The organism is Lelliottia sp. AC1 (genome assembly GCF_023278595.1).
Taxonomy (GTDB): Bacteria; Pseudomonadota; Gammaproteobacteria; order Enterobacterales; family Enterobacteriaceae; genus Enterobacter; species Enterobacter nimipressuralis.
The window spans coordinates 622,808-853,493 of the sequence record NZ_CP025699.1 but is presented as its reverse complement, the minus strand read 5'-3'; the positions used below and the strand labels follow the sequence as shown (position 1 = coordinate 853,493).

At 55.9% G+C, this 230,686-nt stretch carries 203 protein-coding genes, 3 tRNA genes, 2 pseudogenes, 1 riboswitch and 1 other annotated feature (2 of these 210 cut by a window edge); of the genes and pseudogenes, 89 read left to right on the top strand and 119 right to left on the bottom strand.

All coding sequences use genetic code 11. The features are described 5' to 3' along the window. Positions 1-1,324 carry the 3' portion of a glucose/quinate/shikimate family membrane-bound PQQ-dependent dehydrogenase gene (locus C0560_RS03990; protein ID WP_129035411.1) on the top strand. It extends 1,067 nt beyond the left edge of the window, so only the last 1,324 of its 2,391 coding nucleotides appear in the window; the start codon falls outside the window, past its left edge; its stop codon occupies positions 1,322-1,324. Positions 1,325-1,408: 84 nt separating this feature from the next. Here the strand turns inward: C0560_RS03990 and cueO are convergent, their stop codons facing one another. Beyond that, positions 1,409-2,980 carry a multicopper oxidase CueO gene (cueO, locus tag C0560_RS03985; RefSeq protein WP_194512719.1) on the bottom strand — a complete coding sequence of 524 codons (1,572 nt, stop codon included), beginning with the start codon at positions 2,978-2,980 and terminating at the stop codon, positions 1,409-1,411. Positions 2,981-3,125: 145 nt separating this feature from the next. Here cueO and C0560_RS03980 point away from each other — a divergent pair, with 145 nt between their 5' ends. The 3 genes from C0560_RS03980 to speD all read left to right on the top strand — a co-directional run bounded on the left by C0560_RS03980 (position 3,126) and on the right by speD (position 5,256). Beyond that, on the top strand, positions 3,126-3,473 hold the full coding sequence (locus C0560_RS03980) for a YacC family pilotin-like protein (RefSeq protein ID WP_100780766.1): 348 nt from the start codon (positions 3,126-3,128) through the stop codon (positions 3,471-3,473). Positions 3,474-3,590: 117 nt separating this feature from the next. Then, on the top strand, positions 3,591-4,460 hold the full coding sequence (gene speE, locus C0560_RS03975) for a polyamine aminopropyltransferase (RefSeq protein WP_248859678.1): 870 nt from the start codon (positions 3,591-3,593) through the stop codon (positions 4,458-4,460). Position 4,461: 1 nt separating this feature from the next. Then, the gene (gene speD / locus C0560_RS03970) at positions 4,462-5,256 is read left to right on the top strand and encodes an adenosylmethionine decarboxylase (protein WP_100777594.1); all 795 of its coding nucleotides are present in this window, start codon (positions 4,462-4,464) and stop codon (positions 5,254-5,256) included. A gap of 31 nt (positions 5,257-5,287) precedes the next feature. Here speD and yacL read toward each other — a convergent pair whose 3' ends face one another. Together yacL and acnB are read right to left on the bottom strand one after the other, a co-directional pair. Continuing rightward, positions 5,288-5,650 (bottom strand): protein YacL, encoded by a 363-nt coding sequence (yacL, locus tag C0560_RS03965; RefSeq protein ID WP_100777595.1) that lies wholly within the window; start codon positions 5,648-5,650, stop codon positions 5,288-5,290. Between the two features lie 159 nt (positions 5,651-5,809). Then, complete coding sequence (gene acnB, locus C0560_RS03960; protein WP_100777596.1) at positions 5,810-8,407, bottom strand: bifunctional aconitate hydratase 2/2-methylisocitrate dehydratase; 2,598 nt, start codon at positions 8,405-8,407, stop codon at positions 5,810-5,812. Between the two features lie 439 nt (positions 8,408-8,846). Here acnB and C0560_RS03955 point away from each other — a divergent pair, with 439 nt between their 5' ends. Both C0560_RS03955 and C0560_RS03950 read left to right on the top strand, forming a co-directional pair. Further along, positions 8,847-10,412 (top strand): DUF3300 domain-containing protein, encoded by a 1,566-nt coding sequence (locus C0560_RS03955; RefSeq protein WP_248859676.1) that lies wholly within the window; start codon positions 8,847-8,849, stop codon positions 10,410-10,412. 10 nt (positions 10,413-10,422) lie between these two features. Next, positions 10,423-11,217, top strand: a complete 795-nt coding sequence (locus C0560_RS03950; RefSeq protein ID WP_248859674.1) for a DUF2950 family protein — start codon at positions 10,423-10,425, stop codon at positions 11,215-11,217. Positions 11,218-11,262: 45 nt separating this feature from the next. Here C0560_RS03950 and lpdA read toward each other — a convergent pair whose 3' ends face one another. The 4 genes from lpdA to pdhR all read right to left on the bottom strand — a co-directional run bounded on the left by lpdA (position 11,263) and on the right by pdhR (position 18,343). Next, complete coding sequence (gene lpdA, locus C0560_RS03945; protein WP_100777599.1) at positions 11,263-12,687, bottom strand: dihydrolipoyl dehydrogenase; 1,425 nt, start codon at positions 12,685-12,687, stop codon at positions 11,263-11,265. A 199-nt stretch (positions 12,688-12,886) separates the two neighbouring features. Then, positions 12,887-14,776 carry a pyruvate dehydrogenase complex dihydrolipoyllysine-residue acetyltransferase gene (aceF, locus tag C0560_RS03940; protein WP_248859672.1) on the bottom strand — a complete coding sequence of 630 codons (1,890 nt, stop codon included), beginning with the start codon at positions 14,774-14,776 and terminating at the stop codon, positions 12,887-12,889. Positions 14,777-14,790: 14 nt separating this feature from the next. Further along, a complete protein-coding gene (gene aceE, locus C0560_RS03935) occupies positions 14,791-17,454 on the bottom strand; it encodes a pyruvate dehydrogenase (acetyl-transferring), homodimeric type (protein ID WP_100777601.1) in 2,664 nt (887 codons plus the stop codon). A 124-nt stretch (positions 17,455-17,578) separates the two neighbouring features. Next, complete coding sequence (gene pdhR, locus C0560_RS03930) at positions 17,579-18,343, bottom strand: pyruvate dehydrogenase complex transcriptional repressor PdhR (protein WP_100777602.1); 765 nt, start codon at positions 18,341-18,343, stop codon at positions 17,579-17,581. A gap of 537 nt (positions 18,344-18,880) precedes the next feature. Between pdhR and aroP the strand changes: the two genes are divergently transcribed. The 3 genes from aroP (at position 18,881) to C0560_RS03915 (ending at position 22,770) form a co-directional block, all read left to right on the top strand. Next, the gene (gene aroP / locus C0560_RS03925) at positions 18,881-20,251 is read left to right on the top strand and encodes an aromatic amino acid transporter AroP (RefSeq protein WP_102104609.1); all 1,371 of its coding nucleotides are present in this window, start codon (positions 18,881-18,883) and stop codon (positions 20,249-20,251) included. 160 nt (positions 20,252-20,411) lie between these two features. After that, on the top strand, positions 20,412-21,809 hold the full coding sequence (locus tag C0560_RS03920) for a glycoside-pentoside-hexuronide (GPH):cation symporter (protein ID WP_248859670.1): 1,398 nt from the start codon (positions 20,412-20,414) through the stop codon (positions 21,807-21,809). Between the two features lie 10 nt (positions 21,810-21,819). Continuing rightward, complete coding sequence (locus tag C0560_RS03915; protein ID WP_181827342.1) at positions 21,820-22,770, top strand: family 43 glycosylhydrolase; 951 nt, start codon at positions 21,820-21,822, stop codon at positions 22,768-22,770. Between the two features lie 18 nt (positions 22,771-22,788). Here C0560_RS03915 and ampE read toward each other — a convergent pair whose 3' ends face one another. Together ampE and ampD are read right to left on the bottom strand one after the other, a co-directional pair. Further along, positions 22,789-23,643: a beta-lactamase regulator AmpE gene (gene ampE, locus C0560_RS03910; protein ID WP_100777606.1), complete on the bottom strand. Its 855-nt coding sequence runs from the start codon at positions 23,641-23,643 to the stop codon at positions 22,789-22,791. Beyond that, complete coding sequence (ampD, locus tag C0560_RS03905; protein WP_107702247.1) at positions 23,640-24,203, bottom strand: 1,6-anhydro-N-acetylmuramyl-L-alanine amidase AmpD; 564 nt, start codon at positions 24,201-24,203, stop codon at positions 23,640-23,642. The genes ampE and ampD overlap by 4 nt, the downstream gene beginning before the upstream one ends. A gap of 87 nt (positions 24,204-24,290) precedes the next feature. On the opposite strand from ampD, the gene nadC reads away from it, so the two are divergent. The 4 genes from nadC (at position 24,291) to hofC (ending at position 28,400) form a co-directional block, all read left to right on the top strand. Further along, positions 24,291-25,184, top strand: a complete 894-nt coding sequence (nadC, locus tag C0560_RS03900; RefSeq protein WP_248859669.1) for a carboxylating nicotinate-nucleotide diphosphorylase — start codon at positions 24,291-24,293, stop codon at positions 25,182-25,184. A gap of 193 nt (positions 25,185-25,377) precedes the next feature. After that, on the top strand, positions 25,378-25,815 hold the full coding sequence (gene ppdD / locus C0560_RS03895; protein ID WP_107702249.1) for a prepilin peptidase-dependent pilin: 438 nt from the start codon (positions 25,378-25,380) through the stop codon (positions 25,813-25,815). Positions 25,816-25,828: 13 nt separating this feature from the next. Next, the gene (gene gspE / locus C0560_RS03890; RefSeq protein ID WP_231276703.1) at positions 25,829-27,214 is read left to right on the top strand and encodes a type II secretion system protein GspE; all 1,386 of its coding nucleotides are present in this window, start codon (positions 25,829-25,831) and stop codon (positions 27,212-27,214) included. Next, positions 27,204-28,400 (top strand): protein transport protein HofC, encoded by a 1,197-nt coding sequence (hofC, locus tag C0560_RS03885; protein WP_248859667.1) that lies wholly within the window; start codon positions 27,204-27,206, stop codon positions 28,398-28,400. Before gspE ends, hofC begins: the two co-directional genes overlap by 11 nt. Before the next feature lie 35 nt (positions 28,401-28,435). Here hofC and C0560_RS03880 read toward each other — a convergent pair whose 3' ends face one another. Then, the gene (locus C0560_RS03880; protein WP_100777612.1) at positions 28,436-29,479 is read right to left on the bottom strand and encodes a GMP reductase; all 1,044 of its coding nucleotides are present in this window, start codon (positions 29,477-29,479) and stop codon (positions 28,436-28,438) included. Between the two features lie 228 nt (positions 29,480-29,707). On the opposite strand from C0560_RS03880, the gene coaE reads away from it, so the two are divergent. Genes coaE through yacG form a run of 3 tightly spaced genes read left to right on the top strand, consistent with a single transcriptional unit; the run spans position 29,708 to position 31,275 of the window. Continuing rightward, positions 29,708-30,328: a dephospho-CoA kinase gene (gene coaE, locus C0560_RS03875; protein WP_248859665.1), complete on the top strand. Its 621-nt coding sequence runs from the start codon at positions 29,708-29,710 to the stop codon at positions 30,326-30,328. Then, complete coding sequence (zapD, locus tag C0560_RS03870) at positions 30,328-31,071, top strand: cell division protein ZapD (protein ID WP_181827338.1); 744 nt, start codon at positions 30,328-30,330, stop codon at positions 31,069-31,071. Before coaE ends, zapD begins: the two co-directional genes overlap by 1 nt. A gap of 9 nt (positions 31,072-31,080) precedes the next feature. Further along, a complete protein-coding gene (yacG, locus tag C0560_RS03865; RefSeq protein WP_100777615.1) occupies positions 31,081-31,275 on the top strand; it encodes a DNA gyrase inhibitor YacG in 195 nt (64 codons plus the stop codon). 32 nt (positions 31,276-31,307) lie between these two features. Here the strand turns inward: yacG and mutT are convergent, their stop codons facing one another. The 23 genes from mutT to leuO all read right to left on the bottom strand — a co-directional run bounded on the left by mutT (position 31,308) and on the right by leuO (position 58,543). Next, on the bottom strand, positions 31,308-31,709 hold the full coding sequence (mutT, locus tag C0560_RS03860; RefSeq protein ID WP_123429484.1) for an 8-oxo-dGTP diphosphatase MutT: 402 nt from the start codon (positions 31,707-31,709) through the stop codon (positions 31,308-31,310). A 59-nt stretch (positions 31,710-31,768) separates the two neighbouring features. Beyond that, positions 31,769-34,474 carry a preprotein translocase subunit SecA gene (gene secA / locus C0560_RS03855; protein ID WP_107702255.1) on the bottom strand — a complete coding sequence of 902 codons (2,706 nt, stop codon included), beginning with the start codon at positions 34,472-34,474 and terminating at the stop codon, positions 31,769-31,771. Between the two features lie 59 nt (positions 34,475-34,533). Further along, positions 34,534-35,037 (bottom strand): secA translation cis-regulator SecM, encoded by a 504-nt coding sequence (gene secM, locus C0560_RS03850; RefSeq protein WP_100777618.1) that lies wholly within the window; start codon positions 35,035-35,037, stop codon positions 34,534-34,536. A 275-nt stretch (positions 35,038-35,312) separates the two neighbouring features. Then, the gene (lpxC, locus tag C0560_RS03845; protein WP_100777619.1) at positions 35,313-36,230 is read right to left on the bottom strand and encodes a UDP-3-O-acyl-N-acetylglucosamine deacetylase; all 918 of its coding nucleotides are present in this window, start codon (positions 36,228-36,230) and stop codon (positions 35,313-35,315) included. A 101-nt stretch (positions 36,231-36,331) separates the two neighbouring features. Then, positions 36,332-37,483, bottom strand: coding sequence for a cell division protein FtsZ (gene ftsZ, locus C0560_RS03840; protein WP_006173842.1), 1,152 nt, complete (start codon positions 37,481-37,483; stop codon positions 36,332-36,334). 111 nt (positions 37,484-37,594) lie between these two features. Further along, positions 37,595-38,851 (bottom strand): cell division protein FtsA, encoded by a 1,257-nt coding sequence (gene ftsA / locus C0560_RS03835; RefSeq protein WP_095280777.1) that lies wholly within the window; start codon positions 38,849-38,851, stop codon positions 37,595-37,597. Continuing rightward, positions 38,848-39,690 (bottom strand): cell division protein FtsQ, encoded by an 843-nt coding sequence (gene ftsQ, locus C0560_RS03830; protein ID WP_100777620.1) that lies wholly within the window; start codon positions 39,688-39,690, stop codon positions 38,848-38,850. Before ftsQ ends, ftsA begins: the two co-directional genes overlap by 4 nt. Before the next feature lies 1 nt (position 39,691). Then, the gene (locus C0560_RS03825) at positions 39,692-40,612 is read right to left on the bottom strand and encodes a D-alanine--D-alanine ligase (protein ID WP_107702257.1); all 921 of its coding nucleotides are present in this window, start codon (positions 40,610-40,612) and stop codon (positions 39,692-39,694) included. Further along, on the bottom strand, positions 40,605-42,080 hold the full coding sequence (gene murC / locus C0560_RS03820; RefSeq protein WP_248859664.1) for a UDP-N-acetylmuramate--L-alanine ligase: 1,476 nt from the start codon (positions 42,078-42,080) through the stop codon (positions 40,605-40,607). The genes C0560_RS03825 and murC overlap by 8 nt, the downstream gene beginning before the upstream one ends. 58 nt (positions 42,081-42,138) lie before the next feature. Further along, entirely contained in the window at positions 42,139-43,203 is a 1,065-nt protein-coding gene (murG, locus tag C0560_RS03815; protein ID WP_248859663.1) for an undecaprenyldiphospho-muramoylpentapeptide beta-N-acetylglucosaminyltransferase, read from the bottom strand. Beyond that, the gene (ftsW, locus tag C0560_RS03810; RefSeq protein ID WP_102104595.1) at positions 43,200-44,444 is read right to left on the bottom strand and encodes a cell division protein FtsW; all 1,245 of its coding nucleotides are present in this window, start codon (positions 44,442-44,444) and stop codon (positions 43,200-43,202) included. Before ftsW ends, murG begins: the two co-directional genes overlap by 4 nt. Next, positions 44,444-45,760 (bottom strand): UDP-N-acetylmuramoyl-L-alanine--D-glutamate ligase, encoded by a 1,317-nt coding sequence (gene murD, locus C0560_RS03805; protein ID WP_100777625.1) that lies wholly within the window; start codon positions 45,758-45,760, stop codon positions 44,444-44,446. Before murD ends, ftsW begins: the two co-directional genes overlap by 1 nt. 2 nt (positions 45,761-45,762) lie before the next feature. Next, positions 45,763-46,845, bottom strand: coding sequence for a phospho-N-acetylmuramoyl-pentapeptide-transferase (gene mraY, locus C0560_RS03800; RefSeq protein ID WP_095280770.1), 1,083 nt, complete (start codon positions 46,843-46,845; stop codon positions 45,763-45,765). Continuing rightward, on the bottom strand, positions 46,839-48,197 hold the full coding sequence (gene murF / locus C0560_RS03795; RefSeq protein WP_248859662.1) for a UDP-N-acetylmuramoyl-tripeptide--D-alanyl-D-alanine ligase: 1,359 nt from the start codon (positions 48,195-48,197) through the stop codon (positions 46,839-46,841). Before murF ends, mraY begins: the two co-directional genes overlap by 7 nt. Beyond that, positions 48,194-49,681, bottom strand: coding sequence for a UDP-N-acetylmuramoyl-L-alanyl-D-glutamate--2,6-diaminopimelate ligase (gene murE, locus C0560_RS03790; RefSeq protein ID WP_248859661.1), 1,488 nt, complete (start codon positions 49,679-49,681; stop codon positions 48,194-48,196). Before murE ends, murF begins: the two co-directional genes overlap by 4 nt. Beyond that, positions 49,668-51,434 (bottom strand): peptidoglycan glycosyltransferase FtsI, encoded by a 1,767-nt coding sequence (locus C0560_RS03785; protein WP_100777628.1) that lies wholly within the window; start codon positions 51,432-51,434, stop codon positions 49,668-49,670. Before C0560_RS03785 ends, murE begins: the two co-directional genes overlap by 14 nt. A 15-nt stretch (positions 51,435-51,449) precedes the next feature. Further along, positions 51,450-51,815, bottom strand: a complete 366-nt coding sequence (gene ftsL, locus C0560_RS03780; protein WP_014068894.1) for a cell division protein FtsL — start codon at positions 51,813-51,815, stop codon at positions 51,450-51,452. After that, positions 51,812-52,753, bottom strand: coding sequence for a 16S rRNA (cytosine(1402)-N(4))-methyltransferase RsmH (gene rsmH, locus C0560_RS03775; RefSeq protein ID WP_100777629.1), 942 nt, complete (start codon positions 52,751-52,753; stop codon positions 51,812-51,814). The genes ftsL and rsmH overlap by 4 nt, the downstream gene beginning before the upstream one ends. A 2-nt stretch (positions 52,754-52,755) precedes the next feature. Continuing rightward, a complete protein-coding gene (mraZ, locus tag C0560_RS03770) occupies positions 52,756-53,214 on the bottom strand; it encodes a division/cell wall cluster transcriptional repressor MraZ (protein WP_123429489.1) in 459 nt (152 codons plus the stop codon). Positions 53,215-53,815: 601 nt separating this feature from the next. Next, positions 53,816-54,820: a catabolite repressor/activator gene (gene cra / locus C0560_RS03765; protein ID WP_100777631.1), complete on the bottom strand. Its 1,005-nt coding sequence runs from the start codon at positions 54,818-54,820 to the stop codon at positions 53,816-53,818. Between the two features lie 179 nt (positions 54,821-54,999). Further along, positions 55,000-55,491, bottom strand: coding sequence for an acetolactate synthase small subunit (gene ilvN / locus C0560_RS03760; protein ID WP_181827332.1), 492 nt, complete (start codon positions 55,489-55,491; stop codon positions 55,000-55,002). Then, positions 55,491-57,215, bottom strand: a complete 1,725-nt coding sequence (gene ilvI / locus C0560_RS03755; RefSeq protein ID WP_123429490.1) for an acetolactate synthase 3 large subunit — start codon at positions 57,213-57,215, stop codon at positions 55,491-55,493. Before ilvI ends, ilvN begins: the two co-directional genes overlap by 1 nt. 383 nt (positions 57,216-57,598) lie before the next feature. Beyond that, entirely contained in the window at positions 57,599-58,543 is a 945-nt protein-coding gene (gene leuO / locus C0560_RS03750) for a transcriptional regulator LeuO (RefSeq protein ID WP_100777634.1), read from the bottom strand. Between the two features lie 633 nt (positions 58,544-59,176). Here leuO and leuL point away from each other — a divergent pair. From leuL to leuD, 5 genes are all read left to right on the top strand, one after another. Further along, entirely contained in the window at positions 59,177-59,263 is an 87-nt protein-coding gene (leuL, locus tag C0560_RS20995) for a leu operon leader peptide (RefSeq protein WP_100777635.1), read from the top strand. A gap of 90 nt (positions 59,264-59,353) precedes the next feature. Next, on the top strand, positions 59,354-60,925 hold the full coding sequence (gene leuA, locus C0560_RS03745; protein WP_100777636.1) for a 2-isopropylmalate synthase: 1,572 nt from the start codon (positions 59,354-59,356) through the stop codon (positions 60,923-60,925). Next, positions 60,925-62,016: a 3-isopropylmalate dehydrogenase gene (gene leuB, locus C0560_RS03740; protein WP_100777637.1), complete on the top strand. Its 1,092-nt coding sequence runs from the start codon at positions 60,925-60,927 to the stop codon at positions 62,014-62,016. Before leuA ends, leuB begins: the two co-directional genes overlap by 1 nt. 2 nt (positions 62,017-62,018) lie before the next feature. Then, a complete protein-coding gene (gene leuC / locus C0560_RS03735) occupies positions 62,019-63,419 on the top strand; it encodes a 3-isopropylmalate dehydratase large subunit (protein WP_248859660.1) in 1,401 nt (466 codons plus the stop codon). A 10-nt stretch (positions 63,420-63,429) separates the two neighbouring features. Beyond that, positions 63,430-64,035: a 3-isopropylmalate dehydratase small subunit gene (gene leuD / locus C0560_RS03730; protein WP_123429492.1), complete on the top strand. Its 606-nt coding sequence runs from the start codon at positions 63,430-63,432 to the stop codon at positions 64,033-64,035. Between the two features lie 32 nt (positions 64,036-64,067). On the opposite strand, the gene C0560_RS03725 is transcribed toward leuD, so the two are convergent. Both C0560_RS03725 and sgrT read right to left on the bottom strand, forming a co-directional pair. After that, entirely contained in the window at positions 64,068-65,246 is a 1,179-nt protein-coding gene (locus tag C0560_RS03725) for a sugar efflux transporter (RefSeq protein WP_149044992.1), read from the bottom strand. A 120-nt stretch (positions 65,247-65,366) separates the two neighbouring features. After that, positions 65,367-65,519, bottom strand: coding sequence for a glucose uptake inhibitor SgrT (sgrT, locus tag C0560_RS03720; protein ID WP_100777656.1), 153 nt, complete (start codon positions 65,517-65,519; stop codon positions 65,367-65,369). A gap of 87 nt (positions 65,520-65,606) precedes the next feature. Here sgrT and sgrR point away from each other — a divergent pair, with 87 nt between their 5' ends. The 4 genes from sgrR to thiQ all read left to right on the top strand — a co-directional run bounded on the left by sgrR (position 65,607) and on the right by thiQ (position 70,688). Continuing rightward, positions 65,607-67,262 carry an HTH-type transcriptional regulator SgrR gene (gene sgrR, locus C0560_RS03715; protein WP_248859659.1) on the top strand — a complete coding sequence of 552 codons (1,656 nt, stop codon included), beginning with the start codon at positions 65,607-65,609 and terminating at the stop codon, positions 67,260-67,262. A 36-nt stretch (positions 67,263-67,298) separates the two neighbouring features. Then, a riboswitch (TPP riboswitch) is annotated at positions 67,299-67,399 on the top strand. A 31-nt stretch (positions 67,400-67,430) separates the two neighbouring features. Beyond that, positions 67,431-68,414: a thiamine ABC transporter substrate binding subunit gene (gene thiB, locus C0560_RS03710; RefSeq protein ID WP_123429494.1), complete on the top strand. Its 984-nt coding sequence runs from the start codon at positions 67,431-67,433 to the stop codon at positions 68,412-68,414. Further along, positions 68,390-70,000: a thiamine/thiamine pyrophosphate ABC transporter permease ThiP gene (gene thiP, locus C0560_RS03705; protein WP_181827327.1), complete on the top strand. Its 1,611-nt coding sequence runs from the start codon at positions 68,390-68,392 to the stop codon at positions 69,998-70,000. The genes thiB and thiP overlap by 25 nt, the downstream gene beginning before the upstream one ends. Further along, positions 69,984-70,688 carry a thiamine ABC transporter ATP-binding protein ThiQ gene (gene thiQ, locus C0560_RS03700; RefSeq protein ID WP_248859658.1) on the top strand — a complete coding sequence of 235 codons (705 nt, stop codon included), beginning with the start codon at positions 69,984-69,986 and terminating at the stop codon, positions 70,686-70,688. The genes thiP and thiQ overlap by 17 nt, the downstream gene beginning before the upstream one ends. 57 nt (positions 70,689-70,745) lie before the next feature. Here the strand turns inward: thiQ and C0560_RS03695 are convergent, their stop codons facing one another. Then, complete coding sequence (locus C0560_RS03695; RefSeq protein WP_102104584.1) at positions 70,746-71,513, bottom strand: DedA family protein; 768 nt, start codon at positions 71,511-71,513, stop codon at positions 70,746-70,748. A gap of 128 nt (positions 71,514-71,641) precedes the next feature. Next, a complete protein-coding gene (gene araC / locus C0560_RS03690) occupies positions 71,642-72,484 on the bottom strand; it encodes an arabinose operon transcriptional regulator AraC (protein WP_100777662.1) in 843 nt (280 codons plus the stop codon). A 337-nt stretch (positions 72,485-72,821) separates the two neighbouring features. Here araC and araB point away from each other — a divergent pair, with 337 nt between their 5' ends. The 6 genes from araB (at position 72,822) to rluA (ending at position 83,019) form a co-directional block, all read left to right on the top strand. Beyond that, positions 72,822-74,531 carry a ribulokinase gene (araB, locus tag C0560_RS03685; RefSeq protein WP_248859656.1) on the top strand — a complete coding sequence of 570 codons (1,710 nt, stop codon included), beginning with the start codon at positions 72,822-72,824 and terminating at the stop codon, positions 74,529-74,531. 10 nt (positions 74,532-74,541) lie between these two features. Continuing rightward, complete coding sequence (araA, locus tag C0560_RS03680; protein ID WP_248859655.1) at positions 74,542-76,044, top strand: L-arabinose isomerase; 1,503 nt, start codon at positions 74,542-74,544, stop codon at positions 76,042-76,044. An 82-nt stretch (positions 76,045-76,126) separates the two neighbouring features. After that, the gene (gene araD / locus C0560_RS03675) at positions 76,127-76,822 is read left to right on the top strand and encodes an L-ribulose-5-phosphate 4-epimerase (protein WP_100777665.1); all 696 of its coding nucleotides are present in this window, start codon (positions 76,127-76,129) and stop codon (positions 76,820-76,822) included. A gap of 131 nt (positions 76,823-76,953) precedes the next feature. Further along, entirely contained in the window at positions 76,954-79,311 is a 2,358-nt protein-coding gene (gene polB, locus C0560_RS03670) for a DNA polymerase II (RefSeq protein WP_248859653.1), read from the top strand. Positions 79,312-79,440: 129 nt separating this feature from the next. Beyond that, complete coding sequence (gene rapA / locus C0560_RS03665) at positions 79,441-82,347, top strand: RNA polymerase-associated protein RapA (RefSeq protein WP_248859652.1); 2,907 nt, start codon at positions 79,441-79,443, stop codon at positions 82,345-82,347. A gap of 12 nt (positions 82,348-82,359) precedes the next feature. Next, on the top strand, positions 82,360-83,019 hold the full coding sequence (gene rluA, locus C0560_RS03660; protein ID WP_248859651.1) for a bifunctional tRNA pseudouridine(32) synthase/23S rRNA pseudouridine(746) synthase RluA: 660 nt from the start codon (positions 82,360-82,362) through the stop codon (positions 83,017-83,019). Positions 83,020-83,049: 30 nt separating this feature from the next. On the opposite strand, the gene djlA is transcribed toward rluA, so the two are convergent. After that, positions 83,050-83,871, bottom strand: coding sequence for a co-chaperone DjlA (gene djlA / locus C0560_RS03655; protein ID WP_100777669.1), 822 nt, complete (start codon positions 83,869-83,871; stop codon positions 83,050-83,052). Positions 83,872-84,110: 239 nt separating this feature from the next. Here djlA and lptD point away from each other — a divergent pair, with 239 nt between their 5' ends. The 6 genes from lptD to apaH are packed head-to-tail and all read left to right on the top strand — an operon-like array spanning position 84,111 to position 90,837. Beyond that, positions 84,111-86,459 carry an LPS assembly protein LptD gene (gene lptD, locus C0560_RS03650; protein WP_123429501.1) on the top strand — a complete coding sequence of 783 codons (2,349 nt, stop codon included), beginning with the start codon at positions 84,111-84,113 and terminating at the stop codon, positions 86,457-86,459. Between the two features lie 53 nt (positions 86,460-86,512). Next, complete coding sequence (gene surA, locus C0560_RS03645) at positions 86,513-87,799, top strand: peptidylprolyl isomerase SurA (protein ID WP_123429502.1); 1,287 nt, start codon at positions 86,513-86,515, stop codon at positions 87,797-87,799. Beyond that, entirely contained in the window at positions 87,799-88,785 is a 987-nt protein-coding gene (gene pdxA / locus C0560_RS03640) for a 4-hydroxythreonine-4-phosphate dehydrogenase PdxA (protein WP_248859650.1), read from the top strand. Before surA ends, pdxA begins: the two co-directional genes overlap by 1 nt. Continuing rightward, positions 88,782-89,603: a 16S rRNA (adenine(1518)-N(6)/adenine(1519)-N(6))-dimethyltransferase RsmA gene (gene rsmA / locus C0560_RS03635; protein WP_100777673.1), complete on the top strand. Its 822-nt coding sequence runs from the start codon at positions 88,782-88,784 to the stop codon at positions 89,601-89,603. The genes pdxA and rsmA overlap by 4 nt, the downstream gene beginning before the upstream one ends. 3 nt (positions 89,604-89,606) lie before the next feature. Beyond that, positions 89,607-89,984 carry a Co2+/Mg2+ efflux protein ApaG gene (gene apaG, locus C0560_RS03630; protein WP_100777674.1) on the top strand — a complete coding sequence of 126 codons (378 nt, stop codon included), beginning with the start codon at positions 89,607-89,609 and terminating at the stop codon, positions 89,982-89,984. Positions 89,985-89,988: 4 nt separating this feature from the next. After that, complete coding sequence (gene apaH / locus C0560_RS03625; RefSeq protein WP_248859649.1) at positions 89,989-90,837, top strand: bis(5'-nucleosyl)-tetraphosphatase (symmetrical) ApaH; 849 nt, start codon at positions 89,989-89,991, stop codon at positions 90,835-90,837. A 91-nt stretch (positions 90,838-90,928) separates the two neighbouring features. Here the strand turns inward: apaH and folA are convergent, their stop codons facing one another. The 17 genes and pseudogenes from folA to C0560_RS03540 all read right to left on the bottom strand — a co-directional run bounded on the left by folA (position 90,929) and on the right by C0560_RS03540 (position 111,194). Beyond that, positions 90,929-91,408, bottom strand: coding sequence for a type 3 dihydrofolate reductase (folA, locus tag C0560_RS03620; protein ID WP_100777676.1), 480 nt, complete (start codon positions 91,406-91,408; stop codon positions 90,929-90,931). Between the two features lie 114 nt (positions 91,409-91,522). Beyond that, positions 91,523-93,388 (bottom strand): glutathione-regulated potassium-efflux system protein KefC, encoded by a 1,866-nt coding sequence (gene kefC / locus C0560_RS03615; RefSeq protein WP_123429505.1) that lies wholly within the window; start codon positions 93,386-93,388, stop codon positions 91,523-91,525. Further along, the gene (gene kefF / locus C0560_RS03610; RefSeq protein ID WP_100777679.1) at positions 93,381-93,911 is read right to left on the bottom strand and encodes a glutathione-regulated potassium-efflux system oxidoreductase KefF; all 531 of its coding nucleotides are present in this window, start codon (positions 93,909-93,911) and stop codon (positions 93,381-93,383) included. Before kefF ends, kefC begins: the two co-directional genes overlap by 8 nt. A 96-nt stretch (positions 93,912-94,007) precedes the next feature. Beyond that, positions 94,008-94,859 carry a 4Fe-4S binding protein gene (locus C0560_RS03605; protein ID WP_248859648.1) on the bottom strand — a complete coding sequence of 284 codons (852 nt, stop codon included), beginning with the start codon at positions 94,857-94,859 and terminating at the stop codon, positions 94,008-94,010. Beyond that, positions 94,859-95,683, bottom strand: a complete 825-nt coding sequence (locus tag C0560_RS03600; protein ID WP_248859647.1) for a DmsC/YnfH family molybdoenzyme membrane anchor subunit — start codon at positions 95,681-95,683, stop codon at positions 94,859-94,861. Before C0560_RS03600 ends, C0560_RS03605 begins: the two co-directional genes overlap by 1 nt. Beyond that, positions 95,676-96,305, bottom strand: coding sequence for a DMSO/selenate family reductase complex B subunit (locus C0560_RS03595; RefSeq protein ID WP_123429508.1), 630 nt, complete (start codon positions 96,303-96,305; stop codon positions 95,676-95,678). Before C0560_RS03595 ends, C0560_RS03600 begins: the two co-directional genes overlap by 8 nt. Continuing rightward, positions 96,292-98,688, bottom strand: a complete 2,397-nt coding sequence (locus C0560_RS03590) for a DMSO/selenate family reductase complex A subunit (RefSeq protein WP_248859646.1) — start codon at positions 98,686-98,688, stop codon at positions 96,292-96,294. The genes C0560_RS03595 and C0560_RS03590 overlap by 14 nt, the downstream gene beginning before the upstream one ends. Positions 98,689-98,807: 119 nt before the next feature. Continuing rightward, positions 98,808-99,041, bottom strand: a complete 234-nt coding sequence (locus tag C0560_RS03585) for a YgdI/YgdR family lipoprotein (RefSeq protein ID WP_100777684.1) — start codon at positions 99,039-99,041, stop codon at positions 98,808-98,810. A 208-nt stretch (positions 99,042-99,249) separates the two neighbouring features. Continuing rightward, positions 99,250-102,474: a carbamoyl-phosphate synthase large subunit gene (carB, locus tag C0560_RS03580; RefSeq protein WP_100777685.1), complete on the bottom strand. Its 3,225-nt coding sequence runs from the start codon at positions 102,472-102,474 to the stop codon at positions 99,250-99,252. 18 nt (positions 102,475-102,492) lie between these two features. Then, positions 102,493-103,641 carry a glutamine-hydrolyzing carbamoyl-phosphate synthase small subunit gene (gene carA, locus C0560_RS03575; protein WP_102104569.1) on the bottom strand — a complete coding sequence of 383 codons (1,149 nt, stop codon included), beginning with the start codon at positions 103,639-103,641 and terminating at the stop codon, positions 102,493-102,495. A 454-nt stretch (positions 103,642-104,095) separates the two neighbouring features. After that, positions 104,096-104,917, bottom strand: coding sequence for a 4-hydroxy-tetrahydrodipicolinate reductase (gene dapB / locus C0560_RS03570; RefSeq protein WP_248859645.1), 822 nt, complete (start codon positions 104,915-104,917; stop codon positions 104,096-104,098). Between the two features lie 245 nt (positions 104,918-105,162). Beyond that, entirely contained in the window at positions 105,163-106,113 is a 951-nt protein-coding gene (gene ispH, locus C0560_RS03565) for a 4-hydroxy-3-methylbut-2-enyl diphosphate reductase (RefSeq protein ID WP_100777688.1), read from the bottom strand. Next, the gene (fkpB, locus tag C0560_RS03560; protein ID WP_095280714.1) at positions 106,094-106,564 is read right to left on the bottom strand and encodes an FKBP-type peptidyl-prolyl cis-trans isomerase; all 471 of its coding nucleotides are present in this window, start codon (positions 106,562-106,564) and stop codon (positions 106,094-106,096) included. Before fkpB ends, ispH begins: the two co-directional genes overlap by 20 nt. 108 nt (positions 106,565-106,672) lie before the next feature. Beyond that, a complete protein-coding gene (gene lspA / locus C0560_RS03555) occupies positions 106,673-107,173 on the bottom strand; it encodes a signal peptidase II (protein ID WP_100777690.1) in 501 nt (166 codons plus the stop codon). Beyond that, positions 107,173-109,989 carry an isoleucine--tRNA ligase gene (gene ileS, locus C0560_RS03550; RefSeq protein ID WP_100777691.1) on the bottom strand — a complete coding sequence of 939 codons (2,817 nt, stop codon included), beginning with the start codon at positions 109,987-109,989 and terminating at the stop codon, positions 107,173-107,175. Before ileS ends, lspA begins: the two co-directional genes overlap by 1 nt. A gap of 37 nt (positions 109,990-110,026) precedes the next feature. Further along, positions 110,027-110,965: a bifunctional riboflavin kinase/FAD synthetase gene (ribF, locus tag C0560_RS03545; protein ID WP_102104566.1), complete on the bottom strand. Its 939-nt coding sequence runs from the start codon at positions 110,963-110,965 to the stop codon at positions 110,027-110,029. Positions 110,966-110,972: 7 nt separating this feature from the next. Then, a pseudogene (locus C0560_RS03540) lies at positions 110,973-111,194 on the bottom strand (DUF2575 domain-containing protein). Between the two features lie 98 nt (positions 111,195-111,292). On the opposite strand from C0560_RS03540, the gene rpsT reads away from it, so the two are divergent. Then, positions 111,293-111,556 (top strand): 30S ribosomal protein S20, encoded by a 264-nt coding sequence (gene rpsT / locus C0560_RS03535; protein WP_100777693.1) that lies wholly within the window; start codon positions 111,293-111,295, stop codon positions 111,554-111,556. Positions 111,557-111,614: 58 nt separating this feature from the next. Here the strand turns inward: rpsT and nhaR are convergent, their stop codons facing one another. The 4 genes from nhaR to dnaK form a co-directional block, all read right to left on the bottom strand. Continuing rightward, on the bottom strand, positions 111,615-112,517 hold the full coding sequence (nhaR, locus tag C0560_RS03530) for a transcriptional activator NhaR (RefSeq protein WP_100777694.1): 903 nt from the start codon (positions 112,515-112,517) through the stop codon (positions 111,615-111,617). Between the two features lie 60 nt (positions 112,518-112,577). Then, a complete protein-coding gene (nhaA, locus tag C0560_RS03525) occupies positions 112,578-113,756 on the bottom strand; it encodes a Na+/H+ antiporter NhaA (RefSeq protein ID WP_123429511.1) in 1,179 nt (392 codons plus the stop codon). A gap of 172 nt (positions 113,757-113,928) precedes the next feature. After that, positions 113,929-115,074, bottom strand: coding sequence for a molecular chaperone DnaJ (dnaJ, locus tag C0560_RS03520; protein WP_102104565.1), 1,146 nt, complete (start codon positions 115,072-115,074; stop codon positions 113,929-113,931). A gap of 86 nt (positions 115,075-115,160) precedes the next feature. After that, entirely contained in the window at positions 115,161-117,080 is a 1,920-nt protein-coding gene (gene dnaK / locus C0560_RS03515) for a molecular chaperone DnaK (RefSeq protein ID WP_100777697.1), read from the bottom strand. Positions 117,081-117,374: 294 nt separating this feature from the next. On the opposite strand from dnaK, the gene satP reads away from it, so the two are divergent. From satP to C0560_RS03490, 5 genes are all read left to right on the top strand, one after another. Further along, positions 117,375-117,938, top strand: a complete 564-nt coding sequence (satP, locus tag C0560_RS03510) for an acetate uptake transporter (protein ID WP_100777698.1) — start codon at positions 117,375-117,377, stop codon at positions 117,936-117,938. Between the two features lie 117 nt (positions 117,939-118,055). Next, entirely contained in the window at positions 118,056-119,306 is a 1,251-nt protein-coding gene (locus C0560_RS03505; protein ID WP_248859643.1) for a chloride channel protein, read from the top strand. Between the two features lie 256 nt (positions 119,307-119,562). Beyond that, positions 119,563-120,564 carry a FecCD family ABC transporter permease gene (locus C0560_RS03500; protein WP_371923380.1) on the top strand — a complete coding sequence of 334 codons (1,002 nt, stop codon included), beginning with the start codon at positions 119,563-119,565 and terminating at the stop codon, positions 120,562-120,564. Then, positions 120,564-121,337 carry an ABC transporter ATP-binding protein gene (locus C0560_RS03495; protein WP_248859639.1) on the top strand — a complete coding sequence of 258 codons (774 nt, stop codon included), beginning with the start codon at positions 120,564-120,566 and terminating at the stop codon, positions 121,335-121,337. Before C0560_RS03500 ends, C0560_RS03495 begins: the two co-directional genes overlap by 1 nt. A 29-nt stretch (positions 121,338-121,366) precedes the next feature. After that, positions 121,367-122,485 carry an ABC transporter substrate-binding protein gene (locus C0560_RS03490; protein ID WP_248859638.1) on the top strand — a complete coding sequence of 373 codons (1,119 nt, stop codon included), beginning with the start codon at positions 121,367-121,369 and terminating at the stop codon, positions 122,483-122,485. On the opposite strand, the gene C0560_RS03485 is transcribed toward C0560_RS03490, so the two are convergent. The 3 genes from C0560_RS03485 to tal all read right to left on the bottom strand — a co-directional run bounded on the left by C0560_RS03485 (position 122,472) and on the right by tal (position 125,551). Beyond that, entirely contained in the window at positions 122,472-123,773 is a 1,302-nt protein-coding gene (locus tag C0560_RS03485) for an MFS transporter (protein WP_100777703.1), read from the bottom strand. The two genes, C0560_RS03490 and C0560_RS03485, sit on opposite strands and share 14 nt — an antisense overlap. A 120-nt stretch (positions 123,774-123,893) precedes the next feature. Continuing rightward, a complete protein-coding gene (gene mog, locus C0560_RS03480; protein WP_248859636.1) occupies positions 123,894-124,481 on the bottom strand; it encodes a molybdopterin adenylyltransferase in 588 nt (195 codons plus the stop codon). A gap of 116 nt (positions 124,482-124,597) precedes the next feature. Then, on the bottom strand, positions 124,598-125,551 hold the full coding sequence (gene tal, locus C0560_RS03475) for a transaldolase (protein WP_100777705.1): 954 nt from the start codon (positions 125,549-125,551) through the stop codon (positions 124,598-124,600). 376 nt (positions 125,552-125,927) lie between these two features. Between tal and C0560_RS03470 the strand changes: the two genes are divergently transcribed. Beyond that, the gene (locus C0560_RS03470) at positions 125,928-127,358 is read left to right on the top strand and encodes a sodium:alanine symporter family protein (RefSeq protein WP_100777706.1); all 1,431 of its coding nucleotides are present in this window, start codon (positions 125,928-125,930) and stop codon (positions 127,356-127,358) included. Positions 127,359-127,424: 66 nt separating this feature from the next. After that, positions 127,425-128,198: a peroxide stress protein YaaA gene (yaaA, locus tag C0560_RS03465; protein ID WP_123429515.1), complete on the top strand. Its 774-nt coding sequence runs from the start codon at positions 127,425-127,427 to the stop codon at positions 128,196-128,198. A 67-nt stretch (positions 128,199-128,265) separates the two neighbouring features. Here yaaA and C0560_RS03460 read toward each other — a convergent pair whose 3' ends face one another. From C0560_RS03460 to yjjY, 7 genes are all read right to left on the bottom strand, one after another. Next, positions 128,266-128,562: a DUF2502 domain-containing protein gene (locus C0560_RS03460; RefSeq protein WP_100777708.1), complete on the bottom strand. Its 297-nt coding sequence runs from the start codon at positions 128,560-128,562 to the stop codon at positions 128,266-128,268. 239 nt (positions 128,563-128,801) lie between these two features. Next, positions 128,802-130,088, bottom strand: a complete 1,287-nt coding sequence (gene thrC / locus C0560_RS03455) for a threonine synthase (RefSeq protein WP_248859634.1) — start codon at positions 130,086-130,088, stop codon at positions 128,802-128,804. Between the two features lie 3 nt (positions 130,089-130,091). Then, positions 130,092-131,021, bottom strand: coding sequence for a homoserine kinase (gene thrB / locus C0560_RS03450; protein ID WP_100777710.1), 930 nt, complete (start codon positions 131,019-131,021; stop codon positions 130,092-130,094). 1 nt (position 131,022) lies between these two features. Continuing rightward, complete coding sequence (thrA, locus tag C0560_RS03445; RefSeq protein WP_100777711.1) at positions 131,023-133,485, bottom strand: bifunctional aspartate kinase/homoserine dehydrogenase I; 2,463 nt, start codon at positions 133,483-133,485, stop codon at positions 131,023-131,025. A gap of 23 nt (positions 133,486-133,508) precedes the next feature. Then, positions 133,509-133,627: a sequence feature (Thr leader region), on the bottom strand. Further along, complete coding sequence (thrL, locus tag C0560_RS03440) at positions 133,566-133,634, bottom strand: thr operon leader peptide (RefSeq protein WP_107704209.1); 69 nt, start codon at positions 133,632-133,634, stop codon at positions 133,566-133,568. Its footprint overlaps the feature before it by 62 nt. A 211-nt stretch (positions 133,635-133,845) precedes the next feature. After that, the gene (locus tag C0560_RS03435) at positions 133,846-134,532 is read right to left on the bottom strand and encodes a tRNA/rRNA methyltransferase (RefSeq protein WP_142503578.1); all 687 of its coding nucleotides are present in this window, start codon (positions 134,530-134,532) and stop codon (positions 133,846-133,848) included. Positions 134,533-134,931: 399 nt separating this feature from the next. Continuing rightward, on the bottom strand, positions 134,932-135,072 hold the full coding sequence (gene yjjY / locus C0560_RS03430; protein WP_001303782.1) for a protein YjjY: 141 nt from the start codon (positions 135,070-135,072) through the stop codon (positions 134,932-134,934). 95 nt (positions 135,073-135,167) lie between these two features. Between yjjY and arcA the strand changes: the two genes are divergently transcribed. After that, the gene (arcA, locus tag C0560_RS03425; protein ID WP_006174002.1) at positions 135,168-135,884 is read left to right on the top strand and encodes a two-component system response regulator ArcA; all 717 of its coding nucleotides are present in this window, start codon (positions 135,168-135,170) and stop codon (positions 135,882-135,884) included. A gap of 45 nt (positions 135,885-135,929) precedes the next feature. Here arcA and creD read toward each other — a convergent pair whose 3' ends face one another. From creD to creA, 4 genes are read right to left on the bottom strand one after another with little or no spacing between them, the layout of a single operon-like run. Next, complete coding sequence (gene creD / locus C0560_RS03420) at positions 135,930-137,282, bottom strand: cell envelope integrity protein CreD (RefSeq protein WP_123429518.1); 1,353 nt, start codon at positions 137,280-137,282, stop codon at positions 135,930-135,932. 57 nt (positions 137,283-137,339) lie between these two features. Then, complete coding sequence (gene creC / locus C0560_RS03415) at positions 137,340-138,764, bottom strand: two-component system sensor histidine kinase CreC (protein ID WP_248859632.1); 1,425 nt, start codon at positions 138,762-138,764, stop codon at positions 137,340-137,342. Then, positions 138,764-139,453 (bottom strand): two-component system response regulator CreB, encoded by a 690-nt coding sequence (gene creB, locus C0560_RS03410; protein ID WP_100777715.1) that lies wholly within the window; start codon positions 139,451-139,453, stop codon positions 138,764-138,766. The genes creC and creB overlap by 1 nt, the downstream gene beginning before the upstream one ends. Before the next feature lie 14 nt (positions 139,454-139,467). Beyond that, entirely contained in the window at positions 139,468-139,938 is a 471-nt protein-coding gene (creA, locus tag C0560_RS03405; protein WP_100777716.1) for a protein CreA, read from the bottom strand. Positions 139,939-140,149: 211 nt separating this feature from the next. Between creA and robA the strand changes: the two genes are divergently transcribed. After that, on the top strand, positions 140,150-141,019 hold the full coding sequence (gene robA, locus C0560_RS03400) for an MDR efflux pump AcrAB transcriptional activator RobA (RefSeq protein WP_100777717.1): 870 nt from the start codon (positions 140,150-140,152) through the stop codon (positions 141,017-141,019). Here the strand turns inward: robA and gpmB are convergent. Further along, complete coding sequence (gene gpmB, locus C0560_RS03395; RefSeq protein ID WP_248859630.1) at positions 141,016-141,663, bottom strand: 2,3-diphosphoglycerate-dependent phosphoglycerate mutase GpmB; 648 nt, start codon at positions 141,661-141,663, stop codon at positions 141,016-141,018. The two genes, robA and gpmB, sit on opposite strands and share 4 nt — an antisense overlap. Before the next feature lie 49 nt (positions 141,664-141,712). Between gpmB and yjjX the strand changes: the two genes are divergently transcribed. Then, positions 141,713-142,228: an inosine/xanthosine triphosphatase gene (gene yjjX / locus C0560_RS03390; protein ID WP_123429520.1), complete on the top strand. Its 516-nt coding sequence runs from the start codon at positions 141,713-141,715 to the stop codon at positions 142,226-142,228. Positions 142,229-142,312: 84 nt separating this feature from the next. On the opposite strand, the gene trpR is transcribed toward yjjX, so the two are convergent. Then, the gene (gene trpR / locus C0560_RS03385) at positions 142,313-142,639 is read right to left on the bottom strand and encodes a trp operon repressor (RefSeq protein WP_100777720.1); all 327 of its coding nucleotides are present in this window, start codon (positions 142,637-142,639) and stop codon (positions 142,313-142,315) included. Positions 142,640-142,695: 56 nt separating this feature from the next. Continuing rightward, entirely contained in the window at positions 142,696-144,633 is a 1,938-nt protein-coding gene (gene sltY / locus C0560_RS03380) for a murein transglycosylase (protein ID WP_102104552.1), read from the bottom strand. Between the two features lie 226 nt (positions 144,634-144,859). Between sltY and ettA the strand changes: the two genes are divergently transcribed. Then, on the top strand, positions 144,860-146,527 hold the full coding sequence (ettA, locus tag C0560_RS03375) for an energy-dependent translational throttle protein EttA (protein ID WP_100777722.1): 1,668 nt from the start codon (positions 144,860-144,862) through the stop codon (positions 146,525-146,527). 83 nt (positions 146,528-146,610) lie between these two features. On the opposite strand, the gene C0560_RS03370 is transcribed toward ettA, so the two are convergent. Continuing rightward, complete coding sequence (locus tag C0560_RS03370) at positions 146,611-147,510, bottom strand: LysR family transcriptional regulator (RefSeq protein ID WP_123429522.1); 900 nt, start codon at positions 147,508-147,510, stop codon at positions 146,611-146,613. 106 nt (positions 147,511-147,616) lie between these two features. On the opposite strand from C0560_RS03370, the gene C0560_RS03365 reads away from it, so the two are divergent. Continuing rightward, complete coding sequence (locus C0560_RS03365; protein ID WP_100777724.1) at positions 147,617-148,618, top strand: zinc-binding alcohol dehydrogenase family protein; 1,002 nt, start codon at positions 147,617-147,619, stop codon at positions 148,616-148,618. 62 nt (positions 148,619-148,680) lie between these two features. Here the strand turns inward: C0560_RS03365 and nadR are convergent, their stop codons facing one another. The 3 genes from nadR to serB form a co-directional block, all read right to left on the bottom strand. Next, complete coding sequence (gene nadR, locus C0560_RS03360) at positions 148,681-149,913, bottom strand: multifunctional transcriptional regulator/nicotinamide-nucleotide adenylyltransferase/ribosylnicotinamide kinase NadR (protein WP_100777725.1); 1,233 nt, start codon at positions 149,911-149,913, stop codon at positions 148,681-148,683. Positions 149,914-149,979: 66 nt separating this feature from the next. Then, a complete protein-coding gene (gene radA, locus C0560_RS03355) occupies positions 149,980-151,362 on the bottom strand; it encodes a DNA repair protein RadA (RefSeq protein ID WP_100777726.1) in 1,383 nt (460 codons plus the stop codon). An 11-nt stretch (positions 151,363-151,373) separates the two neighbouring features. Continuing rightward, positions 151,374-152,342, bottom strand: coding sequence for a phosphoserine phosphatase (gene serB / locus C0560_RS03350; protein WP_248859628.1), 969 nt, complete (start codon positions 152,340-152,342; stop codon positions 151,374-151,376). 117 nt (positions 152,343-152,459) lie between these two features. Here serB and C0560_RS03345 point away from each other — a divergent pair, with 117 nt between their 5' ends. Continuing rightward, the gene (locus tag C0560_RS03345; protein WP_100777728.1) at positions 152,460-153,104 is read left to right on the top strand and encodes a YtjB family periplasmic protein; all 645 of its coding nucleotides are present in this window, start codon (positions 152,460-152,462) and stop codon (positions 153,102-153,104) included. A gap of 38 nt (positions 153,105-153,142) precedes the next feature. Further along, on the top strand, positions 153,143-154,159 hold the full coding sequence (lplA, locus tag C0560_RS03340; RefSeq protein ID WP_248859627.1) for a lipoate--protein ligase LplA: 1,017 nt from the start codon (positions 153,143-153,145) through the stop codon (positions 154,157-154,159). 70 nt (positions 154,160-154,229) lie between these two features. On the opposite strand, the gene deoD is transcribed toward lplA, so the two are convergent. The 4 genes from deoD to deoC all read right to left on the bottom strand — a co-directional run bounded on the left by deoD (position 154,230) and on the right by deoC (position 158,603). Then, on the bottom strand, positions 154,230-154,952 hold the full coding sequence (gene deoD, locus C0560_RS03335) for a purine-nucleoside phosphorylase (RefSeq protein WP_100777730.1): 723 nt from the start codon (positions 154,950-154,952) through the stop codon (positions 154,230-154,232). Between the two features lie 103 nt (positions 154,953-155,055). Beyond that, complete coding sequence (gene deoB / locus C0560_RS03330; RefSeq protein WP_100777731.1) at positions 155,056-156,279, bottom strand: phosphopentomutase; 1,224 nt, start codon at positions 156,277-156,279, stop codon at positions 155,056-155,058. Positions 156,280-156,339: 60 nt separating this feature from the next. Further along, positions 156,340-157,662 carry a thymidine phosphorylase gene (gene deoA / locus C0560_RS03325; protein WP_123429524.1) on the bottom strand — a complete coding sequence of 441 codons (1,323 nt, stop codon included), beginning with the start codon at positions 157,660-157,662 and terminating at the stop codon, positions 156,340-156,342. A gap of 161 nt (positions 157,663-157,823) precedes the next feature. Next, entirely contained in the window at positions 157,824-158,603 is a 780-nt protein-coding gene (deoC, locus tag C0560_RS03320) for a deoxyribose-phosphate aldolase (protein ID WP_103947176.1), read from the bottom strand. A 261-nt stretch (positions 158,604-158,864) separates the two neighbouring features. Between deoC and C0560_RS03315 the strand changes: the two genes are divergently transcribed. Both C0560_RS03315 and C0560_RS03310 read left to right on the top strand, forming a co-directional pair. After that, complete coding sequence (locus C0560_RS03315; protein ID WP_248859626.1) at positions 158,865-160,412, top strand: YjjI family glycine radical enzyme; 1,548 nt, start codon at positions 158,865-158,867, stop codon at positions 160,410-160,412. Then, on the top strand, positions 160,387-161,247 hold the full coding sequence (locus C0560_RS03310; RefSeq protein WP_248859625.1) for a YjjW family glycine radical enzyme activase: 861 nt from the start codon (positions 160,387-160,389) through the stop codon (positions 161,245-161,247). The genes C0560_RS03315 and C0560_RS03310 overlap by 26 nt, the downstream gene beginning before the upstream one ends. On the opposite strand, the gene C0560_RS03305 is transcribed toward C0560_RS03310, so the two are convergent. The 8 genes from C0560_RS03305 to C0560_RS03270 form a co-directional block, all read right to left on the bottom strand. Beyond that, the gene (locus C0560_RS03305) at positions 161,242-162,024 is read right to left on the bottom strand and encodes a TatD family hydrolase (protein WP_181827301.1); all 783 of its coding nucleotides are present in this window, start codon (positions 162,022-162,024) and stop codon (positions 161,242-161,244) included. The two genes, C0560_RS03310 and C0560_RS03305, sit on opposite strands and share 6 nt — an antisense overlap. Continuing rightward, positions 162,021-163,073, bottom strand: coding sequence for a patatin family protein (locus C0560_RS03300; protein ID WP_248859624.1), 1,053 nt, complete (start codon positions 163,071-163,073; stop codon positions 162,021-162,023). Before C0560_RS03300 ends, C0560_RS03305 begins: the two co-directional genes overlap by 4 nt. A 143-nt stretch (positions 163,074-163,216) precedes the next feature. Continuing rightward, a complete protein-coding gene (locus C0560_RS03295; RefSeq protein WP_002887716.1) occupies positions 163,217-163,378 on the bottom strand; it encodes a DUF1328 domain-containing protein in 162 nt (53 codons plus the stop codon). 83 nt (positions 163,379-163,461) lie between these two features. Further along, positions 163,462-164,079 carry a molecular chaperone OsmY gene (osmY, locus tag C0560_RS03290; protein ID WP_102104543.1) on the bottom strand — a complete coding sequence of 206 codons (618 nt, stop codon included), beginning with the start codon at positions 164,077-164,079 and terminating at the stop codon, positions 163,462-163,464. A 305-nt stretch (positions 164,080-164,384) separates the two neighbouring features. Then, positions 164,385-165,974: a peptide chain release factor 3 gene (gene prfC, locus C0560_RS03285; protein ID WP_102104542.1), complete on the bottom strand. Its 1,590-nt coding sequence runs from the start codon at positions 165,972-165,974 to the stop codon at positions 164,385-164,387. A gap of 91 nt (positions 165,975-166,065) precedes the next feature. Next, positions 166,066-166,743: a pyrimidine 5'-nucleotidase gene (gene yjjG / locus C0560_RS03280; protein WP_100777741.1), complete on the bottom strand. Its 678-nt coding sequence runs from the start codon at positions 166,741-166,743 to the stop codon at positions 166,066-166,068. Between the two features lie 17 nt (positions 166,744-166,760). After that, positions 166,761-167,204 (bottom strand): ribosomal protein S18-alanine N-acetyltransferase, encoded by a 444-nt coding sequence (gene rimI / locus C0560_RS03275; protein ID WP_102104541.1) that lies wholly within the window; start codon positions 167,202-167,204, stop codon positions 166,761-166,763. After that, a complete protein-coding gene (locus C0560_RS03270) occupies positions 167,173-167,586 on the bottom strand; it encodes a DNA polymerase III subunit psi (RefSeq protein ID WP_100777743.1) in 414 nt (137 codons plus the stop codon). Before C0560_RS03270 ends, rimI begins: the two co-directional genes overlap by 32 nt. A 102-nt stretch (positions 167,587-167,688) precedes the next feature. Here C0560_RS03270 and rsmC point away from each other — a divergent pair, with 102 nt between their 5' ends. The 4 genes from rsmC (at position 167,689) to C0560_RS03250 (ending at position 169,196) form a co-directional block, all read left to right on the top strand. Continuing rightward, positions 167,689-168,717: a 16S rRNA (guanine(1207)-N(2))-methyltransferase RsmC gene (gene rsmC, locus C0560_RS03265; RefSeq protein WP_102104540.1), complete on the top strand. Its 1,029-nt coding sequence runs from the start codon at positions 167,689-167,691 to the stop codon at positions 168,715-168,717. Between the two features lie 156 nt (positions 168,718-168,873). Then, positions 168,874-168,960 (top strand) — tRNA-Leu (locus tag C0560_RS03260). Between the two features lie 29 nt (positions 168,961-168,989). Continuing rightward, a tRNA-Leu gene (locus C0560_RS03255) sits at positions 168,990-169,076 on the top strand. A 33-nt stretch (positions 169,077-169,109) separates the two neighbouring features. Next, a tRNA-Leu gene (locus C0560_RS03250) sits at positions 169,110-169,196 on the top strand. 43 nt (positions 169,197-169,239) lie between these two features. Here C0560_RS03250 and C0560_RS03245 read toward each other — a convergent pair. Further along, positions 169,240-169,509, bottom strand: a complete 270-nt coding sequence (locus tag C0560_RS03245; RefSeq protein ID WP_100780767.1) for a DUF1435 domain-containing protein — start codon at positions 169,507-169,509, stop codon at positions 169,240-169,242. Between the two features lie 216 nt (positions 169,510-169,725). On the opposite strand from C0560_RS03245, the gene C0560_RS03240 reads away from it, so the two are divergent. Then, positions 169,726-170,790, top strand: a complete 1,065-nt coding sequence (locus C0560_RS03240; protein WP_248859623.1) for a GGDEF domain-containing protein — start codon at positions 169,726-169,728, stop codon at positions 170,788-170,790. 98 nt (positions 170,791-170,888) lie between these two features. Further along, entirely contained in the window at positions 170,889-171,677 is a 789-nt protein-coding gene (gene fhuF, locus C0560_RS03235) for a siderophore-iron reductase FhuF (protein WP_181827298.1), read from the top strand. Positions 171,678-171,758: 81 nt separating this feature from the next. On the opposite strand, the gene C0560_RS03230 is transcribed toward fhuF, so the two are convergent. Then, positions 171,759-173,102, bottom strand: a complete 1,344-nt coding sequence (locus C0560_RS03230; protein WP_123429532.1) for a PTS sugar transporter subunit IIC — start codon at positions 173,100-173,102, stop codon at positions 171,759-171,761. 328 nt (positions 173,103-173,430) lie between these two features. On the opposite strand from C0560_RS03230, the gene C0560_RS03225 reads away from it, so the two are divergent. Beyond that, positions 173,431-173,889, top strand: coding sequence for a YbaK/EbsC family protein (locus C0560_RS03225; RefSeq protein ID WP_100777748.1), 459 nt, complete (start codon positions 173,431-173,433; stop codon positions 173,887-173,889). A 46-nt stretch (positions 173,890-173,935) separates the two neighbouring features. Here the strand turns inward: C0560_RS03225 and bglJ are convergent, their stop codons facing one another. Continuing rightward, positions 173,936-174,559: a DNA-binding transcriptional activator BglJ gene (gene bglJ / locus C0560_RS03220; RefSeq protein ID WP_123429533.1), complete on the bottom strand. Its 624-nt coding sequence runs from the start codon at positions 174,557-174,559 to the stop codon at positions 173,936-173,938. Positions 174,560-174,570: 11 nt separating this feature from the next. Continuing rightward, positions 174,571-175,293 (bottom strand): response regulator transcription factor, encoded by a 723-nt coding sequence (locus C0560_RS03215; protein WP_123429534.1) that lies wholly within the window; start codon positions 175,291-175,293, stop codon positions 174,571-174,573. Between the two features lie 400 nt (positions 175,294-175,693). Between C0560_RS03215 and C0560_RS03210 the strand changes: the two genes are divergently transcribed. From C0560_RS03210 to opgB, 9 genes are all read left to right on the top strand, one after another. Continuing rightward, the gene (locus C0560_RS03210) at positions 175,694-176,470 is read left to right on the top strand and encodes a threonine/serine exporter ThrE family protein (RefSeq protein WP_123429535.1); all 777 of its coding nucleotides are present in this window, start codon (positions 175,694-175,696) and stop codon (positions 176,468-176,470) included. Next, positions 176,461-176,934: a threonine/serine exporter gene (locus C0560_RS03205; protein ID WP_100777752.1), complete on the top strand. Its 474-nt coding sequence runs from the start codon at positions 176,461-176,463 to the stop codon at positions 176,932-176,934. Before C0560_RS03210 ends, C0560_RS03205 begins: the two co-directional genes overlap by 10 nt. 65 nt (positions 176,935-176,999) lie before the next feature. Then, positions 177,000-177,641 carry a TetR family transcriptional regulator gene (locus tag C0560_RS03200; RefSeq protein ID WP_102104535.1) on the top strand — a complete coding sequence of 214 codons (642 nt, stop codon included), beginning with the start codon at positions 177,000-177,002 and terminating at the stop codon, positions 177,639-177,641. Positions 177,642-177,682: 41 nt separating this feature from the next. Next, complete coding sequence (locus tag C0560_RS03195; protein WP_100777754.1) at positions 177,683-178,135, top strand: MarR family winged helix-turn-helix transcriptional regulator; 453 nt, start codon at positions 177,683-177,685, stop codon at positions 178,133-178,135. An 84-nt stretch (positions 178,136-178,219) separates the two neighbouring features. Continuing rightward, the gene (locus C0560_RS03190) at positions 178,220-178,648 is read left to right on the top strand and encodes an organic hydroperoxide resistance protein (RefSeq protein WP_100777755.1); all 429 of its coding nucleotides are present in this window, start codon (positions 178,220-178,222) and stop codon (positions 178,646-178,648) included. A 124-nt stretch (positions 178,649-178,772) separates the two neighbouring features. Further along, the gene (gene dnaT, locus C0560_RS03185; RefSeq protein WP_100777756.1) at positions 178,773-179,312 is read left to right on the top strand and encodes a primosomal protein DnaT; all 540 of its coding nucleotides are present in this window, start codon (positions 178,773-178,775) and stop codon (positions 179,310-179,312) included. 1 nt (position 179,313) lies between these two features. Continuing rightward, the gene (gene dnaC, locus C0560_RS03180; protein ID WP_100777757.1) at positions 179,314-180,051 is read left to right on the top strand and encodes a DNA replication protein DnaC; all 738 of its coding nucleotides are present in this window, start codon (positions 179,314-179,316) and stop codon (positions 180,049-180,051) included. An 83-nt stretch (positions 180,052-180,134) separates the two neighbouring features. After that, positions 180,135-180,620 (top strand): DUF2501 domain-containing protein, encoded by a 486-nt coding sequence (locus tag C0560_RS03175; RefSeq protein WP_181827296.1) that lies wholly within the window; start codon positions 180,135-180,137, stop codon positions 180,618-180,620. A 271-nt stretch (positions 180,621-180,891) separates the two neighbouring features. Further along, the gene (gene opgB / locus C0560_RS03170; protein ID WP_248859622.1) at positions 180,892-183,183 is read left to right on the top strand and encodes a phosphatidylglycerol--membrane-oligosaccharide glycerophosphotransferase; all 2,292 of its coding nucleotides are present in this window, start codon (positions 180,892-180,894) and stop codon (positions 183,181-183,183) included. Positions 183,184-183,277: 94 nt separating this feature from the next. Here opgB and tsr read toward each other — a convergent pair whose 3' ends face one another. Next, on the bottom strand, positions 183,278-184,948 hold the full coding sequence (tsr, locus tag C0560_RS03165) for a methyl-accepting chemotaxis protein (RefSeq protein ID WP_102104533.1): 1,671 nt from the start codon (positions 184,946-184,948) through the stop codon (positions 183,278-183,280). Positions 184,949-185,187: 239 nt separating this feature from the next. Here tsr and C0560_RS03160 point away from each other — a divergent pair, with 239 nt between their 5' ends. The 5 genes from C0560_RS03160 to C0560_RS03140 all read left to right on the top strand — a co-directional run bounded on the left by C0560_RS03160 (position 185,188) and on the right by C0560_RS03140 (position 190,623). Next, positions 185,188-186,090 carry a YafY family protein gene (locus C0560_RS03160; RefSeq protein ID WP_248860252.1) on the top strand — a complete coding sequence of 301 codons (903 nt, stop codon included), beginning with the start codon at positions 185,188-185,190 and terminating at the stop codon, positions 186,088-186,090. Positions 186,091-186,301: 211 nt separating this feature from the next. Beyond that, complete coding sequence (locus tag C0560_RS03155) at positions 186,302-188,455, top strand: carbon starvation CstA family protein (protein WP_100777761.1); 2,154 nt, start codon at positions 186,302-186,304, stop codon at positions 188,453-188,455. Between the two features lie 97 nt (positions 188,456-188,552). Then, positions 188,553-188,756: a YbdD/YjiX family protein gene (locus C0560_RS03150; protein WP_100777762.1), complete on the top strand. Its 204-nt coding sequence runs from the start codon at positions 188,553-188,555 to the stop codon at positions 188,754-188,756. Between the two features lie 10 nt (positions 188,757-188,766). Then, the gene (yjiA, locus tag C0560_RS03145) at positions 188,767-189,720 is read left to right on the top strand and encodes a GTPase (RefSeq protein WP_102104531.1); all 954 of its coding nucleotides are present in this window, start codon (positions 188,767-188,769) and stop codon (positions 189,718-189,720) included. 357 nt (positions 189,721-190,077) lie between these two features. Beyond that, positions 190,078-190,623: a YfaZ family outer membrane protein gene (locus C0560_RS03140; protein WP_100777764.1), complete on the top strand. Its 546-nt coding sequence runs from the start codon at positions 190,078-190,080 to the stop codon at positions 190,621-190,623. A 59-nt stretch (positions 190,624-190,682) separates the two neighbouring features. Here C0560_RS03140 and C0560_RS03135 read toward each other — a convergent pair whose 3' ends face one another. From C0560_RS03135 to C0560_RS03125, 3 genes are all read right to left on the bottom strand, one after another. Continuing rightward, on the bottom strand, positions 190,683-193,223 hold the full coding sequence (locus tag C0560_RS03135; RefSeq protein WP_181827294.1) for a penicillin acylase family protein: 2,541 nt from the start codon (positions 193,221-193,223) through the stop codon (positions 190,683-190,685). Positions 193,224-193,439: 216 nt separating this feature from the next. Continuing rightward, positions 193,440-194,810 (bottom strand): NAD-dependent succinate-semialdehyde dehydrogenase, encoded by a 1,371-nt coding sequence (locus tag C0560_RS03130; RefSeq protein WP_100777766.1) that lies wholly within the window; start codon positions 194,808-194,810, stop codon positions 193,440-193,442. Positions 194,811-194,946: 136 nt separating this feature from the next. Then, positions 194,947-195,087: a hypothetical protein gene (locus C0560_RS03125; RefSeq protein ID WP_181827292.1), complete on the bottom strand. Its 141-nt coding sequence runs from the start codon at positions 195,085-195,087 to the stop codon at positions 194,947-194,949. A gap of 402 nt (positions 195,088-195,489) precedes the next feature. Here C0560_RS03125 and xapA point away from each other — a divergent pair, with 402 nt between their 5' ends. The 4 genes from xapA to C0560_RS03105 are packed head-to-tail and all read left to right on the top strand — an operon-like array spanning position 195,490 to position 199,842. Continuing rightward, complete coding sequence (xapA, locus tag C0560_RS03120; RefSeq protein WP_181827291.1) at positions 195,490-196,323, top strand: xanthosine phosphorylase; 834 nt, start codon at positions 195,490-195,492, stop codon at positions 196,321-196,323. 44 nt (positions 196,324-196,367) lie between these two features. After that, positions 196,368-197,567, top strand: coding sequence for an MFS transporter TsgA (gene tsgA / locus C0560_RS03115; protein WP_102104527.1), 1,200 nt, complete (start codon positions 196,368-196,370; stop codon positions 197,565-197,567). A 56-nt stretch (positions 197,568-197,623) separates the two neighbouring features. Beyond that, on the top strand, positions 197,624-198,523 hold the full coding sequence (locus C0560_RS03110; RefSeq protein ID WP_181827290.1) for a LysR family transcriptional regulator: 900 nt from the start codon (positions 197,624-197,626) through the stop codon (positions 198,521-198,523). 47 nt (positions 198,524-198,570) lie between these two features. Continuing rightward, a complete protein-coding gene (locus C0560_RS03105) occupies positions 198,571-199,842 on the top strand; it encodes a DUF445 domain-containing protein (RefSeq protein ID WP_248859621.1) in 1,272 nt (423 codons plus the stop codon). 26 nt (positions 199,843-199,868) lie between these two features. Here C0560_RS03105 and C0560_RS03100 read toward each other — a convergent pair whose 3' ends face one another. From C0560_RS03100 to C0560_RS03065, 8 genes are all read right to left on the bottom strand, one after another. Beyond that, positions 199,869-201,497, bottom strand: coding sequence for an alpha-glucoside-specific PTS transporter subunit IIBC (locus tag C0560_RS03100; protein ID WP_181827288.1), 1,629 nt, complete (start codon positions 201,495-201,497; stop codon positions 199,869-199,871). A 33-nt stretch (positions 201,498-201,530) separates the two neighbouring features. Then, a complete protein-coding gene (locus C0560_RS03095; RefSeq protein ID WP_107702322.1) occupies positions 201,531-202,619 on the bottom strand; it encodes a glycoside hydrolase family 105 protein in 1,089 nt (362 codons plus the stop codon). Next, positions 202,616-205,003 (bottom strand): hypothetical protein, encoded by a 2,388-nt coding sequence (locus C0560_RS03090; RefSeq protein ID WP_248859620.1) that lies wholly within the window; start codon positions 205,001-205,003, stop codon positions 202,616-202,618. Before C0560_RS03090 ends, C0560_RS03095 begins: the two co-directional genes overlap by 4 nt. Before the next feature lie 250 nt (positions 205,004-205,253). Beyond that, the gene (locus C0560_RS03085; RefSeq protein ID WP_248859619.1) at positions 205,254-206,927 is read right to left on the bottom strand and encodes a hypothetical protein; all 1,674 of its coding nucleotides are present in this window, start codon (positions 206,925-206,927) and stop codon (positions 205,254-205,256) included. Positions 206,928-206,996: 69 nt separating this feature from the next. Further along, on the bottom strand, positions 206,997-208,064 hold the full coding sequence (locus C0560_RS03080; RefSeq protein ID WP_100777774.1) for a DUF2955 domain-containing protein: 1,068 nt from the start codon (positions 208,062-208,064) through the stop codon (positions 206,997-206,999). After that, positions 208,054-209,121, bottom strand: a complete 1,068-nt coding sequence (locus tag C0560_RS03075; protein WP_123429545.1) for an HlyD family secretion protein — start codon at positions 209,119-209,121, stop codon at positions 208,054-208,056. Before C0560_RS03075 ends, C0560_RS03080 begins: the two co-directional genes overlap by 11 nt. A gap of 2 nt (positions 209,122-209,123) precedes the next feature. Further along, on the bottom strand, positions 209,124-209,588 hold the full coding sequence (locus tag C0560_RS03070) for a MarR family winged helix-turn-helix transcriptional regulator (RefSeq protein WP_100777776.1): 465 nt from the start codon (positions 209,586-209,588) through the stop codon (positions 209,124-209,126). Positions 209,589-209,714: 126 nt separating this feature from the next. Then, the gene (locus tag C0560_RS03065; protein ID WP_248859617.1) at positions 209,715-211,124 is read right to left on the bottom strand and encodes an aldehyde dehydrogenase family protein; all 1,410 of its coding nucleotides are present in this window, start codon (positions 211,122-211,124) and stop codon (positions 209,715-209,717) included. Positions 211,125-211,223: 99 nt separating this feature from the next. Here C0560_RS03065 and C0560_RS03060 point away from each other — a divergent pair. Further along, positions 211,224-212,126, top strand: a pseudogene (locus C0560_RS03060) (LysR family transcriptional regulator). Here the strand turns inward: C0560_RS03060 and C0560_RS03055 are convergent. Next, complete coding sequence (locus C0560_RS03055; RefSeq protein ID WP_123429548.1) at positions 212,113-212,592, bottom strand: carboxymuconolactone decarboxylase family protein; 480 nt, start codon at positions 212,590-212,592, stop codon at positions 212,113-212,115. The pseudogene C0560_RS03060 and the gene C0560_RS03055 overlap by 14 nt on opposite strands. Before the next feature lie 101 nt (positions 212,593-212,693). On the opposite strand from C0560_RS03055, the gene C0560_RS03050 reads away from it, so the two are divergent. Further along, on the top strand, positions 212,694-214,085 hold the full coding sequence (locus C0560_RS03050) for a PLP-dependent aminotransferase family protein (RefSeq protein ID WP_248859615.1): 1,392 nt from the start codon (positions 212,694-212,696) through the stop codon (positions 214,083-214,085). 105 nt (positions 214,086-214,190) lie between these two features. Next, complete coding sequence (locus tag C0560_RS03045) at positions 214,191-214,445, top strand: DUF4282 domain-containing protein (RefSeq protein ID WP_102104517.1); 255 nt, start codon at positions 214,191-214,193, stop codon at positions 214,443-214,445. A 45-nt stretch (positions 214,446-214,490) separates the two neighbouring features. Here the strand turns inward: C0560_RS03045 and C0560_RS03040 are convergent, their stop codons facing one another. Further along, positions 214,491-214,661 carry a DUF1127 domain-containing protein gene (locus C0560_RS03040; RefSeq protein ID WP_181827280.1) on the bottom strand — a complete coding sequence of 57 codons (171 nt, stop codon included), beginning with the start codon at positions 214,659-214,661 and terminating at the stop codon, positions 214,491-214,493. Between the two features lie 176 nt (positions 214,662-214,837). Here C0560_RS03040 and C0560_RS03035 point away from each other — a divergent pair, with 176 nt between their 5' ends. Continuing rightward, on the top strand, positions 214,838-216,253 hold the full coding sequence (locus tag C0560_RS03035) for a PLP-dependent aminotransferase family protein (protein WP_107702328.1): 1,416 nt from the start codon (positions 214,838-214,840) through the stop codon (positions 216,251-216,253). A 39-nt stretch (positions 216,254-216,292) separates the two neighbouring features. Here the strand turns inward: C0560_RS03035 and foxA are convergent, their stop codons facing one another. From foxA to C0560_RS03010, 5 genes are all read right to left on the bottom strand, one after another. After that, positions 216,293-218,401 (bottom strand): ferrioxamine B receptor FoxA, encoded by a 2,109-nt coding sequence (gene foxA, locus C0560_RS03030; RefSeq protein WP_248860250.1) that lies wholly within the window; start codon positions 218,399-218,401, stop codon positions 216,293-216,295. A 121-nt stretch (positions 218,402-218,522) separates the two neighbouring features. Next, positions 218,523-219,494, bottom strand: a complete 972-nt coding sequence (locus C0560_RS03025) for an AraC family transcriptional regulator (protein WP_248859614.1) — start codon at positions 219,492-219,494, stop codon at positions 218,523-218,525. 85 nt (positions 219,495-219,579) lie between these two features. Next, positions 219,580-220,701, bottom strand: coding sequence for a cupin domain-containing protein (locus C0560_RS03020; protein WP_248859613.1), 1,122 nt, complete (start codon positions 220,699-220,701; stop codon positions 219,580-219,582). Between the two features lie 531 nt (positions 220,702-221,232). Continuing rightward, positions 221,233-221,838 (bottom strand): ATP-dependent Clp protease proteolytic subunit, encoded by a 606-nt coding sequence (locus C0560_RS03015; RefSeq protein ID WP_102104512.1) that lies wholly within the window; start codon positions 221,836-221,838, stop codon positions 221,233-221,235. A gap of 64 nt (positions 221,839-221,902) precedes the next feature. Beyond that, the gene (locus tag C0560_RS03010; protein ID WP_248859612.1) at positions 221,903-222,673 is read right to left on the bottom strand and encodes a DeoR/GlpR family DNA-binding transcription regulator; all 771 of its coding nucleotides are present in this window, start codon (positions 222,671-222,673) and stop codon (positions 221,903-221,905) included. Positions 222,674-222,941: 268 nt separating this feature from the next. On the opposite strand from C0560_RS03010, the gene C0560_RS03005 reads away from it, so the two are divergent. Together C0560_RS03005 and C0560_RS03000 are read left to right on the top strand one after the other, a co-directional pair. Beyond that, positions 222,942-223,328 carry a VOC family protein gene (locus C0560_RS03005; RefSeq protein WP_248859611.1) on the top strand — a complete coding sequence of 129 codons (387 nt, stop codon included), beginning with the start codon at positions 222,942-222,944 and terminating at the stop codon, positions 223,326-223,328. A gap of 102 nt (positions 223,329-223,430) precedes the next feature. Beyond that, positions 223,431-224,249 carry a GNAT family N-acetyltransferase gene (locus C0560_RS03000; RefSeq protein ID WP_248859610.1) on the top strand — a complete coding sequence of 273 codons (819 nt, stop codon included), beginning with the start codon at positions 223,431-223,433 and terminating at the stop codon, positions 224,247-224,249. Here the strand turns inward: C0560_RS03000 and C0560_RS02995 are convergent. Next, positions 224,234-224,656 carry a FosA family fosfomycin resistance glutathione transferase gene (locus C0560_RS02995; RefSeq protein ID WP_248859609.1) on the bottom strand — a complete coding sequence of 141 codons (423 nt, stop codon included), beginning with the start codon at positions 224,654-224,656 and terminating at the stop codon, positions 224,234-224,236. The genes C0560_RS03000 and C0560_RS02995 overlap by 16 nt on opposite strands. A gap of 204 nt (positions 224,657-224,860) precedes the next feature. On the opposite strand from C0560_RS02995, the gene trpS reads away from it, so the two are divergent. After that, positions 224,861-225,865, top strand: coding sequence for a tryptophan--tRNA ligase (trpS, locus tag C0560_RS02990; protein ID WP_248859608.1), 1,005 nt, complete (start codon positions 224,861-224,863; stop codon positions 225,863-225,865). 38 nt (positions 225,866-225,903) lie between these two features. Here trpS and C0560_RS02985 read toward each other — a convergent pair whose 3' ends face one another. Together C0560_RS02985 and C0560_RS02980 are read right to left on the bottom strand one after the other, a co-directional pair. Next, complete coding sequence (locus C0560_RS02985; RefSeq protein WP_248859606.1) at positions 225,904-227,298, bottom strand: MFS transporter; 1,395 nt, start codon at positions 227,296-227,298, stop codon at positions 225,904-225,906. A 45-nt stretch (positions 227,299-227,343) separates the two neighbouring features. Beyond that, positions 227,344-228,432 carry a cellulase family glycosylhydrolase gene (locus tag C0560_RS02980; RefSeq protein WP_248859604.1) on the bottom strand — a complete coding sequence of 363 codons (1,089 nt, stop codon included), beginning with the start codon at positions 228,430-228,432 and terminating at the stop codon, positions 227,344-227,346. Between the two features lie 197 nt (positions 228,433-228,629). On the opposite strand from C0560_RS02980, the gene C0560_RS02975 reads away from it, so the two are divergent. Beyond that, positions 228,630-229,640, top strand: a complete 1,011-nt coding sequence (locus C0560_RS02975) for a LacI family DNA-binding transcriptional regulator (RefSeq protein WP_248859603.1) — start codon at positions 228,630-228,632, stop codon at positions 229,638-229,640. Positions 229,641-229,770: 130 nt separating this feature from the next. Here the strand turns inward: C0560_RS02975 and C0560_RS02970 are convergent, their stop codons facing one another. Further along, the gene (locus tag C0560_RS02970) at positions 229,771-230,079 is read right to left on the bottom strand and encodes a helix-turn-helix domain-containing protein (protein ID WP_248859601.1); all 309 of its coding nucleotides are present in this window, start codon (positions 230,077-230,079) and stop codon (positions 229,771-229,773) included. A gap of 165 nt (positions 230,080-230,244) precedes the next feature. Between C0560_RS02970 and C0560_RS02965 the strand changes: the two genes are divergently transcribed. Then, a complete protein-coding gene (locus tag C0560_RS02965; protein WP_371923365.1) occupies positions 230,245-230,547 on the top strand; it encodes a helix-turn-helix domain-containing protein in 303 nt (100 codons plus the stop codon). A 114-nt stretch (positions 230,548-230,661) separates the two neighbouring features. Beyond that, on the top strand, positions 230,662-230,686 hold the start of the coding sequence (gene dndB, locus C0560_RS02960; RefSeq protein ID WP_248859598.1) for a DNA sulfur modification protein DndB. 1,061 nt of this gene lie beyond the right edge of the window; only the first 25 of its 1,086 coding nucleotides appear in the window; its start codon is at positions 230,662-230,664; the stop codon falls past the right edge of the window.

Here is a 230,686-nt window from a genome sequence, read left to right as displayed (position 1 = left end):
CTCTACCCGTGAAACCTCGGGTGTGATTCGTGGTTTCGACGTGAACACCGGCAAACTGCTGTGGGCCTTCGATCCGGGCGCGAAAGATCCTAACGCCATCCCGTCGGATGAACACACCTTTACCTTTAACTCACCGAACTCCTGGGCACCGGCAGCGTATGACGCGAAGCTGGATCTGGTCTATCTGCCGATGGGCGTGACCACGCCGGATATCTGGGGCGGAAACCGCACGCCAGAGCAGGAGCGTTACGCCAGTGCCATCGTGGCGCTGAACGCAACGACCGGGAAACTGGCCTGGAGCTATCAAACCGTTCACCACGATCTGTGGGATATGGATATGCCGTCCCAGCCAACGCTGGCCGACATTACCGTCAACGGAAAAACTGTTCCGGTCATCTACGCGCCAGCGAAAACCGGCAACATCTTCGTGCTCGACCGTTCTAACGGCAAACTGGTGGTTCCGGCTCCGGAAAAACCGGTACCGCAGGGCGCAGCGAAAGGCGACTACGTTTCGAAAACGCAGCCGTTCTCTGACCTGAGCTTCCGTCCGAAGAAAGATCTGACCGGCGCGGACATGTGGGGCGCCACGATGTTCGATCAGCTGGTGTGCCGCGTGATGTTCCATCAGCTGCGCTATGAAGGCATCTTCACCCCGCCGTCTGAGCAGGGCACGCTGGTCTTCCCGGGTAACCTGGGGATGTTCGAATGGGGCGGTATCTCGGTCGATCCAAACCGCCAGGTGGCGATTGCCAACCCGATGGCGCTGCCGTTCGTCTCGAAGCTGATCCCACGCGGTCCTGGTAACCCGATGGAGCAGCCGAAAGATGCGAAAGGCAGCGGCACTGAAGCCGGTATTCAGCCGCAGTACGGCGTGCCGTATGGCGTTACGCTGAACCCGTTCCTCTCTCCGTTTGGCCTGCCGTGTAAACAGCCTGCCTGGGGTTACATCTCCGCGCTGGATCTGAAAACGAACCAGGTAGTATGGAAAAAACGTATTGGTACGCCACAGGACAGCATGCCGTTCCCGATGCCGGTTCCTGTTCCGTTCAATATGGGTATGCCGATGCTCGGCGGCCCGATCTCTACTGCCGGTAACGTTCTGTTCATTGCGGCAACCGCAGATAACTACCTGCGCGCGTACAACATGACTAACGGTGAGAAACTGTGGCAAGGCCGTCTGCCGGCCGGTGGACAGGCCACACCGATGACCTACGAAGCGAATGGCAAGCAGTACGTTGTCATCTCCGCGGGCGGTCACGGGTCATTTGGCACGAAGATGGGCGACTATATCGTCGCGTATGCGTTGCCGGATGATGTGAAGTAGATGTGAGTGAAATGCAAAACGGCAACCTTCGGGTTGCCGTTTTTAGAACTCTGGCCGGGTAAGGCGAAACGCCGCCCGGCTTTTTTACACCGTAAATCCTAGCATCATCCCGGTATCTTCATGTTCGAGCAGATGGCAGTGGGCCATATAGGCAAACTCCTTCGGCGCGTCATGCTCAAACTTCACCAGCACTTCGCTGACTCCGCCCTCCACCCGCACCGTATCTTTCCAGCCCGTTCGATGTGCCGCCGGCGCTTTGCCGTTCTCGGAGATAATGCGGAACTGCGTGCCGTGAATGTGGAACGGATGCAGCATCATGTCGCCCTCGCCTGAAATCACCCAGCGTTCGTACTGGCCCTTGCTGGCCGCAAACATCGGGGTGTTCATATCAAAGGCCTGGCCGTTGATACGGTTGGCGTTATGGAAATCAAACCCTTTCCCGCCGCCGTGATTCATATGGCCCATGTTGCCCATCTTGCCGTGGTCCATATTCATATGCCCCATCGACTGGCCGTGGTGCATGCCCGCCATCGCCTGATCGCCATATTTGTTCATCAATGCCTGCATGCCCATCATGTCGAGCATGGGGTCCATCGACAGCTGGAGTTTACGCTGGGTTAATCCGTCGAGGGACGGCAGCGCAGGCATGGCCGCCAGCGTATCCGGCAGCGTACCGGAGGCCGTCACCCGCAGCGGCTGTATGCGCAGCACCGGATGCGGCTTATCGAACGGCGCAACGGCCATCCCCATCTGACTCACCGGGAGCGTAATCAGGTCAAACGGTTTCCCGTCGCTGATATCCACCAGCACTTCAAAACGCTCGCCCATCAGCATCGGCAGTTCGCTGACTTTCACCGGCTCAGCCAGCAGCCCGCCGTCGCTCGCCACCACGTACATTGGACGCTGGTCGCTGGTGGCAAAGTTGAGGGAGCGCGCGTTACAGCCGTTGAGCAAGCGCAGGCGCAGCCAGCCTCGCGGCGCTGAATGCTGCGGATAAATCGCCCCGTTGGTGAGGAGCGTATCGCCAAACCAGCCGACGGCGGCGCTCATCACGTCGAGCTGATAGTCAATCTGCCCCTCAGCGGTAAATTTCTTGTCCTGTACGATCACCGGCACATCGTCGATACCCCACTGTTTTGGCAGACGCAGCATCCGGCTTTCGTCGTCTTCAATCAGCACCAGTCCCGCCAGCCCCATCGCCACCTGATGCCCGGTTTTGCCATGCTGATGGGGATGGAACCAGCAGGTCGCTGCGTGCTGGTCCGGGGTAAAGGTCACCGTGCGCTCACCGCCCGCTTTGATCACCCCTTGCGGGCCACCGTCGACCTCACCGGGAACCTCCAGGCCATGCCAGTGCAACGTCGTCTCTTCCGCAAGGGTATTATGAATATTCACCGTCACCGGTTTGCCCCGGGAAAGCTGAAGCGCCGGACCGAGCAAATTACCGTTATATCCCCATGTGGTGGCCTGATGCGCGCCAAAGGTCGATTTTCCCGACTGAACGATTAACTGGATGCGACTGCGGGCGTCGGCAGTCAGTAAATCAGGGATGGGCAGGGTGGGTCTGTCGGCGGCAAATGCGGCGCGGCTCCATAAAGGTAACGCGCTGGCAGCCCCCAGTACGGCTGAATATTTCAAAAAATCACGACGTTGCATGTTCATTCCTTTTTTCCGTGCAGGCGATATTTTGAGCTTAAACCCTCCCCTTGGGAGAAGGTCAAGTAAAGCGGCAATAATAAAGGTCGTCGCGCTGGTATCAAGTATGCTAACGTTTAATTTCCGTGACGCAGTGGTAAAAGCAATGAAGACGTTTTTCAGGACAATTTTGTTCGCCAGCCTGGTGGCGATGAGTGCGAACAGTTATGCGCTGAGTGAAAACGAAGCGGAAGATATGGCCGATCTGACGGCAGTTTTTGTTTTCCTGAAAAACGATTGTGGATACCAGAATTTACCCAACGGGCAGATTCGTCGTGCACTGGTTTTTTTTGCCCAGCAAAATCAATGGGATCTCAGCAACTACGATAGCTTTGACATGAAGGCGCTCGGTGAAGACAGTTACCGCGATTTAAGCGGCATTGGCATTCCTGTCGCGAAAAAATGCAAAGCGCTGGCCCGCGATTCGCTGAGCCTGCTCGCCTACGTGAAGTAACCCTTCCCGACGCCCCTTTGTTGCAATGATGGCCGTGCATGCGCGGTCGTTGTTGGCTATGATGTTGCGCCCATTTTGCGTGGGTGTAATGGATGTTAACAAAGGAGGTATCAGCCTGTGACCGATAACACCTTGTGGCATGAAACGCTGCATGACCAGTTTGGTCAGTACTTTGCCGTTGATAACGTGCTTTATCATGAGAAGACCGATCATCAGGATCTGATCATTTTCGAGAACGCCGCGTTCGGGCGCGTCATGGCGCTGGACGGCGTGGTGCAAACCACCGAGCGCGATGAGTTTATCTATCACGAAATGATGACCCATGTGCCGCTGCTGGCGCACGGACATGCGAAACACGTGCTGATCATTGGCGGCGGCGACGGCGCAATGCTGCGCGAAGTCTCCCGCCATAAAACCGTCGAGAGTATTACGATGGTCGAGATCGACGCCGGCGTGGTCTCTTTCTGTCGCCAGTACCTGCCAAATCACAATGCTGGCAGCTACGACGATCCGCGTTTTACGCTGGTGATCGACGACGGCGTTAATTTCGTTAATCAGACAAACCAGACCTTCGATGTGATCATCTCCGACTGCACCGATCCCATCGGCCCGGGCGCGACGCTCTTCACCTCGTCCTTCTACGAAGGCTGCAAACGCTGCCTGAACCCTGGCGGGATTTTCGTGGCGCAGAACGGCGTCTGTTTCCTGCAGCAGGACGAAGCCCTCGACAGCCATCGCAAGCTGAGCACCTATTTTGGTGACGTCAGCTTCTATCAGGCGGCGATCCCAACCTACTACGGCGGCATCATGACCTTTGCCTGGGCGACGGATAACGGGGCGCTACGCCATCTGTCGACCGAGATAATCCAGGCACGCTTCCATCAGGCAGGCCTGAAATGCCGTTACTATAATCCGGCAGTCCACACGGCGGCCTTTGCCCTGCCACAATATCTGCAAGACGCGCTGTCCTCTAAGGGGGTGAACTAAATTGAAAAAGCTGAAACTGCATGGCTTTAACAACCTGACCAAAAGCCTGAGTTTTTGTATTTACGATATCTGCTACGTGAAAACAGCGGAGGAGCGCGATGGTTATATCGCCTATATCGATGAACTCTACAATGCCAACCGCCTGACCGAGATCCTGTCAGAAACCTGCTCCATCATCGGGGCCAATATCCTGAACATTGCGCGTCAGGACTATGAACCGCAGGGTGCCAGCGTCACGATCCTCGTGAGCGAAGAGCCGATCGACCCGCAGCTTATCGATCCCACCGAGCACCCAGGCCCACTGCCCGAGGCGGTGGTCGCCCATCTCGATAAGAGCCATATCTGCGTGCACACCTATCCTGAAAGCCACCCGGAAGGCGGGCTGTGTACCTTCCGCGCTGACATCGAGGTCTCTACCTGTGGGGTGATTTCACCGCTGAATGCGCTGAACTATCTCATCCATCAACTGGAATCCGATATTGTCACCGTGGACTATCGCGTGCGCGGTTTCACCCGTGATATCAACGGCATGAAGCATTTTATCGATCATGAGATCAATTCGATTCAGAACTTTATGTCCGAGGACATGAAGGCGCTGTATGACATGATGGATGTGAACGTCTACCAGGAAAACATCTTCCACACCAAGATGTTACTGAAAGAATTCGACCTGAAGCATTACATGTTCCATACCAGGCCAGAAGATTTAAGCGAAGAGGAGCGGAAGGAAATTACCGACCTGCTCTGGAAAGAGATGCGCGAAATCTACTACGGCCGCAATATTCCGGCCGTGTAAAGCGCACGGGGAGCAAGGAAGCTCCGCTGATTTACTTCTGTTTCATGAAATCACGGTACGCCGCTACCACCTGCAAAAAGTCCTCCACGCCGCACAGCGACAGACTCTCTTCGTCGTAGTAGCTCATCCCCTCTTCCATCTCATCGCCTGAAAACTCAAGCTGATTGGCGCGCACCATGACCTCTTCCCCGTCCATCCAGAGGGTGTATTCATGTCCGACGCGCTGCCAGGATCGCTCGCTGCCTTTTACGGTTTGCGCAGCGTCTTCGACTTCGTCGAGCAGGGCGAGATTTTCTTTCACTTCTTCGTTGAACCAATGCCCGACCACCTCGTGGCCCATCGACATACGCACTTTCACCACTCCGGTGATATCGCGCAGAAATTCGTAATCCATGGTGTTTTCCTCTGCAGAGCCATTGGCGTAATTATCGCAGATAGAGAGGAGATAAAAAGCGGGACGGGTGTCAGGAGTGGAAAATAAAAAACCCCGCAGGCAAAACGCGGGGTTTTATTGTCTTGCAGGCCGGGCAGCGCAGTGCCGCCCGGCAACACCTTACACGGCGGTCTGGAAGATCACGCCGTCGGCTTTCTCGGTGTACTGAGAGAGCTTGTCGAAGTTCAGATAGCGATAGGTATCCACCGCCGTCTTATCAACCTGAGCAACGAAGGTCTGGTACTCTTCCGGCGTCGGCAGTTTGCCGATCAGCGCCGCAACAGCCGCCAGCTCCGCAGAGGCCAGATAGACGTTCGCACCGGTCCCTAAACGGTTCGGGAAGTTACGGGTCGAGGTAGAGACTACCGTTGCACCGTCAGCCACACGCGCCTGGTTACCCATACACAGGGAACAGCCAGGGATTTCGATACGCGCACCGCTCTTACCAAAGACGCTGTAGTAGCCCTCTTCCGTCAGCTGTGCCGCATCCATACGCGTTGGCGGAGCGACCCACAGACGCGTTGGCAGCTGGCCTTTGTGGGTATCCAGCAGCTTACCGGCAGCGCGGAAGTGACCAATGTTGGTCATGCAAGAGCCGATGAACACTTCGTCGATCTTATCGCCCTGCACGTCAGACAGCAGACGCGCATCGTCAGGATCGTTTGGTGCGCACAGGATTGGCTCTTTGATATCCGCCAGATCGATGTCGATAACCGCCGCGTATTCTGCGTCAGCATCGGCTTCGAGTAGCTGCGGATCGGCCAGCCATTTTTCCATACCCTGCACACGGCGCTCGAGGGTGCGACGATCGCCGTAACCTTCAGCGATCATCCACTTCAGCAGCACGATGTTAGAGCTGAGATACTCAACGATCGGCTCTTTGTTCAGCTTGATGGTACAGCCTGCCGCAGAACGCTCGGCAGAGGCATCCGTCAGCTCAAACGCCTGCTCAACTTTCAGATCCGGCAGACCTTCGATCTCCAGAATGCGGCCTGAGAAGATGTTTTTCTTCCCTTTCTTCTCAACGGTCAGCAGGCCCTGTTTGATCGCGTACAGCGGGATCGCATGCACCAGATCGCGCAGGGTAATGCCCGGCTGCATTTTGCCTTTGAAGCGCACCAGTACGGATTCCGGCATGTCCAGCGGCATCACGCCCGTTGCGGCAGCAAACGCCACCAGGCCAGAGCCTGCCGGGAAGGAGATGCCGATCGGGAAGCGGGTGTGGGAGTCACCACCGGTACCCACAGTATCCGGCAGCAGCATGCGGTTCAGCCAGGAGTGGATAACGCCATCGCCAGGGCGCAGCGATACGCCGCCACGGTTCATGATGAAGTCTGGCAGCGTGTGGTGTGTGGTCACGTCTACCGGCTTCGGATAGGCAGCCGTGTGGCAGAAGGACTGCATCACCAGGTCGGACGAGAAGCCCAGACACGCCAGGTCTTTCAGCTCATCACGGGTCATAGGACCGGTGGTGTCCTGAGAACCGACGGAGGTCATTTTAGGTTCGCAGTACGCACCCGGACGAACACCCGTCACGCCGCACGCGCGGCCAACCATTTTCTGAGCCAGGGAGTAGCCGCGAGTGCTCTCCGCCACGTCTTTCGCCTGACGGAACACATCGCTGTGCGGCAGGCCCAGCGCTTCACGCGCTTTGGTGGTCAGGCCACGACCGATGATCAGCGGAATACGGCCACCTGCGCGGACTTCGTCGATCAGCACATCGGTTTTCAGTTCGAAGCTAGCCAGCAGTTCGCCGGTTTCATGGTTGCGGACTTCGCCTTTGAACGGATAAACGTCAATCACGTCACCCATGTTAAGGTCGCTCACATCCACTTCGATCGGCAGTGCGCCCGCATCTTCCATGGTGTTAAAGAAGATAGGTGCAATTTTGCCGCCGAGACACAGACCGCCGCCGCGCTTGTTCGGCACATGAGGGATGTCATCGCCCATGAACCACAGCACAGAGTTGGTTGCGGATTTACGCGAAGAACCGGTACCGACCACGTCACCGACATACGCCAGCGGGAAGCCTTTCTTATTTAATTCTTCGATCTGTTTGATCGGACCGACAACGCCCGGCTGATCGGGGTTAATGCCTTCGCGGGCGTTTTTCAGCATCGCCAGGGCGTGCAGTGGGATATCCGGGCGGGACCAGGCATCCGGGGCCGGAGACAGGTCATCAGTGTTGGTTTCGCCGGTCACTTTGAAGACCGTAACGGTAATTTTTTCAGCAAGCTGAGGACGGTTCAGGAACCATTCGGCATCAGCCCAGGATTGCATCACCTGTTTCGCATAGACGTTGCCTGCTTTCGCCTTCTCTTCCACATCGTAGAAGTTATCAAACATCAGCAGCGTTTGTGCCAGCGCTTTTGCGGCAATCGGTGCCAGCGCGTCGCTGTCCAGTGCATCAATTAACGGATGGATGTTGTAGCCGCCCTGCATGGTGCCGAGCAGTTCAATCGCTTTTTCAGGAGTAACCAGTGGGGAGGTTGCTTCGCCTTTGGCAACGGCAGCAAGGAATCCGGCTTTCACATACGCGGCTTCATCGACGCCTGGCGGAACACGGTTGATCAACAGATCTAACAGGAATTCTTCTTCGCCCGCAGGCGGATTCTTCAGCAGCTCGACGAGGCCGGCCATCTGGGTTGCATCTAAGGGTTTCGGTACAATTCCCTCGGCGGCACGTTCTGCTACGTGCTTACGGTATTCTTCTAGCACGACGGTTCTCCTCGCTCTCATTGTCATATGCGGTCGGCGTTCTCTTCACGCTCCTGTGAGACAGCAGTTTGTAGGGTAAATGCCCGATACCGCGTCGGGCAGCATAGCAGGATTTCTGCACAGTGTTAATCCGTTTACAAAAAAGCAACATTAAATAGTTTGCTGAATCGTTAAGGATGGTATAGCGCGCGGAGAGCGGGATTTTTCAGGCACAAAAAAACCGCCTTTCAGCGGTTTACTGCTGGCCGCTCGCAAGAGCGGCCTTCTGAATATCTCACGCCTTTTTCCCCATCGGATATAATTTGTGTAATAAATGCTCACACTCTTTATCCGGATACAGCGGGCCGTTTCCCAACATTAATCAAAACCACAAAATACGGGTGAATATACTCGCGGCAACAAGAACGCCCATCGACACTGCTTACGCTGGAGTCACACTATGAAGTTGCCCTTTAAGCCACATCTGCTTGTCCTGCTGTGCAGTGCCGGGCTGTTAGCCGCATCCGGCGTCATGTATGTGAAAAGTCGAGCGCCCGAGACAGTTTCAACGCCTCCGCCCGCTGTAGCGCCCACCGCACCTCAGCCTGTTTCCCCGACACCCGCCCCGGTGGTCACCCCGACCTATACCGCCGCGCAAATCGATCAGTGGACCGCGCCCATCGCGCTCTACCCTGACGCACTGCTCTCGCAGATTCTGATGGCCTCAACCTACCCGGCAAACGTGATTCAGGCCGCGCAGTGGTCGAAAGATAACCCCAAAATGCAGGGTGATGCCGCCATTCAGGCGGTGAGCAATCAGCCGTGGGACCCCAGCGTTAAATCCCTGGTGGCCTTCCCTCAGCTGATGTCCCTGATGGGGGAAAATCCGCCATGGATACAGAATCTCGGCGATGCGTTTCTGGCTCAGCCGAAAGATGTGATGGACTCCGTCCAGCGTCTGCGGCTCCTGGCCCAGCAGACGGGCGCGCTGCAGTCCACACCACAGCAAACGGTCACCAGCGTGAAGAAAGCGGCCCCGGCTGCCAGCACAGCGTCCGGCTCAGCGTCAACGACCGCTGCCACGACGACCAGTCCAACGGTGATCAAAATCGAGTCCGCCGATCCGCAGGTGGTTTACGTCCCGACCTACAATCCCAACACGGTTTACGGCACCTGGCCCAGCGCCAGCTATCCGCCGGTTTACCTGCCCCCTTCCCCTGGCGAGCAGTTTACCAATAGCCTGGTGAAAGGCCTTGGGTTTAGCCTTGGGGTCGCCACGACTTACGCGATTTTCAGCAATATCGACTGGGACGATGACGACGATTATCATCATCATGATCACGATGACTACGATCACCACAACGGCGGCTATAACCGCAATGGTGATAATAACATCAATATCAACGTGGATAATTTCAACAAAATCAGCGGACAGCGCCTGACGGATAACAACCGCACCTGGCAGCATAATCCGGCCTATCGCGAAGGCGTTCCGTATCCGAATAATCAGCTGAACAACCGCTTCCACTCGACGAACAGCGCAACCGGTCTGAGCGCCACTCAGCACCAACCGATCAATCGCGACAGCCAGCGTCAGGCGGCGATGGCGCAGGTTCAGCAATCAACCGGGAAAACCCTTTCACAAACCCAGCGCGCGGCAACCAAAGAGGTGCAGCGTCAGGCGGCGAACAATCAGCTGAAGCAGATTTCCCAGCGTAATAACTATCGCGGGTACGACACCAGTAAACCAAACACCGCCCAGCGAGCGAATAACAAAGCGCAGCGCGAGAATCATCAGAATTTGTCACAGCGACAGGATCGACCGGCCTCACAGCCAACCCGCCAGCGAAATACGCAACCGCGAGCCAATGCGTTAAGCGGCAACGATAGCCGCTCAGCCAACTGGCAGGCGCAGCAACAGCGCGGAGCGCAAAGCCGTCAGTTCACCGCGCAACACCAGAATCGTCAGCAGCCACGGCAAATGCCGGCAGGCCGCAGCGAACACCGTGAATTCCGTCACCGCTAAGGGAATCGAAATGAAAACGAAATTACTCAGTGGGATGATGTTGTTCATGGTCTCAACCTTCGCCCTCGCACAGCAGCATTTTGCCACGCCGGACGAGGCGACCAGCGCGCTGGCGAAAGCCATCAGCGGGCAAAACGAAGCCGAGATGAAAAATCTACTCGGCGATGACTGGCGTGATTTTCTGCCGCCGGAGGGCGTCGATCCGGAGGCGGTCGACCGTTTTCTACGCGACTGGAAAGTCAGCCACCACACGGTGATCAACGGCGATGTGGCGCACCTCAACGTGGGCGACAGCGACTGGCAATTGCCCATCCCGGCGGTGAAACGCGCCGCTGGCTGGCAGTTTGATATGCAAAAAGCCGCCGAGGAGATCCTGACACGGGAGATCGGTCGCAACGAGCTGGCCGCTATTGAAGCGCTCCACGCCTACGTGGATGCACAGAAGAGTTTCTTCGCTCTAAACCATCGCTATGCGGAAAAAGTGATCAGCGCTGAAGGGAAAAAAGACGGTTTATACTGGCCAGCCGCGCCGGGTGAAGCGCCCAGCCCGCTGGGGCCAGCATTCAGCCCGCAGGTGCCGGGGACCGGTTATCACGGCTATCACTTCCGCATTCTGCCGGATAAAGACAACGGCTTTGCGATGATCGCCTGGCCCGTCAGCTATGGGCAGACTGGCGTGATGAGTTTTGTGGTGAACGGTGATGATCAGGTGTATCAGACGAACCTGGGAAATGAAACGCAGAAGAAAGCGAAAGCGATAACGGCTTATCATCCTGATAAAGAGTGGCAGCCCGTTGCGCCGTAAATAAAAAAAGCCGCTCAGTTGAGCGGCTTTTTACGGTTCGAGAGATTACTTCTTCTTGGCTTTCGCGTTTGGCAGGTCGGTGATGCTACCTTCAAACACTTCTGCAGCCAGGCCCACGGACTCGTGCAGAGTCGGGTGCGCGTGGATGGTCAGCGCGATGTCTTCAGCGTCACAGCCCATTTCGATAGCCAGACCGATCTCACCCAGCAGCTCGCCGCCGTTGGTACCGACAATCGCACCACCGATCACACGGTGAGTCTCTTTGTCGAAGATCAGTTTGGTCACGCCATCGGCGCAATCGGAAGCGATCGCACGGCCAGAAGCTGCCCACGGGAAGGTGGCGGTTTCGTAGCTGATGCCTTTCTCTTTCGCTTCTTTCTCGGTCAGACCGACCCAGGCAACTTCCGGCTCGGTGTATGCGATTGATGGAATGACTTTCGGGTCGAAGTAGTGTTTCATGCCCGCGATAACTTCAGCGGCAACGTGACCTTCGTGAACACCTTTGTGCGCCAGCATTGGCTGACCGACGATATCGCCGATAGCGAAGATGTGCGGCACGTTGGTACGCAGCTGTTTGTCCACACGGATAAAGCCACGATCGTCCACTTCAACGCCAGCAGCGCCTGCATCGAGGTTTTTACCGTTTGGCACACGGCCAATCGCTACCAGTACGGCGTCGTAACGCTGCGCTTCAGCAGGGGCTTTTTTGCCTTCCATGGAAACGTAAATACCGTCTTCTTTTGCTTCAACGGCAGTGACTTTGGTTTCCAGCATCAGGTTGAATTTCTTGCTGATGCGTTTGGTGAAGACTTTAACGATATCTTTATCGGCAGCCGGGATAACCTGGTCGAACATCTCAACCACGTCAATCTCTGAACCCAGCGCATGGTATACGGTACCCATTTCCAGACCGATGATACCGCCACCCATAACCAGCAGGCGTTTTGGTACGGTTTTCAGTTCCAGGGCGTCGGTGGAATCCCACACGCGAGGATCTTCATGCGGAATGAACGGGAGTTCGATCGGACGGGAGCCCGCCGCGATGATCGCGTTGTCGAAGTTGATCACGGTTTTGCCGTTCTCGCCTTCCACTTCCAGGGTGTTAGCCCCGGTGAATTTACCCAGACCGTTGACCACTTTCACTTTACGGCCTTTGGCCATACCCGCCAGACCGCCGGTCAGCTGAGTGATCACTTTCTCTTTCCAGGTACGAATCTTGTCGATATCGGTTTTCGGCTCGCCGAAGACGATACCGTGGTCAGCCAGTGCTTTGGCTTCTTCGATAACTTTTGCAACGTGCAGCAGTGCTTTAGAAGGGATACAGCCGACGTTCAGACAAACACCGCCGAGGGTGTTGTAACGTTCTACGATAACGGTTTCCAGACCTAAATCAGCGCAACGGAAGGCAGCAGAGTAACCTGCCGGGCCTGCCCCAAGTACCACGACCTGAGTTTTGATTTCAGTACTCATCATGACCTCTTATTGATTTCCGGCGGTCCAGGTACTTGTCGCCCTTCATCCACCGGGACGTTCTATCCGCCCGTATTTTACAAAATTGTTAACAATTTTGAAACAACAAACGGCTCATGAATTCTTGTCTTTACCAATAACCTCACAATTTTCATGAGATTACAAGACAAAAAGCCGGCCGACTGGCCGGCTTTTGCGATTACATCACCAGGCGGCGAATATCGCTCAGGGTGTTATTGATGATGGTAATGAAGCGCGCACCATCAGCACCGTCGATCACGCGGTGGTCGAAGGAGAGAGAGATTGGCATCATCAGACGCGGCACAAACTCTTTACCATTCCACACTGGTTCCATCGCGGACTTGGACACACCGAGGATCGCCACTTCCGGCGCGTTAACAATCGGCGCGAAGTGGGTAGTACCCAGGCCGCCGATGCTGGAGATAGTGAAGCAACCGCCCTGCATTTCGCCGGCAGTCAGCTTACCATCACGCGCTTTCTTGGAGATCACCGTCAGTTCACGGGACAGCTCAGTGATGCTCTTCTTGTTCACGTCTTTGAAGACCGGAACAACCAGACCATTTGGCGTATCAACCGCAACACCGATGTTGATGTATTTCTTCAGCGTCAGACGCTGCGCATCTTCAGACAGGGAGCTGTTGAAACGTGGCATCTGCTCAAGAGCTGCCGCAACAGCTTTCATGATGAAGACCACTGGGGTGAATTTCACGTCCAGTTTACGTTTCTCGGCTTCGGCGTTCTGCTGTTTACGGAACGCTTCCAGATCGGTGATATCGGTTTTGTCGAAGTGAGTAACGTGCGGGATCATCACCCAGTTACGGCTCAGGTTAGCACCAGAGATTTTCTGGATACGGCCCAGTTCCACTTCTTCGATTTCGCCAAACTTGCTGAAGTCCACTTTCGGCCATGGCAGCATGCCCGGAATACCGCCACCGGCAGCAGCAGCTGGTGCCGCTTCAGCGCGTTTCACAGCTTCTTTCACGTAAGTCTGAACGTCTTCGCGCAGGATACGACCTTTACGGCCCGTCCCTTTCACTTTCGCCAGATTCACACCGAATTCGCGCGCCAGGCGACGAATCAGCGGAGTCGCGTGAACGTACGCGTCGTTCTCAGCAAACTCAGATTTGCCTTCTGCTTTCGCGGCCGGTGCAGCGGCTTTCGCAGCAGGCGCCGGAGCGGCAGCAGCAGGTGCTGGCGCAGCAGTTGGAGCCGCAGCAGGCGCAGCGCCTTCCACTTCGAAGACCATGATCAGAGAGCCGGTAGACACTTTATCGCCGGTGCTGATTTTGATTTCTTTAACGGTACCTGCGAACGGAGCCGGGACTTCCATAGAGGCTTTGTCGCCCTCTACGGTGATCAGTGACTGCTCAGCGGCAACTTTGTCGCCCACTTTCACCATCACTTCAGTCACTTCAACTTCGTCACCGCCGATATCCGGAACGTTAACGTCTTTCGCGCCAGACGCTGCTGGTGCAGCAGCCGCCGCCGGAGCAGCCGCCTGTGCTGGAGCCGCAGCCGGTGCAGCGCCCGCCACTTCGAAGACCATAATCAGGGAGCCGGTAGACACTTTGTCACCGGTGTTGATTTTGATCTCTTTTACCACGCCCGCGAACGGAGCCGGGACTTCCATAGAGGCTTTGTCGCCTTCTACGGTGATCAGGGATTGTTCAGCAGCAACGGTGTCGCCCACTTTCACCATGATCTCAGTCACTTCAACTTCGTCACCGCCGATGTCAGGCACGTTAACGTCTTTTGCAGCCGCAGCCGCTGGTGCAGCTGCCGGAGCCGCTGCTTCTTTCTTCTCTTCCTGCGCAGGTGCAGCAGCTGCTGCACCGTCGGCGGAATCGAAAATCATGATCAGTTTGCCAGTCTCGGTTTTATCGCCAACAGAGACTTTGATCTCTTTAACGATGCCAGCCTGAGGAGACGGGACTTCCATAGAGGCTTTATCGCCTTCTACGGTGATCAGCGACTGTTCAGCTTCAACTTTGTCGCCTACTTTGACCAGGATCTCGGTGATTTCAACTTCATCAGCCCCGATGTCCGGTACATTGATTTCGATAGCCATTATTCTTTTACCTCTTACGCCAGACGCGGGTTAACTTTATCTGCATCGATGTTGAATTTGGTGATTGCTTCCGCAACCACTTTCTTATCGATTTCGCCACGTTTAGCCAGTTCGCCCAGCGCTGCAACGACCACGTAAGAAGAGTCAACTTCGAAGTGGTGACGCAGGTTTTCGCGGCTGTCAGAGCGACCGAAGCCGTCGGTACCCAGTACGCGGTAATCATCAGCCGGTACATAAGTACGAACCTGCTCGGCGAACAGTTTCATATAGTCAGTAGATGCTACTGCCGGAGCGTCGTTCATCACCTGAGCGATGTACGGTACGCGTGGCGTTTCCATTGGGTGCAGCATGTTCCAGCGCTCACAATCCTGGCCATCACGTGCCAGTTCAGTGAAGGACGTTACGCTGTACACGTCAGAGCCAACGCCGTAGTCGTTCGCCAGGATCTGCGCTGCTTCACGTACGTGACGCAGGATAGAACCGGAGCCCAGCAGCTGAACTTTACCTTTGCTACCCGCGATGGTTTCGAGTTTGTAGATACCTTTACGGATACCTTCCTCGGCACCTGCTGGCATAGCCGGCATGTGGTAGTTTTCGTTCAGCGTAGTGATGTAGTAGTAAATGTTCTCTTGCGCTTCACCGTACATACGAACCAGACCGTCATGCATGATGACTGCCACTTCGTACGCGTAAGACGGGTCATAAGAGATACAGTTCGGGATAGTCAGAGACTGAATGTGGCTGTGGCCATCTTCGTGCTGCAGACCTTCACCGTTCAGAGTCGTACGACCGGAAGTACCACCGACCAGGAAGCCGCGAGCCTGTTGGTCGCCAGCCTGCCAGCACAGGTCACCGATACGCTGGAAACCGAACATGGAGTAGTAGATGTAGAACGGAATCATCGGCAGGTTGTTGGTGCTGTAAGAGGTCGCAGCAGCCAGCCAGGATGCGCCTGCACCCAGCTCGTTGATCCCTTCCTGCAGAATCTGGCCTTTCTCGTCTTCTTTGTAGTATGCAACCTGCTCACGGTCCTGCGGGGTGTACTGCTGGCCGTTCGGGCTGTAAATACCGATCTGACGGAACAGACCTTCCATACCGAAGGTACGCGCTTCATCGGCGATGATTGGAACCAGGCGATCTTTGATCGACTTGTTCTTCAGCATCACGTTCAGGGCACGAACGAACGCGATAGTGGTAGAGATCTCTTTGTTCTGCTCTTCCAGCAGCTGGGAGAAGTCTTCCAGAACCGGCAGTTCCAGTTTCTCAGTGAAGTTCACCTGACGGGACGGCAGGTAGCCGTTCAGTTTCTGACGCTGTGCGTGCAGGTAGGTGTGTTCTTCAGAACCTTCCGGGAAGGTGATGTAAGAGAGGTTTTCAACCTGCTCGTCGGTGACAGGAACGTTGAAGCGGTCGCGGATATAACGCACGCCGTCCATGTTCATTTTCTTCACCTGGTGCGCAATGTTTTTACCTTCGGCGGTGTCACCCATGCCATAACCTTTGATGGTATGAGCCAGGATAACTGTTGCTTTGCCTTTGGTTTCTTGCGCGTTTTTCAGTGCTGCGTAGACTTTCTTCGGATCGTGGCCGCCACGGTTCAGAGCCCAGATCTGATCGTCAGACCAGTCTGCAACCAGCGCTGCGGTTTCAGGGTATTTACCGAAGAAGTGCTCACGAACGTAGGCACCGTTTTTGGATTTGAAGGTCTGATAGTCGCCGTCAACGGTTTCATTCATCAGCTGAATCAGTTTACCGCTGGTATCTTTACGCAGCAGCTCATCCCAACGACCGCCCCACATCACTTTAACGACGTTCCAGCCAGCACCGCTGAAGATGCCTTCCAGTTCGTTGATGATCTTGCCGTTGCCGGTTACCGGACCATCCAGACGCTGCAGGTTACAGTTGATGATGAAGCACAGGTTGTCCAGTTTCTCACGGGTAGCGATGGTGATCGCACCTTTAGATTCTGGCTCATCCATCTCGCCGTCGCCCAGGAAGGCGTAAACGGTCTGCTGAGAGGTATCTTTCAGCCCACGGTGTTCCAGATATTTCAGGAATTTAGCCTGGTAAATCGCACCGATTGGACCCAGACCCATAGAAACGGTCGGGAACTGCCAGAACTCAGGCATCAGTTTAGGGTGCGGGTAAGAAGACAGACCTTTACCGTGAACTTCCTGACGGAAGTTGTTCATCTGCTCTTCAGTCAGACGACCTTCCAGGAACGCACGTGCGTAAACGCCCGGAGAGATGTGGCCCTGGAAGTAAACCAGGTCGCCGCCGTCTTTCTCGGTGCGTGCGCGGAAGAAGTGGTTAAAGCACACTTCATAAACGGTCGCAGAAGACTGGAAGGAAGCCATGTGGCCGCCCAGCTCCAGGTCTTTCTTGGATGCGCGCAGAACGGTCATGATCGCGTTCCAGCGAATTGCAGAACGGATACGACGTTCCAGATCCAGATTGCCCGGGTATTCCGGTTCGTCTTCGACGGCAATCGTGTTTACGTAGTTGCTAGCCCCTGCACCTGAAGCTACTTTCACGCCACCTTTACGGGCTTCTGAAAGCAGCTGATCAATCAGATACTGAGCGCGCTCAACACCTTCTTCACGGATGACCGATTCGATCGCCTGTAGCCAGTCGCGAGTTTCGATCGGATCCACGTCATTTTGGAGACGTTCTGACATGGGGGTATTCCTTATCTATCTAATACGTTGATTTGTCTGGAACCTGTCCCATTGTGCTCTCAGCAAAGAACACAATAAGACAGGTTCTGCGTTTAGTTGCCGCGCTCTAAAAAAACTCTGGCGCTTAATCCTTTCGTTGCTGTATGCGGCGGAGTGAACGTTCTCTACGACTCTGTTCACGGCTGCGGTCCAGCAAGATTTCCTCAATGAAAGCCAGGTGACGGTGCGACGCTTCACGCGCCTGCTCCGGTTCCCCGGCCATTATCGCCTCGAATACACGGGTGCGATGATTGCTGACCAGCGGGAGCATCTCCCGGCGGGCGTACAACAATTCAAAATTTTGTCGAACATTCTGGGCCAGCATCGGCTCCATACAACGAAGCAGGTGGAGAAGCACGACATTGTGCGCTGCTTCGGTGACGGCAATTTGATACTGGACGACGGCATTGGACTCGGCGTCGAGATCGCCTGACTGCTGTGCCCGTTCAATGGCCTGATGCAGTTCGCGAATACGCACGCGATCTTCATCATTGCTGCGCAGGGCCGCGTAATAAGCAGCGATACCTTCAAGCGCGTGACGGGTTTCAAGCAGGTCAAACTGGGATTCTGGGTGGTCAGACAAAAGCTCGACCAGCGGATCGCTGAAGCTCTGCCACAGGCTATTTTGCACAAACGTTCCACCGCCCTGACGACGAAGCAGCAAGCCCTTCGCTTCGAGACGTTGAATCGCCTCACGCAGAGAGGGACGGGAAACGTCGAACTGTTTTGCCAGCTCGCGTTCAGGCGGGAGTTTTTCACCGGGGCGCAGAGTCCCTTCGAGGATTAAAAACTCCAGCTGCTGCTCTATCACATCCGATAGTTTTGGTTGGCGAATTTTGCTGTAGGCCATATTCCCTGTCTTACGCCTTTTTGCCCGGAGTAAATTGGTCTTACCAATTTCATGTTCGTATCGCTAAAGTAACAAAGTATTCACCTTCTGTCCATATTGGTTTTGATTGAAATCAGTAAACCCTGCACATTTTAACAACCTTACAGAAATAACGTTTCAGAAATGTAACTTTGCACAAATGAACTGGTTACCACTAAAAAGGTAGTTTTAACCTTATTGAAACGAGGGGATTTGCAATCTGAAGCGATTCAACAAGGTAAATAATGAAAATTCGCCCACTTATGGAGCATTTTTATTCTATAGATGGGGTGAGGGAGCGACGCGCACGCATTTACAAATGCTTTCTTTTTATTCAAGCGATCGACATCCCTTCATAAAGCAGGTGCATTCGCTGGCGCTTACCACTATTCTTGCGTCAACGGAAGCCATCTCCGCTTTTTTCGGTCAACTTCACCGTAAAGAAATAAATACAGAAAATGGACTTTCATAATTACACACGCCCGAGCGTGAACATAACAACCACACACGAGGTTTCAAATGGAAGCTCAACAGCATGGCGATCAGCTAAAGCGCGGCCTTAAAAACCGCCATATACAGCTCATCGCGTTGGGTGGCGCTATCGGTACCGGCCTGTTTCTGGGCAGCGCATCCGTCATTCAGTCGGCAGGTCCGGGGATTATTCTGGGCTATGCCATCGCGGGCTTTATCGCCTTCCTTATTATGCGCCAGCTCGGTGAAATGGTGGTTGAAGAACCGGTAGCCGGCTCCTTCAGCCACTTTGCCTATAAGTACTGGGGCGGCTTTGCCGGTTTCGCGTCGGGCTGGAACTACTGGGTCCTGTACGTTCTGGTTGCCATGGCTGAGCTGACTGCCGTCGGGAAATACATCCAGTTCTGGTATCCGGAGATCCCAACCTGGGTATCGGCAGCGGCTTTCTTTGTGATCATCAACGCCATCAACCTGACTAACGTCAAAGTGTTTGGTGAGATGGAGTTCTGGTTCGCGATTATCAAAGTGATCGCGGTTGTGGCGATGATCATCTTCGGCGGCTGGCTGCTGTTCAGCGGCAACGGTGGCCCGCAGGCGACCGTGCGCAACCTGTGGGAGCAAGGCGGGTTCTTGCCTCATGGCATGACCGGGCTGGTGATGATGATGGCGATCATCATGTTCTCGTTTGGTGGGCTGGAGCTGGTGGGGATTACCGCCGCCGAAGCCGATAACCCTGAGCAGAGCATCCCGAAAGCCACCAACCAGGTTATCTACCGTATTCTGATCTTCTATGTGGGCTCACTGGCGGTTCTGCTCTCCCTGCTGCCGTGGACGCGCGTCACCGCTGACACCAGCCCGTTTGTCCTGATCTTCCATGAACTGGGCGATACCTTCGTGGCAAACGCGCTGAACATCGTGGTGCTGACCGCGGCGCTGTCCGTCTATAACAGCTGCGTCTACTGCAACAGCCGTATGCTGTTCGGTCTGGCACAGCAGGGTAACGCTCCGAAAGCCCTGCTGAACGTCGACAAACGCGGCGTGCCGGTGAACTCCATTATGGTGTCCGCAGTGGTGACCGCCCTGTGCGTGCTAATTAACTATCTGGCACCGGAATCTGCATTCGGTCTGCTGATGGCGCTGGTCGTGTCCGCACTCGTAATCAACTGGGCGATGATTAGCCTGGCGCACATTAAGTTCCGCCGCGCGAAACAGCAGCAAGGCGTGAAAACGCGCTTCCCTGCCCTGTTCTATCCGCTGGGCAACTGGGTGTGCCTGATCTTTATGGCGGCGGTGCTGGTGATCATGCTGATGACCCCTGGTATGGCGATCTCCGTGTATCTCATTCCTGTCTGGATTGTGATCCTCGGCGTGGGTTATCTGTTTAAACAGAAAAATGCCAAAACCGTAAAAGCGCATTAATCTCTTCTCGCTCTGTGCCGGCTGCGGCACAGAGCGTGTTACCTGCCTCACAAATTCTCACCAACAGCCAAATCATCCATATCACCGCCCTGATACTGCAACGCAAATATTCCTTTGCCAGCGAATAATTCTCTCCATACCGAAACCCGGAGAGCTGTCGATGGATAACAATAAACTGTCTGTAAAAGAAAAGATCGGCTATGGCATGGGCGACGCGGGATGTAACATCATCTTCGGCGCCATTATGTTGTTTGTTAACTACTTTTATACGGATATCTTTGGGCTCGCCCCCGCTCTGGTAGGGGTGCTATTGCTGTCAGTGAGGGTAATTGACGCCATCACCGACCCCATCATGGGAGCCATTGCCGACCGTACCCGCAGTAAATATGGGCGATTTCGTCCATGGCTGCTGTGGATTGCCTTCCCGTATGCCCTGTTCAGTATTCTGATGTTCACCACCCCAGAGTGGACGTACAACAGCAAAGTTATCTATGCGTTTGTCACCTATTTCCTGCTGTCACTCACCTACACCGCGATCAATATCCCTTACTGCTCGTTGGGCGGGGTAATCACTAACGACCCGAAAGAGCGCGTGGCCTGCCAGTCGTATCGCTTTGTCATGGTAGGGATTGCGACGCTGCTGCTCTCCTTAACCCTGCTGCCGATGGTGGAGTATTTTGGCGGTGACAACAAAGCCAAAGGCTATCAAATGGCGATGACCGTGCTGGCGCTGATTGGCACCTGCATGTTCCTGTTTAGTTTCTCAACCGTACGGGAACGTATTCGCCCGGCGGTCCAGACCAATGACGAACTGAAAAACGATCTCAAGGATGTGTGGAAGAACGATCAGTGGGTGCGCATTCTGCTGCTGACTATCTGTAACGTCTGCCCTGGCTTTATTCGCATGGCGGCGACCATGTACTACGTCACCTGGGTAATGGGGCAAAGCACCCATTTCGCCACACTGTTTATCAGTCTCGGCGTGGTGGGCATGATGCTCGGTAGCATCCTCGCCAAACCCCTGACCGACCGCTGGTGTAAGCTGAAAGTCTTCTTCTGGACCAACATCGCCCTGGCCATTTTCTCCAGCGCGTTCTACTTCTTCGATCCAAAAGCCACCACCACCATCGTGGTGCTCTACTTCCTGCTCAACGTGTTGCATCAGATCCCTTCCCCGCTGCACTGGTCGCTGATGGCCGACGTGGACGACTACGGCGAGTGGAAAACCGGTAAACGCATCACCGGGATCAGCTTCTCCGGCAACATTTTCTTCCTCAAGCTGGGTCTGGCGATTGCTGGTGCGATGGTCGGATTCCTGCTCTCCTGGTACGGTTACGACGCGGGTGCCAAAGCGCAAAGCGCCGATGCCATCAACGGGATCGTCCTGCTGTTCACCCTGATTCCGGGCGTCGGTTATCTGATCACCGCGGGTGTGGTTCGTCTGCTGAAAGTCGATCGTGAACTGATGAAGCAGATTCAGGAAGATCTGGAGAAACGCCGCAAAAACTATCGCGAGCTGAATGATTACCAGGAACTCAAAGCCGCTGAAACCAAATAAGGAAAGCCCAATGCGTCACTGGCCCAATCCCTTTATCGAACAACGTGCCGACCCGTTTATTTTGCATCACGAGGGGCAATACTACTTTATCGCTTCCGTGCCAGAGTACGACAGGCTGGCGATTCGCCGCGCCGACTCGCTGGAAGCGTTACGCCACGCACCCGAAGTGGTGGTCTGGCGTAAGCCAGAGAGCGGCCCGATGAGCGAGCTTATTTGGGCACCGGAGCTGCATCACATCGACGGAAAATGGTACATCTACTTTGCCGCCGCGCACACGAAAGCGCTCGATCAGCTCAATATGTTTCAGCATCGAATGTACGCGCTGGAATGCGCCGATAGCGATCCCCTGACCGGGAAATGGGTCGAAAAAGGGCAGATCGCGACGCCATTTGATACCTTTGCCCTCGATGCCACGACCTTTGTTCATCAGGGCAAACGCTGGTATCTGTGGGCACAAAAAGCGCCGGATATCTCAGGGAACTCTAATCTCTATCTCTGCGAGATGGAAAACCCGTGGACGCTGACGGGTGCGCCCGTCCTGCTCAGCAAACCCGAGTATGACTGGGAGTGCCGCGGATTCTGGGTCAACGAAGGCCCGGCGGTGCTGGAGCACGGAGACAGGCTGTTTATCAGCTACTCTGCCAGCGCGACGGATGAGAATTACTGCATGGGGCTGCTGTGGATTGATAAAAGCGCTGACCTGCGTAACCCCGCCAACTGGCACAAAGCGCCGCGCCCGGTGTTTACCACAAGCTATGAAAATCGTCAGTACGGACCTGGGCATAACAGCTTTACGCAAACGCCGGACGGTGAGGATGTGCTGGTGTATCACGCGCGCAACTACACCGAAATTGAGGGTGATCCGCTGTACGATCCGAACCGTCATACCCGTCTGAAGCTTGTCCACTGGAATGAAAACGGGATGCCAGAGTTTGGCATCCCGCCTGCGGATACTGAGTGAGACGTGCGGTGCGCTGGCTTACACCAGCGTACCGTAAATGGTCAGAAGCGCCACCAGCACCACAATCACAAATGAGGTTTTCTTCGCCATCGACACCGCCGCTTTCGGGGTTTCGACTTTGTCCGTGTGCGGCTCACGCGCCAGGGAGAACTGCGCCAGACGCGTCAGCACCTGATACTGAGAAGTGTGTCGATCGGCCAGTGACGCAAACCAGGCCGGAAGCGCCTTCTCACCGTGACCAATAAGCGCATATACCACGCCGACCAGGCGAACCGGCAGCCAGTCCAGCACATGTAAAATCGCATCGATTCCTGACAGCAGACGCTCATGCGGCGTCAAATAGCGGGCAAGCCAGGTTTGCCAGGCGCGCAGGAACGCATATCCCATCAGGAACACCGGTCCCCACGGGCCGCCGACCACAAACCAGAACAGCGGCGCGAGATAATAGCGGAAGTTAATCCACAGCAGCGCATTTTGCAGCTCGCGCAGGTAATCGCGCTCGTTACAGTCCGGCGGCACACCGTGGATGAGCGTCAATTCGCTTGCCATCGCGCCACGCGCGTGGCTGTCGTCTCGCGATGCGGCTTTCAGATAGGCGTGATAGTGCAACCGCACCTTTCCGGCACCGATGCACAGCACGCCGAGCAGGATCCACACCACCAGCAGCGGCACGTTGAAAAAGAGGCCGTGCAGCGCACGCAGCAGCAGATACACCACGCACATCACCACCGCGGTCATCAGCAGGGTGCGCAGCATCGAGAAATGTTTAATCCGGCGGAACAGCACTTCCATCCGGTGATCCAAATGCCAGTGTTCGCCCAGTTTGAACAACCGTTCAGCGATCATCACCAGCAGCATGGTAAACAACGTCATGTCATCTCCTTATCTGACGAAGCGGTAAGCATGGCGCGAAACCGGGACCAGTCAAACGCCGGGCCAGGATCGGTTTTTCTCACTGGCGCAATATCGCTATGCCCGGTGATGTTATCAGCAATTTTAGGGTACAACGCGGTGAGTTCACGCGTCACCGCCACCAGCGCCTGATACTGCGCATCCGTGTAAGGCGTTGTGTCCGTCCCTTCCAGCTCAATGCCAATCGAAAAATCGTTGCAGCGTTCACGCCCCTGGTACACCGACACACCTGCATGCCATGCGCGTTTATCGAAAGGAACATACTGGACGATTTCACCGTCGCGGCGAATCAGACAATGAGCAGAAACGCGCAGGTGCGCAATCTCAGCAAAAAAAGGATGGGCATCGGGATCGATTGTTCCGGTGAATAATGCATCGATCCACGGACCACCAAATTCACCCGGCGGCAGGCTAATATTGTGGACTACCAGCAGTGAGGGCGTTTCGTCCTCCGGGCGGCAATCATGGTGTGGCGACGGTACGTGCCGCGCATCAACCAGCCATCCATCTTGTAACTGCATGCTGGCTCTCCTTATATATGGTGCAGATTCTCGGTTCAGAGTAGCATGTTTCAATCTTATGATTCGTTACCAATTTGGAGTTTTATCATGCCGCCTCGCCGTTATAACCCCGACCACCGACGTGACGCGCTTCTGGAACGTATTAACCTCGATATCCCGGCAAGCGTCGCCCATGCGCTGCGCGAAGATCTGGGCGGCGAGGTCAATGCGGACAACGATATTACCGCACAATTATTGCCAAAAGAGACGCGCTCCCACGCGGTGATCATCACTCGCGAAGACGGCGTGTTCTGCGGCAAACGCTGGGTTGAGGAGGTCTTTACCCAGCTCGCCGGCGATGACGTTCAGATAACCTGGCATGTTCAGGATGGCGACATCATCAGCGCCAATCAGCCCCTTTTTGAACTCGACGGCCCTGCCCGCGTGCTGTTAACGGGTGAGCGTACCGCGCTGAACTTCGTCCAGACATTATCCGGCGTCGCGAGCGCCGTTCGTCGCTACGTCGACCTGCTCGAAGGCACCAAAACCCAACTGCTGGATACCCGTAAAACCCTGCCCGGCCTGCGTACGGCACTGAAATACGCGGTGCTGTGCGGTGGTGGAGCGAACCATCGTCTGGGGTTATCCGATGCCTTCCTGATTAAAGAGAACCACATTATTGCGTCTGGCTCTGTGCGCCAGGCGGTCGAAAAAGCCTTCTGGCTGCATCCGGACGTCCCTGTCGAGGTTGAAGTCGAAAACCTCGAAGAGCTTGATGCCGCGCTGAAAGCCGGAGCCGATATCATCATGCTCGATAACTTTGAGACGGAACAGATGCGTGAAGCGGTCAAACGCACCAACGGCCAGGCGCAGCTTGAAGTGTCGGGCAACGTGACGCATGAAACCCTGCGTGAGTTCGCTGAAACCGGCGTGGATTTCATCTCCGTCGGGGCGCTCACCAAGCATGTGCAGGCCCTTGACCTCTCGATGCGTTTCAAATAATACGCGACTCTTCCCCCTCTCATGCCAGTGAGGGGGAAGAAAATTCCGTGATTACGACCCTTCTCGCAAAACTCTGATGCTCTCCTGCAACCGCGTCAAATTTCTCTGAATCCCCTTTCACAATTCTCTTTTTGCTCCTCGTGTTTGCTTTTTGCCGCTGCCACAGTTGCGCCACGAAACTCAAGGAGCAGATATGAACAGACAACATGGATTTACCCTCATTGAACTGATGGTGGTGATTGGCATCATCGCTATTCTGAGCGCCATCGGCGTGCCGGCGTACCAAAACTATCTGCGCAAAGCCGCACTGACCGACATGCTGCAAACCTTTGTCCCCTACCGCACGGCGATTGAGCTTTGCGCACTCGATCATGGCGGTGTCGGGACCTGCGATGGCGGAACCAACGGCATTCCCTCGCCCACGACAACGCGCTATGTCTCTGCCATGAGCATTGCCAAAGGCGCAGTGGCACTCACGGGCCAGGAGAGTCTGAACGGTCTTGAAGTGGTTTTAGCCCCACTCTGGAGCGATGGCGACGGCATTACCGGCTGGACGCGTGATTGCAACATTGCAAACGACAGCACCCTTCAACAAGCGTGCGAAGACGTTTTCCGCTTCGACAGCAAATAACAGGGGGCGGAACATGAATTCAGAACAACTGAGACTGCTATGTCAGCGACATCATGCGCTGCTGCTGACCAGCAATGACGAGATGGTCAGCATTGCCGTGGTGGACACGCCGGCATCCCAAATGATGGAAGCCCTGCGCTTCGCGACGCAAAAGCGAATCGATATTGAATGCTGGACCAAAGAGCGGATGGAGAAGTACCAGCAGTCGTCATCGCCGTCAAACTTGCCGGTTGTGACTCCCATTGCCAGTTCTGCTGTCGATATTCTTAACCGCACGCTGCTGCAGGCGCTCAGTCAGCGCGCCTCGGATATTCACATTGAGCCTGCCGAAGACGCCTGGCAAATCCGCTTACGTATTGATGGCGTGCTTTATCCACAGCCTCCGCTGGCGGCAGCGCTGGCAACCACCCTGATTGCTCGCTTGAAGGTGCTGGGCGATCTGGATATCGCCGAGCGCCGACTGCCGCAGGATGGGCAGTTTACCGTTGAACTGGCGGGCGCCTCGGTCTCTTTTCGCATCGCGACCCTCCCCTGCCGGGGTGGTGAAAAAATCGTGCTGCGTTTGCTGCATCAGGTGCAGCAGGCTCTGGAGCTTGACGCATTAGGTATGACAGACGCCCAGCGCAGGCTTTTTGCCGAGGCGCTCAACCAGCCGCAGGGGTTACTGTTGGTCACCGGCCCGACCGGCAGCGGGAAAACTGTCACGCTCTATAGCGCACTTCAGGCCCGAAACGCGGAGGATGTGAATATTTGCAGCGTCGAAGATCCGATTGAGATCCCCCTGGCCGGGCTGAACCAGACGCAAATCAACCCGCGTGCGGGCCTGACGTTTCAAACGGTGTTGCGGGCACTATTGCGCCAGGATCCGGACATCATCATGGTGGGTGAGATCCGCGACGGTGAAACGGCAGAAATCGCTATCAAAGCCGCGCAGACGGGCCATTTAGTGCTCTCCACGCTGCATACAAATTCCACGACAGAGACCCTGATCCGTCTTCAGCAGATGGGGGTTGCCCGCTGGATGGTCTCTTCTGCTCTGACGCTGGTCATTGCACAAAGGCTGGTACGCCGCCTCTGCCCCCATTGTCGAAAGGAGAGCTACCAGGAGGCGAGACTCCCTAAAACAGTCTGGCCACGCAAGCTACCGCACTGGCAGCCGGTGGGCTGCGATCGTTGCTATCACGGATTTTATGGCCGCGTCGCTCTGTTTGAAGTGCTGCCAGTGAACAATGATATCCGCCAGGCTATCGCCAGTGGTGCATCAATTGAAGAGATCGAAAAAACAGCCCGACGAACGGGTATGACCACGCTATTTGAACACGGGTGCCTGGCCGTAGAGCGTGGGCACACCACGCTCGAAGAGCTACTTCGCGTACTGGGGATGCCTGATGGCTGCTAAATATCTCTGGCGCTGGCGCGCGCTCACGGTTGAGGGGGAACTGCAGCAGGGCACACTTTGGGCTGCCGACCGCGAGTCGGCCTGGGGTCAGCTGTCGCAAAAGGCGCTCTGTCCGCTGGCCTTGAAGCGCAATCTTATGCAGCAAAAATGGCAGACACAGCACTGTTATGAAATATTCCGACAACTTGCTGCCCTGCTTCAGGCTGGACTGACGCTCGCCTGGAGCCTGCAAATGTTGGCCGAGCAGCATCCCGTTAAGCAGTGGCAGGCGCTACTGGCCAGTCTGGCAGACGATCTCAGCGCGGGTTGTGCATTCTCCGACGCCTTAAAGAAATGGCCGGAGGTGTTTTCTCCGCTCTATGTTTCGATGATGAAAACCGGTGAACTCACCGGAAAACTGGAAGAGTGCTGCCGCGAGTTAGCACAGCAGCAGCAATCACAGCAGCAACTTAGCGCGAAAGTAAAAAAGGCCCTGCGATACCCCACGATCATTTTGGCCCTCGCCGTTGTCGTGGTGATGGCAATGGTCACGCTGGTATTGCCCGAGTTTGCTGCTATCTATAAGACGTTTAATACGCCCTTACCGCTGCTCACAAAGCTGGTTATCGGGTTTGCTGACTTTGTTGGTCAGCATCTCACCGTGCTGATATGCATCGGACTGTGCCCGGTGCTCGTCATGCGTTTCCTAAGGCGGCATGAAGGCTGGCAGCGTTTTCATCAGAGATTTGGGTTGCGTGTGCCCATTATGGGCTCGCTGATTCGTGGGCAAAAGCTGAGCCAAATATTTACCGTGTTATCGCTGACACAGCAGGCAGGCATCGCTTTTTTACAAGGACTGGAAAGCGCCCAGGAGTCGGTCGAGGGGGTGTTCTGGCAAGAGGTGCTGCGGGATGTCAGGGAGCGTGTGGTGCAGGGGGCACCTATCTGGTCGTCGTTGAGTGGCGCAGGAATTTTCACCCCATTATGCATCCAGCTGGTGCGAACGGGTGAGGTCTCTGGAGCCCTGGATATGATGCTGACCAATCTGGCGCGTCATCATAACGAGCAGACGTTTCAGCACGCGGATAATCTGGCGTCGCTGTTAGAACCGCTGCTATTGATTGTGACGGGAGTAATAATCGGAACGTTGGTGGTGGCGATGTATCTGCCCATTTTCCATCTGGGGGACGCCATGAGTGCGGGATAGCGCTGGCACGCAGGTGCGCACCAGCGACAAAGCGATTACAGGCTATTGAAAACGCGGTTTTCTTGTTCCTGAACGCGGATAAAGGTAGTGCGTTTGGTCAGCTCTTTCAGGCGTGATGCGCCGACATACGTGCATGCAGAACGCAGCCCACCCAGAACGTCGCGAGCGGTATTTTCGACCGGGCCGCGCAGAGCCAGTTTCACGGTTTTGCCTTCTGCTGCACGGTACTGTGCAACGCCGCCAACGTGGCGGTTCATGGCCGATTCAGAGCTCATGCCGTAGAACAGCATGAATTTCTCGCCGTTTTCTTCAACCACAGCGCCACCGCTCTCTTCGTGCCCTGCCAGCATACCGCCCAGCATCACGAAATCAGCGCCGCCGCCAAAGGCTTTCGCCACATCGCCAGGGGTGGTGCAGCCACCGTCGCTGATGATCTGACCTCCCAGGCCATGCGCCGCATCGGCACACTCAATCACGGCGGACAGCTGTGGATAGCCAACACCTGTTTTAACCCGCGTGGTGCAAACAGAGCCTGGACCGATACCGACTTTCACGATATCTGCACCAGACAGAATCAGCTCTTCGCACATCTCGCCAGTCACGACGTTACCCGCAATGATGGTTTTGGTCGGCCAGGCCGCACGCGCTTTGCTGACGAACTGAACAAAATGCTCGGAATAGCCATTCGCAACGTCGATGCAGACAAAATTAAACTCGGGATTTGCGACCAGGATTTGTTTGGTTTTTTCGAAATCCGCATCGGAGGTACCGGTAGATACCATGATGTGTTTCTTCACATCATCAGACGCTGAAGCGGCAAAAGCGCTCCACTCTTCAATGCTGTAGTGCTTATGCACCGCAGTCAGAATATCGAAAGTCGCCAGCGCGGTAGCCATAGCAAAGGTACCGACGGTATCCATGTTAGCGGCAATAACAGGCACGCCAGACCAGGTCTGACCGGAATGCTTAAAGGTGAATTGACGTTCGAGTTCAACGTCTGAGCGGCTTTTCAGCGTAGAGCGTTTAGGGCGGATGAGAACGTCTTTGAAACCTAACTTCAGATCTTCTTCGATACGCATGTGCGGATTCCTGGGGTTAGAGGCAAATATGTTAAAAGCACAACTCCAGTGACGTTATCATACGCACTAATACGTGCTCCGCAAGACTGCGAATTTCTCTTTTTTTACGCTACAATCCTATAAATTTACCTGGTCAAAAGCAGGTAAACAGAATTAACCATTCGCTACTGTAAGTTCAATTTCTAAGCAGCTGATTTTAAAAATGAATAATTCCCAGGATCTGATTTAATGGGGTACGTCGTAGCGTTAACGGGCGGTATTGGCAGTGGCAAAAGCACCGTGGCCAATGCTTTTTCACGTCGGGGTATCGCGATTATTGATGCGGATATTATTGCCCGTCAGGTGGTAGAGCCTCATACACCCGGCCTCAATGCGATTGCCGGGCATTTCGGACATCACATCATCAATGCCGATGGCACCTTGAACAGACGTCTGCTGCGGGAACGTATCTTTGCGCAGCCCGCTGAGAAAACCTGGCTCAATGCCCTCCTGCACCCCATGATTCACCAGGAAACTCAGCGCCAGATCGCTGCGGCCACATCACCTTATGTGCTATGGGTTGTTCCTTTGCTCGTTGAAAATCAGCTGCAGCACAAAGCCGATCGTGTTCTGGTCGTCGATGTATCGCCTGAGACACAGCTTCAGCGTACGATGCTGCGCGATAATGTCTCACGTCAGCACGCTGAACAAATTCTTGCTGCGCAGGCAACGCGTGAAGCGCGTCTTGCCGTCGCAGATGATGTTATTGATAATGATGGCGCACCCGACACAATTGAATCGGATGTTGCCCGCCTGCACGCCCAGTATCTGATCTACGCGGCGCAGGCCGTAGCACAGGAAAAACCATAATGAATACGCACATCCTTTTTGAGCACCCCCTCAATGAAAAAATGCGCACCTGGTTGCGCATAGAATTTCTCATTCAGCAGATGTCGCACCATCGTCCTATCGCCGATCACGCTACGGCGCTGCATTTTTTTCGCAATGTCGGGGATCTGCTGGATGTCATTGAGCGCGGTGACGTTCGTACCGAATTACTGAAAGAACTTGAGCGCCAGCAGCGTAAACTGCAGGCCTGGACTGAAGTCCCCGGCGTCGATCAGAGCCGCATTGACACCCTGCGTCTTCAGCTGAAACAAAGCAGTAGCATTCTGATGGCCGCACCACGCGTGGGGCAGTTTCTGCGCGAAGATCGCCTGATTGCCCTGGTGCGCCAGCGTCTGAGCATTCCGGGTGGGTGTTGCAGTTTCGACCTGCCAACGTTGCACATGTGGCTGCATATGCAGCAACAACAACGCGATGCGCAGGTGACGAGCTGGATGGAAAGCCTGGAGCCGATGAATCAGGCGTTGACGCTGATCCTCGATCTCGTGCGCCACTCATCGCCGTTTCGCAAACAGACCAGCCTTAACGGTTTTTACCAGGACAACGGCGACGATGCCGATCTGCTGCGTCTGAACATTGCGCTCGGCGAGCAGCTTTATCCGCAGATTTCCGGGCATAAAAGCCGCTTTGCGATTCGCTTTATGCCGCTGGACAGTGAAAATGGCACCGTGCCAGAACGTCTCGATTTCGAACTGGCTTGTTGCTAAGGAGTATTGATGTCTGAAATTATTACCGTCAGTTGCCCGACCTGTGGGAAAGCCGTGATCTGGGGCGAAATCAGCCCGTTTCGCCCGTTCTGCTGCAAACGCTGCCAGTTAATCGATCTGGGTGAATGGGCTGCGGAAGAGAAACGCATCCCGAGCGCGGGCGATCTGTCCGACAGCGACGACTGGAGCGAAGAACAACAATAACCCGTTCTCCGCAGCGCCTGCTGACAATCGGCTTAGCAGGCCTTCCAATCCTCAATCAGTTTTGCAATGACAGGCGCATTGGCTGGCGGGAATTTATCGGCGTCCAGCGCTTCTAATTCAACCCAGTTGCCAGGCTGCCCCTCTTTGCCCCAGGGTTCCCCCTCCCAGCTTTCCACCACCCAGAACCACAGCGTAATGTGGCGATCCGGGAACTGGTATTCGAGCTTATCGAACAATATAGGGCCACTCGGGGTGATCCCCACCTCTTCCTGAAGTTCCCGAATCAGCGCCTGTTCCGGCGTTTCTCCTGATTCGATTTTCCCGCCAGGAAACTCCCATTTATTCGCCATATGGGCATCAGCGGCGCGTTGAGTAATGAAGATCTGGTTTTGCGGGTTGCGAATAATCCCGACAGCGATTTGCAGTACTTTCATATTGTGACTTCCATAAAAAAGGCGCAGATGTCTGCGCCTTTTCAACTGGTGATACGTGTTTAGCTCAGACGGCCATGACACGCTTTGTATTTTTTACCGGAACCACATGGGCACGGATCGTTACGGCCCACTTTGCGATCGCCCGTCTGGGCTGCAATCGCCGCTGCCGCTTCGTCTTCGTCAGTCTGGTGGCTCAGCTGCTGCATCTGTGCCAGACGCTCAGCCTCTTCACGACGCTGTTGCTCCATCGCTTCCACTTCTTCTGGCATACGCACCTGAACCTTGCTCAGGGTACTGATCACTTCGTATTTCAGTGACTCCAGCATAGAGGCGAACATGGCGAAGGATTCACGTTTGTACTCCTGCTTAGGATCTTTCTGCGCATAGCCGCGAAGGTGAATACCTTGACGCAGGTAATCCATCGCTGCCAGATGCTCTTTCCACAGAGAGTCCAGGGTCTGCAACATGACGCCTTTCTCGAAGTGACGCATCATCTCGGTGCCAACCACTTCTTCCTTCTGCTTGTAAACGGCAACAGCAGTTTCCAGAATACGTTCGCGCAGCGTCTCTTCGTGCAGCTCTGGCTCTTTGTCCAGCCACTCTTTGATCGGCAATTCGAGATCGAAGTCGTTTTTCAGACGTTCCTGCAGGCCTTCAACATCCCACATCTCTTCCAGAGACTGCGGTGGAATGTGCGCATCGATAGTCACTTTGAAGACATCTTCGCGAATGCTGTTGATGGTTTCGCTCACGTCGGACACATCCAGCAGTTCGTTACGCTGGGTGTAGATAGCACGACGCTGATCGTTGGCAACATCATCATACTCAAGCAGCTGCTTACGAATATCGAAGTTGCGGCTCTCCACTTTACGCTGTGCGTTGGCAATCGCTTTGGTCACCCAAGGGTGCTCAATCGCTTCGCCCGGTTTCATCCCCAGTTTACGCATCATGCCAGACACACGGTCAGAGGCGAAAATACGCATCAGGGCATCTTCCATTGACAGGTAGAAGCGGGAAGAACCGGCATCACCCTGACGACCCGCACGGCCACGCAGCTGGTTATCGATACGACGAGATTCGTGACGCTCAGTACCGATAATGTGCAAACCACCGGAGGCCAGCACCGCATCGTGACGCACCTGCCAGTCAGCTTTGATCTGCGCAATTTGTTCTGGCGTTGGGTTTTCCAGCTCGGCCACTTCGGCCTGCCAGCTACCGCCCAGCATGATGTCGGTACCACGACCCGCCATGTTTGTGGCGATGGTAACCGCAGCCGGATAACCCGCCTGCGCAACGATATCGGCCTCTTTGGCGTGGAATTTAGCGTTGAGCACGTTGTGCTTAATGCCCGCTTTATCCAGCTCGTGAGAGACCACTTCGGATTTTTCGATAGAGATAGTACCCACCAGCACCGGCTGACCTGCAGCGGTACGCTCGCGGATATCTTCGATGATCGCCTGAATTTTTTCCGCTTCGGTCATGTAGACCAGATCCGGCATATCTTTACGGATCATTGGGCGGTTCGTTGGAACGACAACGGTATCCAGTTTGTAGATAGAGCTGAACTCGAACGCTTCGGTATCCGCTGTACCGGTCATGCCCGCCAGTTTTTCGTACAAACGGAAGTAGTTCTGGAAGGTGATAGAAGCCAGCGTCTGGTTTTCGTTCTGAATATCGACGCCTTCTTTCGCTTCCACAGCCTGGTGCAGACCATCAGACCAGCGACGGCCCTGCATGGTACGACCAGTGTGTTCATCAACGATGATCACTTCGCCGTCTTTCACGATGTAATCCACATCGCGGGTGAACAGGACGTGAGCGCGCAATGCCGCAGTAACGTGGTGCATCAGCATGATGTTGGTCGGGGAGTAAAGTGACTCGCCCTCTTCCATAATGCCCTGCTCAACCAGCAGCTCTTCGATCTGGACCAGACCGCGTTCGGTCAGGTTCACCTGACGCGCTTTTTCATCCACAGAGAAGTGGCCTTCGCCCTGGAAGGTATCAGAATCTTCTTTCTCCTGACGAATCAGGTGCGGGATGATTTTGTCGACTTTACGGTACATCTCGGAGCTGTCTTCAGCCGGGCCGGAGATGATCAGCGGAGTACGGGCTTCATCGATGAGGATTGAGTCGACCTCATCCACCAGCGCGTAGTGCAGTTTACGCTGTACGCGCTCTTCCGGGCTAAACGCCATGTTGTCGCGCAGGTAGTCAAAACCGTATTCGTTGTTGGTACCGTAGGTGATGTCTGCGCCGTACGCTTCACGCTTCGCCGGAGCGGGCAGGCCGGACATGTTGATGCCTACGGACATGCCGAGGAATTCGAACAGGGGACGGTTATTTTCGGCGTCACGCTGCGCCAGGTAGTCGTTGACGGTCACGACGTGAACGCCTTTACCGGTCAATGCGTTCAGGTAGGCAGGCAGCGTTGCAGTCAGGGTTTTACCTTCACCGGTGCGCATTTCTGCGATGCAACGTTCGTTCAGAACCATACCGCCGAGCAGCTGAACGTCGAAGTGACGCATGCCAAACACGCGTTTACTCGCTTCGCGAACCACGGCGAAAGCTTCCGGGATCAGGCTTTCCAGGGTTGCGCCTTTTTCCAGACGCTCACGGAACTCGCCCGTTTTCGCTTTCAGTTCGTCATCGGAGAGTTTTTCCATCTCCGGTTCCATACCATTAATGACGGTGACCGCTTTGCGCATACGGCGCAGGGTACGATCGTTACGGCTACCGAAAACTTTGGTTAATAATTTGATTAGCATAATAAATTCTCACACGCCCCATCATGGGCAGATAAATTAAGGTATTGAAAAAAGTTAATTTAGCTGAGGCGTTGTGGCCCGGCGCGGATGCCCTGCACCTGGCTAATCCAGGCGGACACCGAAAAGGCGGCGTGTGGGATAAAGGCGGTCTGAGCCATCTGACGAACGATGACCGGCGGTTTGCTCTCCTGCGTCAGCAGCGCATTGAGCGTATCCAGCAGCGCAAGATGTTGCGCCTGAACTGGCAGCGACTCTTCCGCAGCAGGCACGGCTTGTGGCGCCATGGCAAACGAAAGATGACGGATGACGGTGCGAATAGCATGTTGATGCCAGTAATCGACCGTAAAGTTCGGACGGCGACTGGCTTCCAGCAGCGCGAGATGAGTGAAATTAACCCGCGTGGAGAGATCGTGTTTGGCGGTGGTGGTGTTCGCAGGCGTTGCCGCTTCTGCGGTATGGCTGAGTACAGGCAAGCCGAGGCTCGCCGCAACCATCCCTAATAAGAGATGCGGCCAGAAGTAACGTCTGCCAAATTGTCGCCAGCGCGTTAGTATTCCGCTCACCTAATCCACCATCGTGTGCAGGCCCGTTCAGGCATGCGTTCAGATATTATTTAGCGCACAGATATTATCACTAAAGCGATAATACATCAGCAGGAATGACAGATTGCCACGGGTAAAAACGCTCAAGAATGCGGCGAACGCGCGCACATTCTGTGCTTAGCGGGCAATAATCATGCGGGGAAGAAAATCAGACGTGCAAAAACAAAAACGACTGGTCTTCCTGGCCGGAGAGAGTACCAGGTCAACCAGTCGATTTTACGATACGGAATTAACCGTTACGCCAGAACCGTGCTCGGCGCTTTGAATGCCAGTGGCAATTCAGCTTCATCTTCGAAGGTCACAAATTCCCAGGCTTCCTGTTTTGCGAGAACTGCCTGCAACAATTTGTTGTTCAGTGCATGGCCGGATTTAAACGCGGTGAATGCACCAATGATGTTGTGACCACACATGAAGAGGTCGCCGATTGCGTCCAGCATTTTGTGACGAACGAATTCATCTTCAAAACGCAGGCCGTCTTCGTTCAGTACGCGATAATCGTCAACAACGATGGCACAATCGAAGCTGCCGCCCAGGCACAGGCCACGGGACTGCAGATATTCGATATCACGCATGAAACCGAAAGTACGTGCACGGCTAATCTGACGCATAAACGCATCAGCAGAGAAGTTCATCGCATAGCGCTGGTTGCTGCCGTCAATCGCCGGATGGTTAAAGTCGATGGTAAAGTCCAACGAGAAACCATTAAACGGTTTGAATTCAGCCCACTTGTCGCCATCTTGCACGCGAACAGTCTCTTTAATGCGTACAAATTTCTTCGCGCAGTTCAATTCATCAATGCCCGCATCAAGCAGCAGATAAACGAACGGAGCAGCACTGCCATCCATTATTGGGATTTCTGGCGCATCGACTTCAATAACGATGTTGTCGATACCCAGACCCGCCAGGGCGGCGTTCAGGTGCTCTACGGTAGAAATCCGCACGTCATGCTCGTTCACCAGGCAAGTACAGAGCATAGTATCACGCACAGATTTGGCATCGGCCGGAAAATCTACCGGTGGATTCAAGTCGGTGCGACGATAGATGACCCCGGTATTGGCCGGCGCAGGGCGCAGCGTCAGTGTGACTTTTTTGCCGGTATGTAAACCGACGCCAGTCGCCTGAACGATACGTTTAAGTGTCCTTTGTTTGATCATCGTATAATCTCGCCAAATTACTTATCCAACCGAGAGTGTATATCACTAACGGGTGGCCAGTTTAGCACAAAGAGCGAAAATCCCCAAATTCCAGCCAATTCTTAGTCAGCTTGCTTACGCAGGAACGCTGGGATATCCAGATAATCCGGTTCTTTCGCGGTTTGTGGCGTATTGTCGTTCACCACTTTCGCAGCCGGTTTTTGCTCCTGCGTCAGCGGCGCCATGCCGTGCTGCTGGTAGCGATCCATTACCGGTTGCTGGGTCTGTTTGTTGGTGACCAGGGTGATCTCTGGACGTTTGTCCATGCCGATACCGGTAGCAACAACGGTCACACGCAGCTCATCGTTCATTTCCGGATCAAGGGAAGTACCGATAACCACGGTGGCGTTATCAGACGCGAACGCACGAATGGTGTTACCCACGGTTTCGAACTCATCCAGACGCAGATCGAAGCCAGCGGTAATGTTGACCAGAACGCCGCGCGCACCGGACAGATCGATGTCTTCCAACAGTGGAGAAGAGATCGCCATTTCAGCCGCTTCTTCCGCACGGTCTTCACCGCTTGCCACGCCAGAGCCCATCATCGCATAGCCCATTTCGGACATTACGGTGCGGACGTCGGCGAAGTCGACGTTCATCAGACCCGGACGAGTAATCAGCTCAGCGATACCCTGAACCGCGCCTTTCAGCACGTCGTTTGCTGCGCCAAAAGCGTCCAAGAGGGAGATACCGCGACCCAGCACTTTCAGCAGTTTGTCGTTCGGGATGGTAATCAGAGAGTCCACGTGTTTGGACAGCTCAGTGATACCCTGCTCCGCGAATGCCATACGCTTCTTGCCTTCAAAGTTGAAAGGCTTCGTCACGACAGCAACGGTCAGGATACCCAGATCTTTTGCCACTTCAGCAACGACCGGTGCAGCACCCGTACCGGTACCACCGCCCATGCCCGCTGCGATAAACACCATATCGGCGCCATCAAGTGCAGCACGCAGTGCTTCACGGTCTTCTTCAGCCGCGTTACGACCGACTTCTGGGTTAGCCCCAGCGCCCAGACCTTTAGTGATTCCACCACCGATCTGAATAGTCTGGCCTACAGCTGTCTTTCGCAGTGCCTGAGCATCGGTGTTAACTGCAAAGAATTCAACACCTTCGATGCGTTCGCGCACCATATGCTCGACAGCGTTACCGCCGCCGCCACCGACGCCGATGACTTTAATCACCGCGTCGTTGGTTAATTCCATTGGTTCAAACATGGTTTCTCTCCGTTTTTACGCTTCATCACTCAAGCCTGCCTGGGCAAAAGAGTGCTTTTGCGTATGTGCCTGTCGCCTGAGACCGCTAATTCTCTCCGGTCTCTTTAAAAATTAAAATTCTTTTCTCAGCCAGGAATTGAGTCGTTTGACCCAGGAACCGACCGACGTACGTTTTTCCACTTCTGCTTCACCACTCAAATGGGACTCTTTCCCGTAGTGCAGCAGGCCCACGGCCGTTGAATAATACGGCTCCTGAGCGTAATCCGTTAACCCGGTAATATTCAGCGGCGCACCAATACGGACTTGCGTATGGAACACTCGCTGGGCACAGGCGGCAAGACCTTCAATTTGCGCTGCACCACCGGTTAATACAATCCCCGCCGCGAGATGGTGTTTCACACCCTGCTGACGAAGCTGTTCTTGTAACTGTAAAATCTCTTCGTTGACGAGGTTAAGCAGCTCGGTATAACGCGGCTCAATCACCTCTGCCAGCGTCTGACGCTGCAGACTGCGCGGTGGACGACCGCCCACGCTTGGCACTTCAACGCTCTCATCTTTGCCGACGATGGAGCCTAATGCACAACCATGGCGCACTTTAATCGCCTCTGCATCGCTCGGAGGCGTACCAAAGGCGTAAGCGATATCGCTGGTCACGACATTCCCGGCATAAGGGATAACTTTAGTGTGACGCAATGCACCGCCCGTATACACGGCCATATCCATTGTACCACCACCGATATCAACCACACAGACGCCCAATTCACGTTCGTCTTCAGTCAGAACCGAGTAGCTTGCTGCCAGTCCTGCAAAAATAAGTTGGTCAACTTTCAGGCCACAACGTTCAACGGCTTTGACGATGTTTTTCGCCATGTCGTTGTGACATGTGATCAAGTGCACTTTTGCCTGCATACGCACGCCGGAAAGACCGACCGGATTTTTGATACCTTCCTGGTAGTCGATCGCATATTCCTGCGGAATCACGTGCAGCACGCGGTGTTCATCGCGCACGCGCACGGATTTAGCCGTGTGCACTACGTTTTCAACGTCTTCCTGCGTCACTTCCTCTTCAGAAATCGGCACCATTCCGATTTCGTTCTGGCAGCTAATGTGCTTACCAGAGAGGGCCAGATAGACGGAGGAAATCTGGCAATCTGCCATTAATTCTGCCTGATCGATGGCGCGCTGTACGCATTTCACCACCGACTCGAGGTCGTTTACCCCACCTTTATCCATACCACGGGACGGGCAACTGCCCACACCAATGATATTGACCATACCGTCGGGCAGAACTTCCCCTACTAAAGCGGCAACCTTAGCGGTGCCAATCTCCAGTCCAACTACCAGTTTTCTGTCCGTCGCCTTGATCATTGTTGTTCTGCCTGTACCTGTGCCTGATTCTGTTGCTGATTAGGTTCCTCAACCGGAGCCGGTACCCAACCGACTGCTGCGCCTGAGTCATAGCGCAAATCAACGTAGCTTATCCGTTTGCCGTCGGTCTGCGCCTGCTGCTGTAAAACGGGGTACAGTTCTACAAAACGCGCCAAACGCTTCATCGTGTCGCCGCGACCAAGATTGAGCTTAATCCCATTCGTCAACGTCAGCTGCCAGGAGCGGCGAGCCGTCATTGACGCATCTTTTAACGCAAATCTGTCCTTAGCCAGCACCTGCCCCATCTCGCGAAAACCTTGTAGCACTTCGTTTTCACTGCCTTCCGGGCCAGACAACATCGGTAAACTTTGCTTGCTGACACGATCTGCCGGGACGCTGAACGAATTTCCGTCTACGTCGACCATATGCTGATCATTCCAACGCGCAATGGGCACATATTCAACCAGATGAATCTTCAATTCATCAGGCCATTGCTTTCTGACGCTCGCCTGTTTTATCCATGGCAGACGTTCAATCTGGCTCTGGATAATGTTGACGTCCTGGGTCATGAAAGTGCCAGGCGATCCCAGCGCAAGGATCGACTGACGGATATCATCGTTACGCGTGTAGTGACGCTCGCCGGTAACCACCAGTTTTGACAGCGGTAACCGTTGCGCATCTTCCATCCAGCCCAACACCATCCAGCCGCTGATAAACACGGTACACAGCACACCGAGCAGGAACAAGATCCCTGCAAGACGCGTTCCATTACTCCGTCCTGAAGAGGAATATTCTTCCTCTTCTTCGCGGTTGCGCGTGTTTAGTGCAGCCTGCGACATATCAGCCCGCCTGGTCCAGAATACGTACGACTAACTGCGAGAAGCTCATGCCCGCCTGACGCGCCGCCATCGGCACCAGGCTGTGGCTGGTCATACCCGGTGAGGTATTCGCTTCCAGCAGGTAAAATTCTCCGTCGCTGTCCTGCATCACATCGATGCGTCCCCAGCCACGGCAACCCAAAACAGTCCAGGCTTTAAGCACCAGGTCCTGTAAATCTGCTTCACGTTCTGCTTCCAGACCACTTGGGCAGAAATATTGCGTCTCATCAGAGAGATACTTCGCTTCATAATCATAGAAGGTTCCAGCGGGTTGGATACGAATTGACGGCAAAATTTCTTCGCCGAGCATCGCCACGGTAAATTCCGGACCGCTGAGCCATTTTTCAATCAGAACTTCTTCATCATGTTGAAAAGCCAGTGCTAACGCCTGGGTTAAATCACCAGCTTGATCAACTTTGGACATACCGACGCTTGAGCCTTCACGGCTGGGTTTGACAATAACCGGCAAACCCAACTGCGCAATGCGCACATTGACGCTCTCGTCAACGCCCGCTTCAAACTCGCGGCGCGTCAGCGCAACCCATGGCGCAACGGGTAAACCCGCGCCCTGCCACAGTAATTTACTGCGTAATTTGTCCATGGAAATGGCGGAGGCCATCACACCACTGCCGGTGTAAGGCAAACCGATTAAATCCAACAGCCCTTGCAGCGTACCGTCTTCACCGCCACGACCGTGTAAAGCGATAAAGACTTTATGAAACCCCATCTCCTTGAGACGAGTGATGTCCGTCTCTTTAGGATCAACCGGGTGGGCGTTGACTCCACCCTCACGCAGACCCGCCAGCACGGCGGCGCCGGAGTTCAGCGAGACGTCACGCTCAGCAGAGGTTCCGCCAAAGAGGACCGCAATCTTATCAGCCATTGCGTTCATCCTCTGAGGTTTGCGGCGTCAGTTTGATTTGCGCTAAGTTACGCGCGATTTTGCCGATATTTCCCGCGCCCTGAATCAGAATCAAATCGTTACCGGTCAGCACTGGTGCCAGAATTTCAGCCGCCTGAGCCGGATCGGAAACCAGAATCGGGTCTACCTTACCGCGTCCGCGTATCGTACGACACAAAGAACGGCTGTCCGCGCCCGGAATCGGAGTTTCACCCGCTGAATAAACATCCAGCATCAGCAGCGTATCCACCTGCGACAGCACGTTTGCGAAGTCGTCATAAAGATCGCGCGTACGTGTGTAGCGGTGTGGCTGGAAAATCATCACCAGATTTTTGTCCGGCCAGCCCGCACGTGCCGCTTTAATGGTTGCATCCACTTCTGTCGGATGGTGACCATAGTCATCCACCAGCATCGCGGTACCTGCTTTGCCGTTTACCGGCTCCAGTGGGAATTCACCGAGGAAGTCGAAACGACGCCCTGTGCCCTGGAAACTTTCCAGCGCATGTAAAATCGCATCGTCCTCAATGCCCTCTTCAGTGGCGACAGCCACCGCAGCCGCAGCATTGAGCGCATTGTGGCGTCCCGGTGCATTCAGGGTAACGCGCAACAACGGTTTGTCCTGACGTGCCAGGGTGAAATGCCCCTGCGCACCGATTTGCGTGTAATCTTCTACCCGCACGTCCGCATCTTCGCTGAAACCGTAAGTCGTAACCTGACGACCCACGCGCGGCAGCAATTCACGAATCACCGGATCGTCCACACACATCACCGCACGACCATAAAACGGCAAATTGTGCAGGAAATTAATAAACGTCTGCTTTAAATTTTCGAAGTCGCCCTGGTAGGTATCCATGTGGTCGGCTTCGATGTTAGTGACAATCGCCACCATCGGCTGCAGATGCAGGAACGACGCATCGCTCTCATCCGCTTCAGCAATCAGATAACGGCTATGGCCCAGACGCGCGTGAACGCCCGCCGCTTTTACCAGGCCACCGTTAACGAAGGTCGGATCAAGACCGGCTTCTGCATAAATACTGGAGACCATCGCCGTGGTCGTCGTTTTACCGTGGGTACCCGCAACGGCAATACCGTGACGAAAACGCATCAGCTCAGCCAGCATCTCTGCGCGGCGAATCACCGGAATACGCGCTTCGTGCGCGGCAACAATCTCCGGGTTATCAGAGGAGATCGCGCTTGAGACCACAACAACACTTGCATCGAGTACGTTTTCAGGACGATGGTTGAAATAGATGGTCGCCCCAAGCGACGCCAACTGTTGCGTAACAGGGTTCGGCGCCAGATCGGAACCGCTGATCTGGTAACCTTCGTTCGCTAAAACTTCGGCAATACCGCCCATACCTGCGCCGCCGATGCCAACGAAGTGAATGTGCCGGACGCGACGCATCTCGGGCACGATTGAACGCAGTTTCGCCAGTTGTTGTGTATTCATTCTCTAACCGCCATCGATACTTCTAAAAATTCGTGCAACGCAAAACGCGCTGCAAGGGTTAAGCCTTTGCTGCCAGGCTCACTTCATTTGCCACCCGCTCGGTCGCATCCGGAATAGCCGTCGCGCGTGCGCGTTCGGCCATCTCCAGCAGTGTCGCTCTGTTCCAGCCCGCGAGGGTGGTAGCGACGGCGTCTGCGGTAAACTGTGGCTGTTCAAAAATCTTTGCGGCACCCGCTTTCTCAAGCGGTAACGCATTCCAGTACTGCTGGCGATCTTTGTGCTGAAAAGGCACAAACACTGCTGGCAATCCTGCTGCGGCGATTTCACTCACCGTCAGTGCGCCAGAACGGCACACCACGACATCGGCCCAGGCATAGGCCGCTGCCATATCGTCAATAAATTCAGTAACTTTATGCTGAGACTGACCGGCTTCGGCATACGCCTGTTCGACCATTTGCTGCGCACCTTTGCCGCTCTGATGCCAGATCGTCACGCTCTCGCCCAGTTTCGCCGCCACCTGTGGCAGGGTCTGGTTCAAAATCCGCGCGCCCTGAGAGCCGCCGACAACCAGCACCCGCACCGGGCCTTCGCGCCCGATCAGGCGTTCCTGCGGCAACGGGAGCGCCAGCACATCCACGCGCACCGGATTACCCACTACGTCTGCGTCAGGAAACGCTCCCGGGAAAGCCTGCATCACTTTGGTGGCAATTTTTGCCAGCCATTTGTTGGTCAGCCCGGCGATACCGTTCTGCTCATGGAGCACAACCGGGATCCCGAGCGACCAGGCCGCCAGTCCACCCGGACCGGAAACATACCCGCCCATCCCCAGCACCGCATCAGGCTTAAAGCGCTTCATGATTGCGCGCGCCTGACGCCAGGCGTTGAAGATACGCACCGGAGCCAGCAGCTGCGCTTTGATGCCTTTGCCACGTAAGCCTGAAATCCGAATAAAGTCGATCTCGATACCGTGCTTCGGCACCAGATCGGCTTCCATGCGATCGGCGGTTCCCAGCCAGCGCACTTGCCAGCCTTGATCCATTAAATGGTGCGCAACCGCAAGTCCCGGGAAAACATGTCCGCCGGTACCGCCTGCCATCACCATTAACCGCTTCGGTTGATTCATCGTGAACCTCGTGTAAACGCCTGGGCTTTTTCCAGACGCGTCTCATAATCTATGCGTAACAAGAACATAATTGCCGTCGACATAATCAACAGACTCGAACCACCGTAACTGATCAACGGCAACGTCAGGCCCTTCGTCGGCAGCATACCTGCTGCGGCGCCAACGTTGACCAATGCCTGGAAGCTAAACCAGATACCAATTGAGCAGGCCAGGAAACCTGAGAAGCGGTGATCGATTTCCAGCGCTTTTCGGCCAATCGACATAGCACGGAAAGCGACGAAGAATACCATTAAAAGTGCCAGCACCACACCGATATAACCCAGTTCTTCCCCAATAATGGAGAAGATGAAGTCCGTATGCGCCTCGGGCAGATACTCCAGTTTTTGAACTGAATTGCCTAAACCCTGGCCCCACACTTCACCGCGACCAAAGGCCATCAGAGACTGAGTCAGCTGATAACCGCTGCCGAACGGATCTTCCCAGGGGTTCCAGAAAGAGGTCACACGGCGGATACGATACGGCTCGGCGAGGATCAGCAGGACCACGGCCGAGATGCCCATGCCGATAATCGCGATGAACTGCCACAGCTTGGCACCCGCCAGGAACAGCATCGCCAGCGTGGTGACGAACAGTACCACCACCGTACCGAGGTCCGGCTGCGCCAGCAGAAGCACTGCCAGCACCAGAATCACACCCATCGGTTTTAAGAAGCCGCGCAGGTTATTTCGCACTTCATCAACCTTGCGCACAAGGTAGTTAGCGAGATAGCAAAATAGCGACAGCTTGGTGAATTCCGCAGGCTGAATACGCAGCGGGCCAAAGGCGATCCAGCGCGATGCTCCGTTAACGGAGCTACCCACCACCAGCACGATCAACAGCATAATAATGGAGGCGATCAGCATCGCGGTACTGTGGCGCTGCCAGAACTCCATCGGCAGACGCAGCGTAATCAGCGCCAGGCAGAATGCCAGGATGATGTACAAACCGTCACGCTTGGCGAACAGGAAAGGATCGTTCGCCAGACGCTGCCCAACGGGCATCGAAGCCGAGGTCACCATGATGAAACCGACGGCCGCCAGACCCAGCGTAAACCACAGGAGCGCACGGTCGTACATGACCAGGCTATCGGAATCTTTCGTCCGCGAGCCCATCACCCAGCCTTTCAGCGCCGCAAACAGCCAGCCCAGGATTCGGGATCCCGGCATGCGCGGCATTCTCAGGCGAGGGAGAGATAAACGCATCAGCCTAACTCCCTCGCGAGGCGGGTAAACAGATCACCACGCTGTTCGAAATTCTTAAACTGGTCGAGGCTGGCACATGCCGGAGAGAGTAGCACCATATCACCCGGTTTAACCTGAGGCGCGATGAGGCGGATAGCCTGTTCCATCGTTTCAGTTTGTTCAGCAATTTCCGGGCGCAGCTCCGCCAGCTCAGCGCCGTCACGGCCAAAGCAGTACAGGCGGATGTTATCGCTCATCAGATACGGTTTTAGGGACGAGAAATCCGCCGATTTTCCATCGCCGCCCAGCAACAGATACAGCGTGCCATCGACGCGTAATCCTTTCAGTGCAGCTTCGGTGCTGCCCACGTTGGTTGCTTTTGAGTCGTTAATCCAGCGCACGCCGTTGTGCTCCAGCGCCAGCTGGAAGCGGTGCGCCAGACCGGTAAAGGTTGTCAGCGCTTTGAGGCTGGAGGCACGCGGTAAACCTGCGGCATCGGCCAGCGCCAGCGCCGCGAGCGCATTGGTGTAGTTGTGCTGCCCGGAAAGAGTCATCTCTTTCACGTTCAATACTTTTTCGCCCTTCACACGCAGCCAGGTTTCGCCCTGCTGGTGATTCAGGTGATAGTCACCCATATTCACGCCAAAGCTGATGCAACGTTCGTCCGCACCACGCACCGGCATGGTCAGCGCATCGTCTGCGTTCACCACACAGACTTTCGCATTTTCATAGACGCGCAGTTTGGCCGCGCGGTACTGCTGCAGGCCAAACGGATAGCGATCCATATGATCTTCAGTCACGTTCAGGATCGTGGCTGCCACGGCCTGCAGACTTGAGGTGGTTTCCAGCTGGAAGCTGGACAGTTCAAGCACATACAGCTCGCGAGCCGGATCGAGCAGCATCAGCGCAGGCAGGCCAATATTGCCGCCGACGCCGACGTTAACGCCCGCCGCTTTCGCCATATCGCCGACCAGCGTCGTAACCGTACTTTTGCCGTTAGAGCCGGTAATCGCCACAATCGGCGCCTGGGCTTCACGGCAAAACAGTTCGATATCACCGACAATTTCTACGCCCGCATCCGCAGCCGCGCTTAATGACGGATGCGCCAGCGCCATCCCAGGGCTGGCGACAATCAGATCGGCATCGAGCAGCCAGGTATCATTCAGACCACCAAGGTGGCGTTCAACCTGTTCTGGCAGCTTGTCCAGACCAGGCGGAGAAACACGCGTATCCATCACACGCGGCGTAACGCCGCGCCCGAGGAAAAAGTCCACGCAGGAAAGGCCCGTAAGGCCTAACCCGATGATAACGACTTTTTTACCCTGGTAATCTGCCATGATTAACGTACCTTCAGCGTGGCCAGGCCAATCAGGACCAGCATCAGCGAAATAATCCAGAAGCGCACAATCACGCGCGGTTCCGGCCAGCCTTTCAGTTCATAGTGGTGGTGAATCGGCGCCATACGGAAGATGCGCTGACCGCGCAGCTTGAAGGAGCCGACCTGCAAAATTACCGAGAGGGTTTCAACCACAAACACGCCGCCCATAATCACCAGCAGGAACTCCTGACGCAGCAGTACGGCGATAATGCCGAGCGCGCCGCCCAGGGCCAGCGAACCGACGTCGCCCATAAAGACCTGCGCCGGATAGGTGTTGAACCATAAGAAACCGAGGCCTGCGCCGACAATTGCCGTGCAGACAATCACCAGCTCACCGGCGTGACGCAGATAAGGAATGTGCAGGTAGCTGGCAAAGTTCATGTTACCGCTCGCCCATGCCACCAGCGCAAAACCACCGGCGACAAACACGGTTGGCATAATCGCCAGGCCATCAAGACCGTCGGTCAGGTTAACGGCGTTACCCGTTCCGACAATCACGAAGTAGGCCAACAGGATGTAGAACAGGCCCAGCTGCGGCATCACATCTTTAAAGAACGGCACCACCAGCTCGGTCGCCGGCGTGTCTTTCCCTGCCAGATAGAGCGCAAATGCCACGCCGAGGGCAATGACCGACATCCAGAAATATTTCCAGCGGGCAATCAGGCCCTTGGTGTCTTTGCGCACTACTTTGCGATAGTCATCGACAAAACCGATAATGCCGTAGCCGATAAGAACGGTCAGCACGCACCAGACGTAAGGGTTTGACGGGTAAGCCCACAGCAGAACAGAAACGACAATGGCGGTGAGGATCATGATCCCCCCCATAGTCGGCGTGCCGCGTTTGCTGAAGTGCGATTCCGGGCCGTCGTTACGCACGACCTGGCCAAAGGAGAGTTTTTGCAGACGGGCGATCATGCGCGGGCCCATCCACAAAGAGATGAACAGCGCGGTCAGCAGGCTGACGATGGCGCGAAACGTCAGATAGGAAAAGACGTTAAAGCCTGAATAATATTTGACCAAATGTTCGGCCAGCCAAACTAACATGTTCCGTTCTCCTGTAATGCGTGCACGACCTCTTCCATGGCGGCACTACGTGAACCTTTCACTAAAACCGTCACAATTTGGTGTTCTTTAACAAGCGTTTTAAGGCGCTCAATCAGCGCTGTTTTTTCTGCGAAATGCTCACCGACACCGCTCGCCTGGCTAATTGCCTGGCTCAGCGTCCCGGCGCTCAACACCCGATCGATGCCAGACGCTTTTGCCGCTTCACCGACCTGGATGTGACAGGCTTCGCTCTCAACACCAAGCTCAGCCATGTCGCCCACCACCATCACGCGGTAGCCCGGCATTTCTGCCAACACCTGCACAGCGGCAGTCATGGAACCGACGTTAGCGTTGTAGGAGTCATCCAGCAGCAGTTTGTTTTCTGCGAGCTGAACCGGGAACAGACGCCCCGGCACCGCTTTCAGATTCGCAAGACCGGCTTTGATCGCCTCATGCGTGGCACCCACCGCCATCGACAGCGCGGCAGCCGCCAGTGCGTTAGCGATGTTGTGGCGTCCAGGCAGTGGCAGTAAAACGTCCACGCCACCCGTCGGGGTCTGCAGCGTAAATTCGGTCCCGTGAGAGGTCACGTGGATGTTGGTCGCGGTGAAATCGCTGTTGGCCGCATTTGGCGAGAAACGCCACGTTTTGCGAGAACCAATCACGCTTTTCCAGTTCAGCCAGTCGTTGTTATCGGCATTCATAATGGCGATGCCGTCTTTCGGCAGGCCGGTGTAGATCTCACCTTTGGCTTTTGCGACGCCTTCCAGCGAGCCAAAGCCTTCAAGATGTGCGGCGGCGAGGTTATTCACTAACGCCGCTTCAGGACGTGTCAGGCTGACGGTCCAGGCAATTTCGCCCTGGTGGTTGGCGCCTAATTCAATCACGGCGTAATCGTATTCTTTCGTCAGACGCAGGAGCGTCATCGGTACGCCGATATCATTGTTCAAATTGCCTGCGGTATAGAGCGTGTTGCCGCACTGGCTCAGAATGGCCGCCGTCATCTCTTTTACGGAGGTTTTACCGGAAGAGCCGGTCAGTGCCACAACACGTGCCGGAACCTGCTGACGCACCCAGGCCGCCAGCTCGCCAAACGCCAGACGGGTGTCTTTCACCACAATCTGCGGCAGGTCGATATCCAGCTTACGGCTAACCAGCAGCGCGCCGGCCCCGTTTTCTTTCGCCTGATCGGCAAAATCATGGGCGTCGAAGCGCTCGCCTTTCAGCGCCACAAACAGACAGCCCGCAGTGATTTTGCGGGTGTCGGTAGTTACGGCATCAATAGTCAGATCCTGGCCAAGTAGCTCGCCCTTGAGTAAAGAAGCGGCCTGGCTTAGCGTTAAGCTAATCATGCCACCACTCCCAGCAGGCGTGCCGCTGTGACGCGATCCGAGTAATCCAGGCGACGTGCGCCGACGATCTGGTAATCTTCGTGGCCTTTACCGGCCAGCAGCACGACGTCGTTCTCTTTAGCCTGCATGATGGTATTCGTCACCGCTTCAGCACGGCCTTCCATCACACGTGCACGCCCGGCATCGAGCATACCCGCGAGAATATCGTTGATAATCGCGCGCGGCTCTTCGGTACGCGGGTTGTCATCTGTCACAACAGGAATATCCGCGAACTGCTCGGCAATTGCCCCCATCAGTGGGCGCTTACCTTTGTCTCGATCGCCACCACAGCCAAACACGCACCACAGTTTACCGGTGCAGTGCAGACGGGCCGCCTGCAGCGCTTTTTCCAGCGCATCCGGGGTGTGAGCGTAATCGACGACAACCGTTGGTTTGCCCGGTGCGCTAAACACTTCCATGCGGCCACAAACGGGTTGCAGACGCACGGCGGTTTTCAGCAGATCGGCCAGCGGATAACCCAGCGCCAGCAGCGTCGCCAGCGCCAGCAGCAGATTGCTGACGTTAAACGCACCCATCAGGCGGCTTTCGATTTCGCCTTCGCCCCAGGTTGAGTCAAAGCGAATGGTTGCGCCGCTATCGTGATACTTCACGTCCGTCGCTTCCAGCCAGCGGCCATGACAGTTCGGATTAATGTGGTCTTCCATCGACACAGCAACCGCATCCGGCAGCTTAGCCAGCCAGCGGCGGCCCACTTCATCGTCAGCGTTAACAATCGCCTGACCGCAGTGGTGCGTGGAATAAAGCAGCCATTTCGCGGCTTCGTAGCTTTCCATGTCGCCGTGATAATCGAGGTGATCGCGGCTCAGGTTGGTAAAGACCGATGCCGCAAATTTCAGGGCGGCCACGCGGTGCTGGACCAGACCGTGAGAAGAGACTTCCATCGCAGCGAAGGTCGCGCCCTGCCCTGCCAGACCGGCAAGTACATGCTGCACGTCTACCGCAGAACCGGTGGTGTTTTCCGTCGGGTTCACTTTTCCCAACAGACCGTTGCCGACGGTACCCATCACTGCACTGGTTTCACCCAGCAGCTCGGCCCACTGCGCCATCAGCTGCGTGGTGGTGGTTTTACCGTTGGTGCCCGTGACGCCAACCAGACGCAGCCGATCGGACGGCTCATCATAAAAACGTCCCGCAAGGGCCGAGAGACGCTCATTTAACTGGCTGAGATAGATGACCGGTACGCCGTGCATTTCACGGACTTCGCCGTCGGTTGCCTCATCTTTTGCCTCAGCAATAATGGCAGCTACACCTTGCGCTATCGCCTGCGGGATATACCGACGCCCGTCCGCCTGATGACCGACTACTGCTACAAAAAGATCGCCCGACGCAGCCATACGGCTGTCGAGTACCATCTCCCGCAGTTCTCGCGCGGGCAGCGTTTGCACCCACGGAGCAAGAAGGTCGCGCAAATTACGATCTGCCACCTGTTCCCTCGCCTTGATTAGTTACAAATTCATTTTTATCGCCCGTGGCCAGCGCATCAGGCTCGATGTTCATGGTGCGTAACACACCGCCCATGATGGCACCGAACACTGGCGCGGAGACGGCGCCGCCGTAGTATTTACCCGCCTGTGGATCGTTAATGACGACCACCAGCGCAAAACGCGGATTGCTGGCAGGCGCGACGCCTGCGGTGTAAGCAATGTATTTGTTGATGTAGCGGCCGTCCGGCCCCACTTTTTTCGCGGTACCGGTTTTAATCGCGATGCGATAGCCCTTGATGGCGGCTTTTACGCCACCGCCGCCTGGCAGGGCGACGCTCTCCATCATGTGCACGACGGTACGCACGGTGGCTTCCGGGAAGATACGCTCGCCGGGAACCGGTGGATCAACTTTGGTAATCGACAGCGGGCGATAGACCCCGTAGCTGCCAATCGTTGCGTAGACTCGCGCTAACTGTAACGGCGTTACCATTAGCCCGTAGCCGAAAGAGAAGGTGGCCCTCTCTATGTCAGACCACCGTTGTTTTTGAGGATATAAGCCACTGCGTTCTCCGACCAACCCCAAATTGGTCGCCTTTCCTAGCCCAAAACGTGAGTAAGTCTCTACTAACGCTGAGGACGGCATCGCTAACGCCAGCTTTGAAACACCGACGTTACTCGACTTCTGCAAAACCCCGGTCAGGGTCAATTCGCTGTAACGCGCCACGTCTTTGATTTCGTGACCGTTAATTCGGTAAGGGATCGTATTCAGAACGGTATTTTCGTTGACGATGCCACGCTGAAGCGCAGTCATCACCACCATCGGTTTGACGGTCGAACCAGGCTCGAAGACGTCAGTGATGGTACGGTTACGCATCACATCTTTTTGCGTCCCCGTCAGGTTATTTGGGTTATAGGACGGGCTGTTGGCCATCGCCAGCACTTCACCGGTGCTGACATCCACCAGCACGGCGCTGCCGGATTCGGCTTTGTTGAACGCCACGGCGTTGTTCAGCTCGCGGTAAACCAGCGCCTGCAGGCGTTCATCGATACTCAGGGCCAGGTTGTGCGCGGCCTGGCTGTCGGTTGAGGAGATATCCTCAATCACGCGGCCATAGCGATCTTTACGCACGACGCGCTCACCCGGCTGACCCGTTAGCCATTTATCAAAGCTTTTTTCGACCCCTTCGATCCCCTGGCTATCAACGTTGGTGAAGCCAATGAGGTGAGCGGTCACTTCTCCCGACGGGTAATAACGGCGTGATTCTTCACGCAGATGGATGCCCGGCAGTTTCAGTTTTTTGATGTAATCGGCCATATCAGGGTTCACCTGACGCGCCAGATAGATAAAGCGCCCTTTCGGGTTTGCGTTAACGCGGGCCGCCATCTGATCGAGCGGCATTTTCAGCGCATCGGCCAGCGCCTTCCAGCGATTATCGAGGGTCACGCCCCCGGCGTCATGCAGCTCTTTCGGATCGGCCCAGATCGCTTTCACCGGCACACTCACCGCCAGCGGGCGACCAGAACGGTCAGTGATCAGCCCGCGAGAAGTGGAGACCTCCTGCACGCGCAGGGATCGCATGTCGCCCTGACGCACCAGCATGTCCGGTGCAATGATCTGCAACCACGCCGCACGGCCCAGCAGGAACACCAGCGCCAGTAAAATACAGCCACAAAGCAACGCAAAACGCCAACTCACAAAGTTGGCCTGTTCTTCCTGACGTTTCGGTTTTTGCGTTTTCGCCGCTGCTCTCATGCGTCGCGTGTTCCCTTATTTTTGTACTACAATATTTTCCTGCGAAGGATCAACATGCTGCAGCTGCAGCTTTTCCGTTGCGATCCGTTCAACCCGGCTGTGATCGCCGAGCGCGTTTTCTTCAAGAATCAGGTTTCGCCATTCGATATCCAGCGCATCGCGTTCCAGCACCATCTGCTCGCGTTGCGCGGTCAATAAACGGGTATGGTGCGCGGTGGTCACCACCGTCACAGCCGTTACAATGATGCAAATGAACAGGCAGAGTGGCAGCTTCCCAAACCGCAAGAGATCGTCGCCGATCACGCCAGGCAAGGCATGGCGCTCGTTGCTTCCTAACGATCCTTTAACCTTGCTTAAGGTCTCTGTCACTCTGCTGATCATGCGTTCGTCCTCTCTGCAATGCGCAGCACTGAACTACGGGCACGTGGATTCTCTGCCACCTCTTCTTCGCCCGGCATCAACTTGCCTACTACTCGCAACTGACGGCCACCCAGCTTCCTGAGTTGCTCTTCCGTCATCGGCAGTCCAGCGGGCACCTGAGGACCGCGGCTTTGTTCACGCATAAAGCGCTTCACAATACGGTCTTCCAGCGAGTGGAAGCTGATGATGGATAGCCGCCCACCTGGGGCCAGCACGCCGAGCGAGCTTTTTAGCGCCTGCTCTATCTCCTCCAGTTCACTGTTTACCCAGATGCGCACCGCCTGGAAGGTACGGGTCGCGGGATGTTTGAATTTGTCTTTGACCGGCGTTGCCGCGGTCACAACTTCTGCCAGCTCTTTGGTACGCGTCATCGGCTCGATGCGGTTACGCTCCACGATGCCGCGCGCGATACGCTTGCCGAAACGCTCTTCGCCGAAGGTTTTAATCACCCAGGCGATGTCAGCTTCGTCGGCCGTTTGCAGCCATTCCGCCGCAGACTGACCGCGAGTCGGGTCCATACGCATATCCAGCGGCCCGTCACGCATAAAGGAAAAACCGCGTTCTGCATCATCAAGCTGTGGTGAAGAGACGCCAAGATCGAGAAGAATGCCGTCGATCTTACCCGTCAGGCCGCGCTCGGCGACATAGTCCGCCAGCGCAGAGAAAGGTCCATGGACGATGGAAAAGCGTGGATCATCGATGGTCTTCGCCACGGCAATTGCCTGCGGATCGCGATCGATTGCCAGTAAGCGGCCTTCCGCTCCCAGTTGGGAGAGGATCAGACGCGAGTGACCACCGCGACCAAAGGTTCCATCGATATAGATGCCATCAGGACGAATATTCAGGCCGTTAACAGCCTCATCCAGTAGCACCGTTGTATGTTTATAATTTTCCATCATATTTATAGAGACAAGTCCTGCAATCGATCCGACAACACTGCGGAATCAGACTGCTCAGCGTCGATATCTTCCTTGACCTGTTGATACCAGGTCGTTTCATCCCACAGTTCAAACTTGTTGAACTGCCCGACCAGCATCACTTCTTTTGTCAGACCCGCATGCTGGCGCAACACAGGCGCTATCAATAATCGCCCTGCGTTATCCATCTGACATTCACTGGCATGTCCCAATAACAACCGCTGTACGCGGCGTTCCTGCGGATTCATGCTCGACAGTCGCGACAGCTTTTGCTCAATAATTTCCCATTCGGGCAAGGTGTAAAGCAGCAGGCAGGGGTGGTTGATGTCAATGGTGCAAACCATTTGACCAGACGCGCTTTCGATCAGCTGATCGCGATATCGGGTTGGTACCGATAAACGCCCTTTGCTGTCGAGATTGACCAACGCCGCCCCACGGAACATGCCAGCCTCACCCCTTATCACCACTTTAACCCACAAATTCCCACATAAAGGAGTTTACGGAGCGAAGGAAAAGCTTGTCAAGCCAGGACTACCGCGATACAGGACGGAAAGCCCCCTATTTACGGACATAACCCAACTTGATTAATTACTGCACAACTGGCGAGGCAAAATTAACGTCATGAATATTTGTAAGAAAAAAAACAGATATGCATTCGAATGTTAAAAATCACTCCATACCACCACGGGCAAATATAAAGTGTCAGTTTGCGACGCGGGCGGCATTTTAAGACATTACGCACGGGGATAACAGCGCCAGATTCACCGGAGAAGCGTGAATACACAAGACCTGGCACGCAGGTGGGCATCAAAGAAGAAAAAATGGCTGATAATTCAGCATGAGAAGAGGCTTTGTAACAAAACAATACAAAAAAGAGCGCTTACTGTTGCCGAAATAACCTTAAAAAGCCTCCGATGAATGCGATATGAATTAATAAGAATAGCAGGCTATGAATCTTAGAGAATTATCCTAATTTTAGTCCGGATATTATTTGCCGTGATAATGAGAAACAATCAGGGCAGTTGACCTGCCCTAAAATGATAATTAACGACGATTCAATACACCGCGTCGATAGAGATTACGTTTGATACGCGTCAGCCCCGGTTTTGGCTTGCGCGGTTCATCCAGACTCGCCAGCACAATCTCCAGTACGCGCTCAGCCACGTCACGATGACGCTGGGCTACGGCCAGCACCGGACACTGCAGGAAATCGAGCAGTTCGTTATCCCCAAAGGTCGCAATAGCCAGCTCAGAAGGGAGTTTCCCTTCGCGGCGAAGCGTCACGTCCATCACGCCCTGTAACAGCGCGAAAGAGGTGGTAAACAGCGCCTGCGGCATCGGGTGCGTCTCCAGCCATTTCTCAAACAGCTGCGCCGCGGCTTCGCGCTCGTAGCTGTTAGCGTAGAGATAGTGCACTTCACGCGGATCGTCTTTCCAGGCAGTACGGAACCCCTGCTCGCGCAGGAAGCTGACGGACAGCTCCGGCAGCGCGCCAAGGTAGAGCACGGTTTCTGCCGGGAAGGTACGCAGCTCGGCGGCCAGCATCTCGGCATCATCCTGATCGGCGCCCACGACGCTGGTGAAGTGCTCGCGATCCAGCGCACGATCCAGCGCGACGATCGGGAACGAGCCATTCGCCCAGCGCTGATAGAAAGGGTGCTCTGGTGGCAGAGAGGTGGAAACAATGATCGCGTCGACCTGACGCTGGAGCAGATGCTCAATGCAGCGCATCTCGTTATCGGGCTGATCTTCCGAGCAGGCGATCAGCAGCTGATAGCCACGCTGGCGCGCCTGACGTTCGAGGTAGTTCGCAATACGGGTGTAGCTGGTGTTTTCCAGATCCGGAATAACCAGACCAATAGATCGGGTGCGCCCGGCACGTAGCCCGGCCGCAACAGCATTCGGATGGTAGTTATGCTCACGTACCACCGCCATGACTTTTTCAACGGTTTTGTCGCTAACACGGTACTGCTTTGCTTTACCGTTAATCACATAGCTCGCCGTAGTTCGTGACACGCCGGCTAGCCGGGCGATTTCATCCAGTTTCACAATTGCCCCTTAAACGAAATAAAAGAGTCCATGGCCTTGTCAGGTTTATGGTTATATCTTTTAACATCTAAACGCAGAATAGTCGTTGCGGCAACCGCTTTTCTCTTCCTTAGGGTCCGTTTAGGCAAAAAAAACCCGGCTTTGCAGACCGGGTCGAAAGAGGCGAACTTTTTTGACGACTAACGCATAATTTTATCGCCGCGAGACAAGCCCACGACACCCGAGCGCGCCACCTCAACAATTTTGGCGACATCACGCACGGTGGCCAGAAACGCATCGAGTTTATCGCTGGTTCCCGCAAGCTGAACAGTATAGATAGAAGGCGTCACGTCGATGATCTGCCCACGGAAAATATCCGCGTTGCGTTTGACCTCCTCGCGTCCGTATCCGCTGGCCTGAATTTTGACCAACATCACTTCGCGCTCAACGTACGCCCCCTGCCCTAATTCACTCACTCGCAGCACATCCACTAATTTATGCAGCTGCTTTTCAATTTGCTCAAGGACTTTCGCATCACCAACGGTCTGAATGGTCATCCGCGACAGCGTCGGATCGTCCGTCGGTGCCACGGTCAGGCTTTCAATGTTGTAACCGCGCTGGGCGAAAAGCCCAATGACGCGCGATAACGCGCCCGATTCGTTTTCCAGAAGAACAGATAATATCCGGCGCATCAGGTTCTCTCCGTTTTGCTCAACCACATTTCATCCATACCGCCGCCGCGAATATGCATCGGGTAGACGTGCTCCGTCCCATCGACGATCACATCCACAAAGACCAGGCGGTTGTTCCTGACGTGCTCCAGCGCTTCGCCGAGCTTCGCTTCCAGTTCATTCGGATCGCTGACACGCATGCCGACGTGGCCATAGGCTTCCGCCACGCGAACAAAGTCCGGCAGCGATTTCATGTAGGACTGGGAGTGACGACCGGAATAGATCATGTCCTGCCACTGCTTGACCATGCCCAGGTAGCCGTTATTAAGATTCAGGACCAGTACCGGGAGATCGTACTGCAAGGCGGTAGAAAGCTCCTGAATATTCATCTGGATACTGCCATCACCGGTCACGCACACGACGATCTCATCCGGGAGCGCGAGTTTGACGCCTAATGCAGCAGGCAGACCAAACCCCATGGTGCCCAGACCACCGGAGTTTATCCAGTGGCGCGGTTTATCAAACGGGTAGTAGAGGGCGGCAAACATCTGATGCTGGCCCACATCCGAGGTGACGTAGGCATCCCCTTTTGTCAGTCGCCAGATCGTTTCGATCACCGCCTGCGGCTTAATGTGTTCGCTTTGCGTGTCATATTTCAGGCATTGACGCCCACGCCACTGCTCAATCTGCTGCCACCAGTCGCGAATATCATCCAGCGGCTGCGCGGCAGGCTCTTGCGCCAGCAGATCCAGCATCTGTTCCAGCACCTGCAGCGCATCGCCGACAATCGGCACATCGGCAGGCACCGTTTTGGAAATAGAGGTCGGGTCGATATCAATGTGCAGCACCGTCGCATTCGGACAGTATTTCGCCAGATTGTTGGTGGTGCGATCGTCAAAGCGCACGCCGACGGCAAAAATCACATCGGAATTATGCATGGTCATATTGGCTTCATAGGTGCCATGCATACCCAACATACCCAGCGCCTGACGATGCGTGGCCGGAAAAGCACCCAGCCCCATCAACGATGAAGCCACAGGCAAGTTTAATTTTTCGATTAATTCGCGCAGCTGCGTGTGACAGTGGGCATTCACAGCACCACCGCCGACATAGACCACCGGTTTTTTCGCCGCAATCAGCGTTTGCAGCGCACGTTTGATTTGGCCTTTATGCCCCTGGGTCGTTGGATTATAGGAGCGCATGCTCACGGAGTCGGGCCAGACGTAAGGCAGTTTATTGGCCGGATTCAAAATATCTTTTGGTAAATCAACTACCACAGGACCAGGACGTCCACTGGCCGCCAGCCAGAAGGCTTTTTTCAGCACCCCTGGAATGTCTTCCGTTTGTTTGACCAGGAAGCTGTGCTTCACCACCGGGCGGGAGATCCCCACCATGTCGCACTCCTGAAAGGCGTCGTAACCAATCAGCGAGGTGGCAACCTGTCCGGATAAAATGACCAGTGGGATGGAATCCATGTAGGCGGTTGCAATGCCGGTAATGGCGTTGGTTGCCCCAGGCCCTGAGGTGACGAGCACCACGCCCACCTCTCCGGTGGCACGTGCCAGACCATCAGCCATATGCACAGCGGCTTGCTCATGACGCACCAGCACATGATCGATACCGCCGACGGTGTGTAACGCATCGTAAATATCGAGGACTGCGCCTCCGGGATAACCGAATACTTGCTTGACGCCCTGATCGATAAGTGACCGGACGACCATTTCGGCGCCAGACAACATCTCCATGGTTTGCCTCCAGGCTTCTTGTTATAGACGAACAGAGGAACTCATTTCCTCGCCGTCTTGCTTTCCAGGGTTTCCCCTGTCTTTCATTTTTGCAGAGTGACCTTCACCTTAACCGCTCCCCATGAGGCAGGCAATCAGCAAACGGAGGCGCGAAAAGAGGCGTAAAAGCAGAATACACAGGCATTATGACAAGATATGGTGAATTCCACTGGAATACACTTTTGTGATGATGGTTCATCGCTTAAATAGGCGGGGAATCAGTAATTCATCTATTTTTGCATGGAAAAAAGCGAAAGGAAAAATTCAATTCAGAATAAAATACTACCCATTAAAAAAATAACAGGATAAACCGGATGCATTGCACCGATTTATCCTGATGTGGATTAGCGCCGACAAACACTGACTAACAGCTCTTCCATCCACTGATGGCCTTTATCTCGCCCGGCCGCTTCGTGCCACGAAAGATAACACGTTCGGCTATTGAGCTTCAGCGGCAGCGATAATATTTGCAGATTAAGCTGGGCAGAGAATTCTTCCGCCAGCCAGCGCGGAGCAATAGCAACAAGTTGAGTCTGCGAAACAATATTTAATACGCTCACCATGGCCATCCCCTGATACGCCACGCAGGCTTGTTTATCCGGTGTGTCATACCACGGCTGGCTAAATGACGCATATCTGTCGAGTGCCACAACCGCGTGCTGCTCATTATAAACATCATTTTCCAGTAATGGCCCGTTGATGCGCGGGTGAGATTTACTGGCGACTAACACCATTTCATCGTTAAACAGCGGCACACAAGAAAACTCCGGACGGCGAAACTCTTCGTAACCCAGAACAAATTCCGTTTCCTGATAGCGTAACTGATGTTCAGTATTGTGGTTTAAGGAGGACTTAAATATGAGATGAATATTTGGGGCTATTTCTTCCACTTTATTATAGATAACGGAGGTCAGATAATTATCCAGCGGACTGCACACGCAGAGATGAAAAACGCGCTCGCTGCTTAAAGGTTCGAAACCGGACCCCGGCAGCTCATTCTGCACCAGTTGTAGCGCCTGGCGAACAGACGCAAAAAGCTGATAAGCCCTTGCCGTAGGCTGGATGCCGCGGCCATATCGCACGAATAGCTCGTCGTTAAACATCAGCTTCAGCCTGGCGACGGCATTACTCACTGCTGGCTGGGACATTCCCAACGCCTGTGCGGCTCTGGTAATATTTTGTTCCTGCATAACAGCATCAAAAACGGTTAATAAGTTAAGATCCACCGTACGTAGCTGAGGCCTGTTTGCTTCAATGGCGTGAGGCCGTTCATTTGTTTTTTCTAACATATCTAACTCCACTGTCACGCTAAACTCCCTTTGACTTGGCGCAATAATAACTTTTAAAAATATTATTTATCATGCAGATAAAACCAGACAAAGAGAAAAGTTTAAAATTCGGAATATATAAACACTCACGCCAAATAACAGGTGCAGGTATACACAAGCTCAAGCGTTAAAAATTTAAAAGTAATAACTAAAACATTAGGAATGGAATGAAACCATAAATCCAATGAATAAACAACAAGCCTACAGGTAAACAATTATTTAAGTTTTCTTAAACTAACCCATCCTATCAACGACTGTCCGTTAACATGTCATTATCATTGCTTGATTTTCATTCACCATTACCGCACCCAGACAGAATCCAACCCAATGATTTCAATGGTTTTAATAACCACACCCTTTAAATTTCAGAAAATAATTAATTGAAACCAATTATATTAAATTTATTCCCGGAACGGTTTTAAAGTCCAAAATTAGACAATTTAAATAACGCCGTAGGGAAAACCTAGCACAATACGCTAAAGAACCAGGACCACAGTTATCATGGATCGCGGGCGTTTTTCGCCTCAGGGGTTGACTTGATTCCGCATATCCAGTACCACTAAAAGCATAACGCATTCATCTGGAGCCTGATTCATGATTCGTACCGTTCGTTTCCTCAGCCTACTACTACTAAACGCATCCACTGTGCGCGGTAGGCTGGCGGGCGAAATTCAACGTTGAATCGTCTCCGGTAAACAAAAAACCCGCGCCATTGCGCGGGTTTTTTTATGCTCGTAGCAAGGCGCCCCAGGACAGACAAGGACCAAACCCATGAGCCAGCAAGTCGTTATTTTCGATACAACTTTACGTGACGGTGAACAGGCGTTACAGGCAAGCCTGAGTGTGAAAGAGAAACTGCAGATTGCGCTGGCCCTGGAACGTATGGGTGTCGACGTAATGGAAGTGGGCTTCCCGGTCTCTTCACCGGGTGACTTTGAATCCGTCCAGACCATTGCGCGCACCATCAAAAACAGCCGCGTGTGTGGTCTGGCCCGCTGCGTCGAGAAAGATATCGACGTGGCCGCCGAATCCTTGAAAGTGGCTGAAGCCTTCCGAATTCACACCTTTATTGCCACCTCCCCGATGCACATCGCAACCAAACTGCGTAGCACCCTGGATGAAGTGATCGAACGCGCGGTGTACATGGTGAAGCGCGCCCGTAACTACACCGACGACGTCGAATTCTCCTGCGAAGATGCTGGCCGCACGCCGATTGCCGATCTGGCCCGCGTAGTAGAAGCCGCGATTAACGCGGGTGCCACTACTATCAACATCCCGGACACCGTCGGCTACACCATGCCGTTCGAGTTCTCCAACATCATCACCGGCCTGTATGAACACGTGCCGAACATTGATAAAGCCATTATTTCTGTCCATACACACGACGATTTGGGCCTGGCCGTGGGCAACGCCATTGCCGCAGTGCACGCCGGGGCTCGCCAGGTGGAAGGCGCCATGAACGGCATCGGCGAACGTGCCGGTAACTGTTCACTGGAAGAGGTGATCATGGCGATCAAAGTGCGCAAAGACATCATGAATGTGCAGACCCGCATTAATCACAACGAAATCTGGCGCACCAGCCAGACCGTCAGCCAGATTTGCAACATGCCTATCCCGGCGAACAAAGCGATTGTCGGCACCGGAGCCTTCGCCCACTCCTCCGGTATTCATCAGGACGGCGTGCTGAAGAACCGCGAAAACTACGAAATCATGACCCCGGAATCCATCGGTCTGAATCAGGTGCAGTTGAATCTGACCTCCCGCTCTGGCCGTGCGGCGGTGAAACACCGTATGGAAGAGATGGGTTACAAGGAAAGCGACTACAACATGGATCACCTGTACGACGCGTTCCTGAAACTGGCCGATAAGAAAGGCCAGGTCTTCGACTACGACCTGGAAGCGTTAGCCTTCATCAATAAACAGCAGGAAGAGCCAGAGCACTTCCGTCTGGACTACTTCAGCGTGCAGTCCGGCTCCAGCGATATCGCGACAGCCTCGGTCAAACTGGCCTGCGGCGATGAGGTAAAAGCCGAAGCCGCCAACGGTAACGGCCCGGTAGATGCGATTTATCAGGCGATCAACCGCATCACCGACTACAACATCGAGCTGGTCAAATACGATTTGAGCGCCAAAGGTCACGGCAAAGATGCGCTGGGTCAGGTCGACATTGTTGTCACCTACAACGGCCGTCGTTTCCACGGCGTTGGCCTGGCGACAGATATCGTCGAATCCTCAGCCAAAGCCATGGTGCACGTCCTGAACAACATCTGGCGCGCCGCAGAAGTCGAGAAAGAGTTACAACGCAAAGCTCAGAATAAAGAGAACAATAAGGAAACCGTGTAATGTCGAAGAATTACCATATTGCTGTGTTGCCGGGCGATGGCATTGGCCCGGAAGTGATGACACAAGCCCTGAAAGTCCTGGAAGCTATCCGCGCCCGTTTCGCGATGAAAATCACCACCAGCCACTACGATGTGGGCGGTATTGCGATTGATAACCACGGCACCCCGCTGCCGAAAGCTACCGTTGAAGGCTGCGAAAACGCCGATGCGGTCCTGTTTGGCTCCGTCGGCGGCCCGAAATGGGAACATCTGCCACCCGCAGAGCAACCTGAGCGCGGCGCGTTGCTGCCGCTGCGTAAGCATTTCAAACTGTTCAGCAACCTGCGTCCGGCGAAACTGTATCAGGGGCTGGAAGAGTTTTGCCCGCTGCGTGCCGACATTGCCGCCAACGGCTTCGACATTCTGTGCGTGCGCGAATTAACCGGCGGGATCTACTTCGGCCAGCCGAAGGGCCGCGAAGGCAGCGGTCAGCACGAGAAAGCATTCGATACCGAGGTTTATCACCGCTTTGAAATCGAACGTATTGCCCGCATCGCGTTTGAATCTGCGCGCAAACGTCGTCACAAAGTGACCTCTATTGATAAAGCCAATGTCCTGCAATCCTCGATTCTGTGGCGCGAAATCGTCAATGAAATCGCCAAAGAGTACCCGGACGTTGAGCTGGCACACATGTACATCGACAACGCCACCATGCAGCTGATCAAAGACCCGTCGCAGTTCGACGTGCTGCTGTGTTCCAACCTGTTCGGCGATATTTTGTCCGATGAATGCGCGATGATCACCGGCTCCATGGGCATGTTGCCCTCCGCCAGCCTGAACGAAGAGGGCTTTGGCCTGTATGAGCCTGCGGGCGGTTCCGCGCCGGATATCGCCGGTAAAAATATCGCTAACCCGATTGCACAGATCCTCTCTCTGGCCCTGCTGCTGCGCTACAGCCTGGACGCGAACGACGCGGCCGATGCAATCGAAAGCGCCATCAACCGCGCATTAGAAGAAGGTATCCGCACGGGCGATTTAGCGCGCGGCGCGGCGGCCGTCAGTACCGATGAAATGGGCGATATCATTGCCCGCTATGTCGCTGAAGGGGTGTAATCATGGCGAAGACGTTATACGAAAAATTGTTTGATGCGCACGTAGTCTACTCGGCACCAAACGAAACCCCGCTGCTGTACATTGACCGTCATCTGGTGCACGAAGTGACGTCACCGCAGGCCTTTGACGGTCTGCGCGCGCACAATCGTCCCGTTCGCCAGCCGGGTAAAACCTTCGCCACGATGGATCACAACGTGTCGACTCAGACCAAAGACATCAACGCGTCGGGCGAGATGGCGCGTATCCAGATGCAGGAGTTGATTAAGAACTGCAACGCCTTCGGCGTTGAGCTGTACGATTTGAACCACCCGTATCAGGGCATCGTCCACGTAATGGGTCCTGAGCAGGGCATCACTCTGCCGGGAATGACCATCGTCTGCGGCGACTCCCATACCGCCACGCACGGCGCGTTCGGTGCGCTGGCGTTTGGTATCGGAACCTCCGAAGTCGAGCACGTTCTGGCGACGCAAACCCTGAAACAGGGCCGCGCGAAAACCATGAAAATCGAAGTCAAAGGTCAGGCGGCGGCAGGTATCACCGCGAAAGATATCGTGCTGGCGATTATCGGTAAAACCGGCAGCGCAGGCGGAACCGGTCACGTGGTGGAGTTTTGCGGCGATGCTATCCGTGCATTGAGCATGGAAGGCCGTATGACCCTGTGCAACATGGCGATCGAGATGGGTGCTAAAGCCGGTCTGGTCGCACCGGACGAGACTACTTTCAACTATGTGAAAGGCCGTCTGCACGCGCCGAAAGGCAACGATTTTGACGAGGCGGTGGAATACTGGAAAACCCTGCAAACCGACGACGGCGCGACATTCGATACCGTTGTCACCCTGCAGGCAGAAGATATCGCACCGCAGGTCACCTGGGGCACCAACCCAGGCCAGGTGATTTCCGTTAACGAGAACATTCCCGATCCGGCCTCGTTTGCCGATCCGGTGGAACGCGCAAGCGCCGAAAAAGCGCTGGCGTACATGGGCCTGAAACCGGGCATTCCGCTGACCGACGTGGCAATCGACAAAGTGTTTATCGGCTCCTGCACCAACTCTCGCATCGAAGATTTGCGTGCAGCGGCAGAAATTGCCAAAGGCCGTAAAGTCGCGCCCGGGGTGCAGGCGCTGGTCGTGCCAGGTTCCGGCCCGGTGAAAGCCCAGGCTGAAGCTGAAGGGCTGGACAAGATCTTTATCGAAGCCGGTTTTGAGTGGCGCTTACCGGGCTGCTCCATGTGTCTGGCCATGAACAACGACCGTCTGAACCCGGGCGAGCGCTGCGCCTCCACCAGCAACCGTAACTTTGAAGGCCGTCAGGGCCGCGGTGGACGTACCCATCTGGTCAGCCCGGCAATGGCAGCGGCTGCCGCTGTGACCGGCCATTTTGCTGATATTCGTGGTTTGAAATAAGGAGACAATCATGGCAGAGAAATTTACCCAACATACGGGTCTGGTTGTCCCGCTGGATGCGGCGAACGTTGATACGGACGCCATCATTCCCAAGCAGTTCTTACAGAAAGTGACCCGCACTGGCTTTGGCGCGCACCTGTTCAACGACTGGCGTTTTCTCGACGATCAGGGCCAGCAGCCGAATCCCGAGTTCGTTCTGAACTTCCCGGAATTTAAAGGCGCATCGATCCTGTTAGCCCGCGAAAACTTTGGCTGTGGCTCGTCCCGCGAACACGCCCCGTGGGCGCTGACGGACTACGGTTTTAAAGTGGTGATCGCCCCGAGCTTTGCTGACATCTTTTACGGCAACAGCTTCAACAACCAGCTCCTGCCGGTGACGCTGACCGACGAACAGGTCGATGAGCTGTTCGCGCTGGTGAAGGCGAATCCGGGCATTTCGTTTGAGGTGGATCTGGAAGCGCAGGTGGTGAAAGCGGGTGACAAAACTTACAGCTTTAAAATCGACGACTTCCGCCGTCACTGCATGATCAACGGCCTCGACAGCATTGGTTTAACCCTGCAGCACGAAGCCTCCATTGCAGACTACGAAAACAAACAACCGGCGTTTATGCGCTAACGAAAAAGGCCCGCGCAAGCGGGCCTTTTTGTTTAACTCTCTTTGACGCGAAGCGTCAGCGCCAGCGTCACCAGCGATATCCCCGCAATCACCCAATACACGGCAAAGTGACCATAGCTTTGCGCCAGCGCCCCCTGAATCACCCCCGCCAGAATCACCCCGGTCGAAATACTGTTGGTGAATAACGTCGTGGCTGAGCCCGCCCGTCCAGGCATCAGGTCCTGGAACCACAGCATCCCAATCCCGGCGACAATGCCGATAAAAATCGCGTTAAACAGCTGCAACGCCAGCAGCGCTTCGCGACTGTGAAACAGGATCAATCCCAGGTAAAACAGGACGCCAGCCGCCACCGCCACCACCATCATCCGGCGTTTGCCAACGCGCTTCACGTAAAAGCCCGCGAGGATCATTGCCGGGATTTCCAGCCCGGCGGCGGTGCCCATTAAGATCCCGGCGAGCTTATCCGGCAGCCCCAGATCGCTGCTGATCCACAGGGGCATATCGATGATATACATGGTGTTGCAGGTCCACATCAGCGTCGAGGCTATAAACAGCATGCGCACGTTTTTATTGTGCCAGCCGCTCACCTGGGTGACGGGCGTATCCGCCGCCTGCTCCACCCGGGCGACCGACGGCAGCACAAAGGCGATCAGCGCCAGGCTGATGGCAAAAATCCCGGCCGCAATGGAGAACATCACCGTAAAGCCGTAATTCAGCGCCAGCATAAAGGCCAGCGGCGGGCCGATCACCCACGCCAGGGAGAGCTGTGCACGCATCACCGAGCTGAACATCACCACTTCCCGCGCCGAGCTGTCCGCGTACTCACGGGCGAGCGCAAAAAGCTGCGGCATGGCGGTATTGGCGAGCGAGGCCAGCAGCACCCCGCAGGTGAGCAGCGTCAGATAGTGGCGGTTGAAGGCAAACAGCAAAGCGTTGCCGATGGCCATCGCGCAACAGAACAGAATTAATTTGCGGCGATCGCCCTGGCTGTCGGATCGTTTTGCCAGCCACAGGCTGACCAGGATCCCGGCAATGGCGTTGACCGTGTAAAACAGGCCCACCCAGAAAGGCTGTGCGCCCACCTCACGACTCAGGAACAGGCTCAGGGTCGGCGCCTGTAGCGCCCCCGCGACGCCCATCATAAAGGCCACCAGCATAAAAGCGGCATACACGCCGTTCAGGCGGCGGCCCATCGTCATCAACCAGAGCATGCGCAGTTCCTTGTCAAAGAGGAGCGAAATGGAGAGGCAGTGTAAACGAAAAAAGCCAGCAAAAACATTTTGCTGGCGGGTGATAAGCACCAATACTCAGTCACACATGATCGAGGCGAGTCAGCGGTCAGAGGTCGATTTCGTAACGTCCCACTGCATCAGATCTTCAAGCATTTTCAGGCGCTGTTCTGCGCACTGGCGGGCCAGCCAGGACACTCCCTTTGTCGCTGAAAAGTAGTGCTGATAAAACTGACGTGCGGTAGACCTCTTCATATTTACCTCCTCACTTCAACAAGGAGGATTATTGGCTTAATATGAGGATTAATAAATTGCTGATTTTTTGTCAGGAGTTCCCCTTTTATGCCGTCTGGTCGTCTGCAACAACAATTCATCCGCCTCTGGCAGTGCTGCGAAGGCCAGTCAAAAGAGACCACGCTGAACGAACTGGCGGAACTGCTGAACTGCTCGCGCCGCCACATGCGCACGCTGCTGAACACCATGCAGCAGCAGGGCTGGCTGAACTGGGAGGCGGAAGCAGGGCGCGGAAAGCGTTCGCGCTTAACCTTCCTGTATACCGGTCTGGCCTTACAACAGCAGCGCGCTGAAGACCTGCTGGAGCAAGACCGCATCGATCAGCTGGTGCAGCTGGTGGGCGATAAAGCCGCCGTCCGCCAGATGCTGGTCTCCCATCTGGGCCGCAGCTTCCGCCAGGGAAAGCACATCCTGCGCGTGCTCTACTACCGTCCGATGAAAAACCTGCTGCCGGGCACGGCGCTACGCCGCTCCGAAACGCACATGGCGCGACAAATCTTTAGCGGCCTGACGCGCATAAATGAGGAAAACGGGGAACTGGAAGCCGACATCGCGCATCACTGGCAGCAACTTTCTCCGCTGCACTGGCGCTTTTTTTTGCGTCCCGGCATCCATTTTCACCATGGCCGCGAGCTGGAGATGAACGATGTGATCGCTTCTCTGCAGCGCGCTCGCGGGCAGCCGCTCTACTCCCACATCGCACACATCCACTCTCCCACCGCCTGGACGCTGGATATCGAGCTTTCCGAGCCTGACCAGTGGCTGCCGTGGCTGATGGGTTATGTCCCGTCGATGATTTTGCCTCATGAATGGGAGAGCATGCCCAGTTTCGCCAGCCAGCCCGTCGGCACCGGCGCTTACGCCGTGATGCGCAATAACAGTAACCAGTTGAAAATCCGCGCCTTCGATGACTACTTTGGCTACCGCGCGCTGATTGACGAGGTGAATGTCTGGGTGCTGCCGGACATCAGTGAAGAGTTCAGCCCCGGCCTGACGCTGGAAGGCCCGACCGAAGGCGAAAAAGCCGTCGAAAGTCGCCTCGAAGAGGGCTGCTACTATCTGCTGTTTGACGCCCGCACCCACCGGGGTGCCAGCAGCGAGGTGCGCCAGTGGATAAGCCAGATCCTCGCCCCCGCCAATCTGATCTATCAGGCGGAAGACCAGCACCAGACCTACTGGTTCCCGGCCTACGGGCTGCTGCCTCGCTGGCACCACGCCCGTCCTGGGCGCGGCGAAAAGCCCGCCGGGCTGGAAACCATTACCCTCACCTATTATCGCGAACACGTTGAGCACCGCTTTATTGCGCGCATCATGAGCAAACTGCTGGCCGCGGAAGGCGTAACGCTAGAGATACAGGAGGTGGATTACGATGAATGGCATCGCGGCGAAGCGGTGAGCGATATCTGGCTCAACAGCGCGAACTTCACTCTGCCGCTTGATTTCTCGCTCTTCTCGCACCTGTATGAGATCCCGCTGATCCAGCACTGCATTGCCCGCGACTGGCAGCAGGACGCCGCTCAGTGGCGCGCCGGAGAGATGAATCTGGCGGTCTGGTGCCAGCAGTTGCTGTCCCAGCAGGCGATGGTACCGCTGATCCACCACTGGCTGATGATCCAGGGACAGCGCAGTATGCGCGGCTTACGCATGAACACGCTCGGCTGGTTTGACTTTAAATCCGCCTGGTTTGCGCCGCCGGAACCATAACACTTTCGTAATATTCACCAAATCATTACAATACCGCCGTTCTCAACGGGGTGCTGCATCGATGATGTGCGCTGAGATAATACCCGTCGAACCTGATCCGGATAACGCCGGCGAAGGGATTTGAGGCTGTCGCTCAAAATCCTTTGCCACTCAACTTTGAGGTGCAAAGTGTTAAAAAAAGTTCTCCCCCTGCTGGCGCTCTTCGCGCTGCCTGCGTTTGCCAAGCCCGTTTTAACGGTCTACACCTACGACTCCTTTGCCGCCGACTGGGGCCCAGGCCCGGTGGTCAAAAAAGCCTTTGAAGCCGACTGTCACTGCGAACTGAAATTCGTGGCGCTGGAAGATGGCGTTTCGCTGCTCAACCGTCTGCGGATGGAGGGCAAAAATAGCAAGGCCGACGTGGTGCTGGGCCTGGATAACAACCTGCTGGAAGCGGCCTCGCAAACCAAACTCTTTGCCAAAAGCGGTATCGCCGCCGATGCGGTGAACGTTCCGGGCGGCTGGAAAAACGACACCTTTGTCCCCTTCGATTACGGTTATTTCGCCTTCGTCTACGATAAAAACAAGCTTAAGAATCCGCCGAAAAGCCTGAAAGAGCTGGTCGAGAGCGACCAGAAATGGCGCGTGATTTATCAGGACCCACGCACCAGCACACCGGGCCTTGGCCTGCTGCTGTGGATGCAAAAAGTGTACGGCGACAAAGCGCCGGAAGCCTGGCAAAAACTGGCGGCCAAAACCGTCACCGTCACCAAAGGCTGGAGTGAAGCCTACGGCCTGTTCCTGAAAGGCGAAAGCGATCTGGTCCTGAGCTACACCACCTCGCCGGCCTACCATATTATCGAAGAGAAAAAAGACAACTACGCCGCCGCTAACTTTGCCGAAGGCCACTATCTGCAGGTGGAAGTCGCCGCCCGCACCGCGGCCAGCAAAGAGCCGGAACTGGCCGAGAAGTTCCTGAAATTTATGGTCTCGCCTGCGTTCCAGAACGCCGTCCCGACGGGCAACTGGATGTACCCAGTGACCGACGTGAAACTCCCTGCGGGCTTCGATCAGTTGAGCAAACCGCAAACCACGCTGGAGTTCACCCCGCAGCAGGTTTCCACTCAACGCGCCGCCTGGATCAGTGAATGGCAACGCGCCGTCAGCCGCTAATTCCCGGCTGGCTGATCCCTGGGCTGACTGCCGCCACGCTGATGGTGGTGGTGAGCCTGGGGGCTTTTCTTGCCCTGTGGCTGAACGCACCGCAAAGCGATATTGCCGCGCTGTGGCACGATAGCTATCTCTGGCACGTGGTGCGGTTCTCCTTCTGGCAGGCATTTCTCTCAGCCCTGCTCTCGGTCGTCCCGGCGATCTTTTTGGCGCGGGCGCTTTATCGCCGCCGTTTTCCCGGAAGACAAGCGCTGCTGCGCCTGTGCGCGATGACGCTGATCCTGCCCGTACTGGTCGCCGTCTTCGGTATTCTGAGCGTGTATGGGCGCCAGGGGTGGATCGCCACGCTGTTGAGTGTGTTTGGCATCGAATGGACATTTTCGCCTTACGGCCTGCAGGGCATCCTGCTGGCCCACGTTTTTTTCAATATGCCCATGGCGACGCGACTGTTCTTACAGGCGCTGGAAAATATCCCTGGCGAACAGCGACAGCTGGCCGCCCAGCTCGGAATGCGCGGATTTGCCTTCTTTCGCTTTGTTGAGTGGCCATGGCTGCGGCGGCAGATCCCGCCCGTTGCAGCATTAATTTTTATGCTCTGCTTCGCCAGTTTCGCCACGGTGCTGTCGCTGGGCGGCGGCCCGCAGGCCACCACCATTGAGCTGGCGATCTATCAGGCTCTGAGTTACGACTACGATCCGGGTCGTGCGGCGCTGCTGGCGATGATCCAGATGTTCTGCTGCCTGGGGCTGGTCTTGCTCAGCCAGCGACTCAGTAAAGCCATTGCGGTGGGGAGCCATCAGGTGAACGGCTGGCGCGATCCGCAGGACAGCCTGCGCAGCCGCCTGAGCGATCTCCTGCTTATCGTACTTGCGCTGCTGTTACTCCTCCCGCCGCTGCTGGCAGTGGTGGTGGATGGTCTCAATCTGAATCTGATCTCGGTGCTGCAACAACCGGTGCTGTGGCAGGCGTTGTGGACGTCGCTGCGAATTGCCCTCGGCGCCGGGCTGCTGTGCGTCCTGCTGACCATGATGCTGCTCTGGAGCAGCCGCGAACTTTACGCCCGCCACTCCCGAATCGCCGGGCAAGCGCTGGAGCTGAGCGGGATGTTGATTCTGGCGATGCCGGGCATCGTGCTGGCGACCGGGTTCTTTTTGCTGTTCAGCAGCACCATCGGATTACCCGAGCACGCCGACGGGATCGTCATTTTCACCAACGCGCTGATGGCGATTCCCTATGCCCTGAAAGTGCTGGAAAATCCGATGCGCGACCTGAGCGCCCGCTACACTCTGCTCTGTCAGTCGCTGGGGATGCGCGGCTGGCAGCGAGTGAGGGTCGTTGAACTCCGCGCCCTGAAACGCCCTCTGGCGCAGGCGCTGGCCTTTGCCAGCGTGCTGTCGATTGGCGATTTCGGCGTAGTGGCGCTGTTTGGTAATGACGATTTCCGCACGCTGCCGTTCTGGCTGTATCAGCAAATCGGTTCGTATCGCAGTCAGGATGGTGCCGTGACGGCCCTGCTCCTGCTGCTGCTGTGCTTTACCCTCTTCACCGTTATCGAAAAACTTCCGGGGCGCGATGCTAAAACTGACTGATGTAACCTGGCTTTATCAGCACCTGCCAATGCGCTTTACACTCTCCGTCGAACGCGGAGAGATGATTGCCATTCTCGGCCCAAGCGGTGCCGGGAAAAGCACGCTGCTCAATCTGATTGCCGGTTTCCTGCCTCCGGCGCGCGGCGAGATGTTGATAGATGGGCAAACGCACACCCACACGCCGCCGTCCCAGCGCCCGGTGTCGATGCTGTTCCAGGAAAATAATCTGTTTACCCATCTGACGGTGCGACAGAATATCGGCCTGGGAATGGACCCCGGCCTCAAGCTGACGGCGCTTCAGCGTGAGAAACTCGAAGCGATTGCCCAGCAGATGGGGCTGAATGAATTTCTTGAACGTTTACCTGGTGAGCTTTCTGGCGGGCAGCGTCAGCGCGTCGCGCTGGCTCGCTGTCTGGTGCGGGAACAGCCAATTTTGCTCCTCGACGAGCCGTTCTCAGCCCTCGACCCGGCCCTGCGTCAGGAGATGCTGTTGCTGGTAAAAGAGGTGTGTCAGCAGAAAAATCTCACCATGCTGATGGTTTCGCACAGCGTGGAAGACGCCGCCAGAATCGCGGCGCGCACCGTCGTGATTGCCGACGGGCGCATCGCCTGGGATGGGGATACACAGGAGCTGATAAGCGGGAAGGCAAGTGCCTCAGCGTTGTTGGGAATAATGCAACCGCAGTAAGCCCGGCAAACAATGCGCCACCGGGCAATATCAGGCCTGGTGGCGGCTGAAAATCGCCTATCGGCTCACCACCTTCAACAAAATCTCGCCATACACCGGCATCAGCGGATGACGAATCAACGCCACCAGCGCCACCACGGCAACCCCGAGCGTCAAGGGCGCCAGCCACAACAGGCGGCCACGCGGCAAATACTGGGTGAGGCGATCCGTACCGGCTTTCGCACTGCGCCACAGGCGCCAGCACAGCCACACCGCGACCCACAGCAGCAGCGCGGTGGCTAACAGCAGCCATTTAAAATGGCCGCTTTGCGCATCGGCGGGGATATCAATCGCCGCACCGGCCAGAATGCCCGGCAGGAAATAGAACGGCGGCCAGAAAACGCAGCCGATGATATTGGGCAGAATAAATTTTGAAACGGGCAGATCCAGCATCCCGGCAACCATCGGCACCAGCGGACGCGTCGGGCCGACAAAACGCCCGACCAGAATGGTAAACATACTGTGCTGATGGAGGGCATGCTCGGTTTTGTCGAGCAGCGCTTTGTTCTTTTTCATGAACGACCAGCGGTGCAACGGCTTTTTGAAGCGCCAGCCTAACCAGAAAGAGATCCAGTCGCCCAGCAGACAGCCCACGATACCGGCCATCCACGCCTGCCAGAAGTTCACCTCGCCGCTGCCAATCAGCGCACCGAGGCCCGCCATCATGACAGTGCCAGGTAAAATCAGCCCCACCAGCGCCAGCGATTCCAGAAAGGCGACCAGCGCGACAGCGATCAGCGAGTAGGCCACGGACTGCGTAATAAAATGTTCCAGCAATGCCTGCATAACGATTCCGGTCAGATAACAGAGCAGGGATTCTGCGAAGTGCTTCCTGCCTCGTCAAGACAACAATTGTCTGAATAGTTTACCGGGTGCCGCCAGACTTCACCTGTTTGTTTCGTTTTATTTACGTTTTACTCACATCCGGCGCGGAATTCGCTCGGGCTGGCGCCGGTGCATTTCTTGAAGACGCGGGAAAAATAGAGCTGATCCTCAAAGCCGACGTTACGCCCCACGGTGGCAATCGGCATACGCGTGGTGCTGAGAAGCAGTTTGGCCTGGCTGATGCGCTGATCCTCGCGCCAGCTCAGAACGCTCACCCCCAACTGCTGACGGAAGAGGTGCGACAGGCGCGACGGCGACAGGCAGACGTGCTGCGCGACCCCCGCGATATCAAACTGGCTGTCCGACAGATGATCGCTGATGTACTGGCAGGCGTCGCGCACGCGATTGTCCAGCGGCGGATTAAGGGAGGCGTTAATCGCCTCCATGCGCCGCAGCAACAGCTGTTCGAGCAGATTGATCGCCAGCAGCTCGGCGTAGCGCCCGCCCGCCTGGGCTTCGATGATCTGGGCAAAAAGCTCGCGGAACTGCGCCTGATGCGCTTCGTCGGGCCGGTAAAAACCGGTGTGGGCGAAAATCGACGGCCAGGCCAGCCACTCCTGCCAGTAAGCACGCGGGCGGAAGTAGACCCACTGGTGATACCACTCTTTTGCATCAGGATGCCGACCGTAGTGGTGAATTTCTCCCGGCGGGAACAGCAAAATATCGCCAGGGCGACAGACAAATTGCCGATCATTATTTTTGATCACCCCCTCACCGCGCACAGTGATATTCAGGATATAGCCTTTCATGCCCAGCGGGCGGTCGACGAAAAAGTCGAGGTAACCCTCGGCTTCGATAGGGGTCAACCCCGCCACCAGATGGGCGTTGAAGGAGTACCCCGGCAACAGGGGATCGTTTTGTGTTTCGGCCATAAACAGGTCACTCCCGACGGTCAATAAGGAAACAAATTGTCCATATCTATAAAAGCGGTATAAAAACGGGTCTTTAAGAGAATCACATCGCCTGCCCTCTCTTTTAACTCCGCTTTTTCTCGGCCTTTACCCCAGATTCATCCACGATCTCGTGCAAATCAGCAGTAACAAAAGTGTCTATAACTGCGGCAGAAATGTCCACATTGAATATTTGCACAACGTCACACTTTCCACCTCAACAGCAATTTAATCCATAAGATTAGCGGATCCTGCCTGACGATTTTCTCCCTCAATCTCTAATGTTGATCCATACCCGTTTTTTGATGGAGCAACATAAATGGCAATTGCGATTGGCCTCGATTTTGGCAGTGACTCAGTACGCGCCCTGGCGGTGGAGTGTCGTACGGGTCAGGAGATAGCGACCAGCGTTGAGTGGTATCCGCGCTGGCAAGAGGGGCGTTACTGCGATGCGCCAAATAATCAGTTCCGCCATCATCCGCGCGATTACATCGAATCGATGGAAGCGGCGATCAAAACCGTTCTGGCCGAATTGAGCGAAGATCAGCGTGCTCAGATCGTCGGTATTGGCGTGGACAGCACCGGCTCAACGCCTGCCCCCGTCGATGCCGAAGGCCGCGTGCTGGCGCTGCGCCCTGAGTTTGCCGACAACCCGAACGCCATGTTCGTGCTGTGGAAAGACCATACTGCGGTTGAAGAAGCGGAAGCCATCACCCGTTTGTGCCATCAGCCTGGAAAAGCGGACTACTCCCGCTACATTGGCGGCATTTATTCCAGCGAATGGTTCTGGGCCAAGATTTTGCACGTCACCCGTGCCGACCGTGACGTGGCGCAGGCCGCCGTGTCATGGATTGAGCTGTGCGACTGGGTACCGGCCCTGCTGTCGGGCACTACCCGCCCGCAGGATATTCGCCGTGGACGCTGCAGCGCCGGGCATAAATCCCTGTGGCATGAGAGCTGGGGCGGGCTGCCTCCTGCCGCGTTCTTCGATGAACTTGATCCGATTATCAATCAAAGCCTGAAATATCCGCTGTTTACCGACACTTATACCGCCGACATTCCGGTCGGAACCCTGAGCGCAGAGTGGGCGCAGCGTCTGGGCTTGCCACAAAACGTGGCGATTTCCGGCGGCGCGTTCGACTGCCATATGGGTGCCGTCGGCGCGGGCGCACAGCCTAATACGCTGGTGAAAGTGATTGGTACCTCCACCTGCGACATCCTCACCGCGGATAAAGCCAGCGTCGGCGACCGCGCCGTGAAAGGTATTTGCGGCCAGGTGGACGGTAGCGTGGTCCCTGATTTTATCGGGCTGGAGGCCGGTCAATCCGCCTTCGGCGATATCTACGCCTGGTTTGGCCGCGTGCTCGGCTGGCCGCTGGATCAGCTGGCGGAAACACATCCTGAGCTGAAAGCGCAGATCGCAGTCAGCAAAAAACAGCTTCTCCCGCAGCTGACGGAAGCCTGGGCGAAAAACCCGTCCCTCGATCATCTCCCGGTGGTGCTCGACTGGTTCAACGGTCGTCGTACACCGTTTGCCAACCAGCGTCTTAAAGGCGTGATTACCGATCTCAACCTGGCAACTGACGCCCCTGCGCTGTTTGGTGGCCTGATTGCGGCCACCGCCTTTGGCGCGCGCGCCATCATGGAGTGTTTCACCGAGCAGGGCATCGCCGTGAACGAGGTGATGGCGCTCGGCGGCATCGCGCGTAAAAACCCGGTGATCATGCAGGCCTGCTGCGACGTGCTGAACCGTCCGCTGCAGATCGTCGCCTCCGATCAGTGCTGTGCCCTGGGGGCCGCCATTTTCGCGGCAGTCGCGGCGGGTGTTCACGCAAATATTCCGACCGCTCAACAGCACATGGCGAGCGCCGTCGAGAGCACGCTCCAGCCGCGCCCTCAGCAGGCCCAACGCTTTGAGCAGCTTTATCAGCGCTACCTGCAATGGTCGAAAAGCGCCGAACAACACTATCTCCCTGTCGCCGCCCCGGCCAAAAACACCGCGGAAAAACCGGCAACCCTGACACATTAAGGACACGATAATGAGCATTTTTAATAATTATGAAGTGTGGTTTGTCATTGGCAGCCAGCATTTATACGGCCCGGAAGCGCTGCAACAGGTGACGAAACACGCGGAACATGTGGTTAACGCCCTGAACGCTGAGGCCAAACTGCCGTGCAAACTGGTGCTGAAACCGCTCGGAACAACACCAGACGAAATCACCCACATCTGCCGCGACGCGAACTACGACGACAAATGCGCCGGGATGGTGGTGTGGCTGCACACCTTCTCTCCGGCCAAAATGTGGATCAACGGCCTGACCATCCTCAATAAACCGCTGCTGCAGTTCCATACCCAGTTCAACGCTTCCCTGCCGTGGGACAGCATCGATATGGACTTTATGAACCTGAACCAGACCGCGCACGGCGGCCGCGAGTTTGGCTTTATCGGCGCGCGTATGCGTCAGCAGCACGGGGTAGTGACCGGCCACTGGCAGGATCAACACGCGCAGCAGCGCATCGGCTCGTGGATGCGCCAGGCTGTCTCCAAACAGGATACCCGTCATCTGAAAGTGGTGCGTTTTGGCGACAACATGCGCGAAGTGGCAGTGACGGACGGCGATAAAGTCGCTGCACAGATTAAATTTGGTTTCTCCGTTAACACCTGGGCCGTGGGCGATCTGGTGCAGGTGGTGAACGAAATCAGCGACGGCGATATCAGCGCGCTGGTGGACGAATACGAAAGCAGCTACCGCCTGACTGCTGCGGCGCAGATCAACGGCGATAAACGCCAGAACGTCATCGATGCGGCGCGCATCGAACTGGGGATGAAACGCTTCCTGGAACAGGGCGGCTTCCACGCCTTTACCACCACATTTGAAGACCTGCACGGTCTGAAACAACTGCCAGGCCTGGCGGTACAACGTCTGATGCAGCAAGGCTACGGCTTTGCGGGCGAAGGCGACTGGAAAACCGCCGCCCTCCTTCGCATCATGAAGGTGATGTCGACCGGTCTACAGGGCGGCACCTCATTTATGGAGGATTACACCTACCACTTCGAGAACGGCAACGATCTGGTGCTCGGCTCGCACATGCTGGAAGTGTGTCCATCCATCGCCGTCGAAGAGAAACCGATCCTCGACGTGCAGTACCTGGGCATTGGCGGCAAAGCCGATCCGGCCCGTCTGATCTTCAACACCCGCACCGGCCCGGCGATAAATGCCAGCCTGATCGATCTGGGCGATCGGTTCCGCCTGCTGGTGAACTGCGTGGATGCCGTGGAGACCCCGCATTCATTGCCGAAACTGCCCGTCGCGAACGCCCTGTGGAAAGCGCAGCCGGATCTGCCGACCGCGTCTGAAGCCTGGATCGTGGCCGGTGGCGCGCACCACACGGTCTTCAGCCACTCGCTGGAACTGAACGATATGCGCCAGTTCGCGGAGCTGCACGACATCGAGCTGACCGTCATCGATAACGACACCCGTCTGCCAGCGTTTAAAGACGCGCTGCGCTGGAACGAAGTCTATTACGGTTCTAAACGTTAAGCACGTGCCCGGCGGCACGTCGTCTGCCGGGCTTATAAACCCAGGCCGGATAAGCGAAGTGCCATCCGGCAAGGAGAACAGAATGCTTGAAGCATTAAAGCAGCAGGTGCTGGAAGCCAACCTGGCCCTGCCGAAACACCATCTCGTCACCCTCACCTGGGGCAACGTCAGCGCTGTCGATCGGGAGAAAGGGGTGTTTGTAATTAAGCCGTCCGGCGTGGATTACAGCGTGATGACCGCCGAGGATATGGTGGTGGTGAGCATCGCGACCGGCGAAGTGGTCGAAGGGAAGAAAAAGCCCTCTTCCGATACGCCAACCCATCGCCTGCTCTATCAGTCATTCCCGTCGATTGGCGGTATCGTGCATACCCACTCGCGCCACGCCACCATCTGGGCGCAAGCCGGACAATCCATTCCGGCGACGGGCACGACCCATGCCGACTATTTTTACGGCACCATCCCCTGCACCCGTAAAATGACCGATGCGGAAATTAACGGCGAGTATGAGTGGGAAACGGGCAACGTGATCGTCGAAACCTTTGAAAAAGCGGGAATCGATGCGGCGCAAATGCCGGGCGTGCTGGTGCACTCTCACGGGCCGTTTGCGTGGGGCAAAAACGCCGAGGATGCGGTGCATAACGCCATCGTGCTGGAAGAAGTCGCCTATATGGGGATCTTCTGCCGCCAGCTGGCGCCACAGCTTCCGGATATGCAGCAAACCCTGCTGGATAAACACTATCTGCGCAAGCACGGTGCGAAAGCGTATTACGGGCAGTAAATCGGGAACAGGGACATTATTGGCCGGATAAGCTCAGTGCCATCCGGCAAAATCACACCTGTATATAAACCCAGCAAAAAATCCGTAACCAGGCTATAATCACGCCTGGTTTTGTTTTTTGGGATGACGGTGTGACGCAGGCGCGAGAAGGCTTTTTACTGACCCGACACTGGCGGGATACGCCGCAGGGTATTGAAGTGGAATTCTGGCTGGCGACGGACGAGGGTCCGCTGAACGTCACGCTGCCGCCACAGGAGTCCGTGGCGTTTATCCCGGAACAGCACGTCGAAAAAACGCACGAGGTGTTACGCGGGGAAAACGGCTGGCGCATCACGCCGCTTGAGCTGAACGATTTCCACCGCCAGCCCGTTTACGGGCTTTACTGCCGCGCCCATCGCCAGCTGATGCGCTTTGAGAAGCTGCTGCGAGAAGCCGGGGTTACGCTGTACGAAGCGGATATTCGCCCGCCGGAACGTTTTCTTATGGAGCGTTTTATTACCGCTCCCGTCTGGGTCGACGGCACGCCGCAGGGCGGCAAACTGCTCAACGCCCGCCTCAAACCCAATCCCCACTACCGTCCGCCCCTGAAATGGGTGTCGCTGGATATCGAAACCACGCGCCACGGCGAACTGTATTGCATCGGCCTTGAAGGCTGCGGGCAGCGAATTGTCTATATGCTCGGGCCGCCAAACGGTGATGCGTCAGCCCTCGATTTTGAGCTGGAGTATGTCACCAGCCGCCCACAGCTGATTGAAAAGCTAAACCAGTGGTTTGCCATTCACGATCCTGATGTCCTGATTGGCTGGAATGTGGTGCAGTTTGACCTGCGCGTGCTGCAAAAGCATGCCGAGCGTTACCGTATTCCGCTGATGCTGGGCCGCGGCAACAGCGAGCTGGAGTGGCGCGAGCACGGTTTTAAGAATGGCGTGTTCTTCGCGCAGGCTAACGGGCGGGTGATTATCGACGGTATCGATGCGCTTAAATCCGCCTTCTGGAGTTTCTCCTCGTTTTCGCTGGAAGCCGTCTCTCAGGAGCTGCTCGGCGAAGGGAAATCCATCGACAATCCCTGGGATCGGATGGATGAGATTGACCGGCGCTTCAATGAAGACAAACCGGCACTGGCCACCTACAACCTGAAGGACTGCGAGCTGGTGACGCGGATTTTCCACAAAACGGAGATCATGCCGTTCCTGCTGGAGCGCGCGACCGTCAACGGCCTGGCGATCGATCGTCACGGCGGTTCCGTCGCTGCGTTCGGTCATCTGTATATTCCGCGCATGCACCGCGCGGGCTATGTCGCGCCAAATCTTGGCGAGGTCCCGCCTCAGGCTAGCCCTGGCGGCTATGTGATGGACTCCAGGCCTGGCCTGTATGACTCGGTCCTGGTGCTGGATTATAAAAGCCTCTATCCGTCGATCATTCGCACCTTTCTGATCGATCCCGTTGGCCTGGTCGAGGGGATGGCCCAGCCGGATGAGGCGCACAGCACCGAAGGATTTCTCGGCGCGCGTTTCTCGCGGGAAAAGCACTGCCTGCCTGAAATCGTCGGCCAAATCTGGCACGGGCGTGAGGAGGCCAAGCGTCAGCACAATAAACCGCTCTCTCAGGCGCTGAAGATCATCATGAACGCCTTTTATGGCGTGCTCGGCACCAGCGCCTGTCGGTTCTTCGATCCCCGTCTCGCCTCGTCGATCACCATGCGCGGGCATGAAATTATGCGCCAGACCAAAGCGCTGGTGGAATCCCAGGGCTATGACGTGATTTACGGCGACACGGACTCAACGTTCGTCTGGCTGAAAGGCGCCCACAGCGAAGAGGACGCCGCGCAAATTGGCCAAAATCTGGTGGCGTTCGTCAACGACTGGTGGCGCAATCATTTGCAAAAAGAGCGGTTAACCAGCGCGTTAGAGCTGGAATTTGAAACCCATTTCAGCCGCTTTTTGATGCCGACAATTCGCGGTACCGAGCAGGGCAGTAAGAAGCGTTACGCCGGTTTGATTCAGGAGGGCGAGAGCCAGCGCATGGTGTTTAAAGGCCTGGAAACGGTGCGAACCGACTGGACGCCACTGGCGCAACAGTTCCAGCAAACGCTCTATCTGCGCGTGTTCCGCAACGAGCCGTATCAGGATTATGTCCGCGAGACTATCGCCAGCCTGCTGGCCGGTGAGCTGGACAGCAGGCTGGTCTACCGCAAGCGCCTGCGCCGCCCGCTGGCAGAGTATCAGCGCAATGTGCCGCCGCATGTTCGCGCCGCGCGGCTGGCCGATGAAGAGAACGTACGTCGCGGCCGCGCGCCGCAGTATCAAAATCGCGGCACCATTAAATACGTCTGGACCACCAGCGGCCCGGAACCGGTGGATTATCAGCACTCGCCGCTGGACTACGATCACTATCTGACGCGACAGCTTATGCCTGTCGCCGATGGAATTTTACCTTTTGTCGACGATGATTTTGCTACACTCATGACAGGGCAACTGGGGCTATTTTGACGCGTGACGAAAACGCCGCCATCCAGTACCATAGCGCCCTTTCCATTCCCGGACCCATTTTTCGATGGCCGTCACTTTGCGACGGTGGTCGAACTATTGCCTGCAATTAAAGATTAGAGCCAAACAACTATGCCTTTTACACTTGGTCAACGCTGGATCAGCGATACAGAAAGCGAGCTTGGATTAGGAACTGTGGTAGCGCTGGATGCGCGCATGGTCACTATCCTTTTCCCGGCCACGGGTGAAAACCGTCTGTATGCACGCAATGACTCCCCTGTTACCCGCGTCATGTTTAACCCGGGTGACACCGTTACCAGCCATGAAGGCTGGCAGCTGAAGATTGAAGACGTAAAAGAAGAGAACGGGATCCTCGCCTACATCGGTACGCGAGTCGACACGGAAGAAACAAATGTCATCCTGCGCGAAGTGCTGCTCGACAGCCGACTGGTCTTCAGCAAGCCGCAGGACCGTCTGTTTGCCGGTCAGATCGACCGCATGGACCGTTTTGCCCTGCGCTATCGCGCGCGTAAATTCCAGAGTGAACAGTACCGCATGCCGTGGAGCGGCCTGCGTGGTCAGCGTACCAGCCTGATCCCACACCAGCTGAACATCGCCCACGACGTTGGCCGTCGCCATGCGCCGCGCGTGCTGCTGGCTGATGAAGTCGGCCTCGGTAAAACCATCGAAGCAGGGATGATCCTGCATCAACAGCTGCTCTCCGGCGCTGCCGAGCGCGTGCTGATCGTGGTGCCTGAAACCCTGCAACACCAGTGGCTGGTCGAGATGTTGCGCCGCTTCAACTTACGCTTCTCCCTGTTTGACGACGAGCGCTACGCCGAAGCCCAGCACGACGCCGATAATCCGTTCGAAACGGAACAGCTGGTGATCTGCTCTCTGGACTTCGTGCGCCGCAGCAAGCAGCGCCTTGAGCATCTGTGCGATGCTGAGTGGGATCTGATGGTCGTCGATGAGGCCCACCACCTGGTCTGGAGCGAAGATGCGCCCAGCCGTGAATATATGGCGATCGAACAGCTGGCCGAACGCGTGCCGGGTATCCTGCTGCTGACCGCTACGCCGGAGCAGCTGGGGCTGGAAAGCCACTTTGCGCGTCTGCGCCTGCTCGATCCTAACCGTTTCCACGATTTCTCTGTGTTTGTCGAAGAGCAGCAAAACTACCGCCCGGTTGCCGATGCGGTCGCCCTGCTGCTGGCTGGTAAGCACCTGTCCAACGATGAACTCAACACCCTGAGCGAGCTGATTGGCGAGCAGGATATTGAGCCACTGCTGCACGCCGCCAACAGCGACCGCGACGACGCGGAAACCGCGCGTCAGGAGCTGGTCTCCATGTTGATGGACCGCCACGGCACCAGCCGCGTGCTGTTCCGTAACACCCGTAACGGCGTGAAAGGCTTCCCGAAACGCGAGCTGCACACCATCAAGCTGCCGCTGCCGACACAGTATCAAACCGCGATTAAAGTCTCCGGCATCATGGGGTCACGCAAAAGTGCTGAAGAGCGCGCGCGCGATATGCTCTATCCGGAACAGATTTATCAGGAATTCGAAGGCGATACCGGCACCTGGTGGAACTTCGATCCACGCGTCGAATGGCTGATGGGCTATCTGACCGCTCACCGCTCGCAGAAAGTGCTGGTGATTTGTGCCAAAGCGGCCACCGCGCTGCAGCTGGAGCAAGTCCTGCGCGAGCGCGAAGGTATCCGCGCTGCCGTGTTCCACGAAGGGATGTCGATCATCGAACGCGACCGCGCGGCGGCCTGGTTTGGTGAAGAGGACAGCGGCGCGCAGGTGCTGCTCTGCTCCGAAATCGGCTCCGAGGGCCGTAACTTCCAGTTCGCCAGCCATCTGGTGATGTTCGATCTGCCGTTTAACCCGGACCTGCTGGAGCAGCGTATTGGCCGTCTGGACCGTATCGGCCAGGCGCATGATATTCAGATCCACGTTCCGTTCCTGGAAAAAACTGCCCAGTCGGTGCTGGTGCGTTGGTTCCACGAAGGTCTGGACGCGTTTGAACACACCTGCCCGACCGGTCGCACCATTTACGATCAGGTGCACAGCGATCTGATCGGTTATCTGGCGGCACCGGAAGAGACCGAGGGCTTTGACGATCTGATCAAATCCTGTCGCGAAAAGCACGATGCGCTGAAACTGCAGCTGGAGCAGGGGCGTGACCGTCTGCTGGAGATCCACTCCAACGGTGGCGAGAAAGCGCAGCAGCTTGCCGAAAGCATCGAAGAGCAGGACGACGACACCAGCCTGATCAGCTTCGCGATGAACCTGTTTGATATCGTTGGTATCAACCAGGACGATCGCGGCGAGAACATGATTGTGCTGACGCCGTCCGATCACATGCTGGTCCCGGATTTCCCTGGCCTGCCGGAAGATGGCTGCACCATCACCTTTGAGCGTGACGTGGCCCTTTCCCGCGAAGATGCGCAGTTCATTACCTGGGAACATCCGCTTATCCGCAACGGTCTGGATTTGATTCTGTCTGGCGATACCGGCAGCAGCACCATTTCTCTGTTGAAAAACAAAGCGCTGCCCGTTGGGACGCTGCTGCTTGAGCTGATCTACGTGGTTGAGGCGCAAGCGCCGAAACAGTTGCAGCTCAACCGTTTCCTGCCCGCCACTCCGGTGCGTCTGATGCTCGACAAAAATGGCACTAACCTCGCCGCGCAGGTCGAGTTTGAGAGCTTTAACCGTCAGCTAAGCGCCGTTAACCGCCACACGGGCAGCAAACTGGTGAATGCGGTCCAGCAGGATGTGCATGCCATTTTGCAGCAGGGTGAAGCGCAGATTGAGAAAGCCGCGCGCGCACTGATTGATGCGGCTCGCAGCGAAGCAGACGAAAAGCTCTCTGCCGAGCTGTCGCGTCTTGAAGCGTTACGCGCGGTGAATCCAAACATCCGTGACGACGAGCTTGCAGCCATTGAGAGCAACCGTGAGCAGGTGCTGGAAAGCCTGGATCAGGCGAGCTGGCGACTGGATGCGCTGCGTCTGATCGTTGTGACGCATCAGTAAACGGAGCGCGACATGATCATGGAGACCTACAATCCGCCGATGGACCCGTGGCTGGTCATTCTGTATCAGGATGAACACATTATGGTGGTCAACAAGCCCAGCGGCCTGTTGTCCGTGCCGGGACGTCTGGAGGAGCACAAAGACAGCGTGATGACGCGCGTACAGCGCGATTATCCGCAGGCAGAATCCGTGCATCGCCTGGATATGGCGACCAGCGGCGTGATTGTGGTGGCTCTGACGAAAGCGGCTGAGCGCGAGTTAAAGCGCCAGTTCCGCGATCGTGAACCGAAGAAACAGTATGTCGCGCGCATCTGGGGACACCCGGAAAAGGCGGAAGGTCTGGTGGATTTACCGCTGATTTGCGACTGGCCGAACCGGCCTAAGCAAAAAGTCTGTTTTGAAACCGGCAAGGCGGCGCAGACCGAGTATGAGGTGCTGGATTACGCTGCGGATAACACCGCGCGTATTCTGCTCAAACCGATTACTGGCCGTTCGCATCAGCTGCGCGTGCATATGCTGGCGCTGGGCCATCCGATTCTGGGGGACCGTTTTTACGCCACCCCGGAAGCGCTCGCAATGGCGCCGCGTCTGCAATTACACGCTCAGATGCTGACGATAACGCATCCGGAATTCGGCAATCTGATGACGTTTACAGCCCCTGCCGATTTTTAACGTAGTGCCCGGCGGGTGCCGGGCTTACGCTTATTTAAAGCCCTTCTGCTCTTTAATGAGCTCGTACGCTTTCTGAATTTCCTGCGCTTTCTGCTTCGCCATTTCCATCATCTCTGGCGGTAACCCTTTCGCCACCAGTTTATCCGGATGATGTTCGCTCATCAGCTTGCGATAGGCGCGTTTAATGGTGGTCGCATCGTCGGTCGCTTTCACGCCCAGTACGTTACACGCATCTTCCAGCGTCGGGCCGCGCTGTGCCTGCTGCCAGCCACCGCCAGCAGACTGCTGCTGATGTTGATAGCCGCCACCAAATTGCGCGCCGCCCTGCATCATGCGCAGGAACTGGTCGAACTGCATGCGGGAGATACCCAACTCTTCGGCAATCACGTACAACACGTCGCGTTCGTTAGGGTGCAGTGACCCATCCGCAAACGCCGCCTGAATCTGGATTTCCAGAAACATCCGAATTAAATCAAAGCGTCCGAAACAGATGCTGCGGAACTGACGCATTTTCTCGCGCAGCGGATAGTTATCCGCCTTACCGATACGAAACGCATTTTGTGCCGCCACGCGGGACTCGCCGTGCAGGCTCATGCGATCCATAAATACGCTGGCAATTTGAATGTCTGCTTCGGTGACGCGTCCCTTCGATTTGGTTAAATGCCCCATCACCTCAAAGGTGGTCGCAAAAAAGAGCGCCTGACGCTCGCGCTGGTTAGCAAACCAGGCCATTTTACGACTGCGCGCCTTATCGAACATATGCCCGATAATCAGGCCCAAAACGATGCCCCAAAACCCTGCGCCCATCAACAAAGCGAATGCGACGCCAATAATTTTACCCCAATACTGCATAGACTCCCCGTATGGTCATAGTCCTGATTCGACGCAACTCCATCATCTCAGTGGTCGAGCCACGGTCAATTGAGGGACATCGCCTATAATTTGCATTATCATACTCGTCATTCGATAGCGAGCCTAACACTCTGACTCGTAAACGGGCAGGATTAACGCTGGCACTGCGCAGATGAGTAAGATAGTCTCTGAGCGTTTGTAAGCCGTAGCCACTGATGACGGAACACTAAATATAACGTATGAAAAAACGTATCCCCACCCTCCTGGCCACCATGATCGCCGCCGCTCTGTACAGTCAACAGGGCATGGCTGCCGATCTCGCCTCACAGTGTAAGCTTGGCATCCCAAGCTATGATCGCCCATTGGTGCAGGGTGATACCAATAGCTTGCCCGTCACGATTAATGCCGACCATGCCGGTGGCAATTATCCGGATAACGCGACATTTACGGGCAATGTCGATATTAATCAGGGCAACAGCCGTCTGCGGGCGGACGAAGTCCAGCTGCATCAAAAGCAGCCTGAGGGCGCGGCAGAGCCGGTTCGCACAGTCGATGCTCTGGGCAATGTGCACTATGACGACAATCAGGTCATCCTGAAAGGTCCGAAAGGCTGGGCAAACCTGAATACCAAAGATACCAATGTCTGGGAAGGTGATTACCAGATGGTGGGTCGCCAGGGACGCGGTAAAGCAGACCTGATGAAACAGCGCGGTGAAAACCGCTACACCATTCTGGAGAATGGCTCCTTCACCTCTTGTCTTCCAGGTTCTGACACCTGGAGCGTCGTCGGTAGCGAAGTGATCCACGACCGCGAAGAGCAGGTGGCTGAAATCTGGAATGCGCGCTTTAAACTCGGCCCGGTGCCGGTGTTTTATAGCCCCTACTTGCAGTTGCCGGTCGGCGATAAGCGTCGTTCAGGTTTCCTGATCCCGAACGCCAAGTACAGCACCACGAACTATTTTGAGTTCTACCTGCCGTACTACTGGAACATCGCGCCGAACATGGACGCCACGATTACGCCGCACTACATCCATAAGCGCGGCAATATTCAGTGGCAGAACGAGTTCCGCTATTTGACCAAAGCGGGTACAGGTCTGATGGAACTGGATTACCTGCCATCGGATAAAGTGTTTAGCGATGAGCACCCGACCGAGGGCGATCGCCACCGCTGGTTATACTACTGGCAGCACTCGGGTGTAATGGATCAGGTCTGGCGTTTCAACGTCGACTACACCAAAGTCAGTGATCCCTACTACTTTAACGATTTTGATTCCAAGTACGGTTCAAGTACCGATGGCTACGCGACGCAGAAATTCAGCGTCGGTTACGCGAATCAGAACTTCAACGCCACGGTTTCTACCAAGCAGTTCCAGGTCTTCAGCAACCAAACGCGTAGCACCTACGGCGCTGAGCCACAGCTGGACGTGAACTGGACGCAGAATGACGTCGGTCCGTTTGATACCCGCGTTTATGCTCAGGCCGTGCACTTCGTGAATACCAATTCCGATATGCCAGAAGCGACCCGTGTACACCTTGAACCGACCATTAATCTGCCACTCTCTAACGACTGGGCTAGCCTCAATACCGAAGCCAAGATGATGGCTACCCACTATCAGCAGAAGAATCTGGACTGGTACAACAATCGCTACAACACCGATCTCGAAGAGTCCGTTAACCGTGTGCTGCCACAGTTCAAAATGGACGGTAAGCTGATTTTCGAACGTGATATGAACCTGGCGAACGGCTATACCCAAACGCTGGAACCGCGCATGCAGTACCTTTATGTGCCGTATCGCGATCAGAGCAAAATCCAGAACTACGACTCCTCTTTCCTCCAGTCCGACTACAGCGGTCTGTTCCGCGATCGTACCTATGGCGGACTTGACCGTATTGCTTCCGCGAACCAGGTGACAACCGGCGTCACGACTCGCGTATATGATGACGCTGCGGTTGAACGTTTTAACGTTTCTGTTGGTCAAATCTACTACTTCACTGAAGCACGTACCGGTGATGACGACATTAACTGGGAGAAAGACAATAAAACGGGTGCCCTGGTATGGGCTGGTGATACCTACTGGCGCATGACCGATCGTTGGGGTCTGCGCGGTGGCCTGCAGTACGATACACGTCTGGATAACGTCGCCACCAGCAGCGCAAGCGTTGAGTATCGTCGTGATGAAGACCGGATGGTGCAGTTGACTTACCGTTACGCCAGCCCGGAATATATTCAGGCGACGCTGCCAAACTACGCCAACGTCGAACAGTATAAAGACGGTATTTCGCAGGTGGGTGGTGCCGCAAGTTGGCCGATCGCCGATCGCTGGTCCATTGTGGGCGCCTACTACTTTGACACGAACACCAGCAAGCCTGCGGATCAGATGGTTGGCTTGCAATACAACTCCTGCTGTTATGCGCTTCGCGTAGGCTACGAGCGCAAACTTAACGGCTGGAATACCGACAATAATCAGAGCAAATACGATAACGTCATTGGCTTCAATGTCGAATTGCGCGGCCTGAGTTCCAACTACGGCCTGGGCACGCAGCAGATGCTGCGCTCGAACATTCTGCCATATCGTAGTTCCTTGTAATGTGCTTGATTTACAACGCCATCCGCTTTGCGGTTAATTGAAATGGAAAAAGTATGAAGAACTGGAAAACGCTGCTGCTCGGTATCGCTATGGTTGCGAACACCAGCTTTGCCGCGCCACAGGTTGTTGATAAAGTCGCCGCCGTGGTGAACAACGGTGTAGTACTTGAAAGCGACGTAAATGGCTTAATGCAATCTGTGAAGCTCAATTCGGGTGAAGCAGGTCAGCAACTTCCAGATGACGCGACGCTGCGTCATCAGATCCTCGAGCGTTTGATCATGGATCAGATCGTGCTGCAGATGGGTCAGAAAATGGGTGTGAAGGTGACCGATCAGCAGCTCGATGAAGCGATCGCCAACATTTCTAAGCAAAACAACATGACCCTCGATCAGATGCGCAGCCGTCTGGCCTACGATGGGATCAGCTATGCGACCTACCGCAACCAGATCCGCAAAGAGATGCTGATCTCTGAAGTGCGCAACAACGAAGTGCGTCGCCGCGTATCGATCCTGCCGCAGGAAGTGGATCAACTCGCGAAGCAGGTGGGCAACCAGAATGATGCCAGCACCGAACTGAACCTGAGCCACATTCTGATTCCACTGCCAGAAAACCCGACTTCCGATCAGACTGCTGAAGCGGAAAGCCAGGCACGTTCTATCGTGGATCAGGCGCGTAACGGCGGTGACTTCGGCAAACTGGCGATCAGCTACTCCGCTGACCAGCAGGCGCTGAAAGGCGGCCAGATGGGCTGGGGTCGTATTCAGGAGCTGCCGTCTATTTTTGCGCAGGCGCTGAGCACTGCGAAGAAAGGCGATGTCATCGGTCCTATCCGCTCCGGTGTCGGCTTCCATATTCTGAAAGTGAACGATATGCGCGGTCAGAGCCAGAGTATTTCCGTCACGGAAGTGCATGCTCGCCACATCCTGCTTAAGCCGTCACCGATTATGACCGACGACCAGGCGCGCGTGAAACTGGAGCAGATTGCTGCCGATATTAAGAGCGGTAAAACCTCCTTCGCCAATGCGGCGAAAGAGTTCTCTCAGGATCCCGGCTCTGCGAATCAGGGCGGCGATCTGGGCTGGGCGGCTGCGGATATCTACGATCCTGCCTTCCGCGATGCGCTGATGAAGCTGAACAAAGGCCAGATGAGCGCCCCGGTTCACTCCTCCTTCGGCTGGCACTTAATCGAACTGATGGATACTCGCAACGTGGATAAAACCGACGCGGCCCAGAAAGACAGAGCCTACCGTATGCTGTTCAACCGTAAATTCTCTGAAGAAGCGGCGACCTGGATGCAGGAACAACGCGCCAGCGCTTACGTGAAAATACTGAGCAACTAATGAAACAACATCGTGTTGTTATCACTCCCGGCGAACCCGCCGGGATTGGTCCTGACCTCGTCGTCCAGCTTGCACAACAGAGCTGGCCGGTGGAACTGGTCGTCTGTGCTGATGCAACACTGTTAAAAGACCGGGCTGAATGGCTCGGTCTGCCTTTAACGCTCCTGCCTTACGACGCCAGCCAAACGCCTGTTCCACAGCAGGCGGGTACCTTAACGCTTCTCCCTGTTGCTCTTCGTGCCCCTGCGCAGCCAGGCCTGCTCAACACCGAAAACGGGCACTACGTTGTCGATACGCTGGCGCGCGCCTGTGATGGTTGCCTGAGCGGTGAATTTGCCGCGTTGATTACCGGTCCGGTACATAAGGGCGTGATTAACGATGCGGGTGTGCCGTTTACTGGCCACACGGAATTCTTTGAAGCGCGCTCCCACAGCGACAATGTGGTCATGATGCTGGCGACGGACGAACTGCGCGTCGCGCTGGTGACGACCCATCTGCCGCTGAAAGCCATTGCAGAGGCGATCACGCCTGCTCTGCTGCGCGACATCATCACCATATTGCATCACGATCTGCAAACCAAATTCGGTATCAAAGCGCCGCATATTCTGGTCTGCGGGCTGAATCCCCACGCGGGTGAAGGCGGGCATATGGGCACGGAAGAGATCGAAACCATCATTCCGGTGCTGGAAGAGATGCGCGCCAAAGGGATGAATCTCAGCGGGCCGCTGCCGGCTGATACCCTTTTCCAGGCTAAATATCTTGATAGTGCGGATGCTGTGCTCGCGATGTACCACGATCAGGGCCTGCCCGTGCTAAAATACCAGGGATTTGGCCGCGCCGTGAACATCACGCTCGGTTTACCCTTTATTCGAACGTCCGTTGACCACGGTACTGCGCTGGATCTGGCAGGAAAAGGCAAAGCGGATGTCGGCAGTTTTATTACGGCGCTTAATCTCGCCATCAAAATGATTGTTAATACTCAATGAATACTAGAGTCCATCAGGGCCACTTAGCCCGCAAACGCTTCGGGCAAAACTTCCTTAACGATCAATTCGTTATCGAAAGCATCGTTTCCGCCATTAATCCACAAAAAGGCCAGGCGATGGTCGAAATCGGTCCGGGCCTTGCCGCGCTGACCGAGCCGGTGGGTGAACGCCTCGACGAAATGACGGTTATCGAGCTGGACCGCGATCTGGCGGCCCGTCTGCAAACGCATCCGTTCCTCGGTCCTAAGCTGACGATTTACCAGCAGGACGCCATGACCATGAACTTCGCCGAGCTCTCCGAGAAGCTGGGCCAGCCGCTGCGCGTGTTCGGTAACCTGCCGTATAACATCTCTACGCCGCTGATGTTCCATCTGTTTAGCTATACTGATGCCATTGCAGACATGCACTTCATGCTGCAAAAAGAGGTCGTCAACCGACTGGTTGCAGGGCCGAACAGTAAAGCGTATGGTCGATTAAGCGTAATGGCGCAATACTATTGCCAGATTATCCCGGTACTCGAAGTGCCACCGACCGCCTTTACCCCGGCGCCAAAAGTGGAATCTGCGGTAGTGCGTCTGGTCCCCCATGCCGTGATGCCGTACCCGGTCAAAGAGCTGCGCGTACTGAGCCGCATCACCACGGAGGCCTTTAACCAGCGCCGTAAAACGATTCGCAACAGCCTGGGTAACTCGTTTACCGTTGAGGTGTTGACCGAATTAGGTATCGATCCGGCAATGCGTGCGGAAAATATTTCCGTTGAGCAGTACTGTAAGTTGGCTAATTACATCAGCGACAACGCACCGCCAAAGGAGAGCTAAGCCATGATTGATTCGCCCCGCGTATGTGTTCAGGTGCAAAGCGTTTACGTCGAGTCTCAGTCCACACCGGACGACGAGCGTTTTGTTTTTGCTTACACCGTAACCATTCGCAATCTGGGGCGGATGCCTGTGCAACTGCTCGGGCGCTACTGGCTTATCACCAACGGCAATGGCCGTGAAATTGAAGTCCAGGGTGAAGGTGTGGTGGGAGAACAACCTCACATCGCCCCTGGCGAAGAGTATCAGTACACCAGCGGTGCCGTCATAGAGACACCGATGGGCACCATGCAAGGCCATTATGAAATGGTCGATCCAGACGGCAATACCTTCCGTATTGCCGTGCCTGTTTTCCGTCTCGCCGTTCCTACATTCATTCACTAAAAAAATGTCTACATATCTCATTGGCGACGTTCACGGTTGCTACGATGAACTGATCGCATTGCTAAAACAGGTCGATTTTACGCCTGGACAAGACACCCTCTGGTTGACGGGCGATTTAGTGGCGCGCGGCCCTGGGTCGCTGGATGTCTTACGCTTCGTCAAATCGCTGGGCGACAGCGTGCGTGTGGTGCTGGGCAATCACGATCTGCATCTGCTGGCGGTGTTTGCCGGAATCAGCCGCAACAAGCCTAAAGACCGCATCACGCCGCTGCTTGAAGCACCCGATGCCGACGAGCTGCTCAACTGGCTGCGTCGTCAGCCTTTGCTGCAGGTCGACGAAGAGAAAAAACTGGTTATGGCCCATGCCGGGATCACCCCGCAGTGGGATCTGCAGACCGCCAAAGAGTGCGCGCGTGACGTCGAAGCGGTGCTGGCAAGCGACTCCTATCCGTTCTTCCTCGACGCGATGTATGGTGATATGCCGAACAACTGGAGCCCGGAGTTAAGCGGTCTGGCGCGCCTGCGCTTCGTGACCAATGCCTTTACCCGCATGCGCTACTGCTTCCCGAACGGTCAGCTGGATATGTACTGCAAAGACACGCCGGAAAACGCCCCTGCGCCGCTAAAACCCTGGTTTGCCATTCCTGGCCCGGTGACGGATGAGTACAGCGTTGTGTTTGGCCACTGGGCATCGCTGGAAGGCAAAGGCACGCCGGAGAACATTTACGGGCTGGATACGGGATGCTGCTGGGGCGGAGATTTAACCTGCCTGCGCTGGGAAGATAAGCACTATTTTGTGCAGCCGTCGAACCGGCATCTGGATTTAGGGGATGGCGAGGCGGTTGCCTCCTGATATTAATGCCGGATAGTGGCGGCTTTGCCTTATCCGGCTTATGTTCAGGTCGTAAAACCCCGGTCAGCGAAGCGCCACCGGGGAATAAGACTTAACGACGTTCTAAAACTTCGAAGCAGTAGCTGTGCGAGTTCTGCGCATCAGCGTCGTGGAATTCGCTGAAGACAGATTCCCACTCGTCAGGATCGTAGTCAGGGAAATGCGTATCCCCTTCCACTTCTGCGTCAATGTGGGTCAGGTAGAGCTTCTGTGCTTTTGGCAGGAACTGCTCGTAAACACGTCCCCCACCAATCACCATAATCTCTTCCGCGTCGCCACAGGCGGCAATCGCGTCGTCGACGGATTTTACCCATTCAACGCGATCGTCCGTGCCCGGCTGGCTACTGATAACGATGTTTTTACGACCCGGTAGCGGGCGACCGATTGACTCCCAGGTCAGGCGGCCCATCACTACCGGCTTGTTTAGCGTGGTGCGTTTAAACCATGCCAGATCGGCAGGCAGGTTCCACGGCATGGCGTTTTCCATACCGATAACGCGGTCTACCGCCAGCGCTGCAATCAGACTGATCATTGAAAATTTCCCGGATGCAAAAAATTGCCGCCACTATACGGAAAGCTTAATCTTTCGTCGACTGGCGGCAGAGTAAAGAACGGGAAATATTTCAATATTGCTGGCAACTCCTCTTCACGCGACAGGTTTACTCTCTGGCTCATCCTTCGGATCGCCAGTATGTTTACCCTCTTCCGTGCCTTGCCAACCGTGACGCTGGGTCAACGACAGGTGATTACGGTCTTCGTTGATGATCTCTGTCAGCATCGCGCTGGTGCGTTTCACGGCGGCGGCGCGGGACGTAGAATCATCATCGGCCATCTCAACCATCTCTTCGACCATATCGGTGTTAAAACGACGGAACAGATCGGCGCGCTCACGCGCTTCATAGGCGCCAAGCCCCAAACCTTCCAGCGCCATACGCCCGGATTTTAGCGCCCCTTCGAATGTTTCACGCTCTGGCGCGTCCACCCCCGCCTGACGCAGCTTGATGTAATGGTCCACGTCGCGCGCCCGGGAGATGATTTTCAGGTTAGGGAAATGCTCCATGGCCAGTTCAGCTAACTGCAGGCTGGCCTGCGGATCGTCAATCGCATTGATCAGCACTTCGGCTTTCGCCGCTCCGGCGGACTCCAGCAGATCGACACGTGTCGCATCGCCGTAGAATACCTTCATACCGAATTTACGCAGGGTTTCGATATGGTCGGGATCGTGATCCAGAATGACCATTTTCACACCGCTGGAGAGCAGCAAACGGCCGGCGATCTGCCCGAAGCGGCCAAACCCGGCGATAATCACCCGCGGCTGTTCTTCGTCAATCTCATCGGCTTCGCGATCCTGCCCGCTGCCTGATTGTTCAAGACGCGTCAGGAGCACCAGCAGAATCGGCGTGGCGGCCATCGACAGCGCCACTGCCAGCGTCAGCGCTTTCGCCCACTCCGTATCCAGCACGTTCGCCATCTGCGCCGCGCCAAACACCACGAAGGCGAACTCGCTCCCCTGCCCCAGCAGCACGGCAAACCAGCGGCGCTGTTTATTCGGCACATTCAGCGGACGGGCGATCAGCCACAACATCCCCATTTTGATCACCAGGAAACCGGCCAGCAGAATGAGAATGCGCAGCGGGTGCGTCACCAGCGTCCCAAAGTCGATAGACATCCCGACGCCGATGAAAAACAGCCCCAGCAGCAGGCCCTTGAAGGGTTCGATATCGCTTTCAAGCGCATGTCGGTATTCGGAGCTGGCCAGCAGCACACCCGCCAGGAAAGCGCCCATCGCCATCGACAGACCGGCCTCCTCAAGCAGCAAACCAAAACCGAAGACCAGGAACAGCGCCACGGCGCTGAACACTTCGCGCAGGCCGGATCGAGCCACAAAGCGCAGCAGCGGACGGGTCACATAGCGCCCTAACAAAATCACCAGCGCCAGCGCGCCCGCCACCTTTAGCGCCGACAGGGCAAAAGCCCCCAGCGTGGTGGACGAACCGCTCGCCGCCAGCAGCGGAATCATCGCCACCAGCGGAATGGCGGCAATATCCTGGAACAGTAAAACGGAAAACGTGCTGCGCCCCATCTGGGAAACCGTCAGGTTACGCTCATTCATCGCCTGCATGGCAATCGCCGTCGAGGAGAGCGCAAGGGTCATCCCGATAAGCTCGGCCACCTTCCAGTCCATCCCGAGCAGCATACAGAAGCCGCCCAGTAGTGCGCCGCAGGCGATCATCTGCAGTGCGCCACCGCCGAATACCGAGGCGCGCAGTTTCCACAGACGCTGCGGATCGAGTTCCAGACCAATGACAAACAGCATCAGCACTACGCCGATCTCAGCGAAGTGCAAAATGGACTCAGCGTCCGTGACCAGCCCCAGCCCCCACGGGCCGATGGCGCAACCGGCAATCAAATAGCCGAGAACCGATCCCAGCCCCAGACGCACGGCAACCGGAACAATCAGCGCAGCGGCCCCCAGGTAGATCAGCGCCTGTATTAGCGTATGGCTATCCATGGTGGTGCTCCTGCCAGTCGAGTAAACGTTGTTTATAGTGACGCGCCTGTGCCTGTAGTGTTTCGTCGTCACAGACAAAGGTGCAGTGCATGGCGAAAGGCGGCAGCCACTGCAATCCGCAGTAGATTGCCGTCGCCTGCAGCGGCTGAGACAGCACCTCAAACCCTGGATGTTCGCCGATTTCGAAATGGCTTTCACCGCCGCCGGTGGTAACGGCCCACATCAGGCTTTTACCTTTTAGCGCGTGGCCGTTGTGCCCGTACGCCCAGCCGTGGGAGAAGACTTTGTCGATCCACAGTTTGAGCAGCGGCGGCGTGCTGTACCACTGCATGGGATGCTGCCAGACGATAAGATCCGCGCGGGAGATGGCCTCCTGTTCGGCGGCGATATCGATGTTGAAGTCAGGATAGAGTTGATAGAGGGAGCGTATCTCAACGCCGTCGATTTCCCTGGCTTGTTCAAGCATCCGCTTATTCGCGTGCGAGTGCTGCGGATAAGGATGCGCATAAATTATCAGAATCATTCGGAGCTCTTAACGAGAGGAACATCTGATCAAGCATATCCCATTGGCGGTAAAACAAAAACGAGATACATAAGCCCGGTTAATATGACAGAGACGTCACCGCATTCCGTGATGATGCTGGCGGCAAATCGGACACAGCGACGCTTGCGGGTGCCAGGCATAAAATGGGCGGGAGCACGCCGGGCATGACGTCTCAAACAGAGCGTGAACGACAGGAGCCGCTCTCCCCGTCGCAGGCGCGATGGAAATGGCATCGACAGGGCAGACCGCCTCGCACGCTTTACAGCCGTGACACTGCCGGGCATCGAGGGTAAAGGAACCTGCCTTGAGCACGACGGCTTTTGGGGAACAGACCCGGCTGCACGCCGCGCAGGCCACACACGTTTCAGTGTCGAGATGCAGCGAAAACTGATGATACTGCGGAAATGCCTTTGAAAGCAGCTCCACCGCGACCGAAACGCCCTTCTCCAGACCAGACAAACGGCGGCGCCCACGATTGAGGGGCGCGTGCTGCGGCGGATAAATTTGCCAGGTTGGCTCATCCAGCTCGCGCAGTTTTAAATTGAGCGCCGCGATAGCAACGCCCCAGTGAGGATGTTCATCCAGATCGATTTCGACGCCACGAATATGATGCTGGACATGCCACGGCAACAGTTCATTGATTTCAGGTGCAATGGATGTGAAAGGTGCGATTAAGCGTTGCGCGCTGAGGTGTCTTCGGGGCGGCTCCAGGTGCGCAATGGCCTCCACGGGGCAGACGAACAGACAACGCCCACAGCCCAGGCAAAGATCTTGGTTCAGCGCCGCGCCCTCACTGGTGATACTCAGCGCACCTGCCGGACAGGTGTCAACGCAGGCACGGCAGGTTGCACGTCGAAGCGAGCGGCGTAAACATGACTCGCCCACCGCAGGAGGCGGTGGGGAGTCAGCGAAAGCAAAACGAAACATCAGTGAATGCTAAAGAACGCAAAGCGCAGCAGGACTTCTGCTACCAGCAGTAACACGCCCCCTACATACAGCCACACCTGGCGCCGGCCAAGTGCGCCATATGCAAAGGCCAGCATGCCGACGACAGAAAGGCTCCAGCCCCATAAACGCAGCTGTGCGGTTGCCTGAAACGCCTCCAGCGGCTGATGCGGGAACGTCAGCGCGTCAGTCAGTCCGGCTCCGGCCAGCCACGACAGGTAAGGCATTTGCGCCAGTAATCGAACGAGAACGGCGGCCACGACCAGCCCCATCATCCAGCGTGTCAGGGAGCTATTACCTAAAGGCAGCACCGCACTCGCCACCACCGCACCGACAATGACGACCGAGCCATAAAACATGACCAGGGTGTTAGCATGCATCCAGGTGATCACCGAAGTATGCATGTAGATTTGGCTCATGCAAAACACATCAACCAGCCCTGCCAGCAGCGCCAACGGCATCAGCACTTTCCACAGCGCACCGTTCATCAGCGAGGCCAAAAAAGCCAACCCGGCGACGGCCAGGAACAGACTGGCAAATACGATTTCCCGGCTTAGCCACGAGCTGCTGAAATGGCGCAGCGCATTGAAGGCGTTAAGCGGATACCCCAGATGGAATACCGATGCCAGCAGGCCAAGTCCGGCCATTACGCAGACGATAAAGACCGGCATACGTGTGCGTTCCGTTGGCATTCGTGCGGAATGACTCTGCGTTGTGCCAGCGCACAGGTTTAAGCTCACAAACAGCGTCAGCCCGACGGCCCCCTGCAGCAGCAGGGTAAACATTAATAGCGGCCACTCATGCATGAGGCTTCTCCTTTTTCTCCGCACCCTGATGCGCTTTGATCACCAGGTTTGGCTGCGTGATCGCCGAATCAGGCAATCCCTTCACATCGCAAAGGTCGCCATATTTTTGGCGTAATTCCTCAATCGGGCCGAACTGAATTGCCCCCAGCGGGCAGGTTGCAACGCAGATCGGCTGCTCGCCCTTAGCCTGCAGATCCACACAAAAATCGCACTTCGACATTTGTCCGGTCTGCTCATTCAGCTGCGGCGCGCCGTAAGGGCAGGACCATGCGCAGTATCCGCAGCCCACGCATTTATCCGTGTTCACCCTGACAATGCCGTCGCCAGGCCGTTTGTGCATCGCGGTGGTTGGGCAATTTTTCGTACAGACAGGATCTGCGCAATGATTGCAGGAGATAGAGAGCGTGTACGCGAAGACATTATTCTGCATGCCTCCCTGCCCCGTAGGCATAAACCCGCCGCCAGTCACTTCGTAAACCCGGCGAAAACGGCGCCCCACGTCCAGATTATTTTTATCTTTGCACGCGACCTGGCAGGCCTTGCAGCCGGAACAGCGTGAAGAATCGATAAAGAACCCGAGCTGCTTATCGCTCACGGGCGCAAAGTCCTTAAACTGACTCATGCTTCGCTACCTCCACCAGCATGGTTTGATGAGAATTCCCTTTCGCCAGCGCCGTAATTCGCGACGAGCTAAGTACGTTGGCACATCCGCCATGATCGATCCCTTGCGCATCGGGCTGCCACCAGGCACCAGCCTGCATAGCGACGACGCCTGGGATAATACGCGGCGTCACTTCCGCCTCTACCAGGCTCACGCCGCGTGCGTTATGAATGCGCACCTTGTCGCCTTGCACGATCCCGCGAGACTCAGCATCCCGTGGGTTAATCCACAGTTTTTGTGCCTGCACCTCCTGCAGCCAGGGGTTAGCGTACTGAGTTGAGTTCGCCCGGTTTTTGCCTTTCCAGGTGATGAGCTGCAAAGGGAACTGCTTCGCTAAAGGATCTTCCGGCCCTTCGTGCGCCGGCACATAGTGGGAAAGCGCCGGAATTTCCGGGTGCTGCATGTCATACAACCGCTTCGAAAAAATTTCGATCTTGCCGGACGGCGTCGGGAAAGGATGGTTATCCGGATCGCGGATGTTCTCCTCAAAGGCCACCCATGGGGCGCTCTTAAACAGATGACGGCGCTGGACCTGCAGTTGTTCAAAGGTCGGGAGATGTTCATCCGGCATCGACAGCCGGGTGTTTTCCCAGATGTGCTCGATCCACTGTTTCTCATCCCGTCCCTGACTGAACTCCGCTTCCACGCCAAGTTTTGCCGCTACTTCGCGCTGCCACTCATAGTCGCTACGGCGCTCAAACTCCGGATCGATGAGCTTTTCTGATAGCACCAGATAATTTGCCGTCCCCCAGGTTTCACCGATATTCCAGCGCTCCATAAAGCTGGTTTCTGGCAAAAGCAGGTCGGCATATTTCGCGCTGGGGCTCATGTAGAGATCGCTGACGACGATAAACTCGATTTTCGATTCGTCCTCAAGCATTTTCACCGTCTGGTTAACGTCCGGGTTTTGGTTCGCCAGATAGTTACCTGCCAGCGAGAACAGGATGCGGATGTTGCTGCTGAGTTTCTCGGCCCCTTTCAGGCCATCGTTCGGGCTGACTTTACTGGCATCTTCCGCCGCCTGGACCCAGTTCATGATCGAGATACTCTCTTTAACAGGGTTCTCCAGCGTTTCGGTGCCGGTGGTGAATTTTCGGTTGGCACATCCGCCGTAGCCCGCGGCCCAGCCGCCCATCACGCCGACATTACCGGTCAGCGTGGCTAGCAGCGTGGAGCCTCTGGCGGTACGTTCACCGCAGTTATGTCGTTGCGGACCCCAGCCCTGAATCAGCGCCGCCGGTTTGGTGGTGGCGTAATCGCGCGCCAGCTGGCGAATCGTCTGCGCGGGAACGTGGGTGATTTTCTCGGCCCATTCGGGGGTCTTCACCACGCCGTCTTTTTTCCCCATCAGATAGGCCATCAGCGACTCATTCGCCGGAACGCCCTCTGGCATCGAATCCTCGTCAAAGCCGAGCGTATAACGAGCGATAAAGTTTTTGTCGTGCAGATCCTCGCTGATGATGACGTACATCATCGCATCCATCAGCGCATTGTCGGTCGTCGGCAGCAGCGGGATCCACTCATCCGCCAGCGACGACGTGGTGTCAGAATAGCGGGGATCAACCACGATGAAGCGGGTGCCGTTTTGCTTCATCTGCTGGAAATAGTGGTTGGTGTGACCAAAAATCGTCTCGGTAGGGTTGTGCCCCCAGAGGATCACCAGCGGGGTGTCTTTCAGGGTATCGAGGGAGTTTCCGCTGGCCGCGATGCCGTAAGTGTACGGCGTGGCCGCCACGGTATTTCCGAGGCTGACGGAGTGGTAGTACGAGAGATACCCGCCGGTCAGATTCAGCAGGCGTTTCATCATCCCGTCGCCGGAAAACGCCCCGCCGCTGGTGGCGGTATTGTTATGCATAAACCGCGACGCCGGGCCATATTTCGCCGTGATCCGCGTGAGGTTATCCGCAATCATCGTCGTGGCTTCATCCCAGGAGATGCGCTCGAACTTCCCTTCCCCGCGCTTGCCCACGCGTTTCATCGGGTATTTGAGACGATCGGGATGATAGACGAATTTACGGTATCCACGACCACGCACGCAGGCGCGCATAATCGGCATATCAGGATCGAGTTCGTTATCGGGGCGAGTGGTGATTCGTGTGACAACGCCCTCTGAAACATGAGCGCGAATATCACATTTTCCGCCGCAGTCGAAGGTGCTGCAGGTTGCGACCACTTTTTCCATCGACGGTGAGTCCGGCACGACGGCAGTCGTGTCTGCGACATCAGCGGAACGTGCAGTGCGGGATACAAAAGGAAGGGTCAGGAGTAAAGAACCCGATTTGAGGACGTTACGCCGTGAAATTTCTAAACCTTGCTTATCTGGTGCTTTTTGATGTTCTTCCATAATCACTCTCCATTTTTCAGAGCGTGATTCTCGCTTACCTCCTAAGGATTACGGTTGATATTCGTCAAGGATTAGATACAGCGGCGAAGCGCCGCTGTAAGAAAAAAAATGAATGAGAATTAGTTATCTAATTCACTCATGTTCTTAACCTGATCGCGGTTAATTTGCTCGGTTTTACCGGTTTGTGCATTTTTATAGGAAACCAGACCGGTGTCGTCATCGACCTGTGGTTTACCGTCGGTGACGATGGTTCTGCCATCCGTGGTTTCCACTGCCTGGTTAGATGAACAACCAGCAACGGTGAAGAGAGCTGCGGCAGCAAAAATTGAGGTGGCCAGAAGTTTATTTCGCATGGTGTTCTCCCTGCTTTTCAGTTGAATTTAATTATCGACCTAACCATTTTAGGCTAACTGACTGAAGAGAGATGGAAAACCAGAAGACTCTGAAGTGGAACAAAGAGGCGTTTATTGTAGGCGGGTAAGCGAAACGCCACCCGCCAGAGGCTTGCGCGAACAAAAACGTGCCGGGTGACAGCTTCGCCTTACCCGGCCTGCAACACTGTTACTTGTTAATCTGCGCGTGCATTTCCTGCACCGAAATCACTTTCTCGGTGGCATCCGCGTTCAGCGCCATGGCTGTCGCGAAACCGCCGTTCAGGGTGGTGTCGTAATGCACTTTGTACTGCAGCGCGCTGCGGCGAATCAGCTTGGAGTCTTCAATCGCCTGACGACCTGCGGTGGTGTTGATGATGTAGGTGTACTCGCCATTCTTGATACGGTCCTGAATGTGCGGACGACCTTCATGCACCTTGTTGACCAGACGCGGGTTGATACCGGCTTCACCCAGCACGATAGCCGTACCGTGGGTGGCATCCAGTTCAAAGCCCTGTTTCAGCAGTTTCGCTGCCAGGTCAACCACACGTTCTTTATCCCCTTCACGCACGGAGAGCAGCGCGCGGCCCTGCTTTCTCATGGTTGAGCTGCTGCCCAGCTGCGCTTTAGCGAAGGCTTCTGCGAAGGTACGACCCACACCCATAACTTCACCTGTGGAGCGCATTTCTGGCCCTAACAGCGGGTCAACGCCCGGGAATTTGTTGAACGGCAGCACCACCTCTTTCACCGAGTAGTACGGTGGGATGATCTCTTTGGTGACGCCCTGCTGGGTCAGCGTCTGACCCGCCATCACGCGCGCCGCCACTTTCGCCAGCGGAATACCGGTGGCTTTGGAGACGAACGGTACGGTACGCGCCGCACGCGGGTTGACTTCAATCAGGTAAACTTCGTTGTCTTTCACCGCGAACTGGACGTTCATCAAACCGCGCACCTGCAGCTCGAAGGCCAACTTCTGCACCTGCTGGCGCATCACATCCTGAATTTCCTGGCTCAGGGTGTAGGCTGGCAGAGAACATGCGGAGTCACCGGAGTGTACGCCTGCCTGTTCGATGTGCTCCATGATGCCACCAATCAGCACCATTTCGCCGTCGCAGATGGCATCCACGTCCACTTCTACCGCGTCGTCGAGGAAACGGTCGAGCAGCACTGGCGCATCGTTAGAGACGCTCACTGCCGTCTGGAAGTAGCGACGCAGGTCGGCTTCGTCATAGACGATTTCCATCGCACGGCCGCCCAGCACGTAGGACGGGCGCACCACCAGCGGGTAGCCAATCTCTTTCGCCTTCTCAACCGCCATTTCAATCGCGGTCACAGTGGCGTTCGCCGGTTGTTTCAGCTTCAGACGGTCAACCGCCTGCTGGAAACGCTCGCGGTCTTCCGCGCGGTCAATCGCATCCGGGCTGGTGCCGATAACCGGCACGCCTGCTGCTTCCAGCGCACGCGCCAGTTTCAGCGGGGTCTGGCCGCCGTACTGCACGATAACGCCCTTCGGCTTCTCGATGCGCACGATTTCCAGCACGTCTTCCAGGGTCACCGGCTCGAAATAGAGGCGGTCAGAGGTGTCGTAGTCGGTCGATACGGTTTCCGGGTTACAGTTGACCATGATGGTCTCGTAACCGTCTTCACGCAGCGCCAGAGAGGCGTGTACGCAACAGTAGTCAAACTCGATGCCTTGGCCGATACGGTTTGGACCGCCGCCCAGCACCATAATTTTGTCGCGGTCTACGGACGGATTCGCTTCGCACTCGTCTTCATAAGTGGAGTACATGTAGGCGGTGTCAGTTGCGAACTCGGCGGCGCAGGTGTCCACGCGTTTGTAGACCGGGTGCAGGTTGTACTGGTCACGCAGCTTGCGGATTTCAGATTCACGCACACCCGCCAGTTTAGCCAGACGGGCATCGGCAAAGCCTTTACGCTTCAGCATACGCAGGAAGTCCGCGTCGAGACCGGTGATACCCATCTCAGCCACTTTCTCTTCCAGACGCACCAGCTCTTCAATTTGCACCAGGAACCAGCGGTCGATGTTGGTCAGGTTGAAGACGCCATCCACGGAGAGGCCCGCGCGGAACGCATCGGCGATGTACCAGATACGCTCAGCGCCTGCGTCTTTCAGTTCGCGACGAATTTTGGTCAGCGCTTCCGGGTCATCGAGGCTCACTTTCGGGTCGAAGCCCATTGCGCCCACTTCCAGGCCACGCAGCGCTTTCTGCAGGGATTCCTGCTGAGTGCGGCCAATCGCCATCACTTCGCCGACGGATTTCATCTGGGTCGTCAGACGGTCGTTTGCGCCCGCGAATTTCTCGAAGTTAAAGCGAGGGATTTTGGTCACAACATAGTCGATAGACGGCTCAAACGACGCCGGAGTGCGGCCACCGGTGATGTCGTTCATCAGCTCGTCGAGGGTGTAACCTACCGCCAGTTTCGCCGCCACTTTCGCAATCGGGAAGCCGGTCGCTTTGGATGCCAGCGCCGAGGAGCGTGAAACGCGCGGGTTCATTTCGATAACAATCAGGCGACCGTTTTTCGGGTTCACGGAGAACTGCACGTTAGAACCGCCGGTTTCGACGCCGATTTCACGCAGTACCGCCATCGAGGCGTTACGCATGATTTGATACTCTTTATCGGTCAGCGTCTGGGCTGGCGCGACGGTGATGGAGTCACCGGTGTGGATGCCCATCGCATCGAAGTTTTCGATAGAGCAGACGATGATGCAGTTGTCGTTTTTATCACGCACCACTTCCATCTCGTACTCTTTCCAGCCAATCAGCGACTCATCAATCAGCAGCTCTTTGGTTGGGGACAGATCCAGACCGCGTTCGCAAATCTCTTCGAACTCTTCACGGTTGTAAGCGATACCGCCGCCGGTGCCGCCCATGGTGAAGGACGGACGGATGATGCACGGATAGCCCACGTCAGCGGCAACCGCCAGCGCTTCTTCCATGGTGTGTGCGATGCCGGAGCGCGCGGTGTCGAGGCCGATTTTTTTCATCGCCACGTCGAAACGGCGGCGGTCTTCGGCTTTATCAATCGCGTCGGCGGTGGCACCAATCATCGTCACACCGAATTCCGCCAGCACGCCCTGACGCTCCAGTTCCAGCGCGCAGTTCAGCGCGGTCTGGCCGCCCATGGTTGGCAGTACGGCGTCCGGACGCTCTTTTTCGATGATTTTGCGCACCACTTCCCAGTGAATCGGCTCGATGTAGGTCGCATCGGCCATTTCCGGGTCGGTCATGATGGTGGCTGGGTTAGAGTTCACCAGGATTACGCGGTAACCCTCTTCGCGCAGGGCTTTACACGCCTGTGCGCCGGAGTAGTCGAATTCGCAGGCCTGGCCGATGACAATCGGGCCAGCGCCAAGGATCAGGATGCTTTTTATATCTGTACGTTTTGGCATGGTGTTCTCGGCTCCTGATTATTTAGCGGTCTGACGGTATTGCTCGATAAGTTCGATGAAGTGATCGAACAGCGGCGCGGCATCGTGCGGGCCAGGGCTGGCTTCCGGGTGACCCTGGAAGCTGAACGCCGGTTTGTCGGTGCGATGGATACCCTGCAGGGTATGGTCGAACAGCGACTTGTGGGTGACGCGCAGGTTGGCGGGCATTGACGCCTCATCCACCGCAAAACCGTGGTTTTGCGCGGTAATCATCACCGTGTTGTTGTCGATATCTTTCACCGGGTGGTTTCCACCGTGGTGACCGAACTTCATCTTGATGGTTTTCGCACCGCTCGCCAGCGCCAGCAGCTGATGGCCGAGGCAGATGCCAAACACCGGAATATCGGTTTCGAGGAAGCGTTTAATCGCTTCAATCGCGTAATCACACGGTGCCGGGTCACCCGGGCCGTTGGAGAGGAAGATGCCATCCGGGTTCATCGCCAGCACGTCTTCGGCCGGGGTTTTCGCCGGAACGACTGTCAGGCGACAGCCGCGATCCACCAGCATGCGCAGGATGTTGCGCTTCGCGCCGTAGTCGTAAGCCACCACGTGGAACGGCAGCTCGTCTTCTTTTTTCGCTTCTGGCAGTTCACCTGCCAGCGTCCAGCTCCCCTGGGTCCAGCTGTAGGCTTCCGCTGTGGTCACTTCTTTCGCCAGATCCATTCCGTTCAGGCCAGGGAAGGCTTTCGCTTTTTCCTGCGCCAGTGCCGCATCCAGGTTGTCGCCTGCGATGATGCAGCCGTTCTGTGCGCCCTTCTCGCGCAGCAAACGGGTCAGCTTACGGGTATCAATATCGGCAATCGCCACGATGTTGTGACGCTTCAGGTAAGAAGAGAGGTCTTCAGTATTGCGGTAGTTGCTGGCAATCAGCGGCAGGTCGCGAATAATCAGACCTTGCGCGTGAACCTGAGAGGATTCTGCATCGGCTTCGTTGGTGCCGACATTACCAATATGAGGATAAGTAAGGGTGACGATTTGGCGGGAATAGGAAGGATCAGTGAGGATTTCTTGATAACCGGTCATTGAAGTATTGAAAACGACTTCCCCAACCGCCGAACCTGTTGCCCCTATGGCCCGACCGATAAACTGGGTTCCGTCTTCCAGAACCAATAGCGCTGACTTAATCAAAACACCCTCCAGAGAATATTCACTCACTTTATCTGCATATTAATTCACAACGACGTTATGAATCAATGCAAATTTGTTTCCCGCGGATTTTCGGCAAACGGCGGCATTCTGGGGATTTAGAGGGGTAAAGTCAACTCAAAATGGCTTTTTTGTTTATTATTTTACGCGGCTTTGGCATTTAACGGAGTTTAAGCCATAAAAAGATCAACAAAATCACGATAGAAAACGTTTGTACGCTGAGTTTAGTGAGATTTGTTGAGGTGGCACAACAAAAACCAGACCAAATGGTCAAAATTTACAGTGCGATAACACAAAAAAGCGAGATAACTGTAACTTTACTCAACAATATTACGAAATCCACTTCAAACAGGCAAAATAAAAGGGCAATAAAATATTGCCCTGTGCAATCAATCAATTAAGACTGCAATAACCACATCACGATGGGTAACAACACTTATAAATCGTTAAGATTAAGCACATCTCGCATGTCAAAAAGACCATTATCTAAATTTTTGAGCCACAATGCCGAGCGCACGGCGCCGTTGGCAAAGGTCATGCGGCTGGATGCTTTATGGGTAATCTCCACACGCTCGCCGATATCGGCGAAGATCGCCGTATGTTCGCCGACGATATCCCCCGCTCGCACCGTAGCAAACCCAATCGTGCCCGGAACACGCTCGCCCGTATGCCCTTCGCGAGAATAGACCGCGCAGTCCTTTAAATCCTTATCAAGTGCATAAGCAATCGCTTCGCCCATCGCCAGCGCCGTACCGGATGGGGCATCCACTTTGTGGCGGTGGTGCGCTTCGATAATTTCGATATCCGTGTAGTCGCCCATCACTTTCGCGGCTTTCTCCAGCAGCTTGAGCATGACATTGACGCCCACGCTAAAGTTAGCGGCGAAGACAATCCCAATCTCCTGAGAAGCATCTTTGATCGCCTGTTTGCCCGCGTCGTCAAAACCGGTGGTGCCGATGACCATTCCTTTACCGTGCTGACGGCAAAAGGCCAGATGGTGCAGCGTCCCTTCCGGGCGCGTGAAATCGATGAACACGTCAAAATTGTCTTTCACCGCATCCAGACTGCTTTGCACGGTTACGCCCGTCTTGCCCACGCCCGCCAGTTCACCCGCATCCGTTCCAAGAAGCGAGGAGCCGTCGCGCTCCAGCGCCGCACCAAGCGCAACGCCGTCTAACTGCAGCGCTGCCTGAATTAACTGACGGCCCATACGGCCACCCGCGCCTGCTATCGCGACACGCACCTGTGCATCATGCATAGTTATTCTCTTACGTTAAAAGTATGTAAATCGTTTTCAGATTAACCAGCCTGTGACGAAGCCGCTATCTTAAAACGCCGATAATTAGAATTTTATGATAAACAGGCGGCAGTATCAGTAAAAGACATGAGGATCAGCGAAAACCGCATGATTCACACAAAGGGTGGTACTGTCGGGTTCATCACAGGGAATCAGACAAAAAAATGCCGGTCTCTTTCGGGACCGGCATTTCAAAACAGAGAGGATTATTCGACTTCTTTCGCGTCGATGCGCAGCTCTTTCGGCACTTCAAAGACAATATTCTCTTCGCGACCTTCCAGCGGAACAGCTTCGCCGCCACCCAGCTCCTGCAAACGCTTAATCACGTTTTGCACCAGAATATCCGGCGCGGAGGCACCGGCGGTCACGCCGACACAGGCTGCGTTTTTGACCCACGCTTCCTGAATGTCCGTGGCGTCATCAATCAGAAACGCGGTTTTCCCCATACGCTGCGCCAGTTCGGCCAGACGGTTGGAGTTGGAAGAGTTTTTGGAACCGACCACCAGCACCACATCCGCCTGCTCGGCCAGTGCGCGCACCGCTTCCTGACGATTGGTGGTGGCGTAGCAGATGTCATCTTTGCGCGGCCCGACAATTTTTGGGAACCGACTGCGCAGGGCGTCGATGACATCAGAGGTGTCGTCTACCGAGAGCGTCGTCTGGGTCATGAACGACAGGCGCGCTTCGTTTTTCACTTCCAGCGACAGCACATCGTCCGGCGACTCAACCAGGTACATTCCCCCTTCCGGGTTGCTGTACTGGCCCATCGTGCCTTCCACTTCCGGGTGGCCGGCGTGGCCAATCAGAATCGACTCTTCACCACGACGGCTGGCGCGGGCGACTTCCATATGCACTTTGGTCACTAACGGACAGGTGGCGTCGAAGACCGTCAGGTCACGACTTTTCGCTTCGTTACGCACCGCCTGCGAGACGCCGTGCGCCGAGAAGATCAGGATCGCGCCGTCAGGCACTTCACTGATCTGCTCGATAAAGATTGCGCCGCGCTCGCGCAGGCTGTCTACCACATAGCGGTTGTGGACCACTTCGTGACGGACATAAATCGGCGCGCCGTAAATTTCCAGCGCGTTTTCAACAATGCTGATAGCGCGGTCTACTCCGGCACAAAAACCGCGCGGGTTAGCCAACAGGATCTGCATTTACTTCCTCCAGCGCCGGGTCGATCTCCAGCACTTCAACATCAAAATGGACGGTACGCCCGGCCAGCGGATGGTTGAAATCAACGGTGATAGAATCGCCATTAATTTCACGGATCACGCCAGGCATTTCGCTGCCGTCCATAGCGGTAAAAAGCATAATCGCGCCGATTTCCGGCTCGCCCGCGTCCATGAATTCACGGCGCGAGAAATACTGGATCAGATCCGGGGTTGGCACGCCAAACGCCGCATCAGGCTCGAGAGAGAAGGCTTTTTTCTCCCCCTCTTTCAGCCCAAGCAACTGCTGCTCCAGACCTTCCGAAAGAGAGGTGTCACCCAGGCGGAACAGCGCAGGTTTGCCGTTATTGCGGGTCGATTCCGCAGTGGAACCGTCGTCCAGTTTCAGCGTGAAATGGACCAGCACCGCGCTATTGCTCTGTATGGATTTTGACATGCCGATTTGCTCGCTTGTTTTGCCTCAACGGTTTGCCCGGTGGCGCCTGGCTTCCGGGCTTACGTGAGGCACATATTTTGTAAGCCGGGTCACACCCGGCCTTTATATTTACGCCTGCTCTTTCGCTGCGGGTTTAGGCAAGAAACCTTCCAGTACAATCAACGCGGCACCGATGCAAATTGCGCTATCGGCCAGGTTGAAGGTGGCGAAGTGCCAGTCACCGACGTAGAAGTCGATCATATCGACCACAAAGCCGTGCCACAGACGGTCAAACAGGTTACCCAGCGCACCGCCAATGATCAGCGCGTAGGCGATGTTGGTCAGCTTCTGCGTCGCTTTTGAGCGATACATCAGCACCGCGAGGATCACGCAGATACCGATAGCGATACCTGCGAAGAACCAGCGCTGCCAACCGCCGCTGTCGGCGAGGAAGCTGAACGCCGCGCCGTAATTGCGCGCGTAATGCAGATTAAGTGACGGGAACAGCGGAACCGTATCCCCCAGAGCAAAGTTCTGGAGGATCAGGAACTTGCTGCCCAGATCAATAATCAGTACGACGACGACCAGCCACAGCCAGCGCAGTCCTGTTGCACAGAGACATTTACTCATCAGGCAAACTTACGTTTTTCGCCATCACCGGCGATGTTGCTGACACAGCGTCCACAGATATCTGCGTGTTCCGCCACCTGGCCAATATCGTTGGTGTAATGCCAGCAGCGCGGACATTTCTCACCTTCGGCTTTGCTCAGCGCCACTTTCAGCCCTTTGAGCAGCTCGCTCTGCTGGGCATCGGCAGTCGCCTGTGCATAATCGGCAACGCTGGCACCTGAGGTCAACAGGACAAATCGCAATTCATCGCCCAGCGCCGTCAGTTTCGCCGCCAGCTCAGGTTCAGCGTACAGGGTCACTGCCGCTTCCAGAGAGCCACCGACTTTCTTGTCAGCACGCGCCTGTTCGATAACCTTGTTCACTTCGCCACGCACTTTCAGCAGCTCGTCCCAGAAGGTATCGTTCATGGCTTCAGTCTCAGCCAGACCAAACAGGCCGGTGTACCATTCGCCGGTGAAGACATACTTCTCGCGCTCGCCTGGCAGGTAGCCCCAGATTTCGTCTGCGGTGAAGGACATGATCGGTGCCATCCAGCGAACCAGCGCTTCTGCGATGTGATACAGCGCAGTCTGGCAGCTGCGACGCGCCACGCTGTCTGCTTTCGCGGTGTACTGGCGGTCTTTAATGATGTCGAGGTAGAACGAGCCCATCTCGATGGAGCAGAAACGCATCAGGCGCTGCACCACTTCGTGGAAATCGTAAGACTCGTAGGCTTTCAGGATATCGTCCTGCGCCGCTTGCGCGCAGCCCACAGCCCAACGATCCAGCACGACCATCTCTTCCGGTTTCACCATGTCTTTGACCGGATCGAAACCGTTCAGGTTAGCGAGCAGGAAGCGCGCGGTGTTACGGATACGACGATAGCTGTCGGCAGCACGTTTGAGGATCTCATCGGAAACCGCCATTTCGCCGGTGTAGTCCGTAGAGGCCACCCACAGACGCAGAATGTCCGCGCCCAGTTTGTTCATCACATCCTGCGGAGAAACGGTATTACCGATGGATTTGGACATCTTGCGTCCCTGGCCATCCACGGTAAAGCCGTGTGTCAGAACCTGACGGTATGGCGCTTTACCTTTCATCGCGGTGGAGATCATCAGAGATGACATGAACCAGCCGCGGTGTTGGTCAGAACCTTCCAGGTACATATCCGCCGCATGGCCATAGAACTCAGGGCGCACATCCACTACAGAAGAGTGGGTAGAGCCGGAGTCGAACCATACGTCGAGGGTGTCTGGTACTTTCTCGTAGTTGGCCGCGTCGTCGCCCAGGATCTCTTTCGAGTCCAGATCCCACCACGCCTGGATGCCATCCACTTCAACACGTTTGGCGACTTCTTCCATCAGCTCCAGCGAGCGAGGGTGCAGCTCCTGCGTCTCTTTGTGAACGAACAGGGACATCGGTACGCCCCAGGTACGCTGACGTGAAATACACCAGTCAGGGCGGTTAGCGACCATGGATTCGATACGCGCCTGGCCCCAGTCCGGGATCCACTGCACGCCTTTGATCTCTTTCAGAGACTGCTCGCGTAGGCCTTTCTGATCCATGCTGATGAACCACTGCGGGGTCGCACGGAAGATGATTGGCGACTTGTGACGCCAGCAGCACGGATAGCTGTGCTGCATCTTCTCAACGTGCAGCAGGGCACCGCTGGTGCGCAGCATGTCGACAATGATGTCGTTCGCTTTAAAGACGTTGATACCGTCCAGCGCCGGGTAGGTGCCTGGCAGGTATGCGCCGTCTGGCCCAACCGGGTTGGCGATTTCCAGACCGTACTTCAGGCTGATGTTGTAGTCATCCGGGCCGTGGCCACCGGCGGTGTGTACCGCACCGGTACCGGCGTCCAGCGTAACGTGATCGCCAAGAATGGCCGGCACGTCGAAATCGAGGAACGGGTGTTTGAAGCGCATCAGCTCAAGCTCAGCGCCGTTCACGGTGCCCAGCACGGTGTATTCGCTGATGTTTGCGCGTTTCAGGACGCTCTCAACCAGATCTTTAGCCAGAATCACCGCCTGGCCTTCAACCTGTACCAGCGCGTAATCGAAGTCCGCGGACAGGGAGATTGCGCGGTTCGCAGGCAGAGTCCACGGGGTAGTGGTCCAGATAACCAGGGAAATTGGGCCGTTGACGGAGGTCACGCCGAATTTCGCTTTCACCGCGTCCTGATCTACCGCGTGGAACGCCACGTCGATAGACGGAGAGGTTTTGTCGTAATATTCCACTTCCGCCTCTGCCAGCGCAGAACGGCAGTCAACGCACCAATGCACAGGCTTCGCGCCTTTATGCAGATGGCCGTTACCGATGATTTTACCCAGAGCGCGAATGATGTTGGCTTCAGTTTTGAAGTCCATCGTCAGGTATGGACGAGACCAGTCGCCCAGCACGCCCAGACGGATGAAGTCTTTACGCTGACCATCAACCTGCGCGGCCGCGTATTCGCGGCATTTTGCACGGAACTCGGCGGCGGTGAATTTCTCACCCGGCTTGCCGTATTCCTGCTCCACTTTCAGCTCGATCGGCAGACCGTGGCAGTCCCAGCCCGGAACGTAAGGCGAGTCAAAACCGGTGAGTCCTTTGGACTTCACGATAATGTCTTTCAGAATCTTGTTTACAGAGTGACCAATATGAATGCTGCCATTCGCATATGGAGGGCCATCATGCAGAATGAAGGTTTTTTTGCCTTTTTTGGCTGCACGGATGATGCCGTACAGGTCATCATCGGTCCAACGCGCCAGCATTCCCGGTTCACGCTTGGCGAGATCGCCGCGCATCGGGAACCCTGTTTCCGGCAAATTCAGGGTTGATTTATAGTCACTCATCAGATTCTCGGTTCCGTATTTAAAACTCGTTCAGGCATTAAGCCGGGTTCGATAGCCCAAAAAATTCGCGGGCCGTTAACTCATCACGCGCAATTTGTGCTTTCAGCTCATCGAGCGAAGCAAATCGCTGCTCATTGCGTATTTTTTTACGCAGGATTACATCTATATGGCGACCGTAAAGGTCCATTACAACGTCAAGCAGATGCACTTCGAGCTGCTGACGCACACCTGCTACCGTTGGACGGGTGCCGATATTGGCCACGCCCGGCAACGGTTTATCACCCAGTCCGGTGACTTCTACCGCATACACCCCTTTTACCGGGGAAACCTGACGACGCAGCGGGACGTTCGCCGTCGGGAAACCTATTGTGCGACCGAGTTCATCGCCATGCACGACCCGCCCGGAAATGGCAAACGGATGCCCTAACAGGTTCTCCGCCACGTCCAGCTGATCGTCGGCTAAGGCCATACGCACTGCCGTGCTGCTCACGCGCACGCCACCTTCGCAGAAGGTCATGGTGCTGGTGACATCAAAGCCATACTCCAGACCCGCCTTCTGTAATAACAAGAAATCGCCCTGACGACCAGCGCCGAAGCGGAAATCATCGCCCACGGCGAGAAACTGCACGCCCAGACGTTTTACCAGCAGATCGCCGACAAAATTTTGCGCCGTCAGTGCCGCAAAACGTCGGTCGAAGCGCACGCAAAGTACGTAGTCCACGCCGCATTCCGCCAGATAGCGCAATTTTTCACGCAGGCGAGTTAAACGCGCGGGCGCTTTATCACCGGCAAACAGCTCCAGCGGCTGCGGTTCGAAAATCATCACCACGACCGGCAGCCCACGGGCCTCGCCCTCTTTACGCAATCCCTGCAACAGCGCCTGATGCCCACGATGCACGCCGTCGAAATTACCAATGGTCAGTACGCACCCGTGCGGGGCGTGACTGAGATTATGTATGCCGCGTATCAGCTTCATGACAGGCTCAAAACAGTGAAAATCGCCCGAGTATACCTTGTACAGCGGTTAAGGTTAACCGGCGATTGTTGCCTCAAATCAGAAAGCCGTAATGATTTCATGATGCTTAGCTTTCGGAGGGAAAAAATCTGCCCGTTACTGCGTTTTTTTACATCGAAAGACTGTATTCAGCTGAGACAAGCTGGTAGAATCCTGCGCCATCACTACGTAACGTAGCGTCGCCATTCAACGGCGCTTATTTGCACAAATCCATTGACAAAAGAAGGTATAGAGGGCATATTCCTCGGCCTTTGAATTGTCCACATAGATCATATTTGGGAGTTGGACTTGGCTAATATCAAATCAGCTAAGAAACGTGCTATTCAGTCTGAAAAGGCTCGTAAGCACAATGCAAGCCGTCGCTCTATGATGCGTACTTTCATCAAGAAAGTATACGCAGCAATCGAAGCTGGCGACAAAGCTGCAGCGCAGAACGCATTTAACGAAATGCAACCAATCGTGGATCGTCAGGCTGCTAAAGGTCTGATCCACAAAAACAAAGCAGCGCGTCATAAAGCAAACCTGACCGCGCAGATCAGCAAACTGGCTTAATCGCCACTTGTTGTTGCTTGTTATAAAGAACCCGCTTAATGCGGGTTTTTTTATTGGCTCATTTTGACGCTGGCGGCGTAAAGAGCGCCGAGTAGTCGCGGTTACAGATACGCTGCACCGCCGGATGCTGAATCATCCTTTCGGCAAAAATCGCGTGATACTCTTCCATCACGTTGTCCACCCGCCCAATCTCTGTGACCCTGTCATCGGTGTACAGATCATGTGCGTAAAGCGTTGGGGCGACGAAGATCGCGTTATGCGCTTCGCCAAAGGCTTTCATGAGCGCCGCATCATCAAACTCTCCCAGAATCTCTACCTTCAGACCCTGCGAGTTAAACCAGTTCAGCAGCTTGCGCCCTAACATCGAACGTCGTCCCGGCACGAGCAGGCGTCGCTCCTCAAGGCAGGCGGGAAACGGTTTATCTGGCGGCGGATTGATGCACCAGAAGCTCACACCGCATTCGCCAATCTTGACCGAGAACAGCCCTTCCTGTTGAGTAGAGTCGATCGGGCAGTCCGAGATGATGATGTCCAGCTTATGCTGGCTCAGCTGCTCCAGCAGCATCTCGTGCGTCGATTCAAAGCAGCGCAAATGGATCTGCTCATCTTCCACCACCGCCGCGTCCAGCACGCCGCTCACCAGCCGTTTAGACAGCGCATCCGCAACGCCCACATCAAACAGCAGGTTTGACTCTTTGCGGTAGTTCACGATATCGAGCATCTCCTGGCTCAGGGTGAACATCTTATCCGCGTAGCGAAAAACCAGTTCACCCAGTTCGCTCGGCTCAATACCACGGCCCTTACGCTTAAACAGCTTCCCCTGCAGGCGTTCTTCAAGTGCCTTTATCTGACCGGTAATGGTCTGGGGCGTCAGATAGAGCGCCTCTGCTGCGCCGACCACTGAGCCTTCTTTGTAGACGTGCCAGAAATAGTACAGATGGTTGTAATTGATGTGAGACATAGCATTTCGCTCCCTGAGAGTATTGTCAGGAGAGGGCCTCTGCCCTCCCCCTTTTAACTGTTAGGCCGGTTGCACCTGTCCGGACAGCTTCACTTTCAACAGTGTGTATCCCGTGAACGCGGCCAGTAACGAGCCGATCAAGATCCCGAGTTTTGCCCACACGATGAGCTGAGGGTCATATGACGCAAAGGCCAGGGTCGAGATGAAAATCGACATCGTGAAGCCAATTCCGCACAGCACGCCGACCGCCGCGATTTGCCGGAAGGTCGTCCCCTGCGGCAATGACGCGAACTTCAGCTTAAGAGCCAGCCAGCAGAACAGGCCGATCCCCAGCGGCTTACCGATAAACAGGCCAGCGACGATGCCCATCGGCAGCATAGATGTCAGGCCGCTCAGGGTGACGCCCTGCAGCGACACGCCCGCATTCGCGAATGCAAACAGCGGCAGTATCATAAAGGCGACCCAGGGATGCAGGACATGCTCCAGCTGTTTGGCCGGGGATTTGCCCTTCTCATCCGCTTTCAGCGGCACAAAGAAGCCGATGATAACGCCCGCCAGCGTCGCATGAACGCCCGATTTCAGTACCGCGGTCCACAGCACCACGCCCACCAGAATGTAGATCCCGGTTCGGCGCACATTAAACAGGTTTAGCAGCGCCAGTACAGCGATAGCGCCCGCCGCCACGCTCAGAGATAACACCGACAGCTCGCTGGTATAGAACAGAGCGATAATCACGATCGCGCCCAGGTCGTCGATAATCGCCAGCGCCATCAGGAAAATCTTTAACGCCACCGGCACGCGACTGCCCAGCAGCGCCAGCACGCCCAGCGCAAAAGCAATATCTGTTGCCGCCGGAATCGCCCAACCGTGGCGAGCGACCGGGTCATGGTAGTTAAACACCAGATAGAGCAGCGCAGGCACCACCATACCGCCCAACGCAGCAATAACCGGGAAAGCTGCCCGCTGACGACTGTTAAGCGACCCAAGAACCAGCTCACGTTTTACTTCCAGGCCCACCAGCAGGAAGAACACAGCCATCAGCGCGTCGTTAATCCACAGCAGCATGTTCTTGTTGATCTCTAAGGCACCCACGCGCAGCTCAACGGGCGTGTCCAGAAATGCACGGTACAGGCCCTGAGTCGCATCCAAATTCGCCAACACCATGGCGGCAAGTGCAGCGATAATCAAAATCACGCCGCCGGACGCCTCATTGCTGAAGAATCGTTGTAAAAGTTTCACTTTAGTTCTCTCTCTAAGACCATACCTCGATAAAACCATAATACCAAGGCAAACAGCTCGAAAAAATCAGATTAATGTTGCGGATACACTCGGTTTTGCCGAGCAATTCGCCACCAAAAGAAAAAGCCCGGAATCGCTTCCGGGCTTTGAAAAATTCACACTCGCTAAGGGATTAGCGGGTCAAATCATCGAAGAATTTTTTCACGCCATCGAAGAAGCTTTTGGAACGCGGGCTGTTATTCTCGCCCGTTGGACCGCCGAAGCTTTCCTGCAACTCTTTCAACAGCTGTTTCTGTTTGTCGTTGAGACCGACCGGCGTTTCGACGACCACACGACACAGCAGGTCACCCTGCGCACCGCCGCGAACGGATTTCACGCCTTTGCCGCGCATGCGGAACAGCTTGCCAGTCTGGGTTTCGCCCGGAACCTTCAGGTTCACGCGCCCGTCGAGCGTAGGCACTTCGATTTCGCCGCCCAGCGCCGCCATCGCGAAGTTGATCGGCACTTCACAGTACAGGTTGTTGCCTTCACGCTCAAAGATGGCGTGCTGCTTCACCTGAACCTGAACGTACAGATCGCCCGCTGGTGCACCGTGCTCGCCTGCTTCGCCTTCACCGGACAGACGAATACGATCGCCCGTATCCACCCCTGCCGGGATTTTGACGGACAGGGTTTTGGTCTTCTCAACGCGACCGTGACCGTGACATTTGTTGCACGGATCTTTAATCAGCGTACCGCGACCATGACAGTGCGGACAGGCCTGCTGCACCGCGAAGAAGCCCTGGCGAATCTGTACCTGACCGGAGCCGTGACAGGTTGGACAGGTCTGCGGCTTGGTACCCGCTTTCGCGCCGCTGCCGTGGCAGATATCACACTCTTCCAGCGTCGGAATGCGAATCTCTTTCGTGACACCGCGTACGGCCTCTTCCAGCGTCAGATCCATGTTGTAGCGCAGATCCGCGCCGCGCGCTGCGCGCTGACGACCACGGCCACCGCCGAAGATATCACCGAAAACATCGCCAAAGATGTCGCCGAAATCAGCACCACCGCCACCAAAGCCACCGCCGTATCCGCCGCCGCCCATGCCGCCTTGTTCAAACGCCGCATGACCGTACTGATCGTAGGCTGCACGTTTCTGAGCGTCGGTCAGGATTTCATACGCTTCTTTGATCTCTTTAAATTTGGCTTCGGCCTCTTTGTCACCCTGGTTACGGTCCGGGTGAAATTTCATGGCCAGGCGCTTGTACGCCTTTTTGATTTCACGCTCTTCCGCAGTTTTCGGAACGCCTAAAATCTCGTAGTAGTCTTGCTTTGCCATTGGTTTTTTCAGCCCCTTAACATGCGAGCACGGGCGGAGAGGAAACCTCTACGCCCGTGCCGATTAATTACCCTGCATCAGGGCGATTATTTTTTGTCTTTTACTTCTTCGAACTCAGCGTCGACAACGTCGTCGTCTTTCGCGTTGTTCGCGGAAGCACCAGCTTCAGCGCCAGCCTGCTGCTGTGCGTGCTGTTGCTGAGCAATTTCCATCAGCTTCTGGGACGCCTGCGCCAGCTCCTGCATTTTCGCTTCGATGTCCGCTTTGTCTTCGCCTTTCAGGGAAGTTTCCAGCGCGCTCAGTGCAGCTTCGATAGCGGTTTTGTCATCAGCTGGCAGCTGATCGCCAGCTTCTTCAACCTGCTTACGAGTGCTGTGCAGCAGATGGTCACCCTGGTTACGGGTCTGAACCAGCTCTTCGAACTTACGGTCAGATTCAGCATTTGCTTCTGCTTCACGAACCATTTTTTCGATCTCTTCTTCGTTCAGACCAGAAGAAGCCTTGATGGTGATCTTCTGCTCTTTACCGCTGTTTTTGTCTTTCGCGGAAACGTGCAGGATACCGTCAGCATCGATGTCGAAGGTGACTTCGATCTGTGGCATACCGCGCGGTGCCGGGCTGATACCGTCGAGGTTAAACTGGCCCAGATCTTTGTTATCCGCAGCACGTTTACGCTCACCCTGCAGCACATGGATGGTTACCGCAGACTGGTTGTCTTCAGCGGTAGAGAACACCTGGCTGTGCTTGGTCGGGATAGTGGTGTTTTTGCTGATCAGCGCAGTCATCACGCCGCCCATGGTTTCGATACCCAGCGACAGCGGGGTAACGTCCAGCAGCAGAACGTCTTTCACTTCGCCGGTCAGTACGCCGCCCTGAACCGCTGCACCGATTGCCACAGCTTCGTCCGGGTTAACGTCTTTACGCGGCTCTTTACCAAAGAATTCAGCAACTTTCTTCTGAACCATTGGCATACGAGTCTGACCACCTACCAGGATAACGTCCTGAATGTCAGAGACAGACAGACCAGCATCCTGCAGAGCAACTTTCAGCGGCTCGATGGAACGGTTGACCAGGTCTTCGACCAGGCTTTCCAGTTTCGCGCGAGTCACTTTGATGTTCATGTGTTTTGGACCAGACGCATCTGCAGTGATGTACGGCAGGTTCACGTCGGTCTGCTGCGCAGAAGACAGCTCAATTTTGGCTTTTTCTGCGGCTTCTTTCAGGCGCTGCATGGCCAGCGGATCGTTACGCAGGTCAATGCCCTGATCTTTCTTAAATTCGTCAACGAGGTAGTTGATCATACGGCTGTCGAAGTCTTCACCACCCAGGTGGGTATCACCGTTGGTTGCCAGAACTTCGAAGGTTTTTTCGCCGTCAACTTCGTCGATTTCGATGATAGAGATATCGAAAGTACCACCACCGAGGTCGTAAACCGCGATAGTACGGTTGCCAACTTCTTTATCCAGACCGTAAGCCAGTGCAGCTGCGGTTGGTTCGTTGATGATACGTTTGACTTCCAGACCTGCGATACGACCGGCATCTTTGGTTGCCTGACGCTGAGCATCGTTAAAGTAAGCAGGTACAGTGATAACCGCTTCAGTTACCGGTTCACCCAGGTAATCTTCAGCCGTTTTCTTCATTTTCTTCAGCACTTCAGCAGAGATCTGCGGCGGTGCCATTTTCTGGCCCTTCACGTCGATCCATGCATCACCGTTGTCAGCACCGATAATTTTGTACGGCATGATGGCTTCATCACGCTGAACTTCTTCATCCTGGAAGCGGCGGCCAATCAGGCGTTTAATCGCAAACAGAGTGTTTTGCGGGTTAGTCACGGCCTGACGTTTAGCCGGCTGGCCAACCAGAGTTTCACCATCCTGGGTATAAGCAATGATAGAAGGCGTGGTGCGATCGCCCTCGGCGTTCTCCAGCACACGTGCAGTAGTGCCGTCCATAATCGCTACACAAGAGTTGGTAGTACCCAGGTCGATACCAATAATTTTACCCATCTAAACGTCTCCACTAAAAATTTGTTCATCATGTGGTTGTGAATCTGTAATAAGGGCGAAACGTGCGGTTTCAACTGCCCAGATTTGATTTTTTTCAGCTTCACTCACTGCGGTTGACTACAAGATGGGGTCGTAACGGCATCCATCAAGGGGGAAGGATAAAAAATTTTTTAATTTCACCCTGCTCAGATCATAGACGCCGAGGGTCGCGGTGATTATTATGCCGCGCCACGCCTGGGAGAGTGGGCGTGGTAAAACCATTTCACCATACTAATGATGATTTTTTGAGGACTTATGGGCAACACTAAGTTGGCTAATCCGGCTCCGCTGGGCCTGATGGGTTTCGGCATGACCACTATTCTGCTGAACCTGCATAACATCGGCTTATTCCCGATGGACAATGTTATCCTGGCGATGGGCATTTTTTACGGCGGTATCGCGCAAATCTTCGCGGGCCTGCTGGAGTATAAAAAAGGCAACACCTTCGGTTTAACCGCATTCACCTCTTACGGTTCTTTCTGGCTGACGCTGGTCGCCATTCTGGTTATGCCGCAAATGGGCTTTGATGCATCAAATGGCCACTTCCTGGGCGTATACCTGGGTCTGTGGGGCGTGTTCACCCTGTTCATGTTCTTCGGTACGCTGGTTGCTAACCGCGTTCTGCAGTTCGTCTTCCTGAGCCTGACCGTGCTGTTCGCCCTGCTGGCGATTGGCCATCTGGCGGAAAACGAAAGCATCGTTCACGTTGCTGGCTGGGTAGGTCTGGTCTGTGGCGCAAGCGCAATTTACCTGGCAATGGGTGAAGTGCTGAACGAGCAGTTTGGTCGCACCGTTCTGCCGATTGGTGAAAAACACTAATCCCCCTTCGTGCCCGCCTCGCGGGCACGAATCTCCAGCATTAATTCTTCTGATTGATACCTCGTTCATGCGCTTTATGGGACACTGTGGCTCCCTCTTTTTATCAAGACGCTCGCTATGATGGCTTACGATCCGTCTCGTACTGACTGGCTGCAACGCTGGGCCGCGCTACTCCTCACCGGGATTCTGGCCGGGCTGGGCGGCATGCTGCTCGCCATGCTACTGCATGAAGTTCAGCACCTCGTTTACGGCTACAGCCAGACCATCCTCATCAGCCCGCAGTCATTTTTAGAGGGCGTGACGGATGCCAGCGCACAGCGACGTTTTCTCGCCCTCACCTCTGCGGGTCTGGTAGCGGGTATCGGCTGGTGGTCGCTTGCGCGCTACGCCAAAAAACGCATCAGCATTGGCGAGGCGATAAAAAACCCTGACACACCAATGCCAGCCGTCACGACGCTCATTAACGCTCTGCTGCAGATTATCACCGTCGCGATGGGTTCGCCGCTTGGCCGCGAAGTCGCACCACGCGAAGTGGGCGCACTGTTTGCCGGCGGCGTCGCCCGTCGTTTACACCTGAGTTCTGCGGATATCCAGCTGATGATTGCCTGCGGTGCCGGCGCCGGGCTGGCGGCGGTCTATAACGTTCCTCTGGCCGGGGCCATATTTACTCTGGAAGTGCTGCTGGTCAGCTTCAGTTGGGAGAAAGCCATCGCCGCGCTGGTAACCTCAGCGCTGGCGGCGTGGATCGCCACATTAGGTCTTGGCGATGAGCATCAGTACCATTTCACCCCCGAAATCGCCGCCACTTCGCTTGTTTTCTGGGGCGCGCTTTCTGGCCCGCTGTTTGGTGCGGCGGCGTTTCTGTTTCGTCGTGTGACGCAGCACGCACGCAGTAGGGTACGCAGTAACTGGCAAATGCCGGTCTTCAGCCTGATCGCCTTTACGGCCCTCGGCGCGTTATCCGTCTGGTTCCCACAGTTGCCCGGCAATGGCAAAGGCCCGACGCAGCTTGCCCTCAACGGCGCTATCACGCTACAGCTCGCCACCGCGATCCTCGCTCTTAAAGTGGTGGTGATCTGGGCGGTACTGCGCGCCGGTGCTCAGGGCGGGTTACTGACACCGGGACTCGCCGTAGGGGGTCTGCTCGGTTCAGTGCTGTTTATCCTGATGGGGCGCTGGTTTCCCGGCACCGATATGGCAAGCTTTGCTCTGACGGGTGCGGCCGGTTTTCTCGCGGCCTCCCTGCAAATGCCACTGACCGCCATCGTGCTGATCATGGAATCCACCCGCATGGACCATACCTTCCTGGTGCCGGTAGCCCTCTGCGTGACAGGCGCGTACATGACCTGCCGCCGTCTGGACGGTTGATTTTTGCGCACAACAGAAACCGCGGCTAAACAAGTTGCGCTATTCACATCATTTTAATTGATAAGCATTATCATCCCGAATATTGTCACCGGGAGCATCCCGGATATTGGATATCAGGCAGCATTAAGGACAGGAACGTTTCGGGATAAACTACGATTCTGCTTTTGTTGCATAAGGTAAGCCAATGAGTTCCCCTCTTGTCGCCAGCGTGAAGCCTGACGGGTCAGCGGTGGCGTCACAGTACCGAAAAGTCGTGATGCGTCGCTTTATCGTTGCGGGTGTAATCCTGCTCATGATCATCTTCTCGCTGCTGCTCGATTTTACCCTCGGCCCTTCCGGGATTTCCGTCTCAACCCTGTGGCACACGCTGTTTGATGCCGCCTCCGCCGACGCGGGCACACGGGTGATTGTCTGGGATTTACGCCTGCCCTTCGCGCTGATGGCGGTGGTGGTCGGCATGGCGCTGGGGCTCGCGGGCGCAGAGATGCAAACCATCCTGAACAACCCCCTCGCCAGCCCGTTTACGCTGGGTGTCTCTTCCGCCGCCTCTTTTGGCGCGGCGCTGGCAATTATTCTCGGGCTGGGAATCCCCGGTATTCCCGATCAATGGTTTATCTCCGCCAACGCCTTTGTCTTTGCGCTAATGGCCTGCTTCGTGCTCGACGGCATCAGCCGCTGGACGCGCGTCGCCACCTCCGGCGTGGTGCTGTTTGGCATCGCGCTGGTCTTCACCTTTAACGCGCTGATCTCCATTCTGCAATTTGTCGCCAGCGAAGATACGCTCCAGGGGCTGGTGTTCTGGACGATGGGCAGCCTGGCCCGCGCGTCGTGGGGTAAGCTCGCGATTCTGGTGGTAGTGCTGCTGGTTGTCGTTCCCCTGTCGCTGAAAAATGCCTGGAAGCTCACGGCTCTGCGCCTCGGGGAAGACAGGGCCGTCAGTTTTGGCATTAACGTGCGCAAACTGCGGCTGGCAACGCTTCTGCGCATCAGCATTATTTCGGCGCTGACGGTGGCCTTTGTCGGGCCGGTCGGTTTTATCGGCCTGGTCGCGCCGCATATCTCACGCATGATATTTGGCGAAGACCACCGCTTTTATCTGCCGGGGAGTATGCTGATCGGCGCGCTGGTGCTCTCCCTCGCCTCGGTGCTCTCCAAAAATATCGTTCCGGGCGTCATCATTCCGGTCGGCATCGTCACCTCGCTGGTCGGCGTGCCTTTCTTCCTGAGCATTATTATTCGCCATCGGGGGACGCTGTAATGGATGGCTTGATCGTCACCGACCTGCACACCGGCTATCGCAAAAAGAAAATCATCGACGGGCTGAATACGCCTCTGCTGCCGCGCGGGAAAATTACCGCGCTGCTTGGGCCAAACGGTTCGGGGAAATCGACGCTGTTGCGGGCACTGGCCGATCTGAACCCGGCGCAAGGCAGACTGGAGCTGAACGGCGAAGATCTGATGAAATTACCTTCCGCCCAGCGGGCACAGAAGGTGGTCTATCTGCCGCAGTCGCTCCCGGCGGGAGTGCATCTGCATGCGCTGGAGTCAGTGATCGTCGCGCGACGCGCCAGCGGCTTTTACGCCGACGGCAACGCAGAACAGGAAGCGTTCGATATCCTGCAAAAACTCGGCGTCGCCCATCTGGCAATGAGCTATCTCGACCAACTCTCCGGCGGACAGAAACAGCTGATTGGCCTTGCGCAGTCGCTGATCCGCCAGCCCGACCTCCTGCTTTTGGATGAACCCCTGAGCGCCCTCGATCTCAACTACCAGTTTCACGTCATGGATATCGTCGCCCGCGAAACGCGGTTGCGTAACATCGTGACGGTGGTGGTTATCCACGACATCAACATCGCCCTGCGCCACGCCGAATACGCCGTGATGCTCAAAGAGGGTGCCCTGGTCGCCAGCGGAATTCCGGGTGAAGTGGTCACCCCCGCAAATCTGGCAACGGTCTACGGAGTGAGGGGCCGGGTGGAATATTGTTCGCAAGGACTGCCGCACGTGGTGGTCGATGGTTTAACCGCATAACAAGCATCATGAGACGGGGAAGTAAGACGATGAAGAAGATGATATTCGCCGCGGTACTGCTGCTCTCGCCGCTGCTGGCGATGGCCCAGAACTGGCCGGTGACCGTAAAAGACAGGGATAACCGCACGGTCACCATTCCGAAGGAGCCGCAGCGCATTATTTTGCAGGATGGCCGCGATATCCTGGCGCTGGCGATTCTCGAGCGGGACGATCCCTTCGCCAAAGTCGTGGCATGGAACAACCTGCCGAAGAAACAGGACACTGAAACCTGGAACGTGCTGAAGCGTAAATGGCCGGAAGCCGAGAAGATCCTTGATATGCAATTCTCGGATCAGGGGAACGTCGATCTGGAGACGGTGATTTCGCGCCATCCGGATCTGATGATCGCCCAGCTGCGCGCGAAACCTTCGCTGACGCAAAGCGGCGTGCTGACTCAGCTGGAAGCCCTGCACATTCCGGTGGTTTTCGTCGATTACGAACTGCATCCGGTGGAGAACACGCTGCCGAGTATTGATCTGCTGGGCAAGGTGTTAGGTCAGACGGAGCGCGCGCAGGCCTACATCGATTTCTACCAGCAGCGTCTGGATCGGATTCATCAGCGCCTGGCTACAGCAGAGAAAAAGCCACTGGTGTTTATCGAACCGATCGCCGGCGTGGCTGGCCTGGATAACGGCTGTTGCTTTACCCACGCGCACAATGGCTGGGGCGGGCTGGTAGAAGCCGCGGGTGGCGTGAACATTGGCTCGCAGCTGCTGCCGGGCGCAACCGGGAATATCTCGGTGGAGAAAATTATCTCCCTGAACCCGGATTACTACCTGATGACCGGTTCAAAACGCTCGGGGAAAGGAACGGCGATTATACCGTTTGGCTACAACGTGCCGGAAAGCGATGTCGCCGCCGCGTTTAAGGCGCTGGTGTCGCGCCAGGGCGTGAGCAGCATTCCGGCTGTCGCGGAAGGCCGAACCGGCGCGCTGTACCATCACTTCTACAATAATCCGTACAACATCATCGCCATTGAAGCGTTGAGTACACGCTTCTACCCAACGCTGTTCAAGGATGTTGATCCGCTGGCGGATTATCACGAGCTGATCAAAAGCTTCACTCACATTCCGGATGACAACATCATCCTGAGTTTTACCCCTCGTTAGTCTGCGCGTGCGCCATCAGCTGATGGCGCTCACCGCGAAGCCAGATCCCAAGCCCCATTCCCATCAACGCCAGCGCCAGCACGTACCAGGCAGGCGCCATCGGCGACACCCCCATCAGCAGCGTGACGGCAATCGGCGTCAGGCCGCCGAAAATGGCGTACGAGACGTTGTACGAGAACGAAATCCCGGTGAAACGCACTTCTGCCGGGAAGGCGCGGACCATCACATATGGCACCGCACCGACCACGCCGACGCACAGCCCCACGACGCCGTAGAGCAGGAACAGCTGTTCCGGATGTGCGCCCGCCAGATGATAGAACGCCCAGCTCGACCCGGCGAGCAGCAGGCTGCCGACGATGAACGTCCGGCTGGCGCCAAAGCGGTCAGCCGCCAGACCGGCAATCAGACAGCCAAAGCAGAGCATGATGGTTGCAATGCTGTTGGCCTGCAGCGTCACCGCCGGGGCAAAGCCGTACTGTTTTTGCAGCCAGACCGGCGACATCAAAATCACCACCACAATCCCGGCAGACAGTAGCCAGGTGAGCAGCATGGAAATCACCACCGCTTTCTGATGGCGCACCACAACTGATTTCACCGGCAGCTCCTGCGCCAGCGCTTTACGCTGCTGCATTTCGAGGAAAATTGGCGTCTCCTGCAACCAGCGGCGCAGGTACATCGCCACCAGGCCAAACGCGCCACCCAGCAGGAACGGAATACGCCAGCCCCACTCATGTACGGCCTGGGTGGTCATACTGGTGTTGATCAGGGTCGCCACCACCGAGCCGAGCAGAATCCCGACCGTCAGCCCGGCGGTTAAGGTTCCGCAGGCAATCCCGATGCGCCGCGCCGGAACATGTTCAGCGACAAACACCCACGCCCCCGGCACTTCCCCGCCGATTGCCGCCCCCTGCAAAATGCGCATCAACAGCAGCAGAACTGGCGCCACGATGCCCATTGAGGCATAGGTCGGCAGCAGACCGATGGCCAGCGTCGGCACCGCCATCAGCAAAATGCTGAGGGTAAACATCTTTTTACGCCCGACCAGATCGCCAAAGTGGGCCATAATGATGCCGCCCAGCGGACGCGCAAGATAGCCCGCGGCAAAAATGCCGAAAGTCTGTACCTGGCGCAGCCATTCCGGGATATCCGCCGGGAAGAAGAGTTCGCCCACGACGGCGGCAAAGAAGACGAAGATGATGAAATCGTAAAACTCCAGCGCGCCGCCGAGGGCCGCGAGCGTGAGCGTTTTGTAGTCCTGACGATTCAGAGGCCGGGTGTAATGTGACATAGCAAACCTTTACTGGCAGTGTTGATTTAATTTTACAGCAATCGTAAAGAAAAAATGACTATACCGTAAATGTATCACCACGCCATTGAGGCTGTAGCTTATGTCACAAACACACTAATTTCAGGAGATTGTTTCGCGTCGCGCGCTTTTAGGACGAAAAGCTGCTACCACTTGCGGATCGGTCTCAATGTAGGGGCCGTCCAGTAACTGTATACAATACGGTACACTGGCGAAAATCCCGGCCACCGCCACTTTCCCGTCTTCGGCTTTCACACCTTCAAGCGTCTCTTTGATCGACTTCGGCTGGCCCGGCAGATTGAGAATCAATGCCTGTTTGCGGATCACCCCTACCTGGCGCGAAAGAATCGCCGTTGGCACAAAGTGCAGGCTGATCTGGCGCATCTGTTCACCGAAACCTGGCATCTCGCGGTCGGCCACCGCCAGGGTCGCATCCGGCGTCACATCGCGGCGCGCAGGCCCGGTACCGCCGGTGGTCAGCACCAGATGGCAGCTCATTTCGTCCACCAGCTCGCACAGGGTTTGCTCGATGATCGGCTGTTCATCCGGGATTAAGCGGGTTTGCACTTCAAATGGGGTGGTCAGTGCGGCAGCCAGCCACTCTTCTAATGCCGGGATGCCTTTATCGGCATAAACGCCGCTGGAGGCGCGGTCAGAAATCGACACTAAGCCGATGCGTAAGGTATTCATATCCATTCCCTTCATAACAATACTGATTAAGGGGAATGATACACGCAGAGGGGAAAATCAGACAGGGGACGAAAGAAGTAACGTGGCCGGGAGAAGCTCCCGGCCATGAAAAATGATTACAGCAGATCGCCGATCATTTTTTCCAGTTTTTCCTGGTCAACAGCAAACTTACGGATACCGTCCGCCAGTTTGTCTACTGCCATTGGATCCTGGTTGTGCTGCCACAGGAACTCTGACTCGGTGATACGCTCTGGACGCGCTTTCACTTCGCCGGTGTAGCTCAGTTTACGCTCCAGTGCGCCTTCGCTCTCTGCCAGCTCTTTCAGCAGCGCAGGGGCGATGGTCAGACGGTCGCAACCCGCCAGCTCGATGATTTCGCCGACGTTACGGAAGCTTGCGCCCATCACGACAGTCTCATAACCGTGCTGTTTGTAGTATTCGTAGATTTCAGTGACGGAAACCACGCCTGGATCTTCAGATGCTGCGTACTCTTTCTTGTCAGTGTTGGCTTTGTACCAGTCCAGAATACGGCCCACGAACGGAGAAATCAGGTACACGCCCGCTTCTGCACAAGCACGTGCCTGAGCGAAGGAGAAGAGCAGAGTCAGGTTACAGTTGATACCTTCTTTTTCCAGCTGCTCTGCAGCGCGGATGCCCTGCCAGGTAGACGCCAGTTTAATCAGGATACGATCGTTGCTGATGCCCGCATCGTTATACAGTTTGATCAGGTGTTTGGCTTTCGCGATAGACGCTTCGGTGTCGTAGGACAGACGCGCGTCAACTTCGGTAGAGATACGACCCGGAACCAGTTTCAGGATTTCCAGACCGATGTTCACAGCCAGTTTGTCAGTTGCATCCACAACCTGCTGCGCACGATCGTTGCTCTGGCCTTTCGCCCAGGTGACAGCTTCGTCGATCAGTTTGCGGTACTCAGGGATCTGCGCGGCGTTAAGAATCAGAGAAGGGTTAGTTGTGGCATCCTGCGGCTGGTACAACTTCATTGCCGCGATATCTCCGGTGTCAGCTACGACAGTGGTGAACTGACGAAGGGAGGTCAATTTATCCGTCATGATAGTGTTTCTCTTTTAACGTGCCCTGGATAATTCACGCTACCGACAGCCTGCCAGCAGCGGAAAAATGACAGGTTTACTTGTTAGGGGGATGTAACCGGTCTGCCATGATGATAACACGACGGAATGACAGCGCAACCGCAGACAGTGCGCTTACGGATAGTATGGTAAACTCTGAATATTAACAGCGTGCTAATTAACAGCAGGCTTACTCAACAATCTAACCTTACCCTAAAACATTCGCGTTGCAGACAGGCGGCAGGCGAGCAAATCCCCGGAAGTGATACGTCAGTAACTGGGATGAACGAGCACAGCCAGCGCACCGGCGGCCCGAAGCAGGAGGGGTAAGAAAGTGGCATCAACAAGAGGGACGTTAATGCCGGACTATTTCTCGTTTATCAATGAAGTCCTGTGGGGCTCAGTAATGATTTATCTGTTACTGGGGGCCGGGATCTGGTTTACCGTTCGCAGCGGTTTTATTCAGTTTCGCTACATTCGCCAGTTTGGCAAAAGTCTTAAAAACAGCGTCAGCCCCCAGCCCGGCGGATTAACGTCCTTCCAGGCGCTCTGCACCAGTCTTGCGGCACGCGTCGGCAGCGGGAATCTCGCCGGTGTGGCACTCGCCATCAGCGCGGGCGGCCCTGGCGCCGTGTTCTGGATGTGGGTCACAGCCATTATCGGAATGGCGACCTCATTTGCAGAGTGCTCGCTGGCCCAGCTCTACAAAGAGCGGGACAAGCATGGTCAGTTTCGCGGCGGCCCGGCCTGGTACATGGCCCGAGGGCTGGGCATGCGCTGGATGGGCGTTCTGTTTTCCCTTTTCCTTCTCGTCGCCTACGGTCTTATTTTTAACACCGTTCAGGCCAACTCCGTGGCCCATGCTGTGCGCTATGCCTTCGACTTCCCGGAATGGATAACGGGTGTCGTCCTGGCGGTACTGACGCTGCTGGTGATCGTGACCGGCATCAAAGGCGTCGCGCGCCTGATGCAGTGGCTGGTTCCGGCCATGGCCCTGCTGTGGGTGATCGCAAGCCTGGTGGTCACCGCCGCGCATCTCGAACAGGTTCCAGGGGTGATCGCCACCATTTTCAAAGCCGCGTTTGGCTGGCGAGAAGCCGCCGCTGGCGCACTGGGATACACCCTCAGCCAGGCGCTGACCGCAGGTTTCCAGCGCGGTATGTTCTCAAACGAAGCCGGTATGGGTTCGACGCCAAATGCGGCCGCGGCGGCAGCGTCATGGCCCCCTCACCCGGCGGCTCAAGGGATCGTGCAGATGATCGGTGTGTTTACTGACACCATTATCATCTGTTCAGCCAGCGCGATGATTGTGCTGCTGGCGGGGCCGGTGCCTCATTCCGCGGATGCCGTCGGAATTCAGATCATCCAGCAGGCGCTGGTGAACCTCTCAGGCAGTTGGGGTGCCGGATTTGTCTCGCTGATTGTGATTCTCTTCAGCTTCAGTTCCATCGTCGCCAATTACATTTATGCCGAAAATAACCTGATATTCCTGCGCATCGATTCACGCAACACCCTGTGGTGTCTGCGCGTCGCGCTCGTCGGGATGGTGTTGACAGGCTCGATGATGAGCCTGCCGCTGGTCTGGCAGCTGGCGGATGTGATTATGGCGCTGATGGCAATCACGAATCTGACAGCCATTCTGCTACTGTCGCCGGTGGTGACGCTGATTGCCAGTGATTATCTACGCCAGCGGAAGCTGGGCGTGAGGCCGGTGTTTGACGCCACCCGCTATCCTGAAATCGAATCACAAATTGCCCCGGGCAGCTGGGATGATTTGCCACGGCAATAACAGTCATCGATCAAATCAGGCCGTTTTTTTGCTAAAGTCGCACTAAATTTCCTGCAAGGACTGGATATGCTGATTCTGATTTCACCTGCAAAAACGCTCGATTACCAGAGCCCGCTCGCCACCGAGCGCTATACCCAGCCCGAACTGCTGGATCATTCCCAGCAGCTGATCCGCGAGGCGCGCAAACTTTCCGCCCCGCAGATTGGCAAGCTGATGAGCATCAGTGACAAACTCGCCGATCTCAACGCCACCCGCTTCCACGACTGGCAGCCGGACTTTACGCCGAAAAACGCCCGCCAGGCGATCCTCGCCTTTAAAGGTGATGTGTATACCGGCCTGCAAGCGGAAACGTTCAGCGAAGCCGATTTCGATTTTGCCCAGCAGCACCTGCGTATGCTCTCGGGTCTTTACGGCGTGCTGCGCCCACTGGATCTGATGCAGCCGTACCGCCTGGAGATGGGCATTCGTCTGGAAAACGCCAAAGGCAGAGATCTGTACCACTTCTGGGGCGATATCATCACCGAGAAGCTGAACGACGCGCTGAGCGCTCAGGGCGATAACATCGTGATCAACCTGGCATCTGACGAATACTACAAATCCGTGAAGCCGAAAAAGCTGAACGCCGAGATCATCAAGCCGGTATTTTTGGATGAGAAGAACGGTAAGTTCAAAGTGATCAGCTTCTACGCCAAGAAAGCGCGCGGGTTGATGAGCCGCTACATCATCGAAAACCGCCTGACGAAGCCAGAACAGCTGACTCACTTTAACAGCGAAGGGTATTTCTTTGACGGCGAAGCGTCAGGGAAAGGCGAACTGGTGTTTAAGCGTCACGAGCAGTAATTCCCCGTGGCGCTACGCTTCCCGGCGCGACTCGTCGCTCTGCTAAGCGCAGCGCCATCAGGCAGTGTTAATGATGTTTCCAGTCCGGCCCCTTGCCGTGGTTATCATGCTTATCACCATGACGATTATCGTGAGGCTCGCGATGCTCGTCATGCGGATGCCAGCGGTTGTCGCGCCATTCGTAATGCGATTTCCACCAGTCATGGTCGCGCCAGCGGCCGCCATCCCAGTAGTGTCCGCTTTTATCCTGATCGCCAATCTGTAATTTAACCGCCGGGATCAGCGTGATCTCTCCGGCCTGTACCACTGCGGGAGCGACCAGCATCAGCGAAAGTGCGAGCATTGCAGGTTTCAGTTTAGACATAGGTGACTCCTTCATATTCTTGCCCAACGTGGGCCGATGTAAGGAGATTACGTGAGGGAAGTCGGGGATGTTATTCTCTGCAATCCTAATCTCTAAGTGAGCGCATTTATTGGGAATTTCTGCTTTTTCCCTGCATTTTTTCTCCTTATTTTCTCCATAAAAAAACCGGGCGAACCCGGTTTAGCTAGCTATGTGCGTTCTGTTAGCCGGTTAGGCGAAGCCGCCACCCGGCATAACCCTCACTCGCGCGTCATCATCAGCTGACGCAGCGCCGCAAAATCTGCTGGCAGAGTGTGGGACAGCAGCGGCAGATCGGCGCGATCGGCCAGCTCTTTTGGCAACGGCAGCGATTCACCCAGGATCTCATCCACGCTCTCTTTGAACTTCGCCGGGTGCGCCGTTCCGAGGAACAGGCCGTACTCGCCCGGATTAAGCTGGTCGCGCAACGCACGATAGGCAATCGCCGCATGCGGCTCGGAGGTATACCCCACCGCTTTCAGTTCACGCATCGTCGCTTTGGTAGTGTCATCACTCACCGCCGCATAGCCGAGATCGCCCAGACGCCAGATCTTACGGCGGAACAGCTCTTCCACGCGCGGCCAGTTGTTCGGCTGGCTTACGTCCATCGCGTTAGAGAGCGTCGCCTGCGTCGCGTTTGGCGTCCACTTGCCATCCTTCAGGAAACGTGGAACGGTGTCATTGGCGTTGGTCGCCGCGATAAAACGCTTCACCGGCAGGCCCAGGGATTTGGCCAGCAGCCCGGCGGTCAGATCGCCAAAGTTGCCGCTTGGAACAGAAATCACCAGCTGATTGCGAGCTTCCTGCGGCAGTTGCGCCACCGCCTCGAAGTAGTAGCAAATCTGCGCCAGCAGACGGCTGATGTTGATTGAGTTCGCCGAGTTCAGTCCCAGCGCCACTTTCAGCTCTTCGTCGTCGAAGGCCTGCTTCACCAGCGCCTGACAGGCATCGAAATCGCCGTCGATGGCGACGGTTTCAATGTTACCGCCGAGGGTACAGAACAGTTTTTCCTGTAGCGGGCTGATTTTGCCCTGCGGATAGAGGATCACCACGCGCACGTTTTTCAGGCCGTAAAACGCGTGAGCCACCGCTGCACCGGTATCACCAGACGTCGCCGTCAGAATGGTGACCGGTTTGTCGCCGCTGATGTGCGTCAGCATCTGCGCCATAAAGCGCCCGCCGAAATCTTTAAACGCCAGCGTCGGGCCGTGGAACAGCTCCAGACAGCCGATGTCTGGCTCAACGGATTTCACCGGTGCCGGGAAGGCAAACGCAGTGCGCACGCGCGCTTCCAGCAGTTCGTGAGGAATTTCATCGCCAATAAAAGCAGAGAGGATTTTCGCGCTGCGGCTGACGAAATCCTGCTTCAGCATTTCATCGACTTCCGTCAGGCTAAACTCCGGCAAATCATGCGGAAAAAACAGCCCCTGATTTTTGCCCAGCCCCTGAGTCACCGCCTGCGCGAAGCTCACCTGCTCGTTATGATCTTTAAGATTGTAGAGTTTCATCGTTTATCCCAGTACTCGTGCGCCTGCCGTGTCCAGACGGCAAATATGAACAAAGCCTTCCTGATTTTGCAGGTAATTTTTCGCCAGCCAGTCTGCCACGCGCTGCGCGGTGTCCGGCTTATCACAAAGGGCGAACAGCGTCGGGCCTGAGCCCGAAATACCGCACGCCTGCGCGCCGATATCCAGTGACGCCTCACGCGCTTCATTGAAGCCCGGCAGCAGTTTGGTGCGGTACGGCTCGGCAATCACATCTTTCATCAGCTTCGCGGCAAGTGCAGGCTGACGGGTATAGCAGGCGTGAATAAAGCCCGCCAGATGACGACCGTGCGCGATACAGTCCTGACGACGATACTGCGCGGGCAGAATCGCGCGCGCTTCAGCGGTCGAAACTTTAATCCCCGGATAGGCCAGCACCCATAGCCACTCATCAAAGCCTGGCACCTGCTGGCTGATAATGCCGTTCTCTTCGATCATCAGCTGCATCCCGCCAAGGAAGCACGGCGCGACGTTATCATAGTGAATGCTGCCAGAGATGCGCCCTTCCAGTTCGCCCATCAGTGACAGCAGGCGGGTGTTGTTAAGCGGTTTGCCGCAGTGTTCGTTCATCGCCACCAGCGCGGCGACGACGGAACAGGCGCTGGAACCCAGCCCGGAGCCAATCGGCATACTTTTTTCAAGGGTCATGGCGACCGGCACGTTTTTACCGATCTCCTGACAGAAGCGTTCCCAGCACTGGTAGACAATATTCTCGCGCGGCTCTGGCGGCAGCTTGTTGGCGAAGCGGCCAATATTATTGAGGCTGAAACTGTCCGCCGCTTCGACGGTGACGGTATCACCCAGCAGCGAACCGTCGAGGGGCGTTACCGCCGCACCCAGCACATCAAATCCGACGCTCATATTAGCGCTGGAAGCCGGGGCATAAACTTTGACCATGTTAAACTCCTAACTTCCATGACAGGGTACGCAGCAGATCGGCAAACACGCCCGCCGCCGTCACATCATTCCCTGCGCCATAACCGCGAAGTACCAACGGTAATGGCTGATAATAGTGGCTGTAAAACGCCAGGGCGTTTTCGCCGTTTTTCACTTTAAAGAGCGGATCGTTCCCGTCCACTTCAGCAATCTTCACGCGGCACACGCCGTCGTCTTCGATGTTGCCAACATAGCGCAATACTTTGCCTTCATCACGGGCTTTTGCGATACGTGCCGCAAAGTCGTCATCGAGCTGCGCTAAGCGATCCATAAAAGTAGCGACATCGCCGCTGTCATCAAAACCTGCAGGCAGCACCGGCTCGATGACGATATCCGACAGCTCCAGCTCACGGCCGGTTTCACGGGCGAGGATCAGCAGCTTACGCGCGACATCCATGCCCGAGAGATCGTCACGCGGGTCTGGCTCGGTATAGCCCAGCTCACGCGCTTCACGGGTGGCTTCCGAGAGGCTCATCCCTTCATCCAGCTTGCCGAAAATAAACGACAGGGAACCGGAGAGAATGCCGGAGAAGCGCTGCAATTCATCACCCGCGTTCAGCAAGTTTTGCAGGTTCTCAATGACCGGCAGCCCCGCGCCGACGTTGGTGTCGTAGAGGAACTTACGGCGAGACTTGCTGGCCGCGGTGCGCAGCTGATGGTAGTAATCCATCGACGAGGTGTTGGCCTTTTTGTTCGGCGTCACGACGTGGAAACCTTCGCGCAGGAAGTCAGCATACTGATCGGCGACGGCCTGGTTTGAGGTACAGTCCACAATCACCGGATTAAGCAGGTGATACTCTTTCACCAGACGAATCAGGCGGCCAAGATTAAACGGCTCTTTCGCCTGCGCCAGTTCGTCCTGCCAGCTTTCCAGATTCAGCCCGTGGACGTTGGTCAGCAGCGCTCGGGAGTTCGCCACGCCGCAAACGCGCAGATCGATATGTTTGTTCTTCAGCCAGCCCTGCTGACGCTTCACCTGCTCCAGCAGTGCGCCGCCCACACCGCCGACGCCAATGACGAACACTTCGATCACCTGATCGGTGTTGAACAGCATCTGGTGCGTGACACGCACCCCGGTGGTCGCGTCATCATTGCTCACCACAACCGAAATCGAGCGCTCGGAAGAGCCCTGGGCAATGGCCACGATATTGATGTTGGCGCGTGCCAGCGCGGCAAAGAATTTGGCGGAGATCCCGCGCAGGGTGCGCATTCCGTCGCCGACGACCGAGATAATCGCCAGGCGTTCCTGGATCGACAGCGGTTCCAGCAACTCTTCTTTCAGCTCCAGATAAAACTCATCTTCCAGCGCACGACGCGCACGGCCACAATCCGCCTGCGGCACGCAGAAGCTGATGCTGTATTCAGAGGAGGACTGCGTGATGAGCACAACGGAGATACCGTTGCGCGACATCGCGGCAAACACACGTGCGGCCATGCCGACCATGCCTTTCATCCCTGGACCGGAGACGCTGAACATCGCCATGTTATTGAGGTTAGAGATGCCTTTGACCGGCAAATCGTCTTCATCATGGCTCGCGCCAATCAGCGTTCCTGGCGCCTGCGGGTTACCGGTATTTTTGATGAGGCAAGGGATCTGGAACTGGGCAATCGGGGAGATGGTGCGTGGATGGAGGACTTTTGCGCCGAAATACGACAGCTCCATCGCTTCCTGATACGACATCGATTTCAGCAGCCTTGCGTCCGGCACCTGGCGCGGATCGCAGGTATAGACGCCGTCAACGTCCGTCCAGATTTCGCAGCAATCGGCGCGCAAACAAGCAGCCAGCACGGCGGCAGAGTAGTCGGAGCCGTTACGGCCCAGCACCACGAGTTCGCCCTTCTCGTTACCGGCAGTGAAGCCCGCCATCAGAATCATATGGTCAGCCGGGATTTTACTGGCGGCGATGCGACGGGTAGATTCGGCGATATCGACGGTGGATTCGAGGTAATGGCCCACCGCCAGCAGTTTTTCGACCGGGTCGATCACCGTGACATGGTGACCACGCGCTTCCAGCAGGCCCGCCATGATGGCGATTGAGAGTTTTTCACCGCGGCAAATCAGCGCCGCGTTGATGCCATCCGGGCATTGTCCCAGCAGGCTGATGCCGTGCAGGACATGTTTGATCTGTGCGAACTCTTGTTCCACTAAGGCTTTCAGCCGGGCGAGCGGGAAGCCTGGCTGGATATCTGCCAGCCCCTGAAGCAGCTCGGTAAAAATGCGCTCGGCATCGCTGATGTTCGGGAGAGCATCCTGGCCACCGATGGTTTTTTCAATCATCGCCACCAGGTGGTTAGTAATTTTCGCCGGGGCAGAGAGCACGGTTGCCACCTGCCCCTGCCTGGCGTTGCTTTCCAGGATATCGGCAACGCGCAGAAAACGTTCTGCGTTTGCCACTGATGTACCGCCGAACTTCAAGACTCGCATGGTTTACCTCGTGATCTTTGGTCGAAAAAAAAGCCCGCACTGTTCAGGTGCGGGCTTTTTTCTGTTTTTCCTGTTACGCGTCAGCCCGCATCGTTACCTGTGGTAATGATGATGGTTGTTGTAATGGTGGTGGTGCTAACGCGATTCATGGATGTTGTGTGCTCTGTGTTGTTTTCTGTCTGTCCTGTATTCTTTTAGGGTTAAAGTATCCGGCACTTTAAGTCAATGAATTTTTAATTTGATCACAATTTGTAACCCTTTCACGACCCGCTGCTTGCGGTTTTATTTTTATCCGGATACGACCAGTTGCAACCCTTATCGACAGACGGTTAAGCCATACGAAAAACAAATGTCAGGTTTTTATTCTGCCAATTTTTTTTCGATATCGTGCAGCAATCGGTGCAACATTGCCGTGTCGCGCTGCTCAAGCAACCCCAGTCGCTGATGAAGCCAGTCCACCATTTTCTGATCGTCAGCCACGCCAAGCTGGTTTAAGAGCGAGTGCGTTCGCGTGCGCAACGCCCGCAGCTGGTTTTCATCTCCGCCGTTCACATCGGGCGCGGGAATTTGCATTAAAGATGCTAATTGATAGCAATAGACCATCACCGCCTGGCCGAGATTGAGGGACGGATAATCCGCCACCATCGGCACACCGGTCAGCACGTCTGCCAGCTCCAATTCTTCATTGGTCAGGCCCGAATCTTCGCGGCCAAAAACCAGTGCCGCTTTGGTTAGCCACGTGCTTTTTTCCTCAAGCAGCGGCACCAGTTCGGTTGGCGTCGCGTAATAATGATACTTCGCCCGGCTGCGGGCGGTGGTCGCGACGGTGAAAGAAATGTCATGCAGCGCGTCGGCGAGTGTCGCGTAAGTGGTTATGTTATCGAGGATTTCACCCGATCCGTGAGCCACCCAACGGGCGGCTGGCTCGAGGTGCGCCTCGCTGTCTACGATGCGCAAATCGGTGAATCCCATGGTCTTCATTGCCCGGGCGGCAGCGCCAATATTTTCTGCTCTTGCTGGCGAAACCAGCACTATCGATAAGTGCATTTTTGCTCTCTTTTTAATCAGTTAGCCGGTAAAAGTGTGACGCAGCTCAACATATTACGCAGCGCGAATTTACAAAATTGCAACACAAATCACCGAAATAGCGTTTCACCATGAATTAAAAGCGCTAAACTGTTCCGTAACGGAACTAGTGATTCAAATGTTAACAGACATTAGTTATCCGTATGTTTAATAATGATAATACTCGTATTGATTGGTTTTTCGAATTGGATTCGCGTTGTTTATTAATCAATATCTGCAACTAGTTGGTTTATTGAAAAATTGTGACAAAGGCTAGCAATCAGATACGATGATTTCATCAAACTGTTAACGTGCTACAATTGAACTTGATATATGTCAACGAAGCGTAGTTTTATTGGGTGTCCGGTGTCACTTAGCCTGTTATGTTGCTGTTAAAATGGTTAGGATGACAGCCGTTTTTGACACTGTCGGGTCCTGAGGGAAAGTGCCCACGACCAAGCTAATGATGTTGTTGACGTTGATGGAAAGTGCATCAAGAACGCAATTACGTACTTTAGTCACGTTAGGCCGATCATGTTAATTTGCGACATGTATCAGGCAGGTCAGGGACTTTTGTACTTCCTGTTTCGATTTAGTTGGCAATTTAGGTAGCAAACATGCAGACCCCGCACATTCTTATCGTTGAAGACGAGTTGGTAACACGCAACACGTTAAAGAGCATTTTCGAAGCAGAAGGCTACGATGTCTTTGAAGCGACCGATGGCGCAGAGATGCATCAGATCCTTTCTGAAAATGATATCAACCTGGTCATCATGGATATCAACCTGCCCGGGAAAAACGGCCTTCTTCTGGCACGCGAGCTGCGTGAACAGGCGAACGTGGCGTTAATGTTCCTGACAGGCCGTGATAATGAAGTTGATAAAATTCTTGGCCTGGAAATCGGCGCTGATGACTACATCACCAAGCCGTTTAATCCTCGCGAGTTAACCATTCGTGCACGCAACCTGCTGTCCCGTACCATGAATCTGGGTACGGTGAGTGAAGAGCGTCGTAGCGTAGACAGCTACAAATTCAACGGCTGGGAACTTGATATCAACAGCCGTTCGCTGGTTAGCCCGAACGGTGAACAGTACAAACTGCCGCGCAGTGAATTCCGCGCCATGCTGCACTTCTGCGAAAACCCGGGCAAAATTCAGTCCCGTGCAGAGCTGCTGAAGAAGATGACGGGCCGCGAGCTGAAGCCGCACGACCGTACTGTTGACGTGACGATCCGTCGCATTCGTAAACACTTCGAGTCTACGCCGGATACGCCAGAAATCATCGCCACTATCCATGGCGAAGGCTATCGTTTCTGCGGCGACTTGCAGGAATAATCCCGCTCTCAATGCAGTAAAAACGGCGCTTAACGCGCCGTTTTTTTATTTCCAGATCCGTAACGAATCCGGGTTCTCTTCACTTTTCGGCATACTGCGCTTCACCTGTGTGAGCGAGTACCAGTCAAAGTGCCGCGTCAGATACATCACCGCAAACAGCGCTAACGCCAGCACGCCCGACCCCAGCAGCAGCGCGCTGTCTTCCGAACGCAGCAGGAACCACATCACACCGTCCAGGCCTAACAGCGCTACGACAAACACCGCGCTTCGCTTCCAGCCCTTCAGCACCGCCTGCAAATAAACCCCGTTCATCATCGCTCCGACCAGGCTTGCGATAATCCAGGCAGGGGTAAAGCCCACATGTTCTGACAACGCCAGCAGTACCAGATAGAACAGTACCAGCGACAGCCCCACCAGCAGATACTGCATCGGGTGCAGACGAAGGTGAGAGAGCGTTTCGTAGACAAAGAAAGCCATAAACGTCAGCGCAATCAACAAAATGGCATACTTAATGGCACGGTCAGTTAACTGATACTGATCGGCAGGCGTCGCCACCGTCACGCTAAAGGCTGGAACGTCACGAAACGAAGGTGTTTCACTCGCGCTGAACACGCTTTCAAGATTGTTCGCAAACCAGCTGCTTTGCCAGTGGGCCTGAAATCCTGAGGCGCTGATTTCGCGCTTCGACGGTAAGTAATCCCCCATAAAACCAGGGTGCGGCCAGTTGCTGCGCAGCGTCAGCTCGCTGTTACGCCCGACCGGCACGACGGAGAAACTGCCCGTCCCGTTGAGATTCAGCGCCATCTCCAGTTCGATATTTTTTGCATTAAGCGTCTCCCACGTCAGCGGAATGTGAATCCCCGCCTGCTCCCCCAGGATGCCGGAACCCGGCTCTACGGTCATGGTTTCGCCGTTCACTTTCGACACGTTCACCGCACCGATCCCACGCGCATCACCGACGCCGACGGCCACAAACGGCTGGCCCAGCGTGATGGTTTGCCCTTTGAGCTGGTCCAGCTTATCCGTATTAAATTGCGCTTTCAGTTTCAGATCAGTGCTCCAGATCTGCCCGTCGTAGATGCCGATGCTTCGGGATTCGACCTGCTGATTGCCATCAATCACCAGCGATTCCGGCAGCAAGAAGTGCAGGAAACTGCGCTTATGCTCAACCTGAACCTTATCTTCAATCGTGTAATAAATTTCCGTTACCGGAATCGCGATTAACGGGCCGGTGAGCTGCTGCGGCCCGCTGGTGCTTTGGCGCAGCGTATCTTCAACGTCATCGCGATAGCTGGCACGCTCCGAAATCAGGTTGCTTACCATAAACAGCGGAACTAACAGCAGCAGGATGCACCCCATCAGGGTGCTAACTTTCCAGAACAGGGGGGATTTTTTCATTGCCTTCTCCTTAGTGATGGAGAGAGCGTAACGTGGCTATGTGCGCGGAATTTGAAGTTATGTGAAGGGACGGTGAAGTGCCAAAATAGCCTCGACGCCGCCTGCTTCGCGATTGCGAAGTTGAATATCGCCGTGATGCAGACGCGTTACCTCCTGCACAAACGCCAGCCCAAGGCCGCTGCTCTTCAGGCCCGTTTCGCGCGGAAGAGAGTAAAAGCGCTCAAAGATGCGGGCCAGGGCGTAATCCGGAATACCGCTGCCGCTGTCGGTCACTTTCAGCAGGATCTGCTTGTGCGCCGCTTCAGCGGTGAGCGTGACACTCCCGCCGTGCGGCGTAAAGTCGATAGCGTTATCCAGCAGGTTGCCCAGCGCCTGCTCCAGCAAATCCGCGTCGCCCTCGACCGTCTGCACGTCAACCTGGCAACTCAGGTGGATATCTTTTGCTGCCAGCAGCGTTGCGCGCGCGTCGCTGATGCGCGTGAACAGCGCAGTCATATTGACGGTGCCGGGGATAATCTCCACGCGGTTTTCCAGCTTCGCCTGCTCCAGCAGCTTTTCGACCAGCGACTGCATCCGCGCGTTCTGCACCAGGATATTGTCGATAAACCGCGCGGCTACCGGCGGTGGCGGCTGCTCTGACAAGATCTCCGCCGCGCCGCGAATCGCCGCCAGCGGGCTTTTCAGCTCATGGGTCAGGGCGTGAACGTAATGCTCAATATAATTTTTGCCTTCGAGGCGGATACGCATGTTTTCCAGCGCCTGCGCCAGCTTGCGCAACTCGCTGCTGCCCGGATCGGGCAACGGCAGCGGCGTGTCGTGGGTCACAGAATCCGCGTAGCGCGACAGGGAGCTGATGGAACGGTTGATCCACCACGCCACAATCAGCCCTATCAGCAGGGCAATCCCCAGCAGCGCGCCGCCCGCCCAAAGAATGCGCCGCTCGCTGCGGTGGATCACCGGCGCCATAGCGCTGTTCGGTTTCCCCACCGACAGCACGCCGATGATTTTTCCCCGATCAACAATGGGTGCCGCCACGTACATCACGGTGCTCTCAGGGTCGTTGGGATCGTCCTGGGTACTGCGCGCGCCGTACTGCCCGCGCAGGGTGCGCCAGACATCATTCCAGCGCGAATAATCCTCACCCAGCCCTTTTCCGGTGGAATCAAACACCACTTTGCCCTGCGCATCGGTCATGTAGACGTGATATTCGTTGCGCACTTTGTAGATGCCGCCAATGTTGGCGCGAAACGGGCGTTGATGCAGCTGCGAGAAGGCCTGCGCAACTCTGCCGTTTTGGGGATCATTCGCCAGCAGATCGTCGCGCCCCACTTCCGCCAACAGCGTGGCGGTATCAATCAGTGTCCCCTCGGTGGCCCTGCGCACGCCGGGTTTCACCTCCTGCACAAAGATCGACAGCACAAACCAGGCGGCGATTGCGACAATCAGAAAATAGCCCAGCAGCAGCCGCATGCCGATGCGCATTACGACAGCCCCAGGCTGTAACCCATGCCGCGATGGGTGCTGATGGGCGAAAGGTCCGCATTCACGGCGCGCAGTTTGGCGCGCAGGGTTTTGATATGGGTATCCACGGTGCGATCGAAGCTGTCGCCATCCTCGCCCCAGACTTTGTCCATCAGCTGCTGGCGGGAAAACACCCGGCCAGGCGCGTGGAGCAAGGTTTTAAGCAGCAAAAATTCGTAGCGCGTTAAAAGTAATGCTTCGCCGCACCAGCTGATCTGCGCGGCGGGTTCGTTGAGTTCAAACTGCCCGATGCGCAGGATCTCCGAAGGCAAGGCCGATTTCTGCATCCGTCGCAAAATGGTCCGCACCCGGGCGCACACTTCGCGCGGCGAGAAGGGTTTGGCGACGTAATCATCGGCCCCCATTTCGAGGCCCAGCAGTTTATCCACCTCATCGCTGCGGGCCGTGAGGAACAGCACCGGCAGTGATGGATGTTGCGCCAGCAGCTGACGACAAAGCTCGAAACCGCTGATATCCGGCAGACCCACATCCAGAATCGCGAGCGCAGGCGCCTGACGCCGCGCCTCTTCGAGCGCAGGCAGCCCGCGTTCGAAGGACTTCACCGCAAAGCCTTCCTGCGAAAGCATGTAGATTAGCGTCTCGGCGATGCTGATTTCGTCTTCCACCAGCCAAATCAACGGTTGCTGCATCGGGTGCCCCTGAGTTAGCGCCACGGCATGATCGGCACGGCGCTCAGTGCGTTTTTCGGCGATCCCTCAACCACTTTATCGGAGTACGCGAGGTACGCCAGCGTATTTCGTTTTGCATCATAGAAACGCACGACCTGCAGTTTTTTGAACACCAGCGAAGTGCGTTTCTGGAACACCACATCGCCCTGCGCTTTGCCGTTTTTAATTTTGTCGCTCAGCTCCACCGGCCCCACCTGCTGACAAGAGATCGCCGCATCGGCCGTATCTTCAGCCAGCCCCAGCCCCCCTTTGATCCCGCCCGTTTTCGCGCGGCTGATATAGCAGGTGACGTTCTTCACATCAGGATCGTCAAAGGCTTCGACCACGATTTTATGGTCCGGGCCAAAGATTTTAAACACGGTATCGACGGAGCCAACTTCTTCGGCCAGCGCGTTACGACCCACTAACAGCATCAGAGCGGTGAAGATCAATGTCTTGTATTTCATATTGTTACCATTCTTTAAAATTGCATTGAGCGATTATTCAACAAACAGGATAAAAATGTAGCAAGATCACAGGATTAGCAATTTGATGCTCATAATGTGCGGCAAAAAGCATTAATGCGCAAAAAAAACACTGAATGCTAAAACATCAAAAAATGCTATTATCCGCTACCCTGTTATCAGGCACCTGCTGTTTTATGGATGAGGATAGTATATGGATCAGGCTGGAATTATTCGCGATCTGCTTACCTGGCTAGAAGGTCATCTGGACCAGCCTTTGTCACTGGATAATGTGGCGGCAAAAGCAGGTTATTCCAAGTGGCATTTGCAAAGGATGTTCAAGGATGTCACCGGTCATGCTATCGGTGCCTATATTCGTGCACGTCGTCTCTCAAAATCGGCGGTGGCCTTGCGCCTGACAGCGCGTCCGATTCTGGATATTGCGCTGCAATACCGTTTTGACTCGCAGCAGACCTTTACCCGCGCCTTCAAAAAACAGTTCTCGCTGACGCCTGCGCTTTATCGTCGTTCACCCGACTGGAGTTCGTTTGGCATGCGCCCGCCGCTGCGTCTGGGCGAATTTGCGATGCCAAAATATGAATTCGTCACCCTACCAGAGACGCACCTGATTGGCACGACGCAAAGCTACTCCTGTTCGCTGGAACAGATTTCCGAATTCCGTCATCAGATGCGCACCCAGTTCTGGCGCGATTTCCTGAGCCATGCCCCGGCGATCCCGCCGTTGCTGTATGGCCTGAACGAAACGCACCCAAGCCAGGAAAAGGACGACGAGCAGGAGGTATTCTACACCACCGCGCTCACGCCTGAGATGGCCAACGGCTATATTCAGGGCTCGAAGCCGGTCGTGCTGGAAGGCGGTGAATACGTGATGTTCAACTATGAAGGGCTGGGAACGGGTGTTCAGGAGTTTATCCTGACCGTTTACGGTACCTGCATGCCGATGCTGAATCTGAACCGCCGTAAAGGTCAGGACATTGAGCGCTACTATCCGGCCAGCGATGCTAAACCGGATGAAGGCCCAATCAATCTGCGTATGGAATTCTTAATTCCTATTCGCCGCTAACGCTGCAGTTCATCCAGCGCAGGGGCGTCCAGATGCGAGATGTCCCCTGCCATTTCCACCACCCAACCAGACGCCAGCCACGGGCTTTCCTGATAGTCGATGCGGGAAATAGAGCAGTTGCGCAGACGCAAACGGCGCTCGGCATAGGCCGGCAGCCCAAGAATGGTGCTCACCAGGCAGCCCAATGCGATACCGTGGCTCACCAGCAGCGGTCGGCTACCTGCCGGTAGCTTGAGGCAATCTGCCAGTGCCGCCTGAACGCGCACGCTCAGCCCCTGCATGGACTCCCCCTCAGGAATACGGCCATCTTCGGTGCCGTTGACCAGCGTACGACGCCAGCCCTCTTCCTGCTCCGTCAGAGAATCCACATGACGTTTTTCCAGCACGCCCATGTCGAGCTCGCGAAGGCGAGGATCGAGGATAATGTCGCACCCGCAGGCCTCAGCGATAATGCGCGCCGTTTGCTGCGTGCGCCCTAAATCGCTGGCGATAATGTGCGTGATGCCCAGGGTTCTGGCGCGCTCCGCAACCTGCCATGCTTGTTGCTCACCTTTGGCGGTGAGAGGACTGTCTGACTGGCCTTGAATACGTCGCTCGGCGTTCCACTGCGTTTCACCGTGGCGAACAAGGTAAACCTGTAACATGTTTTTTTCCGTTATACTGCGATGAGTTTTTTTTCGAATGAGCTTAATTATGCACCATGTTGTCTCTGCTACCACTAATCCTGCCAAAATTCAGGCAATTCTAAGGGCATTTGAAGAGATCTTCGGCGAAGGATCCTGCCATATTGACGCCGTCGGCGTCGAGAGCGGCGTCCCTGAACAACCTTTCGGAAGCGAGGAAACGCGCGCTGGCGCACGAAATCGCGTCGTGAATGCGAAAGCTCTGCGCCCGCAGGCCGATTTTTGGGTCGCGATTGAAGCGGGAATTGACGAAGGGGCAACCTTTAGCTGGGTGGTGATTGAGAGCCGCGAGCAGCGCGGAGAATCCCGTTCAGCGACGTTGCCTTTACCGGCTACCATTCTGGAAAAAGTGCGGGCGGGAGAAGCGCTCGGGCCGGTGATGTCGCACTACACCGGCATCGACGAGATTGGCCGCAAAGAGGGTGCCATCGGCGTGTTTACCGCCGGAACGCTGACGCGTTCGAGCGTTTACCATCAGGCAGTGGTGCTGGCGTTAAGCCCGTTTCATAACGCGATTTACCGTTGAAAACCAAGATGAGAGCTGATCTTTTGCAGGTCTGATAAGCGCAACGCCATCAGGCCTGCAATTGCTCTCTTTCCAGATGGCACCTCAGGCATTTTTCAGCAGCACTTCCTCAAGCCACTGGCGCAGCTCAACCGGGGCTGATTTCAGGCTGTTCGAACCACGGGTAATCGTAGCAATCCCCGCCCCCAGCTCATTCTTCAGCTCACGCTGGCTCATCTCCCCCCGCAGCAACTCTTCAATAATGCGCACGCGCGTCCCCAGCGCTTCGCGCTCGTCGGGCGTCAGGATCAGTTGCATCAGAGGCAGGTGCAGATCTTTCTCGTAGGACTGGCGAAGCAGCTCCACAAAACGAAGCCACTCCTGGTTGCGCTGTTCGGCCATCGCCGATGAATAAGGGGAATGCTGGGTCATGTTATGCCGCCGTTTGTACTCTTAGACGAGTACAAGCATAACACAACCCATCCGGATTAATACTTCCTCTGCCACTCCGCGTCGCTCATCAGGGTGTCTTTCTGCCCCATGAAGTAGCGGTAGTAGGCGTCATAGGCCAGCACATTCTTCACATAACCGCGCGTTTCGGAGAACGGAATGCTCTCGATAAACGCCACCGCGTCGATGCGCCCGGCGCTGTTGCCAAGCCAGGTGCGCACACGTCCAGGCCCTGCGTTATACGCCGCCGAAGAGAAGATGCGGTTATTGCCGAACTGCTGATACACATACTGCAAATAGCTGGTGCCGATGTTGATGTTGGTATCCGGATCCAGCAGCTGTGACGGGCTGCTGTAGCCTGGAATATTAAACATCTTAACCGTATGCGTGGCGGTCCCCGGCATAATTTGCATCAGGCCGCTGGCCCCCACCGGCGAGCGCACTTTCGGGTTCCAGGCACTCTCCTGACGGGCAATCGCCATCGCATAGCTCTGCGGGATATCTTTGCCGCTGGTGTAGCGATCAAACAGATCGTTGTAGGCCAGCGGGAAACGCTCTTCCAGATGATCCCACAGTTTTCCGGCGATCGTCGCCTGCACGCTCAGATCCCACCAGCGATTATCGAAGGCATAACGCGCCAGCTGGGCTTTTTCGTCAGTCGTGCGGCTGGTCACCAGGTTGGCCCACTCGCTGCGCGCGGTGTTATCCATGCTCCAGTACATCAGCTCGCGCACGCGCGCCATTTCCGGACCCTGCGTCAGGGCTGGATTGGCGTTTGTCGGGGCTTTGTCGATCTTCAGCGTGTACTCTTCGCCCAGACGCTGCGCCGCCGCCATCGGATAGAAACCGCGCTGCTGCATCAGGGAGTGGAGGATCTCTTTCGCTTCGTCATCGCGCCCGCGCTCCATCAGCAAATCGGCCTGCCAGTAACGCCACTCGTCCTTTTCTTTCGCATCCATCGGCAGGCGGGAGAGCCAGGTATTTAAACCACGGCGATCGCCGGTGCCGAGCGCCATACGCACACGGCGTTCAACCAGCGAGGTCGAGTTTGAGCGCATGATCGCATCGTCACGCCAGCGCGCCTGCTCGTCGGTCACATCGGTGCCCATTAGACGCCACGCGACGATATCGCGCAGCTCCTGGGTTTGATCGTCGTTGAGCTGCTGCGCCTGCACCAGCTGCGGAATCATCAGCCGTGCGTTTTCCACATCGTCACGCGCCACGCTGGTAAAGGCCACCGCCGCCATCTGGCGGGTGAAATCGGTCGCGCCCGTCGAGCGAGCAAACGTCAGCACAGAATTGGGATCGTTGGCGAGCTGGAGAACCGCCGTGGAAATGGTCTGGTAATCGGAGGGCATCTGCCCAGCCAGCGTGGTCACGAGACGCGTGTTGCCCGCTTTCATCGCCAGGCGAATACGTTCGAGATAGGCGAGCGGATCTTGCTGACCCGATGCGCGCCAGGCGCCAAACAGCGAGTCACAGGCGTTTGGCAGATTTTTGCCCGTCAGCCACAGATCTTTCGCTCCGCTCCAGGCTTCCTGCTGCTGCCCGGTCGCCCATTTGGCGTAATAGAAATTACACTGCGCTTCGGTGGTGCCCGGTTTTTCCGGGCTGAACGCCAGCAGACCGCGCCAGTCTTCGCGACGCGCCAGCTCGTTCACAAAGCGCGATTGCAGAGTGCGGGCGGGCGGTAGCGTCGGATTCGCCTGGATAAAATTCGCGACGGTGAGGGTCGGCTGGTTCATGAGATCGTCAGTGATCTGGCGGTATTCCAGATACGGATAGAGCGGATACTCTTTCAGCGTCGGCATCAGTGCCTGCACGGTATCCATCTGCTTACTGTCCCACGCCTGCTTGATTTGCGCATAGCGGTTACGCTGTTCATCCAGTGAATCGGCATGCGCTGCGTGGCTTATCGTCATCACGCATACGCTGGCAGCCAGCAGACGCCAGACCACCTGTTTGGCTTTTTCCACAAGCTCTTCCTCATTTTGTTGAATACCGTTGCGGCGTCGTGCCACATAAAAATGTAATGGATCTATGCTAACCAGGCATACCGCAACACGCCACGTTATGGACACTTTTTTACCTTTCTTGCGTGCTTTAACACTCCCGACGTTCCTGGCTGGGATTAGGCACTGAAAAAGGCTACACTTCGCAGCTGAATTCTATTTTCTTCACGATAAAAGAGGCGAAGTCCACGTGGCTCAATTCGTTTATACCATGCATCGTGTCGGCAAGGTCGTTCCGCCGAAACGTCATATTCTGAAAAATATCTCGCTGAGCTTCTTCCCGGGCGCAAAAATTGGTGTTCTGGGTCTCAACGGTGCCGGTAAGTCCACCCTGCTGCGCATTATGGCCGGCATCGATACAGACATCGAAGGTGAGGCTCGCCCGCAGCCTGGTCTCAAAATCGGTTACCTGCCGCAGGAACCGAAGCTGAACCCGGAACACACCGTTCGCGAATCCATCGAAGAAGCCGTTTCTGAAGTTGTTAACGCACTGAAAGGCCTGGACGAGGTGTACGCGAAGTACGCTGAACCGGACGCTGACTTCGACAAACTGGCGGCGCAACAGGGTAAATTTGAAGAAATTATCCAGGCGCACGACGGTCACAACCTGAACGTCCAGCTGGAGCGTGCGGCCGATGCCCTGCGCCTGCCAGACTGGGACGCGAAAATCGAAAAACTGTCCGGTGGTGAACGCCGCCGCGTCGCGCTGTGCCGTCTGCTGCTGGAAAAGCCAGACATGCTGCTGCTCGACGAACCAACGAACCACCTGGATGCCGAATCCGTCGCCTGGCTGGAACGCTTCCTGCACGACTTCGAAGGGACCGTTGTGGCGATTACCCACGACCGTTACTTCCTTGATAACGTGGCAGGCTGGATCCTGGAGCTGGACCGCGGCGAAGGTATTCCGTGGGAAGGCAACTACTCCTCCTGGCTGGAGCAGAAAGATCAGCGTCTGGCGCAGGAAGCGTCTCAGGAAGCCGCTCGTCGTAAATCGATTGAGAAAGAGCTGGAGTGGGTTCGTCAGGGTGCTAAAGGCCGTCAGTCTAAGGGCAAAGCCCGTCTGGCACGCTTTGAAGAGCTGAACAACTCCGAATACCAGAAACGTAACGAAACCAACGAACTGTTTATTCCACCAGGCGCGCGTCTGGGGGATAAAGTCGTTGAAGTGAGCAATCTGCGTAAATCCTACGGCGATCGCCTGCTGATCGACGACCTGAGCTTCTCCGTGCCGAAAGGGGCGATTGTCGGGATCATCGGTCCGAACGGCGCCGGTAAATCAACCCTGTTCCGCATGATGTCTGGTCAGGAACAGCCTGACAGCGGCACCATCACGCTGGGTGATACCGTGAAACTGGCCTCCGTTGACCAGTTCCGTGATGCGATGGACAACAGCAAAACCGTGTGGGAAGAAGTCTCCGGCGGGCAGGATATCATGCGTATCGGTAACACCGAGATGCCGAGCCGCGCCTACGTTGGCCGCTTCAACTTCAAAGGTGTGGATCAGGGTAAACGCGTCGGCGAGCTGTCCGGCGGTGAGCGTGGCCGTCTGCATCTGGCGAAACTGCTGCAGGTTGGCGGTAACGTACTGCTGCTCGATGAACCGACCAACGACCTGGATATCGAAACCCTGCGTGCGCTGGAAAACGCCATGCTGGAGTTCCCGGGCTGTGCGATGGTGATCTCGCACGACCGTTGGTTCCTGGACCGTATTGCCACCCACATTCTGGATTACCAGGACGAGGGTAAAGTGGAGTTCTTCGAAGGTAACTTTACCGAATACGAAGAGTACAAGAAACGCACGCTCGGCGCCGATGCGCTGGAGCCAAAACGTATCAAGTACAAGCGTATCTCCAAATAAGTGCCTGATTTGCCCGGCGGCGTTTTGCCTGCCGGGCAAACGAAAGAAAGCAGGCCGGGTAAGGCGTCACTGCCTCCCGGCATTCACACCCCAACGTAAAACCGCTTCACCTCATCAAACTGCATCGCAAACTGGATATAGCTCATCAGCGCAGGCGAATTCAGCTTCCGGCTCGGGTAGACCAGCCATAGTTCATTCCCCTCCACGCGCCATTCTGGCAGCACGGGCACCAGCGCCCCCTTCTCGATTTTATCTTCCAGCAAAAATGCGGGCAGCAGCGTGATTCCCGCCCCCGCAATGGCACTCTCCCTGGCGTAAACCAGGTTATCCGTGACATGCGCGTTGTCAGGCAGATGCCGATAATCCTCGTCGTTACGACGCAACAGCCACTCCGGCCAGGCTTTGTGAGTGATACAGCGGTGATCCACCAGCTGCCGTGGATGTTCCAGAGGAGCAAAGCGCGCCAGATAATCGGGCGAGGCCAGCAGGTAGCGCGGGCAGTTGCCAATCATACGGCCAATCAACGAAGAGTCCTGCGGCTTACCGGTGCGCAGCGCGACGTCATAGCCAGACTCCACCAGATCCTGCACATCATCTGAAATACAGACATCGAGTGACACATCCGGATAACGGCGCTGAAACTCCGCATTCAGATGCGCCAGCAGCGTGGCACCAATCCCCGCCGGGCTTGTGATCCGCAGCCGACCGCCGGGATTATCGCGCAGACGCTGAATGGCGTATTCCGCGCGCTCGCTCGCCGCCAGCATCTCGCGGCAGTGCACCAGATAGTGCTCTCCGGCATAGGTTAAATTGAGTTTGCGGGTGGTGCGGTTCAGCAGGCGGATACCGACCTGCTGCTCAAGCTGGCTGATTCGCTGGCTGACGCTTGATTTCGGCAGACCCGCTTTTTGCGCCGCCGCGGTAAAACTCCCCATCTCGGCCACCAGCGCAAACAGGGCCATATCCTGTAGCTGTTTAAACATGATTGTTCATCTCAAGCGAACACTTTGTTATTGATTGTCCATCTTATCACGCAACTGGTGACTTAATAGACTAGCCTCAACAAACGCATTCCATGAGGAGTTCACCATGTCCGTTAAAGCCATTGCCGTTAATCCAGACCAGCCTTCTGCTTTTATTGAGATCACGCAGCCCATGCCGCAGCCCGGCGAGCATGATTTGCTGGTTGAGGTGAAAGCCGTTTCTGTAAACCCGGTCGATACTAAAGTTCATGCCAGCCTGAGCAAAAACGGTCTGCAGGCGCCGCGTATTCTGGGCTGGGACGCCAGCGGAATTGTGAAGGCGGTCGGTGCGGGCGTTACGCAATTCAAAGCCGGTGACGAAGTGTGGTACGCAGGGGACATCACCCGTCCGGGCAGCAATGCCACGCACCAGCTGATTGATGCGCGCATCGTCGGCCACAAACCGCAAAACCTCGACTGGGCTGCCGCAGCGGCGCTGCCCTTAACCGCCCTGACGGCGTGGGAGGGATTGTTTGAACGGCTGAATATCCAGGACGCCGGATCGGACAAAACACTGCTGATCATCGGGGGCGCGGGCGGCGTAGGATCGCTGGCGATCCCCTTTGCCAAACACAACAGCCAGATCAAGGTGATCGCCACGGCGTCCCGGGAAGATTCGGCTCAGTGGTGCCGGGATCGCGGTGCAGATCTGGTGGTGAATTATCGCGACCTGCAAGGTGAACTGGCGAAGCACGACATTACCTTCGTGGATTACATTTTCATTCTTAACGATACCGACGGGCACTGGGCGGCGGTCAGCGAGCTGATTGCTCCGCAGGGGCATATTTGCACCATCGTTGAGAACGACCATCCGCTGGATCAAAGCAAGCTGAAGTCTAAATCTGCCGCGCTGCACTGGGAGTTCATGTATACCCGAAGCATGTATCAGACCGCAGACATGGCGCGTCAGGGTGAGATTCTGAATGAGGTCGCGAAGCTGGTCGAAAACGGTGTGGTGGAGAGTTCACTGAGTGAGACGCTGCAGGGATTAAGCGTGGAGAGCATTAGCGAAGCGCACCGCAAAGTGCTGGACGGGCATATGCGCGGGAAGGTGGTAGTGCAGTTCTGAGGTCATACCCCCTCTTTCTGCCCTCTCCCTGTTTGGGAGAGGGGATCATTCGGAGCAGCGCTTTACGCCTGCTCACCCATCAACGTCTTCACCAGCTCCACGCAGCGCAGGAAGCGGCCATCGTAGTCCGACTCCTCCACATGGACAAACTCCACGTTATTCTCACGCAGCATATCCACCAGCATGGTCTGGAACTCTTTGCGGTCGACAGAGCTGCCCAGGCTGCGCATCCCATCGGCGACCCACGGCGTGTTGTTTTCCAGCAAAATCACCAGATCGAAGCGATACTCATCGATCAGCGCCTGAACAAACGGATGCTCACGGCCCTCGTACTTTTTACAGAACGCCTGAGTGGTCACGAAATCCGTATCCACAAACGCCACTTTGTTCGCGTATTTCACCGCGAAATCAATGTACTGCGCATGGCCCAGCGCGATTTTGTCGTAATCGGAATACTGGAGCGCCATCTCATCGCCGCCCAGGTGTGAGAAGACGTAATCGCGCCCATACTCCCAGGCACTGGTGGTGTTGAAGATATTCGCCAGCTTGTTGACCAGCGTAGATTTACCGCTCGATTCACCGCCCAGAATCGCCACCGTGCGCACGAAGAACGGCTTCACTTCCGTTGGGATGTAATCCCAGTAGCGGAAGGGGTTTTCGCGGATTTGCGCGCCGCTGATGTTCATGAAGGTGCGCTTAGGATCGATCAGCACCGTTTCCGTTCCGAGATGTTCGCGGAACTGCGGCGCATCGGACTCTTCAGAGGTATAGATCCAGTTCGGGGCTATCCCCTTCTCTTCCATAAAGGCTTTGATGCCGTTACTCCACACATCCCAGCCGTGCGGATACGGCTCCATGCCCTCTTCGTTAAAGGCATGAATACGAATGTTTTTTTGGTATTTGAACGTCTGCAGCAGCCAGCGCAGACGATCTGAGACAGTCGGCTGCTGGGACATGGCGCTGTCTTCGAACAACGCGCGATCACGCGTGTCATCGTAACCCATGATGATATGCAACTCATCCACCTGGCTACAGGCGCGCTGAATCAGATAGATATGGCCGGTATGCAGCGGATAAAACTTGCCAAATACCACGCCGATATTCTTTTGCATGCGCGGAAATTCGAGGCCCAGAAAGCGGTGCAGCGCCTCAAGTTTTTGCGCGCTCGGGCTTTTGATTTTGGCATTCAGAAGCTGGCTTAAATAGCCCTTGGTCATCCCGCTGGCTTCCGCCACCTGCTGCAAAGTACAGCCTTTCTGGCGGATCGCGGTTTTAAGATAGTCAAATGTTGACACAAGAGCCTCCTGCTAAGTGAGGCGGGTCAGCAAAACGCTCCCGCCAAAAAGATACGCACGTTAATATTATAAGTCGTCAAAGACGCTTAACGCATCCGACAGTTTTTTCACCGGGAAAATTTTCATCCCTTCCGGCACTTTTTTCGGTACGTTGGCAGCAGGGACAATGGCACGACGGAAACCGTGTTTCGCCGCTTCGGAGATACGCTCCTGGCCGCTCGGGACCGGGCGAATTTCTCCGGCCAGCCCCACTTCGCCAAACACCACCAGATCCTGCGGGAGCGGTCGGTTGCGCAGGCTGGAGACCATCGCCAGCAGCAAGGCCAGATCGGCACTGGTTTCTGTCACTTTCACGCCGCCCACCACGTTAACGAACACATCCTGATCCGCCATTTGCAGGCCGCCGTGGCGGTGCAGCACCGCCAGCAGAATCGCCAAACGGTTTTGCTCAAGCCCGACCGCCACGCGACGAGGGTTGCCCATCATCGATTGATCCACCAGCGCCTGTATCTCAACCAATAGCGGCCGCGTCCCTTCCCAAAGCACCATCACCGAGCTGCCGGCAGTCTCTTCGTCGCCGCGGCTCAGGAAGATGGCCGATGGGTTGCTCACTTCACGCAGCCCCTGTTCGGTCATGGCGAAAACGCCCAGCTCATTCACCGCACCAAAACGGTTTTTATGGCTGCGCAGGGTGCGGAAACGGGAATCCGCATCGCCGTCGAGCATCACGGAGCAGTCGATACAGTGCTCAAGCACTTTCGGACCGGCCAAAGAGCCGTCTTTGGTGACGTGGCCGACCATCACGATAGCCACGCCGCGCGTCTTAGCAAAGCGCGTCAGATAGGCGGCGGTTTCACGCACCTGCGCCACGCTGCCCGGCGAAGACTGAATATCCGCCATGTGCATGACCTGGATGGAGTCGATGACCATCAGCTTCGGCTGCTCTTCGTCAGCAATCATACAGATTTGCTCGATACTGGTTTCCGACAGCATATTCAGATTGCCGGTCGGCAGACCGAGACGGTGTGCGCGCATCGCGACCTGCTGCAAAGACTCTTCACCGGTCACGTACAGGGTTTTCATCTGTTCCGCGAGTTTGCACAGCGTTTGCAGCAGCAGCGTCGATTTACCGGCGCCGGGGTTACCGCCGATCAGAATCGCGCTGCCCGGCACCACGCCGCCGCCCAGTACGCGGTCAAACTCTTTAAAACCGGTGGAAAAACGCGGCACTTCATCGAGGCTGATCTCGGAAAGTTTTTGTACCTTCGAGACGCCAGCGTTGCCCGCATAGCCGCTCAGACGCTCGTTACGGGCTACGGTTGGCGAAGCGGCCACACGCACTTCGGTGATGGTGTTCCAGGCATGGCAGGCGCTGCACTGCCCCTGCCAGCGCGGATAATCCGCACCACATTCATTACAGACAAATGCGCGTTTTGGAGCTTTCGCCACGGTTTACCTCTTTATTTCTGATTCACGCTGCCGGAGAGGATGCAGAACACCCCCATCAGATCGGCGTGACGAATGGTGACTTCCGTCTTTTCGTTTACTTTTGGCTTGGCATGATAGGCAATGCCCAGCCCGGCCACTTTAATCATTGGCAGATCGTTCGCGCCGTCACCGATGGCGACGGTCTGCGTGACCGGAATTTCATATTTTTCCGCCAGACGCGTCAGGGTGTTGGCTTTGTACTGGGCATCCACGATATCGCCGATCACTTCGCCGGTCAGTTTACCGTCGCGGATCTCCAGTTCGTTCGCCACAACAGTAGTCAGGCGCAGTTTGTCGCGCAGGTAGTCCGCGAAGAAGGTGAAGCCGCCGGAGGCAATCGCCACTTTCCAGCCGAGGGTTTCCAGCTTCATTACCAGTTGGGTGAGGCCAGGCATCAACGGGAGTTCATCACGCACCTGACGCAGGATGTTGGCATCGGCCCCTTTTAACGTGGCGACGCGCTGCTTCAGGCTGGCGGCAAAATCGAGTTCGCCGCGCATGGCGCGTTCGGTCACTTCCGCCACCATCTCGCCGCTACCGGCCAGTTTCGCGAGTTCGTCGATGCACTCGATCTGAATGGCGGTCGAATCCATATCCATCACCAGCAGTCCTGGCGTTTTCAGATGCGGGATCTTCCCCAGTGGTGCCACGTCCAGCCCGGCTTCGTGGGCCAGGCGGGTTGCGCGTTGTGTCAGAGATCCGGCCAGACGCAGCACCTGATAATCTTCCACGCACCAGGCCGCCACAATCACCATCGCCGCGCCGAGCTTGGTTTGGTATTGCGTCAGGCGTTGCTTATCCAGGCCACGGCCATACAGCAGCCAGCCGCTACGCCCCGCATGGTAGTCCAGAGGCATGACCTCGTCGCCACTTAATGAGAGCGGCAATCCTGGCCATAAAGAGACGTCATCGGTCAGGTCGCACCAGGTAATGTTCGGCATTGAAGCTCCTGTAAATTGGTTCGCGCCGGAAGGTTCCAGGGGGAAAATAACGCATGAGGCTACCCTGTAACCATCACTTCTGGCAACATTAAGCCGTAAATTTTCAGCAGGTGGAATATGGCTCGCGCAAAACTGAAATTCCGGCTTCATCGTGCAGTGATTGTCCTGTCCTGCCTCGCGCTTCTGGTGGCGCTGATGCAAGGGGCATCCTGGTTTAGCCAGAATCATCAACGACAACGTAATCCGCAGTTCGAAGAGCTGGCGCGAACCCTGGCGCGTCAGGTTACCCTGAGCGTTGCACCCGCAATGCGCACCGAGACGCCGGACGATAAACGCATCGCCCAAATACTGCGTCAGATTACGGAAAACAGCCGTATTCTGGATGCGGGCGTCTACGACGAACAGGGCGATCTGATTGCCCGCGCCGGTGAGCACGTTGACGTGCGCGACCGTCTGGCGCTCGACGGCAAAAAGGCTGGCGGCTATTTCAATCAGCAAATTATCGAGCCGATTCAGGGCAAGAATGGCCCGCTGGGCTACCTGCGTCTGACCCTCGACACCCACACCCTGCCGACCGAAGCCAAGCAGGTGGATAACACCACGAATATTCTACGCCTGATGTTACTCCTTTCGCTGGCGATTGGCGTCGTGTTAACGCGCACGCTTTTGCAGGGCAAACGCACGCGCTGGCAGCAGTCGCCTTTCCTGCTGACGGCCAGTAAATCGGTGCCGGAAGAGGAAGAGAGTGAGAAGAAGGATTAATGGTAAAGTGGGTGGACGATTCGGAAAGGAAATCTGCCATGACGACACTACGCCTGCTTATCTCTGACTCTTACGATCCCTGGTTCAACCTCGCGGTGGAAGAGTGCATCTTCCGCCAGATGCCTGCCACACAGCGCGTCCTGTTTCTCTGGCGCAACGCCGATACGGTGGTCATTGGCCGCGCGCAGAACCCGTGGAAAGAGTGCAACACCCGGCGCATGGAAGAGGACAACGTGCGTCTGGCCCGTCGCAGCAGCGGCGGCGGCGCGGTATTCCATGACCTCGGCAATACCTGCTTTACCTTTATGGCCGGTAAACCGGAGTACGATAAAACCATCTCCACCGCGATTGTGCTCAATGCCCTGAACGCCCTCGGCGTGACGGCAGAAGCCTCCGGGCGAAACGATCTGGTGGTCAAAACCCCTGAAGGTGACCGTAAAGTTTCCGGTTCAGCCTATCGCGAAACCAAAGATCGCGGTTTTCATCACGGCACTTTACTGCTTAACGCTGACTTGAGCCGTCTGGCGAACTATCTCAATCCCGACAAGAAAAAGCTGCAGGCCAAGGGGATTACCTCGGTGCGCGGTCGCGTGGCAAATCTGGTGGAACTGCTGCCAGGCATCACCCATGAGCAGGTCTGCGAGGCAATTCGTGAGGCGTTTTTCGAACACTATGGCGAGCGCGTCGAGGCGGAAGTGATCTCCCCGGACAAAACGCCGGATTTGCCCAACTTCGCCGAAACCTTTGCCCGGCAAAGCAGCTGGGAGTGGAACTTCGGCCAGGCACCGGCGTTCTCGCATCTGCTGGATGAGCGTTTCACCTGGGGCGGCGTAGAGCTGCATTTCGACGTTGAACGGGGCATTATCACGCGCACGCAGGTGTTTACCGATAGCCTCAATCCGGCCCCGCTGGAAGCGCTGGCGGCCCGTTTGCAGGGATGTTTGTATCGCGCGGAGAGTCTGCAGCAAGCGTGTGACGCGCTGTTAGGCGAGTTCCCGGAGCAGGAAAAAGAGTTGCGGGAGTTGTCGGCGTGGATAGCGAAAGCGGTGCGGTGACAGAAAAGCCCGCAAGCGGGCTTTAACATTGCAGGCCGGGTAAGACGGAGAAGCCACCCGGCAAACAGACTTACTCTTTATCGCCCAGCAGAACGGATTCCAGCGCGATTTTGATCATGTCGTTGAAGGTGGTCTGACGCTCAGCGGCAGTGGTCTGCTCGTGAGTACGGATGTGGTCAGACACGGTGCAGATGGTCAGCGCTTTCGCACCAAACTCAGCCGCTACGCCGTAGATGCCCGCCGCTTCCATTTCCACGCCCAGGATGCCGTATTTTTCCATCACGTCGAACATTTCGCCGCCGTCCGGTGCATAGAACAGGTCAGCAGAGAAGATGTTACCAACGCGCGCATCAACGCCCAGCGCTTTCGCCGCATCAACCGCGTTACGCACCATGCCGAAGTCAGCGATGGCTGCAAAGTCGTGGTCTTTGAAACGCATACGGTTGACTTTGGAATCGGTGCAAGCACCCATACCGATGACGACGTCACGCAGTTTCACGTCCATACGCACTGCACCGCAAGAGCCCACGCGGATGATTTTCTTCACGCCGAAATCGGTGATCAGCTCTTTGGTGTAGATGGAGCAGGACGGGATACCCATACCGTGACCCATCACAGAGATTTTGCGGCCTTTGTAAGTACCTGTGAAGCCCAGCATGCCGCGCACGTTGTTCACTTCACGCACGTCTTCGAGGAAGGTTTCCGCAATGTGCTTCGCGCGCAGCGGGTCACCCGGCATCAACACTACGTCCGCGAAATCGCCCATTTCTGCATTAATGTGTGGGGTAGCCATCTTCAGATCCTTTTAAAATTGTCGTTTTGTCGGGTGGCGGCTGCGCCTGACCCGACCTACTAAATCGTAGGCCCGGCGAGCGTAGCGCTGCCGGGCATGCGCATCACAGCATGTTTTTGCCGTAGTCCATTGGCGACGTACCGAAGTAGCTCGCAATGGTCTGGCCGATATCCGCGAAGGTTTCGCGGTGGCCCAGCGATCCTGGTTTCACTTTCGGTCCGTACACCAGCACAGGAATGTGCTCGCGGGTGTGGTCGGTACCGGTCCAGGTTGGGTCGCAGCCGTGGTCAGCGGTCAGGATGATAATGTCATCTTCCCCCACCAGCTCCAGCAGCTCCGGCAGACGGCGGTCGAACAGTTCCAGACCGGCAGCATAACCGGCGACGTCGCGACGATGGCCCCAGGAGGAGTCGAAGTCTACGAAGTTGGTGAAGACGATAGTCTTGTCGCCCGCTTCTTTCATCTCTTTGATGGTGGCGTCGAACAGCGCGTCCAGACCGGTGGCTTTCACTTTTTTGGTGATGCCGCAGTTGGCGTAGATGTCTGCGATTTTACCGACAGAAACCACTTCGCCCGCTTTCTCATCAACCAGTTTCTGCAACACGGTCGGTGCTGGCGGTTCTACGGCCAGATCGTGACGGTTGCCGGTACGCTGGAAGTTGCCCGGTTTGTCGCCGATAAACGGACGAGCAATTACGCGGCCAATGTTGTAGCCGCCTTCGGTCAGCTCTTCACGCGCGATTTCGCACAGCTCGTACAGACGATCCAGGCCGAAGGTCTCTTCGTGGCAGGCAATCTGGAACACGGAGTCAGCGGAAGTGTAGAAAATCGGCTTGCCGGTTTTCATGTGCTCTTCGCCGAGCTGATCCAGAATCACCGTACCGGAGGAGTGGCAGTTACCGAGGTAACCCGGCAGATTGCCGCGCTCAACCAGCTTGTCCAGCAGCTTCTGCGGGAAGCTGTTTTCGTGATCGGAGAAGTAGCCCCAGTCGAACAGAACCGGTACACCGGCAATTTCCCAGTGACCAGACGGGGTATCTTTACCCGAGGAAAGCTCGTGCGCCCATGCATATGCGCCGATCACTTCTGCGTTAGCGTCCATACCGGCCGCCACTTTACCAGTCGAACCTTCATGCGCTTTCACCAGACCCAGGCGGGTCAGGTTTGGCAGCGTCAGTGGGCCCTGACGGCCATTGTTCGCTTCGCCTTTCGCACACGCTTCTGCGATATGGCCCATGGTGTCGGAACCGACATCACCAAAGCGGTCTGCATCTTCTGTAGCGCCGATGCCGAATGAGTCCAGCACCATAATAAATGCACGTTTCATATGTTCTCCGTACTTATGTGCTTCAAAAATTCATAAAAAACCGATCAGATCAGTATACCGCTATTCGGTGATACGACGATAGACGGTTGGTGTGGTTTCGGGAGCTGTGTCGTCAAGTTTAATGGCCGCTTTCACCGCTTTCGCCGCTTCCTGCCAGCTGGCTTCGTCTTTGGCATGGATGACTGCCAGCGGACGCTGCCCGTCAACGCTGTCACCCAGACGGGTCATATCGGTAAAGCCGACGCTGTAATCAATCGTGTCCGATGCCTGACGGCGTCCGCCGCCCATCGATACCACGGCCATGCCCAGCGCACGGGTGTCCATGGCGGAGACAAAACCTTCCGCGTCGGCGTAAACCGCCTTGCTGAGCGTCGCGGTCGGCAGGTATTTCGCGTAGTTTTCGACGAAATCGGTTGGACCTTTTTGCGCAGCCACCATGCGACCGAAGATCTCTGCCGCTTTGCCGTTATCCAGCACCGCCTGCAGTTTCGCGCGCGCGTCGGCGTCGTCTTTGGCGAGCTTACCGGAGATCAGCATCTCAACGCACAGCGCCATAGTGACGTCGAACAGACGCGGATTGCGGTATTCGCCGGTCAGGAACTGCACGGCTTCGCGCACTTCGACGGCGTTACCCGCGCTGGAGGCCAGCACCTGATTCATGTCGGTGAGCAGCGCTGTCGTGCGCACGCCTGCACCGTTGGAGACGCCAACGATCGCTTCGGCCAATGCCGCAGAGAGTTCATAGGTCGGCATAAACGCACCGCTACCCACTTTCACATCCATCACCAGGGCATCCAGACCTTCTGCCAGCTTTTTGGCGAGGATCGAGGCGGTGATCAGCGGAATGGAATCCACTGTCGCGGTGATATCGCGGGTGGCGTAAAAACGTTTATCCGCCGGCGCGAGAGAGCTGGTCTGGCCGATAATCGCCACACCAACGTCTTTAATAATTTCGCGGAAGCGCTGGTCATCCGGGAAGATATCGAAGCCCGGAATGGCTTCCAGTTTGTCGAGCGTACCGCCCGTATGCCCCAGGCCGCGCCCGGAGATCATCGGGATATAACCCCCACATGCGGCGACCATTGGGCCAAGCATCAGGGAAGTGACATCGCCTACGCCGCCCGTGGAGTGTTTATCCACAATCGGGCCGTTGAGGTTAAGGCTTTTCCAGTCCAGAACGGTTCCTGAATCCCGCATCGCCATGGTCAGCGAGACACGTTCCGACATCGCCATATCGTGGAAGAAAATGGTCATCGCCAGGGCAGCAATCTGCCCTTCAGAGATGGTGTTGTCACGAATACCGTTGATAAAGAAGCGGATCTCTTCGTCGCTTAATGCATGACCATCACGTTTTTTACGAATAATTTCTTGTGCGAGAAACACGGTAACCCCCGGGGAATCAGGTTAAATGCGGCGGTAAACCCGCCGCGATAAAATATTACTCTTCATAATTCGAGCTGCCGGAGGGCGGCAAGAAAGTGCCCCCCAGGCGCCTACACAAGTAAGAGACTGGGGTGAAAGTGCAGCCTGACTATGACGAGTAATTAGTAGCTGCTGGCGCTCTTACCGTCACCGTGACCCAGCGCTTTCAGCAGGCTTGCCAGCAGGCTGGATGCGCCGAAGCGGTAGTGACGGGAATCCGCCCAGTCGGCGCCAAACAGATCGTCAGCGATGGCCAGGAACTGCTGCGCGTCCTCTGCAGTACGCACGCCGCCCGCAGGTTTGAAACCAACGGTTTTAGACACGCCCATGTCGCGAATCACTTCCATCATGATGCGAGCGCTTTCTGGCGTTGCGTTGACCGGCACTTTACCGGTAGAGGTTTTAATGAAATCCGCACCCGCTTTGATGGAGATTTCAGATGCTTTACGAATCAGCGCTTCTTCTTTCAGCTCGCCCGTTTCGATAATCACTTTCAGCAGCACGTTAGCCGCCGCACAAGCGTCTTTACAGGCTTTCACCAGGTCAAAACCGACCTGCTCGTTGCCGGCGATCAGCGCACGGTACGGGAACACCACGTCAACTTCATCAGCACCGTAGGCAATCGCCGCGCGGGTTTCAGCCAGCGCAATGTCGATGTCGTCATTGCCGTGCGGGAAGTTGGTGACGGTTGCGATACGCACGTCAGGCGTGCCCTGCGCGTTCAGCGTCTTACGTGCAATCGGGATAAAACGCGGATAGATGCAGATGGCAGCGGTATTGCCCACTGGCGTTTTCGCCTGATGGCACAATGCGATCACTTTTTCATTGGTGTCGTCATCGTTCAGGGTGGTCAGGTCCATCAGTTTCAACGCGCGCAGGCTGCTTGCGGTTAAATCGGTCATAACATTCTCCAACGGCTTCGCCGTATAAATTTTCACCGTGCGGGTCTGTGAGTATTCTAACATTCACCCGCATTCACACTTCGACATTCATCACAGTTAATGAAAACTGCGTACAAATTTGCATTACTGTAATGAGATCAACTTCAAACTTTAGTCCTCAGGCTGCTGGCTAAAACAGCAATCACCCGCGTCGGATCAAATGGCTTCGCATGATGAGTTCCTACAATCTGCCCATCAACCGCAGAATAAAAGGAAGCGAACATGTCCACCTCCGGTCTCGATGCTTTGCAACAACGTTGCCAGCAAATTGTGACAAGCCCGGTACTGACAGCCGAGCAAAAACGTCATTTCCTGGCGCTGGAAGCGGAAAACAATCTACCCTACCCCGCGCTGTCACAGGCCGCGCGTGCGGCACTGGACGAGGGTTTCATCTGCGATATGTTTGAAGGCCATGCGCCCTTCAAACCGCGCTACGTTCTGCCGGACTACGCTAAATTCCTGGCAAACGGCTCAGAGTGGTTAGAGCTGGAAGGGGCGAAAGATCTCGATGACGCCCTGTCGTTACTCACTATCCTCTACCACCATGTTCCATCCGTCACATCGATGCCGGTGTTTCTCGGCCATCTCGACGCGTTACTGCAACCCTATGTTAGAATTCTAACACAAGAAGAAATTGATAGCCGAATAAAACGTTTCTGGCGTTATCTCGACAGAACCCTGCCAGACGCGTTTATGCACGCCAACATCGGCCCTGCGGATACCCCAGTCACCCGCGCTATTTTACGCGCTGACGCAGAGCTGAAGCAGGTCGCACCGAATCTCACCTTTATTTACGACCCGGAAATCACCTCTGATGATTTGCTGCTAAGCGTGGCGAAAAATATTTGCGAATGCAGTAAACCGCATATTTCCAACGGTCCGGTGAATGATAAAATTTTCACAAAAGGCCGTTATGGCGTAGTGAGTTGTTACAACTCGCTGCCGCTGGCGGGCGGTGGCAGCACCCTGGTTCGCCTCAATCTCAAGGCTATCGCCGAGAGCAGTGAATCAATGGACGATTTCTTTACCCGCACGCTACCGCACTACTGTCAGCAGCAGATCGCGATTATCGATGCACGCTGTGATTTCCTGTATGAGCAATCCGGCTTCTTTGAGAATAGCTTCCTGGTAAAAGAGGGGCTGATTGATGCGGATCGTTTTGTGCCGATGTTTGGCATGTACGGTCTGGCCGAAGCGGTGAATACCCTGTGCGAGAAAGCCGGACTGAACGCGCGTTACGGTAAAGATGAGCAGGCCAATGCGCTGGGCTACCGCATGAGCGAACAGCTTGCGGAATTTGTCGAAAATACGCCGGTGAAACACGGCTGGAAGCAGCGCGCCATGCTGCATGCCCAGTCCGGAATCAGCTCTGACGCGGGTACTACGCCGGGTGCGCGTCTGCCGTATGGCGATGAGCCGGATCCGATTAGCCATCTGCTGGCCGTCGCGCCGCATCACAAACATTATCATTCAGGCATCAGTGATATTCTGACGCTGGACGAAACCATCAAGCGTAACCCGCAGGCCGTGGTTCAGCTGTGTCTTGGGGCGTTTAACGCCGGGATGCGCGAATTCACGGCCAACGTCGCCGGGAACGATCTGGTGCGTGTGACCGGGTATATGGTGCGCCTGTCGGATCTGGAGAAATACCGCGCGGAAGGCTCTCGTACCAACACCACCTGGCTTGGCGAAGAGGCTGCACGCAATACACGTATCCTTGAACGTCAGCCGCGCGTGATAAGCCATGAACAGCAGATGCGCTTTAGTTAGTCAAGTTATCCCTTTCTCCTGCGTGGACGGGCCGGGCAGCCGCCTGGCACTGTTCCTGCAGGGGTGTAACCTGCGCTGCAAAACCTGCCACAACCCGTGGACCATCGGCCGCTGCAACGATTGTGGCGACTGCGTGCTTCACTGCCCGCACGACGCCCTGAACATTCAGGCCGGGCGCGTCTGGTGGCAGGAGAGTATCTGTCAAAAATGCGACACCTGTTTGCACGTCTGCCCGCAACAGGCCACCCCGATGGCACAGCGTTTCAGCGTAGAGGAAATCCTCGGGCAGATTCGCACCGTCGCGCCTTTTATTGAAGGGATAACCGTCAGCGGCGGCGAAGCCACTACCCAGCTGCCGTTTGTGGTGGCGCTGTTTCGCGCCATCAAAGCGGACGCCTCCCTGAAGCATTTAACCTGTCTGGTAGACAGCAACGGGCTGCTGAGTGAAACCGGCTGGCAAAAGCTGCTGCCGTTTTTTGATGGCGCCATGCTGGATCTGAAAGCCTGGAACAATGAGCATCACCGTTTTCTGACCGGGCGCGAAAACCCGCAGATTAAAGACAGCATTCGTTGGCTGGCGCACCATCAGCGTTTAACGGAACTGCGGCTGCTGGTGATCCCGGATCATTGTGATTATCTGAAACATCTGGAGTCGCTGATCGCCTTTATTCACGATCTCGGCGACGTGCCTGTCAGGATCAACGCTTTTCACGCCCACGGGGTGTACGGCGAGGCGGCCAGCTGGCGCAGCGCCACGGCGGAGGATGTAGAACCTCTGGCCTGCGCGCTGGAGAAACAGAGGATCACGGTGATCCGCCCGGCGCTCTATTTATAGGGTGATGCCAAACAGATCTTCAGTGTTTTGCAGCAGCGCGTCAGCGAGGGTTTCTGCCGGCTCAGCACGTAATTCACACAGCGTCGTAAAGACGCGCGCCGCCTGCTCCGGGCGATTCGGCTGGCCCTGAAAACCATTCAGCGGCATGTCCGGCGCGTCAGTTTCCAGCAGCAGGGATGACAGGGGCAACTGCGCCATCACGTCGCGGGTTTTACTGGCGCGCGGATAGGTGATCGTGCCGCCGACGCCAATTTTGTAGCCCAGCTCGATAAAACGTTGCGCCTGTTGCAGGCTTCCGGAAAAACCGTGCACCACGCCGGTTCGCGGCAGATCGGCGCGTTTGAGGTGCATCGCCAGTTTGTCGTGAGTGCGTCTTGAGTGGAGGATCACCGGCAGATCATGGCGTTTAGCCAGTTTTAGCTGCGCATCCAAAAGCGCCTGCTGGCGATCGAATTGCGGATCGTCACGATAGAGATCGAGACCGATCTCACCGATCGCCACCAGCTTGTTTCCGGCGGTGAGAATACAGGCTTCCAGCTGGTCCAGATGCGCATCCTGATGCGTTTCCACCACAATGGGATGCAGGCCCAGCGCGGCGTAGAGTGCCGTGTGGCTGCGGGCCAAATCGAGCACCCGTTCAAAATTTGCCGCTTCAATGGCAGGGACGATAATCGCCTGCACACCCGCCTTCGCAGCCTGCGCGATACTTTGCGCTTCATTGCCGGTAAACGGCGGAAAATCAAAGTGGCAATGGGTGTCGACAAAGCGAAAAGTCACGCCAGATCCTCGTTATCAAAGGTCGTATCGTTCGCCTGCGGGGCATCCACCAGCGGCATCGTCAGGGCGTCGTTTGCCACAATCGCCGGTGGCGTGATGATGCGCTTATGCCGATAAATAGGCGGGCTTTCGGTCAGCAGTTTCCCCACCGTTGCCAGGAAATAGCGAGCGCACAGACGCCCGGTTTTATAGTCATCGCGCAGCGCAGGTATGCGACTGCCCAGCGCCATGCTGTTAAGGGGTTTCGGCGGATAGATTTCAAAGATTTTCAGCTTGCCCGGCGGCTTTTCGATAAACCGCTGCATTGCGCTGTAGCTGGCTTCATGCTGATGAGCGATGTTCACCAGCGGCTGCAGGCTACTGTCCCCCAGCCATTTTTCCATGCGCTTAAACCACTGCGGGGTGTAGTACATCTGCGACGGCACGGTGCGGATCACCACGATAGTTTGCGCGCCACGGCGTGCAGCTTCCTGGACGGGCACGGCGTCGCTGATCCCACCGTCCAGATAGTTGATGCCGTCGAGGGCCGCTGCGGTCCGGTAGAAGCCAGGAATCGCGCTGGATGCACGCAGAATATCCAGCCAGTTCTCTTTTTGCGGTGAGAAGTAGCCCGGCGTGTAGTCATCGCCCCGGCTGGCGCACATCCAGAACTCTTTTCCCGTATCAAAAAGGCGAGAAGCGGTGTCCATTGCCAGCGGCATTTGGCTGGAAGTGGAGTCTAAGAGCCAGTCCAGATCGATGAGATTTCCGCCGCGTACAAAGCGCAGCGGATTGAAGAAATCGCGAGAAGTGGTGTAGCGCATAATCACTTTGCGGGCGTAACCGGGCTGGTTACAGACGTAGGCAGAGAGATTTTGCGCCCCTGCGGACGTGCCAAAGAAGAGATCGAAGGGGTTAAATTGCGCGCGCATGAATTCATCCAGCACCCCGGCCGTGAAGATGCCTCGCTGCCCACCGCCTTCGCATACCAGCGCCAGCCGGCCGACGCGAAAGGGTTTTAACGCCAACGGCGCGATATTGCCGAGCGTAACCGGAATTCTCTGCCCCACTGCTACACCTGTTTTTCATTCTTCTGTTATTACACAGTAGCGCAAACTGGCCCTATGACTCAAACCAGAAAAAGCCAGTCGCAAGGACTGGCTTTTAGTGTGGTGTTGTCGGCGATGTTTTCCGACGGGCTGATTACGCTTATCTAGGGACGACGGCGTCCGGTAAACAGGCTGACCAGGAACAGGATAATACCGACAACGAAAACAATTTTCGCCGCGCCGGCCGCTGTACCCGCCAGACCACCAAAGCCCAGAGCGGCGGCAATTAACGCGATAACCAGAAATATAATGCCCCAACGAAACATAAAACTCTCCTTTACCATAGTTAATATCAGCCGCTATATGTGAGCGCTCAGGTGCTCACAAGCGTTGTGTCCAAAAGTCGTTCTTATTTCGCTTTCAGATCGTTTTTGACGCTTTTAACGCCATCGACGGCTTTAGCGATAGTTTCGGCGCGTTCCACCTGCGCCTGGGAATCAACCGTACCGGAGAGCTGGACCACACCGTCGGTGGTTTCAACTTTCACTTTACGAGACGGTACGATGTCATCTGCTAATAGTTTAGCTTTGATTTCGCTGGTGGTTGCGGTGTCGCCTGCATAGCCTTTCACAGACGCGTCTTTAGCATCACGCACGTGCAGTTTGTCGCTGACTGAGGTGACGCCTTCAACGCCTTTCGCCACGGTGACGGCTTGTTCAGCCTGCGCCTGGCTTTCCACGAAGCCACTCAGGGTGACCACTTTTTTGTCAGTTTTTACGGAAATGTCGGTGCTCTTGATGTTTTCATCATCCACCAGAGCCGCTTTCACTTTTGCTGTGATAGAGCTGTCATCCATGAAATTACCGACTTTATTCATAGAGCTATCGATTTTTTGCCCTGCGCTGTCCGCGGTGGATTGCGCCTTATCCGTAGTAGTGCTTTCTGCCAGGGCAGAACCACTTACCAGGAGGCCACCCAGAGTGACTGCCAGCAGAGTTTTAGAAATCTTAAGTCTTGTCATATTCATCGATGTATTCCTGTAGTTTGCTCGGAAGTTGAGCGTCAAAACATCCCTTCATACTAGTTTTTAATCTTGCGAATAAACACACGGCCGGGATGAGAGACTCATGAACACGCATTGAACAGGACTATCATCCGCGCCCGGTGTTAAACACTGAGTTAAATATAGATCACATTGACAAAGCCGCTTTCAGAATCGGGCAAAAAACGAGCAATAACGCTAAAATCGCGTTGAATTAAGAACATTCCGCAAGGGATTAATAAGGCTGGAGTTTAAGAAGAGCACGGCGGGCGCCGTGCTCTGAGAAAGGATTAGTGCTCGCGGGTTTTGCGGAACTGAACGTCAGGATAGCGTTCCTGGGTCAGATTCAGGTTAACCATGGTTGGGGCGATGTACGTCAGGTTATCGCCGCCATCCAGTGCCAGCTGGATTTCGTTCTTACGTTTGAACTCTTCGAATTTCTTTACGTCAGCACATTCAACCCAGCGCGCCGTCGCCACGTTCACCGATTCGTAGATCGCTTCCACGTTATACTCGCTCTTCAGACGTGCAACGACCACGTCGAACTGCAGCACACCGACCGCGCCCACGATCAGATCGTTGTTGGCAATTGGACGGAAGACCTGTACCGCGCCCTCTTCGGAGAGCTGGACCAGACCTTTGAGCAGCTGCTTTTGCTTCAGCGGATCTTTCAGCCGGATACGACGGAACAGTTCCGGCGCGAAGTTCGGGATACCGGTGAACTTCATCATTTCACCCTGGGTGAAGGTGTCGCCGATCTGAATGGTGCCGTGGTTATGCAGGCCGATGATGTCGCCCGGATAGGCTTCTTCAACGTGTGAACGGTCGCCCGCCATAAAGGTCAGCGCGTCGGAAATCACAACATCTTTCCCGATACGTACCTGCCGCAGCTTCATGCCCTTTTCATACTTACCGGAAACCACACGCAGGAAGGCCACGCGGTCGCGGTGTTTCGGGTCCATGTTGGCCTGAATTTTAAAGACGAAGCCGGTGAATTTCTCTTCTGCGGCTTCGACAAGACGGGAGTCAGTTTTGCGCGGCATCGGCTGCGGCGCCCACTCCACCAGACCGTCGAGCATATGATCCACACCAAAGTTACCCAGTGCGGTACCGAAGAACACCGGCGTGATTTCCCCGGCCAGGAACAGCTCTTTGTCAAACTCGTGAGAAGCGCCTTTGACCAGTTCCAGCTCATCGCGCAGCTGAGAGGCCAGCTCTTCGCCCACCGCCACGTCCAGATCCGGGTTATCCAGACCTTTTACGATACGCACGTCCTGGATGGTGTGACCTTTACCGGTCTGGTACAGATACACTTCATCTTTATAGAGATGGTAAACGCCCTTGAACAGCTTACCGCAGCCGATCGGCCAGGTAATTGGCGCACAGGCGATTTTCAGCTCGCGCTCCACTTCGTCCATCACTTCCATCGGATCGCGGATGTCACGGTCGAGTTTGTTCATGAAGGTCAGGATCGGCGTATCGCGCAGACGGGTGACTTCCATCAGCTTACGGGTACGATCTTCTACCCCTTTCGCAGCGTCGATGACCATCAGACAGCAGTCCACCGCCGTCAGTGTACGGTAGGTATCTTCGGAGAAGTCTTCGTGGCCTGGGGTGTCGAGCAGATTCACCAGGCAGTCGTGATACGGGAACTGCATTACGGAGGTGGTAATGGAAATACCACGCTGCTTTTCCATCTCCATCCAGTCCGATTTGGCGTGCTGGCTGGAGCCACGGCCTTTTACCGTACCGGCGGTCTGAATCGCCTGTCCGAACAGCAGTACCTTTTCGGTGATGGTCGTTTTACCGGCATCCGGGTGAGAAATAATGGCAAAAGTACGGCGCTTCGCCACCTCTTGCAGATAAGGAGACAACGTCATAATCAAATCTTCTTATATAAGCGCGGCAGCAGGCCACGCATCATGGAATACGAAATTGCGGCTATTTTACCCATCAATGGGGGGCAGGCAATCATTGTTTACACAGGAGTTGCTCCAGTTCGTTCAATGACGATACGGTCCAGGTCGGTTCGATACCTTCAGGCAGCGCGCGACCGTGTGCGTTCAGCCAGCAGGTTGCCAGCCCGGACTTCATTCCGCCCAGAATATCCGACTCGGCGGTGTCTCCGACCATCAGCACGCGCTCACGTGCGGGATGACCGGCTTTTTCCAGCGCATAGTCAAAAATACGCGGATCGGGTTTTGGCACGCCCACCTGTTCAGAGATCACCAGCGCGTCGAAATGATCGCGCAGGCCTGTGCGTTCAAGGCGGATCTGCTGCAGGGCGGTAAAGCCGTTGGTGATGATCCCGAGCTTCACTTTGCCTTTAAGGGCATTAAGCAGGGAAATCGCCCCAGGCAGCGGTGCGCAAATCTCCGCCATCGCGTTGAGAAAAGCCTCGTTCAGCGCGCCGGGAGAGACATTCAGACGCTCGGACCAGCCCTGAAAACGCTGGTGCTGGAGCTGTAACGCCGAGATGGCACCGTTCTGGTAATCCACCCAAAGCGGTTTGTTCACCGCCTGATAGTCCTGAAAATCTTCTGCGGTAAAAGTGACGCTATAGTCTAAAAACATCCGCTGTAGGCCGCCAAACGAATCAAACGTAAACAGCGTTTCGTCGGCGTCAAAGAAAATCCAGTCCCATTTCATCGTTACAACCTTATTTGTTATCCAAGCGGCAGCGCCATGATGATGGCGTCTTCGCGTCCCTCGGCAGTCGGGTAATAATTACGGCGAATCGTCGCCTCGTTAAAGCCTAAGCTTTCGTAGAGTGCGATGGCGGCCGCATTGGAGGCGCGAACCTCCAGCCACAGCGTGAAGACATCACGTGTCTCCAGCTCGCGTATTACATGTTCCAGCAGTTCCCGGGCCAGGCCACGGCGCTGGTATGCGGGATCGACGGCAATGTTAAACAGCGTCGCTTCATCCAGCACGACCTGCGTAATGGCAAATGCCGCCATTTCGCCATCGACATCCAGATGGAAATTCAGATAGCGCTCGCCCTGATTGCTGGCGAATGTTTTTTCGCTCCACGGAAAAGCATGGGCGCGCGTCTCAATCGCGAACGCTGATGCCAGATCAGACGTCGTGAGGGAAGAAATCGTGTTCATATTCACAGATTTGTTGCCATAGCGCGCTTCGCGCCTTTGGGTTTGCTTTCAATTCTTCCAGTGGCGGCGTAAGCAGCTGACCGCCCTCAAGGGGAGTCTCATCCGCAACGCCAAGCCGCCAGCTGTTGCAGCGGCTCTCCGGCGGCAGCATCGCCACGCGCTCGGGCGTCAGCTGTAACACCTGATCGGCGCTCACTTTCAGCGTACGCAGAACGTCGCTGACCAGCGTCTCAGTGAGCGAGGGCAGCTCTTCAGCCACCATGACCAGACGAACGTGTGCCGGAATGGAGATAGCGATTTCACCCTGCAACGCCGTCGGGCGACGCAGAGACCACTGGGTGATGCCCAGTTGCTGTAACTGCCAGTCACGTCGGGATGTCATAGGGAAAACTCCTGTCTGTCAGGCGCGCAAATATAGCAAATTCGTCGTATATCCGCCAACAAACTACTATAATCCCCGGCTGAGTTTATTGAGGAACAATTCATGTCTGCATTTACCCCGGCAAGTGAAGTCTTGCTGCGTCACAGTGATGATTTCGAAGAAAGCCGTATTCTGTTTGCCGGAGATATGCAGGACGATCTGCCTGCCCGTTTCGAATGCGCCGAAAGCCGCGCCCATACCCAGCAATTCCATCACTGGCAGGTGTTAAGCCGTCAGATGGAAGATCGCGTGCGCTTCAGCCTGGTGGCGGAGCAAAGCGATATCGCCGACTGCGATACGCTGATCTACTACTGGCCAAAGAACAAACCTGAAGCGCAGTTCCAGCTGATGAACCTGCTCTCCATGCTGCCGGTTGGCTGCGACATTTTCGTCGTTGGCGAGAACCGCAGCGGCGTGCGTAGCGCCGAGCAGATGCTGGCGGAATACGCGACGCTGAACAAAATCGACAGCGCACGTCGCTGCGGTTTGTACCACGGTCGTCTGGAAAAACAGCCTGAGTTTGATGCCGAAAAAGCCTGGGGCGAGTATCAGCTCGAAGGGCTGACAATCAAAACGCTGCCGGGCGTCTTTAGCCGCGACGGTCTGGATGTGGGCAGCCAACTGCTGCTCTCCACCTTTACGCCGCACACCAAAGGAAAAGTGCTGGATGTCGGCTGCGGCGCAGGCGTGTTGTCTGCCGTGCTCGCCACCCACTCCCCGAAAGTGCGTCTTACCCTGTGTGACGTGAGCGCGCCGGCCGTTGAAGCCAGCCGTGCCACCCTTGCCGCCAATGAACTCGAAGGCGACGTTTTCGCCAGCAACGTGTTCTCAGAGGTGACGGGGCGTTTCGATATGATTATCTCCAACCCGCCATTCCACGACGGCATGGAAACCAGCCTTGAAGCAGCACAAACGCTGATTCGCGGTGCGGTACGTCACCTCAACAGCGGCGGTGAGCTGCGCATCGTGGCCAACGCCTTCCTGCCTTATCCTAACCTTCTGGATGAGATTTTCGGCTTCCATGAAGTGCTGGCGCAGACCGGTCGCTTTAAAGTTTATCGTACAGTTATGACACGTCAGGCGAAGAAGTAATTTGCCGCCAGCCCGGCTGCGCATCGCGCTCCGGGCTATACAAATGCCGATTTTTGCAGCAATCAAAACATCCTGGGCAATTATCTGTTGACGGAAAGCTGAAAACATCTAGAATGCGCCTCCGTGGTTGCGATACTTTTTAAGTATTGATGGTATGCGACGGTGGCGGAATTGGTAGACGCGCTAGCTTCAGGTGTTAGTGTCTTTACGGACGTGAGGGTTCAAGTCCCTCCCCTCGCACCACAAACCATGTTTGATATTGTTCTCACCGGGCGACGGTGGCGGAATTGGTAGACGCGCTAGCTTCAGGTGTTAGTGTCTTAACGGACGTGGGGGTTCAAGTCCCCCCCCTCGCACCAACGAGGCAATATCAAAAAGAATAAGATAACAGTGCGAAGGTGGCGGAATTGGTAGACGCGCTAGCTTCAGGTGTTAGTGTTCTTACGGACGTGGGGGTTCAAGTCCCCCTCTTCGCACCACTTATCTTATCTCCTCCCTGATTAACTCCCTGTCATTTCCCTATTATTTCAAACTCATCATTATTACCAGCATTCCACTGATCAGCGCGACGCAAGACGGCAGCAGAACGAAATGACGCAACTGCTTATGCCAAATCATTCCTGATGTGACCAGCAGACCCGACACGATAATCGCTTTCCAGACGTCCAATGAGAGATCGGCAAATGTCAGCCCAGCGATGACGATCCCCGGCAGCAACACACCCCATCCACTTCCCAGCGCCTTGCTCAACATGTTTTTCTCTCTCAATGCGATAATGATAACCAATATCATATGATAGGTTTTCTCATTTGTCAGCACTGGCCGATACATTCCGGCAACCTTTACCTTTCCCGTAATGACAGGAAATGAGTAAGGTGATAAATTGCACACCTGTTAACTATTTATAATAAATTTCTGATATTTTAGTCCCTGATTATTGCGCAGTATTTCATTCACATCGGCAGCCATTAGTTTGATTTAATTCAGAATTACTAAAAATATACCGACATGACAGCACAATCCTGGCGTTCATTACGTCACAAGAAATATCAGTTATCTTTACGTTTATTTTTATTCCTGAACGCCGTGTCAGCACTTTTTACTGTGTTCAATCCCTTATACAGCGTGCATACGCTGACCCTGCCTGTCGCGCTCATTTTCACGCTCAGCCTGTCGCTGCTGGTCTGGCACTGGAACAATAAAACCCGGCAGATCAATATTCCGCTGATTTCATTCATCTTTGGTGGAATCTGGGCCTGGCATATCGCCTGGAAATTTATGCTGGTCACGCAGGATCCTTATACCTTCCTGCTGCTGGCCCTGCTAAGCGTCCTGTTTATCGGCTCGCTGGCATTTGCCAGTGATATCAAAGCGTTTACTATCCACTCGCTGCCGACATTTCTGGTCTGTCTGTGGTTTTGCCCTCCCGAGTACTGGCCACGCATCGTTTACTCCCTCGCGCTGCCGATGATTGGGATTGCAATCCATCACGTGATTCAAAGACGTAACGACCGTTTTGCTCAGGACTTGCTGTACCGGCTGCTTGAGGAGCGGGAAACGCTTAACGATCTGAGCATGATGGACCCCCTGACCGGCCTGTATAACCGCCGTGGCCTGCAAAGCCGGCTGGAGAATCTGCCTACGCTTGAGCAGGGAGAACATTTCGTTCTGCTGCTGGATATCGATCATTTCAAGGCCTATAACGACCACTACGGCCATATGATGGGCGATCAGGCGCTGATTCGGGTTTCGGCTGCAATCCGTGACGCCGTGCGCTCACGCGATATCGTCGCCCGTTTTGGCGGTGAAGAGTTTATGGTGCTGCTGACCAGCGTCACGCTCGATCAGGCGCGCCAGACCGCCGAACGTATTCGCCAGAAGGTCTACGACCTGAAGATCCCGCATATGTTTAATGAGAGCGTGGCGACCAACGTCACCATCAGTATTGGCATTGCGATTTATGAGTCAGAGGATATCGAAGCGGCGCTCGAAAAAGCGGATAAAGCGCTCTACGAAGCCAAGCACATGGGCCGCAACAATATCCTCTTAAGCCCTGAACTCCAGGCAGGATAAGCCCCACCTCCCGCTTTACCGACAAAAGGCTTGCGATCGGTTTGCTCTATAGCTAGGATTGGCAATCATTATCATTTAGATTTGTATCCTATTCTCCTATGGCTACTCGTTCCGCACAAATCGTTGATCCTGTCATCTGGCTAGCCCCTCCTGGCGCCGGGCGTTCAACGCTTGCGGATTCCGTACGGGAAACCATCGCCGAGCATCGCGCTTACCTGCTCGATTTCATCAAGCTGGATGAACCCCATCCGCACCAGGCCATGACGCTGGCGCAGTGGTGTCGCCCGGCAGAGATGCACTCTTTGCTCGCGGTCTACTCCGATCATATCTATCGAAACCAGCCTAATCTCGCGCGAGAAAATAAACCGTTACTCTCCCTGTGGGCGCAATGGTACATCGGGCTGATGGTGCCTCCGCTGATGATAGCCCTGTTAACGCAGGACGCCGCGCTGGACCTTTCTCCGGAGCATTTTTTCGTCGAGTTTCATGAAACCGGCCGTGCGGCCTGCTTTTGGATTGACGTCCATGAGGATCGGAATACGACGGTACTGTCCGCGCAGGAGCGTATGGAAACGCTGGTGAAACAGGCGCTCATTCCAGTGGTAAATGCGCTGGAAGAGACTGGCGATATCAACGGGAAGCTTATCTGGAGTAATACCGGGTATCTCATTCACTGGTATCTGACAGAGATGAAAGCGGTGCTGGGCGATGAGACCGTCGAGGCGCTGCGTCAGTCCTGTTTCTTTGCCAAACAGCTTTCAGATGGCCAGGATAATCCGTTGTTCCGCACCGTGGTGCCGCGTGACGGATTACTGGTCCGTCGGACCTGCTGCCAGCGCTATCGCCTGCCGGATGTTCAGCAGTGTGGTGATTGTACGCTGAAATAATACCTATACAGGCTGCCCTCTTATAACGGGGGAAAATGCAAATACAAAAACGGCAACCGAAGTTGCCGTTTTGCTTTTTGATTAAGCCACCTGCTGGCTATCCTCTTCTGCATGCTGTGCTTCTTCGGCTTCCTGCTCCAGCAACTGCTTCTCGTACACTTTAAAGAACGGGTAGTAGATGATTGCCGAGACCAGCGCCAGCAGGATGACCAGCACCGCCGCACGGAAGTCCCAGCCCAACGCCCACGCAGCACCCACCGGGGCCGGAGCGGTCCACGGCACCACAGAAATCACACGTCCAATCAGATCCAGCTTCATGGCGGCCCATGCGAGCACCGCGTTCACCATCGGTGCCAGCAGGAATGGAATGAAGAACACAGGGTTCATCACGATTGGCGTACCGAAAATCACCGGTTCGTTAATGTTAAAGAAGCTTGGTACAACGCTTAAACGGCCAATGGAGCGCAGGTGTGCGGAACGGCTGCGCAGATAGCAGATCACCAGCCCCATCGTGGCGCCCGAGCCACCGATGACGATAAAGAAGGTCCAGAAGGCTTCCATAAAGATATGCGGCAGTGGCGCACCCTGAGCCAGCGCGGTCTGGTTCATGCCCAGGTTAGTCAGCCAGAACATCTGCAGCATGCCTGACACAATCGCAGCGCCGTGGATCCCGGCAAACCACAGCAGGTGACCAATTAACACAGCCAGCAGAATTGCAGGCAGAGAATCCGCCGCCGACACCAGCGGTTTAAAGATCGACATAATCGCCTGAGGGATCAGCATGTCGAACTGAGACTGAATAAACAGGCTCAGGGGATAAAGCGTAAGCACCACAACCAGCACCGGGATCAGCAGATCAAATGAGTTTTTGATCATCGGTGGCACCTGGTCCGGCAGACGAATGCCAATATTGTGTGCCTTCAGGAAACGCATCATCTCCACGCAGTACACGGCCACCAGAATCGCAGTAAAGATCCCGGTCCCGCCCAGGCTATCGACCGGCATCGCCCCTTTGGTTTTCGGTGCAGCAACCAGTAAAAATGCCATCAGCGACAGCATCGCGCACATGAACGGGTCGAGCTGATGCGACTTAACGTAGTGCTTACCCAGGTTGTAGGCGATAGCCGCACAGATGTAGATCGACATGATTCCCATGGTCATATCGAACGGGGTCAGGATCTGCCCTTCGAACTGCTTCGCCATATCCAGCCACGCACGGGCAAAGCCCCATGTGGTGTCCGGTGAGAAAGGCGGGTAAGCAAACACCAGCAAGAAGGAGCCGACAATCATAAAGGGCATCGCGGAAATAAATCCGTCACGAATCGCCATCACGTGGCGCTGGGAGGAGATACGCCCGGCGACGGGGCTGACATAGTTTTCAACGAACCGGAAAATAAGATTAAACGCAGCATGGTTGGCAGACATAGTGAGGCTCCTGTCAGACGTTCAGTTTGGACGCAGACGCGCCACACGGTGATCCATACATCATTGTCACCACCTTGCTGGTTCGTGTACCAGCGGTACCGCTCGGACAAATTGGTTTCATATTCGACTCTTATTATTGGATACAGGGGAAGTTACATCGTCAGTATTAATCTCTCCATCACACTCTGCAACCGGTTACTGTAACCGGTTTCCGTGAATGTGAAGGCGATCCAGAAAACGAGTGAACAGAATATTTGTTACCTAAGAGATATTTACAGAGCATAATTTCTTATGACAGATTACGCAGGATATTTGTCAGGAGATAACAATGAGTTTGCAGTCCGTACGGCAATTTTTTGCTGACAATGCCCCGGATATTGATGTCATCGAGCTTAGCCAAAGCACCGCAACGGTTGCACTGGCCGCAGCCGCCCATCATGTCGAGCCGGGACAGATAGCGAAAACCTTATCACTGAAGGTTAAAAACGAGGTGATTCTGGTGGTCGCAAAAGGCGATGCACGCCTGGATAACAAAAAACTGAAAAATGCATTTGGCGCGAAAGCGCGGATGCTGTGCAGTGACGAAGTGGTGACGCTAACCGGGCATCCCGTTGGTGGAGTTTGCCCCTTCGGCCTGGAGACTCCGCTGGCCGTTTACTGCGACGTTTCCCTTAAACAATATGAGGAAGTGCTTCCTGCGGCCGGGTCAATTCACAGCGCAGTGCGTATCGCGCCTGAGCGAATGGCTGAGCTTACATCGGCTAAATGGATTGATGTCTGCATCTGATCGCTGCGCCAGGTTCCTCTGGCGCAATGATGCACAATGAAAAGCACTACGCCGCCTTAACAGTCAGTTTCAGCTCACGCATGGGCAACTGCCCCAGAATATCTGCCGCATGCAGCAGCCCCACATCGGAACTCACCCCCAGCTTCACCATCACATTATATTTATGCGCGCGAACGGTTTTGATATTGCGTTTAAGCTGCTCCGCAATTTCGGGAATGGAAAGGCCCGCCGAAAGATGGCGCATAATCGCCCGCTCCATTGGGCTTAACATTCTGGACAAGCTTCCTTGCCAGTGGGCAAAGGCGTTGTTATTGACTCGCTCTGTTTCGCTTAACAGAATGATCAGCAGTTTTTGCAGCTCAGCCAGTGAGGCCGACTTACTGATTATTCCGTGAAGACGGGAAGGCGTCAGTTGACCAATCAATCTTGCCTCAACGTCGTCCGCTGCCAGAATAATGCGCTGTATACCACTGTGTGTCAGGGCCAGTTCTCGCAGTGACACCAGACAATTTCTTCGTTCTTCTCGCACATCTGAAAGCGAATAGATCACCGAGAAAAAAGGAGTCTGTGAAAGCGCAGCCTTGAAAGTGCTAAAGTTTTTAAACAGATGAAGGCGATAATCGCTAAATGGCGCGATGGCAAAGAGATGTTCAAGCCCCACGGCACTCATCGTGCATTGGTCTATGACAGCAATATCTCTTCCTGAGGCATTTGTTTCCATTCCTTTTGCTCTCCATAGGCTGAGATTAAGTTCAGCTCTCTCATTCCCTGTGTACTATTGATCCATGCGTACATTTCTGCATTTCCGTGCAGAGATAACCGACGCATCGCACTATTTTTTTGCGCACTGACGGTTTTATTGCTTTTTTTCAGTAATGTGGCGATTTGGTTTATTCCCCAGCCTTTTCCAAGCAGACGTAATACCTTACGTTCCGAGAGGGTCAGTATTACAGGGACTTTATACTCATTATCATCAACTCGCGGCTCAGGTGATAACAGCGTCTGACTTATCCGTTCGGAATACTCGCTCCCCGCGCGGATCGCGTTGATGACGCCTTCGATAGGTTCCATATCCGAAAGCAGTGTGCTTTCGGGGCGTATGAGCAACTCAACAGCGAGAGGGTAAAGAGGACGTGAGACCAGAAAAATCCAGTGGATATCCCGGTACTGACTTAATAACAGATAATAGTGTTCAAGCGCGCCGCGAGGGTTGACGTAATCACCTGAAATATCAGCAACCACGACGGATGCACGATTTAAATTCTGTAAAGTGAGATCGTCATGTGTGCGGCAAAAAGACACGTCATATTCTGGAAAATGGCTGGCCATGATGCCGCCCAGACCGGTTTGCATCACCGGGATTTTACTGATAACGATTACTGATTTTCCCTTCACTGGTGACATAGATTCTCCGAATCCTTTCTTCATCTAATTAATGATATTAAAATCACGGCTCAGACATGGGCATTATCCTGACCCTAAGTTATTAGTACAGGTTATATTAACGATAACAACTATAATCCTGACATTGTTAAATCCGAGGATAATATAATACAAAAATCAGAATAACATAATAGTCCTTGCGCAAAATATTAAACCCATCAAACTAAATTAATAAATTATATATATCATCAATTAGTATTCACGAAATGAATAAAAAACACCCCAGACCGCTCTGCGCCTGCCGTTGCATCCTGCCACTGATTGCACAAATGTTGATCTGACCCAGAGCCAGACAGGCCGCCGTTTGTGCTAAAAGTAAACATTCCAGACACTCTGGCAGTTCTCATTTTCAGGGCAACCCATGCAGGCAGATCAGTCGTCACAACGCGCCGCCACGCGACTATGCATACAGTGCGGTCTTTTCTTATTACAACACGGCGCAGAGAGCGCATTGGTCGAAGAGCTGTCGACCCGCCTGGGTCTGGCGCTGGGGATGCACAGCGTAGAAAGCTCTATCTCATCTAACGCCATCGTGCTGACCACCATAAAAGAGGGCCAGTGTCTGACGTCGACGCGCAAAAACCAGGATCGCGGAATCAATATGCACGTGGTCACCGAAGTGCAGCACATCGTCATCATGGCTGAACACAAGCTTCTGGACTTGCCCGGCGTTGAAAAACGGTTCAACCAGATTAAGCCGCTGCGCTACCCGCGCTGGTTAGTGGTGCTGATGGTGGGGCTGTCCTGCGCCTGCTTCTGCAAACTGAATAACGGCGGATGGGACGGCGCGGTGGTGACCTTTTTCGCCAGCGCCATCGCCATGTACGTGCGCCAGCTCCTGACGCAGCGCCATATGCATCCGCAGATTAACTTTTGTCTCACCGCCTTTGTCGCAACAACCGTCTCCGGTCTGCTGCTGCGCCTGCCTGTGTTTGTCAGCACTCCGAGCGTTGCCATGGCGGCCAGCGTCCTGCTGCTGGTACCGGGTTTTCCGCTGATCAACGCCGTCGCTGATATGTTTAAAGGGCACATCAATACGGGTCTGGCACGCTGGGCGATTGCGAGCCTGTTAACCCTCGCGACCTGCATCGGCGTGGTCATGGCCATGACACTCTGGGGGCTGCGCGGATGGGCATAATCGACTTTTTATTCGCTCTGGCACAAGACATGGCGCTGGCTGCCATTCCTGCCGTGGGCTTTGCGATGGTCTTTAACGTGCCGCAGCGCGCGCTGCCCTGGTGCGCCCTGCTGGGTGCTATCGGTCATGGTTCGCGAATGGTGATGATGACCGCCGGGTTTAACATCGAATGGTCAACGTTTATGGCCTCGATGCTGGTCGGCTGTATCGGCATTCAATGGTCGCGCTGGTATCTGGCGCACCCGAAAGTGTTCACCGTGGCGGCGGTGATCCCAATGTTCCCCGGCATATCCGCCTACACAGCGATGATCTCGGCGGTGAAGATCAGCCACTTCGGCTACAGCGAGCCGCAAATGATCCTGCTGTTGAGCAATTTCCTCAAAGCCTCGTCCATCGTCGGCGCGCTCTCCATCGGTCTGTCGATTCCCGGTTTATGGCTCTACAGAAAGCGCCCACGCGTTTGAATTTGTGTTCTCCCGCTGCCATGGCGATAATCCCTGCATTCTGTTTGGCGATGTAAGGAGTGGAAGTGGCTAACCCTGGCAGCGAATTCCCCGACCACCAAGATGATTCCAGCCTGAAGGACAAAATTTTTCAGAGCGCGATTACCCTGTTTGCCGAATACGGTCTGAACGGCGCGCGAATGGAGCAGATTGCCGAAAAAGCCGGCACCACCAAGCGCATGGTGGTTTATCACTATAAAAACAAAGAGAACCTCTATCTTCAGGCGCTGGAGTACGTTTACACCGAGATCCGCGCCAGCGAAAAACAGCTTAGTCTGTCAGGACTGCCGCCCGTTGAAGCGCTGGTCCATCTGGTTGAAGCGACCTTTGATTACCACGCCGATCACCCGGATTACATTCGTATTATCTGCATGGAGAACATGCAGCGTGGCCGCTTTATGCAGCAGTCCAGCTATCTGCGTCAGGTTAATCGCAGCGCGCTCGAACTGCTGGAAGCGATCCTGCAGCGTGGCAAAGAGAAGCAGCTGTTCAATCAGACCGTTGATGCGCGCGACCTGCACCGTTTGATCAGCAGCTTCAGTTTTCATTACGTCGCCAACAGCTATACCTTCACGCTGCTGTTTGAAGACGGCGCCGATGAGCAGGCCCAGCGCCAGCACTATCGCAAAATGGCCGTTCAGGTGGCCCTTCGCTATACCTGCCCATAAAATCGCTTGCAATTAAATCGTGCACTATCTATATTCATTTCATGAACGCGAAAACGAACGACACCACCGCTGCGCTGATGCTGGATAACCAGCTCTGTTTTGCCCTCTACTCGGCAAATCTGGCGCTCAATAAGCTGTACCGGCAACTGCTGGCACCGCTTAACCTGACCTACCCGCAGTATCTGGTGATGCTGATTCTGTGGGAGCAGGATGACATTACGGTGTCGGAGATTGGCGAACGTCTGTTCCTGGATTCCGCCACCCTCACCCCACTGCTGAAGCGTCTGGAAAGCGCTGGTCTGCTTGTCCGTCAGCGCTCGCGCCAGGACGAACGCCAGGTCGCCGTCACCTTAAGCGATGAAGGCCGCGCCCTCCAGCAGCAGGCGAAAAGTATTCCCCAGGCCGTGGGCTGTGCCGCACAATGCGATGCGGATTCCATGCTCGCTCTCAAGCAGCAGCTTGAGCAACTGCGCCAGCAGCTTCATCGCGCCTGAGGCTATAGTTAATAAGATTTTGTTTACCCATATATATCGCGCACTATTTAATAGCACGCATAACCGTAAGATGAGGAACCTGCCATGTCTTTAGAAAAAGTTGTTTATACCGCCAAAGCCAAAGCCACCGGAGGCCGTGATGGCCGTGCGACCTCTTCCGATGGCGTTCTGGATGTCAAACTGGGCGTACCGAAAGAGATGGGCGGTATGGGCGGCGAAGTCACCAACCCAGAGCAGCTGTTTGCGGCGGGCTACTCTGCCTGCTTCCTGGGCGCGATGAAATTTGTCTCTGCCCGTGACAAAATCGCGCTGCCGAAAGATGCGTTTATCGAAGGCGAAGTTGGCATTGGTCCACTGCCAACCGGTTTTGGTATCGAAGCCAAACTGAATATCCACGTGCCAGGTATGGACGAAGCCGAAGCCAAAAAGCTGGTCGACGCGGCGCATATCGTTTGCCCGTACTCTAACGCAACCCGCGGCAATATTGATGTGACGCTGAATATCATCGCCTGATAAGCCCCGTCGTATGCAGCCCCGGTGCGCACAGTGCCACCGGGGAAATCCCCCACCGTCCCCCCTTCTCTCTGTGCTACTATGACCCCATATCACGACGTCGTATCCCAGTAGAGAAAGTGTTATGTCATCCAGACTCCTGACCACCAGCGTCGCCGGAATCGATGCCTTTGTGCGCGATCCCCGTGGCATCTTAACCAAAGCCGATGGCGGTACTCTCGCCGTGTTTGCCGACAACGCGCCCGCGTTTTACGCCATCACGCCTGAACGCCTGGCACAGCTTTTGGATATTGAAGCGCGTCTGTCGCGCCCGGTCAGTGACGTCGCGTTAGATACACAATTCTTTGAAGAACCGACCAGTGCGCCGGTTGCCGTCCCGATGGGCAAATTTGCGATGTACTCTGGCTGGCAGCCGGATGCGGATTTCCAGCGCCAGGCCGCCCTGTGGGGTATCGCCCTGACGCAGACCGCCACGCCGGAAGAGCTGGCCGCGTTTGTCGCGTACTGGCAGGCCGAAGGCAAAGTGTTCCACCACGTGCAGTGGCAGCAGAAGCTCGCGCGCAGTATTCAGATCAACCGCGCCAGCAACGGCGGCCAGCCTAAGCGCGATATCAACACCATTTCCGAACCCGATAATCAGATCCCACCAGGATTCAGAGGATGATATGAAAAACGTCGGCGACCTGATGAAACGTCTGCAAAAAATGATGCCTGCCAACGTGAAGCCGGCCTTCACCTCGGGTGAAGAGCTGCTGGCCTGGCAAAAAGAGCAGGGAAAGATGCGCTCCGAAGCCCTGACGCGGGAAAACCGCGCTATGAAAATGCAGCGTACCTTCAACCGCTCCGGCATTCGTCCCCTGCATCAAAACTGTTCCTTCGATAACTATCGCGTGGAAAACGACGGTCAGATGATGGCCCTCGCCAAAGCACGCCAGTATGTCGAAGAGTTCGACGGCAGCATCGCCAGCTTTATCTTCAGCGGCAAACCGGGCACCGGTAAAAACCACCTTGCGGCGGCCATCTGCAATGAGCTGTTGCTGCGCGGAAAATCGGTTCTGATCATTACCGTCGCCGACATTATGTCGGCGATGAAAGACACCTTCAGCAACCGCGAAACCACGGAAGAGCAGCTGCTGAACGATCTGAGCAACGTCGATCTGCTGGTCATTGACGAAATCGGCGTCCAGACCGAATCCCGCTACGAAAAAGTGATCATCAATCAGATAGTTGACCGTCGCTCCTCGTCGAAGCGCCCGACCGGCATGCTCACCAACCATAAAGCGGAAGAGATGACCAAGCTGCTGGGTGAGCGCGTCATGGACCGCATGCGCCTCGGCAACAGCCTGTGGGTGAACTTCACCTGGGATAGCTACCGCGATCGCGTTACCGGCAAAGAGTATTAGGATATTTCCAGGAATGGCGCGCCTTTCACAGGTATATACTGAAGCCACTTCCAGCCCGATCAGGGCCTTTTAGAGTGCAATTTATGAAAAAAAATCTTCTTCTCAGCACAGCATTTAGCGTCGTTCTGCTCACCGGTACCGCCCACGCGGCCTCCTGGCAGGAGTCACTCTCCAGCGCAGCGAACGAACTGAGCAAAAGCAGCGGTAGCGCACAGAGCGGCGGGCTGTCTGCTTCGTCCCTCACCAGTCTGCTGGGCGGCAGCAATCAGAGCCTGAGCGCTGGCACCATGAACAACGCGGCCGGTATTCTGGGCTACTGCGCCAAGCAGAAGCTGGCATCGGTCACTGACACGCAGAACATCAAAAACCAGGTTTTAGATAAACTGGGGCTGGATACGCAAGAGCAGAAGCAGGACACCAACTATATGGATGGGATCCAGGGCCTGCTGAATGCCAAAGACGGCCAACAGCTGAACCTGAGCACCCTCGGTGACTCCGCGCTGGCGAAACAGGTGAAGACCAAAGCCTGCGATCTGGTGCTGAAACAAGGCGTTAATTTCCTCTCCTGATCCATCCCATTTTCTGCCACAACACGCCGCGATTGTTCCGTTACTCTGACAACGCGGCGCCAGACTCGTATTTTGCTCATTCTTTTACGTCTCAGCCCGCGTATAACGCGATGCGACGGCGATCAAAATTTCCACTTTCTAAACCAAATCCTAACAACAGCACATTTTAGTGACACTAGAATTGCAGCTATGTGACTTCGCCATTAAATTGTATCAACCAAAAAATAATCAGTTAGCCAGCTAAGCGACTGGCGCTATTGAGGATAAGCTGTTGTCAGAGTTTATTTCCCTTGCCCTGTTCCTGGCTTCCGTTGGCATCTATGCCTGGAAGGCCGGCCGCAACACCTGGTGGTTTATTGCCACATTACTGGTGTTGGGTATTTTTATTGTTTTAAACATTACCCTGTACGCCAGCGATTACTTTACCGGTGACGGCATTAACGACGCCGTGCTGTACACACTCACCAACAGTTTGACAGGCGCAGGAGTTAGTAAGTACATACTTCCGGGCGCAGGGCTGGTTCTGGCGCTGGTGGCGGTGTTTGGCACCCTCGGCTGGGTACTGCGTCGTCGCCGCCATCTTCCGCATCATATGGGTTATAGCCTGTTGGCCCTGGTGCTGGCGCTCGGTTCCGTCGATGCCAGCCCGGCCTTCCATCAGATTACAGAGCTGGTGAAATCCCAGTCCCGCGACGGCGATCCCGATTTCACGGCGTATTACAAAGAGCCGTCAAAAACCATCGCGCACCCGAAACTGAATCTGGTCTATATCTACGGCGAGAGCCTTGAGCGCACCTATTTCGATAACGACGCCTTCCCGAACCTGACCCCAGATCTCGGCCCGCTGAAAGACGAAGGGCTAGATTTCAGCCACACGGCGCAGTTGCCGGGCACCGATTACACCATCGCCGGGATGGTCGCCTCTCAGTGCGGCATTCCGCTGTTCGCGCCGTTCGAGGGTAACGCCTCCGCGTCGATGTCGAGCTTCTTCCCGCAGAATATTTGTCTCGGCGATATCCTCAAGAACTCCGGCTACGAAAACTACTTCATGCAGGGCGCCAACCTGCGCTTCGCCGGGAAAGACGTGTTCCTGAAATCCCACGGTTTCGATCACCTTTACGGTGCTGAAGAGTTAAAAACCACCGTCGCCGACCCGTCTTATCGCAATGACTGGGGCTTCTACGACGACACGGTGCTAGACGAAACCTGGAAGAAATTCGAGGAGCTGTCCAAATCCGGCAAACGCTTCTCGCTGTTTGCCTTAACCGTGGATACACACCACCCGGACGGCTTTATCTCGCGCACCTGCGAGCGCAAAAAATACGCGATCAACGGCAAGGACAATCAGTCGTTCAGCGCCGTGACCTGCAGCCAGGAACACATCGCCACCTTTATCAATAAAATCAAAACCTCGCCGTATTTCAAAAACACGGTGATCGTGGTCTCTTCCGACCATCTGGCGATGAAAAACACCGCGTGGGATGAGCTGAACAAGCAGGATCGAAGCAACCTGTTCTTTGTGATGCGCGGCGACCAGCCTCAGCAGGAGGTCATCGCCACGAAGCGTAACACCATGGATAACGGCGCAACGGTGCTGGATATTCTGGGCGGCGATAACTTCATCGGGCTGGGGCGCAGCACGCTCTCCGGCCAGTCGCTCTCTGAAGTCTTCCTCAATATGAAAGAGAAGATTCTGGCGTGGAAACCGGACGTGATCCGCCTGTGGAATTTCCCGAAAGAGATGAAAGATTTCACCATCGACCAGCAGAAAAACATGATTGCCTTCTCGGGTAGCCATTTCCGCCTGCCGCTGCTGCTGCGCGTCTCCGATAACCGCGTCGAACCGCTGCCGGAGAGCGAATACTCCGCGCCGCTGCGCTTCCAGCTGGCCGACTTCGCCCCGCGTGATAACTTCGTCTGGATCGATCGCTGCTACAAAATGGGCCAGCTGTGGTCCCAGCCGCTGTCGATTTCAACGGACTGGTGCGTGTCGCAAGGCCAGCTCGGCGGCGAACAAATCGTGCAGCGCGTCGATAAAGATCAGTGGAAAGGCAAAACCGCGTTCAAGGATACGGTAATTAACACTGACCGCTATCAGCGCAACGTGGATATGCTGAAAGTGGTCGATAACGATATTCGCTATAAAGCCGACAGCTTCGTGTTTAACGTGGCGGGAGCGCCGGAAGAGGTGAAGCAGTTTAGCGGTATTTCGCGCCCGGAATCCTGGGGACGCTGGTCAAACGCGCAGCTCGGCGATGAGGTGAAAATCGAATACGCCCAACCGCTGCCGGAGAAATTTGATCTGGTGATCACCGCGAAAGCCTTCGGCCCGAATGCCAACAAACCGATCCCGGTGCGTATCGGCGACAAAGAGCAGACGATAACCCTCGGCAACGAAGTGAGTACCACCACGCTGCATTTTGAGAACCCGTCGCGCAGCAATACGGTCGTGATCGTTCCGCCCGATCCGCAATCAACGAACGAGGGCAATATTCTCGGGCATTCGCCGCGCAAACTGGGGATTGGGATGGTCGAAATGAAAGTGGTACAGAACGCCGGTTAACGGCACATCTGCGTGCATGTCGGGTAAGCACAGCGCCACCCGACAACATCACAAATGCCTAAAGCGCCCCGCCTGAACAGGGCGCTTTTTTACATCAGAAGGTTTCCCAGTTTTCACTGGACGCGGTCGTCGCGGCAGCGGCTTTACGCCCCTTCGCCGAGATCACTGGCGTTTTCAGACCGGCGTTATCACGTGATTTCTGCTGCTCTTGCTGAATGCGGAAGACCGCCACAGCCTGCGTCAGACGGCTCGCCTGCTCTTCCAGCGCGGCGGCTGCCGCTGCGGACTCTTCCACCAGCGAGGCGTTCTGCTGCGTCACACGGTCCATCTCCGCCACAGCCAGGCCGACCTGGTCGATACCGCGGCTCTGCTCATCAGACGCAGAGGCGATTTCGCCCATAATGTCGGTCACGCGGGTCACCGCATTCACGATTTCACCCATCGTTTCACCGGCGCTTTCCACCAGAGTAGAACCCAGCTCAACGCGGCCTACGGAGTCTTCGATCAGGCTCTTGATTTCGCGAGCCGCCTGGGCGCTACGCTGTGCCAGGTTACGCACTTCACCTGCCACCACCGCAAATCCACGGCCCTGCTCACCTGCACGCGCAGCTTCGACGGCGGCGTTCAGCGCCAGGATGTTGGTCTGGAAGGCAATACCGTCGATCACGCTGATAATGTCAGCGATTTTCTGCGAACTGCCGGCGATGTCACGCATGGTTTGCACCACGTTATCCACCACTTTCCCGCCTTTCTGCGCGGTCTCGGACGCACTCAGCGCCAGATTGCTCGCCTGACGGGCGTTTTCGGCGTTCTGCTTCACGGTAGCGGTCAGCTGTTCCATGCTGGCAGCGGTCTCTTCGAGAGACGCAGCCTGCTGCTCGGTACGGGAAGAGAGGTCGTTGTTGCCGACAGAGATTTCGCTCGCGCCGCTGTAAATCGCATTCGCGCCGTTACGCACGTCGCCCACGGTGCTCACCAGCTCGCTCTGCATATGACGCAGGGTATCGGCCAGCTGTCCCATCTCGTTGGTGCCTTCGACGTCAATGCGCTTCACCAGATCGCCACTGGCGATATGACGGATGCTGTCGATCAGACGATTCAAAGGCGAGATCAAGGATTGCTTGATGCCCAGCCAGACGCCGACGATCACCACCAGCACCGCGATCAGCACGCTGATCAGCACCCAGATCGCCTGAGTGTAAGAGCTGTTGCTGTCATCCACGGCGGTCTGATACAGATGATCGTTTTGCTGCAGGTAGTTCACATACTGCTTCTCAAAACCATCCTGATAGCTCTGGGTCGGCTGATCGAAGAAGTCATTGATCTTACCTGCGCCCAGCAGCTGAATCAGCTCGGCCAGCGCACCGTGATAGATATCATAGTTACGCTTGATCTCCATCGCGGCAGCGTCGCTCTGACGCGGATCGCGCGGCAGTGCTTCGTAGTCGGCCCAGTTTTTCTCCGCCTGCTTCAGGGAAGCGGACGCAATCTGCATCAGCTCTGCAACGGTCGCGCCGCTGCCGATATTGCTCTGATCCATCATGTAGCGAATACCCGCGCGGTTCAGGGTATTACGGGTTTGCAGCAACGCGACCCAGCTGCCGTTCAGCGTGGATTGTTGCTGGCGAATAGTTTGTAGGACAGTGAAGTTTTCTTTGTCATGCTTCAGGGCATTAAAGAAAAGACCACCGGATGTCAGTTGTAACAGGCCAAAAATAGCCAAAACCAGCAACAAGCTGGTGACAATCTTGATACGATTTAACATGTTTTCTCTTTCCATCAGACAGATAACAGAATTTTCGGCCTGGTTAGGGAAAACTTTACGAAAATCGTGTTGATGATTTGAACATTTACGGATGATTTCGCAAAAAACTATTAATGTTTATCCTAAATCGCGCCGTTATATATTCCATAAGATAAATTTTATCTCTGTCGCACTGACATATTCTGTCAGTGACATCCTTATTCTTCAGAGATCCTCACCGCACTAAACGGGAATATAATATGACAACTCCAGCCCGCAGCCGCTCTGCTGAACGACTCGTCGATATTCTTATGGAGCTGCATTTAAACGGCGTCGTTAACCGCAGCGATCTGATGCAAAAATATAAAATAACCGAACGTACGGTATATCGGGATCTGAATGCACTGTCGCCGATTGTTCAGCACACGGGAAATGGTCTGTATCGCCTGATTCACGCCCAGCAAAATCCCAGCGGGCAAGGGCTGCACAACGCTGTCGCTAACTTTTTGAATGCTGACAGTTATTTCCCTGTCAGAGGCACCGCGTTCTGGCAGAGTCTGGAGGCGCGCGTGGAAGAGAATCATATTCTGATCCTCAACAATGACGCTGAACACTCGGTTCAGAATGATATTCGTCGTCATCTCACTGCAATTGAAAAATCGATAAAAGAGCGTCACGTTTGCCAGATAGTTTATAAAAACAAAACCCGGCTCATTAATCCATACAAATTAATTAACAAAAAAAATATATGGTATTTACAAGCTACGGAAAATGGCAGGCTGAAATCCTTTTCATTAAGCCAGATCAGTTGGCTGGATATTCAAAAAGAGACCTTTTCGCTGGATAGCGATACGGCTGAATTACTGGAAAAAAATCTCGACCCGTGGGTGAGTGAAGAGACCTTCGAGGTAAAAGTGTTTACCAACAATCGTATCTCGCACTACTTCACGCGCCGGGACCTGTTGCCGGAGCAGGAGGTGGTCGCAGAAAGCGACGACGGGGTGACGATCCGCTGTCAGGCGGCACATGAAAATCAGATCCTGCCGCTCATCTTCTACTGGCTGCCAAACATTCAGGTGCTGGAGCCTCAATGGCTGCGGGACAAACTCTTCGACACGCTCGAAGGTTATATGACAAATGCTACCGCCGACGCCCTCGAATAAACGATGTGATCTCAATCACATAAACCAGACCACTGGTGGCGAGCCTTAACCACTCGCCCCGGTCTTTGACCGCTTAACCACCGCAATCAACCACTCACCCATTTACCTTCCTTTACACGCGCGACGATCTGGCAAGATCGCCTCAGCATTAATCAATACCTCCTCAAAACAAACTCAGGCCCTTTTTCCAGCTAAAAAACCAGGTCTAACTATGGATACGAAAAAACTACTTAAGCACGTACCCTGGGCGCTCCTCGGGATCCTCGGTGCTTTCTGTCTGGCGGTTGTCGCATTACGCCGGGGCGAACACGTAAGCGCCCTGTGGATCGTGGTCGCGTCGGTTTCCGTCTATCTGGTAGCGTACCGCTACTACAGTCTTTACATCGCGCAGAAGGTCATGAAACTCGACCCGACGCGTTCCACGCCGGCGGTCATTAACAATGACGGCCTGAACTACGTCCCTACCAACCGCTATGTGCTGTTTGGTCACCACTTTGCCGCGATTGCCGGTGCAGGCCCGCTGGTTGGGCCGGTGCTTGCCGCGCAGATGGGTTACCTGCCGGGTACCCTGTGGCTGCTTGCCGGCGTGGTTCTGGCAGGCGCGGTGCAGGACTTCATGGTGCTGTTCATCTCGACCCGCCGTAACGGGGCCTCTCTGGGTGAGATGATTAAAGAAGAGATGGGCCGCGTGCCGGGCACCATTGCCCTGTTTGGCTGCTTCCTGATCATGATCATCATCCTTGCGGTGTTGGCGCTGATCGTGGTGAAAGCCCTGGCAGAAAGTCCATGGGGTGTGTTCACCGTCTGCTCGACCGTACCGATTGCGCTGTTCATGGGTATCTACATGCGCTTTATCCGTCCGGGCCGTGTCGGTGAAGTATCCGTGATTGGTATCGTGCTGCTGGTGGCGTCCATTTACTTCGGCGGTATCATCGCTCACGACCCGTACTGGGGCCCGGCGCTGACCTTCAAAGACACCACCATTACCTTCGCATTGATCGGCTACGCGTTTATCTCCGCCCTGCTGCCGGTCTGGCTGATTCTGGCCCCGCGTGACTACCTGGCGACGTTCCTGAAAATCGGTGTCATCGTCGGTCTGGCGATCGGTATCGTGATCATCAACCCGGAACTGAAAATGCCAGCCGTGACCCAGTACATTGACGGTACCGGTCCACTGTGGAAAGGCGCGCTGTTCCCGTTCCTGTTTATCACCATCGCCTGTGGCGCCGTCTCTGGCTTCCACGCCCTGATTGCCTCCGGCACCACGCCGAAGCTGATGGCCAACGAAACCGACGCGCGCTTTATCGGTTACGGTGCAATGCTGATGGAATCCTTCGTGGCGATCATGGCACTGGTTGCAGCGTCCATCATCGAGCCAGGTCTGTACTTCGCGATGAACACTCCGCCTGCGGGCCTTGGCATCACCATGCCAAACCTGCATGAGATGGGTGGTGACAACGCAGCGCTGATTATGGCGCAGCTGAAAGACGCCAGCGCACACGCGGCGGCGACCGTCAGCTCCTGGGGCTTTGTGATCTCGCCTGAGCAAATCATGCAGACCGCAAAAGACATCGGTGAGCCATCGATTCTGAACCGTGCCGGTGGCGCACCCACCCTGGCCGTTGGTATCGCACACGTGTTCCACAAAGTGCTGCCGTGGGCTGACATGGGCTTCTGGTATCACTTCGGTATTCTGTTCGAAGCGCTGTTCATCCTGACCGCGCTGGACGCCGGTACCCGTGCGGGCCGCTTCATGCTCCAGGACTTGCTCGGTAACTTCGTGCCATTCCTGAAGAAAACCGACTCTCTGGTGGCGGGCGTTCTGGGCACCGCGGGCTGTGTGGGCCTGTGGGGTTACCTGCTGTATCAGGGCGTCGTTGACCCGCTTGGCGGCGTGAAGAGCCTGTGGCCGCTGTTCGGTATCTCTAACCAGATGCTGGCTGCCGTGGCGCTGGTCCTGGGTACCGTGGTGCTGGTGAAGATGAAACGCACCAAATACATCTGGGTGACGGTCGTTCCGGCGCTGTGGCTGCTTCTGTGCACCACCTGGGCGCTGGGTCTGAAACTGTTCAGCACCAACCCGCAGCTGGAAGGCTTCCTGTTTATGGCTAACCAGTACAAAGCGAAAATTGCCGCAGGCGGCGGTGACCTGACTGCACAGCAGATTGCCAACATGAACCATATCGTGGTGAACAACTACACCAACGCCGGTTTAAGCATTCTGTTCCTGGTCGTGGTCTATAGCATCATCTTCTATGGCATCAAAACCTGGATGAAAGTGCGTAACGCCGAAGGGCGTACGGATAAAGAAACCCCGTATGTGCCTGTACCGGAAGGCGGCGTGAAGACCTCTTCACACCACTAAAACCCTGGCGGGTGGCGACTACGCTAACCCGCCCTACGCAATACCTGTAAGCCCGGCAAGCGTAGCGTCGCCGGGCTTTTTCTATCTGGATGGCACAATGTTTGGTAACTTAGGCGAAGCAAAAAAATACCTCGGTCAGGCGGCGAAAATGCTGATTGGCATTCCGGACTATGACAACTACGTTGAACATATGCAGACCAACCATCCGGATAAACCGTACATGACCTACACAGAATTCTTCCGCGAGCGCCAGCAAGCGCGCTACGGCGGCGATGGCAAAGGCGGCGTACGCTGTTGCTAAAGGAGAGAACATGACCCCCATTGCAGTCACCCTGTTAACCGGCTTTCTCGGCGCGGGCAAAACCACCCTGCTGCGCCACATCCTTAACGAACAGCACGGCTTTAAAATTGCGGTGATCGAAAACGAATTCGGCGAAGTCTCTGTTGACGACCAGCTGATAGGCGATCGCGCCACCCAGATCAAAACCCTGACCAATGGCTGCATCTGCTGCACCCGTTCAAACGAGCTGGAAGACGCTCTGCTCGATCTGCTCGACAGCCGCGATCGCGGCGATATCGCCTTCGACCGCCTGGTGATCGAATGCACCGGCATGGCCGACCCCGGCCCAATTATCCAGACCTTTTTCTCCCATGAGATCCTCTGCCAGCGCTACCAGCTGGACGGCGTGATTGCGCTAGTGGATGCGGTCCATGCCGACGAGCAGATGAACCAGTTCACCATCGCCCAGTCGCAGGTGGGTTACGCAGACCGCATTCTACTGACCAAAACCGACGTGGCTGGCGACGCCGAAAAACTGCGTGAACGCTTGACGCGCATCAACGCCCGCGCGCCGATTTATACGGTGGTTCACGGCGATATCGACCTGGCGCAGCTGTTCAACACCAACGGCTTTATGCTGGAGGAGAACGTCACCTCAAAACCACGCTTCCACTTTATCGGCGATAAGCAGAACGACGTCACCTCCATCGTGGTCGAGCTGGATTATCCGGTCGATATCAGCGCCGTGTCCCGCGTGATGGAAAATCTGCTGCTGTCGTTTGCCGACAAACTGCTGCGCTACAAAGGGATGCTGTGGATTGACGGCGAGCCAAACCGCCTGCTGTTCCAGGGCGTTCAGCGCCTCTACAGCGCCGACTGGGACCGTCCGTGGGGTGATGAAACGCCGCACAGCACCATGGTCTTTATCGGGATTCAGCTGCCCGAAGAGGAAATCCGGGCGGCGTTTGCTTCACTCAAGCCCTGATCGCAGGAAACATAACCGCCCTTATCGGGCGGTTATGGCAAATATCGCGTAATGTCGATTAGAGAAATGTAATTTTTCGTCATTTACAAAGTTTTTTTGAAATAATGATAATCCTCATTAATTCACTTCTCATCATTATTTCCGCGATATTCAGGCTTTGTTTAGCTGATAAATAAAACGAAGTCTAAACACGAAAAGATAAATAGTTGACGCCGTGACAAACCCACTTTAGCTCAACAACAATCATACCGAAAAGTAACAAAACCAGCATAAAACCGCGAGTCACGTCACATTTGCAGTCATAAACATCGCTTGTTAAGGTGTCCTCAGATTAATTTGATGACGAGGAAATACACCATGAAAAAGATTAACTTCATTCTGCTTTCTGTTCTGACCGTAACATCTGGCTCCGCACTGGCGATGGGCGCATCTATTGAGCAGGGTAAAAACTTCACCAACTTAAATATCGAAATGGGCAAATCCACCTCCGGTATTTATGCTGAAAGTAACTGGCTCAAAAATACCGATGACGGTACTCAGACGGGTGGTGTAGGTGCAGGTTATAACCTGGAAGTGGGCCCGGTAATGCTGAATGCAGGTGCGAAAGCCCTCTACCTCGGCCCGAAAAAAGGCGATAACGGTGTCGCATTCCCGGTCGGCGGTGGTGTAAACGTGGCTCTGACCGACAGCATTAACGTCTTCGGTGAAGGTTACGTAGCGCCTAACGGCCTGAACAACAGCGTGAAAAACTACGTCGAAGCCAATGGCGGCGTGAGCTGGACGCCAGTTAAACCGGTTACGCTGAAAGTGGGCTATCGCCACGTAAGCGTTGACGGCAAAGACGGTCGTCCAAACCACACCCTGATTGACGGTGCCTACGTCGGCGGCGGCGTGAGCTTCTAAGGCTTGCGAACAAAACAAAAAACCTGCCCCAGGGCAGGTTTTTTTATATGAGAGATTCGCTAACGCTGAACCTGCAAAATCTCCTGCGATTCCTGATTGGCACTCACCTCCTGCGGCGTTAACCACAGCGGCTTCCGGCCAAAGGTTTCGTACATTTTCAGCTGATCGTCATAATGCTTATCCGGCGTCCCATCCGGGGCCACAAACCCGCTTTGACCGGGCGCAACCACGTCCCACGCCAGCACCGGGCTTGCTCCCGATTGAGGGGAGAAGACAATCATGTCGTTTTCCGTTCCCCGGTTCTGATATTCGGCCTGATGACGCGCCTCTTTCGTCGCCGCCTGCGGCACGCCAAAGAAGTTGTTCGCGCGGAAGGTCAGCGCCATGGCAGGTGTTTCCCAGGCGTTGATATCCGTACCGTAGCGCGCCGAAAGCGTCTGCCACGCATCCTGCAGGGCCGCGAGGACGACCGTCTCCTGCGACTGTCCGGCAAAGAGATCGACCTCCTGCGGGATCGCCGATTTTTCCCCCTCCAGCGCTTCGAACAGGATCTTGGCCCCGACGCTGATATTCAGCGAGCCGGTCGGCCCGTCCTGCGTCGTTTCATAGCCGCTGGCACTGTACCAGGTGTTAAAGGGTGCCGGTACGGCGGCAACCACCGTGCGCTTCAGCATACTGGTCAGCCAGGCATTGAGAATGGCGGAACCGGGTTGATCATAGGTTTTCCCGTCGTCGCGTAAGCGATTTTGACCGTCCCAGCTCGTGAGCTTTTGCACCAGCTGCTGGCGGGGATCGCTCTGCGGCAAACTGCCCGCCGCTTTTTGCAGCGCAGGCAGGAACAGACGCAGGTTCAGATCCTGACGGCTGGTTTTTTGGATCAATCCCCAGGCTTGTTCGTAGGTCAGCGTGGGCTGTTTATCGATAAGCTGCGTGATTTCAGTAACGCGATCCGCCCCGCCCCATAAGAACGCGAACAGATCAGAGGCCGGATAATCTCTCTGCGGAGCGTTGTTCCAGTTAGCGATATACCCCGACTGCGGGTTATACACCTTCGGATTGAGATCAAACGACAGCAGCCCCTGCCAGTCCCACTTTCCGGTGCCAGGCACCGGCAGGCGCGGATCGTGACCCGACTGGCGTTTCGGATATGCGCCCCCATGAACGTAACCGATGTTGCCGTCGATATCCGCGTAATACCAGTTGATAGTGAGCGCCTGCTTCGCCGCCTGCGCCGTCCAGCTCGGCCAGTCTTTGGCCTTCATCTGGTGCGTCCACGCCAGCAGGGAAGCCACCTCTTTCCCCTCCCATGCGCGCGCTTTGGCGTAGGCGGTGTGTGTCGCCGGATCGACGTTGATCACGTTGCCGTGAACGGTTCGCCAGACGGTAAACGTCTCCGGCTGCCCGTCTTTCACGGCGATCGTCTCTTCGCGACGCTGCATTTTGATCCACTCGCCGTTATGCAAATATTCACCGGGTTTGCTCTCGGAGGTCTGCTCCGCAAAGATATCCACATCGTCGCCGAATCCCGCCGTCGCGCCCCATGAAATGGTCCCGTTGTGGCCGAACACCAGCCCCGGATAGGCAAACGGCGTGTTGCCGGTCACGTCATAACCCGCGCCGTGCAGCCCAATACCATAGGTATACGCCGGGGCGTACCAGCCAAATTGCGGGCCGTTGACCATAATCGCTTTCGCGTCCTGCGCCTTTTTCTTGCCAATCACCCACATATTGCTGGTGGTCGGGTAACCCGCCAGGCCATTGGCCCCACTACGGGCAAACTGGGCGGCGATCGTTTCGCGGTTTTGCCCGGCGGTGAGTGCCAGCAGTGCGCCATCCCGGCCTTTCGCCGGTCGGTCGAGCATCGGTGCGGGGAGATCGTAGCGCGGGAGCAGCGCGGCGGTTTGGCTGTTTTTCAGATCGACCGTGATCGGATAGCGACTCTCCTGTGCGGCGATGGTGGTCGGCGCTGCCGGATTCACCAGCCATTTCAGCTGGTTAAACACCCCCATCCCTTTTTGCGCGCCGTATCTATCTTTTAACGCCGTGAGAAGCGCCAGGTTGTCGATTTCACTGGTGCTATCGGAGAAACGGTTGGCCATCGTGCCAACAAAAACCATCGCCACATCAAAGGGCTGCCAGTGCCCAGGCTTAAAACCAAACTCGGTAAATTGCGCAGGCAGACGCTTACCCGGCTCGGCGTTCACTTTATCAATCCAGGCGTTCATGCCGTCGGCATAACCCTTAAGGATCGCTTTATCATCGGCGGAGAGCGCGGCGATCTGCGCGTGAATCGACGCCGGCCAGTAGTTCTGGCGGATATCCTTATCAAAACTCACAAAAGATTTTCCGAGCACTTCAGACACCGTGCCCTGGGTGCTGCGACGGGCCATCTCCATCTGGAACAGGCGATCCTGCGCCACCACATAGCCGTAACCGTAAAAAAGACGATAGGTATCATCGGCGTAGATATGCGGCATGCCGTAGCTATCGCGAACGATCTTGACCTCTGTCGGGGCGGTATTCGCCAGCGCCGCGAGGCTCCAGCTTAGCGTCAGGGAAGCCACAACACAGTTCACGATCATACGATTTGTATTTTTCATTGTATCCTCTTGCAGGTGTATGATTTTCGATTTGATACTAGCAAGAGGCGAATTGTTATCCAGAACAGCCAGTTTGTTTCACTGCGAACTGTGAGTCTGGTAACTAATTCATGATACGAATATATCCATTATGTGATACCAGGCGAATCACAATCATTTGTTGATTGCAAAAAAAGGGCGGCTCGTAAGCCACCCTGTTTAGTGCTGTGAAATCGGTTAGCGGCGAACGACCACCAGCTTCTGATTCACAAACTCTTTAATGCCCAGATCCGAAAGCTCGCGACCGTAGCCGGAGCGCTTCACGCCGCCGAACGGCAGTTCAGCCGCCGTGTCGGTCAGCCAGTTGATGTAGACCATCCCGGTTTCGATCCGCGAGGCCATTTTCTTCGCACGCTCAATGTCCTGGCTGAATACCGCCCCGCCCAGCCCGTAGTTCGAGTCGTTTGCCAGGCTCACCGCTTCGTCGTCGTTTTTGACGACATAGAACTGCGCCACTGGCCCGAAGAACTCTTCAAAATAGGCCGGATTCTCACGGGAGATATGGGTCAGGATTGTCGGCTCAAAGAAGTTGCCGTCGCGCTGCACCGGCTTGCCGCCCACGTGGACTTTTGCGCCGTTTTTCACCGCCTCGTTAACCTGTTTGGTTAACGTCTCCAGCGCATCTTTCGACGATAGCGGCCCCAAAGTGGTGCTCTCATCCAGCGGATCGCCGATTTTGACCTCGCGGAACGCCTCGGTGAAAGCCGTCAGGAACTGATCGGCCACTTTTTCATGGACGATAAAACGCTTCGCGGCGGTACACACCTGCCCGGCGTTGTTGAGTCGGGCATTGACGCCGATCTTAACCGCTTTCTTGAGATCCGCATCGTCGAGCACGATAAACACATCGTTACCGCCCAGTTCGAGGGTCGATTTTTTGATGTGCTTCGCCGCCTGCGCTGCGACCACGCTCCCGGCCTTCTCAGACCCGGTCAGGGCTGCACCCTGCACGCGCGGATCGGCAATGATCTTCGCGACCTGATCCTGCGAGATAAAGAGGTTCGTCCAGGCGCCGTCCGGCGCACCGGCTTCACGCACCAGATGGGCGAACGCCTCCGCGCAGTGCGGCACGATGCTGGCGTGTTTCGCCACCACAGGGTTGCCCGCCGCCAGGTTCGGCGCCAGCACACGCATCAACTGATAGAACGGGAAATTCCACGGCTCAACGGCCATCACCACGCCGATAGGATGGTGCTCCACCCAGGCGTCTCCCAGTTCCGATTTGTACTTCACTGGGGCGAGAAATTGTTTCGCATTGTCTGCGTAATAGCGGGCGATTTGCGCGCAAAGCTTCACTTCCCCGCGGCTTTGCCCGATGAGTTTCCCCATCTCCTGACTGGCGATTTTTGCCAGCTCTTCGCTCCGGCTATCGATCAGATCCGCCAGCTTATGCAGCACCGGCAGACGCTGTTCGATAGCGCCTTTCGCCCAGTCGGAATGGTAAAGGGCATCCGCCGTTTTTAGCGCGGCCTCGACATCAGCATCGGTATGAGATTTGTACTCTTTAATGAGCTTGTTGTTAGCAGGATTCACTGTCTGGTAAGCCATGTAGGTCTCCTTAATTACCGCTTAGGGTATTAAGGGTAGTCAAAATGGCCGGGGGTGGGCGTAAAGTTGGGTATATACGGACGTTTCTTAGAAACATGTTGTAAAAAAGGCACATCACCCGATGTGCCTTACCTGTTTATTCGTCAAAAGAGCAGTAACCGCCTTTATGATGCGAGCCGGTCCCGCCGTGAGGGTGCTGCCCTTTTGGGCAGGCCAATGCTGTAAATGACGTCATCGTAAATAAAGCCAAAAACATTGCTACAAGAATCTTTTTCATGTATTCCATCCGCGAAATAAATAATTCCTATTTATATTTCCCCGCGTAAACAAACGGGAAGGGAAATTATACTCCCGGTAAATAGGGTTATTAATTAACGGATGTCGCAAATAGATTAACGATCGTGCTGCGCGATAAATTTTTTTATGCAAACAGGCATTCGCCCGTTCAGAATGGCAGCGGCAAAACCGCAGAGCCACAAGGCTCACCATTGACTCCCATCACAGTTCCTCTGCGTCATTTCCCCCACTACCTCTGGGCTGCTCATCCTAACCCGTTGAAAATCCACATACCCAACAACCATCCATTCGAAAAACACTATCAATAACCTATTTTATCCAATTGGATATGCAATCACGCTCTCCACAGAATGTGTACAAACCTACGCATTCAGGAGTTCCCATGTCTATTTCCGTGATTAACAACACCCCGTATGAAGCCGTTGAAATCATTCAGGCTGCCAAACCCGGCTTTAAACCGCGCATCGCGTTTATCCTCGGCTCCGGCCTTGGCGCGCTGGCGGATAAGCTTGATAACAAAACCGTTATCTCTTACGAAAAACTGCCGGGCTTCCCGGTCAGCACCGTGATTGGTCACGCGGGTGAAATAGTGATGGGTTCGCTGCACGGCGTGGATCTCATCTGCATGAAAGGACGCGGGCATTTCTATGAGGGCGTCGGGATGGGCATCATGACCCACGCGGTGCGCACCTTTAAGCTGCTCGGCTGCGAATTCATGTTCTGCACCAACGCCGCCGGTTCACTCAACCCGAACATCCCGGCGGGCAGCCTGGTGGCGCTCAATGACCACATCAACACCATGCCGTCCACGCCGCTGGTTGGGCCGAACGACGACCGTTTTGGGCCGCGCTTCTTTAGCCTCGCCAACGCCTACGACAACGATCTGCGCGCAAAACTGCACCACACAGCGGGTGATCTCAACATCACGCTGCACGAAGGCGTGTTCGTCTCCTACCCGGGGCCAAACTTCGAAACGGCGGCAGAAATCCGCATGATGCAGAACATGGGCGGCGATGTGGTCGGCATGTCGGTGGTGCCGGAAGTGATTGTTGCGCGCCACTGCGGCCTGAAAGTGCTGGCGGTTTCGGCCATCACCAACATGGCGGAAGGGCTGAGCGACGTGGAACTGTCCCACGAACAAACCCTGAAATGTGCGGCGATGGTCACCGACGATTTCATTCGCCTGATTAGCCAGTTCGTGAAGAACTGCCGCTAACTTCCCGTCCAGCGGCGGGCACGCGCCCGCCAGGAGAAATACAGATGTCAGAAAATTACTCTCGCGGCAGTCTGAATGCGATTTCGTATCTGAGCTACTACTTCGTCGGCGCGCTGGTCTCGACGCTGGGGATTGTCCTCGGCCCGCTCTGCGCCGCGTTCAATAAGGATCCGAGTTTCATCGGCCAGGTGTTTACCCTGATGAATATCGGCATGTTCGTGCCGATCATGCTCGGCGGCATTCTGATGAAAAAATGGGGTCTGCAAAAGCCGCTGGTGATCGCCGCCGCGTTGACGATCCTCATCAGCGCCCTGCTGTTCGCCACCCCGACGCTGACCATGTTCAGCGTGGCGGTCGCCATTATCGGTGCCTGCGGCGGTATTTTTATGACCATCGGCAGCTACCTGGTGGTGCGCATCAATCCGGACGAAAAAAGCCGCTCATCGAGCCTGATCTTCACCGATTTCTTCTTCAGTCTGGCGGGCGCAACGCTCTCCTTCCTGCTGGCGTGGCTGTTTAAAATGGGCGCGAGCTGGATTGCCATGTACGGCATCATGGGCGGGCTGGGCGTGCTGATGCTGATCCTCACCCTGCGTAGCCGTTACCCAAGCACCGTTGCGCCAGAACCGGCGCATCAGGACACCACCCGCAAAGAGCCGTGGGGTCGTTCCGTGTGGCTGCTGTGCGGCGCGCTGTTCCTGTTCCTGCTGGCGGAGCCGATTTTCACCATGTGGACGCCAGGCTATCTGCAGTGGCGTTTCCAGATGCTGCCAGAACAGGCGGCGCTGTACACCACCGTCTACTGGGTGGCGAAAGCGACCGGGCTGTTCCTCAATCAGTTCACCGTCAAATGGATGAAGCTGCGCACCTTCCTGCTGATCTGCACCGCCGTCGGTCTGGTGGCGATTGCGCTTATCAGCAACAGCGCCAATACCACGCTGATTCTGATTGCCTGCGGCGCGTTCGGTTTCTTCAACTCTGGCCTGTTCTCCGGGCTGATGAGCTACGGTTCGCTGCAGGTCAGCCGCAGCTCCCCGACGCTTATCTCCGCGCTGCTCACCTGCGGCACCGTCGGCACGCTGCTGTTCGCCACTGTCTCGTCGCTGGTTAACAGCCGCTACGGCCTGCACGGCGCAGTGAATGCCTCCACCTGCGCCTACGCGCTGCTGATGGTGACGCTGCTTGCGGCCATCGCCTGCAGCAAGGCTGAACGCCTGCACCGGGGCGAGGCGGTCGCGGTTTGACAGGCTCCAGGGAGGGTTGCATGATATCGCCACCCTCCTTTTTTTCGGTGCCCGGTATGCTCGATTCACAGGCCAACAGCCGCATTCGCTTCCGGATGCTGCGCTATTTCCAGACCCTCGCCGATGAGCTGCATTTTGGGCGCGCTGCCGCCAGGCTAAATATCTCCCAGCCGCCGCTGAGTATGCAAATCAAAGAGCTGGAAGAGCTGCTGGGCGTGGAGTTGTTTGAGCGTACCAGCCGCAAAGTGGTGCTGACTCACGCCGGAAAAGTGCTGAAAGCGGAAGTCGACCGTCTGCTCAGCGCCACCGAACAGTCCCTGAACTATGTGCGCCAGATTGGCCGCAGTGAAAAGCAGCACATCAATATCGGGATGATTGGCAGCGCGATGTGGGGACCGTTGCTGACGCGCATGAAAGCGTTCCGCGAGGCCAATCCGGACGTCAACTGGACGCTGCACGAGCTGGGCCAGCAGGAACAGACCGAGGCCCTGCGCGCGCGCACCGTGGATATCGCCATCAACCGCAACGTGATCCCTCACGTCGAAGCCAAAATCCGCTGCCAGATGATTGCCCGTGAGGCGGTGTGCGTGGCGGTACATGAGAGCGATCCGCTGTGCCGCCGCAGCAAAATATCCCTGAAAGATCTGGTCGACCGGGCGTTTATCTCCCTCTCTTTCACCCACAGCGACTTTGCCCGTCAGGTGTATGACAGCTGCCTCGCGCTGGGCGTGTCGCCGCTGGTGACGCATCAGGTCTTTGAGCCGCAGACCGCGCTGGCGCTGGTCAGCACCGGTAATGGCGTATCGCTGTTACCCGAATCCTGCGCGCTGATCCACTGGCCGGGCGTGGTGTTCCTGAAACTTACCGAGACTATCCCCGCCGATCTCTACGCGCTGTGGTACGACGAGCCGCTGCCGGATCTGTTCAGCCGTTTTCTGGCAGCCCTGCGCGACTGATCACACTTTTTTGCACTCCTCCCACGTTCCGCTCTATCCTTAACCCTATGGAAAAATTAGCTGAACTCAAACGCGCCAAGCTGTTGGCGCTGTCGCTGCTGCTGGTTGCCGCCGCGATTTTCATTGCCACGCTGTTTCTGCCGCAGACGATCTGGGTACGCGGCGCGAAGGCGATTGCCGAGGCGGCGATGGTCGGCGCGCTGGCGGACTGGTTCGCCGTGGTGGCCCTGTTCCGCCGGGTGCCGATCCCGTTTATCTCGCGCCATACGGCGATTATCCCGCGCAATAAAGATCGGATCGCCGATAATCTCGGCCTGTTCGTGCAGGAAAAATTTCTTGATACCCAGTCTTTAGTTGCGCTGATCCGTCGCTACGAACCCGCACAGATGATCGGTAACTGGTTCAGCCAACCGGATAACGCTCAGCGTGTCGGGCAGCATCTGATTCAGGTAATGGGCGGGTTCCTGGAACTGACGGACGACGGGCGCATTCAGCGCTTACTGAAACGCGCCGTACACAAGGCCATCGATAAGGTCGATTTTACCCAAACCAGCGCGGCGATGCTGGAGAGCATGACCAAAAACAACCGTCATCAGGTGCTGCTGGACGCGGTGATCAACCGCCTGATCACCCTGATTCAGCGCGACAGTACGCGGGACTTTATCGCCGCGCAGATCGTTCACTGGCTCAAAACCGAACATCCGCGCAAAGCGATGATGCTGCCGACCGAGTGGCTCGGCGATCAAAGCGCCGAGCTGGTCTCCGATGCGGTGAACGCGATCCTCGACGATATCAGCCACGACCGCACGCACCAGATCCGTCAGGCGTTTGATCGTGCCACGCTGAAGCTTATCGACAACCTGAAAACCGATGCGGAGATGGCGACTAAAGCGGAGAACATCAAACACTACCTGAAGAATGACGAAGCGTTTAACCGCTATCTCGGCGAGATGTGGGCCGACCTGCGCGCATGGCTGAAAGCCGATATGCAGAGCGACGACTCCCGCGTGAAGCAACGCATCGCCAACGCCGGACAGTGGTTCGGCGAAACGCTGGTGGCCGACGCCAGCCTGCGCGCCTCGCTGAACGAACATCTGGAGCAGGCGGCGCATCGCGTGGCACCGGATTTCGCGGCATTCCTGACGCGCCATATCAGCGATACGGTGAAGGGCTGGGATGCAAAAGACATGTCACGACAGATCGAGCTGAATATCGGCAAAGACCTGCAGTTTATCCGCGTTAACGGCACGCTGGTCGGCGGAACTATCGGGTTGATTCTGTTTCTGCTGTCGCAAATTCCGGTGCTGCTCCCCCACTAAAAAATGGGGCAGAGCGCCCCATTTTGTTATGAGTTTACCGGCTGCGGCGCAGGCGAATCTCTCCCCGCCTCGCGCGCGCGAATCACTTCCGCCTCAAAGAATTCCCGGACCACGGTGACCGACAGTCCGATCACGATTTGCAGGTTCCTGCCATTACGAATCGTCCCTAACGCCCCCGCAGCTTTCAACGCGTTGTCATCCATCACGCACGAGGGATCGTGGATCACCAGCCGCAGGCGGGTCTGGCAGTTGCTGATGGTTTCAACGTTTTCCGCGCCGCCGACGCACTGCAGGATCGCAATCGCCTTCTCGCGATCGGGTTGTTTGCCCGCCGCCTTTTTATCGCGGTAATCCTGTTTCGAATAGAGACGCACCTCGCCTTCATCCTCGTTACGCCCCGGCGTCAGGATGTTGTATTTGAGGATCACGTAGCGGAAGACCATAAAGTTGATCGCCGCAAATCCAAAGCCGATGGCCAGATGGATCCAAATCAGGTGCGCGTGGTTTTGCGCGTAGAAGATCCAGTTGAACAGGATCATGTCGTTCATCCCGCCGCCCATAAAGCCCACCACCCCGGCCATGTACAGCGCCATACACAGCACCGCGCCGATCAGCGCGTTGAGCAGATAAAGCACCGGCGAAATAAACAGATAGGTGAATTCGATCGGTTCGGTAATACCCACGCTCATCGCGGTGATGATCGCCGGGATCACCAGGGCCGCCACTTTTTTCTTCTGGCTTTTCTTCGCGGTGGCGTAAATCGCCAGCCCCGCACCCAACGAGCAAAAGACGCTGATATTGCCGTAAAGGGAGTAGCCCGCCGCTGGGAACTGCTCGCGCAGCGGCACGGCAGAGGCCGCGTAGGTCGAGACGTTCTCGATCCAGTGGGTGTAGAGACCGCCATCCACCACCGCCGGGCCGAAGAAGAACGGGAAATAGACGAAACGGTGTAGCCCCGTCGGCACCAGAATACGCTCCACAAACGCAAACAGCCCCATTCCCAGCACGTCGGCTTCGATGTAGAACGTTTGCATGGCGTTGATGCCCAACTGCACTTTTGGCCACACCAGACAGGTGAGCCACGCCAGAGGGATCATCAGGAAGAAGGCGATAATGAACACCAGCGCCATCCCCTGGAAAATCGAAAAGTAGTCGTGGAGTTTTTTCTCGAAAAAGCGGTTGTGGATCCAGGTGACGATCCCGCCGACGATCAGGGAGAAGACGATACTGGTATCCAGCGTTTTGATGCCGCCCACCAGCGCCAGCCCGCTCTGCCCACCCACTTCCTGGCTAAAATTGACGCCGAAATCAGCGCCCCAGAAGGTGAGCATCCCGTTGGTAAAATAGTTAAACGCCATGTAGGAGAAAAAGGCCACCAGCGCTGCGCGCGCCTGGGCGGATTTCGCCAGGCCAATCGGCAGCGCCATACAGAACAGCAGCGGGAAGTTGCGGAAAATCGTCCAGCCGCCGGACTTCAGAATCGTCATTACCTTGTAAAAAGTCGCGTCCGGATGGGCCAGATCGCCCATGATATCGGGCATGGTGAGGATGTTGGTGACGGCCAGCAGCAACCCTGTGAACGGCAGGAAAGCTATCGGGACCGCCATCGCGCCGCCAAACGTCTGGAAGGCGCCCATGATGTTGAGTTTTTTCATTTATTATTATCTCCAGCTATCCGCTCTCGCGGGTCAGGTCACAGAGGTTTTGCCAGGCCAGTCACCCTGCTCCCTCTCCAGCAGGAGCAGCATCGTTAACGCCTGAGCGTAGGGAACGGGGGCCATCGCGATATCGCAGTAATACTGGATATCCCAGCCCAACATGGTGCCGCGTGAGGCTTCGAGGACGATGCCGTCCTCGTCAATGCGCGCCATTACGGCGTCAAACGCCCGCAGCGCGTAAACGCTGACGGAATCATCCAGAATGCCCATCCGAACGCCGCGCAGCATGCCGTAGGCAATCCCCGCCGTGGCGGAGGATTCCTGAGGTGAGAGCGGATCGTCGAGCACCGTGTGCCACATGCCGTTGTCAGCCTGGAGCGTGCACAGGGAGCGCACCTGGCGCGCCACCACCTGCGACAGATAGCGACGCACGCCTGTGTCCAGATGCTCGCCCATCAGTTCGATAAATTCGGGGATTGCCACGGTGATCCACGCGTTGCCGCGCGCCCAAAACGCCCCGGCAAAGTGGTGTTTATCGACAAACGTCCAGCCGTGATACCACAGCCCACTGGCCGGATCGCTGAGATAGCGGGTGTGCAGCAGAAACTGGTATCCCGCCTCGTCAATCAGGTCGCGACGCTTGAGCACAATCCCCGCCACGCCAAGGAAAAGGCAGGTCATAAACAGCGTGTCGTCCCAGAGCTGGCCGGTGTTGGGCTGCTCTTTCACCACGTGCTGGAAGCCGCCCTCTTCAGTTTTGGGCAGATCACGCAGCAGGGCGTCGGCCCAGTCGTTGACCGTTTTCAGCAGATCCTCACGCTGATGTTGCCCCGCCACCAGCGCCAGCACGATCATCGGTGCGGTGGTGTTGATCTGTATCTCCGGCAACCCTTTGGCGATCTGCGCCTCATACCATGCGAGGATCGACTGCTGCAGCGCCGCGTCCTGCTGGTGCGCGGCGTAACGCCAGAATCCGTAAAGCCCGACGCCGATTTCCCACTCCCACTCCTCAAAGTGGATCGCAAAACCGTCGCCAACGCCCACTTCATTCAAATTCTTCAGACGGCAAAATCCGCGCACCACGCGGTCCAGCGTGCTCATCCGTTCATCCTTGTTCATGCGTTTACGTCCTTGAAAATTATGTGTGGGGCAGTGCTGTGCAGAGCGGGAAACGTCGCGGCGAGATCGTGATTTTTCTCGATCCTCATTGCGCCCATCCGGGCGCTGAACGCCGCAAAAGCCACGTCGTCGCCATAGCCCGCTTCCACGTACCACGCCACATCGCGTCCCGCCGCGCGACACTCGGTTCCGGCCGTAAGCCCGTGGTCGATGGTGTGCAGGGGAGCAGAGCAGATCACCGCCGCAAAGGCCTGACCGGCGCGAACGATACGGGCATGCGTCGAGGCGATGACACGATCAAAAGCCTGTATCGACAGGTGAAGATGCGTCCACGGCAGGGCCTCTTCGTCAGCGATGTGCCAGCGCATCACAGCGCCGTTTTCCTGCTGCATGACATGCGGCATTACGCCGTTTCCCGCCCAGAATGAAGGCCGCTTTTCGCCGCCTGGTTCCGCTTCACCCGGATGATTAATCCAGATTTTGGCGTCAGGACGGGAAGCAAATTGCAGGTCGAGCAGATGCTGCTGATGGCCTGGCTCACCCGTGTGGTGATCGACGCAGGAGGACAAACTGACGCCCGGCGCTTTCCAGAGGCAAATATTCCCGCCGCCGCAGGTGTACCACGCGGCCAGTTCGCCTTCGCAGAGCGTGGCGTACTTCTCTGACTCGGTAGGCGGCACGTAGTCGCTGGCGCAGAACAACGGCAGCGAGGCGCATTTGCGGTTATAGCTGCCGCCACCCCAGGCCACCGCGCCGTAAGCCGACAGCTCGGTGAGCCTCCCTGCCAGCAGCTCTTTTTCGTAGACGCGGCCCATGGTTCCGGCGGCGACGCCGTTCTGGTAATGCAGCGAGCTTAATAGCATTAAGCGGTCAATGAGCTGACCTGCGCGGGTGCGAATCACCTGGCTCTCGGCAAGCTGATACAGCGCGAACAGGCCAATATAATCAACGGGATAATAGGGCGCGGAGTTCCACTCGACGAAACCATGCACATCGATGGCGTCGAACCACTTCACCAGACGCGCTTCGGCAATCGCCTGCTGTTCGCGTCCGAGGTGGCCCGAGGCGATAAACTGCTCGTCCGGGAAAAACTGCCCCGCCAGATACTGGGCGGTATGGAAACAGAGCGCGTGGTTTTCGCTCCAGAACCACATCACGTCGCAGCCCTGTTCGTCGAGCCAGTAGCGATAGCCCAGCAGAGTTGATTTCACCCGTCGCCAAAGGGCTGGCGGGAAATGCTCCCCATGGTGATAGCGCCAGATCCACAGCAGCGGCACCAGCGAAAAATCAGAGCAGTCTTCGCGCGCGCTGATGCGCTTGAGAGTGCTGTTCAGCAGGGTTTCACACTGAGGGCCGTATTCGTGCAGGTGCATCATCGCCAGCAGGCGGCAGGTGCGATCCATGCCTTGCGCGGCGATATAGCGCAGCGCTTCCTGTTTGCGCCCTGCAAGAGTGGTGGCGCGGGCAAGCACCGGCGCATCGGGCATGACGTTGATGCCGACGTGACGCGTGAGTGTCACTTCACCACGCTGGAGCATCAGTCGCAGCTGATAGTGCGCCTCACCGATATCCGCCGGTAACGGCAGGGCGATCGTCGTTTCTCCGGCGTTTAGCGCGCCAAAATCGAGTGTTCTCGGCGTAAAGTTGTCGTTGCCCATGCCGCGCAGTTCCCCGCGAAGCACAACGCCCGCAGGGACTGGCACACTGCCGTGCAGCCGCACGCTGTGGTCAATGGCCGCCAGTTCCGGTCGCAGGCCGCCCGCAAACTCACTCAGACAATCGACCGCATCCCCCGACATGCCGGGCAGCGCCACGCCCAGGGGCGCGTCATCCAGATAGACCATCTGCAGAGCAAAAAGGGTGTCGCGCTCAAACAGCTCGTCGAGATGGATCAGCAGGCTATTTTTGCCCGCGTTCAGCGGCAGGCGCACCTCGACATGCTGCAGGGTATTGCGCGTAAACGGCGTATGGCAGAGGGTTTCTGTCCCCTCAATCCATATCCGTACGCCGCCGCAGGTGCCCACACGAAACGAAAATTCCCCGGTGTATGGCGCGAAAAGATCAACCGTCAGCCAGCGCTGAAGGTGGAAAGGCAAATGGCGAAAATCAGAAAATGAAACGCTGTCATTCTCACCGCTAAAGGTCACTCCACGGCACGGCAGCGCCTGGGCGGGATCGACCGCTCGCCGGGCGTGCGTCTGGCGAAAGACGCGGCGGCAGAACGCCTCCGCTTTCGGGCCTGAGCCGTTGCGAAAGTGATAGTCTATTTCCGGGTCGATGGCTTCGCCGGTATAGAATTCAGCAAAGCGCTCTTCCTTTGCCGCGGAAAAGAGAAAACGCGTCAGCGCTTCGCCCTGTTTAAGTTGCCAGTCACCCTGTGACATATTTTCCTCGCCTTCATACGACTTATCGATTGCGGGCCAATCATCAGCGGGATTGCACTTTTCGGCGAGCAGCCAATAGTGGGGATTGGCCGGAACTGCCTGGCAACTCACAAAGCGAGCCACCACCGGGGAGACGACGTGACGACGATCACGCCTTACGTGAAATGAAAAAAAAGAATGTGACGATGGGCGCACAGCCATTGCGCCGTGCACGTGTCTTGCGCGACGTTCGTCACATTTTTGGCAGGTTTTAGCCCTTCAGCGCCTTAAGCTCCTCGCCCAGGCTATCGGCCAATGCCCGTACGCGTGAGGCATCAAACAGCACGTGCAATCCCGGCGAGGCGTCAGCGTGTTTCGCGCAGTAGTCTTCCATTTCTGACGCGCTGCGATACAGCTCCTGAATGTTGATCTGGCAGATCTCGCGCATGCTCCAGCTGTTTTCCACCTCTCGGGCAAAGCGCAGAGTGAAGAAGGCTTTCTGAGCATGCAAGAACAGGTGGCAGTAGAGCGCAAAGCCTTGCCACTCCTCCAGCCAGCGGTTTTTCAGGGCATACGGGAACGCGGCGATCTCCGTGAAACGCAGCGCGCGTTCACGTAAGCTCACAGAGGCGTCGCGGGCGTCATCTTTCTCTTTGGCGATGCGCGTCAGGCAGGCGGCGGATGTCTCCACATCGCTGGCGTCAAAGGAGATATCGCGCTCGGAGCCTGGCAGCCAGTGGTTGCGATTGAGCTGTCCGTAGAGGCTCCACACCGCCTGGCCGTAGCTTTCCGGCACCTGACTGTGGCGGTGAAACACGTGGTCGCGGACGTAAATCGCGTTATAGAGCACCTGTCCGGCCTGCTCCAGCAGGGCGGTGAACTGGTCAAAGACCGGCGGTTCAGGGCGCCAGCCGTAGCTTTCGTCGAGCCAGTACGTCAGCAGCTGATCGCGCGACAAATGGGCGCCATCATTCGCCAGCATCCGGCTGCATGCCAGCAGATTACATTCGCTCAGGGTGCCCATGATCCAGTGGTTATCGACCCCTTCCCAGCTGGTTTTGCACACCGCGCCGCGAATCGCCGGATTGCTGCGACACCACAGCAGACGGCCCTGCAGCTCGTCGATGCGCGGGAACGGGAAAATCCCCCAGCCCACTTCTTCGCCCACCAGATCGATATCCGCCCACACTTCGCGCTCGCGGACAGCCAGCAGCGCCGGGTTATTCGGAAACGATGGCCAGAAGCGCTCAGGAGTCAGTTTGATGGAGACGCTGACGCTTTCGGGCAGCGGGCGGATCGCCTCCAGCACGTTGCCGAGATCGTGATTGCTCGCCGGGAACACGCGCAGCACCAGATGCTTGTTCTCTTTCTGCATCGTCCGGGAAAGCGCGCTGAAACAGCGGCTGTAGAGGGAAAAACTGCGCTCGTCACGCTCGGGAAGCCGGGCATTGTCTTGCCCCTGTAGCGCCCAGTTCGGGCGCGAAATGGGCAGCAGGCCGTCAGTATTGGAAATCGCCACCAGCAGGCCGCTCAGTGCCGGAATACGCTGGCAAATCAGCGACACTTTCTCGCCCAGATACGCGCACCAGAAATCGACGTCAAAGCGCACGCCGTGGCCCGGCTCGAACAGATGCGGATGCGCCAGCAGCAGGTCAGTCGGGAAGTTGAACTCTTTGGCCTGCAGATAAAAACGCAGCCCTTTTTGCTGGCACAGTTTGCCGAGACGATTGAGATGGACGCAGCGGGCGCGCTGCTGGCTGGAGAGGCGATCGTTGTACTGAAGCGGGGTGTAGCCCTTGGGCGAAACCAGCATGTCGAACAAATCCACCTGCCCGACAATCACGGTATTGAAATCATGCGCGACGGCGTAATCCACCAGCTCGCAGGCCTTATCCCAGTTCCAGTAAGCCTGATTATTTAGCTCCAGCGCCCTTGTCTGCCACATCTCCCTGCTCCTTTTGTCGCCCAATTGACCGGCCGACAGTCATAGCACAGAACGCAGAAAATAGGTGTGTCACGGTTCTCGAATGACGTAGCGGGTCGGCTCAAAAAGGTTCAGGAACAGATGCACCAGGAACACCAGCGTCAGCGTGGAGACCAGCGCCACCGTCACCGAGACGATGCGGTAGAGATCGCTGAACACCAGATCGCCGTCAGGATGCATGTTCTGACCAAACATAATGCCGATGGTGGTGATGCTGGCAAACCCGACGCCCGCGCCGACTTTTTCCATGACGTGCAGACGTGCGCCAAACGCCAACCCGAGGCCAATCAGCGGCATCATCAGCAACATGTGGCTGCTGTGATCGTAAAGCACCAGCTGCATTACCAGAATGTACAGACAGCCGAGGATCACCCCGACCACGCGCCACAGGGAGCTTATCACCGCGCCGCGATAGTTCATCGGGAAGAGGATCAGCACGCCCGCCATCAGCGCCGACAGGGAATCGCTGAGATCGCTTATCTGAAAGACAACAAAAATCAGCGTTGCCACGGTGCCGGAGAGCAGGGATTCGTGGCGCACGCGGGCAGCGTTTTTCTCAATCAGCGGCGGCGGCTTGCGCGGTTCGACGTCCGGCAGCAGGTAGTTCATTAGCGCGCTTAAACAGACCGCCATGATGCTGGCCTCGACGTTTGAGAACAGCAGCGTGTGCCAGTTAGTGGTCGGGTAACTCATGAAATTGAGCATCACGCTCTGACACACCACCCCCATCGAGCCAAACAGGAACAGCGGCCCCTTACTCATAAACCGAAAACGCATCACGTAAAGGGCAAACACCACCAGCGTCATGATCAGCGGCCATTGCGAAAGATAGCCGATGATAATTACCATTTCGATGCAGTTCAGCGACGCGCTAAAAATAAACTGCTTCGCCACGTGGCGGTTAAACACCGGCACCAGCGACAGCAGCATGATCGGGTAGACCACGTAAAAGACGCCGTAGCTGGTGTTGTAAAACGTCGAAATGCTCAGCGCGATCATCCCGGCAAAGACGATGCGCAGGGTCTGGCGAAAGTCGTTCGCCGTGTAGACGATGTTGCCGTGCGGGGTAAAGACCCGCGCGAGCGTATTAATAGACATAATGCAGCAGGCTCACGAGGTGAATTTGCAGCCCGGAGAAGAAGCGGGCGAACGGCCCTTCGCTGTTGTACAGCTGCACCGTGGCGCGGGCGCCGGTTGGCAGGTGTTTTGGCAGCGTTTCGTCCAGCGCGATGTGAATGCGCATGCGCTGCGCGTCACGCACCCAGCGGTTGGAGGTTTCAGGCTGAGATAATTCGCCGTTCACCGCCTCCTGTCCTGCCAAAATCCCGGCATCACTGCTGGTGACGTGCGCGCGGAAAACGCGGCCCGGGAAGGCGTCAAACACCACCGCAGCGTCGGTGCCCTGATGGGTATGGCGCAGGCTTTTCTCGCGGAAATCGGCGACGATATCAGTCTGGTTATTCACCAGCGCCAGCGCGGCAGAGCCTGACGAGGCGTAAAAACCGGGGCTAAGCTGCACGTTGCTCACGGTGCCGTCGGCCAGCGCGTAGACCTTCGTCCAGCTCAGGTTTAGCTCCGCCTCTTCCAGTGCGTTGCGATATTTTTGCAGCGTTACGTTGCGCTTCTCATCCCGCTCACCGCGCTCGATGCGCAGGTTATGGATATTAGCTTCCAGATTCGCCACCGACTGTTCGCTGCTCTGCCAGGTGGTGCGCACTTTATCCAGATCCGATTGCGAGACGTTCTGCAGGGTGCTCAGGCGCTGATAGCGGTCAAAGGTGACTTTGTCGTTGCGGGCGGTCAGCTGCGCCGTTTTCAGATTGGCCTGCGCGGCGACAATCTGCGCGTCCAGCTGCTGGTTCGAGAGCCGGGCCTGTTCCAGAGCGATCTGGGCGGCTTCGACCTTATTGCGAAACGGCGTCGGGTCGAGTTCGAACAGCACATCGCCCTTTTTAACCTGGCTGTTGTTGTGGACGTACACCGCCGCGACGTTGCCGGAAACGCGCGCGGACACCGGCGTCACCACACGCATCACGGTGGAGTCCGGCGTCAGCGGGATCCAGATATCCGCGACGATAAAATAGACAAACATCAGCAGGAAAGAGGCAATACTCACCCTAACCCAGCGGGCAAACTTTTGTTCAGGAGTCATTATTTTTAGATCTTGTTGTCTTCTTCGCGGATTGACCGCAAATTGCAGGCGATTTGATTTAATGTTGCGCAGAAAATCTCAAGATGTTCAGGCGCGATATTATATGACACACGTTGCTGAAAATTTTCGACCACCTGGGTGAGCGTTTTCAGGACCGCGTGACCTTCCGGCGTGAGGGTGAGCAAGCGGATGCGCTTGTCATAAGGTGATACCGTGCGCAGCAGATAACCCTGCTTTTCCAGCTGAGTCAGGGTGCGCATCAGCGGCGGCAGTTCGATACCCTGCACTTCCGCCAGTTCGCTGACCGAGACGTTATCGCCAAGCGATTTGAGCTGCATCATCACCGTCCAGCTCGACTGGGTGAGTCCCGTATCGAGAATGGCATCATCAATAACCGCGCGCCATTGACGCACAATCATCGCCATCCGCATGCCCATCGGCCTGCGGCAAAACAGATCATCTTCGCTCACGGGAACCCCCTCTCATCACCGTAAGCAAGATAATAGTTATCAGGGTAACTATCAAGAAACGAGAGGGGAAAGAGCAGGAATTGCGAATTCATAGGCCGGTGGGCACTGCGCCCACCGGGCGGGGTTTTATTCAATCAGCGTTTTAGGTTCCATAAACGCGCTGATCCCCCCCGCGCCCATCTCGCGGCCTACGCCCGAGTGTTTGAATCCGCCGAAAGGTGCTTTTGGTTCGTGGGCGAGCGTATTAACCAGTACCCGGCCAGACTCAATTTGTTGTGCAACGCCACGCGCACGCTCACCGCCCAGTACCAGCGCGCTCAGGCCATAATCCGTATCGTTGGCAATGGCGATGGCTTCGGCCTCATCGCGATAGGCGATAATCGACAGCACCGGGCCAAAAATCTCCTCGCGGGCGATGGTCATCTGGTTATCGACATCCGTAAACAGCGTCGGACGGACAAACCAGCCGTTTTGTGTGCCCTCCGGACGCCCTTCCCCCCCTGCCAGCAAACGCGCCCCCTCTTCTGTGCCTTTGCGGATGTAACCCTGCACGCGCCGCCACTGTTTTTCGCTGACCATCGGTCCCACTTCCGTCGCCGGGTCACGCGGATCGCCCGATTTTACTGCCGCCATCGCCTGCGCCAGCGCCGCTTCGCATTCCGCTTTGCGCGAGCGTGGCACCAGAATACGCGTTCCGGCCACGCACGCCTGGCCGCTGTTCATCAGGCCAGCCTGGATTGCCAGCGGAACCGCCTGGCTTAAATCGGCGTCTTCCAGCACAATCGTCGGCGATTTACCGCCTAACTCCAGCGTTACGCGCTTAAAGCTCTCAGCGGCGTTGCGCAGAATCGCTTTGCCGGTGGCGGTTGAACCGGTAAACGATATTTTTGCCACGTCCGGATGACGGCTGATAGTCTCCCCCACCGTCTCGCCGCGCCCGGTCACGATGTTAAACACCCCCGGCGGTAATCCGGCTTCGCTCAGGGCCTCGGTGATAATCTGCGTCTGCCATGCGCTCATTTCGCTCGGTTTGATCACTGCCGTACAGCCCGCCGCCAGCGATGCCGCCAGTTTGCCGCAGATAAATCCTGCATCGCTGTTCCACGGCGTGATAAGCCCCGCCACGCCAAGCGGTACCATCTGTACCGTGGCGGCGCCGACCTCGGTCGTGAATTCAAACGCCGTCAGCGCGTCGATGGCCTGGGCTATCACCTCTGCCGGATAACTCGCCATCCACGCCGATCGCGACGCCGGAGCACCGTACTCTTCGATAATCGCCTCCAGCAAATCGTCATGACGCGCCGCGACTGCCGCATGCATCCGTTTGAGGGCAGCAATGCGCGCCTCGCGTGTGGTCCTCGCCCATGCCGGAAACGCAGCCTTGGCCGCACTGATGGCGCGTTCCGCGTCAAGTTCATCCGCAAGCCGTACCTGCCCGAACACCTGCGCGGTCGCCGGGTTGTAGAGATCAAAACGCTCTGTGCCGTGCGGTGTGACAAATTCACCGTTGATAAAAATCCGATCGATATGACGCATAACACCTCCTCAGGCTGGAAGAGCCCAGTCTGGCACGCCTTTTACGTTTCGATAATCCACGCTATCCTGCAAAGGTTATTGCGATTTTCAGGATAATCTATGCACCGTTCAGGACTGACAGAGCTGGAAGTGGTGATGGCTGTGGTGCGGCGCGGCAGTTTTCGCGGCGCAGCGCAGGAACTCAACATGTCGGCGACAGCAGTGAGCAATGCCATCGCCGGGCTGGAAAGCCGCCTGCAGACGCGGTTGTTTAACCGCACCACCCGCAGCGTTGCGCTGACGGACGCCGGGCAGCGCTATGTGGCGCGTATCGGCCCGGCATTGCAGGCGATCCGCCAGGCCAGCGAAGAGATCCACAGCGAGACGGACGAACCTGCCGGAACGCTGCGCCTGAACGTGCCGAACAATATCGGCACCCTTTTTCTGGACGATCTGCTGATCGACTACATGATCCGCTACCCCAAAATGCGCGTGGAGACCGTCAGTGAAGCGCGCCTGATCGACATTGTCGCCGAGGGGTTTGACGCCGGGATCCGCCTGGAAGAGTCTGTCCCACAGGACATGATCGCCATCCCGCTCACCGCCGATATCCGCCAGTTGGTCACTGCCACACCGGACTATTTTGCCCGCCACGGTATTCCGCAAACGCCGGATGATTTGCGCCACCATCAGGGGATTGGAATGCGCATGTCGCACGGCGGGATTTATCGCTGGGAGCTGGAACGGCGCGGCGAGCGCTATGCCCTGGCCGTCCCGCCGCGTTTTGCGACGTCGGATCTGTTTGCCTAGATACGGGCGGTGAAAGCGGGGCTGGGAATCGGTTTTTTACCGGAACTTTATATCCAGCAAGAGCTGGCATCGGGGGAACTGGTGAGCGTGTTAAATGACTGGACGCAGCCCTTTGCCGGGCTGCGCCTCTACTATCCCGGCCACCGGCACGTCCCGCCGGGGTTGCGGGCGCTGGTGGCGCTGGTTCGCGAACGCGGGATTATTCCAGGTTAGCTTTGTTCAGGCCGTAAGCCGCATCCATTGCACCCGGCTCCATGCGCGAGGTAATTCCCAGACGGTTCCAGGCGTTGATCGCCACGATGGCAAAGTTAAGCTCTGAAATCTCGGTGTCGGAGAAGTGCTCAGCCACGTTGCAGTACAGTTCGTCGCTGATGCCGTGGACGCTGATTTGGGTCAGCGCTTCGGCGAAGGCCAGCGCCGCTTTTTCACGTGCGCTGAACAGCGGCGATTCGCGCCATGCGGTCAGATGATACAGGCGCAGCTCGCGCTCACCGGCAATTTTCGCCTCTTTCGAGTGCATATCCAGACAGAACGTGCAGCCGTTCAGCTGAGAGACGCGGATATCGATCAAGTGCTTCAGGGCCGGATCGATGGAGGTTTTGCCGATCGCCATGCTCAGGTCGGACAGGGCTTTGGCAAGTGCAGGTGTGGCTTTGTGGTGGTTAACGCGAGTGCTCATTGTCTTTCCTCTTTTTGTGCGGCATATCAAATGCGATGGGGCAAATCTACGCCGATCATGACATAGTAAAAAGACACAAAATCCAGGAAACGAGGTAGGACATGAAATCGGGCTATCACGATATCTACACCCGCTATCGCGACAACATCACGCGCGGCGTGCTGAAGCCCGGCGACAAAGTGCCTGCCATCCGCGTGCTGGCCGAAGAGCTGAAAGTGGCGCGCAAAACCGTCGAAACGGCTTACGCGATCTTGATCGGAGAGGGCTATCTGGTGAGCGAGGGGGCGCGCGGGACGCGGGTGAATCCTGATTTAACCCTCCCGGCGAAACAACCGGCTCCCGCTGAGCAGGCCACCGGCACGCTGCCGGAATCGCTCATCAGCCAGCGCGAGCGCACCGGTTTCCTGCGTCCTGGTATTCCGGCGCTGGACAGTTTTCCCTATAAAAAGTGGCTGCTGCTGGCAGGCCAGGCGACGCGATCGATGCGTCAGGAAGAGATGCTGAACCCGCCGGTCATGGGCTGGTATCCCCTGCGCCAGGCGATTGCCAGCTACCTGAACATTTCGCGCGGATTGTCCTGCACGGCAGAACAGGTGCTGATCACCAGCGGGTACAGCGGCAGCCTACGGCTGATCCTCGATACGCTGGCAAGCCGCAGCGATAAAGTGATGTTCGAAGATCCGGGCTATTTTATGGGGCAGCAGCTGTTAAAGCGGATCGTCCCGCGCCTGCACACGGTGCCCGTGGATCGCGCGGGGATGGACACAGAGTATCTTCTGCGCCACCACCGCGACGCCCGTTTTGCCATCGTCACCCCTTCACATCAAAGCCCGCTGGCGGTAACGCTTTCCCTGCCGCGCAAACAGCAGTTGCTCGACTGGGCAACGCATAACGAGGCGTGGATCATCGAGGACGACTACGACGGCGAGTTTCACTACACCCGCAAAGTGCTGCCGTCGTTGAAAAGCCTCGATCGTCACGACCGGGTGATCTTTATGGGCACGTTCAGCAAAACCGTGATGCCCTCCCTGCGCATGGGCTATCTGGTGATGCCCGCCAGCACCGTGGAGGCCTTTACCGATTGCGCGGATATTGTTGCCAGCGGCCAGCCGGTGCTGACGCAAAAAATTCTCACCACCTTTCTTAACGATGGCCACTTTTTCCGGCATCTGAAAAAGATGCGCACACTCTACCAGCAGCGTCGCGACTGGATGATCGCCGCGCTGCATGAAGTGTATGGCGAGCGGTTTTTCACTGAGCAAAACGATGGCGGAATGCATATCGTGGCATTCCTGACCGCAGGCAGTTGCGACCGCGAGATCGCCCGCTGCTGGCAGGCGCAGCAGCTGCAGGTCAATGCGCTCTCAGAGTGGTATCGCGGTTCCGGTAAACGCTACGGGCTGGTGATGGGCTATAACAACGTGCGCAGCTATGACGAGGCGCTGGAACTGCTGCGACGCCCGCTGGCCGAGACCCTGCGCCTGCTGGAATAGCCAGTATCGGACCCGATAAATTTCGTAGGTGTGCGTGGCAGAACATCTCTTTATACTCTGCGGGCTTATTTCGTCGGATTCCGACATTTTTCTAAGGACAAGAAAATGAAGTCAATTTTAGGATTTGATTATCTGTTAACGCCGCGCGTGCTGGTCTTTTTCTACTGGATCGCCATGGTGCTGATTCTGATCGGCGGCGTGTATTCCATGTTCACCGAGCATCTGTTTACCGGTTTTATCGGCATGATTTTCAGCCTGATCGGCTGTCGCGTGATGTTCGAGCTGATTATGGTGGCGTTTAAAAATAACGAATACCTGCGCCGCATCGCGGAGAACACCAGCAAAACCACCGCAGAGTAATCTTCAGGCATTTATCTGCTCCCCCGCAGATAAATGCCCTGCCATTCAGATATTGCATGCATCATTTCGCGTTAATCCAACATCCTTCAGCTGTTCGTCGCTCATGCCCTGCAACACACGTCGCGTCTGCTGGCGGCGACGCCATTTGATCAACGCCTGCCAGATAAAAACGAAGCCGATAAAAGGTCTGTTTGGGCGGTTTTCGTTGAATTCCATGATGTTCTCCTCACGCTGTTTGAGGCTCTATCATCGTCGGAAACCGGCTTTACAATACAGATTCAAAAACAACTTTTCTTTAACATACAGATCCGCTAAAAATGAATCTGCATGGCGATTTTCGCCCTTATCTGTACTGGTTTAACCATCTGTATGGTCACATTCGAGGATACAGCATGACGCGCTACCAACATCTGGCCAATCTTCTGGCGCAACGCATTGAACAGGGGCTGTATCGCAGCGGCGAGCGGTTGCCGTCGGTGCGTGCCCTTAGCCAGGAGCATGGCGTCAGCATCAGCACCATTCAGCAGGCCTATCAGATCCTCGAAAATCTTCAGCTGATTACCCCCCAGCCGCGTTCAGGTTATTTTGTCTCGCAGAAAAAAGCCCTGCCGCCCGTTCCGGCGATGACCCGCCCGGTGCAGCGCCCGGTGGACGTCACCCAGTGGGATGAAGTGATGATGCTGCTCGATGCGCGCGGCGATCGCGAGATGGTCTCCTTTGGCGGCGGCTCGCCGGATCTGACCCAGCCGAGCCTGAAACCCCTGTGGCGCGAGATGAGCCGCATCGCGCAGCACAATCCGGCGGAAATGCTGAGCTATGACGTGCTTGAGGGGCGTAAAGAGCTGCGTGAGCAGATCGCGCGCCTGATGCTCGACGGCGGATCGACCGTCGCGGCAGACGAGATCGTCATCACCAACGGCTGCCACGGCGCGCTCTCTCTGGCGCTGCTCTCCGTGTGTAAGCCGGGGGATATTGTGGCGGTAGAGTCGCCGTCGTTTCACGGCACCATGCAGATGCTGCGCGGGTTTGATATCAAAGCCATTGAGATCCCAACGGATCCTGAAACCGGGATCAGCATTGAAGCGCTGGAACTGGCGCTGGAGCAGTGGCCGATCAAAGCGGTGATCCTGGTACCAAACTGTAATAACCCGCTCGGCTTTATCATGCCAGAATCGCGCAAACGGCAGGTTCTGGCGCTGGCCCAGCGACACGATATTGTGATCGTCGAAGATGATATTTACGGTGAGCTGGCGGCGGAATACCCGCGCCCGCGCACCATTCACTCTTTCGATATCGACGGGCGCGTGCTGCTGTGCAGTTCGTTTACCAAAACCGTCGCCCCTGGGCTGCGCGTCGGCTGGATTGTGCCCGGTCGCTATTACGACCGGGTGATGCACATGAAATACGCGGCGGGCGGGTTTAACGTTCCCGCCACGCAGATGGCGGTGGCGGCGTTTATCCGCGACGGGCATTACCACCGGCATGTGCGGCGTATGCGTCAGATTTATCAGCAAAATATGGAGCGTTACACCTGCTGGGTGCGGCAATACTTCCCGGCTGAGATTTGCGTGACGCGCCCGCAGGGGAGTTTTTTGCTGTGGGTGGAATTACCGGAGCAGGTGGATATGGTGTGTGTCAGTAAGCAGCTGTGTGCGCTGAAGATTCAGGCTGCGGCGGGATCGCTGTTTTCCGCATCCGGGAAATATCGCAACTGTCTGCGGATTAACGTCGCATTGCCGCCTAACGAGAGAAACCGTGAGGCGCTGAAGAAAATGGGCGAAGCGATCTATATCGCCATGGAGGAGTAGTGTTGCCGGGGGGGGGCAACACTCTCCATGAGCCTCACATCAGAACTTCCAGGACACGCTGCCGACGATACTGCGCTCTGCGCCGAAGTAGCAGTAAGAGAGCGAGTTACAGGCCGCCACGTAGCTTTCGTCCGTCAGGTTGTTCACGTTAAGCTGCGCGCTCAACCCCTTCACACCCAGTTTCGACAGATCGTAGCCCACCGCAACATCCACCAGCGTATAGGATGGGAGCGTGTGCGTGTTCTGGCGATCGCTCGTCACACCGTTCACGTAACGCACGCCGGAACCGAGCGTCAGGCCGTCAAACGGACCGGTTTTGACGTCGTAGCTCAGCCAGGTGCTGGCCATATTGCGCGGGGCGTAGACGGCGCGTTTGCCCTCCTCTTCCGGGCTGCTCTTCTTATAACGAATGTCCGTGTAGGTATAGGCCGCCTGCACGCGCAGGCTGTCGGTGAGCTGGCCGATAGCTTCCAGCTCCACGCCTTCCGATTCGATCTCCCCGATGGAGCGGTACGGATCTGTCGGCTCCTCTTTGGTGGCGATGTTTTTCTGGTTAATGCGGAACACCGACGCACTGAACTGGCTGTTCATCCCCTCCGGCTCCACCTTCACGCCCGCTTCCCACTGCTTGCCCTTCATCGGGTCCAGGATCTGGCCGTTCTCATCGGCAAAGCTGGTCGGCGTGAAGGCCGTGGAGTAGCTGATGTACGGTGCAATACCGTTATCGAACAGGTACAGCAGCGCCGCACGGCTGCTGAAGTTGTTCTTATCCAGATCGCTGCGGCTGCTGTTGAGCTTGTCGATATTAGAGACGCTCACCTGGTCGTAACGCCCGCCCAGCGTCAGTCGCCAGCGGTCGATGGACATCTGATCCTGCAGGTAGTAGCCCGTCTGGCGCAGCTTGTGCTTCTCTTTGCTGTACATGGTGATGTAATCCGGCTTCGCGCCGTACACCGGGTGGAAGGCATTGATCGGCGGGAAACCGCCATAGTAGCCGGTGGTGTTGTTGCTGCGATCCTGATAATCCAGACCGATCAGCACGCGGTGGTTCACCGCCCAGGTATCGAAGCTGCCGTCCACCTGGTTATCCAGCGTGATCGCGTTCATCTTCTCGTCGGAACCGGAGTAGCCGCGATTCAGATCCGTTTCGTTCAGCCATCCTGCGGCATAGACCTGATTCAGCTCGACTTTGGTATGCAGGTAGCGCAGCTTCTGGCGCACCGACCAGCCGCTATCAAACATATGTTCGATGTTGTAGCCGACCATGTTCTCGCGGCGGTCATATTTGTCGTAATCGTCTTCGCCTTCAAAGAAGGTATTGGAAATCTTCTTGCCGTCGTGGGGAACCACGGTGCCTTCGTACGGCAGGCCAGAGTGGCTCCCGCCTTCCGGATCGCGATGCAGATAGGCCATCAGATCGAGACGCGTATTGTCGGTGATACGCCAGGTGAGGCTCGGCATCAGCGCGTAGCGCTCTTCCTTCAGCGGGCCAAACTGCGAATCGGCGTAGCGGGTCATCCCGCTCAGACGTGCGGCCACGCGGTCGTTATCGTCCAGCGGCCCGGTGACGTCGAACATCGCCCCGCGCTGATCGTTATTCCCGGCGAAGAGTTTGATCTCACCGCCCGCATCAAATGAGGGTTTGCGCGAGGTCAGCGCCACAATACCGCCCGGCGAGGAGCGCCCGTACAGCACGGATGCCGGGCCACGCACCACTTCGATATTTTCCAGGAACCAGGGATCGACGACCAGCGAGCTGTGGGAGTTGGTGTCCCCCATCATTTTCAGGCCATCGAGATAGACGTTATCCAGGCTGCCGTCGGAGAAGCCGCGCAGCACGATGTAATCAAAGCGATTCGACGCACCAATCTGGTTACTGTAGACGCCAGGCGTATAGCTCACCGCCTGGCGCACGCTGGTCGCGCCCTGCTCTTCGAACTGCTCGCGCGTCACGATCGACACCGACTGCGGGGTTTCGATATCCGGCGTTTCGAGTTTGGTGGCGCCACTCTGCATTTGCGAGGTGACAACAACGGTTTCGGTTTTCGGCGTATCCTGCGCCAGCAAAGGGAACGCAACGCTGCCGGTCACCCATCCCACCAGCAGTGCCAGCCGTGATTTAGCGAACATGAAAGTCTCCAAAGGTATTTCTAATTGTTAATAAGAATTATTACCTTTTTGAGATCGCAAACAGCTATGCGCGACGCCAGGTGACGTATGCGAAATGACAAATCGTATGCGGGAGATTCGCGCGATGGCGAAAAGTGAGTTAGCCGTGTCGGCGCAGATCGCCGGGGGAGATACCGTATCGACGGCGAAACGCAGTGGCGAAATTGGTCGCGTGCTGATAGCCGGACATCCACGCGGCCTGCTGCACGCTGTGCCCTTCCAGCAGATAGCGGCGTGCCAGCTCCAGACGGCAGTCGCGCAGGTAATCAAACACCGTTTTGCCGTAGGCGTGGCGGAACTTCGTCCGCAGGCTGCCAGAGCTCATGGCCGCCTGCGTCGCCAGCTGTGCGAGGGTATACTCCTGTTCCGGCGACTGTTCCAGCATGCGCCGGATACGCTCCAGGCGGGCATGTTCTCCGCTCGGCGACAAAGCACTGCGTCCTGTTTGCGGCTGGCACTGATTCAGACCGTGGCCAAGCAACTGGTACATCAGCCCTTCGAGCAACAGCGTGCGCGCCACGGCGCTCAGCCCCTTCTGCTGCGCATGCTGAATGCCGATCAATACAAATCCAGGCACCGGCCAGACGAACGTTGGCGCATCCAGACGCTGCCATTCCTGGAGCAGCGTTTCCAGTAAGCTCTGGCGATCGGCATTATTCGGATAGACGCCAAAAGAGAGGGTTTTCAGGGTGCAGTCCGCGTCGTGACGGGCGCTCATCGCCTGCTGTTCGCTCAGCTGCGAGCTAAAGGCCATCCCCGGCAGCACCTGATATTCCTGGCCGTTCAGCGTTAGCGTGACGCAACCTTCCAGCACCACCAGCATATAAAGCGGGCTGCTGTGGCGGGAGGTGGTTTCGTAGGGCTGGAGCACGCGCACGTCGGAGTGCGTCAGGGAAATACCGGAGGAGAGGGTCATCTCTTCGACATCGCCGTGCAGAACGGGGCTGTCCCAGGCGTTATCTGCCAGATGCGGAAAGCGATAATCAATACCGTAGCGCTCGCCAAAGCCAATAAAATCCTCAACGCAGAACAGGCGTTTGGTTGAGCTATCAGGCTGTGCGGCAAGATTCATGATGGCGTTTGCGTGGGCGGATGACACACGAACATTAACACTGCGGCGGCGCAAAGGCTACGCCGCCGCAGGTTCATCGTTCGGATTACTCTTCGAAGTACCAGTAACCCTGGTTAATCAGATCCGTCAGTTCTGCGATAAACGCCGGGTTTTTCAGCGCGTCGCCGAGTTCGTCCTGGCCAAACTCGGTGTAACGGCACAGCACGTCGGCCGCTTTCGCATCCACCGTTTCGAGCAGTTCGCTGTTGATAAAGAAACTGCCGCCCACGTTCAGCACGCGCAGACCGCTCAGGCGGGAGAGCGTTTCGCCGCCCTGCAAGGCATCCAGCACCTCTTCAGGTTCGTAAGCCGGTTCCGCCGCGGCGATATCCAGCTCGTGACGCGGAGTGCTGACAAAGCTGCCGAACCATTTTTTGAAATCTTCTGGCTGGCTGATCATCTCGATCATCATGTTGCGCAGACGATCAAGTTCGTACTGCTCTACGCGGCCAGGGTGTTCGCGACAGGTCAGATCCGGATCGCTGTAGTGCTCGCCGCCCAGATCGTTTTCCAGCGCGTAGTCGGCAAAGCTGCTGATCAGATCACGACCGTTAGGCCCACGGAAGCCCACGGAATAATTCAGCGCCGTTTCGTGGGTAAAGCCGTCGTGCGGGAATCCAGGCGGAATGTAGAGAATATCGCCCGGCTCCAGATCTTCGTCGATAATCGGCGTAAAGGGATCGACGTGCAGCAGCGCCGGATGCGGGCAGAACTGACGCATCGGCAGCTTGTCGCCCACGCGCCAGCGGCGGCTGCCCATCCCCTGAATAATAAACACATCATACTGATCGATGTGCGGGCCAACGCCGCCGCCAGGCACGGAGTAGGAGATCATCAGATCGTCCAGACGCCAGTCTGGCAGCACGCGGAACGGGCGTACCAGCTCAGCGGACGGCATGTGCCAGTGGTTCACCGCCTGCGCCAGCAGCGACCAGCCGTTTTCACCCAGTCCGTCAAAATGCTCGAAAGGACCGTTGCTCGCCTGCCACTCACCGTTGAAATGGCTGACCAGACGGCTGTCGACTTCTGGCTCCATCGCCAGGCCCGCGAGTTCATCAGGCGTGATCGGATCGACAAAATTCGGGAAGGCATTTTTCAGCACAACGGGTTGTTTTTGCCAGTATTTTTCAAGAAATTCCGGCCAGTTGAGATTCAGTTGATACGCCATGGAAAGCACCAGTGAGAAGGGAAACAGGTCCGATTATGAGAGACGAGCCGTGAGGCTGCTTTGTCGTGGGTCAATTGGCCGCCAAATCCCTCCCCTTCAGCCGTTCGCATGACACACCGTGACAGTTTCAGCCTGTAAGGTTATCGCCCGATCCCTGGCGACTTATATCGTTAATGACTATGAGCGCGCTGTTACGAGGCCTGATATGAGCCATTACACTGAACTTCCTGTTTCAGGAACGGTTAGCACCACGATGGGCGTTTTCACACGCAGGGAAAATCCGTCGGTTTTTTCGCCCGTTGCGAATGCGCTACCTGCCGGGAGTCGCGTGACGGTTCAGGGGGCGGTGGTGGGAGATGCGGTGGAAGGCAATGCGCACTGGTATCGGGTGGGCGAGGATACCTTTATCTGGGCCGGAGCTTGTACACGGCTGGAGCCGTATCCGGAATTTCCGGAGGTCATAAGACCCAACTGGACAGCGATTATTTTACATGAACGTTAGCGCCCGAAACCGGGCGCTAACAGGAACACTTAATCCAGTTTCAGTTCATCATACTGGGTGATGATTTTGCCCACGACGCCGTAATCCAGCGCCTCGGCAGGAGACATCCAGAAGTTACGGTCGGTGTCTTTCTTCACTTTTTCCAGCGGCTGGCCGGTCGCATCGGCGATCAGCTTGTTCACGCGGTCCAGCATGCGGATGATTTCACGCGCTTCGATTTCAATATCCGTTGCCTGACCACGCACGCCGCCCAGCGGCTGATGGATCATGAAACGGGTATTGGGCAGCGCATAGCGGTGCTCTTTTTTCGCCGCCAGGAAAATAGTGATCCCGGCGCTCGCCACCCAGCCGGTCCCGATCACGTGCACGTCCGGGCGGATAAACTTGATAAAATCGTGAATGGTATCGCCCGCTTCCACGTGGCCGCCCTGGCTGTTGATGTACAGCTTGATCGGATCGTTGCTCACGCTTTGCAGCAGGATCAGTTGGGTGATCACTTTCTCGGCCAGCGCCTGGTCAATTTCACCGGAGATAATGATCGAGCGAGACTCGAGCAGTTTTTGCTGAAGCGCGCCCGCGCCGTTTTTCCCTTCTGATTTTTCTGTGTTGTCGCGATCTTTCTGTGTGAAGTGCATTGTTATTATCCTCGGCTTTTAGCGCTCAAAGTGAGAGTGTAGCCTGTTTTGCCTGGCAAAGTCGTCAGGCGCACACAATGCGAACATCCTGAGTCGCGAACGCGTTAAGAACGTCCTGGTTCATACTCGCTTCAACCACCAGCACATCGATATCACCGGTTTTGGCGACCACGAAGCGCGCCACGCCGGGGATCTTGTCGGTGGTCAGCGCCACGATGGTCTGATTGCTTTGGGCAATCACCGTTTTCTTGAACTCGCAGTCGGCAAAATCAAAGCCGGTCAGCCCCATTTCTGGGTCCATTGCGCAGCCGCCGATAAAAGCCTGATCGAAGATAATCCCCTGGATCTGGCTGGCTGCCGTCGCCCCAACCGCGCCGCCGGAGGCGCGCTGAATCTGCCCGCCGGTCATGATCACCTCACACAGCGGATGGCGCAGCAGCTCCGCCGCAATTGCCGGCGAATTGGTCACGATAGTCACCTTAAGATCGGCTGGCAGCGCTTTCGCCAGGGCCAGATTGGTGGTGCCGGTATCCATAAAAATGCAGCTGGCGGGTTTGATAAAGGTTGCCGCTTTCTGCGCGATCATGTCTTTTTTTGCAGGATTTTTTTGCTCGCGGCTAAGGAAGTTTCCCGCATCCGGCAGTTGAAGCACCGCGCCACCGTAGACCTTTTTGCATAAACTCTCTTTGCTAAGCTCATGTAAATCACGGCGAATCGTGTGCTCAGACACCTTCATCTGGGTGGCTAACTCCGTGCAGACCACCCGGCCCTTCTCCTGAAGGATCTTGCGGATCAGGTCTTGTCGTTGTTCCGGGAAAGCAGCATAATCGAGCATAAAGAGTCCTGTTAAAATCCAAATCGAGCATCAATGCGCATAATGTTGCATGGCGCTCACCCTGTCAACAATACAGCCTGGAAGGGAGCGTGATGATAAAACGCAGCAAGCCGTCTCACCCGCTTGTGGCTACTCAGCCTTACGACGGATTCTGGTTCCAGCCCGTCAGCCACACTGAGCGATCGCAGCAAAAAGTGCAGCGGGAAGAGTTGCCCGCCCGGTTTCAGGAACATCACCCAACAACGCGCAGCAAACAACGAGGCTTAATATGAAAATTGCACATGTCGCCCTCTGGACCCGCAACCTGTCCGCGCAGGTTCAGTTCTGGGAAACGGTTTTCGGGGGTCGCAGCAACGAGATTTACATCAGCAAAAACCGCCCCGGCTTTGCATCGCACTTTATTACGCTCACCGACGGGCCGACGATTGAGCTGATGACGGTCCCGGAGCTGGCCGACGCGCCCGCTTACCCGGAATTTGTCGGCTGGGCGCATATCGCCCTCGACGTCGGCAGCAAAGCGAATGTGGATCGTATGGCGGATCAGGCGCGGCAGAACAGTACCCTGCTCAGCGCACCGCGCATGACAGGCGATGGATTTTACGAAGCGGTGATCGCCGATCCCGACGGGAACAGGATTGAGCTGGTGGGGGAGTAATTTCTGCGTTTGCCGGTGAAGTGAAAACCCGGGACGTTCAGAAATACAGGAGAGGATTCATCCGCTACACTGATGTCCTCTCCCTTACCGAGGATCGCCCTCATGGAACTGACCGCAGTCAGCGCCCTTCACTTCAGCGTGACGGAACTTACTCGCATTCTGGAGCGCTGTTTTCAGCACTATTTCGTCCCGTTTTCGCTCACGCCCGAGGCTTTTGCCCTGCGTTTTGCCGCAGAGGGGATGAGCATGGAAGACTCCTGCGTCTGGCTGCAGGACGGTGAGCCGGTGGCAATCGCCATTATCGCCCGACGCGACGCCCTCGCCCGTCTCGCGGCGTTTGCTATCGTTCCGCCACTTCGCGGGAAAGGGCAGGCCCGCACGATGCTCGCACCGCTGTTCGCCACGTTGAAAACCAAAGACGTAGCGCGTTTTTATCTGGAAGTGATCGCCGAGAATCACGCCGGGATTGCGCTGTACCGATCGCTGGGGTTTCGCGATTCACAGGCGCTGTACGGCTTTAAAGCCATCACGACGGAGAATCCGCCGGGCGCAGAACTGCACACTACCACGCTGGATGCACTTTACCGTGCGCTCTTTTCTGCTCCGCGGGAGACCACGCCCTGGCAGCTCGATCCGCTGGCGCTGCGCTCGTTACCCTGCAAGGTGTTAAACATCGGAGGTGCATGGGCGGCCATCACGACGCACGGCCCTGCGCCGCAACTGCGCTATCTGTTTGTGGAACCGGCATCGCGGCACAAGGGAGAGGCGCTGCGCCTGTTGCAAACACTGAGCGAGCAGTATCCAGCAATCAGCACCCCGGTCGCGGTGCCGGAGCGTTTTGCGCGGCTGTTTTTGGCGGCAGGCTACGCGCAGATGGACATTTCGCAGCGTGAGATGGTTTGCGATCACGCCGGTGAATAAAACTGCATCCCGGCATAGGGCTTTTCCCGACACGCCGCCAGTCGCGCGGCGAGATCGCCCACATGCAGTTCCAGCTTATGCCCGTCTGGATCGAGAAAATAGAACGACGCCCCTTCGCTTTTATTGCTTTTCCAGACGGTGACGCCCGCCTGCTCTAGCTTGTGTGAAAACGAGTCAAAATCTGCCGGTGCGACGCTGAACGCATAGTGGGTATAGTCGCTTTCGCTGGGCGGAACATAGTCGCGGGTCTCGTCAAACGACAGGCACAGCCAAAGATCGCCGCAGGTAAGATACGCGCCGGTGTCCCACTGCGCATGCAGTGACAAACCCAGCAGATCGCGCCAGAACGCCACGCTGGTTTGCAGATTGCTGACGGCCAGCGTGAGGTGGTTGAGTGATTGCAGCATACGATCCCCTGTTGTGTTTCGCTCAGAACATGATACGGTAATTCGATGAACAGAAAACATCTCCCCGCTTTACATCACACCCTGTGGTGGCTGCCTTCTTAAAGGCGGCCCGGAAGTGTTTTCCCTCTTTTCAGATAGCCGCCGAAAGGCGGCTATTGCATTTCAGAGACGTCTTTCGGCTTTTAAAACCTTAAGGAGTCTTTCATGAACCCTAAAACGACTATTCTCACCGGCGACCGTCCGACTGGCCCTTTGCATCTCGGCCACTATGTCGGATCGCTACGCCAGCGTGTTGCGTTGCAGCATGACTATCAACAGTTTGTGCTGGTCGCAGACCTGCAGGGCCTGACGGATAACGGCAGTAACCCACAAAAAATACGCGACAACATCCCCGAAGTGCTGGCCGATTATCTGGCCGCAGGTATCGACCCCGAAGTCACCACCCTCTGCCTGCAATCCGCCCTTCCGGCGCTTGCCGAGCTGACGATGCTGTATATGAACATCGTCACCGTGGCGCGCGTGGAGCGTAATCCGACGGTGAAAAATGAGATCGCGCAGAAAGGGTTTGCCCGCTCGCTACCCGCCGGTTTCCTGGTGTACCCCATCAGCCAGGCGGCGGACATTACCGCGTTTAAAGCCGAAGTGGTGCCCGTCGGCGATGACCAGTTGCCGATGATCGAACAAACCAACGAAATCGTACACAAGATGAATAGCCTGCTACCCGCCCCAGTGCTGCGCCACTGCAAAGCGATGCTGAGCGAAACCAGCCGCCTGCCGGGCGTCGACGGTAACGCCAAAATGTCGAAATCACTTGGCAACACGCTGCACCTTTCGGCCAGCGAAGAGACGATTCACCGCGCCGTCAGCGCCATGTATACGGACCCTCACCATTTGAAAGTGAGCGATCCGGGCCAGATTGAGGGCAACGTGGTGTTCACCTGGCTGGATGCGTTTCACGCGGATAAAGCCAAAGTCGCAGCGATGAAAGCCCACTATCAGCAAGGCGGGCTGGGCGATCGGACCTGTAAAAACGAGCTGGAAGCGTGCCTGCAGGAACTGATCGCGCCGATGCGCGAGCGGCGGGCGACCTACATCCAGGACAAAAGCCAGCTGATGGAGATACTGAAAAAAGGCAGCGAACGCGCCCATGAAGTCACGCAGGCGACCTTAAAAGAGGTAAAACGGGGGCTGGGCGTACCGGTGTTCTGAGAGCGCATTGACGCCTGGCGAGCAGGCGTCAACGTCGGTTAGTTGACTGACACCGGGCGATCCAGACGCTCGTCGCCCTGATTTTCCTGCGTCGTCGCATGACGCCGCTCCGCCAGCAGACGGCAAATCTCAGCGTGTTTCTCTTCGGTAAAGGTGAAGCGCGACATGCAGCCCAGGCGGATCAGCGAACCAATAGCCGGAAGCAGGCAGATGCCGAAGAATAACCCGGTCAGCACGCCGTCGCTCTGAGTTTGCGCCTGCGGCACGTAGCCGATCATCGTCAGGAACACGCCGATTAAGCCCCCACCCACGGCTACCGACATCTTGCCGGTAAAGGTCTGCCCGGAGAAGGTGATCGCCGCGCAGCGTTTATGGGTGTGGTACTCAGCGTATTCGATGGTGTCGGCGATCATCGACGAGGTGAGGATATTGCTCATCATCACGAACAACGTGCTCAGGCCGAGCAGCAAGAACAGCAGCGCCGTGTGCTGATAGCCCACGAACCACATTACCGCGCGCACGGCGATATCCAGCCCGCAGAGGATCATAAACAGTTTTCGTTTCTGCATTTTGCGCGTCAGCATCGGCGCAATCAAACACACCACCGCCGCCACGATCCCCATCACGCCAATCGCCATCTGCAGGCTGCCGTCGCCCAGATTGTAGATAAAGAAGTAGATGTAAATCCCGTTGGCGACGTTATGGAATACGCAGAAAAAGAACGACAGCAGGATGATAAACAGCGGCTTGTTCTGGCGCAGATTGTGGAAGGTGTCTCGCATCGTCACCTTCTCGGTGCTCGGCGGCACGCGCTCTTTAATCTGCATAAACCCGTTCAACATCAGCGGCAGGCCCAACAGCATCATCACCAGCGCCGCCATAAAATAGCCTTTATCGTTGCTGTACTGAGCGAAAAACGCCGCCAGTTTCGGGAAGAAGATATTCGCGCAGGCAATACCGGCGTTAACCCCGAGCATGGCCGCCGTCACCGCGCGGGTGCGCTGGCCGGAGTCATTAGTCATCACCGATGACATGGACCAGAACGGGATGTCGGAGATGGCGTACAGCGTCCCCCACAGAATGTACGTCACCCCGGCGTAGAGGATTTTGGTGGTCATGTCCGCTTCGATTTTATAGAACGACAGCAGCGTGACGCCGGTAATCAGCAGCGGTGCGATAAGTAAAAAATGCCTGAACTTACCGAAACGACTGTTAATGGTGTCCATAAAACTGGCGAACAGCGGATCGTGAACCGCATCCCAGACGCGGGCAATCAGGAAGATCGAGCTTGCCGCCAGCGCCGAGATCCCCAGCACGTCGGTGTAAAAATAGTTAATAAATGAACCCACTAAACCAAAACTAAAACACTGACCTAAACCATAGCCAAAATAGGACCACAACTCGCGAGACGGTATTTTCATTGTCGTTGCCATAGTGCGTACCTTGTTGTCCGGCGGCGTACCGCCGGATCGTTATTGTTATGCCTGCGGCTGCGGGGCGATTTGGCGGAGCTTGCGCATCAGGGCGATTTCGCTGCGCGAGAAGGGGATGCCGTTCTCTTCAAAGACGTCGTGGAACCACAGACGGCAGTAGTCGGTGGAGCCGCTCATGATCACTGGCCACGGCAGCCAGGTCTGGGTTTTGCCGCGCACCAGGCCCCACTGATAGGGCGCGACCTTCGCGGTGTACATCAACGGAAGCTGCTCTTCGATGGTGCTGCCGACGTGACGCGCCAGCCATTCGGTGCAAAACAGGGGGCGGCCAAGCTCGTGTAATTGCTGAATAATCGCCGTCATACGTCCGGTATTGGTGTAGGCGTGATAACTCACGACATCCGACAGGCCCAGCGCGGTTTGATCGAGCGGATGCTGGAAAAACGTCTCCCCTTCCTCTTCCGGCGGCACGCGCCAGGCGCAGACCGTCAGGGGTTGCTCAGGATCTTCTTCCCGCGCCCACTGGAACGCCAGTTTCATCAATTCATGCGCGTAGGTTTCCAGTTTTTCGTCATAGAGCACTTCCACGGTGCCCGTCGCAAAAATACCGCGGTTGCCCGGTTCGTTATAGAGATCCCAGAGCAGAACGCGCTTATCATCGCGGAACTGGCGGATAACGTTGCGGATATAGCGCTCAATTTGCGGCCAGCAGTCGCGATCGCACACTTTATCGCGCCCTGGGCTTGCCGCCGCCTGGCTGTTGTGTTTGCCCGGCACCGGGGGCTTTTGCGGGCCAAGATACGGCTCGTCGCCCGAGAACCCGCAGTCGTCCATCAGCGTCAGCATGGTGCTGAACCCGTGGCGGTCAGCCAGCGTCAGAAAGTGCTCAATGCGCGCCAGTAGCCCGTCGCGATCGTGCTCCCAGACGATAAACGGCAGATTTATGCGCAGGGTGTTGTAGCCCGCCTCCGCCGCCCAGCCCAGCTCGCGGTCGATGGTTTCGGCATCAAACGTCTCCTGCTGCCAGATATCGGTCCAGTTCACCGCTGTCGACGGCAGATAGTTAAACCCGCACAGCCACCCTTTTTGCTGATACCACGCCTGCGCCTGTTCCTTGCTCCACTGCTGTTTCATCGTCGCCTCACTTGCTGATAATATTTAGCTAATAAATATTAGCTGCATTATAAATGAGCAAACAGGCGCGTTCAGAAAAGCGACAGCAATCACAAAGTTCAGGCTTGAGCGCGCAAGAAACGTGATCGACCGCGCTTTCGCCTGACCGATGACAAAGCCGTGAGGTATGATGCTGTTTCTGAAGGGGGAGCGGACGGATGAAGCGGAAAAACAAAATCACAATGAACGATATTGCGCGGGCGGCGGGGGTGTCGCAGGCGACGGTATCACTGGTGCTTAACCAGTCCCGCAACATCAAACTCAGCGACGAGACGCGCCAGCGGGTGATCGGCGTAGCCACAGAGCTGGGCTACGATCGCCTGCCCGCCATTCACACGCCGCGCAACCAGGAAGAGGTGGCGCTGCTGGTCAGCTCCCTGCAAAGTTACGATCCCTTTATCGACGCCATCAGCCAGGCGCGGGATGCGGCCTGGCGCAACGAGACGCTGCTGACCGTGTATGATTACGGCGACGACGTGGAGCTGGCCCTGAACATTATTCGCCAGCTGGAGAAGCGCAACTGCGTGGGGATTATTCTCGCCTCCCCCGTCACCACGCTGGTGGACATGACCGATTTCCAGGACTGTACGCAGCTCCCGTTGGTGCTGCTGAATCAGCGCGATCCCGGCTCACCGCTGCTGCCATCGTTCATTCCCGACGACTACGCCAACGCCTTCCAGGTGACGCGTCATCTGATTGCCCAGGGGGCAACACGCATAGCGCACATCACCGGCGAGAGCTGGATGGAAGCCACCCGCCAGCGTCAAGCGGGTTACCTGGCCGCCCTCGAACAGGCCGGGCTGGCGTACGACGAGAGCCTGGTTCGCCCGACCAACTGGCAGTTCAGCGAGTCCTACACGGCCACCGAGTCCCTGCTGCAACTCCCTACCCGCCCGGATGCGATCTTCTGCGCCAGCGACTGGCTGGCGATCGGCTGCTATCAGGCGCTGGCCGTGAACAACGTGCAGATCCCTCAGGATATGCTGCTGGCGGGTTACGACGATCAAAAGATTTCCGAACAGCTCACCCCGGCGCTAACCAGTATTCAGCTTCCGTACAGCGAGCTGGGACGACTGGCGGTGGAGTATTTGTGCAATCAGGAAGATGCGGCGACGCATGTGACACTGGCGGGCAGGTTGCGGGTGAGGAGATCGAGTGAGCGTATTTGAATAAAAACTATATTCAAATACAGCTCTAATCGTGCTTATTAGGTTTTATATTCCTCAGGGCTTTATCAACGCTAATTATAAAAGGCTGAAAAATCAGTTGAGTGGAGAAGGTGCCGGTGGCGCCTTTTTTTCAAACCAAGTTTAAAATTTTCTTCTTTCTTTCTAAACTCAGTTTAGACCAGTTACGAATAAGTGATGCTAAATCATCATCTTCCGTATAAAAATAGGCTAACGGAACGTCGAGAACTATTGCAAGTTGCTGAACTACATCAATATTCGCCTGATGCACTCCCTTCTCATATCGATTGATTCGTGAACTGGCAACAAACTCATCGATGCCCGCAAGAATGCCGAGTTGTTTTTGAGAATGCCCAGCGATGAGGCGGGCTTCTTTAAGCCGCCTGCTGAAGATTTGATCTTTGGAAGTTGATTTGCTCATAGCTACGATAATCGTAGTTTTAGAAAAAATCTGATACTACGTAAAACGTAGCTATCCCTTCATCTCCTATTACATTGGGTTTTCATGGGAAATTAGAACCGCCTTCCAAAACTACGTTAAACGTAGTTATTGTACTTTCTCGAAAGCTACGTTTAACGTAGCATCATGATTGTAGACTTTTTTGATAAGGACAGTTTTATGAAAACGGATTGGCATAAAGCAGACGTCATTGCGTCGCTCAGAAAGAAAGGTACTTCGCTCGCCGGATTATCAAGAGAGGCTGGAATGAGCTCATCAACGCTTGCGAACGCGCTTGAGAGGCCATGGCCCAAGGGGGAGATTATCATTGCGGAGGCAATAGGAGTTCCCGCTGAAGTGATCTGGCCCAGTAGATATTATAAGAATGGGGCTCTGGTTGATCGCCGTTCACTTGTAAGAAAGAAGCAAGACCCGCAGCAACTTACGTAAAATGATACGTAATCAGTTAACAATTCGTGTGCAAAGAGCATAAATATTTTATTGTCTGGCGTTTTTTACGTAAAATAAGACGTAATTGCGCCTTCGCACAACAGGGATTTGAACATGGCAAATTTTGATGCTGACTATT

Excerpts from the sequence above, each read along its gene's own strand:
- murD (WP_100777625.1), bottom strand. The coding sequence starts at position 45,760 with ATGGCAGATTACCAGGGTAAAAAAGTCGTTATCATCGGGTTAGGCCTT.
- C0560_RS03950 (WP_248859674.1), top strand. The coding sequence starts at position 10,423 with ATGAAAACGAAATTACTCAGTGGGATGATGTTGTTCATGGTCTCAACC.
- cueO (WP_194512719.1), bottom strand. The coding sequence starts at position 2,980 with ATGCAACGTCGTGATTTTTTGAAATATTCAGCCGTACTGGGGGCTGCC.
- C0560_RS03190 (WP_100777755.1), top strand. The coding sequence starts at position 178,220 with ATGTCTTTAGAAAAAGTTGTTTATACCGCCAAAGCCAAAGCCACCGGA.
- C0560_RS02995 (WP_248859609.1), bottom strand. The coding sequence starts at position 224,656 with ATGCTGCAATCACTCAACCACCTCACGCTGGCCGTCAGCAATCTGCAA.
- C0560_RS03050 (WP_248859615.1), top strand. The coding sequence starts at position 212,694 with ATGAAATCGGGCTATCACGATATCTACACCCGCTATCGCGACAACATC.
- C0560_RS03225 (WP_100777748.1), top strand. The coding sequence starts at position 173,431 with ATGAGTTTGCAGTCCGTACGGCAATTTTTTGCTGACAATGCCCCGGAT.
- mog (WP_248859636.1), bottom strand. The coding sequence starts at position 124,481 with ATGAATACCTTACGCATCGGCTTAGTGTCGATTTCTGACCGCGCCTCC.
- ampD (WP_107702247.1), bottom strand. The coding sequence starts at position 24,203 with ATGCAGTTACAAGATGGATGGCTGGTTGATGCGCGGCACGTACCGTCG.
- C0560_RS03140 (WP_100777764.1), top strand. The coding sequence starts at position 190,078 with ATGAAAAAGATTAACTTCATTCTGCTTTCTGTTCTGACCGTAACATCT.
- C0560_RS03065 (WP_248859617.1), bottom strand. The coding sequence starts at position 211,124 with ATGCGTCATATCGATCGGATTTTTATCAACGGTGAATTTGTCACACCG.
- mutT (WP_123429484.1), bottom strand. The coding sequence starts at position 31,709 with ATGAAAGTACTGCAAATCGCTGTCGGGATTATTCGCAACCCGCAAAAC.
- C0560_RS03485 (WP_100777703.1), bottom strand. The coding sequence starts at position 123,773 with ATGTCACATTACACCCGGCCTCTGAATCGTCAGGACTACAAAACGCTC.
- C0560_RS03605 (WP_248859648.1), bottom strand. The coding sequence starts at position 94,859 with ATGTTTCGTTTTGCTTTCGCTGACTCCCCACCGCCTCCTGCGGTGGGC.
- C0560_RS03010 (WP_248859612.1), bottom strand. The coding sequence starts at position 222,673 with ATGCTCGATTATGCTGCTTTCCCGGAACAACGACAAGACCTGATCCGC.
- C0560_RS02985 (WP_248859606.1), bottom strand. The coding sequence starts at position 227,298 with ATGGCAACGACAATGAAAATACCGTCTCGCGAGTTGTGGTCCTATTTT.
- lplA (WP_248859627.1), top strand. The coding sequence starts at position 153,143 with ATGACGACACTACGCCTGCTTATCTCTGACTCTTACGATCCCTGGTTC.
- murC (WP_248859664.1), bottom strand. The coding sequence starts at position 42,080 with ATGAATACACAACAACTGGCGAAACTGCGTTCAATCGTGCCCGAGATG.
- hofC (WP_248859667.1), top strand. The coding sequence starts at position 27,204 with ATGGCTGCTAAATATCTCTGGCGCTGGCGCGCGCTCACGGTTGAGGGG.
- rluA (WP_248859651.1), top strand. The coding sequence starts at position 82,360 with ATGATCATGGAGACCTACAATCCGCCGATGGACCCGTGGCTGGTCATT.
- coaE (WP_248859665.1), top strand. The coding sequence starts at position 29,708 with ATGGGGTACGTCGTAGCGTTAACGGGCGGTATTGGCAGTGGCAAAAGC.
- C0560_RS03160 (WP_248860252.1), top strand. The coding sequence starts at position 185,188 with ATGACAACTCCAGCCCGCAGCCGCTCTGCTGAACGACTCGTCGATATT.
- C0560_RS02975 (WP_248859603.1), top strand. The coding sequence starts at position 228,630 with ATGAAGCGGAAAAACAAAATCACAATGAACGATATTGCGCGGGCGGCG.
- ftsZ (WP_006173842.1), bottom strand. The coding sequence starts at position 37,483 with ATGTTTGAACCAATGGAATTAACCAACGACGCGGTGATTAAAGTCATC.
- ftsA (WP_095280777.1), bottom strand. The coding sequence starts at position 38,851 with ATGATCAAGGCGACGGACAGAAAACTGGTAGTTGGACTGGAGATTGGC.
- C0560_RS03025 (WP_248859614.1), bottom strand. The coding sequence starts at position 219,494 with ATGAATCTTGCCGCACAGCCTGATAGCTCAACCAAACGCCTGTTCTGC.
- C0560_RS03040 (WP_181827280.1), bottom strand. The coding sequence starts at position 214,661 with ATGGAATTCAACGAAAACCGCCCAAACAGACCTTTTATCGGCTTCGTT.
- C0560_RS03005 (WP_248859611.1), top strand. The coding sequence starts at position 222,942 with ATGAAAATTGCACATGTCGCCCTCTGGACCCGCAACCTGTCCGCGCAG.
- C0560_RS03100 (WP_181827288.1), bottom strand. The coding sequence starts at position 201,497 with ATGAAAAAACTCAACATCATGGGCGCCTTCCAGACGTTTGGCGGCGCG.
- C0560_RS03470 (WP_100777706.1), top strand. The coding sequence starts at position 125,928 with ATGCCGGACTATTTCTCGTTTATCAATGAAGTCCTGTGGGGCTCAGTA.
- C0560_RS02970 (WP_248859601.1), bottom strand. The coding sequence starts at position 230,079 with ATGAGCAAATCAACTTCCAAAGATCAAATCTTCAGCAGGCGGCTTAAA.
- folA (WP_100777676.1), bottom strand. The coding sequence starts at position 91,408 with ATGATCAGTCTGATTGCAGCGCTGGCGGTAGACCGCGTTATCGGTATG.
- C0560_RS03230 (WP_123429532.1), bottom strand. The coding sequence starts at position 173,102 with ATGTCTGCCAACCATGCTGCGTTTAATCTTATTTTCCGGTTCGTTGAA.
- C0560_RS03345 (WP_100777728.1), top strand. The coding sequence starts at position 152,460 with ATGGCTCGCGCAAAACTGAAATTCCGGCTTCATCGTGCAGTGATTGTC.
- C0560_RS03135 (WP_181827294.1), bottom strand. The coding sequence starts at position 193,223 with ATGAAAAATACAAATCGTATGATCGTGAACTGTGTTGTGGCTTCCCTG.
- zapD (WP_181827338.1), top strand. The coding sequence starts at position 30,328 with ATGAATACGCACATCCTTTTTGAGCACCCCCTCAATGAAAAAATGCGC.
- C0560_RS03310 (WP_248859625.1), top strand. The coding sequence starts at position 160,387 with ATGAACAGCAGATGCGCTTTAGTTAGTCAAGTTATCCCTTTCTCCTGC.
- rapA (WP_248859652.1), top strand. The coding sequence starts at position 79,441 with ATGCCTTTTACACTTGGTCAACGCTGGATCAGCGATACAGAAAGCGAG.
- ilvI (WP_123429490.1), bottom strand. The coding sequence starts at position 57,215 with ATGGAGATGTTGTCTGGCGCCGAAATGGTCGTCCGGTCACTTATCGAT.
- C0560_RS03505 (WP_248859643.1), top strand. The coding sequence starts at position 118,056 with ATGATGGCTTACGATCCGTCTCGTACTGACTGGCTGCAACGCTGGGCC.
- arcA (WP_006174002.1), top strand. The coding sequence starts at position 135,168 with ATGCAGACCCCGCACATTCTTATCGTTGAAGACGAGTTGGTAACACGC.
- C0560_RS03195 (WP_100777754.1), top strand. The coding sequence starts at position 177,683 with ATGAACGCGAAAACGAACGACACCACCGCTGCGCTGATGCTGGATAAC.
- yjjX (WP_123429520.1), top strand. The coding sequence starts at position 141,713 with ATGCACCATGTTGTCTCTGCTACCACTAATCCTGCCAAAATTCAGGCA.
- nhaR (WP_100777694.1), bottom strand. The coding sequence starts at position 112,517 with ATGTCTCACATCAATTACAACCATCTGTACTATTTCTGGCACGTCTAC.
- C0560_RS03600 (WP_248859647.1), bottom strand. The coding sequence starts at position 95,683 with ATGCATGAGTGGCCGCTATTAATGTTTACCCTGCTGCTGCAGGGGGCC.
- aceE (WP_100777601.1), bottom strand. The coding sequence starts at position 17,454 with ATGTCAGAACGTCTCCAAAATGACGTGGATCCGATCGAAACTCGCGAC.
- C0560_RS03725 (WP_149044992.1), bottom strand. The coding sequence starts at position 65,246 with ATGCTCTGGTTGATGACGATGGGCCGCCGCCTGAACGGCGTGTATGCC.
- C0560_RS03495 (WP_248859639.1), top strand. The coding sequence starts at position 120,564 with ATGGATGGCTTGATCGTCACCGACCTGCACACCGGCTATCGCAAAAAG.
- kefC (WP_123429505.1), bottom strand. The coding sequence starts at position 93,388 with ATGGATAGCCATACGCTAATACAGGCGCTGATCTACCTGGGGGCCGCT.
- C0560_RS03915 (WP_181827342.1), top strand. The coding sequence starts at position 21,820 with ATGCGTCACTGGCCCAATCCCTTTATCGAACAACGTGCCGACCCGTTT.
- deoC (WP_103947176.1), bottom strand. The coding sequence starts at position 158,603 with ATGACCGATTTAACCGCAAGCAGCCTGCGCGCGTTGAAACTGATGGAC.
- ileS (WP_100777691.1), bottom strand. The coding sequence starts at position 109,989 with ATGAGTGACTATAAATCAACCCTGAATTTGCCGGAAACAGGGTTCCCG.
- C0560_RS03270 (WP_100777743.1), bottom strand. The coding sequence starts at position 167,586 with ATGACATCCCGACGTGACTGGCAGTTACAGCAACTGGGCATCACCCAG.
- araB (WP_248859656.1), top strand. The coding sequence starts at position 72,822 with ATGGCAATTGCGATTGGCCTCGATTTTGGCAGTGACTCAGTACGCGCC.
- kefF (WP_100777679.1), bottom strand. The coding sequence starts at position 93,911 with ATGATTCTGATAATTTATGCGCATCCTTATCCGCAGCACTCGCACGCG.
- leuB (WP_100777637.1), top strand. The coding sequence starts at position 60,925 with ATGTCGAAGAATTACCATATTGCTGTGTTGCCGGGCGATGGCATTGGC.
- fhuF (WP_181827298.1), top strand. The coding sequence starts at position 170,889 with ATGGCTACTCGTTCCGCACAAATCGTTGATCCTGTCATCTGGCTAGCC.
- aceF (WP_248859672.1), bottom strand. The coding sequence starts at position 14,776 with ATGGCTATCGAAATCAATGTACCGGACATCGGGGCTGATGAAGTTGAA.
- C0560_RS03035 (WP_107702328.1), top strand. The coding sequence starts at position 214,838 with ATGACGCGCTACCAACATCTGGCCAATCTTCTGGCGCAACGCATTGAA.
- yjjG (WP_100777741.1), bottom strand. The coding sequence starts at position 166,743 with ATGAAATGGGACTGGATTTTCTTTGACGCCGACGAAACGCTGTTTACG.
- C0560_RS03825 (WP_107702257.1), bottom strand. The coding sequence starts at position 40,612 with ATGGCTGATAAGATTGCGGTCCTCTTTGGCGGAACCTCTGCTGAGCGT.
- C0560_RS03595 (WP_123429508.1), bottom strand. The coding sequence starts at position 96,305 with ATGAGTCAGTTTAAGGACTTTGCGCCCGTGAGCGATAAGCAGCTCGGG.
- thiP (WP_181827327.1), top strand. The coding sequence starts at position 68,390 with ATGGCAACGCGCCGTCAGCCGCTAATTCCCGGCTGGCTGATCCCTGGG.
- leuC (WP_248859660.1), top strand. The coding sequence starts at position 62,019 with ATGGCGAAGACGTTATACGAAAAATTGTTTGATGCGCACGTAGTCTAC.
- murF (WP_248859662.1), bottom strand. The coding sequence starts at position 48,197 with ATGATTAGCTTAACGCTAAGCCAGGCCGCTTCTTTACTCAAGGGCGAG.
- yaaA (WP_123429515.1), top strand. The coding sequence starts at position 127,425 with ATGCTGATTCTGATTTCACCTGCAAAAACGCTCGATTACCAGAGCCCG.
- gpmB (WP_248859630.1), bottom strand. The coding sequence starts at position 141,663 with ATGTTACAGGTTTACCTTGTTCGCCACGGTGAAACGCAGTGGAACGCC.
- xapA (WP_181827291.1), top strand. The coding sequence starts at position 195,490 with ATGTCTATTTCCGTGATTAACAACACCCCGTATGAAGCCGTTGAAATC.
- ampE (WP_100777606.1), bottom strand. The coding sequence starts at position 23,643 with ATGACGTTGTTTACCATGCTGCTGGTGATGATCGCTGAACGGTTGTTC.
- ispH (WP_100777688.1), bottom strand. The coding sequence starts at position 106,113 with ATGCAGATCCTGTTGGCTAACCCGCGCGGTTTTTGTGCCGGAGTAGAC.
- aroP (WP_102104609.1), top strand. The coding sequence starts at position 18,881 with ATGGAAGCTCAACAGCATGGCGATCAGCTAAAGCGCGGCCTTAAAAAC.
- ftsL (WP_014068894.1), bottom strand. The coding sequence starts at position 51,815 with ATGATCAGCAGAGTGACAGAGACCTTAAGCAAGGTTAAAGGATCGTTA.
- C0560_RS03020 (WP_248859613.1), bottom strand. The coding sequence starts at position 220,701 with ATGGCGTATCAACTGAATCTCAACTGGCCGGAATTTCTTGAAAAATAC.
- thrA (WP_100777711.1), bottom strand. The coding sequence starts at position 133,485 with ATGCGAGTCTTGAAGTTCGGCGGTACATCAGTGGCAAACGCAGAACGT.
- yjiA (WP_102104531.1), top strand. The coding sequence starts at position 188,767 with ATGACCCCCATTGCAGTCACCCTGTTAACCGGCTTTCTCGGCGCGGGC.
- fkpB (WP_095280714.1), bottom strand. The coding sequence starts at position 106,564 with ATGTCAAAATCCATACAGAGCAATAGCGCGGTGCTGGTCCATTTCACG.
- djlA (WP_100777669.1), bottom strand. The coding sequence starts at position 83,871 with ATGCAGTATTGGGGTAAAATTATTGGCGTCGCATTCGCTTTGTTGATG.
- trpS (WP_248859608.1), top strand. The coding sequence starts at position 224,861 with ATGAACCCTAAAACGACTATTCTCACCGGCGACCGTCCGACTGGCCCT.
- C0560_RS03130 (WP_100777766.1), bottom strand. The coding sequence starts at position 194,810 with ATGGCTTACCAGACAGTGAATCCTGCTAACAACAAGCTCATTAAAGAG.
- C0560_RS03110 (WP_181827290.1), top strand. The coding sequence starts at position 197,624 with ATGCTCGATTCACAGGCCAACAGCCGCATTCGCTTCCGGATGCTGCGC.
- prfC (WP_102104542.1), bottom strand. The coding sequence starts at position 165,974 with ATGACGTTGTCTCCTTATCTGCAAGAGGTGGCGAAGCGCCGTACTTTT.
- secA (WP_107702255.1), bottom strand. The coding sequence starts at position 34,474 with ATGCTAATCAAATTATTAACCAAAGTTTTCGGTAGCCGTAACGATCGT.
- C0560_RS03585 (WP_100777684.1), bottom strand. The coding sequence starts at position 99,041 with ATGCGAAATAAACTTCTGGCCACCTCAATTTTTGCTGCCGCAGCTCTC.
- trpR (WP_100777720.1), bottom strand. The coding sequence starts at position 142,639 with ATGACCCAGCATTCCCCTTATTCATCGGCGATGGCCGAACAGCGCAAC.
- C0560_RS03000 (WP_248859610.1), top strand. The coding sequence starts at position 223,431 with ATGGAACTGACCGCAGTCAGCGCCCTTCACTTCAGCGTGACGGAACTT.
- nadC (WP_248859669.1), top strand. The coding sequence starts at position 24,291 with ATGCCGCCTCGCCGTTATAACCCCGACCACCGACGTGACGCGCTTCTG.
- leuL (WP_100777635.1), top strand. The coding sequence starts at position 59,177 with ATGATTCGTACCGTTCGTTTCCTCAGCCTACTACTACTAAACGCATCC.
- C0560_RS02980 (WP_248859604.1), bottom strand. The coding sequence starts at position 228,432 with ATGAAACAGCAGTGGAGCAAGGAACAGGCGCAGGCGTGGTATCAGCAA.
- C0560_RS03695 (WP_102104584.1), bottom strand. The coding sequence starts at position 71,513 with ATGCAGGCATTGCTGGAACATTTTATTACGCAGTCCGTGGCCTACTCG.
- sgrR (WP_248859659.1), top strand. The coding sequence starts at position 65,607 with ATGCCGTCTGGTCGTCTGCAACAACAATTCATCCGCCTCTGGCAGTGC.
- C0560_RS03090 (WP_248859620.1), bottom strand. The coding sequence starts at position 205,003 with ATGTCACAGGGTGACTGGCAACTTAAACAGGGCGAAGCGCTGACGCGT.
- C0560_RS03460 (WP_100777708.1), bottom strand. The coding sequence starts at position 128,562 with ATGTCTAAACTGAAACCTGCAATGCTCGCACTTTCGCTGATGCTGGTC.
- C0560_RS03205 (WP_100777752.1), top strand. The coding sequence starts at position 176,461 with ATGGGCATAATCGACTTTTTATTCGCTCTGGCACAAGACATGGCGCTG.
- C0560_RS03295 (WP_002887716.1), bottom strand. The coding sequence starts at position 163,378 with ATGTTTCGTTGGGGCATTATATTTCTGGTTATCGCGTTAATTGCCGCC.
- araA (WP_248859655.1), top strand. The coding sequence starts at position 74,542 with ATGAGCATTTTTAATAATTATGAAGTGTGGTTTGTCATTGGCAGCCAG.
- araC (WP_100777662.1), bottom strand. The coding sequence starts at position 72,484 with ATGGCCGAAACACAAAACGATCCCCTGTTGCCGGGGTACTCCTTCAAC.
- serB (WP_248859628.1), bottom strand. The coding sequence starts at position 152,342 with ATGCCGAACATTACCTGGTGCGACCTGACCGATGACGTCTCTTTATGG.
- mraZ (WP_123429489.1), bottom strand. The coding sequence starts at position 53,214 with ATGTTCCGTGGGGCGGCGTTGGTCAATCTCGACAGCAAAGGGCGTTTA.
- dnaJ (WP_102104565.1), bottom strand. The coding sequence starts at position 115,074 with ATGGCAAAGCAAGACTACTACGAGATTTTAGGCGTTCCGAAAACTGCG.
- tsgA (WP_102104527.1), top strand. The coding sequence starts at position 196,368 with ATGTCAGAAAATTACTCTCGCGGCAGTCTGAATGCGATTTCGTATCTG.
- lpdA (WP_100777599.1), bottom strand. The coding sequence starts at position 12,687 with ATGAGTACTGAAATCAAAACTCAGGTCGTGGTACTTGGGGCAGGCCCG.
- C0560_RS03175 (WP_181827296.1), top strand. The coding sequence starts at position 180,135 with ATGAAAAAAAATCTTCTTCTCAGCACAGCATTTAGCGTCGTTCTGCTC.
- C0560_RS03150 (WP_100777762.1), top strand. The coding sequence starts at position 188,553 with ATGTTTGGTAACTTAGGCGAAGCAAAAAAATACCTCGGTCAGGCGGCG.
- C0560_RS03210 (WP_123429535.1), top strand. The coding sequence starts at position 175,694 with ATGCAGGCAGATCAGTCGTCACAACGCGCCGCCACGCGACTATGCATA.
- deoB (WP_100777731.1), bottom strand. The coding sequence starts at position 156,279 with ATGAAACGTGCATTTATTATGGTGCTGGACTCATTCGGCATCGGCGCT.
- ribF (WP_102104566.1), bottom strand. The coding sequence starts at position 110,965 with ATGAAGCTGATACGCGGCATACATAATCTCAGTCACGCCCCGCACGGG.
- C0560_RS03435 (WP_142503578.1), bottom strand. The coding sequence starts at position 134,532 with ATGCACTTATCGATAGTGCTGGTTTCGCCAGCAAGAGCAGAAAATATT.
- mraY (WP_095280770.1), bottom strand. The coding sequence starts at position 46,845 with ATGTTAGTTTGGCTGGCCGAACATTTGGTCAAATATTATTCAGGCTTT.
- rsmH (WP_100777629.1), bottom strand. The coding sequence starts at position 52,753 with ATGATGGAAAATTATAAACATACAACGGTGCTACTGGATGAGGCTGTT.
- satP (WP_100777698.1), top strand. The coding sequence starts at position 117,375 with ATGGGCAACACTAAGTTGGCTAATCCGGCTCCGCTGGGCCTGATGGGT.
- thrC (WP_248859634.1), bottom strand. The coding sequence starts at position 130,088 with ATGAAACTCTACAATCTTAAAGATCATAACGAGCAGGTGAGCTTCGCG.
- ppdD (WP_107702249.1), top strand. The coding sequence starts at position 25,378 with ATGAACAGACAACATGGATTTACCCTCATTGAACTGATGGTGGTGATT.
- C0560_RS03240 (WP_248859623.1), top strand. The coding sequence starts at position 169,726 with ATGACAGCACAATCCTGGCGTTCATTACGTCACAAGAAATATCAGTTA.
- yacL (WP_100777595.1), bottom strand. The coding sequence starts at position 5,650 with ATGGATTACGAATTTCTGCGCGATATCACCGGAGTGGTGAAAGTGCGT.
- yacG (WP_100777615.1), top strand. The coding sequence starts at position 31,081 with ATGTCTGAAATTATTACCGTCAGTTGCCCGACCTGTGGGAAAGCCGTG.
- osmY (WP_102104543.1), bottom strand. The coding sequence starts at position 164,079 with ATGAATATGACAAGACTTAAGATTTCTAAAACTCTGCTGGCAGTCACT.
- C0560_RS03955 (WP_248859676.1), top strand. The coding sequence starts at position 8,847 with ATGAAGTTGCCCTTTAAGCCACATCTGCTTGTCCTGCTGTGCAGTGCC.
- C0560_RS03125 (WP_181827292.1), bottom strand. The coding sequence starts at position 195,087 with ATGAAAAAGATTCTTGTAGCAATGTTTTTGGCTTTATTTACGATGACG.
- C0560_RS03500 (WP_371923380.1), top strand. The coding sequence starts at position 119,563 with ATGCGTCGCTTTATCGTTGCGGGTGTAATCCTGCTCATGATCATCTTC.
- ftsW (WP_102104595.1), bottom strand. The coding sequence starts at position 44,444 with ATGCGTTTATCTCTCCCTCGCCTGAGAATGCCGCGCATGCCGGGATCC.
- thrB (WP_100777710.1), bottom strand. The coding sequence starts at position 131,021 with ATGGTCAAAGTTTATGCCCCGGCTTCCAGCGCTAATATGAGCGTCGGA.
- apaH (WP_248859649.1), top strand. The coding sequence starts at position 89,989 with ATGTCTACATATCTCATTGGCGACGTTCACGGTTGCTACGATGAACTG.
- araD (WP_100777665.1), top strand. The coding sequence starts at position 76,127 with ATGCTTGAAGCATTAAAGCAGCAGGTGCTGGAAGCCAACCTGGCCCTG.
- creB (WP_100777715.1), bottom strand. The coding sequence starts at position 139,453 with ATGCAGCAACCGTTGATTTGGCTGGTGGAAGACGAAATCAGCATCGCC.
- rimI (WP_102104541.1), bottom strand. The coding sequence starts at position 167,204 with ATGAACACGATTTCTTCCCTCACGACGTCTGATCTGGCATCAGCGTTC.
- leuO (WP_100777634.1), bottom strand. The coding sequence starts at position 58,543 with ATGTTAGAAAAAACAAATGAACGGCCTCACGCCATTGAAGCAAACAGG.
- C0560_RS03215 (WP_123429534.1), bottom strand. The coding sequence starts at position 175,293 with ATGTCACCAGTGAAGGGAAAATCAGTAATCGTTATCAGTAAAATCCCG.
- carB (WP_100777685.1), bottom strand. The coding sequence starts at position 102,474 with ATGCCAAAACGTACAGATATAAAAAGCATCCTGATCCTTGGCGCTGGC.
- C0560_RS03045 (WP_102104517.1), top strand. The coding sequence starts at position 214,191 with ATGAAGTCAATTTTAGGATTTGATTATCTGTTAACGCCGCGCGTGCTG.
- C0560_RS03370 (WP_123429522.1), bottom strand. The coding sequence starts at position 147,510 with ATGTTTAAACAGCTACAGGATATGGCCCTGTTTGCGCTGGTGGCCGAG.
- dnaK (WP_100777697.1), bottom strand. The coding sequence starts at position 117,080 with ATGGGTAAAATTATTGGTATCGACCTGGGTACTACCAACTCTTGTGTA.
- C0560_RS03155 (WP_100777761.1), top strand. The coding sequence starts at position 186,302 with ATGGATACGAAAAAACTACTTAAGCACGTACCCTGGGCGCTCCTCGGG.
- C0560_RS03785 (WP_100777628.1), bottom strand. The coding sequence starts at position 51,434 with ATGAGAGCAGCGGCGAAAACGCAAAAACCGAAACGTCAGGAAGAACAG.
- C0560_RS02965 (WP_371923365.1), top strand. The coding sequence starts at position 230,245 with ATGATTGTAGACTTTTTTGATAAGGACAGTTTTATGAAAACGGATTGG.
- sgrT (WP_100777656.1), bottom strand. The coding sequence starts at position 65,519 with ATGAAGAGGTCTACCGCACGTCAGTTTTATCAGCACTACTTTTCAGCG.
- dapB (WP_248859645.1), bottom strand. The coding sequence starts at position 104,917 with ATGCATGATGCACAGGTGCGTGTCGCGATAGCAGGCGCGGGTGGCCGT.
- rsmC (WP_102104540.1), top strand. The coding sequence starts at position 167,689 with ATGTCTGCATTTACCCCGGCAAGTGAAGTCTTGCTGCGTCACAGTGAT.
- C0560_RS03055 (WP_123429548.1), bottom strand. The coding sequence starts at position 212,592 with ATGAGCACTCGCGTTAACCACCACAAAGCCACACCTGCACTTGCCAAA.
- C0560_RS03590 (WP_248859646.1), bottom strand. The coding sequence starts at position 98,688 with ATGGAAGAACATCAAAAAGCACCAGATAAGCAAGGTTTAGAAATTTCA.
- C0560_RS03490 (WP_248859638.1), top strand. The coding sequence starts at position 121,367 with ATGAAGAAGATGATATTCGCCGCGGTACTGCTGCTCTCGCCGCTGCTG.
- lspA (WP_100777690.1), bottom strand. The coding sequence starts at position 107,173 with ATGAGTAAATGTCTCTGTGCAACAGGACTGCGCTGGCTGTGGCTGGTC.
- ftsQ (WP_100777620.1), bottom strand. The coding sequence starts at position 39,690 with ATGTCGCAGGCTGCACTAAACACGCGCAACCGCGAAGAAGAGGAAGAA.
- surA (WP_123429502.1), top strand. The coding sequence starts at position 86,513 with ATGAAGAACTGGAAAACGCTGCTGCTCGGTATCGCTATGGTTGCGAAC.
- thiQ (WP_248859658.1), top strand. The coding sequence starts at position 69,984 with ATGCTAAAACTGACTGATGTAACCTGGCTTTATCAGCACCTGCCAATG.
- gspE (WP_231276703.1), top strand. The coding sequence starts at position 25,829 with ATGAATTCAGAACAACTGAGACTGCTATGTCAGCGACATCATGCGCTG.
- dnaT (WP_100777756.1), top strand. The coding sequence starts at position 178,773 with ATGTCATCCAGACTCCTGACCACCAGCGTCGCCGGAATCGATGCCTTT.
- creA (WP_100777716.1), bottom strand. The coding sequence starts at position 139,938 with ATGAAATACAAGACATTGATCTTCACCGCTCTGATGCTGTTAGTGGGT.
- C0560_RS03920 (WP_248859670.1), top strand. The coding sequence starts at position 20,412 with ATGGATAACAATAAACTGTCTGTAAAAGAAAAGATCGGCTATGGCATG.
- C0560_RS03365 (WP_100777724.1), top strand. The coding sequence starts at position 147,617 with ATGTCCGTTAAAGCCATTGCCGTTAATCCAGACCAGCCTTCTGCTTTT.
- creC (WP_248859632.1), bottom strand. The coding sequence starts at position 138,764 with ATGCGCATCGGCATGCGGCTGCTGCTGGGCTATTTTCTGATTGTCGCA.
- C0560_RS03315 (WP_248859626.1), top strand. The coding sequence starts at position 158,865 with ATGTCCACCTCCGGTCTCGATGCTTTGCAACAACGTTGCCAGCAAATT.
- lpxC (WP_100777619.1), bottom strand. The coding sequence starts at position 36,230 with ATGATCAAACAAAGGACACTTAAACGTATCGTTCAGGCGACTGGCGTC.
- C0560_RS03105 (WP_248859621.1), top strand. The coding sequence starts at position 198,571 with ATGGAAAAATTAGCTGAACTCAAACGCGCCAAGCTGTTGGCGCTGTCG.
- C0560_RS03095 (WP_107702322.1), bottom strand. The coding sequence starts at position 202,619 with ATGAACAAGGATGAACGGATGAGCACGCTGGACCGCGTGGTGCGCGGA.
- creD (WP_123429518.1), bottom strand. The coding sequence starts at position 137,282 with ATGAAAAAATCCCCCCTGTTCTGGAAAGTTAGCACCCTGATGGGGTGC.
- leuA (WP_100777636.1), top strand. The coding sequence starts at position 59,354 with ATGAGCCAGCAAGTCGTTATTTTCGATACAACTTTACGTGACGGTGAA.
- apaG (WP_100777674.1), top strand. The coding sequence starts at position 89,607 with ATGATTGATTCGCCCCGCGTATGTGTTCAGGTGCAAAGCGTTTACGTC.
- ilvN (WP_181827332.1), bottom strand. The coding sequence starts at position 55,491 with ATGCGCCGGATATTATCTGTTCTTCTGGAAAACGAATCGGGCGCGTTA.
- C0560_RS03015 (WP_102104512.1), bottom strand. The coding sequence starts at position 221,838 with ATGCACTTCACACAGAAAGATCGCGACAACACAGAAAAATCAGAAGGG.
- murG (WP_248859663.1), bottom strand. The coding sequence starts at position 43,203 with ATGAATCAACCGAAGCGGTTAATGGTGATGGCAGGCGGTACCGGCGGA.
- pdhR (WP_100777602.1), bottom strand. The coding sequence starts at position 18,343 with ATGGCCTACAGCAAAATTCGCCAACCAAAACTATCGGATGTGATAGAG.
- pdxA (WP_248859650.1), top strand. The coding sequence starts at position 87,799 with ATGAAACAACATCGTGTTGTTATCACTCCCGGCGAACCCGCCGGGATT.
- leuD (WP_123429492.1), top strand. The coding sequence starts at position 63,430 with ATGGCAGAGAAATTTACCCAACATACGGGTCTGGTTGTCCCGCTGGAT.
- tal (WP_100777705.1), bottom strand. The coding sequence starts at position 125,551 with ATGACGGATAAATTGACCTCCCTTCGTCAGTTCACCACTGTCGTAGCT.
- tsr (WP_102104533.1), bottom strand. The coding sequence starts at position 184,948 with ATGTTAAATCGTATCAAGATTGTCACCAGCTTGTTGCTGGTTTTGGCT.
- C0560_RS03085 (WP_248859619.1), bottom strand. The coding sequence starts at position 206,927 with ATGTGGCAGACAAGGGCGCTGGAGCTAAATAATCAGGCTTACTGGAAC.
- dnaC (WP_100777757.1), top strand. The coding sequence starts at position 179,314 with ATGAAAAACGTCGGCGACCTGATGAAACGTCTGCAAAAAATGATGCCT.
- lptD (WP_123429501.1), top strand. The coding sequence starts at position 84,111 with ATGAAAAAACGTATCCCCACCCTCCTGGCCACCATGATCGCCGCCGCT.
- C0560_RS03980 (WP_100780766.1), top strand. The coding sequence starts at position 3,126 with ATGAAGACGTTTTTCAGGACAATTTTGTTCGCCAGCCTGGTGGCGATG.
- robA (WP_100777717.1), top strand. The coding sequence starts at position 140,150 with ATGGATCAGGCTGGAATTATTCGCGATCTGCTTACCTGGCTAGAAGGT.
- bglJ (WP_123429533.1), bottom strand. The coding sequence starts at position 174,559 with ATGAGTGCCGTGGGGCTTGAACATCTCTTTGCCATCGCGCCATTTAGC.
- rsmA (WP_100777673.1), top strand. The coding sequence starts at position 88,782 with ATGAATACTAGAGTCCATCAGGGCCACTTAGCCCGCAAACGCTTCGGG.
- C0560_RS03245 (WP_100780767.1), bottom strand. The coding sequence starts at position 169,509 with ATGATATTGGTTATCATTATCGCATTGAGAGAGAAAAACATGTTGAGC.
- deoD (WP_100777730.1), bottom strand. The coding sequence starts at position 154,952 with ATGGCTACCCCACACATTAATGCAGAAATGGGCGATTTCGCGGACGTA.
- C0560_RS03080 (WP_100777774.1), bottom strand. The coding sequence starts at position 208,064 with ATGTCTATTAATACGCTCGCGCGGGTCTTTACCCCGCACGGCAACATC.
- C0560_RS03880 (WP_100777612.1), bottom strand. The coding sequence starts at position 29,479 with ATGCGTATCGAAGAAGATCTGAAGTTAGGTTTCAAAGACGTTCTCATC.